The organism is Thermaerobacter sp. PB12/4term, from assembly GCF_003403315.2.
Taxonomy (GTDB): domain Bacteria; phylum Bacillota; class Sulfobacillia; order Thermaerobacterales; family Thermaerobacteraceae; genus Thermaerobacter.
Genome location: NZ_CP048407.1, coordinates 921,444 through 1,152,129 on the forward strand (window position 1 = coordinate 921,444; position 230,686 = coordinate 1,152,129).

The 230,686-nt window shown below is 73.6% G+C and carries 174 protein-coding genes, 6 tRNA genes and 2 pseudogenes (2 of these 182 only partly in view); 156 read left to right on the forward strand and 26 right to left on the reverse strand.

Annotation, left to right across the window (positions count from 1 at the left end):
- The 4 genes and pseudogenes from hemH to DYI95_RS13220 all read left to right on the forward strand — a co-directional run.
- On the forward strand, window positions 1–569 hold the 3' portion of the coding sequence (hemH, locus tag DYI95_RS03770; RefSeq protein ID WP_116900744.1) for a ferrochelatase. It extends 484 nt beyond the left edge of the window; the window shows 569 of its 1,053 coding nt (coding positions 485–1,053); the start codon falls outside the window, past its left edge; the stop codon is at window positions 567–569.
- A gap of 5 nt (window positions 570–574) precedes the next feature.
- Window positions 575–2,275, forward strand: a complete 1,701-nt coding sequence (hemG, locus tag DYI95_RS03775; RefSeq protein WP_116900743.1) for a protoporphyrinogen oxidase — start codon at window positions 575–577, stop codon at window positions 2,273–2,275.
- A gap of 108 nt (window positions 2,276–2,383) precedes the next feature.
- The gene (locus DYI95_RS03780) at window positions 2,384–2,860 is read left to right on the forward strand and encodes a helix-turn-helix domain-containing protein (protein ID WP_116900746.1); all 477 of its coding nucleotides are present in this window, start codon (window positions 2,384–2,386) and stop codon (window positions 2,858–2,860) included.
- A 3-nt stretch (window positions 2,861–2,863) separates the two neighbouring features.
- A pseudogene (locus tag DYI95_RS13220) lies at window positions 2,864–3,199 on the forward strand (PIN domain-containing protein); the annotation flags it as partial.
- Between the two features lie 397 nt (window positions 3,200–3,596).
- Here DYI95_RS13220 and DYI95_RS03790 read toward each other — a convergent pair.
- Together DYI95_RS03790 and DYI95_RS03795 are read right to left on the reverse strand one after the other, a co-directional pair.
- Window positions 3,597–4,985: a PQQ-dependent sugar dehydrogenase gene (locus DYI95_RS03790; RefSeq protein ID WP_116900742.1), complete on the reverse strand. Its 1,389-nt coding sequence runs from the start codon at window positions 4,983–4,985 to the stop codon at window positions 3,597–3,599.
- A gap of 318 nt (window positions 4,986–5,303) precedes the next feature.
- Window positions 5,304–5,885 carry a Fur family transcriptional regulator gene (locus tag DYI95_RS03795; protein ID WP_116900741.1) on the reverse strand — a complete coding sequence of 194 codons (582 nt, stop codon included), beginning with the start codon at window positions 5,883–5,885 and terminating at the stop codon, window positions 5,304–5,306.
- Window positions 5,886–6,424: 539 nt separating this feature from the next.
- Here DYI95_RS03795 and DYI95_RS03800 point away from each other — a divergent pair.
- From DYI95_RS03800 to DYI95_RS03815, 4 genes are all read left to right on the forward strand, one after another.
- On the forward strand, window positions 6,425–7,036 hold the full coding sequence (locus DYI95_RS03800; protein ID WP_203530704.1) for a DoxX family protein: 612 nt from the start codon (window positions 6,425–6,427) through the stop codon (window positions 7,034–7,036).
- A gap of 398 nt (window positions 7,037–7,434) precedes the next feature.
- Window positions 7,435–8,109 carry a response regulator transcription factor gene (locus DYI95_RS03805; RefSeq protein WP_116900740.1) on the forward strand — a complete coding sequence of 225 codons (675 nt, stop codon included), beginning with the start codon at window positions 7,435–7,437 and terminating at the stop codon, window positions 8,107–8,109.
- Between the two features lie 24 nt (window positions 8,110–8,133).
- Window positions 8,134–9,534, forward strand: coding sequence for a cell wall metabolism sensor histidine kinase WalK (locus DYI95_RS03810; protein WP_116900739.1), 1,401 nt, complete (start codon window positions 8,134–8,136; stop codon window positions 9,532–9,534).
- A 489-nt stretch (window positions 9,535–10,023) separates the two neighbouring features.
- Window positions 10,024–11,184 carry an NAD(P)/FAD-dependent oxidoreductase gene (locus tag DYI95_RS03815; protein WP_116900738.1) on the forward strand — a complete coding sequence of 387 codons (1,161 nt, stop codon included), beginning with the start codon at window positions 10,024–10,026 and terminating at the stop codon, window positions 11,182–11,184.
- A gap of 133 nt (window positions 11,185–11,317) precedes the next feature.
- Here the strand turns inward: DYI95_RS03815 and DYI95_RS03820 are convergent, their stop codons facing one another.
- Entirely contained in the window at window positions 11,318–12,751 is a 1,434-nt protein-coding gene (locus DYI95_RS03820; RefSeq protein WP_116900737.1) for an FMN-binding glutamate synthase family protein, read from the reverse strand.
- 614 nt (window positions 12,752–13,365) lie between these two features.
- On the opposite strand from DYI95_RS03820, the gene DYI95_RS12965 reads away from it, so the two are divergent.
- On the forward strand, window positions 13,366–14,052 hold the full coding sequence (locus DYI95_RS12965; RefSeq protein ID WP_116900736.1) for a hypothetical protein: 687 nt from the start codon (window positions 13,366–13,368) through the stop codon (window positions 14,050–14,052).
- A 551-nt stretch (window positions 14,053–14,603) separates the two neighbouring features.
- Entirely contained in the window at window positions 14,604–15,395 is a 792-nt protein-coding gene (gene nth, locus DYI95_RS03830) for an endonuclease III (protein WP_116900735.1), read from the forward strand.
- A 207-nt stretch (window positions 15,396–15,602) separates the two neighbouring features.
- Here nth and DYI95_RS03835 read toward each other — a convergent pair whose 3' ends face one another.
- Entirely contained in the window at window positions 15,603–16,148 is a 546-nt protein-coding gene (locus DYI95_RS03835) for a sigma-70 family RNA polymerase sigma factor (RefSeq protein WP_116900734.1), read from the reverse strand.
- 739 nt (window positions 16,149–16,887) lie between these two features.
- On the opposite strand from DYI95_RS03835, the gene DYI95_RS03840 reads away from it, so the two are divergent.
- From DYI95_RS03840 to DYI95_RS03860, 5 genes are all read left to right on the forward strand, one after another.
- Window positions 16,888–17,916, forward strand: a complete 1,029-nt coding sequence (locus DYI95_RS03840; RefSeq protein ID WP_116900733.1) for a hemerythrin domain-containing protein — start codon at window positions 16,888–16,890, stop codon at window positions 17,914–17,916.
- Between the two features lie 434 nt (window positions 17,917–18,350).
- Window positions 18,351–19,511 carry a tripartite tricarboxylate transporter substrate binding protein gene (locus tag DYI95_RS03845; protein WP_116900732.1) on the forward strand — a complete coding sequence of 387 codons (1,161 nt, stop codon included), beginning with the start codon at window positions 18,351–18,353 and terminating at the stop codon, window positions 19,509–19,511.
- A 163-nt stretch (window positions 19,512–19,674) separates the two neighbouring features.
- Window positions 19,675–20,352, forward strand: a complete 678-nt coding sequence (locus tag DYI95_RS03850) for a tripartite tricarboxylate transporter TctB family protein (RefSeq protein ID WP_116900731.1) — start codon at window positions 19,675–19,677, stop codon at window positions 20,350–20,352.
- Entirely contained in the window at window positions 20,349–21,866 is a 1,518-nt protein-coding gene (locus tag DYI95_RS03855) for a tripartite tricarboxylate transporter permease (RefSeq protein ID WP_116900730.1), read from the forward strand. Before DYI95_RS03850 ends, DYI95_RS03855 begins: the two co-directional genes overlap by 4 nt.
- A 355-nt stretch (window positions 21,867–22,221) precedes the next feature.
- The gene (locus DYI95_RS03860; protein WP_116900729.1) at window positions 22,222–23,070 is read left to right on the forward strand and encodes an inositol monophosphatase family protein; all 849 of its coding nucleotides are present in this window, start codon (window positions 22,222–22,224) and stop codon (window positions 23,068–23,070) included.
- Between the two features lie 52 nt (window positions 23,071–23,122).
- Here the strand turns inward: DYI95_RS03860 and DYI95_RS03865 are convergent, their stop codons facing one another.
- A complete protein-coding gene (locus DYI95_RS03865) occupies window positions 23,123–23,569 on the reverse strand; it encodes an NUDIX hydrolase (RefSeq protein WP_116900728.1) in 447 nt (148 codons plus the stop codon).
- Window positions 23,570–23,941: 372 nt separating this feature from the next.
- On the opposite strand from DYI95_RS03865, the gene DYI95_RS03870 reads away from it, so the two are divergent.
- From DYI95_RS03870 to DYI95_RS03900, 7 genes are all read left to right on the forward strand, one after another.
- A complete protein-coding gene (locus DYI95_RS03870; protein ID WP_116900727.1) occupies window positions 23,942–24,907 on the forward strand; it encodes a DUF4148 domain-containing protein in 966 nt (321 codons plus the stop codon).
- Window positions 24,908–25,398: 491 nt separating this feature from the next.
- Complete coding sequence (locus DYI95_RS03875) at window positions 25,399–26,862, forward strand: hemolysin family protein (protein ID WP_158556049.1); 1,464 nt, start codon at window positions 25,399–25,401, stop codon at window positions 26,860–26,862.
- Between the two features lie 81 nt (window positions 26,863–26,943).
- On the forward strand, window positions 26,944–27,558 hold the full coding sequence (locus tag DYI95_RS03880; protein ID WP_116900725.1) for a glycerol-3-phosphate acyltransferase: 615 nt from the start codon (window positions 26,944–26,946) through the stop codon (window positions 27,556–27,558).
- 431 nt (window positions 27,559–27,989) lie between these two features.
- On the forward strand, window positions 27,990–29,129 hold the full coding sequence (locus tag DYI95_RS03885) for a DNA repair exonuclease (RefSeq protein WP_116900724.1): 1,140 nt from the start codon (window positions 27,990–27,992) through the stop codon (window positions 29,127–29,129).
- Window positions 29,126–32,845 (forward strand): AAA family ATPase, encoded by a 3,720-nt coding sequence (locus DYI95_RS12970; protein ID WP_116900723.1) that lies wholly within the window; start codon window positions 29,126–29,128, stop codon window positions 32,843–32,845. The genes DYI95_RS03885 and DYI95_RS12970 overlap by 4 nt, the downstream gene beginning before the upstream one ends.
- A complete protein-coding gene (locus DYI95_RS12975) occupies window positions 32,842–36,495 on the forward strand; it encodes a PD-(D/E)XK nuclease family protein (RefSeq protein ID WP_116900722.1) in 3,654 nt (1,217 codons plus the stop codon). Before DYI95_RS12970 ends, DYI95_RS12975 begins: the two co-directional genes overlap by 4 nt.
- Entirely contained in the window at window positions 36,492–40,958 is a 4,467-nt protein-coding gene (locus DYI95_RS03900; protein WP_116900721.1) for a UvrD-helicase domain-containing protein, read from the forward strand. The genes DYI95_RS12975 and DYI95_RS03900 overlap by 4 nt, the downstream gene beginning before the upstream one ends.
- A 702-nt stretch (window positions 40,959–41,660) precedes the next feature.
- On the opposite strand, the gene DYI95_RS03905 is transcribed toward DYI95_RS03900, so the two are convergent.
- Window positions 41,661–43,289, reverse strand: a complete 1,629-nt coding sequence (locus tag DYI95_RS03905) for a hypothetical protein (RefSeq protein ID WP_116900720.1) — start codon at window positions 43,287–43,289, stop codon at window positions 41,661–41,663.
- Between the two features lie 566 nt (window positions 43,290–43,855).
- Here DYI95_RS03905 and DYI95_RS03910 point away from each other — a divergent pair.
- Both DYI95_RS03910 and DYI95_RS03915 read left to right on the forward strand, forming a co-directional pair.
- Window positions 43,856–44,578 (forward strand): SDR family oxidoreductase, encoded by a 723-nt coding sequence (locus tag DYI95_RS03910; RefSeq protein WP_116900719.1) that lies wholly within the window; start codon window positions 43,856–43,858, stop codon window positions 44,576–44,578.
- A gap of 32 nt (window positions 44,579–44,610) precedes the next feature.
- The gene (locus DYI95_RS03915; protein WP_116900718.1) at window positions 44,611–45,801 is read left to right on the forward strand and encodes an NAD(P)-binding domain-containing protein; all 1,191 of its coding nucleotides are present in this window, start codon (window positions 44,611–44,613) and stop codon (window positions 45,799–45,801) included.
- Between the two features lie 58 nt (window positions 45,802–45,859).
- Here the strand turns inward: DYI95_RS03915 and DYI95_RS03920 are convergent, their stop codons facing one another.
- Window positions 45,860–46,207 (reverse strand): ASCH domain-containing protein, encoded by a 348-nt coding sequence (locus DYI95_RS03920; protein ID WP_116900717.1) that lies wholly within the window; start codon window positions 46,205–46,207, stop codon window positions 45,860–45,862.
- A 526-nt stretch (window positions 46,208–46,733) separates the two neighbouring features.
- A complete protein-coding gene (locus tag DYI95_RS03925; RefSeq protein ID WP_006904017.1) occupies window positions 46,734–46,979 on the reverse strand; it encodes an alpha/beta-type small acid-soluble spore protein in 246 nt (81 codons plus the stop codon).
- Window positions 46,980–48,305: 1,326 nt separating this feature from the next.
- On the opposite strand from DYI95_RS03925, the gene DYI95_RS03930 reads away from it, so the two are divergent.
- Both DYI95_RS03930 and tnpB read left to right on the forward strand, forming a co-directional pair.
- Entirely contained in the window at window positions 48,306–49,718 is a 1,413-nt protein-coding gene (locus DYI95_RS03930) for an NCS2 family permease (protein ID WP_116900716.1), read from the forward strand.
- 531 nt (window positions 49,719–50,249) lie between these two features.
- On the forward strand, window positions 50,250–51,431 hold the full coding sequence (tnpB, locus tag DYI95_RS03935) for an IS607 family element RNA-guided endonuclease TnpB (RefSeq protein ID WP_243149854.1): 1,182 nt from the start codon (window positions 50,250–50,252) through the stop codon (window positions 51,429–51,431).
- Window positions 51,432–51,504: 73 nt separating this feature from the next.
- On the opposite strand, the gene DYI95_RS03940 is transcribed toward tnpB, so the two are convergent.
- Window positions 51,505–52,095, reverse strand: coding sequence for a gamma carbonic anhydrase family protein (locus DYI95_RS03940; protein ID WP_243149855.1), 591 nt, complete (start codon window positions 52,093–52,095; stop codon window positions 51,505–51,507).
- A gap of 144 nt (window positions 52,096–52,239) precedes the next feature.
- Between DYI95_RS03940 and DYI95_RS03945 the strand changes: the two genes are divergently transcribed.
- The 12 genes from DYI95_RS03945 to DYI95_RS12985 all read left to right on the forward strand — a co-directional run bounded on the left by DYI95_RS03945 (window position 52,240) and on the right by DYI95_RS12985 (window position 67,096).
- The gene (locus tag DYI95_RS03945; RefSeq protein ID WP_116901660.1) at window positions 52,240–52,719 is read left to right on the forward strand and encodes a GNAT family N-acetyltransferase; all 480 of its coding nucleotides are present in this window, start codon (window positions 52,240–52,242) and stop codon (window positions 52,717–52,719) included.
- A 104-nt stretch (window positions 52,720–52,823) separates the two neighbouring features.
- The gene (gene selD / locus DYI95_RS03950; protein WP_116901659.1) at window positions 52,824–53,873 is read left to right on the forward strand and encodes a selenide, water dikinase SelD; all 1,050 of its coding nucleotides are present in this window, start codon (window positions 52,824–52,826) and stop codon (window positions 53,871–53,873) included.
- A gap of 42 nt (window positions 53,874–53,915) precedes the next feature.
- Window positions 53,916–55,007, forward strand: coding sequence for a hypothetical protein (locus tag DYI95_RS12980; protein ID WP_203530707.1), 1,092 nt, complete (start codon window positions 53,916–53,918; stop codon window positions 55,005–55,007).
- A 479-nt stretch (window positions 55,008–55,486) separates the two neighbouring features.
- The gene (locus DYI95_RS03960) at window positions 55,487–56,155 is read left to right on the forward strand and encodes a response regulator transcription factor (protein ID WP_116900710.1); all 669 of its coding nucleotides are present in this window, start codon (window positions 55,487–55,489) and stop codon (window positions 56,153–56,155) included.
- A gap of 311 nt (window positions 56,156–56,466) precedes the next feature.
- Window positions 56,467–58,026: a nucleotidyltransferase gene (locus DYI95_RS03965; RefSeq protein ID WP_116900709.1), complete on the forward strand. Its 1,560-nt coding sequence runs from the start codon at window positions 56,467–56,469 to the stop codon at window positions 58,024–58,026.
- Between the two features lie 97 nt (window positions 58,027–58,123).
- Window positions 58,124–58,366 (forward strand): DUF6504 family protein, encoded by a 243-nt coding sequence (locus DYI95_RS03970; protein WP_116900708.1) that lies wholly within the window; start codon window positions 58,124–58,126, stop codon window positions 58,364–58,366.
- 174 nt (window positions 58,367–58,540) lie between these two features.
- A complete protein-coding gene (locus DYI95_RS03975; RefSeq protein WP_116900707.1) occupies window positions 58,541–61,990 on the forward strand; it encodes a DNA polymerase III subunit alpha in 3,450 nt (1,149 codons plus the stop codon).
- Window positions 61,906–62,580, forward strand: coding sequence for a hypothetical protein (locus tag DYI95_RS03980; protein ID WP_116900706.1), 675 nt, complete (start codon window positions 61,906–61,908; stop codon window positions 62,578–62,580). Before DYI95_RS03975 ends, DYI95_RS03980 begins: the two co-directional genes overlap by 85 nt.
- A gap of 10 nt (window positions 62,581–62,590) precedes the next feature.
- A complete protein-coding gene (locus DYI95_RS03985; RefSeq protein ID WP_116900705.1) occupies window positions 62,591–63,052 on the forward strand; it encodes a tRNA (cytidine(34)-2'-O)-methyltransferase in 462 nt (153 codons plus the stop codon).
- Between the two features lie 50 nt (window positions 63,053–63,102).
- Window positions 63,103–64,926: a carbon-nitrogen hydrolase family protein gene (locus tag DYI95_RS03990; RefSeq protein ID WP_147308105.1), complete on the forward strand. Its 1,824-nt coding sequence runs from the start codon at window positions 63,103–63,105 to the stop codon at window positions 64,924–64,926.
- 3 nt (window positions 64,927–64,929) lie between these two features.
- The gene (locus DYI95_RS03995) at window positions 64,930–66,048 is read left to right on the forward strand and encodes a nitrilase-related carbon-nitrogen hydrolase (RefSeq protein ID WP_116900703.1); all 1,119 of its coding nucleotides are present in this window, start codon (window positions 64,930–64,932) and stop codon (window positions 66,046–66,048) included.
- A 517-nt stretch (window positions 66,049–66,565) separates the two neighbouring features.
- Window positions 66,566–67,096, forward strand: coding sequence for a hypothetical protein (locus DYI95_RS12985; protein ID WP_203530709.1), 531 nt, complete (start codon window positions 66,566–66,568; stop codon window positions 67,094–67,096).
- Window positions 67,097–67,244: 148 nt separating this feature from the next.
- Here the strand turns inward: DYI95_RS12985 and DYI95_RS04005 are convergent, their stop codons facing one another.
- Together DYI95_RS04005 and DYI95_RS04010 are read right to left on the reverse strand one after the other, a co-directional pair.
- Window positions 67,245–67,733: a cell division protein FtsI gene (locus tag DYI95_RS04005; RefSeq protein WP_203530710.1), complete on the reverse strand. Its 489-nt coding sequence runs from the start codon at window positions 67,731–67,733 to the stop codon at window positions 67,245–67,247.
- A 215-nt stretch (window positions 67,734–67,948) separates the two neighbouring features.
- Window positions 67,949–68,269, reverse strand: a complete 321-nt coding sequence (locus DYI95_RS04010) for an acylphosphatase (RefSeq protein WP_116900714.1) — start codon at window positions 68,267–68,269, stop codon at window positions 67,949–67,951.
- Window positions 68,270–68,508: 239 nt separating this feature from the next.
- Here DYI95_RS04010 and DYI95_RS04015 point away from each other — a divergent pair, with 239 nt between their 5' ends.
- The gene (locus DYI95_RS04015; protein ID WP_243149856.1) at window positions 68,509–68,907 is read left to right on the forward strand and encodes a sulfite exporter TauE/SafE family protein; all 399 of its coding nucleotides are present in this window, start codon (window positions 68,509–68,511) and stop codon (window positions 68,905–68,907) included.
- 170 nt (window positions 68,908–69,077) lie between these two features.
- Window positions 69,078–69,425: pseudogene (locus tag DYI95_RS13225) on the forward strand (sulfite exporter TauE/SafE family protein); the annotation flags it as partial.
- Between the two features lie 57 nt (window positions 69,426–69,482).
- Here DYI95_RS13225 and DYI95_RS04025 read toward each other — a convergent pair.
- Together DYI95_RS04025 and DYI95_RS12315 are read right to left on the reverse strand one after the other, a co-directional pair.
- Complete coding sequence (locus DYI95_RS04025; RefSeq protein WP_116900700.1) at window positions 69,483–69,953, reverse strand: DUF441 domain-containing protein; 471 nt, start codon at window positions 69,951–69,953, stop codon at window positions 69,483–69,485.
- A 354-nt stretch (window positions 69,954–70,307) separates the two neighbouring features.
- Entirely contained in the window at window positions 70,308–70,913 is a 606-nt protein-coding gene (locus DYI95_RS12315) for a hypothetical protein (RefSeq protein ID WP_243149857.1), read from the reverse strand.
- A 305-nt stretch (window positions 70,914–71,218) separates the two neighbouring features.
- On the opposite strand from DYI95_RS12315, the gene DYI95_RS04035 reads away from it, so the two are divergent.
- From DYI95_RS04035 to DYI95_RS04060, 6 genes are all read left to right on the forward strand, one after another.
- Window positions 71,219–71,440: a NifU family protein gene (locus tag DYI95_RS04035; protein ID WP_006903995.1), complete on the forward strand. Its 222-nt coding sequence runs from the start codon at window positions 71,219–71,221 to the stop codon at window positions 71,438–71,440.
- 28 nt (window positions 71,441–71,468) lie between these two features.
- Window positions 71,469–72,167 carry a hypothetical protein gene (locus tag DYI95_RS04040; RefSeq protein ID WP_116900698.1) on the forward strand — a complete coding sequence of 233 codons (699 nt, stop codon included), beginning with the start codon at window positions 71,469–71,471 and terminating at the stop codon, window positions 72,165–72,167.
- Between the two features lie 75 nt (window positions 72,168–72,242).
- Window positions 72,243–72,674, forward strand: a complete 432-nt coding sequence (locus tag DYI95_RS04045; RefSeq protein WP_116900697.1) for a PPC domain-containing DNA-binding protein — start codon at window positions 72,243–72,245, stop codon at window positions 72,672–72,674.
- Window positions 72,675–72,911: 237 nt separating this feature from the next.
- Window positions 72,912–72,983, forward strand: a tRNA-Val gene (locus DYI95_RS04050).
- 197 nt (window positions 72,984–73,180) lie between these two features.
- Window positions 73,181–73,253, forward strand: a tRNA-Phe gene (locus DYI95_RS04055).
- Between the two features lie 332 nt (window positions 73,254–73,585).
- On the forward strand, window positions 73,586–73,813 hold the full coding sequence (locus DYI95_RS04060) for a DUF1540 domain-containing protein (RefSeq protein WP_116900695.1): 228 nt from the start codon (window positions 73,586–73,588) through the stop codon (window positions 73,811–73,813).
- A gap of 93 nt (window positions 73,814–73,906) precedes the next feature.
- Here DYI95_RS04060 and DYI95_RS04065 read toward each other — a convergent pair whose 3' ends face one another.
- Window positions 73,907–75,712 (reverse strand): M3 family oligoendopeptidase, encoded by a 1,806-nt coding sequence (locus DYI95_RS04065; RefSeq protein ID WP_116900694.1) that lies wholly within the window; start codon window positions 75,710–75,712, stop codon window positions 73,907–73,909.
- 364 nt (window positions 75,713–76,076) lie between these two features.
- On the opposite strand from DYI95_RS04065, the gene DYI95_RS04070 reads away from it, so the two are divergent.
- The 17 genes from DYI95_RS04070 (at window position 76,077) to DYI95_RS04150 (ending at window position 93,513) form a co-directional block, all read left to right on the forward strand.
- Window positions 76,077–76,148 (forward strand) — tRNA-Gly (locus tag DYI95_RS04070).
- 328 nt (window positions 76,149–76,476) lie between these two features.
- A tRNA-Cys gene (locus DYI95_RS04075) sits at window positions 76,477–76,548 on the forward strand.
- Window positions 76,549–76,776: 228 nt separating this feature from the next.
- Window positions 76,777–76,849: transfer RNA gene (locus tag DYI95_RS04080), tRNA-Val, on the forward strand.
- A 305-nt stretch (window positions 76,850–77,154) separates the two neighbouring features.
- Window positions 77,155–78,123 (forward strand): S1C family serine protease, encoded by a 969-nt coding sequence (locus tag DYI95_RS04085; RefSeq protein WP_116900693.1) that lies wholly within the window; start codon window positions 77,155–77,157, stop codon window positions 78,121–78,123.
- A gap of 337 nt (window positions 78,124–78,460) precedes the next feature.
- Window positions 78,461–79,000: a YwhD family protein gene (locus DYI95_RS04090; RefSeq protein WP_158556048.1), complete on the forward strand. Its 540-nt coding sequence runs from the start codon at window positions 78,461–78,463 to the stop codon at window positions 78,998–79,000.
- A 449-nt stretch (window positions 79,001–79,449) separates the two neighbouring features.
- Window positions 79,450–80,994: a putative sporulation protein YtxC gene (gene ytxC / locus DYI95_RS04095; RefSeq protein WP_116900691.1), complete on the forward strand. Its 1,545-nt coding sequence runs from the start codon at window positions 79,450–79,452 to the stop codon at window positions 80,992–80,994.
- Window positions 80,995–81,094: 100 nt separating this feature from the next.
- On the forward strand, window positions 81,095–81,694 hold the full coding sequence (locus DYI95_RS04100) for a DUF445 domain-containing protein (protein WP_040826344.1): 600 nt from the start codon (window positions 81,095–81,097) through the stop codon (window positions 81,692–81,694).
- A gap of 728 nt (window positions 81,695–82,422) precedes the next feature.
- Window positions 82,423–84,339, forward strand: coding sequence for a threonine--tRNA ligase (thrS, locus tag DYI95_RS04105; protein WP_116900690.1), 1,917 nt, complete (start codon window positions 82,423–82,425; stop codon window positions 84,337–84,339).
- 151 nt (window positions 84,340–84,490) lie between these two features.
- Window positions 84,491–86,140, forward strand: a complete 1,650-nt coding sequence (locus DYI95_RS04110) for an ABC transporter substrate-binding protein (protein WP_116900689.1) — start codon at window positions 84,491–84,493, stop codon at window positions 86,138–86,140.
- Window positions 86,141–86,369: 229 nt separating this feature from the next.
- Window positions 86,370–87,380 carry an ABC transporter permease gene (locus DYI95_RS04115; RefSeq protein ID WP_116900688.1) on the forward strand — a complete coding sequence of 337 codons (1,011 nt, stop codon included), beginning with the start codon at window positions 86,370–86,372 and terminating at the stop codon, window positions 87,378–87,380.
- A gap of 39 nt (window positions 87,381–87,419) precedes the next feature.
- Window positions 87,420–88,322: a nickel transporter permease gene (gene nikC, locus DYI95_RS04120; protein WP_116900687.1), complete on the forward strand. Its 903-nt coding sequence runs from the start codon at window positions 87,420–87,422 to the stop codon at window positions 88,320–88,322.
- 440 nt (window positions 88,323–88,762) lie between these two features.
- A complete protein-coding gene (gene infC, locus DYI95_RS04125; protein ID WP_116900686.1) occupies window positions 88,763–89,347 on the forward strand; it encodes a translation initiation factor IF-3 in 585 nt (194 codons plus the stop codon).
- A gap of 166 nt (window positions 89,348–89,513) precedes the next feature.
- Window positions 89,514–89,711: a 50S ribosomal protein L35 gene (gene rpmI, locus DYI95_RS04130; RefSeq protein ID WP_116900685.1), complete on the forward strand. Its 198-nt coding sequence runs from the start codon at window positions 89,514–89,516 to the stop codon at window positions 89,709–89,711.
- A 145-nt stretch (window positions 89,712–89,856) separates the two neighbouring features.
- Complete coding sequence (rplT, locus tag DYI95_RS04135) at window positions 89,857–90,216, forward strand: 50S ribosomal protein L20 (protein WP_006903980.1); 360 nt, start codon at window positions 89,857–89,859, stop codon at window positions 90,214–90,216.
- Window positions 90,217–90,315: 99 nt separating this feature from the next.
- On the forward strand, window positions 90,316–91,746 hold the full coding sequence (locus tag DYI95_RS04140; protein WP_116900684.1) for a TrkH family potassium uptake protein: 1,431 nt from the start codon (window positions 90,316–90,318) through the stop codon (window positions 91,744–91,746).
- Between the two features lie 130 nt (window positions 91,747–91,876).
- Window positions 91,877–92,536, forward strand: a complete 660-nt coding sequence (locus tag DYI95_RS04145; RefSeq protein WP_006903978.1) for a TrkA family potassium uptake protein — start codon at window positions 91,877–91,879, stop codon at window positions 92,534–92,536.
- 116 nt (window positions 92,537–92,652) lie between these two features.
- Window positions 92,653–93,513 carry an RNA methyltransferase gene (locus DYI95_RS04150; protein WP_116900683.1) on the forward strand — a complete coding sequence of 287 codons (861 nt, stop codon included), beginning with the start codon at window positions 92,653–92,655 and terminating at the stop codon, window positions 93,511–93,513.
- A 63-nt stretch (window positions 93,514–93,576) separates the two neighbouring features.
- On the opposite strand, the gene DYI95_RS04155 is transcribed toward DYI95_RS04150, so the two are convergent.
- On the reverse strand, window positions 93,577–93,969 hold the full coding sequence (locus DYI95_RS04155; RefSeq protein WP_243149858.1) for a zf-TFIIB domain-containing protein: 393 nt from the start codon (window positions 93,967–93,969) through the stop codon (window positions 93,577–93,579).
- A gap of 865 nt (window positions 93,970–94,834) precedes the next feature.
- Here DYI95_RS04155 and pheS point away from each other — a divergent pair.
- The 6 genes from pheS to DYI95_RS04185 all read left to right on the forward strand — a co-directional run bounded on the left by pheS (window position 94,835) and on the right by DYI95_RS04185 (window position 105,249).
- Window positions 94,835–95,959 carry a phenylalanine--tRNA ligase subunit alpha gene (gene pheS / locus DYI95_RS04160; RefSeq protein ID WP_116900712.1) on the forward strand — a complete coding sequence of 375 codons (1,125 nt, stop codon included), beginning with the start codon at window positions 94,835–94,837 and terminating at the stop codon, window positions 95,957–95,959.
- A gap of 153 nt (window positions 95,960–96,112) precedes the next feature.
- The gene (gene pheT / locus DYI95_RS04165; RefSeq protein WP_116900682.1) at window positions 96,113–98,680 is read left to right on the forward strand and encodes a phenylalanine--tRNA ligase subunit beta; all 2,568 of its coding nucleotides are present in this window, start codon (window positions 96,113–96,115) and stop codon (window positions 98,678–98,680) included.
- A gap of 259 nt (window positions 98,681–98,939) precedes the next feature.
- Window positions 98,940–99,470, forward strand: coding sequence for a cell division protein ZapA (locus tag DYI95_RS04170; RefSeq protein ID WP_116900681.1), 531 nt, complete (start codon window positions 98,940–98,942; stop codon window positions 99,468–99,470).
- A gap of 155 nt (window positions 99,471–99,625) precedes the next feature.
- Window positions 99,626–101,494 (forward strand): PHP domain-containing protein, encoded by a 1,869-nt coding sequence (locus DYI95_RS12990; RefSeq protein ID WP_305849874.1) that lies wholly within the window; start codon window positions 99,626–99,628, stop codon window positions 101,492–101,494.
- A 159-nt stretch (window positions 101,495–101,653) separates the two neighbouring features.
- A complete protein-coding gene (locus tag DYI95_RS04180) occupies window positions 101,654–102,292 on the forward strand; it encodes an FMN-binding negative transcriptional regulator (RefSeq protein ID WP_116900679.1) in 639 nt (212 codons plus the stop codon).
- Window positions 102,293–102,603: 311 nt separating this feature from the next.
- A complete protein-coding gene (locus tag DYI95_RS04185; RefSeq protein ID WP_116900678.1) occupies window positions 102,604–105,249 on the forward strand; it encodes an endonuclease MutS2 in 2,646 nt (881 codons plus the stop codon).
- 195 nt (window positions 105,250–105,444) lie between these two features.
- Here the strand turns inward: DYI95_RS04185 and DYI95_RS04190 are convergent, their stop codons facing one another.
- Complete coding sequence (locus DYI95_RS04190; RefSeq protein WP_116900677.1) at window positions 105,445–108,672, reverse strand: transglycosylase domain-containing protein; 3,228 nt, start codon at window positions 108,670–108,672, stop codon at window positions 105,445–105,447.
- Between the two features lie 236 nt (window positions 108,673–108,908).
- On the opposite strand from DYI95_RS04190, the gene tyrS reads away from it, so the two are divergent.
- The 53 genes from tyrS (at window position 108,909) to pyrR (ending at window position 168,564) form a co-directional block, all read left to right on the forward strand.
- On the forward strand, window positions 108,909–110,147 hold the full coding sequence (gene tyrS, locus DYI95_RS04195) for a tyrosine--tRNA ligase (protein ID WP_203530711.1): 1,239 nt from the start codon (window positions 108,909–108,911) through the stop codon (window positions 110,145–110,147).
- Window positions 110,148–110,364: 217 nt separating this feature from the next.
- A complete protein-coding gene (gene yunB / locus DYI95_RS04200; protein ID WP_243149932.1) occupies window positions 110,365–111,048 on the forward strand; it encodes a sporulation protein YunB in 684 nt (227 codons plus the stop codon).
- A gap of 239 nt (window positions 111,049–111,287) precedes the next feature.
- Window positions 111,288–112,253, forward strand: coding sequence for a cysteine synthase A (gene cysK, locus DYI95_RS04205; protein WP_116900674.1), 966 nt, complete (start codon window positions 111,288–111,290; stop codon window positions 112,251–112,253).
- A gap of 245 nt (window positions 112,254–112,498) precedes the next feature.
- On the forward strand, window positions 112,499–113,245 hold the full coding sequence (locus DYI95_RS04210; protein ID WP_116900673.1) for a YebC/PmpR family DNA-binding transcriptional regulator: 747 nt from the start codon (window positions 112,499–112,501) through the stop codon (window positions 113,243–113,245).
- 188 nt (window positions 113,246–113,433) lie between these two features.
- On the forward strand, window positions 113,434–114,018 hold the full coding sequence (locus tag DYI95_RS04215; RefSeq protein WP_116900672.1) for a hypothetical protein: 585 nt from the start codon (window positions 113,434–113,436) through the stop codon (window positions 114,016–114,018).
- A gap of 460 nt (window positions 114,019–114,478) precedes the next feature.
- A complete protein-coding gene (ruvC, locus tag DYI95_RS04220; RefSeq protein ID WP_116900671.1) occupies window positions 114,479–115,042 on the forward strand; it encodes a crossover junction endodeoxyribonuclease RuvC in 564 nt (187 codons plus the stop codon).
- Complete coding sequence (ruvA, locus tag DYI95_RS04225; RefSeq protein ID WP_116900670.1) at window positions 115,039–115,704, forward strand: Holliday junction branch migration protein RuvA; 666 nt, start codon at window positions 115,039–115,041, stop codon at window positions 115,702–115,704. Before ruvC ends, ruvA begins: the two co-directional genes overlap by 4 nt.
- Window positions 115,701–116,843 (forward strand): Holliday junction branch migration DNA helicase RuvB, encoded by a 1,143-nt coding sequence (gene ruvB / locus DYI95_RS04230; RefSeq protein ID WP_116900669.1) that lies wholly within the window; start codon window positions 115,701–115,703, stop codon window positions 116,841–116,843. The genes ruvA and ruvB overlap by 4 nt, the downstream gene beginning before the upstream one ends.
- Before the next feature lie 88 nt (window positions 116,844–116,931).
- A complete protein-coding gene (locus tag DYI95_RS04235) occupies window positions 116,932–117,162 on the forward strand; it encodes a DUF2905 family protein (RefSeq protein WP_006903953.1) in 231 nt (76 codons plus the stop codon).
- 200 nt (window positions 117,163–117,362) lie between these two features.
- The gene (gene sigI, locus DYI95_RS04240; RefSeq protein WP_116900668.1) at window positions 117,363–118,085 is read left to right on the forward strand and encodes an RNA polymerase sigma factor SigI; all 723 of its coding nucleotides are present in this window, start codon (window positions 117,363–117,365) and stop codon (window positions 118,083–118,085) included.
- Window positions 118,086–118,229: 144 nt separating this feature from the next.
- Window positions 118,230–120,065, forward strand: a complete 1,836-nt coding sequence (locus DYI95_RS12995) for an anti-sigma factor domain-containing protein (protein ID WP_116900667.1) — start codon at window positions 118,230–118,232, stop codon at window positions 120,063–120,065.
- A gap of 282 nt (window positions 120,066–120,347) precedes the next feature.
- On the forward strand, window positions 120,348–121,424 hold the full coding sequence (queA, locus tag DYI95_RS04250; RefSeq protein ID WP_116900666.1) for a tRNA preQ1(34) S-adenosylmethionine ribosyltransferase-isomerase QueA: 1,077 nt from the start codon (window positions 120,348–120,350) through the stop codon (window positions 121,422–121,424).
- A 235-nt stretch (window positions 121,425–121,659) separates the two neighbouring features.
- The gene (gene tgt / locus DYI95_RS04255; protein ID WP_116900665.1) at window positions 121,660–122,835 is read left to right on the forward strand and encodes a tRNA guanosine(34) transglycosylase Tgt; all 1,176 of its coding nucleotides are present in this window, start codon (window positions 121,660–121,662) and stop codon (window positions 122,833–122,835) included.
- 142 nt (window positions 122,836–122,977) lie between these two features.
- Window positions 122,978–123,259, forward strand: coding sequence for a preprotein translocase subunit YajC (yajC, locus tag DYI95_RS04260; protein WP_006903948.1), 282 nt, complete (start codon window positions 122,978–122,980; stop codon window positions 123,257–123,259).
- A 688-nt stretch (window positions 123,260–123,947) separates the two neighbouring features.
- On the forward strand, window positions 123,948–125,216 hold the full coding sequence (locus DYI95_RS04265; RefSeq protein ID WP_116900711.1) for a Glu/Leu/Phe/Val dehydrogenase: 1,269 nt from the start codon (window positions 123,948–123,950) through the stop codon (window positions 125,214–125,216).
- 410 nt (window positions 125,217–125,626) lie between these two features.
- Entirely contained in the window at window positions 125,627–127,171 is a 1,545-nt protein-coding gene (locus DYI95_RS04270) for an acyl-CoA carboxylase subunit beta (RefSeq protein WP_164581368.1), read from the forward strand.
- A gap of 139 nt (window positions 127,172–127,310) precedes the next feature.
- Complete coding sequence (locus DYI95_RS04275; RefSeq protein WP_116900663.1) at window positions 127,311–127,685, forward strand: hypothetical protein; 375 nt, start codon at window positions 127,311–127,313, stop codon at window positions 127,683–127,685.
- On the forward strand, window positions 127,682–128,545 hold the full coding sequence (locus tag DYI95_RS13000) for an acetyl-CoA carboxylase biotin carboxyl carrier protein subunit (RefSeq protein WP_305849875.1): 864 nt from the start codon (window positions 127,682–127,684) through the stop codon (window positions 128,543–128,545). The genes DYI95_RS04275 and DYI95_RS13000 overlap by 4 nt, the downstream gene beginning before the upstream one ends.
- Before the next feature lie 6 nt (window positions 128,546–128,551).
- A complete protein-coding gene (locus DYI95_RS04285) occupies window positions 128,552–129,265 on the forward strand; it encodes a 5-formyltetrahydrofolate cyclo-ligase (RefSeq protein ID WP_116901651.1) in 714 nt (237 codons plus the stop codon).
- 258 nt (window positions 129,266–129,523) lie between these two features.
- Window positions 129,524–129,599: transfer RNA gene (locus DYI95_RS04290), tRNA-Ala, on the forward strand.
- A 301-nt stretch (window positions 129,600–129,900) separates the two neighbouring features.
- Entirely contained in the window at window positions 129,901–130,389 is a 489-nt protein-coding gene (gene mraZ / locus DYI95_RS04295) for a division/cell wall cluster transcriptional repressor MraZ (protein ID WP_147308145.1), read from the forward strand.
- Window positions 130,390–130,424: 35 nt separating this feature from the next.
- Window positions 130,425–131,576: a 16S rRNA (cytosine(1402)-N(4))-methyltransferase RsmH gene (gene rsmH, locus DYI95_RS04300; protein ID WP_116901649.1), complete on the forward strand. Its 1,152-nt coding sequence runs from the start codon at window positions 130,425–130,427 to the stop codon at window positions 131,574–131,576.
- A gap of 4 nt (window positions 131,577–131,580) precedes the next feature.
- Window positions 131,581–132,303 (forward strand): septum formation initiator, encoded by a 723-nt coding sequence (locus tag DYI95_RS04305; protein WP_243150000.1) that lies wholly within the window; start codon window positions 131,581–131,583, stop codon window positions 132,301–132,303.
- Window positions 132,304–132,635: 332 nt separating this feature from the next.
- Window positions 132,636–134,792 carry a penicillin-binding transpeptidase domain-containing protein gene (locus DYI95_RS04310; RefSeq protein WP_116901647.1) on the forward strand — a complete coding sequence of 719 codons (2,157 nt, stop codon included), beginning with the start codon at window positions 132,636–132,638 and terminating at the stop codon, window positions 134,790–134,792.
- Window positions 134,793–135,194: 402 nt separating this feature from the next.
- The gene (locus DYI95_RS04315; RefSeq protein ID WP_116901646.1) at window positions 135,195–136,697 is read left to right on the forward strand and encodes a UDP-N-acetylmuramoyl-L-alanyl-D-glutamate--2,6-diaminopimelate ligase; all 1,503 of its coding nucleotides are present in this window, start codon (window positions 135,195–135,197) and stop codon (window positions 136,695–136,697) included.
- A gap of 26 nt (window positions 136,698–136,723) precedes the next feature.
- Complete coding sequence (gene murF, locus DYI95_RS04320) at window positions 136,724–138,151, forward strand: UDP-N-acetylmuramoyl-tripeptide--D-alanyl-D-alanine ligase (protein WP_116901645.1); 1,428 nt, start codon at window positions 136,724–136,726, stop codon at window positions 138,149–138,151.
- Between the two features lie 34 nt (window positions 138,152–138,185).
- On the forward strand, window positions 138,186–139,181 hold the full coding sequence (gene mraY / locus DYI95_RS04325) for a phospho-N-acetylmuramoyl-pentapeptide-transferase (RefSeq protein ID WP_116901644.1): 996 nt from the start codon (window positions 138,186–138,188) through the stop codon (window positions 139,179–139,181).
- The gene (ftsW, locus tag DYI95_RS04330) at window positions 139,178–140,332 is read left to right on the forward strand and encodes a putative lipid II flippase FtsW (RefSeq protein ID WP_116901643.1); all 1,155 of its coding nucleotides are present in this window, start codon (window positions 139,178–139,180) and stop codon (window positions 140,330–140,332) included. Before mraY ends, ftsW begins: the two co-directional genes overlap by 4 nt.
- A 129-nt stretch (window positions 140,333–140,461) precedes the next feature.
- A complete protein-coding gene (gene murG / locus DYI95_RS04335; RefSeq protein ID WP_116901642.1) occupies window positions 140,462–141,601 on the forward strand; it encodes an undecaprenyldiphospho-muramoylpentapeptide beta-N-acetylglucosaminyltransferase in 1,140 nt (379 codons plus the stop codon).
- A 341-nt stretch (window positions 141,602–141,942) separates the two neighbouring features.
- The gene (murB, locus tag DYI95_RS04340) at window positions 141,943–142,935 is read left to right on the forward strand and encodes a UDP-N-acetylmuramate dehydrogenase (protein WP_116901641.1); all 993 of its coding nucleotides are present in this window, start codon (window positions 141,943–141,945) and stop codon (window positions 142,933–142,935) included.
- Between the two features lie 99 nt (window positions 142,936–143,034).
- Entirely contained in the window at window positions 143,035–143,907 is an 873-nt protein-coding gene (locus DYI95_RS13005) for a cell division protein FtsQ/DivIB (protein ID WP_305849876.1), read from the forward strand.
- Between the two features lie 191 nt (window positions 143,908–144,098).
- A complete protein-coding gene (gene ftsZ / locus DYI95_RS04350) occupies window positions 144,099–145,160 on the forward strand; it encodes a cell division protein FtsZ (RefSeq protein WP_116901639.1) in 1,062 nt (353 codons plus the stop codon).
- A 186-nt stretch (window positions 145,161–145,346) separates the two neighbouring features.
- On the forward strand, window positions 145,347–146,558 hold the full coding sequence (locus DYI95_RS04355) for a sigma-E processing peptidase SpoIIGA (RefSeq protein ID WP_116901638.1): 1,212 nt from the start codon (window positions 145,347–145,349) through the stop codon (window positions 146,556–146,558).
- Window positions 146,559–146,586: 28 nt separating this feature from the next.
- On the forward strand, window positions 146,587–147,321 hold the full coding sequence (gene sigE, locus DYI95_RS04360) for an RNA polymerase sporulation sigma factor SigE (RefSeq protein ID WP_006903928.1): 735 nt from the start codon (window positions 146,587–146,589) through the stop codon (window positions 147,319–147,321).
- A gap of 122 nt (window positions 147,322–147,443) precedes the next feature.
- Entirely contained in the window at window positions 147,444–147,782 is a 339-nt protein-coding gene (locus DYI95_RS04365; protein WP_116901637.1) for a hypothetical protein, read from the forward strand.
- A gap of 360 nt (window positions 147,783–148,142) precedes the next feature.
- The gene (gene sigG, locus DYI95_RS04370) at window positions 148,143–148,922 is read left to right on the forward strand and encodes an RNA polymerase sporulation sigma factor SigG (protein ID WP_242823362.1); all 780 of its coding nucleotides are present in this window, start codon (window positions 148,143–148,145) and stop codon (window positions 148,920–148,922) included.
- Between the two features lie 130 nt (window positions 148,923–149,052).
- Window positions 149,053–150,003, forward strand: coding sequence for a stage II sporulation protein R (locus tag DYI95_RS04375; protein WP_147308144.1), 951 nt, complete (start codon window positions 149,053–149,055; stop codon window positions 150,001–150,003).
- Window positions 150,004–150,271: 268 nt separating this feature from the next.
- Window positions 150,272–150,568: a YlmC/YmxH family sporulation protein gene (locus tag DYI95_RS04380; protein WP_006903924.1), complete on the forward strand. Its 297-nt coding sequence runs from the start codon at window positions 150,272–150,274 to the stop codon at window positions 150,566–150,568.
- 237 nt (window positions 150,569–150,805) lie between these two features.
- Window positions 150,806–151,678, forward strand: a complete 873-nt coding sequence (gene pgeF, locus DYI95_RS04385) for a peptidoglycan editing factor PgeF (protein ID WP_116901635.1) — start codon at window positions 150,806–150,808, stop codon at window positions 151,676–151,678.
- Window positions 151,679–152,214: 536 nt separating this feature from the next.
- A complete protein-coding gene (locus tag DYI95_RS04390) occupies window positions 152,215–152,907 on the forward strand; it encodes a YggS family pyridoxal phosphate-dependent enzyme (protein ID WP_116901634.1) in 693 nt (230 codons plus the stop codon).
- A 12-nt stretch (window positions 152,908–152,919) separates the two neighbouring features.
- Entirely contained in the window at window positions 152,920–153,378 is a 459-nt protein-coding gene (locus DYI95_RS04395) for a cell division protein SepF (RefSeq protein WP_116901633.1), read from the forward strand.
- Between the two features lie 118 nt (window positions 153,379–153,496).
- A complete protein-coding gene (locus DYI95_RS04400) occupies window positions 153,497–153,787 on the forward strand; it encodes a YggT family protein (RefSeq protein WP_116901632.1) in 291 nt (96 codons plus the stop codon).
- Window positions 153,788–153,855: 68 nt separating this feature from the next.
- A complete protein-coding gene (locus DYI95_RS04405) occupies window positions 153,856–154,494 on the forward strand; it encodes a DivIVA domain-containing protein (RefSeq protein WP_116901631.1) in 639 nt (212 codons plus the stop codon).
- Window positions 154,495–154,899: 405 nt separating this feature from the next.
- Window positions 154,900–156,273, forward strand: coding sequence for a hypothetical protein (locus DYI95_RS04410; protein WP_147308143.1), 1,374 nt, complete (start codon window positions 154,900–154,902; stop codon window positions 156,271–156,273).
- Between the two features lie 726 nt (window positions 156,274–156,999).
- Window positions 157,000–159,819, forward strand: coding sequence for an isoleucine--tRNA ligase (gene ileS / locus DYI95_RS04415; RefSeq protein WP_116901629.1), 2,820 nt, complete (start codon window positions 157,000–157,002; stop codon window positions 159,817–159,819).
- Between the two features lie 340 nt (window positions 159,820–160,159).
- Window positions 160,160–161,050, forward strand: coding sequence for an aspartate/glutamate racemase family protein (locus DYI95_RS04420; protein ID WP_116901628.1), 891 nt, complete (start codon window positions 160,160–160,162; stop codon window positions 161,048–161,050).
- A gap of 48 nt (window positions 161,051–161,098) precedes the next feature.
- On the forward strand, window positions 161,099–162,760 hold the full coding sequence (locus tag DYI95_RS04425) for an amidohydrolase (RefSeq protein ID WP_116901627.1): 1,662 nt from the start codon (window positions 161,099–161,101) through the stop codon (window positions 162,758–162,760).
- Between the two features lie 221 nt (window positions 162,761–162,981).
- On the forward strand, window positions 162,982–164,094 hold the full coding sequence (fbp, locus tag DYI95_RS04430; protein ID WP_116901626.1) for a fructose-1,6-bisphosphate aldolase/phosphatase: 1,113 nt from the start codon (window positions 162,982–162,984) through the stop codon (window positions 164,092–164,094).
- A 699-nt stretch (window positions 164,095–164,793) separates the two neighbouring features.
- Entirely contained in the window at window positions 164,794–165,255 is a 462-nt protein-coding gene (locus DYI95_RS12345; RefSeq protein ID WP_243149859.1) for a DUF5665 domain-containing protein, read from the forward strand.
- A gap of 32 nt (window positions 165,256–165,287) precedes the next feature.
- Window positions 165,288–166,034 carry a TraR/DksA C4-type zinc finger protein gene (locus DYI95_RS04440; RefSeq protein WP_116901625.1) on the forward strand — a complete coding sequence of 249 codons (747 nt, stop codon included), beginning with the start codon at window positions 165,288–165,290 and terminating at the stop codon, window positions 166,032–166,034.
- 411 nt (window positions 166,035–166,445) lie between these two features.
- Window positions 166,446–166,937 carry a signal peptidase II gene (gene lspA, locus DYI95_RS04445; RefSeq protein WP_116901624.1) on the forward strand — a complete coding sequence of 164 codons (492 nt, stop codon included), beginning with the start codon at window positions 166,446–166,448 and terminating at the stop codon, window positions 166,935–166,937.
- Window positions 166,938–166,943: 6 nt separating this feature from the next.
- Complete coding sequence (locus DYI95_RS04450; protein WP_116901623.1) at window positions 166,944–167,909, forward strand: RluA family pseudouridine synthase; 966 nt, start codon at window positions 166,944–166,946, stop codon at window positions 167,907–167,909.
- A 103-nt stretch (window positions 167,910–168,012) separates the two neighbouring features.
- The gene (pyrR, locus tag DYI95_RS04455; RefSeq protein WP_006903910.1) at window positions 168,013–168,564 is read left to right on the forward strand and encodes a bifunctional pyr operon transcriptional regulator/uracil phosphoribosyltransferase PyrR; all 552 of its coding nucleotides are present in this window, start codon (window positions 168,013–168,015) and stop codon (window positions 168,562–168,564) included.
- A 148-nt stretch (window positions 168,565–168,712) separates the two neighbouring features.
- Here pyrR and DYI95_RS04460 read toward each other — a convergent pair whose 3' ends face one another.
- The gene (locus DYI95_RS04460; protein WP_116901622.1) at window positions 168,713–169,933 is read right to left on the reverse strand and encodes a glycerate kinase; all 1,221 of its coding nucleotides are present in this window, start codon (window positions 169,931–169,933) and stop codon (window positions 168,713–168,715) included.
- 137 nt (window positions 169,934–170,070) lie between these two features.
- Window positions 170,071–172,161, reverse strand: a complete 2,091-nt coding sequence (locus DYI95_RS04465; RefSeq protein WP_116901621.1) for an NFACT family protein — start codon at window positions 172,159–172,161, stop codon at window positions 170,071–170,073.
- 301 nt (window positions 172,162–172,462) lie between these two features.
- On the opposite strand from DYI95_RS04465, the gene DYI95_RS04470 reads away from it, so the two are divergent.
- The 5 genes from DYI95_RS04470 (at window position 172,463) to DYI95_RS04490 (ending at window position 180,376) form a co-directional block, all read left to right on the forward strand.
- Window positions 172,463–174,865 (forward strand): 3-hydroxyacyl-CoA dehydrogenase/enoyl-CoA hydratase family protein, encoded by a 2,403-nt coding sequence (locus DYI95_RS04470; RefSeq protein ID WP_116901620.1) that lies wholly within the window; start codon window positions 172,463–172,465, stop codon window positions 174,863–174,865.
- 28 nt (window positions 174,866–174,893) lie between these two features.
- Complete coding sequence (locus tag DYI95_RS04475; protein ID WP_116901619.1) at window positions 174,894–176,072, forward strand: acetyl-CoA C-acyltransferase; 1,179 nt, start codon at window positions 174,894–174,896, stop codon at window positions 176,070–176,072.
- Window positions 176,073–176,127: 55 nt separating this feature from the next.
- Window positions 176,128–177,942, forward strand: coding sequence for an acyl-CoA dehydrogenase family protein (locus DYI95_RS04480; protein WP_116901618.1), 1,815 nt, complete (start codon window positions 176,128–176,130; stop codon window positions 177,940–177,942).
- A 224-nt stretch (window positions 177,943–178,166) separates the two neighbouring features.
- Complete coding sequence (locus tag DYI95_RS04485) at window positions 178,167–179,231, forward strand: MBL fold metallo-hydrolase (protein WP_116901617.1); 1,065 nt, start codon at window positions 178,167–178,169, stop codon at window positions 179,229–179,231.
- 77 nt (window positions 179,232–179,308) lie between these two features.
- Entirely contained in the window at window positions 179,309–180,376 is a 1,068-nt protein-coding gene (locus DYI95_RS04490) for a nitronate monooxygenase family protein (RefSeq protein WP_243149860.1), read from the forward strand.
- Between the two features lie 75 nt (window positions 180,377–180,451).
- Here DYI95_RS04490 and DYI95_RS04495 read toward each other — a convergent pair whose 3' ends face one another.
- From DYI95_RS04495 to DYI95_RS04505, 3 genes are all read right to left on the reverse strand, one after another.
- Window positions 180,452–183,400: a bifunctional GNAT family N-acetyltransferase/acetate--CoA ligase family protein gene (locus DYI95_RS04495; RefSeq protein ID WP_116901615.1), complete on the reverse strand. Its 2,949-nt coding sequence runs from the start codon at window positions 183,398–183,400 to the stop codon at window positions 180,452–180,454.
- Between the two features lie 259 nt (window positions 183,401–183,659).
- The gene (locus DYI95_RS04500) at window positions 183,660–185,129 is read right to left on the reverse strand and encodes a hypothetical protein (RefSeq protein WP_116901614.1); all 1,470 of its coding nucleotides are present in this window, start codon (window positions 185,127–185,129) and stop codon (window positions 183,660–183,662) included.
- A 1,641-nt stretch (window positions 185,130–186,770) separates the two neighbouring features.
- Window positions 186,771–187,031, reverse strand: a complete 261-nt coding sequence (locus DYI95_RS04505; protein ID WP_147308142.1) for a hypothetical protein — start codon at window positions 187,029–187,031, stop codon at window positions 186,771–186,773.
- 549 nt (window positions 187,032–187,580) lie between these two features.
- Here DYI95_RS04505 and DYI95_RS04510 point away from each other — a divergent pair.
- From DYI95_RS04510 to DYI95_RS04520, 3 genes are all read left to right on the forward strand, one after another.
- Window positions 187,581–188,087, forward strand: coding sequence for a hypothetical protein (locus tag DYI95_RS04510; RefSeq protein WP_147308141.1), 507 nt, complete (start codon window positions 187,581–187,583; stop codon window positions 188,085–188,087).
- Between the two features lie 709 nt (window positions 188,088–188,796).
- Window positions 188,797–189,903 carry an NAD/NADP octopine/nopaline dehydrogenase family protein gene (locus DYI95_RS04515; RefSeq protein WP_116901612.1) on the forward strand — a complete coding sequence of 369 codons (1,107 nt, stop codon included), beginning with the start codon at window positions 188,797–188,799 and terminating at the stop codon, window positions 189,901–189,903.
- A 98-nt stretch (window positions 189,904–190,001) separates the two neighbouring features.
- On the forward strand, window positions 190,002–191,693 hold the full coding sequence (locus DYI95_RS04520) for a methionine synthase (RefSeq protein WP_243149861.1): 1,692 nt from the start codon (window positions 190,002–190,004) through the stop codon (window positions 191,691–191,693).
- Window positions 191,694–191,827: 134 nt separating this feature from the next.
- Here the strand turns inward: DYI95_RS04520 and DYI95_RS04525 are convergent, their stop codons facing one another.
- On the reverse strand, window positions 191,828–192,382 hold the full coding sequence (locus DYI95_RS04525; protein ID WP_116901610.1) for a hypothetical protein: 555 nt from the start codon (window positions 192,380–192,382) through the stop codon (window positions 191,828–191,830).
- A gap of 509 nt (window positions 192,383–192,891) precedes the next feature.
- On the opposite strand from DYI95_RS04525, the gene DYI95_RS04530 reads away from it, so the two are divergent.
- The 19 genes from DYI95_RS04530 to hslO all read left to right on the forward strand — a co-directional run bounded on the left by DYI95_RS04530 (window position 192,892) and on the right by hslO (window position 217,939).
- Entirely contained in the window at window positions 192,892–195,678 is a 2,787-nt protein-coding gene (locus DYI95_RS04530) for a cation-translocating P-type ATPase (RefSeq protein ID WP_116901609.1), read from the forward strand.
- A gap of 430 nt (window positions 195,679–196,108) precedes the next feature.
- Window positions 196,109–196,972 carry a diaminopimelate epimerase gene (dapF, locus tag DYI95_RS04535; RefSeq protein WP_164581371.1) on the forward strand — a complete coding sequence of 288 codons (864 nt, stop codon included), beginning with the start codon at window positions 196,109–196,111 and terminating at the stop codon, window positions 196,970–196,972.
- 27 nt (window positions 196,973–196,999) lie between these two features.
- Window positions 197,000–198,169: an LL-diaminopimelate aminotransferase gene (locus DYI95_RS04540; RefSeq protein ID WP_116901607.1), complete on the forward strand. Its 1,170-nt coding sequence runs from the start codon at window positions 197,000–197,002 to the stop codon at window positions 198,167–198,169.
- A 148-nt stretch (window positions 198,170–198,317) separates the two neighbouring features.
- Window positions 198,318–199,139 carry a DUF402 domain-containing protein gene (locus tag DYI95_RS04545; RefSeq protein ID WP_147308140.1) on the forward strand — a complete coding sequence of 274 codons (822 nt, stop codon included), beginning with the start codon at window positions 198,318–198,320 and terminating at the stop codon, window positions 199,137–199,139.
- Window positions 199,140–199,163: 24 nt separating this feature from the next.
- Window positions 199,164–200,045, forward strand: a complete 882-nt coding sequence (locus tag DYI95_RS04550) for a YicC/YloC family endoribonuclease (protein WP_243149862.1) — start codon at window positions 199,164–199,166, stop codon at window positions 200,043–200,045.
- An 82-nt stretch (window positions 200,046–200,127) separates the two neighbouring features.
- Window positions 200,128–200,382, forward strand: coding sequence for an extracellular matrix/biofilm regulator RemA (remA, locus tag DYI95_RS04555; protein ID WP_006905037.1), 255 nt, complete (start codon window positions 200,128–200,130; stop codon window positions 200,380–200,382).
- An 8-nt stretch (window positions 200,383–200,390) separates the two neighbouring features.
- Window positions 200,391–201,080: a guanylate kinase gene (gmk, locus tag DYI95_RS04560; protein ID WP_006905036.1), complete on the forward strand. Its 690-nt coding sequence runs from the start codon at window positions 200,391–200,393 to the stop codon at window positions 201,078–201,080.
- A gap of 47 nt (window positions 201,081–201,127) precedes the next feature.
- Complete coding sequence (gene rpoZ / locus DYI95_RS04565) at window positions 201,128–201,358, forward strand: DNA-directed RNA polymerase subunit omega (RefSeq protein WP_006905035.1); 231 nt, start codon at window positions 201,128–201,130, stop codon at window positions 201,356–201,358.
- Between the two features lies 1 nt (window position 201,359).
- Entirely contained in the window at window positions 201,360–202,739 is a 1,380-nt protein-coding gene (coaBC, locus tag DYI95_RS04570) for a bifunctional phosphopantothenoylcysteine decarboxylase/phosphopantothenate--cysteine ligase CoaBC (RefSeq protein ID WP_243149863.1), read from the forward strand.
- Entirely contained in the window at window positions 202,736–205,378 is a 2,643-nt protein-coding gene (gene priA / locus DYI95_RS04575) for a primosomal protein N' (RefSeq protein ID WP_243149864.1), read from the forward strand. Before coaBC ends, priA begins: the two co-directional genes overlap by 4 nt.
- A 258-nt stretch (window positions 205,379–205,636) precedes the next feature.
- Entirely contained in the window at window positions 205,637–207,259 is a 1,623-nt protein-coding gene (fmt, locus tag DYI95_RS04580; protein ID WP_116901605.1) for a methionyl-tRNA formyltransferase, read from the forward strand.
- A gap of 132 nt (window positions 207,260–207,391) precedes the next feature.
- The gene (locus tag DYI95_RS04585) at window positions 207,392–208,075 is read left to right on the forward strand and encodes a zinc metallopeptidase (RefSeq protein ID WP_116901604.1); all 684 of its coding nucleotides are present in this window, start codon (window positions 207,392–207,394) and stop codon (window positions 208,073–208,075) included.
- A 57-nt stretch (window positions 208,076–208,132) separates the two neighbouring features.
- Window positions 208,133–209,590: a 16S rRNA (cytosine(967)-C(5))-methyltransferase RsmB gene (rsmB, locus tag DYI95_RS04590; RefSeq protein WP_243149865.1), complete on the forward strand. Its 1,458-nt coding sequence runs from the start codon at window positions 208,133–208,135 to the stop codon at window positions 209,588–209,590.
- 20 nt (window positions 209,591–209,610) lie between these two features.
- Window positions 209,611–210,672 carry a 23S rRNA (adenine(2503)-C(2))-methyltransferase RlmN gene (rlmN, locus tag DYI95_RS04595; RefSeq protein ID WP_116901602.1) on the forward strand — a complete coding sequence of 354 codons (1,062 nt, stop codon included), beginning with the start codon at window positions 209,611–209,613 and terminating at the stop codon, window positions 210,670–210,672.
- A gap of 373 nt (window positions 210,673–211,045) precedes the next feature.
- The gene (locus DYI95_RS04600) at window positions 211,046–211,780 is read left to right on the forward strand and encodes a Stp1/IreP family PP2C-type Ser/Thr phosphatase (RefSeq protein WP_116901601.1); all 735 of its coding nucleotides are present in this window, start codon (window positions 211,046–211,048) and stop codon (window positions 211,778–211,780) included.
- Window positions 211,777–214,512 (forward strand): PASTA domain-containing protein, encoded by a 2,736-nt coding sequence (locus DYI95_RS13010; protein ID WP_164581345.1) that lies wholly within the window; start codon window positions 211,777–211,779, stop codon window positions 214,510–214,512. Before DYI95_RS04600 ends, DYI95_RS13010 begins: the two co-directional genes overlap by 4 nt.
- 36 nt (window positions 214,513–214,548) lie before the next feature.
- On the forward strand, window positions 214,549–215,463 hold the full coding sequence (rsgA, locus tag DYI95_RS04610; protein WP_116901578.1) for a ribosome small subunit-dependent GTPase A: 915 nt from the start codon (window positions 214,549–214,551) through the stop codon (window positions 215,461–215,463).
- Window positions 215,464–215,594: 131 nt separating this feature from the next.
- Window positions 215,595–216,458, forward strand: coding sequence for a ribulose-phosphate 3-epimerase (gene rpe / locus DYI95_RS04615; RefSeq protein ID WP_243149866.1), 864 nt, complete (start codon window positions 215,595–215,597; stop codon window positions 216,456–216,458).
- Window positions 216,459–216,934: 476 nt separating this feature from the next.
- Window positions 216,935–217,939: an Hsp33 family molecular chaperone HslO gene (gene hslO / locus DYI95_RS04620; protein ID WP_116901577.1), complete on the forward strand. Its 1,005-nt coding sequence runs from the start codon at window positions 216,935–216,937 to the stop codon at window positions 217,937–217,939.
- A 134-nt stretch (window positions 217,940–218,073) separates the two neighbouring features.
- On the opposite strand, the gene rpmB is transcribed toward hslO, so the two are convergent.
- Window positions 218,074–218,265: a 50S ribosomal protein L28 gene (gene rpmB, locus DYI95_RS04625; protein ID WP_116901576.1), complete on the reverse strand. Its 192-nt coding sequence runs from the start codon at window positions 218,263–218,265 to the stop codon at window positions 218,074–218,076.
- Between the two features lie 374 nt (window positions 218,266–218,639).
- Here rpmB and DYI95_RS04630 point away from each other — a divergent pair, with 374 nt between their 5' ends.
- Complete coding sequence (locus DYI95_RS04630) at window positions 218,640–219,125, forward strand: Asp23/Gls24 family envelope stress response protein (protein WP_243149867.1); 486 nt, start codon at window positions 218,640–218,642, stop codon at window positions 219,123–219,125.
- Between the two features lie 13 nt (window positions 219,126–219,138).
- Complete coding sequence (gene recG / locus DYI95_RS04635; protein ID WP_116901575.1) at window positions 219,139–222,144, forward strand: ATP-dependent DNA helicase RecG; 3,006 nt, start codon at window positions 219,139–219,141, stop codon at window positions 222,142–222,144.
- 43 nt (window positions 222,145–222,187) lie between these two features.
- Here the strand turns inward: recG and DYI95_RS04640 are convergent, their stop codons facing one another.
- Together DYI95_RS04640 and gpr are read right to left on the reverse strand one after the other, a co-directional pair.
- Entirely contained in the window at window positions 222,188–223,606 is a 1,419-nt protein-coding gene (locus DYI95_RS04640; protein WP_116901574.1) for an MFS transporter, read from the reverse strand.
- 206 nt (window positions 223,607–223,812) lie between these two features.
- Window positions 223,813–225,003: a GPR endopeptidase gene (gene gpr / locus DYI95_RS04645; protein ID WP_116901573.1), complete on the reverse strand. Its 1,191-nt coding sequence runs from the start codon at window positions 225,001–225,003 to the stop codon at window positions 223,813–223,815.
- 595 nt (window positions 225,004–225,598) lie between these two features.
- Between gpr and DYI95_RS04650 the strand changes: the two genes are divergently transcribed.
- From DYI95_RS04650 to DYI95_RS04670, 5 genes are all read left to right on the forward strand, one after another.
- On the forward strand, window positions 225,599–227,185 hold the full coding sequence (locus tag DYI95_RS04650) for an MFS transporter (protein ID WP_116901572.1): 1,587 nt from the start codon (window positions 225,599–225,601) through the stop codon (window positions 227,183–227,185).
- 53 nt (window positions 227,186–227,238) lie between these two features.
- On the forward strand, window positions 227,239–227,856 hold the full coding sequence (locus DYI95_RS04655) for a spore coat protein (RefSeq protein WP_116901571.1): 618 nt from the start codon (window positions 227,239–227,241) through the stop codon (window positions 227,854–227,856).
- Between the two features lie 323 nt (window positions 227,857–228,179).
- On the forward strand, window positions 228,180–228,779 hold the full coding sequence (gene rsmD / locus DYI95_RS04660; RefSeq protein WP_116901570.1) for a 16S rRNA (guanine(966)-N(2))-methyltransferase RsmD: 600 nt from the start codon (window positions 228,180–228,182) through the stop codon (window positions 228,777–228,779).
- Complete coding sequence (coaD, locus tag DYI95_RS04665) at window positions 228,748–229,239, forward strand: pantetheine-phosphate adenylyltransferase (protein WP_116901569.1); 492 nt, start codon at window positions 228,748–228,750, stop codon at window positions 229,237–229,239. The genes rsmD and coaD overlap by 32 nt, the downstream gene beginning before the upstream one ends.
- Entirely contained in the window at window positions 229,236–229,832 is a 597-nt protein-coding gene (locus tag DYI95_RS04670; RefSeq protein WP_116901568.1) for a hypothetical protein, read from the forward strand. The genes coaD and DYI95_RS04670 overlap by 4 nt, the downstream gene beginning before the upstream one ends.
- 90 nt (window positions 229,833–229,922) lie before the next feature.
- Here DYI95_RS04670 and ylbJ read toward each other — a convergent pair whose 3' ends face one another.
- Window positions 229,923–230,686 carry the 3' portion of a sporulation integral membrane protein YlbJ gene (gene ylbJ / locus DYI95_RS13015; RefSeq protein ID WP_305849877.1) on the reverse strand. The gene runs 490 nt beyond the window's last position, so only the last 764 of its 1,254 coding nucleotides appear in the window; the start codon falls outside the window, past its right edge — the gene reads right to left on this strand; the stop codon is at window positions 229,923–229,925.

Consider the following 230,686-nt stretch of genomic DNA (forward strand, 5'->3'; position numbering starts at 1 on the left):
CGGCGGTCCATTTCATCGACCACTTCCACAACCATCCGGGGTTCATCGCCGCCCTGGCCCGCCGGGTCGAGCGGGCCCTGGCGGAGCTGCCTGCGGCCTTGCGGGAGGATGCCGTGGTCATCTTCACCGCCCACAGCATCCCCCAGCCGGTGGTGGACCGCGGCGACCCGTACCCGCGCCACGTGGAAGAGACGGCGGCCAAGGTGGCGGCGGCGGCGGGCCTGTCCCGCTGGCGCGTGGCGTATCAGAGCGCGGGCCGCACGGCCGATCCCTGGCTGGGACCGGATGTGACCGAGGTGATCCGTCAGCTGCCCGGTGAGGGGGCGCGGGCGGTGGTGGTCTGCCCTGCGGGCTTTGTGGCCGACCACCTGGAGGTCCTGTACGACCTGGACATCGAGGCGCGCCAGGTGGCCGAGGAAGTGGGGCTGGTCTTTGCCCGCACGCCTTCCCTCAATGCCGACGCTGACTTCATCGAGGTCCTGGCAGACCTGGTGCTCGACCGCCTCGGGGCGACCCGGCATGAGGCGGCCGCCTCAGGCGCCCGGCCCGAGGGCCCCCAGGTGGGGTGAGTTCCATGGCGCTTGCGGTTCCTTCGGGTTTCGCCGCGCCGCGGGTGGCGGTGGTAGGGGGCGGCATCGCCGGTCTGGCGGCCGCCCTTCGCCTTCTGGAGCTGGCCCGCGGGCACGGTGTGGCCCTGGAGGTCGTGCTGATCGAAGCGGGGGACCGCCTGGGGGGCAAGGTGCAAACGGAGCGAGCGGGTTCCTTTGTGATCGAGCAGGGACCCGATTCCCTGGTGGCCTCCAAGCCCCACGGCATTCAGCTGGCCCGGCGCCTGGGCCTCGGAGGAGAGCTGGTGGGCCCCGGCCCGGCGGCGGGGCGGACCTTTGTCGTCTGGGAGGGGCGGCTGCAGCCCATGCCGGAGGGCTTTTCCCTGGGCGTGCCCGTCCGGGCCCGGGCCTTGTGGGCCTCGCCGCTGTTCAGCTTTTCGGGCAAGTTGCGCGCCAGCCTGGAACCGCTCATTCCGCCGCGGCGCGACGGAGCCGACGAATCGGTGGCGGCGTTCCTCCGGCGGCGGCTGGGCCGCCAGGTGACGGACCGCCTGGCGGCCCCGCTTCTGGCGGGGATCGCCAGCGGTGATCCCGAGCGGCTCAGCATTCGGGCTACCTTCCCCCAGCTGGTGCAGCTTGAACGGGAGTTCGGCAGCCTGGTGCGCGGCATGGCGCGCCAGCGCCGGGCGCGGGTGGCGGCCGCGGCACGACCCGCGGCTGCGGAGTCCGGTTCAGCCACCGGGACGGCCGGGGCGGCCGCGGCGGCGGGGGCGCCGGCGCGCCCGGCCGGGGGCGGGCCGGGCGCGCCGGGAGCCCAGGCCGAAGCCCGGGGAGGCGCGCCTCATTCGGCGCCTGCGACCGCGCCGGGACCCGGGGGACGGTCCCCCTTTGTCACCCTGCGGGGCGGGCTTGGCCGCCTGCCCCGGGTGGCTGCCCGGCGCATTGAGGAGCTGGGCGGCCGCATCGTTACCGGTTCTCCCGTCGTCGCCCTCGAACCGGTGTTCACCCACCTGAGCCTGGGGGCCGTCTCCGGGACGTCCGGGCCAGGTGGGGCGAAGGAGGGCGCCCGGGGGGCCCGGGGACCGGCCTACCGCCTCACGGTGAAGGACGGCGGCACCGAAACGGTGGACGCGGTGGTGCTGGCGGTGCCTGCCTGGCGGGCAGCACCGCTGCTGGAGCCCTTTCTGGCGGGCGTCGCCGAGCATCTGGCGGCCATTCCCTACAAGCCGACGGCGGTGGTGGCTCTGGCCTATCCGGAAGAGCGGGCCGGCCGGCTGGAGGGCAGCGGTTTCATCGTGCCCCCGCAAGAACGACGGTTCATCACCGCCTGCACCTGGGTTTCCAGCAAGTGGCCCGGTACGGCACCGCCGGGCATGGCCTTGCTGCGCGCCTTTGCCGGGCGGCCGGGCGAGGATCCGCTGGTTCTTCCCGACGACGAGCTGGTGACCCGGGTCCGGGCGGACCTGGCGGAACTGGCGGGGGTGGAAGGGGAGCCGGAGCTGGTGAGGGTGTACCGCTGGCCCCGGGCCATGCCCCAGTACGAGGTGGGCCACCTGGACCGGATGGCGGCGGTCCGGGCCGGACTGCAGGAACACCCGCGGCTGGCCCTGGCGGGGGCAGGCTACTTCGGCGTCGGGGTGCCCGATTGCATCCGCCAGGGCGAGGCCGCCGCGGAAGCCGTCTGGGCCGCCCTGGGCGGTGCGGCGGGCGCATCGCCGGCGGTGTAGGCTCGGTAGCCCGGATCGGCCCGGACGGGACGGTCTACCACGTCCCCGAAGAAGAAGGTTACGGTTATTTCGTTTATGGCCATAATAATGGTGAAGGGGGGTGGTGTGATGGCAGCGGCGGATACGATTCGAGGACCGGTTTCGGCGCGGCCGGAGGAGGCGCAAGACATTGCGAACCTGCGAACGGCGCTGGAGGCGGCGGACAACGGGGGCACCCTGCGGTATTTCCTCGCCGACTCCGCCGGCCGCAGGCTGGAGCTCCCCGCATCCGTCTTCCGCGTCCTGGTCGACGTGGTGCGAGCCATGGCGCGCGGTCAGTCCGTGGCCGTGCTGCACTATGACGAGGAGCTCACCACTCAGCAGGCCGCCGACCTGCTTCAGGTCTCGCGTCCGTACCTGGTCCGCCTGCTGGAGGAGGGGAAGATCCCCTACCACATGGTGGGTACGCACCGTCGCATCTATCTGCGGGACGTGCTGGCCTACAAGGAGCTGCGCGACCGTCGCCGGAGGGAGGCGCTTCGGGAACTGCGCCGCGCTTCGGAGGCGCTGGGGCTATACGACGAACCGGATGTTGGGGGCGGCTGAGCTGTGCCGTTCGTTGCTTTCCTCGACGCCAATGTGCTCTACGCCGCGGCGTTACGTGACGTACTGCTCAGCCTGGCGGAGGCCGGCATCTGCCAGATCCGCTGGAGTCCCGACGTCCTGGACGAGATGGAGCGTAACCTTGCTGCCCGAGCCCGTGCGCCCGAGCCCTCGGTTGCCGCGGCGGGTGCCCGCTACGTGCGCAGCGTCATGGAGGACGCATTCCCGGACGCGATGGTACCGCGCGAGGCCTACGATCACCTCATTCTCGCCATGACCAACGACCCGAAGGACCGCCACGTGCTTGCGGCGGCGGTGGCAGCCAGGGCGGACGTCATCGTGACCTTCAACGTCACCGACTTCCCCGCTGCGGCCTGCCGGCCTTACGGGATCGATGTCCAGCACCCTGACACGTTCCTGGTGCACCAGTTCGGGTTGATGCCCGAACGGATCGCTCAGGCTCTTACGGAGCTCGCTTCCGAGCGGAGGCCGCTCATGGACACACCGCAGGCATCCTCCGCACCCTCGAACGGATGGTGCCACGGTTCTGTGCGATGGCGCGGGGACAGCTGGGAGGTGGGCAGCCCGGAGCCGGAGGAGCGGGGTAGCCGGGTCGTGTCGTCGCCTTCTGCTGGCAGCGCTGGTCACAGGCTCTCTTCCCGGTACCCCGATCTCTATACAGCCGCACGCGCGTGCCCGCAGGATGTCAAGTGGTACCGTGATGTTCCGGGCCCCTTCCTCACTCCGAGCCGGCCTGCGGGCACAGGCGCAGGATGCGGTCGTCCAGCGGGCCCGGCTCGCCCCGCCCGTCCCGGTTGCTGGTGCCAAAATAGAGGCAGCCGCCGGGCCCCGTCTGGACGGCCCGGATCCGGCCGAACTCGCCCTTGAAGAGGATTTCTTCTTCCACCACCCGGGTGCCCGAGGCGTCCAGGCGAAGGCGGTGCAGGTGCCGGCCCGGGCTGTCGGGCTGAAAGCCCAGGGTCCCGAAGAACAGGCTCCCGTCCCAGGCGCGGATGGGGCCGCGGTAAAAGGCCGCTCCGGCCGGCGCGATGATGGGGTCGTAGCTGCGCAGGGCAGGGGTGAAGCGGCCCCGGTGCGCGCTGGGCGCCACCGCCACCGGCCAGCCGTAGTTGGCTCCCGCCTCGATGCGGTTGACTTCATCCCAGGCGTCGGGGCCGTGTTCCACCGCATAAAGGCGCCCCGAGGAGGGGTGGAAGGCCAGGCCCTCGGGATTGCGGTGTCCGTAGGAGAAGACGGGGTTACCGGGGCCGAAGGGGTTGTCCGGGGGAACCGACCCGTCGGGGTTGAGGCGGAGGATCTTCCCGTGCAGGCTCTCCCGGTCCTGGGCGCGCTCGGGCTGGCGGGCGTCGCCCGTGGTGGCGTACAGCTTGCCGTCGGGGCCGAACTCCAGCTGGCCGCCGTCGTGAATGGCCGCAGCGGGAATCCCATCAAAAATCACCTGCCGGTCCGTCAGGCGGGGCGTCGCACCCGCCGCCCTTGAACGGGCGCCGTCCTCCACGCTGAACCGCAGGATGCGGTTGCGCAGGGCGCCGTCCCGGGCGCGGTACGTCTGGTAAACGTAGAGGTACGGCGGGTCAGGGAAGCCGGGATGCAGGGCGATGCCCAGCAGCCCGCTCTCGCCGGTGGCCACGGTGTCCGGCAGGGTGGCCAGGGTGACCACCCGGCCGCCGTCCAGCAGGTTGATCCGGCCGGGCCGCTCGGTGAAGAAGAGCCGTCCCCGCCGGTCGAAGGCCATATCCCACGGAACCTCAAGGCCGGTGGCCACCGTCTCCAGGCGCCAGGTCGCCCCGGCCCCGGACGAACCGGCGTTCCGGCCCGGGGCGCCGCCGTTCTGCCCGCCGGCGCTGCCCGGGGCGGGCGACCGCGGGCTCTCCGGACCGGGGGCCGGTTCATCCTCGCCGGGGCGCTCCGCGTCCCCGGGGTCCCCTAGAGCGGGCTGGGGTGGGGCCGGGTCCGGGGCCTCGCCGGGGAAAGGGGCCGGCCCGAGGGCGCGCCAGGCCATCAGCCCGGCCACCAGCAGCAAGACCAGGGCAACGGCCACCAGGCCCCCCGGCGCAGGCCGGTAAAAGCCGCCACCGGAGCCGGCTTGTGAGCGGCGCCGTGGCATGGACACCCCTCCACCGGCTAGTTCGTTGCCCGGTGCCGGGTTCCTGGCAACGATGTGGCCTTTAGGAGGGTCCGCCATGGTGCCGCGCGGTGCGGGCGGGCGACGGCGGGCCGGCTGGGGCTGCGCCGGGGAACGGCGGCCGGGCCGGAGGGCGGCGGACCAGGCAGGGAAAGGTCATGCAGGAAGCGCTGACGAGGGCCCGGCCGCCTGGGGCGGCACGGCCGGGCTGCGCGTGGCCTCAAGCGGTCGCGGCCGGGGTTCAGCGGGTTCAAGCGGCTTCCGGCGGCTTCACGTGGCCGCTGGCAGTTTCGGCCGGTTTCAGGCGGTTTCGGGCGGCTTCCGACGGGCGGGCCCGCCAGGCCGGGCGAGGTGGCCCGCGATGCGGGCCAGGTCACCTGTCGCCCGCTGGCAGTCCGGGCAGAGGCCCGTAAAGACCAGGGACTGTCCCGTCACGACGAAGCCCGTCCGGGAGACGACCTCCTCTTCCATCCGCTCCAGCTGGGGGAAGGGGAGGTCTTCCACCCGCCCGCACTGGCGGCAGTGGACGTGCACGTGCAGGTGGGGGTCGCCGTCGAAATGCTCCGCCTCGCCGGGCAAAGTGACCCGGCGCGCCAGGCCGAGTTCCACCAGCAGGTCCAGGGTGCGCCGGACCGTGGCGGCGCTGGCCAGGGGCAGGACGCCGGCCAGGGCCTGGTGGACCTCTTCCACCGTGGGGTGGTGGTGCCGGGCGGCGAACTCCTGCAGGCAGCGGTAGACCGCCAGGCGCTGGGGCGTCAGGCGCAGGCCCTCGTCCCGCAGGCGCCGGGCCAGCCTCGGAGCGGGGTCGGCCAGGCTCTGCTCCGGGGTGGGGCCGCTCACCGAGCCGGGCCGGTCCTGGCTGGTCCCCGACGTACCCTTCATGGCCATGCCTCCCTTCGTCCCGACCGGGTTGGGGGCGAACCGGCCGGCCGGCCATGAGGCCCGTCCGGCACGGGTCTTCTCCTGCATCATGCACCTGCCGGCTGATCGAACCCTGAAGAGCAGCTGAGTGCTACCTTAAGGCCCACCAGGGGGGCGCACGGCCTGCCACCGGCCGCCCGGCGCCCGGGGCGGCCAGGACCGCGCCTGCCGGCAGCCTGCCGCGGTGCCCGCAGGCTGGCGTGGCCAGCCTCCCGGTCGGGGCGTCTGCAGGGATCGTGCCCCATTCGCTCCCGCAGGCCGGGGGTGGGGGCGCCCCCAACCTTCCCTGCCGCCTGCCGGCGCCTCCAAGCGTCTGGAACCCGGCTTCCCCCCGCCACGACCAGCGGAAGTATAACGCCGGCCAGGCACGGCGCCAGGCGCGGCGCCACGCACGGCGCGTCGCGACCCGCTCCGGCCCGTTTCTCAGCCCGCCTTCAGATCCCTTTTATTTGGCTTTCAGCCTCGCCCTGCATGCTGGAGCCAGAAGGAGGCGATGGGCCATGGCGACGACGGGAGGCGCGAGCGCCATGACGCAGGCCCGGCCCGTAGAGGGCATCAAACAGCGGCACGGCATCTTCACCGAGCCGCCCTTCGCGCGGTGGCTGTTCAGCGATACCCGCTCGGCCTGGATCTGGCTGGTGTTGCGGGTGTGGCTGGGGTGGCAGTGGCTGGAGGCCGGGTTGCACAAGATCGGCAACCCCGCGTGGACCGGCGACAAGGCCGGTGCGGCGGTGACAGGGTTCCTCAAGGGGGCGCTGGCCAAGACGACCGGCGAGCACCCGGACGTGCCGGGCTGGTACGCCTGGTTCATCGACCGCGTTGCGCTGCCCAATGCTCCGCTCTTTGGCCACCTGGTGGCGTACGGCGAGGTGTTGATCGGCACCGCGCTCATCCTGGGGCTCTTCACCGGCATCGCGGCCTTCGCCGGCAGCTTCATGAACGCCAACTTCCTCTTCGCCGGTACGGTGAGCAGCAACCCGGTGATGTTCATCGTGGCCACCTGGATCGTGCTGGCCTGGCGGGTGGCGGGCTGGTACGGCCTGGACCGCTGGGCGCTGCCCGCCCTGGGCACGCCGTGGCAGCCGGGAGCCGTCTTCGAGCGCAAGCACTGACCGGGACGGCAGACCGGCCCCTGGCGATGCCGACTCGCCGGCTGCCCGGTTCGGGGTTCACGAGCGGTTCCGGGTTCACGGAAGGCGACCCGAGCGACATCCAGACCTGGGGAGGGCACGCGACGGAGGGCACGCGACGGCGCCGGCGGCAGCCGGCGCCGTCGCGCCCGGTCGAGGAGGCGATGGCCATGGCGGTATCCTCATCCCCGGATGGCCCCGTACCCCCGGCGGGCGCCCAGCGCGCGGAAGCCCCCGCGCCCGCCGCTGCCGGCGCCGCCGGGCGCAGGGGCGCGGGGGTGCCGGTTCTTCCCGCATTGACCGGGATCCGCCCGCCCGGCGACAATGGGAGGCGGAACCGGCCGCGGCGCCAGCGCGGCCTGCGCCCGGGGGGAGACCGCGTGGAGCGAATCCTGGTGGTTGACGATGATCCCGCCGTCACCAGCCTGCTCAAGCGGGGTCTATCCTACGAAGGTTTTGCCGTCGATACCGCCTCGTCGGGGGAAGAGGCGCTGAGGATCGCCCGGGAGCAGCCGCCTGACCTGGTCATCCTGGACATCATGATGCCGGGCATGGATGGGCTGGAGGTCCTTCAGCGCCTGCGGGCGGCGGACCCCGAACTGCCCGTCCTCTTCCTGACGGCGCGGGATGCGCCCGCCGATCAGGTGCGGGGACTGGAGGCCGGCGCCGACGACTATGTGGTCAAGCCTTTCACCTTCGAGGTGCTGGTGGCCCGGGTGCGGGTCCTCTTGCGCCGTCATCAGGTCGAGCGGCCCCAGGTGCTGCGCTTCTCCGACCTGGTGCTGGACACCGGTACCTACACGGCCCGGCGCGGCCAGCGGGAGATCCACCTGACGGCGCTGGAGTTCAAGCTTCTGCATGAGTTCATGCTCCATCCCCGGCAGGTCCTGAACAAGGACCAGCTGCTGGAGCGGGTTTGGGGCTACGACTTCGGCGGTAATGCCAACGTCCTCGAGGTGTACGTCAAGCAGCTCCGCCAGAAGCTGGAGGCGGAGGGCGAGCCGCGGCTGATCCACACCGTGCGGGGCGTCGGCTACGTCCTGCGGGAGGGATGAGCGCTGCCCCTGCGCTGGCGCCTGGTGGTGTGGTTCGGTGCGGTGATGGCCGTGGTGGTGCTGGTGGGCTCCATGGCCAGCTACGCCTTTCACGCCCGCGCCCATTACGAGGCCATCGACCGCGCGCTGATCACCGCCGCCGCGGCCACGGCGGCCGACCCGGCCGCCTCGGCCCACCTGGGGCACCTGGCCGGCCAGCAGGGGGTGGCCCTGGCCGTGCGGCTCTACGCCCGTGACGGCCAGCTGCTGCAGCGCTCGCCCGACGACGTGGCACCCCCGGTGAACCCGCAGGCCGTCCTGGACCGGCCCGAGGGACCGGCCTACGGCTTCGTCCCGGCCCTGGCGCCGTCCATCGTGGAGGTTCCCCGGAGCACGGCAGGTGCCTTTGCCACCATCCACGACGGCCGCCAGCGCTGGCGGGTCTTCGTTCACCCGGTGGAGCGGGGGGGCGACCCCACCGGGGCCGGGCCGGGGTTCGTGGTCACCCTCTCTCCCCTGGGGGGCCTGGATGCGTCCATGGCCGATTTCCGCGTCCTGCTGACCGGCCTGGGCGCCCTGGGCCTGGTGGTGGCGGGGGCGGGCAGCTGGGCGGTGGCCGGCAGCGCCCTTCGCCCGGTGGCCCGGCTGACGGAGACCGCCCGTGCCATCGCCAGCTCCCGGGACCTGTCCCGGCGGGTCCAGGCCACGGGGCGGGACGAGCTGGCCATGCTGGCCGCCACCTTCAACCAGATGCTGGACAGCATCGAAACCGCCTACCGGCTGCAGCAGCGGTTCGTGGCGGACGCTTCCCACGAGCTGCGCGCGCCCCTGACGGCCATCCTGGGCAACCTGGACCTTTTGCGGCGCCGTCCCGACCTGCCGCCGGAAGAACAGGCCCAGGCCCTGGAGGAAGCGCGTAACGAGGCCGAGCGCTTGAGCCGGCTGGTGGCCGACCTGCTCTCCCTGGCCCGGGCCGACGCGGGGGTCCCCCTGGTGATCAAACCCGTGGACGTGGACGCCGTGGTCCTGGAAGCCTTTCAGGAGGCTCGGCGGCTGGTGCGCGGGCAGGAGCTGGTGCTGGATCCTCTGGAGCCCGTGCGCGTCCCCGGCGACCGGGACCGGATCAAGCAGCTCTTGCTGATCCTGCTGGACAACGCCATCAAGTACACCCCCGCCGGCGGCCGGATCACCCTGGGCCTCCAGGCCGCCGGGGACGGCGGTGCGGTCCTGACGGTAGCCGACACCGGCGTCGGCATCCCTCCGGCCGACCTGCCCCATGTCTTTGAGCGGTTCTACCGGGCCGACCCCGCCCGCAGCCGCGACCCCGGCGGAACGGGCCTCGGCCTGCCCATCGCCCGCTGGATCGTGGAACAGCACCAGGGCCAAATCACCATCGACAGCGCCCCCGGCCGCGGCACCACGGTGACCGTGCGCCTGCCCGCCTGAGGGGCTGGCTGGCGCAGCCGTCGGGCGCGGCCGTCCGGGTGGGCGGCCGGTGGGGGGGCGGGCGCCGGCCTGCCCGCGATGCTGCGCCGGGTAGGTGGGCCCCGGGCCGTCCCCCGGCGGTTGGATTGGGGGTTCCGGCTGCGGGCCGTTCAAGGTATCGGGCCCGGGCGGCTCCGGAACCGGGGAGACCCTCGGAAAATCGCGCCGGAAGGCGCCGGCAGCGCGGGAAGGCGCCGGCAGGCGGGGGAGGGGCGGGGACCGGGCCCGGACGGGGCCGCTGGCGCCGCTCTTCAGCCCATTCTCAGGTTGCCCTCAGGTTCCTCCGCTACACTGGTTCCTCTGGAAGAACCGGCATGCCGTGCTGCTCCGGAGGGCCGGCGGGGGCAGCCGCCGTCACAGCGGGAGGCGTCCCGCCCACAGGGGCGGTGTCGCCGGCCTTGCGGCCGGCCGGGGACGGGCGGCAAGCCGGGGACGGGAGGCGGAGGAACCGTGGGACCGGAGAGCCGGAACGGGACCGGGGCACAGGACAAGGCGGGGTGGAACGGGGTGGGGGAAGCGGCCGGGACGCCCGAGCCGCTCGAGACGTCCGAGACACCTGAGCCGCCCCTCTACGACGTGGCCATCATCGGCGGCGGGCCGGCGGGCCTGTTTGCTGCCTTTTATGCGGGCCTGCGCAGCATGCGGGCGGTGATCCTCGAGGCGGCGGGTCAGCTGGGCGGCCAGCCGGCCCTGGTTTATCCCGAGAAGTGGATCTACGACGTGGCGGGTTTCCCGCGGGTGCGGGCCCGGGAGCTGGCCGAGCGGCTGATCGAGCAGGGCCTGCGCTTTGGGGCCGATGTACGGCTCAACACCCGGGCGGAGACCCTCACCCCCGAGATAGCCGGGAGCGGAGCGGAGGAACCGGTCTGGCCGGAGCGGGGCACCGGCGCGGCCGGTCCGGAGGACCTGGTGGCCTACCGCATTGGCCTCTCGGGAGGCGGGTTCGTCCGGGCCCGGGGTGTGGTGGTGGCGGCGGGGCTGGGCGCTTTTGAGCCCAAGCGGCTGCCGGCCCGGGGGCTTGACCGCTGGGAGGGGCGCGGCCTGATGTACGGCGTCCAGCGCCTCGAGGACCTGCGGGGCAAGCGGGTGGTCATCGTGGGTGGCGGCGATGCGGCCGTCGACTGGGCGCTGATGGCCCTGGAGGTGGCCGAGTCCGTCACCCTGGTCCACCGCCGCCGCCAGTTCCGCGCCGTGGAGGAGAGTGTTCGCGCCCTCCAGGCCAGCCCGGCCCGGCTGGAGCTGGATGCCGAGGTGGTCGACGCCGGGGGCGATCGGCAGTTGGAGTGGGTGCGGGTGGCCCGCAAGGACACGGGGACCACGGTGGACCTGCCCTGCGACGTGCTGGTTCCCTGCCTGGGTTTCAAGGCAGATCTGGGCAGCCTGGCCGGCTGGGGCTTTGAAGTGCAGGGCCACGAGATCGTGACGGGCCCAGGTGGCGCCACCTCCCTGCCCCGGGTGTACGCCATCGGCGACGTGGCCTGCTACCCGGGCAAGATCAAGCTCATTGCCGTGGGCTTCGCCGAGGCCGCCATGGCCATCAGCCAGCTGAAGACCCAGCTGGACCCGGAGGCCTCGCTGCAGCCGGCCCACAGCAGCGACCTGCGGCTCTAGGCGCCCGCCCGGGCGCCCGGTAGGGTGGCGAAGCCGGGCGACCGCAAGGGTCGATAAGCCTAGGGACGTAAGCGGGGCGGTCCTGCCCGCGCGCCCGGTAGGGCCGGAAGGGGGCGGCCCGCCTGCGCGCCCCCTAGGGCCGTGAGCGGGGCGGCCGCCAGGCCGGGGGAAGCCCCAGGATGTCGGCCGCCTCCGGCGTCCGGGCCACCAGGTCCGAGCGGTCGACGGCCCGCAGGCTGTCGCGGCCCAGGGCCCGGGCAGCCTCGGCCATCTCCAGGGTGCAGGCCCGCAGAAAGTTGGCCACCGTCCGCGCACCCTGGCCGGGGTCGAACCGGCCGGCCAGCTGGCCGGTGGCCCACGCCAGCTGGGTGATGGGCTCAAAGGGGATCGCCTTGCTGAGCTGGCCGTGGGTGGCCGCCATGATCACCGCTGTACCCAGGTAGACGGCGTCGGCGCCCAGGGCCAGGGCCTTCAAGAACTCGCCCGGCGTCCGCAGGCCGCCGCCGGCCAGCAGGCTGACCCGCTGCCGGACGCCTGCGGCCTCCAGCAGGGCGGCGGCCCGGACCAGGGCGTAGAGGGTCGGGATGCCGAAGTCGTCGGCCAGGATGGGCGGGGTTTCGCTGGTCCCGCCCTCCGAGCCGTCGATGGCGATCACGTCAACCCCCGCCTGCAGAACCCACAAGAGGTCGTGCTCCAGGTGGTGGGTGGCCACCAGCTTGACGCCCACCGGGGCCCCGCCCGTCAACTGGCGAAGGCGGTCGACCAGTTCCCGGAAGGTCCGAAGGCTTTCAGTTTCCGGCAGGGGGGCCTCGAGGAGCAGCGACTTGTGCCCGGCCGCGCCCATGCGCCGGCGGGCCTCCTCCGGGAGGCGATCCGGGCGGATCAGGCGGCCCAGGGCGCCCCGGGCGCCGTGCCCCAGCCGGATCTCCACCATGGCCGCCCGGGCCAGTTCGTCCGGAACCTGGTTCCACGGGCCTCCCGTGTACTGGAGGATCACTGGACCCCCGGCTTCCAGGATCTCGGGCAACACGGGCCCGGACCCCGCGTTGTACGCCGTGCCCGCCTGGTGGGCACCCCGGGCCAGGGCCAGGGCCACGGCCTTGCTGACCCCGACGCCGTACCCCATGGCGCTGACCAGCAGCGGTGTCGCCAGGTGAAGGGGACGCTCCGCCCGGGGACCCAGGACGGCCGACGTGTCCACCCGCGCCCCGGGGGGCAGGGGCCGGCGGGCCAGCTGGGCCGGGTTGAAGGCGATGTCCTCCCAGCGGCTGTAGCGGCGGAGCCCGCCCAGGGGGCGTTCCAGCAGCTTGCCCTTGTCGGCCCGCAGCTCCAGTTCCAGCAGCAGCGGCGGCGGGATCCGCTGCATCCCGACGGCCAGATCCCAGAGGTTCTCCCGGTACGGGTCTTTGAGGAACCGGCGCACCACCCGGTCGGCGAGGCGGTCCAGCAGCAGGCCCCGGGCCAGCCAGAGCACGGCCCCTGCCACGGCGAGGGACGCCAGCACGGCGATCATGACGATGATGAACAGCCGCCCATCCCCGGGCGAGAGGGCCGGTGCGGGGGGCATACCATCCCTCCTTCCACCGGGAGCCCCGGGACCGAGACCCTCGGGGACCTCCCAGGTCGCCGGGACTTCCGGGGCCCCAGGGCCCCGAAAGCCTTGTCCCACCCCTTGAAGCCCGCGTGCGGCGCCGCAAGGGAGGCACCCGTTCTCTGCCGGGACGGTGGTTAGGTTCTCCCCTCAAGTCTTGCCACCGCGCAGGGAAGCGCCGCCGAGCCGCCCGAGGAGCTGCCGGCGGGGGCCAGGCGAGCCCACCGGCCCGTACGGCGCAGGGGAGGCGGCCCCTTGCCCCTGAAGTGCCGCTGCGTGTTGCCCTGCGGGTTGACCTTCGTCCGCGGGCCACGGGGCATCCGCTGGCTATGCGGCGGCGCTGGCGGCCGGTTCCTCTGGCCGGGTCCGGGGCCTGACGGTGGCTCGGCCTCAGGCCGGCCGCATGCTCCATCATCTGCCCCGCTGGCCGCGAGCGCGCTGGGTTCCCGGTACAATGCCATTGAGAGGGCGCGCCAGGTACCCGGCCAGCCCAAGGAGTTACCTGCCCGGCCAGAGCCAAGCGGGCGGCGGCCCGCGCCGGGTGGCCCGCTGGCTCGCCAGGCCGCTCGCCGGCCCAAGGAGGGACAACCGTGATCCCAGAGCACCCGAATCCCGCTCCCGAGGCGGACGAACCCGCCCTGGCCGCAACCCGGGCCGCCCTGGCGGACCGGCGGCAAGAGATCCGCCCGCCCGGGGGCTTTGATGCCTGGCTGCACCTGCTGGCCGCCCCGGTGCCGCTTCCGCCGGGAGCAGGCGGGGCGCGGGAGGGGGCGGTGCGGGTGGCCACCGCCAGCCTCACGGCTCCCAACGATCCGGAGGATCCCCTGCCCCTGTTCTTCATCGCCCCGGCTCGGGTGGAGGCGATCCTCCGCCGGTGGCTGGAGGAGCTGGCGGCGGAGGGGGGCGGGGCCGGGCATGGGGAGGGGAAGCCGGCCGATGACCGCGGCGTGGTGGGCGGGCGCCCCCCGGCTGGGCAGCCCGCGCCGGCGGTCGGGACCGCACCGGCGGTCGGGCCCGCGCCGGAAGGCCCCCTTCAGCCGGCGGTGGGGGGCCCCCGGGGGTGGCTCTTGCAGGTGGGGGCCAGCGGCATGCAGCTCCGGGCCTTCGCCGAGCCCCCGGCCGGGTTCATCCCCCGGTACCGGCTGCCCCACCGGGACGGGCAGGAACCGGTCTGGGCGCCGGGCGAGCCCCTCTGGTGCCCCCAGCCGCAGCTGGCGGCCGCCCCGGGCGAAGTGGCCCGGCGGCTGGTGGAGGCGCTGGTGGCGCAGCTGGGCTAAGCGGTTCCCGGCGCAAGGGCGGGCTGGGCACCACCTGGCGACCACCGATGGCGTGGTGGCGGTGCCTGAACGTGCCGGCCCGGAATCTCGCGGCCCGGTTCGCCGCGTCGCCGGGAGTGGCGCGGAGATGTTCAACGCCCGCGGACGGGATGCAAGACCTGCCGCCAGGCGGGCCGTCCCCGAGGCATCGGGAAACCGGCACCCGCCCATGGACGGGTAAGACCGGCACCGCCGATCCATGTGGATCGGCCGCCGGGAACCGGTGACGACGTTTCGGGTGACGGCTACCGCCGGATGCGGCGCCATGGTAGGCTAGGCAGCGGTGAAAGCCCGTGAACCCTTCCTCTGCTTCGCCCCGCCGCTCAGGCCCGCAGGATCCGAGCGGCAGGAAAGAACGGCGCCGGCGGGATGAACCGGCCCGCCCTGTTGCGAGCCCGCGACGCCCTGCCCGTAGGACGGCCGCGGCACCGGAGCCGAAGCCTGCACCCGGCGGTGGAGAGGCCCCGGCCCGGGCCACTGCAGGACCGGACCGGCCGGCGACCGTCGATCCCATGGCCCCGGATCCGGCCGGTGCTGCGCTTGCGACCGCGCCCGCAGCCGGGGATGCCGCAGGGGCCGAGGCGGCCCGCATCGCCCGGATCCGCGCCACCCTGGCCCGCATGTATCCTCAGGCGACCACGGCCCTGCACTGGAGCACGCCCTTCGAGTTGCTGGTGGCGACCATCCTGTCGGCCCAGACCACCGACGCTGCGGTCAACCAGGTGACTCCGGCCCTCTTTGCCCGTTGCCCCACCCCCGAGGCGATGCTGGAGCTCAGCGAAGACGAGCTGGGGGCCATGATTCGCACCATCGGCCTGTGGCGGAACAAGGCCCGCAACCTGCTGGCCGCCTGCCGCATCCTGGTCGAGCGGCACGGCGGCCAGGTGCCCCGGACGCGGGAAGAGCTGATGCAACTGCCCGGTGTCGGTCGCAAGACGGCCAACGTGGTGCTGAGCAACGCCTTCGGGATCCCGGCCATTGCCGTCGACACCCATGTCTTCCGGGTGGCCCGGCGGCTGGGGCTGGCCACCGGGACCACCCCCGAACGGGTCGAGCAGGAGCTCATGGAAAAGTTTCCCGAAGCCGAGTGGTCCCGGGCCCACCACTGGCTGATCTGGCACGGCCGGCGAATCTGCCATGCTCGAAACCCGCGCTGCCCGGCTTGCGCCTTGCGGCCCGACTGCCCGGAGGGCCGGGCGCGGGGCGGGGACGCCGCGTCCCTGGAGGCGGCGGCAGAGGTCGAGCCTGGCCGGCTGCCGGCCGGCGAAGCGGGCGGCGCCGGCCGCCGTTCATCCCGGGAATGAGGACGGCAAAGGACGGCCGGCCCGGTCACCTCGGAGGGGGCCGGGCCGGCCGGTTCCACCCCAGGTCCGCCGGCAGCCGGCGTACCGGCCCGGCGGCCTGCCGGCGGCGCGCTGTCGGGTGCCTGCTGCTGGCCTGCTGCTGTCCGGTTCTTCAGGCAGCGGCCGCGGCGGCGTCGCAGGCGGGCCGGTTGCCGCGGGCCGCGGATCCTAGCGGTGGTCGTCCTGGTCCTCGCCGGCCTCGCAGACGAAGCACCTCACCCGGAAGGGCCGCTCGCCCGCTGCGCCCACGAAGCTGGTGATCCCCTCCAGGTAACTGGCCAGGGTCGTGCCCGTGAACTCGCCCTCCAGGGTGAGGGCCAGCCGCGGCCGGCCTTCCCCGGCCTCGAAGGGGACGACCGGGTCGGAGGACTCCACCCCCCGCATCCGGATGGGTTCCAGGTGAACGTTGCCACCCCGGTCCTTCTTGATCCCCAGGCGGTAGCGCAGGTTGCGCACCTGCCACTGGCTCAGGCCGAACATCTCACCGATTTCCTCGTCGTTGCGGCCGTCCCGCACCAGTTCCAGCAGAGCCTGGCGTTGCTCCTGCGGGCTCAGCCGGTGGAAGTCGACCCGCCCGGGAGCGGCCCCGGCCGGGCCGGGCGAGCCGGCTCCCTGGGAGCCGCCGGGCAGAGCGCCGGCGGCCACCGCCGTCGCCGGGTGGCCACCGGGCGCGGCGTAAGCGGGTGTACCGGCGTGGGGCATGGGTTCCTGCATGCGTCCTCCTCCTCCCGCAGCATGGAATCCTGGACTAGCAGCCGGGCGGACCCGGCGGGCACGGCGGGCTTGCGCCGTCCCCACCGTCCCCGCCTGCACCTGGGCATGGCCGGCCGGGCGTGGGCTGCCCGGTTCCTTGCCGCCCGCCGGGGGCCCCGCGGGCGGGTCCGCCGGCGGGCCGGCGCCCGGTGCGGCCGGCGCCAGGGCCTGGTCGTCGAGGCGGTAATGGATGACGGGGCCCGATCGCGGCCTGCTGGGTCCGGCCTGACCCACCAGATCGGACGGCATGATGACGCGACGCGGCCTGATCTTGCCGACCAAGCTGCTTCCTCCTTCTGGTGCCCGGGCACGTTCCAGTATGGCCTGTATGCTGGCGGCTCATACATGCCGGATACACGCCCCAGGTTGCAGCCGCGGCTCACCTTTTCGTTGCATTCCGTCAGCAGCCGGTGCCTAGCCGCCCGCGGGGCGGAGCGGGGCAGGGCGCCGCGGTGGCTGCGGGCCGGCGGCAGCGACCACGATGCTGCGGGCGCCGCGCCGCGGGGCGCGGGAAGGATGCGGCGGCTGCGGGGTCGGCAGGCGGCAGGCCTGGCGGTGGGGGACGGGGGCCGCCTGGGGACCGCTGCGGACCGGGCGCCGGGCCGGGAGCCGGCCGGCCGCGACGACCAGCGCTCCGCGGGAGCCGCCGGCAGGGTGGCGCAAACTAGGGCCGCAGGCCATTGCAGAGGGGGCGAGGACCGTGGACCAGAGGATGGAGGAGGTTGCCGGCAGGATGGGCGAGGTCGCCGGAGGCCGGAGGGACCGCCTGCAAACCGGTACGGGGATCCCCGCGGGTCCCGGCGGGGACGCAGAGACCGTCGCCGGCCCCGGGACGGGATCCGTCACCGGCCCCGATGCCGGGGCCGGCCGGCGGGCCCTGGAGATCCTCCGCGATCAGCACCGGCGGCTGTCATCCCTGCTGGACGACCTCCGCCGCGGGGACCTGCGCGGCGGCCGCGAGACCCCCGACCCTGGCCTGGCGACCCGCTTGCTGGATGAGCTGGACGCCCACCGCCGGCTGGAACAGGAGGTGTTCTATCCCGCCCTGCGCCTCCACGGCGGCCACGACCTGGCCGGGACCCTTCAATCTCGCGTGGCGGAACACCGCCGCCTGGACGAACTGGCCCAGCGCCTGGGCAACGCCCTGGAAAGGATGCAAGGGCTGGAAGGGGAATCGCCGCCGTCCTCCGATGGCAATCCCGGCGCCGCCCGCCTGGCCATGGCAGCCGGCGGGCTGGCGACTCCCGCTCCTGCCGGGACGGGCGGCCGGTACGCGGCGGGCGGTGGCCACGGGGACGAAGGCACGCCGGCTCCGGCAGCGCCCGCGGAGGCTCACGGGCCATGGGCAGGGACCCAGCCCAGCGGGGATGCTGGCGCCGCAGGTGACGCCACGATGGCGGGCGTAGCAGCGGGTGGTGCGGCGGCGGCAGACGGCACAACGGGTGACGCCAGGGCGGGGGCGCCCGGGCTGCAGCGGCTGGTTGCCGAGCTGGCTGCCGCCTTCGAGCGCCACCGGCAGGCGGAGGAAGGCGAGCTCCATCCGCTGGCCGGGCAGCGACTGCACAGCCACCTGGGTGGCGTGGCGGCGGAACTGGTGCGGGGCATGGAGGAGTTCCGCTTCGACTACGACGACGTGGTCGAAGGGACCTTCCCCGCCAGCGATCCCCCGGCCACCATGGCCGCGCCGCGGGTACGAACGCCCAGGCTCTACGCCCGCAGCCGTAAATGAGGGTGGCCCCCCGAAGGGCCCGCCCGCTGCAAGGGCCCGCACGCTACCGGCTGCGAGTCCTTGGGCGACCCTGCCTCAAGCCCGGTGCGGCACCGCCGGACCGGCGCTCGATGGTTCGGTGCCTCGCGGGGCCGACGGACCGGAGCCGCGGTTGCGGGGGCCGCCGGGCGGGCCCGCCGGCCTCCCGCCGCCCTTGGAGCATGGTCCGGTACGGGACCACGCGCCCCCCTGCACTCACGTCGCCCGGCCGGAGGGCATAGAGTACGCCTAGCCCGGCGGGATGAACGCCCAGGCAAGCCGGGCCGGTGACCCGATGGGCCGGCCGGTCCGCGACGGCCCTTAGGGGCTGCCCGTTGCCCAGGGGCCAGGGGCCTGCGGGCCCCGGCTTTGAACGGCACCGGACAGCTGCCCCGCCGGGCGGGGAGGAAGGCACCATGGGAAGCGGGATCCGGACACAGCCGCCCGCCTGGGGGGCCGGGCCGTCGTCCCTGGGACCGGCGCTCCCTCCGGCAGGAGAGCACCGTCGCCGGTGGCGGCCCGCGGGGTGGCGGAGGCTGGCCGGGCTGGCGGTGCTGGTCCTGGTGCTGGCCCTTGCGGGCTGCAGCGCTGCCGGCGGAACGGGCGGTGCGGCCCCGGGTGGAGGAGCCGCCGCAGCCGGTTCGTCCCCGGGCGGCGGGGGCGCCGGCTCGGGCGGTGAGGCCGCGGGCGGTGCCGGAGCGGGCGGCGCCCGCGGGCCCCTGACCTATCTGGTCTGCTTCGATCCCGGCGGCCAGTCGGACATCGAGGCGCGGCGCCAGCAGCCTCACCTGGAGCGGCTGCTGGGACGCCAGGTGGCCATCGAGTACAAGGTGGGCGGCGGCGGCGCCCTGTGCTGGAGCGAGCTGGTCCGCAGCCGGCCCGACGGGTCGGTGGTGGCCGGGATCAACCTGCCCCACATCATCCTACAGCCCCTGCAGCAGCAGACGGGCTACCGCACCGAGCAGATCGAGCCCGTGGTCCTCTTCCAGTCGACCCCGCTGGGCTTGGCGGTACCGGCCTCGAGCCCGTACCGGACCCTGGACGAGTTCATCGCCGCGGCCAAGGCGAACCCGGGGGCCATCACCGTGGGGGGATCGGGCACCTTCTCCGGCCACCACGTGGCCACGGTGCGGCTGGAGAAGCTGGCCGGGATCGACCTGACCTACGTGCCCTTCAGCGGGGCGGCGCCCCAGATCACGGCCTTTCTGGGCGGCCACGTGGCGGCGGTCTTTGCCAACTCCAACGACCTGGTGAAGTATCGCGACCGCATCCGCGTGCTGGGCATCGCGGCGGACGAGCGGTTTCCCGGGCTGCCCGGTGCACCCACCTTCAAGGAGCAGGGCATCGACCTGGTGGAGCGCATCGACCGGGGCGTGGGGGTGCCGGCGGGAACGCCGCCCCAGGTGATCGCCGAGCTGGAGAAGGCGTTCTTGACCATCGCCCGCGACCCCGCCATCCGGGCCCAGATGGAGGAACAGGGTTTCGTGCCCCTGGCCATGGGCCATGCCGAGAGCAAGGCGTACATCGAACATGTGACCGCGACCTACAAGGCGCTGGTGCAGGACCTCGAGCAGTGAACAAGGTGATCACCGGCAGGCAGCAGGGTGGCCGTGCCCTGGCCCGTGCCCGCTGCTGGCCGCCCGCGGGGCGGGGCGATGACAGGGAAGGACCGGCGGGCCGGGGCAGGGGCCGGGGGTCCGGCGGCGGCCACGGCGCGGTTGCAGGAAGGGGGAACGGGCGATGAAGCGGGATGCGGCGGCGGGGGCGGGCCTGGCCCTGCTGGGGCTGGTAGCCCTGGCCGGCGCGCCCTCCCGGGACCCGGTGGCCGGTGTGATGGGGCCCGGCGTGCTGCCGTCGCTGGTGGCCCTGGGGCTGGTCCTCACCGGCCTTGGGCTGGTGCTGGCCGCCATGGTTCAAGGCCGGGCCCGTTCCGGGGCGGGAGGCGCTCGCGGTCCCGCCCAGGCGGCGGGGGTGCCGGCGGCGGTCACCGGTACCCCTGCGGTGACCAGCGGGGCCGCGGCGAGCACCAGCGCCGGGGCGCCGGCGGAGGCGGCCGCCGGGGCTCGGGCGGATGTCATAGCCAAGGATCCGGCGGCGGGCGGCCTGGAAGCGGCGGGCCGGGGTTCGTCCACGGTGGGGGCGGGTTCGCCCGCGGGGGCTTCCCCCGCGGCGGCTGCCCGGGAGGGGAGGGTGCGGCTGCTGGTGACCATCGGGGCCCTCGGCGCTTACACCGTGGCGCTGCCGGTGCTGGGCTTCCCGGTGGCCAGTGCCGTGCTGGTTTCCGGGCTGGCGTGGTATCTGGGCGAGCGGCGGCCGCTGGCGGCCCTCCTCTGGGGTGTGCTGCTGGCCGTGGCCCTGTGGGCCGGGTTCGTCCGGGGGTTGGGGGTGCCTCTGCCCATGGGGGTGCTGGACCGTTGACATCCTTCGAATGGCTGGTGCGCGGGCTCGATCTGGCCCTGGAACCCCAGACCCTGCTCTGGGGGCTGGTGGGTTGCCTTTTGGGGACCCTGGTAGGGGTGCTGCCGGGGATCGGTCCGACCTCGGCCATCGCCATGTTGCTGCCGCTGACGGTGGTGCTGCCGCCGGGGCCTGCCCTGGTGATGATGGCGGCCATCTACTACGGCGCCATGTACGGCGGGTCGACCACGGCCATCGTGGTCAACATCCCTGGGGAGGCCTCGTCGGTCCCCACGGCCCTGGACGGGTTCCAGCTGGCCCGGCAGGGCCGGGCGGGACCGGCCCTGGGCATGGCGGCCCTGGCGTCCTTCGTCGCCGGGACCCTGAGCCTGGTGGGGCTGACCTTTTTCGCCCCGGCGCTGGCGGAGGTGGCGCTGGCCTTCGGGCCGCCGGAGTACTTCACCCTCACGGTGCTGGCGGGGGCGCTGGTGGCCAGCCTCTCGGGCGGGCACGGGCTGAAGGGCACCGCGGCGGCCCTCCTCGGCCTGCTGGTGGCCATGGTCGGCCTGGACCCGGTGACGGGAGCGGCCCGCTGGACCTTCGGCTGGCTGCCCCTCATGGCAGGCTTCCCCTTCGTGGCGGTGATCATCGGGCTCTTCGCCGTCAGCGAGGTCCTGCTGGCGGCGGAGGAACGGGTGACCCACCTGTACGCGACGCGGCTCCGGCGTCTTTTCCCCACCCGGCAGGACCTCAGGGCGGCGACCCCGGCCATGCTCCGGTCCAGCGCGATCGGTTTCCTGCTCGGGCTGCTGCCGGGATGCAGTCCCTCGGTCACCACCTTCGTGGCCTACGATGCCGAGCGGCGGCTGAGCCGGCACCCCGAGCGGTTCGGGCGGGGTGCCATCGAGGGCGTGGCGGCGGCCGAGGCGGCCAACAACGCGACCTCCACCGGCGGGTTCGTCCCCCTGTTCTCGCTGGGGTTGCCGTCCGGGCCCGTGCCGGCGGTGCTGCTCGGGGGGCTCATGATGTACGGCCTGGACCCCGGGCCGGGGCTCTTTCAGGAGCACCCCGACCTGGTCTGGACCATCATCGCCAGCATGTACGTGGGCAACGTCATCCTGCTGGTGCTGAACCTGCCCCTCATCGGCCTGTGGGTACGGGTGGCCCGGATCCCCTTTGCGCTGCTGGGGCCGGCCATCTTGGTGCTCTCGGCCCTGGGGGCCTACAGCCTGCGGTACTCCCTCTTCGACGTGGGGGTCGCCATGGTCTTCGGCCTGGTGGGTTACGGGCTCCGCAAGCTGGACTTCCCCATCGCGCCCCTGGTGCTGGCCAACGTGCTGGAGCCCATGCTGGAGGAGTCCTTCCGCCAGTCCCTGACCATGGCGGGCGGCTCGGCGGCCATCTTCGTGACCCGGCCGCTGGCGGCGACCTTCCTGGTGCTGGCCGCGGCGGTGCTGGCCCTGGGCATCCTGCGGCGGCCGGGGGCGCCGGCCGGCCGGGCGGCAGAGGCGGGGCAGCAGGCGGCCGCCGGCTAGCCAGTTCGGAGGCTGCGGGGCGGGGCCCGCGAGAACGAGGCCCGGGGCCCCCGGCCTGCAGACCGCGGCCTGCCGGCGGGCCCCGGGCGCCGGTACCGGACCCTTCAGGGCCGCCACCGGCCGGGGCATTGGCCCCAGCAAGAGCCCCACGGGGCCGGTGGCCCCGTTCTGGCGCCGGCCCGGCGGGAACGGGCTTGGGCCGGCACCGTGGCAGGGGGCAAGGGAGTTTGCGACAATGGTAGCGGTGTCCCGCCGGGCCGGCGCCTCGCCGGCGGCCGGGGCGCCCGCCGGTCACCGCGCCGGGCGGCGCGGGTTCTTGCTGAGCGCGGGGTCCGGATGAACAGGAGGGTCCGGCATGCTGGATGCGGAGTCGTTGCGCAACGCGGTGGTCGACGTGGCCCTGCGGGGCGGGGAGATGTTGCGGCACCACTTCGGCGCAGCCCGGGGCGTGCGCACCAAGACCTCCCGGTATGACCTGGTCACCGAGGCCGATGAGGCCATCGAGGCCGAGCTGGCCCGCTACATCCAGCGCCAGTTCCCGGGGCACGCCGTGGTGGGCGAGGAGGACATCTCCCGCCGGGTGCTTTCAGGGCAGGCGGGCTCGCGGGAAGGGGCCGTGGCCCAGGCCGCGGGGGAGCGGGAGTGGGAATGGCTGATCGACCCCATCGACGGGACCACCAACTTCATCCACGGCCTTCCCATCGTGGCCACCTCGGTGGCGGTGATGTACCACAACGAGGTGCTGGCCGGGGCCGTGTTCAACCCCATCCAGGACGAGCTCTACGTGGCCGTGCGCCGGCATGGCGCCGCCCTCAATGGCAGGCCGTTGCGGGTGTCGGCGGAGGACGCGCTGGCCCGAAGCCTCCTGGCCACGGGGTTCCAGTATGACGCCGTGGAGGGCAAGCGGGTGAACCTGGACCTGTTCCGGGCGGTGCTGGCCGAGGCGCGGAACGTGCGAGCCATCGGTTCGGCGGCCCTGTCGCTTTGCTACGTGGGGGCCGGCCGGCTGTCGGGCTTCTGGGAGCTCCGCCTGGGGCCGTGGGACCTGGCGGCGGGGACCCTGGTGGTCCGGGAGGCGGGGGGCCGCGTGACCCGCCTCGACGGCGGTGCCTTCGACGTTTGGCAGCCCTCGGTGGTGGCCACCAACGGGCGGATTCACGACGCCCTGGTCACCCTTCTCAAGGAAGCCGGCCGCGGGCTGTGACGGCCGGGCGTGGCGGCACTCGGGCCGCACCGGCCGGCGGCGAGGGCCCGTTCTACCGGGCGAACCCCGCCTCCTGGGCGGCCCGCCACGCCGCCAGCACCTGGTGGGTGCCCGGGACCAGCTGGAAGCGGTCGATCTCCTCCCACGGTACCCATGCGGCTTCCGCGGCGTCGTCGGCCGCCTGGAGGGTGCCGCCGACGGGACGCGCTGCAAAGAACAGGATGACGTAATGAAAGCGAATGCGCTGGACCTCGTCGCGGTTGACCGCGTCCTTGTAGGTCAGCAGTCCCTGCACCTCGACCTCGAGCCCCGTTTCCTCCCGCACCTCCCGGCGGAGGGCCTCCTCCACCGTCTCGCCCAGCTCCACCGCACCGCCGGGCAGCCCCCACCACCCGCGGAAGGGCTCGCCGCCCCGCCTGACCAGGACGACCCGCCGGCCGTCGCTGACCACCGCGTGGCACGAGGGCCTGGGGTGGGTGGGATACTGGAAGGTCGCCAACCGGTCCACCTCCCGGGTCGGGCTTGCCTTGCCTGGGTGTAGCATACGCCCCCAGCCCGGGAACGGCAAATCACTCAATATGGCGCGAAATTTCGCGAAATGATGTGATCCATGGCGACAATCCGTGGACAATCCCCAAAACAACCGATAATGAATCGAAACTCTGTCACGGGTGGGGGAAGAACCGGCCCCGCGGCCCTGGAGGGCGCGGGCCTGCCGGCCGGGATCCTCCGGCCAGGCCGCCGGCACCGGCCCCGACCTCGCCGGATCCGGGGAGGGGACGGCAGGCGGGGGCCGGCGCCGGGCGGCGGGCTGCGAAGGCCGCGGGGGATTCAGACCTGGGAGGGACGGACAGGAGGTGGGTTCCAGCGGATGCGTTTCCGGCCGAAGGCAAAGGGATCCTGGCATCTGCTGACGGTGGCGCTGGTGCTGGCCGGCACCCTCCTGGCCACGCCCCTGCGGGCTGCGCCGGGAACCGGCACGGCGGCGGGGACCCAGGCGGAGGTGGTCACCCGCGCCCAGGTGCTGGCGGAAGCGGCTGCCGTCTTCGCAAGCCAGGGAGTGGAAGCCGCGGCGGAGGGGGGCGGGGAAGCCCAGGTCACGGCGACAGGCGCCGGCCCCGAGTCGCCAGCCTCTGGCGGCGGAGCGCTCCGGGCAGAGGGTGGCCTGGCCGCGACCACCGGGCAGGGTGCCCCCGGACAGGGTGCCTTCGGGGCGGTGACCTGGATGTGGCAGGCCGTACGCGGCTGGTTGACCTCCCTCTGGCAGCGGGTTGAAACGGTGCTGGCCCCGGGATCCGGCGGGGCGGAGGGGAGCACCCGGCGGGCCGGGCAGGTGCCGGGAGCGGCGGCTGGTGCCGGGGGCGGGCACGTCGCCGGGCGGGCGGCCGGGCAGGCGGCCGCCACGGCGGGGAACGCCAGCGGCAACGGCGGGGGCCAGGCTGCCGAAGCGGGCGGTGGCTCCCCCGAGCCGGTGGACCTGCCGCCGGAGCTGGGCGGCAAGGCGAACCTGCGCTTGGCGGGCACCTTGCTGGAAAGCCCGGGGCTCGAAGCGCTGCTGGCTTCGCTGGAAGGCTCCGCCGGGGCCGGTGCGGGTGCGGAGGGCGAAGCCGGCGCCGGCGGTTCGGGCCGGGCGGCCGGCCGGGCGGGGGGCAAGGTCCAGCTGCGCTTGCGGCTGGATGACGGCCGGGTGGTGACCTTGCCCGTCGACCCGCGCCGCCTGGCTCTGCAAGGAGGCAACGGGCTCTTCCTGGGCATCGACCTGGCGGACCTGCTGGGCCAGCGGGTGGAAGTGGTGGTCCAGGGCGGGTCGGTAGCGGAGATCCGGCCCGGATCCTGAGGCATCCTGAGGCCAGCCCCAGGGGCCGGCAGGCGGGCCGGGCCAGCGGGTTCGAATGCCGGTTCGGCCGGCGGTCGACCGGCTGTTCGGCCGGCGGTGCTGTTTGGCCGGCGGTTCGGCGGGCGGTTCCGCCGGAGCGTGCGGCCCGGCCCGTTGCGAGCCACGTCGGAAGCCACCGGGGCGGGCGGCGTCGACGCCGCCCGCCCCGCCCTTGCCTGGGTACCTTCCATAGCTGGGACCCCGCCCTGGCCTGGGGTACCTTCCGTAGCTGGGCCCCCCTGGCCTGAGGCACCGCCCTTGCCCGGGGCCCCGCCCCTACCTGGGCCCCTTACCTGGGACACCGGCCGGCCGGATATATTCGCAGTAGAATGACTTTTCCCCAGCGGGCGGTTCGCCGTGGGACCTTGGTGGCCGGGGAACATCGGCCCCCCTCACGGTCCCAGGCAGGTGGGCGTCCCGACCGCCCCGCAGGAAGAAGGAGGCAGACGCCCTTGGCGGAGATCCTGCCGGAACTGCTGTGGATCGCCATCCTGGTGCTGGTCAACGCGTTCTTCGCCGCCAGCGAGATCGCGGTGATCGCCGCCCGGGATGCGCGCATCCACCAGCTGGCGGAGGAGGGGCACCGGGGCGCCCGGGTCGCCCAGCGCCTGATGGCCGACCCCAGCCGGTTCCTGGCCACCATCCAGGTCGGTATCACCCTGGCCGGGTTCCTGGCCAGCGCCTCGGCGGCCGTCACCCTGGCCCAGCCTGTGGCCGCCTGGCTGCGGACCCTGGGCCTGGCGCCGGGGGTTGCCACTTCCGTGGCCGTCACCCTGGTCACCGTGGTGATCTCCTACGTCACCCTGGTGCTGGGTGAGCTGGCGCCCAAGCGGCTGGCGTTGCAGAACCCGGAGGGCCTGGCCCTGAGGGTGGCCCGGCCCATCGCCATGCTTGCCCGGCTGGCGGCGCCCTTCACGGCGCTGCTGGCCCGTTCGACGAACCTGGTGGTGCGGGCCCTGGGGGGCCGTGCCGACGTGCAGGAGCGGGGGCTGACGGAGGAGGAGATCCGCTTCTACGTGGCCGAGCACCAGGACCTGCGGTCGGAGGAGAAGCAGCTGATCGAAGGCGTGTTCGACTTCGGCGACCGCATCGTCCGCCAGGTCATGGTGCCCCGGCCCGAGATGCACACGCTGCCGCGGCACCTGTCCCTCTCCCAGGCGGTGGAACGGGCCCTGAGGGCGGGGTTCGAGCATTACCCGGTGACGGGGGAAGGGCCCGACGACATCGTCGGTCAGGTGAGCACCCACGACCTCCTGCGGGCCATGGTGGAAGGGGATGGCCCTGACACCGTGGAAGGCTTGCTGCAACCGGTCCGCTTCGTCCCCGAGACCAAACCGGCCCTGGACCTGCTCAAGGAGATGAAGCGGGACCGGTTTCGGCTGGCCGTGGTGGTCGACGAGTACGGCGGGGTGGCGGGGCTCGTCACCCTGGACGACCTGCTGGACGAGATCGTGGGCGAGATGGCCGGCGGGTTGCCGGGCGGCCGGCAGGTGACGGCCAGCGAATGGGTGCTGGAAGGGGACACGTCCATCGAAGACGCCAACGAGCGCCTGGACCTGGACATCCCGGCCAGCCCCCACTACGAGACGGTGGCCGGGTTCGTCCTGTACAACCTGGGCCGGCTGCCCGAGCCCGGGGAGGGATTCGAGCACCGGGGCTGGTACCTGTCGGTGGAACGCCGCGAAGGCCTGCGCATCGCCGCCGTGCGGGTGCGGAAGCTGGCGGGCGCCTTGCCGGCCCCCGGGGGGCCCGCGGCCGGGTCCGGAACGGGGGGTGCTGGAGAGGGCCCGGTCCCGGGGGGCGGTGGTGAGGCCGGCAGGGGATCCGGGGGTGCCGGTGACGGGGGGCCGGGCGCCGGCGGGCCGTTCGACTTGCGGACCACGGGGCCGGCCGCACCGGGCCCAGCGGAACGTTGAGGTACAGGGGCCTGCCACCGGCGGAGGGATTCTCGGAACGGCAGGCGAGGCGGCTGGTGGCGGAGGGGGAAGGGGAGAGGCATGGGCCGGGGATTTGCCATGGCCTGGCCGGCCGAATCGGCCGCGCCGGCGTGGATCTGGGTCGTCCCCCTGCTGGGGTATCTCCTGGGTGGGGTGCTGCCCGCGGAGTATCTGGTGCGGTGGCGCCGGGGCGCCTCGCCCCGGGAACTGGGGGACGAACCCGGCACCGCCGGCACCTGGCGCCAGGCCGGTCCGGCAGCGGGGCTGGCGGTATTCGCCTTCGATTTCGCCAAGGGGTTGCTGCCCGTAGCGCTGGTCGACCACCTGGCCGGGGAGGGGTGGTGGCTGGTGGCTGCGGCGGCGGCTCCGGTGGCCGGCCACAACTGGCCGCTGCAGCGGTGCCTGCGGCCGGGGGGCCGGGGCCTGGCCAGTGCCATCGGCGCCACCGTGTACCTGGCACCCGGCGCCCTGATCCCTGCCCTGCTGGCCGGCTGCGTGGTGGCCTTGTGGCGCCGGCGGACGCCGTGGGTCGGCATCGTGGGCTTTCCCCTGGGCCTGGTGTTCATGCTGGCCGGCCGGTTGCCAGGGTGGAGGGTGCTGGCCGCGATGGCGGCCATGGTGACCGTGGGGCTGCGCTACCTGCAGTGGACCCGGCAGCGGGGCCGCTGGATCTAGCCGGATGGAGCGGGGTGGGGCTGCGGGAATCAGCTGGCTGGAGTGGGTGGGGCCCACGGGCCGGAGGCGGCTGGGTTGGCGGTCTGGACGGCCAGCGTTGCTGGTGTCCAAGGGGCTGTCCCCACGGCTCTTCCCAGCCGGCCAGGGTGCCGGCCTGGTCCCTGCCGGCAGGAGAAGCAGGGGACCAGGGAGCCCGGGCCGCCGGGTCCGGAGGCAGACGCGCCCAGCCGGAGGGTGCCCCGGCTTACGGTTCCGCGACCTGCCGGCGACGGCTTGATCAAGCAGGGACTTGACCAGGGAACGCACGTTCTGTAATCTATATCCAGATGATCACGGGCCGGCGGTCACGACACCGCCGGCCGGCCTCGTGTGCGTGGGGGACCGGCCGGTGGGAACCTGAGACCTGTGTTTGCCCGCTGGGGGGACAAGCCTTGTTTCGCATCCTGCACCTGGCGGATCTCCACCTGGGATGGGAACCGCGTTTCATGGCGCCGGACCGGGCCGCCGAGCGCCGGCGCCGCCGGGATCGCCTGCTGGCCCGGGCGGTGGATTACGCCCTTGAGGCCAGCCATCAGGTGGGCCTGGTGCTTATCGCCGGGGACCTGTTCGAAACCCACCGGCCGCCGGAGTCGCTGGTTCAGGAGGTCATCAGCCAGCTGCGCCGGCTGGAGGCCGCTGGGGTCCCCGTGGTGACCGTGCCCGGCAACCACGACGAGATCACCTATCATGACTCGGTGTACCGGCGCTTTGCCGCCGCCTGGCCGGGCGTGCTGGTCCAGAACCCCCTGCCGGAGCCCGTGGCGACCCTGGCCGTAGCCGGCTTTCCCGTCCACATCTACAGTCTTGCCTACACGGGCGGGGTCACACCGGCGGGAAGTCCCTTGACGGCTTTCCCCCGGCTGGACGAACCGGGCCTCCATGTGGCCGTGTTCCACGGCACCCTGGGGCACTGGGGCGGCGACCGCAGCCTGCCCCTGGACCGGGAGGCCCTGGCCCGGGCGGGGTACGACTACGTGGCCCTCGGCCACATCCACCAGGCCCTGGAGGAACGCCTGGGACGGACTCCCGCGGTGTATGCCGGGGCTGTGGAGGGCAAAGGGTTTGACGACCCCGGGACAGGGGCCTTCACCCTGGTGGAGGTGGAGCCGGGGCGGGGAGTGGTGGCCGTCCGGCGGGAGCCGGTCCCGGTGCAGCCGGTGGAGACCCTCCGCATCGACGCCGGCACCTTCGGCAGCGCCGCCGAACTGGGCTCCTACCTGGCCAGCCTGGCCGCGCCCGACCGGATCCTGCGTCTCGAGTTGCATGGCACACCGGCCTTCGCCGTCGACGGGCCCGCGCTGCAGGCCGAACACGCAACCCGGTTCTTCCACCTGGAGATCCACGACGCCACGGAGCCCGTCAGCTGGGACGACCTGTTGCAATGGTCCCGGGAACCGACCATCACCGGGCTGTTCGTGCGGCGGTTGCTGGATCAGCTGGAGGGCGAAACCGAACCCCGGCGGCGCCGGGTGGTGGAGCGGGCCTTGCGCCTGGGGGTACAGGCGCTGATGCGGGAGGGACAGGCACGGTGAGCAAGGCCTTTGAGCTGCCGGCCGGAGCCGGTCCGGAAGGCCACCGGCCCCTGGAGCCGGGCTCCCCTGGTGAGACCGGCTCCGGTGGCCAAGGGCGGGACCGCGCGGATGCTGCGGAGGTGCCCGGGGCGGGCCCCGGCAACGGGCATCCGGTTCGCTGGCACCGCCTGGTGCTGCGCGGCTTTGGACCCTTCCGCGACGAGGTGGAGTTCCGCTTCCCGGAGGGCCTGTCTCACTGGGTGGCGCCCAACGAATCGGGGAAGTCGACCCTTCTGGCGGGCCTGGTGGCGGTGCTCTTCGGGCTTCCGGGCTCCAACGACCCCACCCGGTACGGCCAGGCCCGCTACCGGCACTGGGCGGGAGCCAGCCGCTTCGAAGGCGAACTGGAGTTCACGGCCGCCGACGGCCACCGGTACCGCGTCGTACGGGATTTCGAGCGCCACCGGGTCCGCCTGCTGCACCTCGGCGGCGGGGGGGCGGTCGAGGTATGGACGGGCACCCACAACCCGGCGGCCAGCCGGCCGGCCGAGGGGTACGAGCAGGCCCTGCGGCGGCTTTTGGGGGTAGCGTCCCGCCACGTGCTGCTTCAGGTCTACTGCCTGGAGCAGCCGCTGCCCGCACCGGAAGGCCAGGGGCAGCGCCCCGGCCTGGCCCAGGAAGTGCAGGAGATGCTGGCCGGCGCCGGGACCCGCTCGCCGTCGGCCGCTCTGACCTGGCTGCTCGAAAGCATCAAGGGGCTGACCCGAGCCACCCGGGACCTGGGCATCACGACCCACAACCAGCGGCAGGACCGGGCCATCGAACAGGTCGATGCCCAGATCCGCCAGCTGGAGGAGGCCATTCGCCGTGACCGGCTGGCGGCCGACGACCTGGAACAGGTACGGCGGCAGCTGGCGGAGCTGGAGCAGCGCCGCCAGGCGCTCCGGGACGAGCTGAACCGGTGCCGGCAACGCCAGGAGGCCTGGAGGGAGTGGCAGCGGCGGGTTGACCGTTACCGCAACCGCCTGGAACGCCGTTTGCAAATGGAACAGGCGGCTCAGCAGGCCGGCCGGTTGCAGGCTGACATCGCCCTGCTGGAACGGGAAGAGACCCGCCGTTGGCCCGGCTGGGATGCGTTGGACCGCGACGGGGACGGGAATCCCCTCTCGGGCCTAGACCGCCTCCAGGAGATGGAAAGGCAGGTGGCGGCCCTCCGGCAGCAGCAGCAGGAGGTCAGGGCCCGCCAGCGCCAGGCGGCGGCTCGCTCGCTGCTGGCGGCCTGGCATCGCCATCACTTCCTGACCCAGGTAGGCCAGGCGGCGGTCCGGCTCGCCGGCCGGGTACCCCGCCTGGCCGAGGCCCCGGCGGGCGAGCTGGAGCGACTACGGGACCTGCCCCGCCAGGAGGCGGAGCTGCAGCGCCAGATCGCGGTGTGGGAGGCGGAGGAGCGGGCGCGGCGAGAGGCGCTGGACGCACTGGAGGCCGATGAGGCGGCCGTCGCCGATGCCTACGCCGACGTGCGGGAGTGGAACGCCAGCGTAGCCGCCGCAGCGCTGGAGATGCTCCAGCTGAAGGCGGAGGAGCAGCGCCGGCAGGCCGAGGCGGAGCACCTGCAGGCGGAGGCGCGGCGGCGGTGGGGCCTGGGACGTCGGGTTGGTCTTCTGGCGGCCGGCGTGACGGGATTGCTGGCGGCGGTGGCCGGTGCAAGCAGCAACCTCCCGGGTGGGGCCGTAGCGGCCCTGGCCGTGGTGGTGGCCCTGGCCGCCGGGGCTCTCGCCTGGCGGCTGGTGGCGGGTGGCCGGCCGCCGGTCGACCCGGCCGGTGAGGAAGCTTTTCGCCGCCGTCTCGAGGAGGTCAGCACCCGGCTGGGCGTCTGGGCCGGCCTGCCGCCGGAAGAGCTGGCCAGGTTGGAGCGGCGCTACCGGGAATGGGAGGCCCGGCGCGAAGAGCTGGCCAGGCGCCGCGCCCAGCTGGCGATGCGCCAGCCAGGCGAGGCGAGCCGGCAGCTGGAAGAAGCTCGGGCCCGCCTGGATGCCATGCACCGGTGGGCGACCCCCTTCCTGGCAGGTCGCCCCCTGAACGATCTACCCCGGGTGCTGGCCTGGTGGGAGGCGGTGAGCCGGCTGGGCCGCCAGGCGGAAGGCGAAGCCCGGACCCTGGCCGGCCGGTTGTGGGGCCGGGAGGGGGGGCCGGGTGGCCCGGACGGCGTTGGAACCGGGCCGGCTGGTTCAGGCAGGCCGGGAGCGTGGTGGCGGCTGGCGGCAATGGTTGCCGCCCCCGGCGGCGGCGAGGCGGCCGGCCAGGTGGCCGCCGGGCTCGCCGCGCCCCTCCCGCCCGGTCGCCCGGCGGTCACCACGGTCCAGGCGGGAAGCGCCCCGGCCGGATCCGCGGAGGGGGCCGGAACCGGGCCCGAGTCCGGCCCTGGTACGGGGGCCGGGTCCGGGGCGGAGCCGGTTCCTCCCGAGAGCGCCCGGGCCCTCGTTGAATGGCTCACCGGCTGGGACCCCCTGTTCTGGGAGGAGCCGGCCCTGGAGGCTGCCCGCTGGCGCCGCATCAGTGAGCGGATGGCCGAATGGCTGGCCGTTCTCGAGGCCAGCTGGGACGCCGGGGAAGGGCCCGATCCTGCGGCCGTGCCAGCCTGGCCGCCCGCCGTGGTGGAGCAACTGGAGCGCCTGGAGTCCGAGGGCGAGCAGGAGGCGCTGGCGGCCGGCGGCAGGGCGGAGCGCCTGGAGCAGGACCTGGAGACGGTCCAGGCGGAGGTCAACCGCCTGCGCCAGCAGTGGCGCGTTCTGCTGGAGCCTGCGGGCGGGGATCCCGGGCGGGCCCGGGAGGAGTGGCTGGAGTATACGCGCCACCGGAGCCGGCGGCGGGAGAGGGAAAAGGAGCTGGAAGGGCTTCTCTCCGCCTGGGAGGTGCCCAATGAAGAGGCCCTCCGGGTGCGGGCGGCCGAGGAGCGGGATGCCGCCCTCCTCGATCTGAAGGCCATCGAGGAGCTGGCGCGGCAGGATCCCGACCTCGAGCTGAAGGACCTTAACCCGGACCGGGCCAGGGAGGCCCTGGCCCGGCTGGCGGCCGAAGAAGCCAGGCTGGAGGCGGCGCTGGAAGCCGCGGACGGCACGTACCGCGACCTGGCCTCCCGGGAGCAGTCTTACCTGCGGGACGAGCCCATCAACATCGCCCAGGCGGAACTTGAGCTGGCGGAACTGCGCCGGCAGCGGGAAGCCCTTCAGGACGAGCTGGACGCCCTCGTGCTTGCCTATCGCCACCTGGAGGCCGCGGTGGAGGAGTATCACGGGGCCTACCGCCAGCGGCTGGAGGATGCATCGAGCCGCTACTTCAGCCGGCTGACCGGCCGGCCGGGCCGCCGGGTGGTCCTCGACGGGGGATTCCGGGTCTCCGTCCAGGAACCGGACGGTACACCGGTGGTGCCCGAGCAGCTCAGTCAGGGAACCCGCGACCAGCTCTACTGGTCCTTGAGGGTGGCCGTTGCCGATCTGCTGGCGGGCGACGTGAACATCCCCTTCATCCTGGACGACCCCTTTGTCCACTGGGACGACGGGCGCCTCGGTGAGGCCCGCGGGATCATGGACGTTCTCGCTGCGGACCGCCAGGTGATCCTTCTCTCCCACCGCCAGATCCTGGCCACCTGGGGCGAGGCCGTCGAGGTCCGCGGCGGGGCAATGGCACGGGACGGCGGGGTCGACACCGCAACAGGTAGGGGAGGGTCGGGCCTGTGAGCCTGCGGCTGATCCTGGGCCGGGCGGGGTCCGGGAAGACCCATTACTGCCTGGAAGCTGTGGCCGCAGCCGAAGGCCGGCATGTTTCCGGACCCGCCCTTGTCCTGCTGGTGCCCGAACAGGCCACCTTTCAGATGGAGCAGGCCCTGCTGGCCGCGGTGCGCCACCGGACAGGACGCGCCGGCTTCGCACGGGCGCGGGTCGCCAGCTTTCAGCGCCTGGCCTGGTGGGTTCAGCAAGAGACGGGCGGCATCACACGGCCGGCCGTCAGCGAGCTGGGCAAGCGCTTGATCCTGCGGGCCCTTCTCTCCCGCGAGGCGCCCCGCCTGCAGTTGTTTCACCGGGTAGCCGACCGTCCGGGCTTCATCGACCGCATGGTCACCACCCTGGCCGAACTGGCCGCCTTCGGGATCGACGCCGAAGCGCTGCGCCGGCAACGGGAGGCCTGGATGGCGGAGGGCCGGGAGGGCCTGCTGGCCGTGAAGTTGCACGACCTGGCGCTCCTGTTGGAGGCGTATCAGGCCTACCTGGAGGACAAGGGGCTGGCCGATCCCGTCCATGCCTTGGATAGCGTGGCCCGGCGACTTGGCGACTGCGCCTGGTTGCGGGGGGCTCGGATTTGGGTCGACGGGTTCACGGGCTTCACGCCGGGTGAGCTGCGGGTCCTGGGGGCCTTGCTGGCGGTCGCGGACCGGGTCGAGGTGACCCTTTGCCTGGACCCGGCAGAGGCAGCGTGGGCGGTCAGGGGGCAGCTGCCGGGGGTACCCGGTGCGGGCGGGACGCCGCATGGAAGCGATGGCCCCGATGCGGCGACCCTGTTCCACCCCACCTGGCAGACGGCCCGCCAGCTTCTGGAACTGGCGCGCCGCCAGCGGGTGACCGTCGAGCCGGCCGTGACGTTGCCGCCGGAGGGGGCGGGCCAGAGGCTGCCCCGCTTTCGCAACCCGGCCCTGGCCCATCTGGAGCGGGAACTGTTTCGGTTCCCGGGACGCCGTTTTACCGGTGCACCGGATGGGATCACGGTGGTGGCGGCGCCGGACCGGCGGTCCGAGGTGGCGGCGGCGGCCCGGGAGATGCTGCGCCTGGCCCGGGAAGAGGGGTACCGGTTCCGGGACATGGTGGTCATCGTCCGGGACCTGGACGCCTACCACGACCTGATCAGTTCGGCTTGCGCCGAGCACGGCATTCCCCTTTTCATCGATCGCCGGCGGCCGGTCGGCCATCACCCCCTGGTGGAACTGGTCCGGGCGGCGGTGGAGGTCGTGGCCGCGGACTGGCCCTACGAGGCGGTGTTCCGCTACCTCAAGACGGACCTGGTTCCCGTGGCCCGGGGTGCGGTGGACCGCCTGGAGAACTACGTCCTGGCCTTCGGGATTCGCGGTTCGCTCTGGTACCGGGTCCAGCCGTGGCGCTGGCGGCGCCGCTTCACCCTGGAAGAGGAGGAGGCGGACGATCCGGCCTGGCAGGCGGAACTCGAGGCGATCAACAGGATCCGGGAAGAGGCCACGGCTGCCTTGCGGAACTTCCACCATCGCGTCGCCGCGGCCCGGCGCCAGCCCGTGCCGGTCAAGGTCCTGGCGGAGGCTCTTCATCACCTGCTGCTGGACCTGGACGTGCCCGGCCAGATCCTGCGCTGGAGCGAGGAGGCGGAACGAGCGGGTGATCTGGAGGACGCCCAGGAGCACCTGCAGGTCTGGAACGGGGTCGGCGACCTTCTGGAGCAGGCGGCCACCAGCCTGCCCGATCTCCCCCTGACCCTGGCGGACTTTCTGCGAGTCCTGGAGGCCGGCATGGAGGGGTTGCGGGTGGGCTTGATCCCTCCCGGCCTGGACCAGGTGGTGGCCGGCAGCGTGGAACGGTCGCGCCACCCCAGTGCCCGGGTTGCCTTCTTGCTGGGCGCCACGGACGACGCCTTCCCGCGGCGGATCGACGACGACGCCATCTTCACCGACGGGGAGAGGGAGGAGCTGGCCCAGGCCGGCCTGGAGCTCAATCCCCCCGGCCGGATCCGGGCCCTGCACGAGCAGTACCACGCCTACGTCGCCCTGACGCGGGCAAGGGACCGGCTCTGGGTCAGCTATCCCCTGGGTGACGAGGAGGGGCGGGCCATCACGCCGGCCTGGCTGACCCGCCGCCTGCGGGTGTTGTTCCCCGCCCTCGCGGTGACGCCGGCGGTGGTGGAGGGTCCCGAGGGCGTCGCCACGGCCTCCCAGGCCGTTGACCAGCTGGTGCGGATGCTGGGACGCCAGGCGGTTTCGCCCGCAGCCGGCGAGCCGGCCGCAGCGGGGTGGCGAATCCTCTACCAGTGGGCGGTGACCGACCCGGAGGCCCGCCCGCGGGCCTTGCAGGCCCTCCAGTCCCTGGTCCATTCCAACCAGGTGGAACCGCTGGGCCAGGATCTGGCCCGCCAGCTCTATGCGCGGCCCCGGGGCCCGGAATGGGAGGTCCGGACCAGCGTCAGCCGCCTGGAGCGGCTGGCCGCCTGTCCCTTTCAGCACTTTGCCGCCCACGGCCTGGGGCTGAAGGAGCGGGAGGTCAGCCGCCTGGACGCGCCGCAACTGGGCCGGATCTACCACGCCGCCCTGAGCCTGCTGGCGCGGCGGGTGTGGGAACGGGGTCTGGACTGGGCTGACCTGGATGAGGCGGCGCTGGAACAGCTGGTGGGAGAGGCGGTGGAAGCCCTCCGGCCCCGTCTGTCGGAAGAGCTGGCCACCAGCACCGCCTACCAGAAGCACCTGCTGGCCACCGCCCGGCGGATTCTGGTCAAGACGGCCTCGCGCCTGGCCCACCATGCTCGCCAGGGTAGCTTCCGGCCGGTGGCCGTGGAGGTGGATTTCGGGCCCGAGAGTCCCGTGCTGCCGGCCGCCCCGTGGAGGGTAGGACCCGGCGAGCACCTGGCGCTGCGGGGCCGGATCGACCGGATCGACGCGGCCTGCAGCCCGTCGGGGCGCTGGTTCCTCCGCGTCATCGATTACAAGAGCAGTTCCCGCGACCTGCCCCTGGACCGGGTCTACTACGGCCTCTCCCTGCAGCTGCCCCTGTACCTGCTGGTGGCCACCCGGGCCGGGCGGCGCCTGCTGAGCAACATGCCGGGCGTGCCCCGCTCCTCCGCCGGTGCGCCGGCTTCCGACCCCGAGCCGGCGGGGCTGCTCTTCTTCCCCGTCCATGACCCGTACCTGGACGTCAAGGGCCCCCTCGACGCCGGAGAGATCGCCCGGCTCCGGGCCGTCAAGCAGTTGCGGCCCCAGGGGTGGGTGCTAGACGACGACGAGGTCTTCGATGCCCTGGGGCCCCGCGATCAACTCGATACCCTGGTGCCGGTCCGGTTCCGCAAGGACGGGCGCCCCGAGGCGCGCTCCCGGGTGCTGGGCCCAGAGCGGCTCGAGGCCCTCTTCCGGCACGTGGAAGGCCGCGTGCGGGCCATGGCCGGCGCGATGCTGGCGGGGCGGGCGGATGTGGCTCCCTACCGTCTCCGGGACGAATCGCCCTGCAGCACCTGCCGCTTCCGGGCCGTGTGCCAGTTCGATCCGCGGGTCCCAGGAAACCACTACCGGTCCATCCGGCCCCTGAGCGCCCGGGACGTCTGGGAGCGCCTCGAGGGGGCCGGCCGGACGGAACGGGACGGCCGGGAAGGAGGGGAAGGTGGATGACTGCGGCCACCGGTCAGGCGGCTTCCCGCCGCCGCTGGACGGATGCCCAGCTGCAAGCCATCTCCCTGCGGGGACGGAACCTCCTGGTCAGCGCGGCGGCGGGCTCCGGCAAGACGTCCGTCCTGGTTGAGCGCATCACCCGCCGGTTGCTTGACCCCGCCGACCCGGTGGAGATCGACCGGTTGCTGGTGGTGACTTTCACCGAGGCGGCCGCCGCGGAGATGAAGGAGCGGATCCGGAACCGGCTCGAGCAAGCCCTGGCCGAACATCCCGACGACGCCCGGCTGAGGCGGCAACTGGCCCTGCTGGGGCGCGCCAGCATCTCCACCGTCCACTCCTTCTGCCTCCGGATCACGCGGCAGTACTTCTACCGCCTGGGTCTGGACCCCGCAACCCGGGTGGCCGGCGAGCACGAGGCCCAGCTGCTGCGCTTCGCGGTCCTCGACGAGGTGTTCGAGCGGCGGTACGCCCAGGCCGCTCCGGATTTCCTGGCGCTGGTCGAGGCGTACGGCGGCGACCGCGGTGACGAGTCCCTGCGGAAGCTGGTCCTCGACCTGTACGATAGTGCCTATGCCCGGCCGTGGCCTGAGGCGTGGCTGGACGGGCTGGCCCGGATGTACCGGGACAGCGCCGCAGCCCTGGAGCAGAGCACCTGGTTTGCCGTGGCCCGGCAGGGGCTGGTTAGGGCCTTCCAGCGCCATGCCCGCCGCCTGGCCGGCCTGGCCGCCCAGTGCCGGCAGCCCGGCGGCCCGGAAGTGTGGGCCGAAACCCTGGAGGACGATGCCCGGCGCCTGGAGGCCCTGGCGCGGGAGCTGGAGGGGGTCGGCTGGGAGGCTGCCGGCCGGCTGGTGGCCCAGGCGGCCGGGGACTGGCCGCGCTTGCCCCGCAACCCCCAATCCCAGGATCCGATGCATGCTCGCATCCAGAAGGGACGCAACCAGGTCAAGGACCAGGTCCGGGATCTGGCCCAGGGAATGTGGAGCCGGGCTCCGGCGGAGGTGGCCGCCGACCTGGCGCGGCTCCAGCCCTACGTCCAGACCCTGGTGGACCTGTGCCGGGATTTTGCCCGGTCCCTGCAGGCCGCCAAGCGCGACCAGGGTCTCATGGACTTCGCCGACATGGAGCACTACGCCCTGCAGGTCCTGGCGGATCCGGAGGCGCCCGCCGGCGTCCTCCGCCCGTCGCCCGTGGCCCGGGAGCTGCGCCGGTTCTTCCAGGAGGTCCTGGTGGACGAGTACCAGGACATCAACCCGCTGCAGGACGCCATCCTCCAGCTGGTGGCCGGTGATGGCGAGGAGGTTCCCTTCAACCTCTTCATGGTGGGGGATGTCAAGCAGAGCATTTACGCATTTCGCCAGGCCGAGCCGGGCATCTTCCTGGCCCGCTACCGGGCGTACCCGCCGGCGCCGGGGCCGGGCGATGCCGCCGGAGGCGGTGCCAGCGGAGCCGGGGCTGCCCCGGCTCGCGGTCCGGAAACCGCCCATGGGACGGCCGGGGTGGAACCGCCTGGCGCCGGGGACCCGGAAGCGGCCGCGGGCCGTGGCTGGCGCATCGACCTCAACGCCAATTTCCGCAGCCGGCCGGCGGTCCTGGCGGCGGTCAACGACCTCTTCCGCCGCATCATGGTGCCGGATCTGGGCGGCCTGGCCTACGACGAGGAAGCCCGGCTCAACCCCGGTGCCCCGTACCCGGACCTGCCTCCGGGGGCCTCCGGCGGGGAGGCGCCCGTTGAGGTCTACCTTCTCGAGCGGAAGCCCGAGGCCCTGGATGAGGACTGGCCGGACCGCCTCGAGGGAGGGGCCGGTTTCGACCCTGCCGGGTCCCTGCCGGCCGGCACCGCCGGCGCCAGGACCGGCGGCGCCGGGACCCGCAAGGCCGAACCGGAGGAAACCCCGGCCGAGCCGCCGGCCGGGGACGAGGATGACGGCCTGAGCGGCGAGGAAGCGGCGGACCTGACGGCCCTGGAACAGGAAGCCCGGCTGGTGGCGTGGCGGATTCGGGAGCTGGTCGAAGGCACCGGCCGGCAGCCGCCGCTGGTCATCTGGGATCCCGATCAGAATGCCTATCGCCCGGTCCGGTATCGGGACGTGGTGGTCCTGTTGCGCAGTGCCCGCCTGCGGGCCTCGACTTTCGTCGAGGTGCTGGACCGGGAGGGTGTACCCGTCTATTCCCGCTCACGCACGGGTTACCTGGTGGCTCCCGAGGTCGAAGTCATGCTGGCCCTGCTGCAGGTGCTGGACAACCCGCGGCAGGACATTGCCCTGGCGGCCGTTCTCCGCTCGCCGGTGGTGGGACTTGACGCCCGTGATCTGGCCCGCATCCGCCTGGCTGGACCCGGCCTGTCCTTTTATGAAGCAGCTTGCCGGGTGGCCGGATGGGATCCCGAAGCCGAGGCTCCGGTGGGCGCGGCGGGGCAGGACCTGGAGGGCCTCTCCCAGTCGCAGGACGCCGCCCGTGCAGCCCACGGCCGCAGTGCCGCTGGGGTCGACGCCGGTACAAGCACCACGGGCCGGGGGGCGGGCGGGGATGGGGAAGCGGCTCAGGACCCGCTGGCCGCCCGCCTGCGGCGGTTCCTGGCCGACCTTTCCCGATGGCGGTCGGCTGCCCGGCGATACCCGCTCTCCCGGGTCATCCAGCAGCTGTACGACGAGACGGGCATCCTGGCCTACGTGTCGGGCCTGCCCGCAGGGGAGCAGCGGCGGGCCAACCTGGAGGCGCTGCGGGATCGGGCTCGCCAGTTCGACCAGTTTGCGCGGCAGGGCCTCTTCCGCTTCCTGCGGTTCATCGACCGGCTGCGGGAACGGGGGGACGACCTGGGTACCGCACCGGCCCTGGGCGAAAACGACGACGTGGTCCGCGTCATGACCATCCACCAGAGCAAGGGGCTGGAGTTCCCGGTAGTCGTCGTGGCGGACCTGGGGGTCGAATTCCAGTTCGACCGCGGCCACGCCCTGATCCACCGGGACCTGGGGCTCGGCCTGAAAGTGGCCGACCCAGACCTGCGCATCCGCTACCCCAGCCTGGCCTATGAGGCGGTGCGGACCCAGCAGCGGCTGGATACCCTGGCGGAAGAACTCCGCATCCTCTATGTCGCCCTGACCCGGGCCCGGGAGCGGCTCATCCTGGTGGGGTCCGCCCAGGACCTGCCCGCGTCGGCCGCCCGGTGGTGGGCCGCTGCGGGCGGTGCACTGGCCGGTGGCGACCGGCCCCTGCCGGCGGAGGCGGTCGCAGGAGCCACCCGCTACCTGGACTGGCTGGGTCCGGCCCTGATCCCGCACCCCGATGCCGCGCCGCTGCGACAGCTGGCCATGGCCCCCAGCCCGCTCGAGCCGGCTGCGGGTAGCGAGGGGCTGGCCAGGGAGGGGTGGACCTCGCGCTGGCGCTGGACCGTCTGGCTGCGTCCGCCGGCGACGCCCGGTGCAGCGGCGGGCCCCTCGGCGGTTCCCGGCCCCCAGGATCCGGAGTCGACTCACGCGGAGAGACCGGCGGACGGGCACCGGGACGAACCGGTGGCGCCGGCGCCACCGGGTACCGGGCAGGGGACCGGTGGCCTCCCGGCCCCCAGCTGGCTGGAACCGCTGGTCCGCGGGCAGCCCCTGCCCGCCGGCGCCGTCGACGGCCCAGCGGTCGAGGCCCTGCGCCGGCGGTTGCGCTGGCGGTATCCATACGCGCCTCTGGCCAACCGGTTCGCCAAGCGCTCGGTCAGCGAGCTGAAGGGGCAGGACGATCCGGAGTGGCAGGCATATCCGCTCCCTGCCGACCTGCGGCGGGGCCTGCGCCAGCCCCGCCTCCATTGGAATGGAACGCCCCCGGGGGCGGAGCCCGCCCGGCCGGACGAACCGGCGACGGCTGCCGCGGTGACGGGGGCCGCCCGGGGCACCGCCACCCACCGGGTCCTGCAGCACCTCAACCTGGCCGGCCCGCTGGACCGGCGGTCCATCGAACGGCAAATCGAGAGACTGGTCGCCCGCCGGCTGCTGGCGCCGGCGGAAGCCGCTGCCGTCGACGTCGCGGCCCTGGCGCGGTTCTTTGCCGGCCCGCTGGGCCGGCGCCTTCTACACCGTCCGGACCGTGTCTACCGCGAGTGGATGTTCACCCTGGGCGTGCCGGCGGTGGAGATGTACCCGGATCTGGTGCCGGCACTGGAGGCGGCCGCGCAGGAGGCCGGTGTGCAGGAGGCGGGTGCAGAGGAGGCCGGCAGGATTTCCGGGAGGCCGGTCCCTGCGGGCGACCTGGTGGTGGTCCAGGGCATTGTGGACTGCTTTGTCGACGAGGAGGACGGCCTGCTCCTGCTGGACTTCAAGACCGACGAGCCACGGCAACGGTCCATCGAACAGCTGGCGGCCTTCTATGCCGGTCAGGTGCGCTTCTACCGGCGGGCGCTGGCGGAGATCACGGGCCGTCCCGTCAAGGAGGCTTACCTTTACTTCCTGGCCACGGGGGATGCCGTGCCCGTCGGGTGACCGGCCTCCGGCGGGGACGGCTTGCGGTGGCCTCGGAGGGCGGCTGCGGTGCCGGTGCCGGCCGGCCGGGGCGGCAGGTAGCGGCCTCCCGGGAGCCATACTAGGCCGGGGGTGAAACCATGCCCGCAGCGCCCCAGGACCGGGAGTTGCCGCCGGCCGCACCGGCCCGTCCGGATCGCCTCCGGAACCATCCGCCAGCCCGCCCCCAGGCCAGGGGGCAGGGGGAGTGGGCCCAGGGGATCGAGCAAGGGGCAGGCGGTCCCGTGGTCCCTGTGGACGGCGGCGTCCCGGGACCGCAATCGGTAGCTGCCGCTCGGCTGTGGGGAGCGACCTACGGGCCGGCGCCGGGCGGCGGCACGGACGATGAAGCGACCCGCCAGTCCACGGAAGCCATCCGCCGCTCCCACCGGGTCGCCCGGGGACCCGGCAACCCGCGCCGGGAAGGACAAGATCGCCGGCCAGGTCCGTGATCTTGGGGATCCCGGGACGGACGGGGCCGCCGGGGGTGCCGGCGGCGTGACTCGCCTGCTGGCAGGTCCACCGGGGACGCGCCCTGGGAGGGTCGCGCGAACACAGAAAGCGGAAGGACGGAAGCGCATGTTTCAACGGGTCGCTCCCCGGGCCGGCGTGGGAACCCGTGGCGTAACGCGTGCTTCCTGCTTGGCTTGACGGGTGGCTTCACGGTGGTCGTGACTCGTGGCTTCACGCGGGCGCGCCATGCCGCAGCGGAGCAGGGGTGCGAGCCACCATGGCCGTGCCTGCGGCCAGGACCGCCCATTCGGCCCCATAGGCGGCAAGCAGGGCCACGGCGGCGATCACGGTACCCGGCAGGGCCGGGGCCAGGAGCCGGACCAGGAACGCCGTGGCCGTCAGCACGCCCACATTGGCCAGGGCGGCCAGGTGGATGAAAACGGTCCGCCGGGTCCGGACCAGCCGCCCGGCCTCGCAGGAGGCAAGAGCCACGACCAGGGGAACGGGGATCATCGCCAGGAGACCCCAGCGCGCCGCTGCGGCTACGTCCCCGGAGACGGCCACCACGCCGGCGAGATACGCCCCGGCCGCCGGCGTGGCGCTCAGCAGGGCCATGGCCAGCACCCCGCCCAGCCCGGTCCGCCAGGCAAAGCCCCTGACGGCCCGCCACGCGCCGTCTTCGCCGTGGGCGATGGCCACCTGCTCCACAGTGCGCATGGGGAGCATGAAGAGCAGCACCGTGCTCCAGGTCACGGGCCATGCGGCCAGGGCCACGGTGGCATCGGCGGCCCGGGCCAGGAGGCCGGTGAGCACGGGACGGGCGGCGAAGGTCGTCACGCTGGTGAGAGCCAGGGGGATATAAAAGCCCAACAGGCCTCGCCAGCTCAGCCCTCCGGTCCGGCTGGCTGCGTGGCCGCCTGCCCGGCCGGCCGCCCCGGGGGCGGCGTGGTGGCCGCCCGGGTCTCCCGCTCCCGTGTCGTCGCGGGCTTCCGTGGCGCCGCCTGCCGGCCAGTGGCGCTGAAGCCAGCGCCGGGCGCAGGCATGCACGTACGCGGCCTCGGCGGTGACGGCCGCGGCCAGGCCTGCACACCCGGCCAGAGCGCCTGGCATGCCCAGGGAACCGCCGGCGGCCAGGACGGTCCCCAGGGTAGCCAGCCGGATCACGGTGCCCCGGCTGGCCACGGCGGTGTGGCCGTGGCGAATCAAAAGCCCCTGATGGAGCCGCCGCCAGGCGATGGCCGCCGTCCAGGGCAGCATCACCGCGAAGGCTGGTCGCACCAGGGCCAGCAGCTCGCCGTCCAAGCCCAGCGTCTGCCCAAAGTACAGGTCGAACAGGCCCGTGAAGGCCAGGGCCCCGTGGAGGAGCGTCAGGGTCCCTGCCAGCAGCAGGGTGAACTGTTGGAGCCGCCGCAACGCCTGGGGGTGGGTGGCGAGGGCATTGCCGGCATGAAGCAGCATGATCACCGGGCTTTCGATGAGCAGGCACGTGGCGATCACGGCGCCGTAGACCGCCAGGGAGAGCTCCGGCGCCGCCAGGCGGGCGATGCCGGCGTTGACGGCGGTCTCGGAAGCGCCCATGAGCAGGTCGCTGGCGGCCAGGGGCAGGTAGAATCCCCAGAGCCGCCGGAACCCGCCGGCCGGCTCATCCTGGCCTCCGCGGGCTGCCGCCGGCCGGTGGTGGCCCGCAGCGGCTTCCTGGCCGCGGGGCCCGGGTCCTCCGGGACGGGCGCCCTGGGCGCCCTCGGTGTCTCCGGCGGCGGTGCGGCCGCCGGCGCTCGGGCCTGCTGCCTCCTGGGGCAAGGGGAGGGTCGCCGTTTCGTGCGGCTTGGAATGGGTTGCCGGCTCCTGCCCGTCCGTCACACCGCGTCGCCGTCCTTTGCCCGGCCCGCCGGTTCTTGGCCCGGATCGACTACCTCGACCCGTTCCTCTGCCCGGGATTGACGGCTCCAACATTAGCACCGCGATCCCTCCCGCCACAACCCCGGGCGGCGGTGCAGAGCCCCAGGGGGCCCCAGGCCGGCAGCAGCCGGGGCTCTTGCGGCCCGCCTGATCCTTCCGTCCTGCGGTAAGATGGAACCGCACAACCGTATGCTTGAGACCGCAAGTTGCCAGCGGGCCCGGGTCCGCCGGACGGCGGCGGGGCCCAGCCCCGGCCGGTGCACGCTGCCGCCGGGCACCTGGCGGGGCACGCCGGGGTGCACCCTCGCCGGCTCGGCTTGACGCCATACATCGACCGGAGCGGGGTCGCGGGCGCGGCTCGCCGGCGCGCGCTCGCCGGCGCACGCGCGCCGGGGCGGGGTCGCGGGCGCGGCTCGCCGGGGCACTCTGGCCGGTATCCTCTTGCTGGTTGCCGGTGCAGCGTGCCGTTTCCCCTGCGGCCCGCGGCGGCGAAGGACGGAGGACCTTTTGCGGCGGGGGGTTCATCCATGCCAGGTCGACTGCAGGACAAGGTGGCCATCGTGACGGGGGCTAGCCGAGGGATCGGGGAGGCCATCAGCCGGGTGTTTGTCGCCGAGGGGGCCAGGGTCGTGGGCGTCGCCCGGTCGGCCGGCGCCCTTGAGGCCCTTGCCCGGGATCTGGCGGCTGCCGGCGCCGGGGGCCGGTTCGTCCCGCGGGTGGCCGACGTCACCTCGCCGGGAGCCGCCAAAGAAGCGGTGCGGGAGACCCTGGAGCGCTGGGGCCGCATCGACATCCTGGTGAACAACGCCGGGGTAGGCCATTTCGCGCCGGTGGCCGATCTGGCCGAAGCGGCCTGGGACGAGATGATGGCCGTCAACCTCAAGGCGCCCTTCCTCTGGAGCCAGGCCGTGCTGCCCCATATGATGGAGCGGCGGGACGGCCACATCATCATGATCTCGTCGGTGGCCGGGACGACCACCTTTGTCAACGGTGCCGGGTACTGCGCCTCCAAGTGGGGGCTGATGGCGCTGGCCGATACCCTGCGCCAGGAGGTGCGCCCCTACGAGCTGCGGGTGACCGCCGTCTGCCCGGGTTCGGTGCAGACCCACTTCGGCGGCACGCCGCCCCGGGATTATTCCCTGCGCCCGGAGGATGTGGCCCACACCGTACTGGAAGTGGCCGCGGCCCCGCGCCGGGTGGTCTACGGCACGGTGATCGTGCGGCCCCTGGTCCCGGCGGACCGCCAGTAACGACCCAGGCGGGGAGGTCACATGGAGGTAACATGGTGAACACGGAGGAACCGGCGATCCGCAGCGGGGGCCCGGCACCGGCGGGAGCCCCCTATGATCTGGTGATCATCGGCGCCGGCCCCTGCGGGCTGGCCTGCGCGGCGGCGGCCCAGAAGGCGGGCCTGCGTTACCGCGTGCTGGAGAAGGGGGCCATCGTCAACTCCCTGGTCCACTTCCCGCTGCAGATGAACTTCTTCAGCACCAGCGACAACCTGGCCATTGCGGGCATCCCCTTCGTCACCGAGCGGGCCAATCCGACCCGCCGGGAAGCGCTGGACTACTACCGGGCGGTGGTCCAGCACCTGGGCCTGCAGGTCGACACCTTCACCGAGGTCGTCGACGCCCGGCGCGAGGCGGACGGCACGTTCCTGGTGATCGCCCGGCCCGCCCCTCGCCTGGTGGCCGCCTGGCCGCCTCTGGAGCCGGCGGCGTCGGGCTCCCTGGAGCCCGCGCAGGACGGCGGGCCGGAGCCGGCGCCCGCCCAGGGCCAGGAGGGGGGCGAAAGCGGAGAGGGCCACGGGGCCGCCCAGCGGAGAGGCCCCCTGTGGACCTTGCGGGCCCGGAACGTCGTGCTGGCCACGGGCTATTACGATTGCCCCAACCGCCTGGGCATCCCCGGGGAAGACCTGCCCCACGTCAGCCACTACTACCGTGAAGGCCACGCCTTTTACGGGCGGCGGGTGCTGGTGGTCGGCGGGCAGAACTCGGCCGTGGAGGCGGCGCTGGACCTGCACCGCTGCGGAGCCCAGGTGACGCTGGCCCACCGGGGGCCGGCCCTGTCCGAGCGCATCAAGCCCTGGGTGCTGCCGCCCTTCCGCAGCCTGGTGGACAAGGGGCGGATCACGGTGCTTTACAACACGGAGGTGCAGGCCATCGAGCCCGGCCGGGTGCGGGTGGCGGTGGCGGGCGAGCCGCGGCAGCTGGAGGCCGATTTCGTCTTCCTGCTGGTCGGCTACCGTCCCAACCACACCCTGGTGCACCGGCTGGGGATTCCGGTGGACCCGGCCACGGGCGAGCCCCGGCACGACCCGGAAACCATGGCCACGCCCGTGCCCGGCGTCTACCTGGCCGGGGTGGTGGCCGCCGGCTACGACGCCAACAGGATCTTCATCGAGAACGGCCGCTGGCACGGGGAGCGGGTGGTCCGGCACATCCTGGCCCAGCGGCGCGGAGCAGCAGGTTGATGAAGGCCGGCGCGAAGCCGTGCAACCCGAATGCGGAGGCCTTCCTGAACGCGCATCCTTATTCCAGGACACGGGAGAAGAAGACGGCGCTGACGGTTTCGTCCAGGGAGACCGGGCGGTCGTAGATCCGTTCCAGGAAGCTCGCCAGTTCCCCGGGGCTTTTCAGGTTGGGGTCTTCCGCCGCCAGCTCCGCCGCCGTCAGCTGCCCCAGGGGCTTGACCACCACCCGGTCGATCACCGCCGCGAAAAGCTTCTGGCGGGGTTCGAAGCGGTTTCCGTAGGTCACCCAGACCAGATCGCCTTCCCGGTACTTGTCGCGCTTGTCGCCCAGGCGGATGGTGCAGCGCTTTTCCGCCGCCAGCAGATTGGCCTGGTAGACCGTGGAGTAGAAATTCAGTGCCTTCAAGGCAAGCCCTCCCGTACTCATGCTCCGGCGCGGCTTCAGGCCGGCGGGGTGCGGCTCCGGGGCGGCGCACCGCCGCCGGGGCGCTACGGCGCGCACCCGGCACCCGGGCGGTACGGCCCGCTCCAGGGCGGTACGGCGCGCTCCAGGAGGTGCGGTTGCAGCGCCGTCCGGCGCGGCTCCGGTTTCCCGCGCCGCCCCCGGCGGGCCGTTGCCTCCGCCGCCCCCGCCTGTTGCCGCCGCCCGCGCTCTTTGCCACCGGATCGAGCTTTGATTACCCGCTATTCGTCCAGTCTTCTGGGTATTCCTTCCGAAAAGCGCTGCGCTGTTCCAAGATTCAGCAGGTTTTCAGGCGGCGTGGGCGCCGGCGTTCCGGCAGCCGCGGATGGCGGGCTTCCGGCGGGTGCGCGGGGCCGGATCGGAGGGCGGGCGGCAGGGGGAAGGCGGGGCCGGGGAAAGCGAGGGGCGCACCCGCCTGGGGTGCGCCCGTCCGGTTCTTGGCGTTGCTTGTGGCCTCACGGGCGACGGCTTACTTCTTCGGGTCCGGCGGCAGCGCCTGGCCGCTGGCCAGCGCCTGCTCGGCCAGGGCGATCATCCGCCGCACCATGTGCCCGCCGACGGCACCCGCCTGACGGGCGGGAATGTCACCCCAGTAGTCTTCGGAACCCTGGTGAACGGGCAAGCCCAGCTCGGCCGCAATCTCGTACTTCAGGTTGTCGAGGGCCGGGTGCGCTTCCTTGATCAGCAGCCGGTTGGTCTTCTGACCCAACGCCATGGGAATCACCTCGGTGGTCGAACTCGGCCCCGCACGCCCGCTGCTCCGGCACGTCCTGCGCGGCCGCCGCCACCGACCAGCCCATGCCCGGTACCGCCGGCTCGACGGTTCACCCGGCCGGGTTCGCCGGCCCGCTGTGCCGGCCTGCCGTGCCGCCGGCCGGCTCTTGCCCGCCTGAACCCGGCTGGTTTTTGCCTCGTCCGGTCGACCTCGTCGACCTCGCGTCGCGTCCCGCACCGGTCCTGGAAGCGGTTGCACGAAGCGCTCCACCCGCTCGGGGCCGTCACTCCCGCCGGTCCGTACCCCGTGGAGAGGGCTGCCATGGCGGCGTGGGCGCTCGCCCCGAGGCCGTGTAGCGGGTACGCGGCAGGTGGCGTTCCCGATCATAATCTGCACGGCCGCAGGAGCTTTCAGGCTTGCAGTTTCGGGGCGGAGAGTGAATCCCGGGGGGCGGAGTGAATACCCGGCGGCGCCGCCGGCCACCGGCATGGTGGACGGCGTGTCGAAGCGCACGCGCCGCGGATGCCATTCGCCCCGTTGCGCCGGCCGGAGCCGCGCTCCTTCTCACGCAGGATCACCCAAGGTGCAGCCCGCGGCGGTGTCCAGGGGCGCGCGGCCCAGTCGTGCCCCTGGTCTGCCGGTGCAGCCCGCCGGCCGCAGGTGCGCGCCACGGGTGCGGCCTTGCGGCCGCAATGTGCCGTGCCGCCGCCCTGCCAGGGCCTTGTCATGCCCCCGCCGGGCCGTGCCGGCCGCGGGCCGAGATGGCTGTGCGGCCCACGCCCCGCCAGGCGTGGGGCGGCAAAGGCGGCGGCCAATGCAGGATGCCGCGGCGCGTCCATCGGATGCCTGGCACCCACCGGGTGCGCACCCCGCCACAGCGTGGCGTGGGGTTGCCGTTGCGCGCGCTCCGTGCCGCGCGCTCCGTGCGATGCAGGCGCGCGCTGCTCCGTGCGGTGCGGTTACCTGCCGCTCCGTGCGGTGCGGGCGCCCGCCGCACCCCCAGCACGCCGCGGCGCCTCCAGATCGTCCCAAGCCAGGCCTGGTTCCCGGGCTGCGGGCTCGCGGGGCCAGGGCCGCGAGACACCGGCCAGCCTATGATGCTAAACATTAAGCAAAATATCCTACAGTTTGTTCGATTCATAACGAACGACTATTATTGCTTCGCATGCAACGATATGATATTCCGGTGTTGCAGGCCTCGCCTGGGCGGGAGCCGGGATTCCCCACGGCCTCTCCGGCACCCGGTCGCCCGTGACCAGCGGCTGCAGAGGCCGGAGCCGGCCCGCCGGGCGACCGGCCGGGCTCATCCAGAAGGGGGTTCACGACATGTCGGTGGCGGTGCGCCAGCAGGTGGAACCCGCGCCGGTGCCACGCCGCAGCGGCGGCTGGCTGGACCGGTTCTTCGCCATCCAGGCCAGCGGGTCCGACCTGCGGACGGAGATCCTGGCCGGCGTGACCACCTTTGTCACCATGGCCTACATCCTGTTCGTCAACCCGCAGATCCTGGGGGCGGCGGGGCTCGATCCCAACGCCGTGCTCATGGCCACGGCCCTGTCGTCGGGCTTTGCCACGCTGCTCATGGGCCTGTTCGCCCGCATGCCCTTCGCCCTGGCGCCGGGCATGGGGCTCAACGCCTACTTCGCCTACACCGTGGTACTGGGGCAGGGCATCCCGTGGCAGACGGTGCTGGGTGCGGTCTTCATGGACGGCGTCATCTTCCTGCTCATCAGCCTGCTGCCCATCCGGGAGCGGATCCTGCGCGACATTCCGCTCAACATCCGCCTGGCCACCAGCACGGCCATCGGCCTCTTCATCGCCTTCATCGGGCTGCGCTCGGCCGGGCTGATCGTGCCCAACGAAGCCACCCTGGTGTCGCTGGGTGACGTGCGCTCGGGGCCGGCGGTGCTGGCCCTGCTGGGGCTGGTCATCACGGCGCTCCTGATGGCCCGGCGCGTCAAGGGCGCCATCCTCTGGGGCGTGCTGCTGACCACGCTGCTGGGAGCCTTCTTCCACGCCCCCGACGCCAGCGGCGCCATGCAGCCGCTGACCCGGCTGCCCCACAGCCTGGCCGACGTGGTGCGCGCGCCGGACTTCGGCGTCCTGGCCCAGGTGGCGGGCCAGCTGGACGTCCGCAGCGCGCTGCAGCTGGGCCTGCTGACGGTGATCTTCACCTTCACCTTCGTCAACATGTTCGACACCGCGGGCACCCTGGTGGGCCTGGGCACCAAGATGGGTGTGATCGACGAGAAGACCGGGACCTTCCCGCGGGTCGGGCGGGTGCTGGTCAGCGACGCCCTGGCGACCATCATCGGCGCGGGCCTGGGCACCTCCACCGTGACCACCTACGTGGAGAGCGCGGCCGGCATCGGCCAGGGCGGTCGAACGGGCCTGACGGCCGTGGTCACGGGCCTCCTGTTCCTGCTGGCCGTGTTCTTCTGGCCCCTGGCAGGCGTGATCCCGGCCGCGGCCACGGCGCCGGCGCTGGTCATCGTGGGCCTACTGATGATGGAGCCGATCCGCAAGCTCAACCTGGACGACATCACCGAGGCCCTGCCGGCCTTCCTCACCGTGCTCGGCATCCCGCTGACCTTCAGCATCGCCACGGGCATGGTGCTGGGGATCGTGTCCTATGTGGTGCTCAAGCTGGTGACGGGCCGCATCCGCGAGGTCTCGGTGACCATGTGGATCCTGGCGGCGATCTTCATCGCCCACTACGCCTTCATGGGCTCCGGGGCCTGAGGCCCGGCAGGCCCGGGAAAGGCCGGGTTGGGGCGGCGGGCCCAGGGACGGGACGAACGAGCGGGACGAGCCGGCGGGGCGGGCGCCAGGGCGCCTGCCCCGCACTGTTTTGCGGGGCCCTGGGCGCGGCCCTGGGTCCCGGGTCGGGGCGCGGCCCTGGGCCCCGGGCCCGGGGGGCCCGGTGTAACGCGGCCCGGGGCGCGGGCCTGGGGGCCGGGGCGGGGGCCCGTGTACGCGGCCCGGGGCGCGGGCCCAGGCAGGCCGGATCGGCGGCCGCTCCCAGGCCGGATTGACGGCCGGTCCATCGCCCGACGGCCGGTGGATTGCCGGTGAAGGGGCCGGTCAGGAGCCCGGCTGCCCTCCCAGCCCGGCGGGCGGGACCGGAAGGGGCTGAGAACAGCTAGTGCGTTTCTTATCGTTTCTCGCCCAACGTCATCAAATCTTAGCATCCCCACCCCTCCTCGGCCGGCTCGTTGTCTAAGAACAGATGTTCTGATACGCTGTCCTTGGATGATTTTGGGGGGCTTCCCCATGCGTGTTTTGCAGGCGTACCGCTTCGCCCTCGACCCCACGCCTCGCCAGGAACGGGCGCTGGCCTCCCACGTGGGCGCCCGCCGCTTTGCCTTCAACTGGGGTCTGGCCCTGGTGAAGGAGCGCCTCCACGCCCGCGCCCGGGGCGCAGGCGTGGAGGTGCCGTGGACGCTTCCCGCCCTGCGGCGGGAGTGGAACCGGCAAAAGCACGTCGTCGCCCCCTGGTGGCGGGAAAACTCGAAAGAGGCCTATTCCTCCGGCCTGGACGGGCTGGCCCGGGCCCTTCAGAACTGGTCAAAAAGCCGCAAGGGTGAACGCAAGGGACGCCGGGTGGGGTTCCCGCGCTTTCGGAAGAAGGGGCGGGGTCGTGAGTCCGTGCGGTTCACCACCGGCGCGATCCGGGTGGACGACCAAAGCCACGTCGTCCTGCCCCGGATCGGGCGGGTGAAGACCCACGAGCCGACCACGGCCCTGCTCCGGCGCATCGAAGCGGGAACGGCCCGCATCCTGTCGGCCACGGTCGCCCGGGAAGGGGGCCGGTGGTTCGTCAGCTTCACCTGCGAGGTGGAGCGGCAGCCGGGCCGCCCCCGGTTCCCCTGGCGGGTGGTGGGCGTGGACGCGGGGGTGAAGTACCTGGCGGTCCTTTCGACGGGCGAGAAGTGGCCGAACCCCCGGTCCCTTGAAAAAGCCCTCCGAAAGATCGCCCGATCCAACCGCGCCTTGGCCCGCCGGCAGAAGGGCAGCCGGGGGTGGCAAAAGGCCCGCCGCCGGCTGGCCCGGCTCTATGCGCGGGTCCGGAACACCCGCCAGGACGCCCTCCACAAGCTGACGCACCACCTAGCGAGCACCTATGGCGTGGTGGTGGTTGAGCAGCTGCACGTGGCAGGCATGCTGAAGAACCGGCGGCTTGCCCGGGTGCTGGCCGATGCGGCCCTGGCGGAGATCCGCCGCCAGCTTCGGTACAAGTGCGCCTGGCACGGGGCGGTATTGGTCGAAGCGCCGCTGTTCGATCCCAGCAGCAAGCGTTGCTCGCGGTGCGGTGCGGTCAAGTCGTCGCTACCGCTTTCGCAACGCGTTTTCCGCTGTGAGGAGTGCGAGTTCGTGCTCGACCGGGACGAAAACGCGGCCCGGAATCTCGCGGCCCTGGTGGCCGCCGTCGCCGGGAGTGGCCCGGAGACGTGAAACGCCCGTGGACGGGATGGAAGACCTGCAGCAAGGCAGGCGATCCCGGAGGAAGCGGGAAGCCGGCACCGGCTCATCGCCGGGTAAGACCGGCACCGTCGATCCGTGAGGATCGACTGCCTGAAACAGATGACGATGTTTCAGGTAACGGCTCGAGGCTTCCGGCGAAGCGCCGCGCGTTTTCCCGGTAACGGGCCGCCGCGGCGCGGATTTCGGCCTGTTCTTCCGGCGTCAGGGAGCGGACCACCCGGGCCGGCACGCCCAGCACCAGGCTCCCCGGCGGGATCACCTTGCCCTCGGGAACCAGGGCGCCTGCTCCCACCAGGCTTCCGCGGCCGATGCGGGCGCGGCTCAGCACCACGGCCCCCATGCCGATGAGGCACTCGTCCTCCACGGTGCAGCCGTGGACAATGGCGCCGTGGCCGATGGTCACGTCCCGGCCGATGCGGCAGGGCTCCCCGGCGTTGACGTGGAGAACGGCGTTGTCCTGCACGTTGCTGCCCGCACCGACGTGGATGAGGTCGAGATCGGCGCGCAGGATCGCGCCGAACCAGACGCTGCTGTGCTCGTCCAGGACCACGCGGCCGATCACCCGGGCGCCCGGCGCCACGTAGGCGGTGGGGGCTACGTGCGGCACCCGGTCACCAAGGCGGTACAGGCTCACGGCAATCCCTCCCCGGTGCGGGCGGGCCCGTCCCTGGGCATCCTTGGATCCCGCGACGGCGTTTCGATACAATCGTAGCGTGTCGTGGCACCGGGTGCAGCGCGGTGCCCGGCCAGCCCGGAGGGGAAGGGGTGGGGTGGAGCCGTGTGGAGCGTGGAACCCGCCGCGCCGGCCGACGCCGTCCAGGTCCTGGAGGTCACCCGCAGGGCCTTCCGGCGGTACGAGGGCAAGTACCCGGTGGCCCCCGAGCCGCTGCAGGATGACCTCTCGCGGGTCCAGGACGACATCGGCCGGGGCCGGGTGTGGGTGGCGCGCAACGGCGGGCGGGTGATCGGGGTGGTGCGGGCCCGGCCCCTGGCGGGCCGGCAGGAGGCCTGGGAGATCTACGGGCTGGCGGTGGATCCCGAGTACTCCCAGCTGGACGTCGGCACCTCCCTGGTCCGCGCGGTGGAAGACCGGCTCCGCCCGCAGGGGGTGCGGGCCCTGCACCTGCAGACGGGATTGCGCGACGCGCCGGCCATCGAGTTCTGGTACCGGGTAGGGTACCGCCCGTACCGGCTCGATGCCGATCCGGATCCCGCCGGCGGGTACGACCGGGTCTGGTTTGCCAAGGAATTCGCCTAGGTGCCTGTGCTCGGGCCCCGCGGGCGCGGGGGTCCGGTGTGCTCGCCCGGACCGGCCTGCCCGCTGTGGGAGCGCGCCGGGCCTCGTGGGAGGGGGGAGACGCCGTGGAGGCGCTGCGGCTGACGCAGCTCACCGGCAAGGCCGGCTGAGGGTGCAAGCTCGGCCCGGCCGAGCTGGCGCAGGTCCTGCGCCACCTATCCCCCGAGCAGGTCGACGATCCCCACCTGCTGGTGGGGCTGGAGAGCGGCGACGACGCCGGGGTGTACCGGCTCTCCGACCGGCTCGCCCTGGTCCAGACGGTGGACTTCTTCACACCCATCGTCGACGATCCCGTGCTCTTCGGCGAGATCGCCGCCGCCAACGCGCTGAGCGACGTCTACGCCATGGGCGGCCGCCCGCTGACGGCCCTGAACCTGGTGGGCTTTTCCGTGAGCCGCTACGGGGCGGAAACCCTGGCGGCCATCCTGAGGGGTGGCGCCGCCAAGGTGCGCGAGGCAGGGGCGGTGATCGTCGGCGGGCACACCATCGACGACGCGGAACCCAAGTACGGCCTGGCCGTCACCGGCGTGGTCGACCCGGAACAGGTATGGACCAACAAGGGCGCCCGTCCCGGTGACGTGCTGATCCTGACCAAGCCCATCGGCACGGGCGTCTTGAGCACCGCCTTGAAGCGCGACCTGGCGCCCCCGGCGGCGGTGGAGGCCATGGTGGAGATGATGCGCACCCTGAACCGGGCCGCCGCCGAGGCCGGGCAAGCGGTGGGCGGCATCCACGCCGCCACCGACGTGACGGGCTTCGGGCTGCTGGGGCATGCCAGCCACATCGCCCGGGAAAGCGGCGTGGCGCTGGTCATCGAGGCGGAGGCGGTGCCGGTGCTGCCGGGCGCCCGCGAGCTGGCGGAGCAGGACGTCTTCCCCGGCGGCAGCCGGGCCAACCGCCAGCATTACGGCAGCGTGGTGGATTTCCGGCGGGCCCTTCCCCAGTGGGAGCAGGGGCTGCTGTTCGACGCCGTCACCTCGGGCGGCCTCCTGCTGGTGGTCGAACCGGCCCGGGCCGGCGCCCTGCTGGAGGAACTCCACCGCCGGGGGGTCCATGCGGCCCGGCGCATCGGCCGGGTGGAAGGGGAACCCGCCGGGCGGGTCGTGGTGGAGTAGCCGGCGCGGCACCGGCAGGCGGGCCGGGGTGAAGGCGCCGCGGTGGCGAAGGAGCAGAAGGTGCCTGAAGGCGCCGCGATGGCGGAGCAGAAGGCGCGGGTCACGGCAGGCGTCCGGGCGGGAAGGCAGGCGACGTGGATGGGCAAGATCCCAGGGCGCGCGGGGCACCGGCGGGGGCCGGTGCCCCGCGCGCTGGCCTGGGCCGCGCTGGCCGGGGGGCTGGCGCTGGCCTGGGTGAGCATGCAGCGGCAGGCACCCCCGGTGGCCGCCACGGCGGAGGCCGTGGCGGCCACCGGGGCGCTGCTGGAGGCCTGGCGGGCGGGCGAAGCCGCGGCCGCCGGGGCCTGGGTGGCCCCGGCGGCCGCGGGGCCGGGTGGTGCCTGGCTGGCAGGGCTCTCCGCGGGCCTGGAGGGCGCCGTACCGGCCCCCGGGGCGGGGCCGGAGGGCCCGCCGGCGGCGGGTTCCTCCGCCGGGGAAGGGGCCGCCGGGTTTCTCCAGGTGCCGGCCACCCACTATACCCTGGGGGAGGCCCGGCCCGATTCCCTGGGTCGCGTCCACGTGGCGGCGGTGGTCGACGTGGCCGGCCCGGCGGAAGGCTACGCGGAAGGCTACGCGGCCCGCCTGGTTCAGGATCTCTTCTGGCGCCGGCTGCTGGAAGGACCGCGCCTGGTCGGGGCGTCGGCCCGGGTGGTGCTGGAGGTGGCGGTGGAGGGGGATCGCCTGGTCTGGCGCCGGGACGGCGGCGCCTGGCAGCCGGGGCTGGGCCTGGCCGACCTGCCCTCGCGGGCGGCTCCCCCGGGGGGCCCGCCGGGGGTGGAGGTCGAAGTCTCCCGCGAGGGCTTCGGCCCGCTGGCGCTGGCCGGGGAGCGGGGCGTCCTGCTGGTGACCCGGGGACCCCGTCCCCTGGTGGCCCTCTGGCGCTGGTCCCTGGACAACCCGGCCGAAGTGCCCGGCCGGGACGTGCTGGTGCTGGACGTGCTCTACCACGCCCGCGGCCTGGGGTGGCAGGCCGGCGCCGCCGGACGGCGGGCGACCCTGATGGTGGAGGCCGAAGACGGCTCCCGCCTTCCCGTGGTGTACGACCTGGAGGCCGGCCGGCCGGCGGATACCGCGTCCCCGGACGGCGGCGAGTGACCGCTGCCCACCACCCGCCAGGGGCTCGGGGCATCCGCCAGGGCGCCCGAGGTGCTCGCCACGGGCCTGGGGCCCTCGCCAGGGCATCCGAGGCACCCGCTAGGGCGCCCGGGGCCGGCCCGGCTGCCGCTCCACCTCGCAGGTGAACCCGGCGAACCCCCGCCCGGCCTCCCGCCCCACTGGAGCTGTGGCCGAGTGCGCCCGTTCCCGCTGCGATGCGCGGGCGCAGGGCCGCGGCCGGCACGTGGGCCTTGACCCGCCCGATCCGGGCGGACGGCGGGGCCCTCGCCGTCCGCCCGCATCCACCCTTTACGGCCCGGCCGGACCCTCCGGGCCGGGCATCCCGGCCGTTCCTCCCCGTGACGGGTTTTGTTACTTGGGCGCCTGCCTTCGGTCCCCCCTGCGGCCCACTTTCGTAGGATGGGATGACATCACCCGGGTGGCCTGCAACCTGCCCGGGCAATGCAGGGGAGAGGCCGATGTTGAAGATCCTCGTTGCAACGGGCCGGCCGCTGGTTCGGGAAGGCCTGCAGCGCATCCTGGAAGGCGCCCCGGGGCTGCAGGTGGTGGGGCACGCCGCCGGACCCGAGCCGCTGCTCGACCGGGTGCGTGAGCTGGTCCCCGATGTGGTGCTGCTGGATTTGAGCCTGGCCGCCGGCGACGCGCGGGAGCTGGTGGGGCGGATCGGGCGCATGCCCGGTTCGCCCGTGGTGGTGGGCATCACGGACCGGGCCGACCCCCACTCGCTGCTGGGGCTGGTGCAGGCCGGTCTGGGCGGCTATCTGCTGGCCAACCGGGAAGCGGCCGGCCTGCCCGAGGCCATTCGCGCCTGCACGGCCGGGATCTTCGTGATCGATGCCGAGATCATGTCTGAGCTGGCCAGCGACTCGCCCCTCTACCGTTATGTGCCCGCCCCCGAAGAAGTGGAGCGGGCGCGGCTTTTGAGCCAGCGGGAGCTGGAGGTGCTGAGCCGCATCGCCCGCGGCAAGACCACCGCCCAGGTGGCCCGCGAGCTCTTCATCAGCCCCAAGACGGTGCGCAACCACCTGAGCCACATCATGCAGAAGCTGGGGGTGCGCGACCGGACCCAGGCGGTGATCTTCGCCCTGCGGGTGGGACTGATCCGCCGCCACGACCTTCTGGGGTAGTGCCGGACCGCGGTGGCGGGCGGTTCCACCAGGGCGAGGTGTTGAGGCCGGGATCGCCCGGCCTCCGCCTTTCTGGCGGGGCCGGCGCTTCCCCGGGGCGCTTGTCCCCGGTGCTGGTTCCCGGAGGATGCGCGGGGCGGGCGGGGCGGGGTTTGCGGGGCCTGCGATTTCCTCCAGAAATTTTCTCTTCAGGGCAGTCGTTCCTCTTGACGGCCGGTGTTGTCCCCTCCTACAATGGCCTCACCATGGGGAACACACGTTCGGTACCGATCCCGTGGATGGCTTTTGCCCGCCTCGAGGGGGCGTGGGCGGTGGCGGCCGGCGTGCAGGACCGGCCGGCGGTGGTGGCCGACGGCCCGGTCGTGGCCGACGTGTCGCTGCCGGCCAGGGCAGCCGGCCTGCGCCCGGGCATCCGGGTCCAGAGCGCCCGGCGGCTCCTCAGCAGCCTGGAGGTGGTGCCGCGGGATGCCATCGACCCCATGGCAGCCCTGGAGCCGTTCTACGAGGCGCTGCTGTCCCTCTCGCCCCGGGTGGAGCCGGTGGTTGACCATCTGGCGGCCTTTTGCGAGCTGGACCCCCAGCAAACGGTGGACGGCGTGGTGGCCATCTTGCAGGCGGCAGGCCTGGAGCGCTACGGCCACCGCCTGGTGCTGGGCCTCGGCCACGGCCGGCTGGTGGCGCGGATGGCCGCCCGGGTGGCGGCGCGGTCCCCGACCGGCGGCGGCGCAGGGGCCACCGGCCGGCAAGCTTGCGGTTCCGGTCCCTTGTCGTCCCGCACCGGCCCCTCACCGGTCACCCGGCCACCGGCCGGCCCTGCAGAAGGGGAGGCCGGGGCTCCCCGGTTCCGGGGCGGCACCTGGTCGTGGGCAGGGAGAGGGGCGTGGTGGGATGCGGAGGCGGTGGGCAGGGATGCAGCGGCGCAGCCGGGCTCGCAAGCCGGCTTCCCGGCGGGACGGGGCGGGCCGGCGGGCGGGCACCCGTCCCGTGCCCGGCCACCCCGGGAAGCCTGTGGCGCAGCGGGGCTGGCGGTGGTCAGCTGCTGCGTTCCTCCCGGCCAGGAAGCGGGCTTTCTGGCCCCCCTGCCCGTGGCTGCCCTGCAGGAAGAGGTGCCGCCGGCGGCTCGCCGCCAGCTGCAACGCCTGGGCCTGTACACCCTGGGGGATGTGGCCGCGGCGCCGCGGCAGGTGGTGGCCCGGGCGGTGGGCGACCAGGCTCCCCTCCTGCAGGCGTGGTGCCGGGGAGACGACCGCCGCCCGCTCAAGCCGGGTTTCCCGCCGCCGGGGGTCACCGCCACCCTGACCGCGCCTCCCGAGCTGGGGGATGAGCTCCGCGCCGGCTGGTGGCCGGCCCAGCTGCCCCTCCTGGCCCGGGATGTGGCCGCCCGGCTGGCCGCTGCCGGGCAGGCGGGCCGCCTGGTGATCCTGCAGGGGGAACGGTCCCGGGTGGGGCGCTACCTGCCCGTGGCCGCTGCCGGGCAGGACGTCCTGGCCCGCGCCGCCCTGGCGCTGTATCACCGCCTCGTGCCGGCCGAACCGGCCCCGGCCCGGCTGGACCTGACGGTGACGGCCCTGGAGCCGGCGGCCCGGCAACTGGCTCTGCCGGCAGCCTTTGACCCCGGTGCCGGCCCCGGCGGTCGGCGAGCCGTCCCCGGTAGTGAACGGCCCGGCACCGGCCGCCAGCGGGCGGGCCGTGCCCCGTTCCCGGCCGGGCAAGAGGTCGCCGGCCCGGAGCTGCCGGTTCTCCTGGATGAGCTGGCCCGCCGCTATCCGGGGCGGATCTTCTGGGGCCGGGAGCGGCCCGCCACCCGGCGGGAACGCCAGCTGGCCTACTGGGATCCCTGGCGCGGGGCGCCCGGCCAGCCGGGCAGGTGAAGCGGTCCGGACGTCCTGCCCACCGCCCAGATCCGCCAGGAGCGGCTGGCCTTGAGGCAACGGTCACTTGAGGCAGCGGTCGCGGAGGCACGGGAGCATGGCCCTGATCGGCAAGCCGGTGCCGGTGGAGGTCGACGCCAGCGGGCGGCCCAGCCGGTTCTTCTGGCGCCGCTGGCACCGGGTGACCGGTATCCTCGACGAGTGGCGGGAAGCGGGGGCCTGGTGGGACGGGGAAGGGGAGCGGCGGGTGGTGCGGGTCCTGGTGGAAGGAGGCGGGGTCTTCGAGCTGGAGCGGTTGGCGGGAAGCTCCCGGTGGGTGCTCTACAAGGTCTATGACTGACACCGCCGGGTGCCGCCGGGGAGCCGGCCTGGTCGATCGCCGTGCAGCGACCGGCCCGGCGGCGGGCGACCCGGCGAACCGGCTCGCAGGCCGGGCCGGGGGCTCCGGCCGGCTCGGCTCGTGTTGCCGGAGGTCTCGGAAGGACAGGCCTGACCGGGGTAGGGGGGCCGTGGCATGTTCGTCCACCTGCATTGCCATTCCGCCTATTCCTTTCTTGACGGGGCAAGCCCGGTGCAGGCTCTGGTGGAACGGGCCGCGGCGCTGGGCATGCCCGCCCTGGCCCTGACGGATCACGACAACGTGGCGGGTGCCGTGGAGTTCGACCGGGCGGCCCGGGCCGCGGGGATCAAGCCCATTCAGGGGGCCGAGGTCACCCTCCTCCTGGACGAACCGGCCGGGCCCGCCGCCGGCGCCGGGCCCGGCGGCGCCAGGCACGCTGGTGGCAGGCCCGGGACCGGTGGCAGGCCCGGGGGCGGAGGTCCCGGGGACGCCGCCCCCCGGCCTGCCGCGGAGGGCAAGTCGGAGCCGGTGACGGCCCATCTGGTCCTCCTGGCCACCGGTCCCCAGGGTTATGCCCGCCTCTGCCGGCTCCTGACCCGGGCCCACCTGGACCGGCCCCGGGGCAGCCCGGCCCTTTCCTGGACGGTGCTGCTGGAGGAGGTGGCGCCCGGCGGTGAGCCGCTGGCCGGCCACGGGCTGATCGCCCTGTCCGGCTGCCGCCAGGGACCGGTGCTGCAGGCTCTGCTGCGGGGCGACCGGGCCACGGCGCTGGAGCGGGCCCGGCAGCTGCGGGACGCCTTTGGCCGGGAGAACTTCTTCCTCGAGCTGCAGGGCGGCTGGCTTCCCGGCAACCGCACCCTCAACCGGGCCCTGGCCGATCTGGCGGAGCACCTGGGGGTCGGGCTGGTGGCGACCAACGACGTCCACTACGCCACCCGCGACCGCTTTGCCGTCCACGACCTGCTGGCCTGCGTCCGCCTGGGGATCCCGGTGGACGAACCCCATCCCCAGCGGCACCTGAACGCCGACAACGACCTCAAGTCCCCCCGGGCCATGGCCCGGATGTTCGCCGGTTACCCTCAGGCGCTTGAGGCCACGCTGGCCATCGCCGAGCGCTGCGCACCTGCGCTGCCCGCGGGGGGCGTGCCCCGCCCGGCTTTCCCCCTGCCGCCGGGAGTCCGGGCCGAAGCCTACCTGCGGGAGCAGGTGGAGCGGGGCGCCCTCTGGCGCTACGGCCGCATCACCCCCCGCATCCGGCAGCGGCTGGAGCACGAGCTCTCCATCATCGAGAAGCTGCAACTGGCGGACTACTTCCTGCTGGTCTGGGATGTGGCCCGCTATGCGCGCCAGCAGGGCATCCGCTGTGCCGGCCGCGGCTCGGCAGCCGACTCGGCGGTAGCCTACTGCCTGGGCATCACCGACGTGGACGCCATCGAGCGCGGCCTGCTCTTTGAACGCTTCCTCAGCCTGGAGCGGGCGGAGCAGCCGGACATCGACATCGACTTCGATGCCCGCTACCGCGACCAGGTGGCGGATTACGTCGAGCAGCGCTACGGCCCCGAGCACGTGGCCACCGTCTGCACCTACCAGACCTACCACGCCCGCGGCGCCCTGCGGGACTTCGGCAAGGTGCTGGGTTTTCCGGAGGCGGTGATCGACCGCATCGCCAAGCGCGTGCCGTACTACCTGTCCCGGCAGCTGGGGCGGGCCCTGGCGGAGGTGCCGGAGCTGCGCGACCTTGACCTGCCCCGGGAGCGGTTGAAGCGGCTGGTGGCCCTGTGCGAAGCGGCTGCGGGGCTGCCCCGGCATATGGGGACCCATCTGGGCGGCCTGGTGATCAGCCGCCGGCCGCTTTCGGACCTCTCCCCGCTGCAGCGATCGGCCAAGGGGCGCCGGATCCTCCAGTTCGACAAGCGGGGTGTCGAAGAGCTGGGCCTGGTCAAGCTGGATCTTTTGCCCCTGCGCACCCTGGGCGCGGTGGAGGAGGCGGTGCGGGTCATCCGCCGGCGCACCCCCTCCTTCGACTACGACCACATCCCCCTGGACGACCGGGCCACCTACCGGCTGCTGGGGACGGGGGAGACCGTGGGGGCCTTCCAGCTGGAGTCCCCGGCCCAGCGGGCGCTGCAGCCGCGGCTCCGGCCCGAGAACCTGGAGGACGTGGTGGCCAGCGTGGCCATCATCCGGCCCGGCCCCATCAAGGGGGACATGGTCGAGCCCTTCCTGGCCCGGCGCCGGGGGCGGGAGCCCGTCACCTACCTGCATCCCAAGCTGGAGCCCATCCTGCGCAAGACCTGGGGCGTGGTGCTCTTCCAGGAGCAGGTGATCGAGATCGCCACCGCCATCGCCGGCTTCACCCCGGGCGAGGCCGACCGCCTGCGCCGGGTCATGACCCACGCCCGCTCCCCGGAGGAGATGGAGGACATCGGCCGGCACTTCCTGCGCCGGGCCCGGCAGCAGGGCGTCGGCGAGGAGGTGGCCCAGGCCATCTTCCGCATGATCCAGGGTTATGCCAGCTACGGCTTCTGCGAGGCCCACGCCGCCGCCTTCGGCGTCACGGCCTACAAGACCGCCTACCTGCTGGCCCACTACCCGGCGGAGTGGTATGCCGCCCTGCTCAGCCTCCAGCCCATGGGCTACTACCCGCCCAACACCCTGTGCGTCGAGGCGGCGCGGCGGGGCATCCGCATCCTCCCCCTGGACGTCAACGCCAGCCAGGTGGGCTTCACCGCCACCCCCGGCGCCGTCCGCATCGGCCTGCGGGCCGTCAAGGGCCTAGGGGACGAACCCGCCGCCGCCATCGTGGCGGAACGGGAGCGGGGCGGTCCTTTCCGCCACCTCATGGACTTCTTGCTGCGGCTGGCGGCCCGCGGCGGTACGGCGGCCGGCCCGGTCCTCGACCGGGAGCAGGTGGCCGCCCTGATCCGGGCGGGGGCCTTCGACGGCCTGCACGCCAACCGCCGCGCCCTGCTCTGGGGGCTGGACGAGGCCCTGGCCACGGCCCGGCAGGCCGCCGGCGGTGGCGACCTGGCCCAAGGCCTGGCGGCGGCCTGGTCGCCGCCTGTTGTGGCCGACTTCCCCGACCTGGAGAAGTGGGCCATGGAGCGGGAGGTCCTGGGCATCGACGTCCACCGCCGGCACCTGCTGGCCATGCTCCGGGAGGTGCTGGAGGCCCGGGGCTACCGGCCGGCGGCGGCCCTCCGCGGGTTGCCGCCGGGCGCGCCGGTTCGGGCGGCGGGAATCCCCGTCCGGCCCCACCGCCCGCCCACCCGCAGCGGCCGGGTGATCGTGTTCCTGACCCTGGAAGACGAGACCGGGCTGGTGGACGTGACCGTCTTCGAGGAGGTATACCAGCGTTACGGGCGGTGGATCTTCACCGACCCGCCCGTGCCCCTGGCGGTAGAAGGTGTCCTGCAGGACCGGGACGGAGCCCGGGCCCTGCTGGCCCGGCGGGTGATCCCCCTGGCCGCCGCCCTGGTGGAAGGGGGGCGGCGGGCCCGGGGCCGCAGCGCCGGCAGGCCGGAAGGAGCGGTGGCGCGGTGGAGCGCCTCAGCGTCTATTACGACGGCTGGTGCCCCTGGTGTCGCCGGGCCGCCCGGTGGTGCCGGCGGCTCGACTGGCTGAACCGTCTTGACCTGTGTTCCTTCCGCCCGCCCGGCGCCATCCCGGATGCCACGCGGCCAGGCGGGGGACCGGCAGGCTATCCGGCAGCGGGCTCGCCGGTGCGGCTCCCTCCGACGGCCGAGGGGCCGGAGGGGCCGGAGGCGTGCCCGCCCCTCAGCCCGCAACAAGCGGCCCAGGCGGAACAGGCCCTGCTGGCCCGGGGCCGGGACTCGGGCCGGTGGTACCAGGGCTTTGCCGCCGTCCAGGCCATCACCCTGCGGCTCCCCCTGCTCTGGCCCGCGGTGCCGGTCCTGGCGCTGCTGGGCCGTCTGGGGGCCGGACCCGCCCTCTACCGGATCCTGGCCCGGCACCGGCCGGTTCTGCTGCCCGTGCCCGGCGCCTGCCCGCTGCCCCGGCCCGTCCGGTGGTCCCCATCTCTGCCGGCCGGCCAGGCTTCGCGGACCGGCCGGATCTTCCGCCGTGGCCGGGATGCCCGGTGTTTCGGGGGCGCGGCGGCAGGATCTCCGGACCGGCGACAAGGACCTTTCCCCGTTCTGGCGAAGAGGGCACCTGTTTCCACGGTGTCCTGCCGCCGTTCCGGCAGGAGGTAGCGGGATTCGCATGTTCGACGTCGTCCTGGTGGCGCCCGAGATCGCTCCCAACACCGGCAATGTGGCCCGTACCTGCGCCGTGACCGGCGCCCGGCTCCACCTGGTGCGGCCCCTGGGGTTCCGGTTGAGCGACCGGCTGCTCAAGCGGGCGGGTCTGGACTACTGGGCTCACGTGGAATGGCAGGTCCACGATACCTGGGATGATCTGCTGGCTGCCCTGCCCGGTGCCCGGTTCTGCTATCTGGACCCCCGTGGCAGCCTGTGGTATAGCCAGATGGACTTTGCTCCGGGAGACGTCCTGGTTTTCGGCAGCGAGTCGCGGGGCCTGCCGCCCGGCCTGGTGGAAGAGCGGCCGGGCCCGGTCCTGCGGGTGCCCATGCGCCCGGGGCTCCGCTCTCTCAACCTGGCCAGCACGGTGGCCCTGGTGCTCTACGAGGCCTACCGGCAGCAGGGCTTTCCCGGGATGGCGTAATCTCCCCTGGAACGGGAATGCAAGGACGAGCTCTGCAAGGGGGAGGGCCCATGCGGGGATTGCGGGTGGTGGCCGTACCCATCCGGGTCGAACCGGTACCCCATCTGGAGGCCGCGCGGGAGCGGCTCCTTTCGGCCCTGCTGGCCGGCTACCGGAAGCTGGCCGCCGCCGAGGTGGTGCGGCCCCACCCGCCGCGCCTGCTCCACGGCGCTTCTACACCCCCGCCGGCCGGGGCACGGGAACCGGAGGGCCGGGAGCGCCGGTCCGGGGAACCCGCCGGATGGGAGCCGGTGCCGGGCGGTGGGGGGGCCGGGGCAACCGGGGGTCCTCCGTCCGATACGGGCAGCCTGGACCCGTCCCCGCCGGCCGGCGCCGGCGTTTCCGGAACATCCCAAGATCCGGCTGCTGCCGGTACGGCCCGAACCACCGCAAGGCGGGCGGCCGCCGGCGCCGGGGGAGCGCGGCTCCGTTCGACGCCGTGGCCGGCGGGACTGGTGGTCCTTTCCGGCCTGGGCGGGCTTTTGCCCCTAAGCGCCCTGGCGGGGGAGCCGCCCCGCTGGGATGGGCGGCTGGCCGCCCTGGCCCGCCAGTTCGGTGACGCCGCCGCGGAGGTCTGGTCCGAGTGGGCGGCCCAGGCCGCCCGGACCCTGGGGATCTACCTGTGCCCGGGGACGGTGGTGGTTCCCCAGGGCGAGGGGTTTGAGCACGTAGCCCTGTGCTTCGGACCCGACGGCCGGCTCCTGGCGCGCCAGGCCCAGCTGCACGCCACGCCCGAGGAAGCGGCCCTGGGGCTGATACCCGGCGACGACTGGACACCCTTCACCCTTGGCGGCTGGACGGCCTCCCTGGTGGTCGGACGGGACGGGTGGATTCCCGAGGTGGGCCGCTGGGCAAGCCTGGAGGGGGTGCGGCTGGTCCTCCACCCGGGCCACGCCCTGGATGCCGCCAGCCGGTGGGACCTAGCGGCAGGACCCTGGCAGGTGGTCCAGCAGACCCAGGTGTACTGGGTGCACGCGGCGCCGTCGGGGCAGGCGGGCACGCGCAACCTGGTGCCCCAGGCGGCCATCTTCGCACCTTGCGAGATCACCCCCGCGGGCCGCGGCTGGCTGGCCTGGGAAGACGGAGGCGAGCCGGCGGCTGCCGTCCTGGAGGCGCCGGCCCTGGCGGCGGTGCGGGAACAGTACCCCCTGGACCGCTACCTCCACCCCGCGCTGTACCTGCGCCAGCTCCTGCCGGCCTACCGCCGGCTGGCAGGCGCTACGGGCATGGTGGAAGAGGGGCAGGCTGCGCCGGGTGATGGGGACGGGGGACCGGTAGATCCACCTCCAGCCCTCCCGGGCCTTTCCTCCGCCCCGGCCGCCGGCGAGCCGGCACCGCGGGATGCCGGGCGAGCACGCCGGCGCCCGGCCGGCAGGCGGCGCCGGCGAGCCCGCAGGGCGGGTCCCGCCGGTCTCCCTCAGCACGCCGGAGGTGCAGGGCGCACCGCCGCGGCCGGCGCCCCGCCCGCCGATGCGGCAGCCGCCCGGGAGCCCGGTAGAACGGCTCCCGTTGCTGCGTCACCGCCAGCGGCCCGGCCCGGGGAGGCGGAGCCGGCTTCCGCCACGGACCCCGGGCCTGGCCCGGCGCCGTGCAACGGGCCGGAAGGGGCCGGCGGGCCACCGGCGTTTGGCCGCACCGCTGCCGGGCCTGCGACTGCACCGCCGGGAAGGAAGCGGCGGCGCAGGAAGCGGCGCCCCAGGGCGGCGCCAGCGCCCCATGGGACGGGGCCCGGCAACGGCGGCAACGGCATCCCGCCGGCCGGGGGGCAAGGAGGGAGCCCGGCTTCCAGCAGCGGAACCCAGCCCCTAGACGGTGACGGGACCGGGGGAGCGTGAACCATGCCCGGCGGCATCTGGCAGGCGTTGCAGCAACAGGCCTTCCGGCTGATCCTGCGCTGGACGGCGCGGGGCGGCCCCCTGCGGCGGGCGGTGGCGGCCATGGGGATCCGGCGCAGCCCCAACCTGCACCGGCTGGATCCGGCTCGGGTGCGGGTGGCGGCGGTGCAGCTGGAGCTGGACACCTTCCGCCGCCCGGAGGACTTCGCCCGCTGGGTGGCGCGGCCGCTGGGCGACGCCGTGGCCCGGGGTGCCCAGCTGGTCGCCTTTCCCGAGGACGTGGGGCTGGCGCTCCTTGGCCTGCTTCCCGGCTTCGAGCGGCTGGCCGCAGCCCCCTCACCCCAGGCCGCCCTGGCCGGCCTGGGAGACGTGGCGGTGGCCGATGTCTTCCGCTTCCTGGGCCCGGCGGTGGGCCGGATCTACCACACCACCTTTTCCGCCCTGGCCCGGGCCCATGGGGTTTTTGTTCACGGCGGCAGCGTCATGCTCCCCCGGGGCCGCAACCTCTACAATTTCGGGTTCCTTTACGGGCCCGACGGCCGCCTCGTCGGGTGCCATGCCAAGGCCCACCTGCTGCCCATGGAGGCGGAGTGGGGTGTATGCCCCGGCGATTCCTTCGACGTGTACGACACGGTGCTGGGCCGGATCGGCATTCCCGTGTGCATGGACGCCACCTATTTTGAGACCTTCCGCCTGCTGGCCCTGGCGGGCGCCGAAATGGTGGTCGTCCCCATCGCCAACCCGGAGCCGTACAACGAGTGGCATGCCCGGCGCGGAACCTGGGCCAGGGTCCAGGAGACCCCCGTCTACGGCATCGTTCCTGCCCTCGTGGGGCGGATCCTGGGCATCGAGCTGACGGGGCGGGCCGCAGTCTACGCACCCCTGCCGCTGACCCCGGCCGGCGATGGGGTCGTGGCGCAGGCGCGCACCTGGAATCGGGCCGAGGTGGTGCTGGCCGACGTGGATCTGGTGCGCTTGCGGGAATACCGCCGGCGCGCCGGTTTCCCGGGGTATTTGCGACCCGACCTCTACGAGCGCTACCTGGAGCCGGCCTACCGCCGCTTGCGGGACCGGCGGGCGGCGGAATCCCCCTCCGGCCGGAGGGGCGAGGCTGCCGGCTAGCGGGACGAACCCGGCCCGCCCGGACAGGTCCCTGGGGCCCTGGCCGGTCCCGCCGCCGTGGGCCCGCCTTGCGGCGCCGGCGAGCGCCTCGGGGAGGTGGTCCAGGGTGGTGGCGGCGCCAAGCTGCCGCCGGCGCTCCGGCAATGTAGGGGCCCGGCTGCCCCAGCCCCGGCGCTGGGGCAGGTAGCAGGCCGTTCCCGAGCGTTCCCCGCCCGCCAGGCCGGGGGCGGGCAATCTTCCCCACGGCGCACGGCGCATACTTTCCCCCGCCGGAGAAAGGTTAGAACCGGTTCAGTCTGGTCACCGGCAACACATGCACACCGGGTGGGACCCAGGCGGCCGGGCCAGCGCGGTGAGGGGGGACGAACCCGCCGTGAGGGCAGGGGCAACGACGGCTTCGGGCAGCGCGGGACGGACATGGGACCGGCAGGCCAGTCGCCGGGGTTGGCACGCTGGGCGAGGGGGCGGGCCGGCCGGTCGAGGGAGCGGAGCCGGGTCAGGGGACGGGCAGGTCCTGGTGCGCCGCATCCCCCCGCCGGGTAGCTTCCCGGTCTCCGGGCGCCGGGCCGCGGCGGTGGCCCTCCTCATTGCGGGAGGGCTGTGGCTCGGCGGCTGCGCCATGGGGGGCGGGGGCGGTGGTGGGGGCCAGGCCAAGCCGTCCCCCGAAGAGGTCCGCTATGCCGTTCGCCAGGAACTTCAGAGCCCGGAGATGCAGGCGCAGATTCAGCAGATCATCACCCAGCAAGTCCAGATGCTGGCGGCTCAGCAGGTGCTGCTGACGCCTGAGGGCCAAAAGCAGCTGGTCCAGCAGTTGAAGACCGTGGCCAGCTCGCCCCAGGGCCAGATGGCGATGCAGACGGGCGTGCAGGAGTTCCTCCGCTCCCCCCAGGGCCAGCAGATGATCCGGCAGGCCGTCACCATGCAGCTGCAGCAAATGCTGAGCGGTGCCGGCGGCGGCGGTGGCGGCGGTGCCGGCGGCGGGGGTGGCGCCGGTGGCGGTGGCGGGGGCGGGATGGGCGGAGGCAGCGGTGGGGGCGGCGGGGGCTAAGCGGCTCCCGAAGCCCCTCCCCAAGCCGCTGAAGCCGCTCCGGAAGCCGCGGAAGCCGCTCCGGAGGAGAGAAAACAAGGGCCGGCTCCGCCGTCACGGAGCCGGCCGGATACTCTTTGCATGCCCCGTCCTCAGGGAATCCCCGCCGTCAGGACCCTGGCGTGCCCGGTTCCGGCCGCCCTGCGGCATCCCGGCCGGTTTTTTCTCCGGCAGGGCGGGCTTGGGGCGGCTGCGGAGCAGGCGGGGTTTTCACCGAGGGTGTCACCACGCCGGCCCCCGGCGGGTCATTCTGCATCGATTGGGGCGCCGACCGGAACTCCTCGGGGTGGGTCGCAAACTGCTGGAACCCCACGCTGTTCGACAGCGGATTGTAAGGCGCCGGGGTGTCGACCCCCTCGCCCTCACCGGCATGGACCCAGGCGGGTCCCCAGTGGCCGGCCGCCGCGGTGGTCAGGGGATTGAGCCCCTCGTCGGCGGCCGGGTTGGTTTGGGCCTCCGCAGGCCTGTGGGTGCCCTGCGGGGAACCGGTCCTCCCCGGGCCCGCCTGCCGGCGGGCGCCGGCCGGGTGTCCCTGCCCGGGAAGGCCATCTTGGGGCGTGGTGCGGGTGGGTTCGTCCCTGCGCTCGTGCTGGGGCACGGGATCACCTCCTGCCCCTAGCCTTCCCGGGAAGCGGCCGGGTCCTGCGGCCACCTTCCCGCTGCTCCGGCCCCGGGCGACGCCACCCCGGCCCCGGGCCGGCGCCGCCCGGTATGACCCCACCCCGCCCCCGTGCCGGCCCCGTCTGGTATGGCCCCGCCCCGCCGGCCGGGGCGGCGCCGCCCCACTTGAGGCGGGGGGTTGGGGCCAGCGCTTCAGCCGATGCCGAAGCCCGGTCCCAGGCCCTGGGGAGCGGACCAGTGCACTTCCAGGCCGTCGACCCGGCCCGCGGGAGGCCCTTGCCGCAGGGCCTCCACCAGGCGCTGGAGGGCCTCGGGTGTTCCCTCCGCCACCACGGTGACGGTGCCGTCGGCGTTGTTCCGGGCGAAGCCGCGCAAGCCGAGGTCCAGGGCACGGGACCGGGCAAAGGCCCGGTAGCCCACGCCCTGCACCAGGCCATGCACCGTGACCTCCAGGCGGGCCGCGCCTACCGCCGGTGCCCCCGCCTGCCCGCCCACGGGATGGACAGGATCCATGTTCACCACCTCGTCTCCACTTTGCCACAGCGCGCCACCTTGCGCTCCCGGTGGGCCCGCGGCCGCGCCCGAGGCCGCTCGCCGCCACGCCGCAGCCGCCACGGGCATTCCCGGCGGGCGCTCCGGGAGGGCCGGAGAGGGCGGAAGGGCGGATGGGGCTGCCCGGGCCAGCGGGTAACGGCCGGATGGCGGGGGGCACCCTAGGGACGGGCGCGGGCCGGGCAGGGAGGGGGAGCTGCGTGGACCACCAGGACAACGCCCGGCGCCCGGCGTGGCGCCGCCTGGAAGGCTGGGCGCCCCTCGTCGCAGGCGTCCTGACCGGCGGGGTGAACGGCCTGCTGGGGGTCGGCGGTGGAACCTTGCTGGTTCCGGCCCTGGTCTACTGGTTCGGAGTGCCGGATCACCGCGCCCACGGCACGTCCATCCTGGTGGTGGGGCTGACCTCCATCATCAGCGCCGCGGTCTATGCGGCGCGGGGGCTGGTCGACTTGCAACTGGCGTGGCAGGTGGCCGCCGGTGGTATGGTGGGCGCGGCCCTGGGCGCGCGGTGGATGGAGCGGCTCCAGCCCCGGGGGCTGCGGCGCCTGTACGGCTGGTTCCTCCTGCTCCTGGGCCTGCGGATGCTGGTGTTCGGCTGACGGGTGGTGAACCGGGCGGGGCCGCTTGCGGCCACCCGCGGCCACCCGCGGCGGCGGGCGCCCGCCCAGTATCGCCAGGGCCCCGGGGAGGACCTGGACCGGAGCAACGCGGGAGGGCGCGGAGGGGCGGTGAGGCGGGCGTGACCTTTCCCTGGGCCGCTCTGGTGGCGGTGGCCACGGGCATCCTCAGTGGCCTGTTCATCGGCGGCGGATCCGTGCTGGTTCCGGCCCTGGTGCTGCTCCTGGGGGTGCCCCAGGCCGTGGCCCAGGGCGTGGTGCTGGCCACCTTTCCCGCCGTGGCCCTGGTGGCCGCCTGGGTCCACTGGCGACAGGGGTTCTTGCGCTGGCGCCTGGCCCTGCGGGTGACGGCCGGCAGCGCGGTGGGAGCCTGGGCGGGGGCCCAGCTGGGGACGCGGGTGCCCGAAGACCTCCTGCGGCGGCTGTTCGGCCTTTACCTGGTGGCCATCGGGGCATATGCCCTGTACCGCAGCCGGCGACGGGCAGAGTCGGGCCCCGCCCGCCCCGGCCCCGGGGCCGGGGCGGCACCGGGGCCCTCGGCCGAGCCGCCGCAAGCACTAAAAGCCGCGCCGCAAGAGGCTCAGGAGTTCCATCAGGACGGCGGCAAACCCCGCCGCCGTCAGGGGGCCCACGGGAATCCCTTGAAAGAAGGCCACGCCGACCAGGGTCCCGAAGATCAAGCCGATGATCACGTGGGGGTTTTGCTCCAGCAGCACGATGCCCCGGGCGCCCAGCACGGCGGCGACGAATCCCGCCACAAGCCCCGCATAGCCCGCCAGCCCGCCGCGGGTGAAGGACTGGACCGTTTGCTGCAGGGTCACCTGCCCGTCGGCAAAGGGAATGAGCACCGCCACGATGAGCAGGATGAGCCCCAGGGACATGGCGTGTTGCTCCAGAGACGGAAGGAGCGAGGCCAGGCCGAGCAGGCGCAGCAGCAGCAGGATCCCTGCGGCCGCGGTCACCAGCGGGTTGCGGCCCAGGGCGCCCAGGCCGAGGATCGCTAGAAGCACCAGATCCGGTTGACCCAAGCTGTAACGACCTCCCGCCCACCCGCCTTACCATACGCGCCCGCGGGCAGGGATAGACGGCGAGGGGGCGGCATGGACGGGACGGGACCGTGGTGCGGCGGCGGGGCTGCGCCGGCGCCAGCCGCGGCGGCGGGAGCGGCGGCGGGAACGGAGGGGTTCCCGGAATGCACAGGTGTGGGCCCTGCCGGATCTCCGGGGGATCCGGGGCCGCCGGCGGGGCGCCGGTGGCCACCGTGCCGGCCATGGGACCACCAAGAGGGCTGCCGCGTCGAAAGAAGGCCCGGGCATCAGGCCGGGGGACCGGCGGCTGGTGGCGAGCCCGGTCCCCCGTAACGATCCCGCCCTGGTCACCTCCTAGACCGGCCAGGGCCCGCCGCCCCGGGCCGCCGCCGCAGTTGTCACGACGGCTGCGGCGGGAACCACGGGTCCGGGCTGCCTGGCCCGCCAGGGCTGAGGAGGTGCCGGGTGCCCGGCGGCCGGGGGACCGCCCGCCGCGGCCGGGTTCGTCCCCAACCCCGCCGGTGCCCCGGCGGCTGTCCGGGGACCCAGGAACCCGGGTGCAGGCAAGGGGGCGATGGCCGGTTGCGGTGCCGGTGACTGGCCCCCTGGGCCGGAGGGCTGGGCGGGCCCGGTGTGGGCGGGCCAGGGGCGTGCTGCGGCCGCGGCGTGCCCGGGCCACGGCCCGGGCCAGGGCGACGGGTTCTGGACGAACGGCGGGACCTGCGGTGATAGGGCGTGCGGAGCCAGGCCGGCCCCCTGCTGCCGGATCACCGGCGCGTCCGAGCGCCCCTCCTGCTGGGCCAGCAGGGTCTCCGCTCGCAGAACCGCCTGCTGAACCAGGCGGCCGCACTCGCGAGCCGGCACGGCACCCCAGCCGTGGCGGGCGGCCAGCTCGAACACACCCAGCTCGCGGGCCAGCTCTTCCCGCAGGGCTTCCGACATCAAGCGGCGTCTTGCCATGGTTGGTCCCCCCCGACCCCGCCCGGGCGGGGTTCGACCGGGCGGGTCCAACTGTAGTGTGCCGGCCTGCCGGTGCCGGGCAACCTGGCAAGGCGTGGCACGGGTCACCCGCCATGGCCGCGGCTCGCCCGGTCTTCTATAATGAGGTCGAGGCCATGAAGGCCGAGGCCGTGACGGGAATCGCCTCGGCCGGCAACCCGCCACCGGCGGCGCCCGCTTGCCGGGCCCGAGGTGACGGTGCATCACCGCTCCCCGGGAGTGGACCGCCCGCGCCGCGCGGCGCGGGCCGATGGGAGGGCCCGATCATGCGCGAGCAGGTGGAACAGGCGCTGGAATCCATCCGCCCCGCCATCCAGATGGACGGTGGGGACATCGAGCTGGTGGACGTGGACGAGAACGGTGTGGTGCGCGTGCGCCTCATCGGTGCCTGCGTCGGCTGCCCCATGTCCATCATGACGCTGAAGGCAGGCATCGAGCGCATCCTGCGCGAGCGGGTTCCGGGCGTCACCGACGTCGAGGCGGTGTGACGCAGCGGGCCGGGATAGGAGGGCCACCGTGACCTGCTTGACGGCGGGCCTTCACGCCGCCGGCGGCCTCCTGGCGCTGGTTTTCGCTGGGGAGGTCGGGCGCAGCTTCTTGCGGCGGCGCGCGCCCAGTTCCCTGTGCTGGTTCGTCGCCCTGGTGCTCTTCGCGGCCAGTGCCCTGGCCGACGCCGTCGCCTCCCTCGCGGGCTGGAGCCCCTGGCTGTATCGCCTGTGGTACGTGGCGGCGGCCTGGCTGGTGGCGGCCTTCGGGGCGGGGACTGCCTATCTGGTCTTCCGCCGGGCGTGGGCCCATGCCATCTTGGCGGTGCTGGCCGTCATCGGCATGGCCATGCTGGTGGCAGCGGCCCGTACCCCGGTCGACCTGGCGGCCCTGTCGGACGGCGGGCCCGTGGGCGGCGAGGGGTGGGCGGATCCCGGCGTCCGCGCCTACTCGCCCCTGTTGACCGTCCCCGGCGCGCTGCTGCTCCTGGGCGGCGCGGCCGCCTCCTGGTGGCGGGCGCGGCATCCCTACGCCCTGTGGCTGCTGGCCGGGACCCTGGTTCTCTCATCGGGCGGCGCCCTCACCCGGTTCGGGGTGCCGGCGGTGCTGCCGGTAGCCAACCTCATCGGCGTCTGGATGCTGTACCGCGGCCATCGCCTTGCCCGGGAAGCCCACCGTGCCCACCGGGACGAACCGGCCGCCGGCGGCCCGGCCCGCGGCCTGGCCTGACGGCCCGCCTGCGGGTCGGCGCAAGGCATGCCGGCGGGGCTGGCGGTGGCGCTGCGGGGGAGAGGAGGACGGCCGTTGCCGGAATTCAACCTGAACCGGGTCATCGTGGGACGGCTGCGCCGGGGTGACGACATCCTGGCGGCCCTGGCCGCCGTGGCCCGCCAGCACCAGATCGTCACGGGCTGGGTCCAGCTGCTGGGCGCGGTGGAGCGGGCACGCCTGGCCTTTTACGACCAGGCGGAGCAGCGCTATCTCGACTTCCAGCTGGACGAACCGGCCGAGATCCTGGCCGGCACCGGAAACATCAGCCGGCTGCGCGGCGAAACGGAGCCTTTCGTCCACCTGCACCTTACCCTGGGCGACGGCCAGGGGCGGGCGTGGGGCGGGCATGTGCTGGAGGGGACGCAGGTCTTCGCCTGCGAGTACGCCATCTGGGTGCTGGACGGGCCGGTCCTGGAGCGGGCGCCCGACGGGGAAACGGGATTGAAGCTGTGGCCGCCGGCCTGAAACCCACGGCACCCGGCCGCCCGGGGGCCGCGGGCGCCTTTACCCCCGCGGGTTGCGGGTGGTATACTGGGCGGCGGCCCCGCCGGCCGGCCCGCACCCGCTGGGCCGCCTGGCCGGGTGGCGGCGGCGGGTCGACCTGGTGCGGCTGACCCTGGACGGAGAACCGCCCCGGGGGAACGGCTCCGGCGATCGGGTTCGGCAGCGGCCCGTGCTCGGGCGCTGCCGTCGCGGGTTGATGGGCGAATAGCTCAGCGGTAGAGCACTCGCCTTACAAGCGAGGGGTCCCAGGTTCGATTCCTGGTTCGCCCACACCGGCCTGCTCCAGTTGTTGTCTTGCAGCGACGGTTGGGGTTGCAGTATAGTAGGGGTCGGTCGCGGCGGCGGTCGTAATGCAGGGAGCCGGGCCGGAAGGAGAGCCGGGAACCCGGCCGGCGTTTGCAGCGCGGGCAACGCGAAACGCGACGGTGAAGCGCGACCGCGAAGCGCGACCGGAAAAAGGGACGTGGGGCCCGGTAGCTCAGTAGGTAGAGCAGGGGACTGAAAATCCCCGTGTCGGCGGTTCGATTCCGCCCTGGGCCACAGCCAAGGAACCCGCGAGGCGCAAGGCCTCGCGGGTTTTCTGTTGGCGGTGCAAAAAGCGCCTGCCCTGGGGGTGGCCATGGGCCCCGCCAGCCCGTCCCGGCACCGTGGTCAGCGGCTGTCCCTGGGGGCCGGCCGCCACGGTGCCGTTCACCGGGCGGGTCCCCGTCGCCATGGCGGAGGCGGCGCCTGGATAAGAATCGCCCGACCGGGCCATGCTCTTCCAGTGGAACGCGGGCAGGCGCCTGGGCGCCTGGGGGCCTGGGGGCGCAGGTAAGGCGCCGGTCGAGGGGTTTCAAGGCGCCGCCCGGGCAATCAAGGAGGGGAGCGCGGTGCTCGTCGGGGTGCGGTGCACGGTGGCCGACTGCCACTACTGGCGGGAGGGGAACTACTGCGACGCCGAGCAGATCCTCATCACCCACGACTGGGTCAGCGACCGGTTCCCCAACCGGATCGACGCGGCCGAAATCCAGGAGCTGTCGAGCCGGGTTGGTGGAACGCCGGCTCGCCAGGCCACGGACACCTGCTGCAAGACCTTCGAGCCGCGGCGGCGGTCGTAAAAGACGGGGGTGGAGCGCCCGCTGGCCGGGCCTCCACCCCCTTGTCGGTTCGTCCCCGGGGGCGGCATCGCCTGCCGGGCCTGGGGCTCGGGGTTACTTGCCGCTGCCCGCCGCCCTCGCCAGCTGCAGGAATTCGTCCAGGGGCGCCAGGGCGGTGTCCAGGGCCTCTTCCCAGAAGGCAGGCCGGGTCAGGTCGACGCCCAGGTGCCGGCGGGCCAGGTCTTCCACCGTCATGCGGCCGGTGTCTTGCAGCAGGGCGGCATAGCGGCGGGCGAACGACGGTCCTTCGGCCCGGGCCCGGGCGTACAGGCCGGAGCTGAAGAGGAAGCCGAAGGTGTAGGGGAAGTTGTAAAACGGCGCGTCGGTGGCGTAGAAGTGCAGCTTGGACGCCCAGAAGTACGGGTGGTACCGGTCCAGGCTGTCGTGGTAGGCACGGCGCTGCGCGTCTTCCATCAGGCCGTTGAGGTCGGCCACGCTCAGGGGACCCTGGCGGCGCGCCTCGTAGAAGGCCGTCTCGAACAGGAAGCGGGCGTGGATGTTCATGCAGAAGGAGACCCCGTCCAGCACCTGCTGCTCCAGGAAGGCCAGGCGCGTGTCCGTGTCGGGCGCATGCCGGATGGCGGCGTCGGTGACCACCCGCTCCGCGAAGGTGGAGGCCGTTTCGGCCAGGCTCATGGGGTAGTCCCGGACCAGCACGGGCAGGTCGTCCATCAACCACTGATGGTAGGCGTGTCCCAGCTCGTGGGCCAGGGTGCCCACGTTGGACGCCGTTCCGCCGAAGGTCATGAAGATCCGGGACTGGCGGCTCAGCGGGAAGCCGGTGCAGAACCCGCCGGCCCGCTTGTTGGGGCGGTCTTCGGCTTCGATCCAGCGCTCACTGAAGGCGCGCCGGGCCAGCCCCGCCAGCTCGTCGCTGAAGCGGGCAAACTGCTCGATGACGAAGTCCGCAGCCTCGTCGTACGTCACCTTGCCCTGGGCCTGGTAGACGGGAACATGGGCGTCGAACCAGGCAAGCCGCTGGACTCCAAGCCGTTCGGCCTTCCAGCGGAAGTACTCCAGCAGGGCGCCGCGCTTGCGGGCGACGGCATCCCACATGGCTTCCAGGGTGGCGCGCTGCATGCGGTTCTCGTCCAGGGGTTCCTTGAGGATGTCATTCCAGCCGCGGCGCCGGTACCACTGCCAGCGGAACCCGGCCAGGTGGTTGAGGGCGGCGGCGATGACCTCGGCCTCCTGGCCCCAGGCCGCCTCCCAGCGGTCGAACACGGCCGCGCGGACGGCCCGGTCGGGATCCTCCAGGCGATTGGCCGCCTGACCGACGGAGAGGTGGACGGTGCGATCCCCTTCCTGCACGGGAACCCGGATACGGCCGGCCACCAGCTCGTAGAGGTCTCCCCAGGCATGATAGCCGTCGACCGCCAGCGAGCCGGCCAGGGATTCCAGCTCGGGGTCCATGCGCTCCCGGGCCCGGCGGCGGCGTTCGTTCAGGGCGAAGGCCACTTCCCGCAGGCCGGGGTGCTCCAGGAGGGCCCGCCAGGCGGGATCGGACACCGCCAGCAGGTGCCGGTCCAGGTCGGTCCACAGGTTGTTGTAGGTGGCGCGCAGCTCGCCCACGCGGGTGAGCAACAGCCGCGCCCGCTCGTCGGTGGTGTCCTGGGAGACCAGGCAGTAGGTGAAGGCGCCCGCCTGCCCCAGCCGCGCGCCGGCGTCCTGCAGGCCGTTGACCAGGCTTTCCCAGTGCGCCGCCGGAGCGCCGGGGTCGAGCCGGCGCACCTCCTGCCGGAGGCGGTCCAGGTCCTGGGCCAGGGAAGCCAGGAAGGATTCAAACTGCGGCGATGCGCTGTCACCGGGGAAGAAGGTTTCCAGATCCCAGGTGGGGTTGTAGCGAGAACTCACGGCCACCGAAGCTCCACCGTCCTTTCGTGCCAGAACCCGTTTTTTGTTTTTCGCACCCGAAGGGAAGGATGCCTGCCGCTCCGGAACCTGCCGCGGTAGAGGGACGTTGGGGCCGGGGCTGGCAAGGCGGGGCTACGCGACCCCGGGAGCGGCAGGCCGGCGGTGGGGTAGCGGCCCCACGCTGCGGGCGGCGGCTGCCGGGCCGGGCCGCGCGGCTGGCAACGGGTGGTGTGGACAGGGTGCGGAGGGGTTGCTAAAATGAACGCCGCAGGGCCGCCCGGCCAGGACGGCCCGGCACGAACCCGGCACCGGGCGAGTCCCGGTGCTCCGGGCCGGCTCCGGCAGCACAGGCCCTGCCATGTGGTCTCATGCGGGAGTAGCTCAGGGGTAGAGCGTCTGCTTGCCATGCAGAAGGCCGCGGGTTCGAATCCCGTCTCCCGCTCATGGCTCCGCCTCCGGGACAGGTGCGGCTGGGACCTGTCCCGGTTCCTTTTGTGGCGCCCTGGGGCGGCGTTGCGGTGCCCCGGTGGCGGCGCAGGGCACTGCAGGGAGCGTTTCGCCCCTTTTCAGGGCGTGCTGCTCCATCCTGCTGTCCAGGCCGGCTTTGCAGGGCACACCCGGCAGGGTATAATCGGAGGGCGGATCAATCCGCCCGGCCCGCGGGCTTCCAGGCATACGGGCGGGCGGCGGCAACGCCCAAGCTCCGGTCGGCCAAGGGCCGCCGACGCGAAAGGCCGCGCCGTGAAAGCAAGGTCGCGTCGGCGAAGCAAGGCCGCGTAGCCAAGTGGTAAGGCAGGGGCCTGCAAAGCCCTTACTCGCCGGTTCGAATCCGGCCGCGGCCTCAGGAGCGGTCCTTCGGCGGAACGGTCACCGGCGGAGGATCGCCGGCGGGAGGTCCGGGTCGACCTCCCCATCAGGACCTGCAGCGGACCTGCAGCTGCAAGAGCGGCGAGGGAAGTGGCTCCCCGGATGCTCCCGGGTCCCGGGAGGGAGCCGGGGCCGGCAGAAGGCCGGGTTGACAGGCCTGCCGCGCGGCTCCTATAATCCGTCCTGCAGCGCAGGGGTTGAGCGGGCGGTTAGCTCAGTTGGTAGAGCACGTCGTTGACGTCGACGGGGTCAGTGGTTCGAGTCCACTACCGCCCACGACGGGCACCGGAGAGCAGGGCCGGTGCCCGTTTTTGTTCCCGGCGGCCCCCTTCCGCTACCGGTTCCCTGCCGGCGGCGGTTCATTGACCGTCCGGGAGCCGGAGGCGTAGAATGAAAACGAACGTCAGTGATAGTCAAAGTCATCCTGCGAAGGATCCGCATGCCGCGGAGGCGAAAGGCGCCTCCATGGCGTGCGGCGCCACGGCGCGCCCCGCGCCCGCGCGGGGCGCGCTCGCCGGCCGGGAGCGTGGGCCGGTGGCCCGCGCTCCCGGCCTTCCTCAAGGGAGAGAGGAGGCTTCGGAGTGACCGAGCCCTGGATGGACCCCTTGTCCCAGTGGATCACCCGCGCGGTGGAGGCCGTGAGCCCGTCGGTGGTGCAGATCGCGCGGCAGCACCGGCGCGGCGGGCGGCGCCTCATCGACGCCGTGGGTTCCGGCGTGATCTGGCGCTCCGAGCCGGGCCGCAGCCTGATCCTGACCAATGCCCACGTGGTCGGCCGCGCGGCGGAGGTCATGGTCCTCCTGCCGTCGGGCAAGCGGGTCACCGGGACGGTGGCCGGCCGCGACCGCGTGTACGACGTGGCCGTGGTGGAGATCGCCAGCGGCCCGCTGCCGGCAGCGACGCTGGGCGATTCGCGCGGCCTGAAGCCCGGTCAGGCGGTGATCGCCGTGGGCAACCCCTTCGGCCTGGGCACCACGGTGACCATGGGGATCATTTCCGCGGTGGACCGGTCGCTGCCTACCCCGCAGGGTACGCCGCTGGACGGGCTGATCCAGACGGACGCGCCCATCAACCCGGGCAACTCGGGTGGGCCCCTGGCCCTGCTGGACGGCCGGGTCATCGGGCTCACCACGGTCAAGCTGGACGCCCATGGCCTGGGGTTTGCCGTGCCGGTCCACCTGGTGGAGGCCATTGCCGGCCAGATCCTGCAGGAAGGGGCCGTGCGGCACCTGTGGCTGGGTATCCAGGGGTACGCCGAGGTGATCGACGACAACTGGGTGCGCACCTTCGAACTGCCGGCCGACCGGGGCATCGTCATCACCCGGGTGATGCCCTCCAGTCCGGCGGAGAAGGCCGGCCTGCAGGTCTTCGACATGATCGTGGCGGTGCAGGGGGAACATGTGGACACCATCGGCGACGTGCGCAAGCGGCTGGTGGGCCGCCGGCCCGGCGACCAGCTGGAGGTGACGGTGCTGCGCGGCGCCGAGTTGTTCCGCGTGCCCGTCCGCCTGGAGGAGATGCCCGCCCGCCGGCCGACCCGGGACAGTTGAGGGCGCGGTCGGTATTCCCGGCCCGTCCCGCGCGCCCGACCGGCCGGTCCCGCCGGCATGCCCGCCGGGGGTGTGCCCGGCGGGCGCTGCGGGCAGGTTCGTCCGGAAACCGGGCGGAGCACGGGCGGAGCCGCCGCGGGCGGGCCTTGACGCCCTGGAAGCGAGCCTTCACCCGGAGCGGGCCTTGACCCGGCCTCGACCCATGGAGGGATGGCGCGTGGTACCCTCAGGCGAAACGCTTCCGCCAGTGCGTTCCCCGGGCGGCCAGGGCAGTCCGGCGCCTTCATCCGGCGGTGCGTCCGGCGGTGGGGGCAGCGCCGGTGGGGGCGGCGGGGCCGTGCGGCTGCAACTGGTAGGAACCCGGTCGGGGCCCCACAGCCATCTAGGGGGCCTGGCCGCCATCCTGGTGGACGGCGACCGGGCCACCGTGTCGCCGGGTGCCCTGCACGCCAAATCGCCGGTCGAGCAGGGGGTACGCTGGGTGGACGATCCGGCCCAGGTGCCCGGGGCCCGCCAGTACTGGGTGGTCTGGATCGCCCAGGGCGGCGCCGGCGGGCGCGGGGTGCGGGGCGCCGTGGCCAGTCCTATGTGGATCGACCGGCAGGCCATGGCGGGGTACAAGCACCTGGCACGTCACGTCAACGACATGTCCCGGGCCCTTAAAGGGGTGATCGACCTGGAGGGGCTTTCGGACGCCCAGCGGCGGGCGGTGGGGGAGGCCATCCGCGCCCGGGCGCCCCAGGTTTGGGAGGCGACGGATCCCGCCGTCCGGGCCGCTCTGGGCGGTGATCCGGCTGGCGCTGCGAGGCCGGCTGAAGGCGGCCCGACCAGCCGGGACGGTGCCGCCACCGGGGACCGTGACGCCGCCACCTCCTGACCGTGGCCACCGGGCCGACCTCGAGAGTGCCGGACGCGGTGCCGCGCCGGCCCCCGCTTTCGCCCCCTGTCTCGCCTTCGCCCTGCGCCTTGGGCTCCGCTAGCGGGTTCCGCCCTTCACCCTGGCCCGGAGCTGGTATCGGAACCCGGCCCCACCCGGCGGCCGGGTCTTCTGCTTTTGCGGCGGCCGTTCGCGCCAGCGGTCGTTAATCCGGTCGTTCAGGTGGCCGTTCGAGTGACCGTTCAGGTGATCGCCCTGGGCCCGCTGCTGGCAGGCCGGACATGGGTGCCTTGATCGCCGCCGCACCGCCGCTTCACCGCGCGGCCGCCCACGCTGCCCCGGCATGTCCTCCCTCGCCCGGCCATATCGGTGACATGGGGCCTGGCGGTTGACCCCCCGCCCCCGTGCTCACACTACGGGGGAAGGCGGCGGGGAAGGGAGCGATGGGAATGTCCGACCTACTGGTCATCGGCACCGCCCAACCGCCGGATTCCTTGCGCCAGCGGCTGGAGCAGGAGGTGGCCGCCTTGACCCCCCTGGCGGCGGCCTGCGGGCTCGAGCCGCCCCAGCTGAGCGAATACCAGTGCGGCAACTGGTTCTTCCTGGCCGTCCAGGGCCCCGCCTTCCCGGGACGGCGCCGGAACGGGCCGTTGCGGGGCGGCAGCCGGACCCCGGCCGACCCGGCGGCGGTCCCGGGCGGGGGTCCCGGCGGCGCTGCCGGGTCCGGGGAGGAACCCGGCAGCGCCGGAGGCGCGCGGCCGGGTTCCCCGGGTCCGGCCGTACCCTGGAGCCGGATGGCCGCGGAGCTGCGGTACGACTTCAGCGGCCTGTTCTTGGGAGGGCCGGGGTGGATTTCGGGGGCCCTGGGCGCGGCCGCCGGCGCGGCCGCCCGCGGTGCGCCGTCCCGGCGGCGCGGCGCCGCCCCGGGACCGGCCGGTTCCTCCCTGCGCTCCACGCCGGCCCAGGCAGCGCATCCCGGCACCGCCGGGGTCGGGGGCGCCGGCACCCCTGGAGGCCGCCCGGGCGGAACCAGCGGCGGCTCAGGGGAAGCCGGGCGGCCCGGGGCAGGCGCGGAGTCCGGGGCGCCCGGCACCCGCCCTGCCGGCGCGGGGGGCGGGAACGGCGCCGCCGGGGCCCCGAGCCGGCCCGGCGGCGACCCGAACGGGGTGGCCGCGGCGGAATGGGTGACCACGCCGCCCGCAGGTACCGGTGCCGGCCCCGCCGGAAGGGGCGAGTCGGTGCCCGCGTCGGAGGCCGATCCCCTGTTCCGCGACTGGCGCGCCCGGGTGGTGCGGGCCATCGTGGCCTTCATCCACGACGAGCACCGCTGGCACCTGATGCAGCGGCTGGTCACCCGCCGCTACGCCCATCTGGCCCCCGACGCGCGGCACCAGGCCCTGGCCTACGCCCGCCGGCACCTGGCCGCCGCGCCGGCCCGGGACGGGCAGCTCCGCTACCAGTTGAGCCGCCAGGTGGCCGCGTACGTGGAGGGCGCCGGCTTGCTCCTGGTCGACGGGTTTCTGCGGTTCCGGTGCCGGGACTACGTGGAGGCCCTGGAGCTGGCCGTGGACCGGGCGGTGGACGAGTACCTGCTGGACCGGGAGTACCGGGACTTCGTGCGGCTGCTGCGGCAGTTCGTCGACCTGCAGGTGCCGCGGCTGGACGTGGTCCATGTGGTGGTGGAACCGTCGGGCGCCTTCACCATGACCGACGAGCAGGGGCGGGCCGTGTCCCTGCCGCCGGGAGAGGCCTGGGTGGCCGGCCCGGGGGAGGGGCTGGCGCCGGATCCCGGCGACGCCCTGGTCAGCGCCCTGGTGACGGTGGCCGCCCGCCGGTTCGTGGTGCACCTGCGCCGCCGCAACCAGGGGCTGGGCGGTGACACCCGGGACATGCTGGAGCAGGTCTTCGGCAACCGCGTGGAGGTCTGCACGGGCTGCACCCGCTGCCGCTCGCGCCAGCGGCGCCCGGCGGCTCCGGCCCCGTCGGCCCGGTGACCCTGCCGTGCCGGCGCCGGCAAGCCACCGCCGGCCCGCAGGTGGGGAGGCGCCCGGCGTTCCCGCGGCCGTGGTATAGTGGCGGCCGGGAGGGACGCCCGTGGACACGGCGTGGTTCACCCTGCCCCTGACGGGCGGGCTCATCGGTTGGGCCACCAACCGGGTGGCCATCTGGGCCCTGTTCCGGCCCATCCGGCCCTGGCGGGTGCCGGGGGTGGGATGGACCTTGCAGGGCCTTTTGCCACGCCGCCAGGCCGACCTGGCCCGCGCCCTGGCCGAGGCGGTGGAACGGGACCTGCTGACGGCGGCCGACGTGCGGGAACACCTGCGCCGGCTGCCCCTGGACCGGGCGGCGGCCGACGCGGTGGCCCGGATGGTGCGGGAGGCGGTGCTGGCCCGCCTGCCGGCGCTGGTTCCTCGCGCCTGGTCCCTGCAGCTGGCCGATCGCATCGCCCAGGAGGCGCGCTACGAGGTGGCGCGCCGCTTTCCCGAGCTGGCCGAGGGCCTCTGGGCCGCCGCGGGCGAGGGCCTGCGCCTGGGTCCGGTGGTGGAACGGAAGCTGCTGGCCCTCGACCCGGCAGGCGTTGAAGATCTGGTCCTGCGGCTGGCCGGGAAGGAATTGCGCTTCGTCGAGTGGTCGGGGGCGGTGCTGGGATTCCTGGTCGGCCTGTTCCAGGCGCTCCTGGTGACCGTCGCCTGAAACCCCGGCCGCAGGCGCGGGGGCGGCGGCCGGCCGGACCCCGCCGGGGCGGCCGCGTGCCGCGTCGGGGCATGGCGGCCCGTGACGGTGGCTCGATGGCTGCGCGCAGGATCCCCTTTGCCCCGGCACCAGGGTTGGCTATAATTTCGGCCAAACCGGTGCCCGGAGGATCCGGGCACGCCGGCGACGATGAAGGGGACACGACCGGAGGAGCGGCCCCGCCAGAGAGGGCGGGTCCCCCGCCGCGGCCAGCCCGGGGTGGAGTGCAGCCGGGCACCGCGGGCGGGGGGCTGGGAGCCTGCCCCGGAAGGCCACCGCCGGTTACCACCCCGGAGTTGCCGGTCCCAGGTGCGAGCGCAGGGCCCGGCGGCCGGGTTCGACCGGCCGGCGGCGGCGCCGCCCCGGAACAGCGGCACCCCCGCCGGGGGCCGGGAGCGGGCGGGCAGCTGCCGCCGGCGCGGCGGCGACCGGGGCCGCGGCCCGCGGAGGCTGCAAGAGCCTCCCTGCAGCACCGAGGACCGGCCGGTGGCCCCCGTTACCGGGCAGAAAGCGGGTGCCATGCGGTAGTTGGGGCGGGTTCCCATCCCCGGTGGCACCAAAAAGGGTGGAACCGCGAGGCCGGCGGGCCTCGTCCCTTTGGGACGGGGCCCCTTTCTTTTGCCCGCTTCAGATCCCTAGAAGGACGGTGAGGGACGTTGGACGAACCGGCGCGCAGGGAGACTGGCGCCATGATCGTGGTGGAGCTGCCCGGCGGCAGCCGCCGGGAACTGCCCCGGGGCATCACGCCCCTGGAGGTGGCCCAGCAGATCGGCCCGCGCCTGGCCCGGGACGCGGTGGCGGCCCGCTGGAACGGGCAGGTCATCGACCTGAACCGGCCCCTCGAAGAGGACGGCCGGCTGGAGATTCTCACCTTCGCCGACGAGGCGGGGCGGGAGGTCTACCGCCACAGCACGGCCCACCTGATGGCCCAGGCGGTGAAGCGCCTCTGGCCGGAAGCCCAGCTGGCCGTGGGGCCGCCGCTGGAGGACGGGTTCTTCTACGACATTCAGACCCCCCGGCCCCTTTCCACCGACGATCTGGAAGCCATCGAGCGGGAAATGGCCCGGATCGTGCAGGAAGACCTGCCCATCCGCCGGCGGCCGGTCAGCCGGCAGGAGGCCCTGGATCTCTTCCGGCAGCGGGGGGAGCGGTACAAGGTCGAGATCATCGAGGCCATCCCCGAGGACGAGCCGCTGACGGTCTACGAGCAGGGGGAGTTCGTCGACCTCTGCCGGGGGCCTCACCTGCCGTCCACGGGGCGGATCAAGGCCTTCAAGCTCACCGGCGTGGCGGGCGCCTACTGGAAGGGCGACGAGAAGGGACCCATGCTGACCCGCATCTACGGCACCGCCTTCCCCTCCGCCCGGGAGTTGGAGGAGCACCTCCAGCGGCTGGAGGAGGCCAGGCGCCGCGACCACCGCAAGCTGGGCCCCGAGCTCGACCTGTTCCACTTCGAGGAGGTGGCGCCGGGGTATGCCTTCTGGCATCCCAAGGGGGCCACGGTGTACGGGCTCCTGGAACAGTTCTCCCGGGAGCTGCAGGCGCGCTACGGCTACCAGGAGGTCCGCACCCCCGAGATCTTAAAGGTTGACCTGTGGCATCGCTCCGGCCACTGGGAGCACTATCGCGACAACATGTTCCTGATCGAGCGGGAGGATGCCCTGTTCGGCGTCAAGCCGATGAACTGCCCGGGGCACTGCCTGCTCTACCGCAGCCGGATCCGCTCCTACCGCGACCTGCCCCTCCGCCTGGCGGAATACGGCCGGCTGGCCCGCTTCGAGCGCTCCGGCACGCTGCACGGCCTCTTGCGGGTGCGGGGCTTTGAGCAGGACGACGCCCACCTGTTCGTCCGGGAGGACCAGATCGAAGAGGAGATCGGCCGCGTCCTGGAGCTGGTGGACACCATCTACGGCACCTTCGGCATGCCCTACGAGATCAAGCTGGCCACGCGGCCGGAGAAGTTCATGGGCGATCCGGCCTTGTGGGAGCGGGCGGAGGCGGCCCTGGCGCGGGCCCTGGAGGCGGCGGGCCGGGACTACACCCTGGCGCCCGGCGACGGCGCCTTCTACGGGCCCAAGCTGGACTTCTACGTCATCGACTCCCTGGGGCGGAAGTGGCAGACGGCCACGGTGCAGCTGGACTTCCAGATGCCGATCCGGTTCGAACTGACCTACGTGGACGCCGCGGGCCAGGAGCAGCGGCCGGTGATGATCCACCGGGCCATCATGGGCTCCCTGGAGCGGTTCATCGGCATCCTGATCGAGCACTATGCCGGCGCCTTCCCCGTCTGGCTCGCCCCGGTGCAGGTCCGGGTGCTGCCCGTCAGCGACCGGCACCACGACTACGCGCGCCGGGTGGAAGAACGGCTGCGGGCGGCGGGCCTGCGGGTCGAGGTCGATGCCCGGGACGAGAAGCTCGGGTACAAGATCCGCCAGGCCCAGGTGGAAAAGGTGCCCTACATGCTGGTGGTCGGCGATCGGGAGGCCCAGGAGGGCCAGGTCGCCGTGCGCAGCCGGGACCGGGGTGATCTGGGCAGCCAGTCCCTGGAAGACTTCGTACGCCTCATCACCGAGAAGGTGGCTCGGCGGCAGGGGAACCCGGCTTGACCAGTTTGACCATTTTTTGGGGAGGAACCTCGTCCAGCGCGGCGAAATCCACCCCATCACGGACCCGGAACCGTGCCGCCGGCGCGCCTTGCGCCCGCGGGCGGCAGGGCGGTGTACACCACTCCCGGGCCGAAGGGTGAGGGGGGCTTTGATGGTGAAGACGTGGCGGCGGCGCCTGCAGGCGCTGGCGCTGGTGGCCGTCCTGGCGGTCCTGGCCACGGCGTGCGGCGCGCCGGCCCAACCTTCGGGTGAGGGTGGCGGGGGCAGCGGCGGCGGGGAGGCCGGCCTGCCGGCGGACACCCTGGTCTGGGGGCGCGGCGGCGATTCGGTGTCGCTGGATCCGGCCAATGTCACCGACGGCGAGTCCATGAAGGTCACCCACCAGATCTACGACACGCTGGTGGAGTTCAAGGAGGGCAAGACGGAGGTCGAGCCGTGGCTGGCCACCGGCTGGGAGGTCAGCGACGACGGCAAGGTCTGGACCTTCCACCTGCGCCAGGGCGTCACCTTCCACGACGGCACGCCCTTCAACGCCGAGGCCGTGGTCTTCAACTTCGAGCGCTGGATGAAGACGGACAACCCTTACCGGCACGAGGGCGAGAACTTCGAATACTACGCCTACATGTTCGGCGGGTTCGACGAGGAGTCGGTGATCGAGAAGGTCGAAGCGGTGGACGAGTATACCGTCCGCTTTACCTTGCGGGAGCCGCTGGCGCCCTTCCTGCAGAACCTGGCGATGCCGTGCTTCGCCATCGCCAGCCCGGAGGCGATCAAGAAGTACGGCGCCGACTTCGGCCGCAATCCGGTGGGCACCGGACCCTACAAGTTCGTGGAATGGGTCCCGGACCAGCAGATCGTGCTGGAGGCCTACGACCAGTGGTGGGGCGAGCCGAAACCCAAGATGAAGCGGATCGTCTACAAGGCGATCAAGGACAACTCGGCGCGGCTGGCCGAACTGATGGCGGGGACCATCGACGTGATGGAAGACCCGAACCCGGCCGACCTGCCCACCATCGACACCGGCCAGTTTGACATCCTCTACCGCGATGCGAACAACGTCGGCTATCTGGCGCTCAACAACGACAAGGAGCCCTTCAACGACGTGCGGGTGCGCCAGGCCATCGCCCACGCCATCAACAAGGAGGAGCTGGTCAAGGCCTTCTGGGGTGAGCTGGGCCAGGCGGCCAAGAACCCCATGCCGCCCGCCATGTGGGGTTACAACGACGACATCCAGGACTACGAGTACGACCCCGAGCGGGCCAAGGAGCTGCTGGCCGAGGCCGGCCATCCCGACGGGTTCCAGACGGAGCTCTGGACCATGCCCGTGCCGCGGCCTTACATGCCCCAGCCCGAGCAGATCGCCGAGGCCATCCAGCAGCAGCTGGCGGCGGTGGGCATCCAGGCGGAGATCGTCCGCCACGAGTGGGACGTCTACCTGGAGAAGACGGGCAACGGGGAGCACCCCATGGCCCTGCTGGGCTGGATCGGCGACAACGGCGACCCCGACAACTTCCTGTACGTGCTTTTGGACAAGGACAACGCCCGCACGCCCGGTGCCGGCAACATCTCCTTCTACCGCAGCGAGGAGGTCCACCAGCTGCTGGTGCGGGCGCAGCGCACCCCGGACCAGGCCCAGCGGGACCAGCTCTACCGGCAGGCGCAGGAGATCATCCACCGGGACGTGCCCATGATCCCCCTGGCCCACGCCCGCTCGCCCATCATCGTGCGCAAGGGCGTGGAGGGGCTGGTCCCGAGCCCGCTGGGCAGCGAGAAGCTGCATAAGGTGTCGGTTACCCGCTAGACCGCGGAGTGCAGTCCCGGAGTGCGCCGGTTTCTGCCGGCAGGCGGGTGCGGTGGCCGGGAAGGCAACAGGTGGCGGAGGGCAACGGAACGGTCGCAGGCCGGGGCGGGGACCCCGTCCCGGCCTGCGCCTTGCCCGGGGCCCAAGGCCGCCCGGTGTACCCCTGTGGCATCCGGCGGCGGGTGCGGGCGCGGGGCGGGCTAGCGCCCGGAGATAGCGAGGCGAGAGCGTGCTGCGGTATGTGATCAAACGGTTGTTGCTGCTCATTCCGACCCTGTTCGGCATTTCGGTGGCCGTCTTCGGTTTCTTGTACCTTATCCCCGGCGATCCGGCCCAGGCCATCCTGGGGGAACGGGCCACGCCGGAGATGCTGGCCCGGCTGCGGGAGGAGATGGGGCTCAACGATCCCTTCTGGGTGCAATACGGGCGCTTCGCCGGCCAGTTGTTGCGGGGGGAACTGGGGCGCTCCCTGCGCAGCGGCCTGCCCGTCAGCCGGGACATTGCCGTCCGCTTGCCGGCGACCATCGAGTTGACCTTTGCCGCCATGCTGGTGGCGATCCCCCTGGGGGTGCTGGCCGGCGTCATCGCCGCCGTACGGCGCCGCACCATCCTGGACTACGGCGTGATGGCGGGATCCATGGTCGGTGTCTCGATGCCCATCTTCTGGCTGGGGCTCGTGATGATGTACTACCTGGCCGTCGACCTGAAGTGGCTGCCGCCGTCGGGCCGGTTGTCGGTGGAATACGAGGCCCAGGTGCCCTTCATCACGGGCATGTACCTGGTGGACACCCTGCTGGTGGGCAACTTGCCTGCCTTCGTCGATGCCGCCCGGCACCTGGTCATGCCCGCCCTGGCCCTGGCCACCATCCCGGCCGCCTTCATCGCGCGCATGACCCGCTCCAGCCTGCTGGAGGTGCTTCGGCAGGATTACGTGCGCACGGCCCGGGCCAAGGGCCTTCTGGAGCGAATCGTCACCCTGCGGCACGCCCTGCCCAACGCCATGCTGCCCGTTCTGACGGTGACGGGCCTCCAGGTGGGCAGCCTGCTGGGGGGCGCGGTGCTGACCGAGACCATCTTTTCCCTGAACGGCGTGGGACGGTATATCGTCGATTCCATCAGCTACCGCGACTATCCCGCCGTGCAGGGCGCCGTGTTCTTCGTGGCCACCCTGTTCGTGCTGACCAACCTGGTGGTCGACCTGCTCTACGCCCTGGTGGACCCGCGCATCCGCTACGACTGATGACCGGCTGGTGCCCGGGAACCGCACGGAGGGAAACGCATGGCAGCCCTTTCCCGCGAAATGCAATCTGCAGCCCCCCTGCCGCCGGCGGCGCCGCTGCCGCTGGGCCACGGATTCTGGCGCCGCTTTCTTGGCCACCGGTCGGCGGTCCTGGGCGGGGGCATCGTCCTGGCCTTCGTCCTCGTCGCTCTACTGGCCCCGCTGCTGGCGCCGTACCATCCGACGGACGACGCGGATCTGCTGCAACGCCTCCAGCCGCCGTCGGCCGAGCACTGGCTGGGCACGGACCACCAGGGCCGCGACGTCTTGAGCCGCATCATCTACGGGGCCCGCATCTCCCTGCGGGTGGGCGTGGTGTCGATGCTGATGGCTGCCGTGGCGGGCACCGTGTGGGGGGCCCTGGCGGGGTACTACGGCGGCTGGTTCGACATGATCTCCGGGCGGCTGGTGGACCTGATGCTGGCTTTCCCCAGCATCCTGCTGGCCATCGCCTTTGCCGCCTTTCTGGGACCCAGCCTGGAGAACACCATGTACGCCGTCGCGCTGGTCGCGGTGCCCCAGTACATGCGGCTGATGCGCGGCCAGGTGCTCTCGCTCCGGGAACAGGACTACGTGGCGGCGGCGCGCGCCCTGGGCTTTTCCGATGCGCGGATCATCGTCCGCCACATCCTTCCCAATGCCCTGGCGCCGCTGATCGTTCAGGGAACGCTGGGTGTGGGGACGGCGGTCCTCGACGCGGCGGCCCTGAGCTTTCTCGGGCTGGGCGCGGTGCCACCCCAGCCGGAATGGGGCCGCATGCTCAACGATGCCCGGACGGTCTTCCGTGTGGCACCCTGGAACATGACCTTTCCCGGGTTGGCGATCATGCTGGTGGTGCTGGGCTTCAACCTCCTGGGAGACGGCTTGCGGGACATCCTGGATCCCCGGGCCCGGGACGATTGACGTCGCGGGGCCGGCCGGTCCCGGCCCCGGCGCCGCCGGCACTGCACCCCGGCTGCGATTGACGGGCTCTGGCACCGGTGCTACAATGCCTCAGGCTAGTCGCTTCCTGCGACCGGCTGGCATTTTTGTCTCAACCGGCAGGCAAGCGGAAGCACGAGCTTCCCACCCCAGCGCGTGGAAACTGCGACTGGGGTTTCGGGCCGGGCGGCCCGGTGGCGATCCCTTCCGCCCAGCGGGCACCTGCATGCGGGGTGCCGGCGGCAGGCGCAGGGTGTCGCGGTGCCGTCCGGGGGATGAGCGGGCGCCGCTTGCGCCCGTTTGCTGTTTTTGAGGTGGTACGGCAGGTCATGGGACGGGTGCCTCCACCCGGGCGGTAAGCGCGGGTGGTGGGGTGCCGGCCAAACTTCCGGAGGTGACGCGCAATCGTCAGGGACCTGCGCGTGAACGAGCAGATTCGCGTGCGCGAGGTCAGGGTCATCTCGCCCGAGGGCGAGCAGCTGGGCATCTTCCCGACCCACGAAGCCCTGCGCATGGCCTACGAGCGGAACATGGACCTGGTGGAGGTGGCTCCGCAGGCCCGGCCGCCCGTGTGCCGCATCATGGACTACGGCAAGTTTAAATACGAGCAGGCGAAACGGGATCGGGAAGCGCGCAAGCGGCAAAAGATTGTGGATATCAAAGAGGTCAAGATGCGGCCGCGCATCGACCAGCATGACTTCGAGGTCAAGCTGCGCAATGCCCGGCGGTTCCTCGAGGACGGCGACAAGGTCAAGGCCACCATCATGTTCCGGGGGCGGGAGATCGTCCACGCCGACCTGGGGCGCCAGGTGCTGGAGCGGCTGGCCAGGGCGGTGGAGGACATCGCCACCATCGAGCGCCGCCCCGTGGTGGAAGGCCGGAACATGACCATGGTCCTGGCGCCACGCCCCCAGGTGGTGGGTGCGGCCCGCGCCGAGGCCCGGCCGGCGGCCGGGGAGGGCGAGGGGGCCGCGGGTCCTGCGGGCGAGGAATCGCGCGCCACATGACATCCGGTTCGTCCCATGACCGGTGACGGGGCCTGGCCGCAACCCGGTGGCCGCCGCGGGGCGGCCACCCGGCGGTGAGTCCCGGCATCCGTGCAAGCCGCCAGCAGCGGCTAGCTTGTCTGACAATGTGCCAATTCTCCATAGATGGCCGAAGGAGGCTGGCCCCATGCCCAAGATGAAGACCCACCGCGGTGCGGCCAAGCGGTTCCGCCGGACGGCGCGGGGGCGCTTCAAGCACCAGCGCAGCAACCGCGGGCACCTGAACGAGAAGAAGACGGGCAAGCGCATGCGGCGCCTGCGCCAGCCCGCCGTGCTGGGTGCGGCCGACACCAGGACCGTGCGCAAGCTGCTGCCGTACCAGTAAGGCCGCTATGGCCCAGGCGGCCATGGCCGCCCGAGGACAAGCGGCGGGCCCCGGCGGGAAGCAGCGGCGGTCCCGCCGCGCTGCGCGGCGGCAGTAGACGCGGCATCATGCCATCCGCCAGCAAGGCGTAAGGAGGAAGGTTTTCATGCCACGGGTCAAGGGCGGTCCCCGGACGCGCCGCCGGCACAAGAAGATCCTGAAGCTCGCCCGCGGCTACTACGGCCGGCGGAGCAAGACGTTCCGTGCTGCCAACGAACAGGTGCTGCACTCCCTCTGGTACGCTTACCGGGACCGGAGGGCACGCAAGCGGGACTTCCGCCGGCTCTGGATCCAGCGGATCAACGCGGCCGCACGGCAGTACGGGCTGTCCTACAGCCGGCTGATGAGCGGCCTGCGCAAGGCCGGCGTGGGCCTCAACCGGAAGGTGCTGGCCGACCTGGCCGTGCGGGACGGAGCGGCCTTCCGGGCGGTGGTGGAACGCGCGCGCCAGGCCCTGGGCACCTGACGCCGGGCCGGCGGCGCGGGGCGGCTCGCCACGGCGGGCCGCCCCGCTTGTTCTTCCGTTCCAATTGATGGGCCTTCATCAGGAGGAACCCGCTACACGATGTCCCGATCCGCCGGTTCAACAGGCAACGGCCCTGGCCCGGAGGAACCCGGCACCCGGTGGGCTGCCGGCGAAGGCCGGGCCGGTCCGGTCCGCGAGCCCAACCCGGCCCGGGTGCTGGCCCTGGGGTTTGCCGGGGTCATCCTGCTGGGCGGCCTGCTGCTGAGCCTGCCCTTCGCCTGGGAGCCCGGCCACCGGGTGAGCTTCCTGGACGCCCTTTTCACGGCCACGTCGGCGGTGTGCGTGACGGGGCTCGTGGTGACGAACACCGCCGAGACCTTCTCCACGGCGGGCGAGCTCATCATCCTGGCGCTGATCCAGGTGGGCGGCCTGGGCGTCATGACCATGTCGACCCTCTTCGCCATCCTGGTGGGCAAGCGCATCACCTTCCGGGAGCGCCTGCTGATCCAGGAATCCCTGGGCCAGCTCTCGCCGGCGGGCATGGTCCGGCTGGTGCTGTACGTGGCGGCCGTCACCGCAGGATTTGAAGTGGTGGGGGCGACCCTGCTCACCCTGTACTGGTGGCTGGCCTACGACATGCCCTTCGGCCTGGCGGCCTATCGCGGCCTCTTCCACGCCGTTTCCGCCTTCAACAACGCCGGTTTCGACGTCTTTGACAGCCGCCGGCCCAGCCTGGAGCGGTTCGCCGGTGACCCGGTCATCACCCTGACCATCGGCGGGCTGATCGTGGCCGGAGGCCTGGGCTTCACCGTGCTGGCGGACCTGGGCCGGCGTCTCCGGCATCCGCGGCACCGGCTCTCCCTGCACACGCGCCTGGTGCTGTGGACCACGGCGGCCCTGCTGGTGCTGGGCACGGTGCTGGTGGCGGCCGGCGAGTGGTCGAACCCGGCCACCATGGGCCGGCTCTCCCCGGGGGGCCGGTTCTGGGCCGCCCTCTTCCACTCCATCACGCCGCGCACGGCCGGCTTCAACATGCTGCCCATGGCGGAGCTGACCAACCTCACGGTCCTCGCCACCATCCTGCTCATGTTCGTCGGCGGCTCGCCGGCAGGCACGGCCGGCGGCATCAAGACCACCACCCTGGCCCTGCTTCTGGCCACGGTGCGGGCCACCGTCCGCGGCGAGGACGAGCTGGTGCTGATGGAGCGGCGCATCCCCACGCTGGTCGTGGCCAAGGCCCTGGCCCTGGCGGTGATGGCCGCGGGCCTGGTGCTGGCGGTGACTGTGGGCATGCTGCTCTGGGACGGTCATTCCCTGGAGGCGACGGTCTTTGAGGTGGTTAGCGCCTTTGGCACCGTCGGCCTGAGCCTGGGCATCACGCCGGAGCTGACGGCGGCGGGCAAGGTGCTGATTCTGCTTACCATGTATGCTGGGCGGGTCGGGCCCCTGACGGTGGCCGTCGCCCTAACCCGGCGGGGCCGGCGCCCGCGGGCGGTGCGGTACCCCGAAGAGCGGGTGCTGGTGGGATAGGCTGCGGGCCGTGGCGGCACGCCAGGCCGCGGCAGCTCCGGCCCGGGGAGGCCGCCGCGACGGCCGCTACGACCCTTGCCGGGGGCGCCCCGGCAAGGGCCCAGGAAGAGGTCAAGGAGGGGAAGGGCGGATGCCCGTCCGGGAATTTGCCGTCATCGGGCTCGGCCGGTTCGGCCGGGCGGTGGCGACCACCCTGTACGAGATGGGGTTCAGCGTGCTGGGGATCGACTCCGACGAGCAGGTGGTGCAGGACATGGTCCAGCACGCCACCCACGTGGTAACCGCCGACGCCACCGACGAGGACGTCTTGCGGTCCTTGGGCCTGCGCAACTTCGACGTGGTGGTGGTGGCCATCGGCGACCTGGAGGCCAGCGTCCTGGTGACCCTCATGCTGAAGGAGATGGGGGTCCGGCGGGTGGTGGCCAAGGCCGTCAGCGAGCATCACGGCCGGGTGCTGCAGCGCATCGGCGCCGACCGGGTGGTCTTCCCCGAGCGGGACATGGGCATTCGCCTGGCCCAGCGCATGGTATCGGCCCACTTCCTGGACTACATCGAGGTCTCGCCGGACATCAGCGTGGTCGAACTTCAGGCCGGCGGGGACATGGTGGGCAAGACGCTGGAGCAGCTGCGGCTGCGCAACCGCTTCCGCGTGACGGTCATCGCCCTCCGGCGCGGGGACGAGGTGATCGTGGCCCCGGGCGCCGGGGCCACCATTCAGGCGGGGGACCTGGTGGTGGTCATCGGCAGCAACGAGAACATCCGCCGCATGCAGGAAGAACTCGGCCTCTAGCCGTCCGGTCCCGGCCGCGGCGCCGGCAGGCCGGGATCGGCCCGGCCGTTGCGGGACCAGGGGACCGGCTGCGGCCGGGCGTGCAACCGGCAGGGGAGGGACCGCAGGCCAGCGCCATGCTCATCACATCGCCCCACAACCCGCGGATCAAGCGGCTGCGCCAGCTCCAGGAACGCCGCCACCGCCGGCGCCTGGGTGCCACCCTGGTGGAGGGGCGCCGCTTCGTGGCGGAGGCGCTGGCGGCCGGCCGGGCCGTCCGCCAGGCCGTGTACACCGCCGCCTTTGCATCCTCGGCGGCAGGAGCGGCTCTGCTGCGCGACCTGGCCTCGGCCGGCTGCCAGCTGGCGGAGGTGCCGGACCGGCTGCTGGCGGAGGTGGCCTTGACCGAAACGCCCCAGGGGATCGTGGCTGAGGTGGCCGTGGACGAACCCGGCCCCGCCGGTCCCAGCTGGTGGCAGGGAGTGGCAGCGGCCCCCCTGCCCCTGGCCCTGCTGCCCGATGGCGTGCAGGACCCGGGCAACCTGGGGACCCTGTTGCGGGCAGCCGAAGGGCTCGGGGCGGCGGGAGCCGTGATGGTACCGGGTACCGTCGATCCCTTTCACCCTCGGGCCGTGCGGGCGTCGGCCGGCGCATGCCTGCGGCTCGCGCTGGCCCGGGCGGGCGACGCGGCGGAGGCCGCCCGCGCCGCCCGGGCGGCGGGCCTGGCGGTGTGGGTGGCCGAAGCCGGTGCGGCCACCGCCTGCTGGGATGTGGACTGGCGCCGCCCCGCCCTGCTCGTGGTGGGCAACGAAGGGGCCGGCGTCAGCCCCGCGGTGGCCGGGCAGGCCACGGGCCGGGTGGCCATCCCGCTGGCGGGGGGCATCGGGTCCCTTAACGTGGCCATGGCCGGCACCATCCTGCTCTACGAGGCGGCCCGGCAGGCTGCGAATTCCGGTTCCGGGCCCGGGACCGGCCAGGGGGCGGGGGCCCTCTCCTGAGCGGCGGCCCTCCGGCCGAATCGGGTGCCCGTCGCCCGTCCCAAGAAGCTCGGTCGCCGAAGTTCAGTCGCCGAAGAAGGGCAGGTCGAAATCGAACAGGTCGTCGAGAAAGTGCTTGCGCCGCTTGCGGCCGTAGGGGTGACGCGTGTACGGGACCTCATGGCCGGTCTCCCCGCGGTGCCGGAAGTCTTCCTCCTCCCAGCGCTCGGCGCCGGCCAGGAGCTTCTCCAGCTCGCCCCGGTCGAGCCAAACGCCGCGGCACTCGGGACACACGTCGATGGCCACGCCGCGGCGCTGTACCTCGCGCATGGGCACCTCGCACAACGGGCAGCGGATCATGATTCCACCTCCCAGACCATGGTAGCCCAGGGGGCCGGGCGGAGCCAGCCAGACCCGCAGGGCAGGGCCGGTGGAAAAGGCCCGCACCGGCCCCGGGGCGGGGCCTGGGATGGCCATGCCCTGGCGCTGGTTGTGGGATTTCCCGGAGCCATGCTATAATGCCCGCAACTGGCAGGCGGCCGCCAGGCAGGGAGAGGTGCGGAGATGGGTCCGCTGACGGCCGACGTCTTCTGGCAGCTGTTCGAGCGCACCGGGTCGGTGGTGGCGTTTCTGCTGTACCGGTTGTTCCTGGGCGCCGACGGCTGACGGGCGCCGGCAGCGGCGGCAACCGGTGGGTGCCATGGCAACCGGTTCTGTACCGTCACCGCCCTAAACGGAATGTCCCAGGGGTCGCTTTGACAGCCGCCCCATCGGCGGCGGGCGCAGGCCGATCCCAGGCGGCGCCTCCCTTCAGCGTAGCCAACGACAGCCAGGAGATCTTCCAGCAGACCTGCAAGGAACGGGTCGAGTAGTCCGGAGACGGCCCTGCAGAGAGGGCGGGCCGGAGGCTGCAAGCCCGCCCGGGCGACGGCCGGATGAAGTTCCCCCGGGAGCAGGCGGCTGAACGGGCGAGATGCGGCGGCCAAGCCGGTGTCCGGTGGAAGCCGGTTCGTCCCAGTAGGCCGTTCCGGGAGGGGCCCGTTATCGCCCCAGCGGTCGGTCACGGTGTCGGGGCCAGGGGCGTGGCGCCCGGCGCTGTCGCAGCGGCCTGGGCGGGGCTTGTCCCGTACCGTGCCGACCCGCCGAGGCGCCGTGCCGCGAGGCCGGCGCGAACCAGGGTGGTACCGCGGAGCTCGTCCGCCCCCGGAGGGGGCGGCTTTTTTGTTGGCTGCAAACCCGTCGAGGGGACGTCCCCATGGACGTGCACGGCCCCATCGAGGCACGGCCAACCCAGAAGGCGCACAGCCGACCGAGAAGGGGTTAGGGAAAGAGGTGGCACGTGGTGACCCAGGGTGCGATGGAACCGCAGCAGGGGGGACAGGCTCCGCCGGTGCGCGGCGAGGATCCCGGTGCCGGCAGGGGCACGTCCAGCCCAGCTCCCGATCCGGAGGGCATCGCCGAGCTGCAGCACCAGGCGGAGGCCGCCATCGCCGGAGCCGAAAGCCTGGCGGACCTGGAACGGTTGCGGGTCGAGTGGCTGGGCAAGAAGGGCCGCATCAGCCAGCTGCTGCGGCAGATGGGAAGCCTCCCGCCCGACCGGCGGCCGGCCTTCGGCCAGCGGGCCAATGCGGCCCGGCAGGCGGTGGAGGAGGCCCTGTCCCGGCGTCGCCGGCAGCTGGAGGCCCAGGAAGAGCGGCGCCGCCTGGCGGCGGAACGGATCGACGTCACCTTGCCCGGGCGCCCGGTGCTGCGGGGGCGGCGGCATCCCCTGCGCCGGGTGGAGCTGGAGATCATCGCCATCTTCCGGGGGCTGGGGTTCACCGTGGCCGAAGGGCCGGAAGTGGAGCGGGATTACTACAACTTCGAGGCCTTGAACATCCCGGCGGACCACCCGGCCCGCGACATGCACGATACCTTCTACCTGACGGGCGACATCCTGCTGCGCACCCACACCTCCCCGGTCCAGGTGCGCTACATGCAGGCCAGGGCGCCCCAGCTGCCGGTGCGGATCATCGCCCCGGGCCGGGTCTACCGCCGGGACGACGATGCGACCCACTCGCCCATGTTCCACCAGGTGGAGGGCCTGCTGGTGGACCGGGGAGTCAGCTTTGCCCACCTGAAGGGCACCCTGGCCGAGTTCGCCCGGCGCATGTTCGGCCCCCAGACCCGCTACCGGTTCCGGCCGAGCTACTTCCCCTTCACCGAGCCCAGCGCCGAGATGGACGTCTCCTGTCCCCTGTGCGGGGGCAGCGGCTGCCGCACCTGCGGCGGCAGCGGCTGGATCGAGATCCTCGGCTCGGGCCTGGTCCACCCGGCGGTGCTGCGGGCGGGGGGGTACGACCCGGAGCAGGTTTCGGGCTTCGCCTTCGGCATGGGCATCGAGCGCATTGCCATGATCAAGTACGACATCGACGATCTGCGCCTGTTCTTCCAGAACGATCTGCGGTTTCTCGGCCAGTTCCGCTGACGGCCGGGGTGGGGTGCAAGGGCCTCGGGGGCGGTCCGGCCTGGCGGGCCGGCCGGCCAGGCGGGCGGTACCCGGGCCGCGCCCCGCAAGCCATGCCGGTGGCCACGGCGGGACAGGGGAACAGGCATCGCGGCGACGGGGAGGAAGGCCAAGGTGCGCGTGCCGGTGGAGTGGTTGCGGGATTTCATCGACGTGGAAGAGGATGCCCGGACCCTGGCCGAGCGGCTCACCGCCCTGGGCCTGGAGGTAGAGGCCGTGGCGGTGGTGGCGCCCGAGGCGCGGGGTGTGGTGTCGGCCCGGGTGGAGGCGGTGGAAGCCCACCCCGAGGCGGCGGGCCTCAAGGTCTGCCGGGTGGCGGCAGGACCTGCCGGCCGGTTCACGGTGGTCACGGGGGCACCCAACGTGCGCCCCGGCATGGCGGTGGCCATGGCCCTTCCCGGGGCGGTGCTGCCCGGGGGGATGGACATCGGCGTGCGGGACGTGCGGGGTGTGGCTTCGGAAGGCATGCTGTGCTCCATCGCCGAGCTCGGCCTGGGGGACCAACCGGCCGACCGCGCCGGGCTGGCCGACCTGGAGGACCTGGCCGGGGGCGACCCCGCGGGCGTGCCCGCAGCGGGGGCGGACCTGGCTCCCTGGCTCGGCTGGACCGAATCGGTGCTGGAGCTTAGCCTGACGCCGAACTACGCAGCCCATTGCCAGAGCATCCTGGGCATCGCCCGGGAGCTGGCGGCCGCCACGGGCCGTCCCTGGCGCTTTCCCTGGGACCGGCAGGGGGAAGGGGGACCGGGCAGGCAGGCCGCAGCCGGTGTCGCGGCCGGGGGGGCCCCGGCGCCGGAGGCGCCAGGAGGGCCCGGCGGCGGCGAACCCGGGCGGCAGGAGGCTGCTGCGGCGCCGGCGGAGGCGTTCCTGGGAGGCGACTGGCCGGTGCGGGTCCGCATCGCCGACCCTGAGGGGTGCGGCCTGTACGTGGCCCGGATCCTCCTGGAGGTGCGGCCGGGCGGCTCGCCCCTCTGGCTGCGCCGGCGCCTGGTGGCGGCCGGCATGCGGCCCATCGACCGCATCGTCGACGTGACCAACTACGTCATGCTGGAGCTGGGCCAGCCCCTGCACGCCTTCGATGCGGAGGCCGTCGGCGGGGGGACGGTGGTGGTCCGCTCGGCGGCGCCGGGGGAGGTGCTGGAGACCCTGGACGGCCGCCGGCGTACCCTGGCGGAGGACGACCTGGTCATCGCCGACGCTTCCCGGCCCATCGGCCTGGCGGGGGTGATGGGCGGCGGCAATTCGGAGATCACCCCGGCCACCCGGGTGGTCCTGCTGGAGTCGGCCTGGTTCGAGCCGCGGCGGGTGCGGCGCACCGCCCGGCGGCACGGCCTGCTGACCGAGGCCGCCCAGCGGTTCGAGAAGGGGGTTGACCCCGAAGGCGTGGTGCGGGCAGCCGACCGGGCCATGGACCTGTTCCAGCAGGCCGGCGCGGGCCGGGCGGCCCCGGGTGCCGCGGTCGCCCGGGCGCGGGCCTTTCCCGAGCGCCGGGTGCCCTGGCGTCCCCAGCGGCTCCGCCAGTGGCTGGGGGTCGACCTGGACGACAGGACCATGGCGGGCCAGCTGGAGCGGCTGGGGTTTGCCGTCGACCCCGGGGCGGGGCAGGTCCGGGTGCCCTCCTACCGCACCGACATCGAGGGGGAGGTGGACCTGGCCGAGGAGGTGGGCCGGGTCTACGGCCTGGACCGGATCCCCGCCCTGCTGCCGGGCGGGATCCCGGCGCCCGACCAGGTCTCGCCCCGCCTGGCGCTGACATGGCAGGTGCGGGAGGCCCTGGCCCGGGCCGGAGCCCAGGAGGTGGTGAGCTGGGCCTTCACCCGGCCGGCGGTGTGGGACGGGCTGCGGCTCCCGGCCGATCACCCCTGGCGGCGGGCCATCCCCCTGCTCCACCCCCTGGCGGAAGAACACAGCCTCTTGCGCACCACCCTGTTGCCCGGCCTGCTGGACGTCCTGGCCTACAACGCCCGCCGGCAGCAGGCGGGGGCGCTGGTGTACGAGGCGGGGGCCGTGTTCGTCCCGGAGGACCTGCCGCTGCGGGAGTTGCCGGCGGAGCCCGTCCGGGTGGGCCTGGCGGGTTATGGCGAGCTGGGCGGCCTGCACTGGGCGGCGCCGCCGGTCCCCGTGGACTTCTTCACCCTGAAGGGCGTGCTGGAGGCGCTGCTGGACGAGCTGGGCATCCCGGCGGCGGCCTGCCGCTGGGAGCCGGTGGAGGAGCCGTGGCTTCACCCGGGCCGGGCGGCCGGGCTCTGGCTGGAGGGGCGGCGGGTGGGCTGGCTGGGCGAACTGCACCCCCAGGTGGCGGCGGCCTGGGACCTGGCGGGCCGCGCCGTGGCGGCGGAACTGGACCTGGAGGCCCTGCTGCCCGCGGTGCAGCCCGTACCGGCCTACCGGCCGGTAGCCCGGTTCCCGGCGGTGCGCCGCGACATCGCGGTGCTGGCCCCCCAGGAGATGCCCGCGGCGGCCATCACCCAGCGCATCCGCCAGGCGGCGGGCCCGCTGCTGGAAGCCGTTCACCTGTTCGACCGGTACACGGGGCAGCCGGTGCCCGAGGGGCAGGTCAGCCTGGCCTTCGCGCTGGTCTACCGGGCGGCGGACCGCACCCTGACCGATGAGGAGGTCGACGGGGTCCACGGCCGGGTGCGGCAGGCCCTGGCGGACATGGGGCTGACCCCCCGGTCCTAGGGCGGCTTGCCGGGACGCTCGCCCGGCGGGCTGGGGCGTCCCCGCCAGGGGGCGCCGGGGTGCCGCGCACCGGGCCGGCCCTGGGTTCGCCAGCCGGCGGGGGCGGCGGCCCGCGAGGCGGCAGGGGGCGACCGCCAGGGGCGGGAGGGCCCGCACCGGCGGGGGCGACGGGAGAAGGGCCCTCCCGGGGCTCCGTTCCCGGCAGCGGCAGGAAACGGCGGGTGCTGCCCGAAAGCTCTATCGCGGGAGGGGCCCGGACATGCGTGATGTGCCTCCGGCCGGGGGTCAGGACGAGGGGACAACCCACCGGGTCACGGTGCGGATCTTCGGGGAGGAGTACGTCCTCCGGGGTGAGGCGCGCCCGGCGTACATGGAACGCCTGGCCGACATGGTCGACCGGCGCATGAACGAGATCGCCAAGCGCCACCCGCGCCTGGGCATCACCCGGATCGCCGTCCTGGCCGCCATCAACCTGGCCGATGAGCTCACCAAGCTGGAAGAGCAGTACCAGCGCGTGCTCGGCATGCTGGAGCGGGAATGGGACCGGCGCAAGCGGGAACTCAACGGCCGCTCGTCCGGGCAGGGCGCTCGCACGGCCGCACCGGGTGCCACGGGGGGGAGCGGCGGGGTACCGGCGGGACCGGGCAGCGGCGGCGCGCCGGGGAGCACTGCCGCGGCCGGGCAGGGGCTCCCGGCGGGAGGATCTGCGGCGGGGTCCGGCGGACCGGCCACAGGGCGGCCTGATGGCTCCTGGTCCGGCGGGGCGTCCCCGGCCGGGGATGGCCGGTGAGCCCGCAAGAAGGCACCAGCCGCAGCCCGCGCCCTGGCGCCGCCGGCGGGCCCGGGAGCTCCGCCGGACCGGCGGGCGGCGGCCGTTCCCCCCGCCCGGAGCCCGCGGGCGGGACCGATGGCGACCCGCCCGGCGGGGCCGCTGCGGTACCCGCCATGACCAACAAGCGGGTCGCCGCCCTCCTGGAAGAGATCGCCGACCTGGTGGAGATCGACGGCACCGACGCCCGCAAGGCCGGCGCCTACCGCCGGGCCGCCCGCACCGTTTCGGCCCTGCGGGACGACCTGCGCCAGTACCTGGAAGGCGACCGCCTGCTTTCCCTGCCGGGGATCGGCCCCGCCATCGCCGCCAAGATCCGCGACTTCTACGCCACCGGTTCCACCCGCCTGCTGGACGAGCTCCGTGCCCGGGTGCCGGCGGGGGTGCAGGCCCTGCTGGCCGTTCCCGGCCTGGGCCCGCGGACGGCGGCGCGGCTCTTCCACGAGCTCGGCATCGACTCCCCCGCGGCCCTGAGGGAAGCCCTGGAGGATGGCCGGGTGGCCGCTCTGCCGGGCATGGGGGAGGCTCGGGCCCGCAAGCTGCGGGAGGCCCTGGACCGGCTGGACCGGGAGGGCCGGCGGCTCAACCTGGGGGAAGCCCTGGCGGTGGCGACCGCCGTGGCGGAAGAACTGGGCCGGCAGCCCGGCGTGGCGGAGGCGCTGCCGGTGGGCGCCGCCCGGCGCGGGGTGGAGCAGGTGGAGGCGGCGGAGGTGCTGGTCCTGGCGGAGGAACCGGCGGTGGCGGCCGCCGCGGTGGCCGCCTGGCTCGGCCCGCAGGGCGGTACGGCAGGGTCCTCCGGCGGCGGTGATGTCCCCGCAGGGGCCGGCGACCAGGACATCCCGGCGGCGGCCGGCGGCGAGGGCGCTCCGGTGGGGCCGGATGGGGACGGCACCCTGCGGGTTCTGGCCGGGACCACCGGCGAGGGTTGGCCGGTGCGGGTCACGGTGGCACCCCTGGCTGCGCGGGCCGCAGCCCTCATCTACACCACGGGTAGCCAGGCCCACTGGCGCCAGTTGCGGCAGCGGGCCCGGCAGCGGGGATGGGAGCTGGAACCGGCGGGGTTGCGGTCCCCGGGGGGCGGCCGTGAAGGAACAAGCGGCGAGGAAGCGTCCCTCTACCGGAGCCTGGGGCTGGAGCCCGTTCCGCCCGAACTGCGGGAAGGGCAGGGCGAGGTGGAGGCCGCCGCCGCGGGCCGTCTGCCCCGGGTGGTCGCTGTGGCCCAACTGCGGGGCGATTTGCATGTCCACAGCCGCTGGAGCGACGGCGCCGCATCCATCGCCGAGATGGCCGCGGCGGCCCGGGCGCGGGGCTACCTCTACCTGGCCATCTGCGACCACAGCCGCTCCCTCAAGGTGGCCCACGGGCTGGAGATCGCGGAACTGGAGGCCCAGTGGGCCGAGATCGACCGCCTGAACGGCGAGCTGGCGGCCGCGGGGGTCGATTTCCGGATCCTGAAGGGGGCGGAGGTGGACATCCTCAAGGACGGGCGCCTGGACTACCCGGACGAGATCCTGGCCCGCCTCGACGTGGTGGTGGCGTCGGTCCACACCCACCTGCAGCTGGACCGGCAGGCCATGACCGAGCGCCTGCTGGCGGCGGCCGAACACCCCCACGTGGACATCATCGGCCACCCCACGGGACGCCGGCTGGGTTTCCGGGACCCCTACGACGCCGACCTGGAGGCGGTGATCGCCGCCGCCGCGCGTTACCGCACCGCCCTGGAGATCAACGCCTCGCCCGAGCGCCTGGACTTGCCTGCCGTCTGGGCCCGCCGCGCTGCGGAAGCGGGGGTCTGGCTGGTCATCGACACCGACGCCCACGCACCGGAACAGCTCGAGCAGGTGGTCCTGGGCATCAAGGTGGCCCGCCGCGCCTGGGTCGAACCCGGCCAGGTCCTCAACACGCTGGACCGGGACGCCCTGCTGGCGTGGCTGGAGGCGCCCAAGGGCCGGCGGCCCGGGCCGCCAGGGACCGCCGGCGCCTGAAGGCGGCAGGGGGATCGGGCCCAGCGCCCGCAGGTCCGCGGGCCGGCCGCCGGGGGCGGCGGGGGGTGCCAGGGAGTCCCGGACGCCGGGGGCGGGCCCGCCGGCCCGGGCGGGTGCCCAAATACCCGGGCCGCCGGGTATGAGAGGAGGTGCGGCACGGTGTACGTTCCCCGGCATTTTCAAATGGATCCGGCGGAGGCCGTCGCCTTCATGCGGGCCCATCCCTTTGCCATCCTGGTCACCGCGGCCGGTGGCACGCCGGTGGCGACCCACCTTCCCGTTCAGGTGCATGAGCAGGGTGAGCGAATCGGGATCACGGGGCACATCGCCGCCGCCAACGAGCAGAAGGAGACCTTTGCCGGTGGAACCACGGCCCTGCTGATTTTCCACGGCCCCCACACCTACATCTCCTCCAGCTGGTATACGGTGGACGAGGTCCCCACATGGAATTATCTGGCGGTCCACGCCTACGGGACCCTGCGTACCCTGTCGGAGGAAGAGCTCGAAGCGGATCTCAAGTACCTGCTGCTCCAATACGAGGGGCACCGGGAGAACGGGCGCCTGTGGGATACCCTTCCGCCCGGATTGCTGGCTCGTCAGATGAAGGGCATCGTGGGGTTTCGAGTGGATGTGACGCGCCTCGAAGCCAAAGCGAAGATGAGCCAGAACCGGAAGGACATCGACTACAAGCACATTGTGGAGCGGCTGGAGGCGTCCCCCGACCCCATGGACCATGCCGTGGCCGCCTGGATGCGGGCCCACCGGCAGCATCTGTTCAACGGACCGGCCCAGGGATAGGTTCACCGGTTGGAGCAACGGGGCCGGAGGGACAACTCGAAGCGACCCGGCGGCGGCCTGCCGGCCGACGCCACGGGCCGGGGCTACGGACCGGACCTATCCGCCGGCGACCCGCCCATCGAAGCCACCGGCCAACGATCCCTGCCGGCAGCCCTGTCCGGCGGGCATCACCGTTGCCATCCGCCGCGTCCCTGGACTATGGTCGGAAAGGAGAAGGGTCGCGGGGCCATCGATCCGGCGCAGGCCGGCCGCCGCCGGGCAGCGGCGGGCGCCGGGCATCGCCCGGCGGCACGGGACCCAGGGAGGCCACCATGGATCCACGCAGTCTGGACCGGCTGGAGTATGCCAAGATCCTGGAGCTTCTGGCCGCGCAGGCCAGTTTTTCTTTGGGGGCCGAGCGTTGCCGCGCCCTGGAACCCTTGACGGACCCTGAGGCCGTCCGGGAGCGCCAGGCGGAGACGGAGGAGGCGGCCCGCCTGCTGGAGCGGGAAGGGGAGATCCCCCTGGGCGGCCTGGCCGACATCCGCCGTTCCCTGCAGAGGGCGGCCAAGGGGGGCATCCTGGCGCCGGACGAACTTCTGGCGGTGGCGGGTACGGCCCGGGGCGCCCGGCGCCTGAAGAGCTTCCTCGCCCAGCGGGAAGCCACCTGCCCGCGGCTGGCGGCCCGGGCGGCGCGGCTGACCCCGCAGCCGGCCCTGGAGGAAGCGGTGGCGGCCGCCATCAGCGAGGACGGCCGGGTGCGGGACGAGGCCAGCCCGCGGCTGGCGAGCCTGCGGCGGCGCCTGGCCGACCTGGAAGAGGCCATCCGCCGCCGGCTGGAGGAGATGATCCGCTCGCCCCAGTGGGCGGCGGCCCTCCAGGAGCCCCTGGTCACGCAGCGGCGGGGCCGGTTCGTCCTGCCTGTCAAGGCCGAGGCCCGGGCCCAGGTGCCCGGGGTGGTCCACGACCAGTCGGCCAGCGGCGCCACCCTGTTCATCGAGCCCATGGCGGTGGTGGAACTGGGCAACCGCCTGCGGGAGGCCGAGGCGGAAGAACAGGAAGAAGTGGAGCGGATCCTGGCCGAACTCACCCGCCTGGTGGCCGCGGCGGGCGACGAGCTGGCCGCCACCCTGGAGGAGCTGGCGGAACTGGACGCCATCGTGGCCCGGGGCCGGCTGGCCCTCGCCATGCGGGCGGAGCGGCCCGAGACCCTGGACCGGCCCCGGGTCGACCTGAAGCGAGCCCGCCACCCCCTGCTGGGACCGGGTGCGGTGGCCATCGACGTGTGGCTCGGGGAAGGGGCCGGGTTCGACACCCTGGTGATCACGGGACCCAACACCGGCGGCAAGACGGTCACGCTGAAGACCGTGGGCCTCCTGGCCCTGATGCACCAGGCGGGCCTGCACATCCCCGCGGCACCCGGCAGCGCCCTGGGCGTGTTCCCGCAGATCTTCTGCGACGTGGGGGACGAGCAGAGCATCGAGCAGAGCCTGAGCACCTTCTCGTCCCACATGAGCGCCATCGTCGGGTTTGCCCGGGCCGCCCGGCCGGGTGCCCTGGTGCTGCTGGACGAGATCGGCGCCGGCACGGACCCCGACGAGGGGGCCGCCCTGGCGGTGGCCCTGATCGAGCACTTCCGCTCCCGCGGCTGCCTGGTGGTGGCCACCACCCACTTCAGTGCCCTCAAGGCGTACGCCTACCAGCAGCCCGGAGTGGAGAACGCCAGCGTGGAGTTCGACCCGGAAACCCTGCGCCCCACCTACCGGCTGTGGATCGGCCTGCCCGGCAAGAGCATGGCCCTGACCATCGCCCGGCGGCTGGGCCTGCCCGATCCCATCGTCCAGCGGGCGCGCCAGGTGATGGGAGCCGGTGCCCACCGGGTGGAGGAGCTCATCGCCGCCATGGAGGCGGACCGGCGGGAGATCGCCGCCCTCCGCGCCGAGGCGGAGGCCCGGCGCCAGGAGGCCGAGGCCCTGCGCCAGCAGCGCCTCCGGGAGATGGAGGAGCAGCGCCAGGAGCACCGGGCGCGGCTGGAAGCCCTGGAGCGGGAAATGGCGGCGGCCCTGCAGGAAGCCCGGCGGCAGACGGAGGGCCTCGTGGCCCGCCTGCGGGCGGCCATGACCCGGCTGGAAGGTGCGCTGGAGGAACTGGCCCGCGCCCGCCAGGCCCTGGTGGAAGGGGACGCCCTGGACCCGGTGGAGGGTCCGGCGGCGGCCGTGGCGGCCGTGGAAGCCCGGGCCGCCGAGGCCCTCGCTGCGACCCGGGCGGTCTTGGAGGAAACCCGCCAGGGTCTGGGCGATCTGGAGGGCCGGGCGGCGGCGGTCCGGCAGCAGGCCGAGGAGGCCCGGCGCCGGGCACGGGCAGGAGCCGCGGCGGCGCTGGCGGCCGCCCTAAGGCCGGGCGCCCGGGTTGAGGTGCTCAGCCTGCGCCAGGAGGGCGAGGTGCTGGAGGTGCCCGCCGACCCCGGCGAGCCGGTCACCGTCCAGGCCGGCATCTTGCGCCTGCGGGTGCCGCGGTCGGACCTGCGCCTCCTGGACGAGCCGGCCGCCGCCGGGCCAGGGGGCCCGGTGGCAGGACCGGCCTCCGACGGCGGCGGAGCGGCGGCCTCCGGCAGGCGCTCGGGCCGGGGGCGCCGGGCGGGCGAGCCCGCTCTGGGGACGCCGGAGGGCGCGGCCCGGACGGGGGCTCTTGAGAGGGCGCGGCTGATGCAGGCCAAGGCGCGGGAGTTCGAGCCGGAGATCCACCTGCGCCAGCTGACGGTGGACGAGGCTCTAGCTCGCCTTGACAAGTACCTGGACGACGCCATCCTGGCCGGGGTTCCCCAGGTGCGCATCATCCACGGCAAGGGGACGGGGACCCTGCGCCGGGCGGTCCACGACTACCTGCGCAAACACCCGGCCGTGGCTTCCTACCGGCTGGGGGCGCCCAACGAGGGGGGTGCGGGGGCCACGGTGGCGGTGCTGAAGGACAGCCTGTAAACCGTCTCGCGACGGAGTGGGCCGAGTACCTGGAGCGGCGAGTGCAACGACCGGTGGCTCAGCCGCCGGCGGGTCCACCGGACGCCCGGCGGGAGTTCATCCAAACGGTCGACGCGAGCCCACACAGGAGGGGGCCCGGCCGGAGCCGGACCCCCTGCTCACCTGGATCCCGGCGCCCGTTCCCGGGACGCGCCCTCACGCCGCCCGGCCCGTCAGGGCTGCCCACCAGCGATCCCAGTCCACCCGGAACACCCCGGGCCCGATGGGCAGGATGGCCTGCCCGCCATCGTCACCATCGTCGCCACCCTCGCCACCCTGGCTCCCGCCGTTTTCCGCCGCCACCACCTCGACCACGATGGTGATGTGCTCCGCCGGATGGTTCGGGTGGGAAATGTCGATCTGGTGTTGCGCCGGCTGGTCGAAGGTGAAGGCGAGCCGGACCGCCCCGTTGGCCCGCACCTTAACCGGCCGCATCGGCCGGCCATCGACCAAGATCACCACGTTGTCGTGATTCTGGCCGATACCATCCTCAATGGTAAGCTCAAGCGGCTGGCCGGCCCCCACCTGCACGGGCGCCGCGGGACCGGTGGCGCCTGCGTCGCCCAGCAGCCGGACGGTCACCGTGGCGCCTTGGTCACCACGGCCCCCGCCGTTGCCGCCGTTGCCACCGTTCCCGCCACCCTGGCCGGGTGCCGCCCCCTGGACGGTGACCAGCAGGCGGACCACCAGGGTGGTCTTCCCGCCGTCGGGGGCGGTGGACGTGGCGGTGATCCGGTACTCCTGCTGGCCCGGCTCTGCGGGCAGGGTCAGCGGGACCTCCACGCTTTGCAGGGCGCCCACCTGGATCTGCCGGTCCGGCAAGGGCACGCTGACCTGATGGTCACGGCCGGCCACGTCCGTGAGGCGGACGGTCACGGTGGCGCCCGGGGCCCCGGTCACCGCCATCTCGCCGGGGACCGCGCCCTGGGGGGTGAGCCAGATCTCGTTGGGACCTCTGTCCCGCTGGAACACCGGCGACGCGGCGCACGACGCCTTCTCCGGATCGGGCGGCATCAGGGCGTAGTCCTTGGGTTCGGGCGCGTTCTCCGGCAGATTCGCCAGGGGCCGGTTGAAGAAGGCCTTCTCCTGCGGTGTGCACGCGCAGTTGGGCGCGTAGAGGAACTCGGGGTTCTCCGCGCAGACGGGCATCTTCACCCACAGGTTTTCGGCCTCGGTGGGCTGGGTGCCGGCGATGAAGACCTCCCGGTACTGGAATTCCTCCGGGCAGTTGGGCCCGGGCAAGAGCCCCGTGTTGGCGCAGACGGTGGCGGTCACGATGCCCCGGGGCGGGTCGAACCAGCGCACGGGCTTGCCCTCGTGGGCCGCGGCCATGATGCGGCCCCAGATGGGGCCGGGGACGCCGGCGCCCGACGCACCGCGCGGCAGGCTGCGGACCTTGTCGTTGTACTCGTCATAGCCCACCCATACCGCCGCGGCGTACTGGGGCGTGAAGCCGACGAACCAGACGTCCCGGTCCTGATGGGTGCCCGTCTTGCCGGCGGCCGGACGGCGGAAGTAGTTGTTGTGCACGCTGTAGCCGGTGCCCGACGACGGCTGGTAGAGCGGGATGCCGGCGGGGAAGCGGTGCGGTTCCATCACGTCGCGCATCATGTCGGCCAGCAGGTAGGCCACCTTCTCGTCCACCACGGCCTCCTTGTGGCTCTGGTGGCGGTACAGCACCCGGCCCTGGGCGTCCCGGATCTCCGACACGATGTAGGCGGGTTCCCGCACGCCCCCGCGGGCCAGGGTGGCGTAAGCGTCGGCCACCTCCAGCGGGGTGACCCCGTTGGTGAACCCCCCGAGGGCCAGGGGGGAAATATCCCGGTCCTTCTCGACCAGATTCAGCCCCAGCCGCCGGCCGAACTCCCAGGCCTGGTCAACGCCCACCAGCTGGACGGCCTGGATGGCCACGGTGTTGATGGACCGCTTCAGACCGAAGCGGAAGGGTGTGAAGCCGAAGTACCGGTCGTCGTAGTTGCCGATGGGTTTGGTGGAACCGCCCGAGGGCACCACCTGGATCACATCGTCCACGGCGGTGGCGGGCGTGTAGCCCGCGGCCAGCGCCGGGCCGTAGGCGGTCAGGGGCTTGGTGGCCGACCCCAGGCTGCGCCGGGCCGTGGTGGCCCGGTTGAAGTTGCGGGCGCCCAGGGGGCCGTCGTAGAAGCGCCCGCCCACCAGGGCCACGACCTGGGCCTGTTCCACATCGATGAGGACGGCGGCCGCCTGGGGCCCGCGCAACCGGTCCTCCGGGGTCGGCATGGGGTAGCCCAGCCGGCGCAGGTGCTCATGCTGGGCGCGGTACGCTGCCCGCTGGAGTTCGGGATCGACCGTGGAATAGATGCGCAGGCCGCCCTGGTAGAGCATGCTTTCGGCCCGCTGCTGGGCCTCCGACGGGCTGAGCCCGCGGGTTGCCGCCAGCTGTTCGGCCAGGATGCGCTGGGTTTCCTCGATGACGTAATCCACCACGTGGCCGAAGACGTTCTGGTCCCGCTGGGGATTGTTCGGTGCGGTCTTGGGCCGGTTGCCCAGGACGTCTTCCTCCAGCGCCGCGCGGTACTGCTCTTCGGTAATGAAGCCCAGTTCCCGCATCTTGGTCAGGACCAGGCGCTGGCGCTCCTTCCAGCGGCCGTTTTCGGCCCGCTGCTGGTCCTCCGGCGACGGTTCGTCCCCCGGTTCCGGGATGGGCGGCGGAGGGTAGGCCGACGGGTTCTTGGGGATGCCGGCCAGCACCGCCGCTTCGGCGATGGTGAGTTCCTCCACCGGCTTGCCGAAGTAGGTGTACGATGCCGCCTGGATGCCGTAGGCCCCGTTCCCGAAGTAGATCTGGTTGAGGTACATCTCCAGGATCTCGTCCTTGGTGAAGCGGCGTTCCAGCTCGATAGCCAGGATGGCCTCCTGGACCTTGCGCCGCCAGGTCCGGTCCTGGGTCAGGAAGGCGCTGCGGGCCAGCTGCTGGGTGATGGTGCTGGCACCCTGCAGGTAGCCGCCCCGCAGGTTGTTGATCAGGGCCCGCGCGATGCCGATGGGATCGACCCCGAAGTGATCGTAGAAACGCTCGTCCTCGATGGCGATGAAGGCCTGCCGGACGTGTTCGGGGATTTGCTCCAGGGGAACGACGATGCGGTTCTCGGGTCCGTGGATCTCGGTCAGCAGCTCGCCGTGGCGGTCATAAATGAAGGACGTTTGGGCCACCTGGGGGCGCAGGGCGGTGATGGGCCCCATGGCCCGCACCGCGCCCATCATGAAACCGGCCGCCAGCACGGTGCCGCTGATTCCGAACAGGAAGACCAGGAACAGGAAGAGCCGCATCCAGCGAATGCGGCGCCACCATGGCTTGCGCCGCCGCGGGCCACCGCCCGCAGGCGCATGGGGATAACCGGCCACGCAGGTCCCTCCCCCTGTGGATGCTCTCCCTCCGGGGAACCTTGCCCGCCCGTCCCGCGCCAGCAGCGGAAGGCGTGCGGCCGGCGGCGGTGGGGGCCGGTTCGTCCTGCCGATTATACCACGGGCATATTTCGCTGCCCGGCCGCGCCGTCCCCCCGGAGCGCGCCTTGTCAGTCCATGCCGGTTATATTACCTTCGTTCCAGTCCGTCGAAGGAAGGGGAACGGTGCAACGGCCATGGCCCAACCGGGTGGCCCGGCACTCCCGGCCCGCGAGCAGCTGGAGCTGCTCCGCCGCGGAGCCGCGGAGATCGTTTCGGAAGAGGAGCTCTTGCAGAAGCTGCAGCGGTCCGTGGAAACGGGCCGGCCTCTACGGGTGAAGCTGGGGCTTGATCCCACCGCTCCCGACCTGCACATCGGCCATACGGTGGTGCTGCGCAAGCTGCGGCAGTTCCAGGACCTTGGGCACCAGGTGGTCCTGATCATCGGCGATTTCACCGGCCGCATCGGCGACCCGACGGGCAAGTCGGTGACCCGCCCGCAGCTGACGGAGGAACAGGTCCGGGCCAACGCCCGCACCTACGCCGAGCAGCTGGGGCGCATCCTGGACATGGAGCGGACGGAGCTCACCTTCAACGCCCGGTGGCTCGGGCCCATGACCTTCGCCGATGTGATCCGCCTGGCGGCCCGGTATACCGTGGCCCGCATGCTGGAGCGGGACGACTTCGCCCAGCGCTATCGGGAAGGGCGGCCCATCGCCATCCACGAGTTCCTCTACCCGCTGGCCCAGGCCTACGACTCGGTGGCGGTGCGCGCCGACGTGGAGCTGGGCGGGACGGATCAGAAGTTCAATCTTCTGGTCGGCCGGGAGATTCAGCGCGAGTACGGCCAGGAGGCCCAGGTGGCCCTGTTGATGCCCCTCTTGGAGGGCACCGACGGCAAGGACAAGATGTCCAAGTCGCTGGGGAACTACATCGCCATCGCCGACCCGCCGGGCGAGATGTTCGGCAAGACCATGTCCATCCCCGACGAGCTGATCGTCAAGTACATGGTGCTGGCCACGGATCTGGACATGGGCGAGATCCGCCGGCTGGAGCAGGGCATGGCCTCCGGTCAGGTGAACCCGCGGGATGCCAAGCTCCGCCTGGCCCACGCCCTGGTGCGGATGTACCACGGCCGGGCGGCGGCCGATGCGGCCCAGGAGGAGTTCCTGCGGGTCTTCAGCCGGCACGAGCTGCCGGCCGAGATGCCCGAGGTGGTGCTGCCGGCCCCGCGCCTGGATGCCGTACGGCTGCTGCGCGCGGCCGGCATGGCGCCGTCGAACAGCGAGGCCCGCCGCCTGATCGAGCAGGGCGCCGTGCGCCTGGACGGCCAGCGGGTGGCTTCCCCCCAGGACGAACTGGCCCCCGCGGACGGGGCCGTCCTTCAGGTGGGCAAGCGGCGGTTCGCGCGGCTGCGGTTGCCGGGTTCCCGCTAGGTGAACCGAGGGACGGCCCGGGGCCGGGGCAGGGGCGGCCCCACCCGGTGCAGCGCCGGGTCCCCGGTGCCCCGCTGCCGCCGGGGCCGGCGGCCGGCCCGCCGGTGGGTGCGCGCCGGCTCCGGTGGCCTCCTCCGTTCAGGCGCTGTTCACGCCCGCATACACATACCCCGGGACCGGCTCGGCCGGTCCCGGGGCGGTGACAGCATTGGCCTACGTGCGCCGCAGGACCCGCCGGCGGTCCGGGGTGGGGTGGCCGCCCCGGCTGCGCCTGGGGCCGCGCGGGGTGGTGGTGCTGGCCCTGCTGGTCCTCGCGGGGATCGGCTGGGCGGCGGACCGCGCTCTGGCGCCGGCCCTCATGGCCGTTGCCCGGCGGGAAGCGGAGATCCGGGCGGTGGAGGCCATCGGTGCCGCCGTGGAAGCGGAGATCGCCGGCCGGTACCAGCCCGAGGACGTGATCCGGGTGCGGTACGACGGCGGCCGGCCGGTGTTCGTCCAGGTGAACACCCCGCTGATCGTCGACGTCCAGGCCCGGGTGATGCGGGCCGTACAGGACCGGCTCAACCACCTCCGGTCGGTGCCTGTGGTGATCCCCCTGGGGGCGGCCCTCGGGAATCCCCTGGTGGCCGGCTGGGGTCCCGGTGTGCCCGTACGCATCCTGCCCCTGGGCCGGGTGGACGTGGACGTTCAGAGCCGGTTCGACGGAGCGGGCATCAACCAGGTGCGCCACCGGGTGGTGCTGGTGATCCGCACCTCCGTGCGCGTGGCCATCCCCCTGTACGGCGATACCGTCCCGGTGGAGGTCCCGGTCCCCCTGGTGGAGACGGTGATACCGGGCGAGGTGCCGCCCTGGGTGGTCCCGTGGCCGGGCGGCGCGCCGGGGTCGGGTGGCCCACCGTAGGGCGCTCCCCATGAGAGGCCCTCACCATAGGCTGGGAGCCTGCTACGCCGGGCGCGGACGGGCCCGCGGATCGCCCCCGCAGCCGCCGGCGCCCTGGCCGCCTCGCCAGGGATCGGGGCCGTGCGGCCCCGTTTCCAAGTTTGCCGATCATGGTATGCTGGATTTGGGCGGGAGCCCTTCCCGCCGGTCCCAGCTTTCGGGGTCGTCATTCTGGCATCTGCAAACGGGAGGTCACGGCCTTGGCCGACGTCAAGCAGCAGGCGGGTCGCGTGGCGACCGACGTCCTGCAACTGGTGGGCGCGACGCCGGTGGTGCGCCTCAACAAGGTGATCCCCCGCGACAGCGCCGAGGTCTGGGTCAAGCTGGAGTCGTACAACCCCGCCGGGTCCGTGAAGGACCGCATCGCCCTGAGCATGATCGAAGCCGCCGAGCGGGATGGCCGCCTCAAGCCGGGCTACACCATCGTGGAGCCCACCAGCGGCAACACCGGCATCGGCCTGGCCATGGTGGCCGCGGTCAAAGGGTACCGCCTGCTGCTGGTGATGCCCGAGACCATGTCCCTGGAGCGCCGGGCGCTGCTGCGCGCCTACGGTGCCGAGCTGGTCCTCACCCCCGGGGCCGAGGGCATGGCGGGCGCCATCCGCAAGGCGCAGGAGCTGGTGGCGGAGCATCCGACGTACTTCATGCCGATGCAGTTTGACAACCCCGCCAACCCCGAGATCCACCGCCGGACCACCGCCCGGGAGGTCCTGGAGCAGATGGACGGGCACCTGGATGCCTTCGTCGCCGGGGTGGGAACGGGCGGCACCCTGACGGGAGTGGGGGAGGTGCTCAAGGAGCAGCTGCCCGGGTGCCTGGTGGTGGCGGTCGAACCGGCCGGTTCGGCCGTGCTCTCGGGCGGGGAGCCGGGGCCCCACCGCATCCAGGGCATCGGGGCCGGGTTCGTCCCGCGGGTGCTGAACCGGCAGGTGATCGACCGCGTCATCCCCGTCCGGGATGAGGACGCGGTGATCATGATGCGCCGCCTTGCCCGGGAGGAAGGACTTCTGGCCGGCATCTCGTCGGGCGCGGCGGCATGGGCCGCGCGGCAGGTGGCGCGGGAACTGGGTCCGGGCCGGCGGGTGCTGGCGGTGCTGCCCGACACCGGGGAGCGCTACCTCTCCATGATGGAAGACCTGGCCGCCTTCGTCCGCGACGAGGAGTAAGCCGCGCCGCGGGCAGGCAGGGGATGCCCTGCTCCCCCTCCGTCCCGCGAGCCGGCCCCGCCGGCCGGCGGCCCCGGGGGACCTGCCGCCGGGAGGGGGGCCGCCCGGCAGGATGCCGCGGCCCCGGAGGGCCGTGCTACAATAGGGCGCGGCGACAGGGCGCGGCCCCGGCTGCGGCTGGCCATGGTGCCGGCCGCAGCGTGCATTCATCCTGCATTCGGCACGTCACGGGAGGATGAAGGAGCATGGCCGGGCACTCCAAGTGGGCCAACCGCAAGCACCGCAAGGCTCGGCAGGACGCGAAGAAGGGGAAGATCTTCTCCAAGCTGGCCCGGGAGATCATCACCGCCGTGCGGCAGGGCGGCGGGGATCCGGAGGCCAATCCCCGCCTGCGCCTGGCGCTGGAACGGGCGCGCCAGTTCAGCATGCCGGCGGAGAACATCGAGCGGGCCATCAAGCGCGGTCTGGGCGAGTCCGATGCGGAGAGCTACGAAGAACTCATCTACGAAGGCTACGGACCCGGCGGCGTGGCCCTCATGCTGGAGATCCTGACCGACAACCGCAACCGCAGCGCCGGCGAGATCCGGCACATCTTCGCCAAGCATGGCGGCAACCTGGGCGAGAGCGGGTGCGTGGCCTGGATGTTCGACCGCAAGGGCGTGATCACCGTCCCTGCCCAGGGAGCGCCGGCGGAAGACGACCTGCTGCTCCTGGCCGTGGAGGCCGGGGCCGAGGACCTGAAGGCCGAGGACGGCAGCTTCATGATCTACACCGATCCCGATGACCTGCACCGGGTCCGGGAGGCGCTGGAAAAGGCCGGCGTGCCGGTGGAAGATGCCGGGCTGCGCATGGTCCCCAAGACCGAGGTGAAGGTGGAGGGCAAGGAGGCGGAGCAGCTGCTCCGCCTGCTGGATGCCCTGGAGGACCACGACGACGTCCAGGAGATTTACGGCAACTTCGAACTGCCCGACGAGCTGCTGGTGGAATCCTGAACGGGCCCGGCCGGTCCGGGGAAGGCGGCCCGCCGCGGCCCGCGACGGCATCCCTGCGGTATCGGGGGCCGCGGGCGGCGCGATGGTCACCGGGCATCGCGGTGGTATAGGGCAAGGCCCCTCCGGGCATCCTCGCCTTCCAGAAGAAGTGCCCGCCGCCGGGCGGGTACGGTTTGGGAGGCGGGCCAGTGGGATTGGGGCGCAGGCAGGCGGTGGCGGCCACACTGGTGGCGGTGGCCATCCTGGGCGGGGTGGCCGCGGGCGCCTACTGGTGGCGGCTGGATGCCGGGCGGGACGAACCGGCGCCGGCCGCCCGAAAGCCTGCGCCGCCCGTACGGGCCACCACCCTGACGGCGGAGACCCGGCTGGTGGAGCGAACCCGGTACCCGGCTTGCCGGGGCGTGGTGCTGGAGACGGAGCGGCCGCCCACCGCCCTGGAAGCAGGCTGGCACGTGGCCGACCTCTTGCGCAGCCGCGACACCTGGCGGCTGGTGGAGGCTACGCCCGACCGCGTGGTCCTGGAGCGGGAGGTCCGGGAGCCGTGCCCGCCCCAGGCTTGGCTGCGGTACCGCACGGTGGGCCTGCACCAGGGGCGGGTGGCGGTGTTCTACGGCCGGCCCGACGACAAGGGTGACGGCCTCGGGCCCCTGCGCCTGCTGACCACCGTGCCCGAGGAGCGCCTCCTGCCCGGCGACCGGCGCCGCCTGGAGCGAGGCATGGTGGTGGAAGGCGAGGCCGAGGCCTGGCATGTGCTGGAGAGCCTGACCCCGTAGCTGCGGCCCGTCGCCGGCGGCCGCGAACGGGCTGGAACCACCTCTCGCTGGAGGCCGCGGGTGGAGTCCCGTTCCGGAGGCCGCGGTCCCGTTGACTGGATGAGACTGGGCCAAGGGGCGCCCGCTCCCGTTCCGGCGCCCTTTCGACGTTCTTGCCACGCCCTTTCCATGCTGCCTTCCAGGCCGCTTCCCAGGCCGCTGCGCAGGCGTCCTGCACCCGCCCAGATGGGACCCAGGCCGTGATCGGCCGCCCGGGACGGGCGGGCCCTCCCATGGCCAGGCCGGGGCCCGGCGCGGCCGGTCGGGGCGGCCCTTCCCTGCCATGCCGCTGCGGTGGACCACCCCGGCTCCGCCGCCACGGGGTCCGGCGCCCCACGGTCCTCGGCGCGGCCCTTGCCTTTCCACAAGGAACCACCCTGCCACCTGTCGAACCCCCACCGGATGAACGGAGGGATGAGCGTTGCAGGTGCTGGGCATCGACCCGGGGACGGCGACCATGGGCTTCGGCGTCGTGGCGGTGGCCGGTACCACCCTGGTGCCCGTGACGTATGGCGTGATCCGCACGCCGGCGAGCCAGCCCCCGGCTCAGCGCCTGGCCGCCATCTACCGGGATCTCCAGGAGCTGCTCCGCCGCTACCAGCCCCAGGCGATGGCGGTGGAGCGCCTGTTCCTCCAGAAGAACCGGTCCAGCGCCCTGCACGTGGGTCAGGCCCGGGGCGTTGCCCTGCTGGCAGCGGCCCAGGCGGGGCTTCCCGTCCACGAGTACGCTCCCCACGAGGTCAAGCAGGCGGTGGTGGGGTACGGCCGCGCCTCCAAGGTCCAGGTGCAGCGCATGGTGCAGGCGCTGCTCGGGCTCGCCCGGCCGCCCGTACCCGACGATGCCGCCGATGCCCTGGCGGTGGCCGTGTGTTGCCTGCATGCCCAGACCTCGGCCTGGGCAGGGACCGGGGCCCCGGGGCGGGGCGGATCGCGGAGCCTTCCGGCCGGCGGTGCGGCACCGTTCCAGAGGGGGGCGATCCGGTGATCGCCTTCTTGCGCGGCGAGCTGGCCGGTTTCCACGGTGATGAAGCCTGGATCGACGTGGGCGGGGTGGGCTTCCGGGTAGCGGTCTCCCGCCAGACCCAGCGCCGGCTGCCGCCGGTGGGTGAGCCCGTGCGGCTCCTCACCCGGCTGGTGGTCCGGGAAGACCAGTGGTCCCTCTACGGCTTTGCCACGGCCGACGAGCAGGCGGCCTTCGACGCCCTGGTGGCCGTGTCGGGGGTCGGCCCGCGGGTGGCCCTCTCGGTGCTGTCGGTCCTGACCCCGGAAGACCTGCGGCGGGCCGTGGTCCTCCAGGATCCGGCCCTGCTGACCCGGGTGCCCGGGGTCGGGCCCAAGCTGGCCCGGCGGCTGCTGACGGAATTGCGCGACCGGCTGGGCCAGCCGCTGGCGGAGGACGGCGCCACGGGCGGCCTGGCCGCCACGGGCACGGCGGGCGCGGTCCCTTCGCCGGGCGCCGGCGAAGCCTCGCCCCGGGACGATGCCCTGGCGGCCCTAGAGGCCCTGGGTTACAGCCGCGCTGAGGCCGAGGGTGCCCTGGCGGCGGTGGCCGGCCAGGTCGAACCGGGCGCCCCGGCGGCGGCCTGGGTGCGGGCCGCCCTGCGGGCCCTGGCCGGCGCCCGAGCGGCGGGAGGTGCGGCCCGGTGATCGAGGAAGAACGCGTGGTCTCCAGCCGCCTGCAGGCCGGCGATGCACCGCTGGAGGCGGGGCTGCGGCCCCAGTCCCTGGACGACTTCCCGGGCCAGGAAAGGGTCAAGGAGAAGCTTTCCATCTATATTCAGGCGGCCCGCGAGCGGGGCGACGCCCTGGACCACGTGCTGCTGTACGGCCCCCCCGGCCTGGGCAAGACGTCCCTGGCCCAGGTCATCGCCCGGGAGCTGGGCGTGGGCTTCCGGATGACCTCCGGCCCTGCCATCGAGCGGGCCGGTGACCTGGCCGCGCTCCTGACCAACCTGAACGACCGGGACGTCTTGTTCATCGACGAGATCCACCGGCTGCCGCGGCCGGTCGAGGAGATCCTCTACCCGGCCATGGAGGATTTCGCCCTGGACCTGATCATCGGCAAGGGCCCCGCCGCCCGGTCCCTGCGCATCGACCTGCCCCGCTTCACCCTGGTGGGTGCGACCACCCGGGCGGGACGGCTGACGGGTCCCCTGCGGGACCGCTTTGGCGTCCTGCTGCGCCTGGAGTACTACCGGCCCGAGGAGCTGACCCGGATCGTGTTGCGGGCCGCCGGCATCCTGGGGGTCGCCATCGACCCCGAAGGCGCCGCGGAGGTGGCCCGGCGGGCGCGAGGCACGCCGCGGGTGGCGAACCGGTTGCTGCGCCGGTTGCGGGATTACGCCCAGGTGCGGGCGGAGGGCGTCATCACCGCGGAGGTGGCCCGGGCGGGCCTGGATCTGATGGAGGTCGACCCGCTGGGCCTGGATCGGGCCGACCGGCGGCTGTTGACGGTCATGGCCCAGCATTACGGCGGCGGGCCGGTGGGGCTCGAGACCCTGGCCGCGGCCATCGGCGAGGAACCCGAAACCATCGAGGACGTCTACGAGCCCTACCTCATGCAGATGGGTTTCCTCCAGCGCACACCCCGCGGGCGGGTCCTGGCGCGCCGCGCTTACGAGCATCTGGGCCTGCCCGTGCCGGCCTGGCTGGACGCTGAAAGCCCGGAAACCGGGGTGCGGCCAGGCGGGACGCGGGCGGGCTCCGGCCCGGCCCGTAGCGGTGCGGGATCGGCCCGGGACGAAACCGGCAGCGCCCAGCAGGAACTGCCCGGGCTGGGCTTGTAAACATTTCGTCATCTTATTGTAAACTTTGTAGGAGATGTGGGATGGGCCGGGAATAGCGAAATAAGACAGGAGAAGACCGGAAGGCCGGGTGAGGACCGTGGGGCTGACGGACATCGGACGCTGGCTGGTGTTCATGGGCCTGGGCCTGGCGGCCCTGGGGCTCCTTCTCTGGCTTGCTGGCCGGGCCGGCTTCGGCGGCCTGCCTGGGGATATCGTCATCCGGCGCGGAAACTTCACCTTCTTTTTTCCTCTCGCCAGCTCGCTGCTGTTGAGCTTGCTCTTGACCCTGGTGCTGAATCTGCTGTTCCGCGGGCGCTAGCGGCCTGCCGGGCCGGTGCTGCGGGTTCCTGGCCGCCGGGCGGGTCCGGCGGCCGGTTGGCCGCCGCCGGTCCCGCGCCGGCGGCCGCCTGCCCGGGGCGGCGGCCGGCGATGGTGGATGATGGGGGAGGGGCCGGTGGATCCGGTGGTGGCCAGCCGGACGGGTGGCCGGCGGCGGGACCTTGCCGACGGGGTGGAGCCATGCATCCAAGCCCCCTGGGGACGGACCAGCTAATCGTCCAGGCAAAGGCCGGGGATGAGCATGCCCGCAACGAGTTGATCCGGGCGTACACCCCCTTTGTGCTCAAGGTGGCCTCCCGCGTGTGCGGCCGCTACCTGCACGCCGGCCAGGACGAGGAGATCAGCATCGGCCTGTTGGCCTTCAACGAGGCCATCGACCGCTTTGACGACACCCGGGGCAACAACTTCATCGCCTTCGCCGAGACGGTGATCAAGCGCCGGCTCATCGACCACTTCCGCAAGCAGTCGGCGGCGCGGGCCGTGGTCCCCTTCAGCGACCTGGAGACCGAAGACGAGGAGGGCCACCCCGTCAACCAGGTGGACATCCAGGCTGCCCTGGACCAGCACGCCCTGGCGGAGGAAGCCTGGGAACGCCGGCAGGAGATCCTGCGCTTCCAGCAGGAGCTGGCCCTCTTCGGCATCCGCTTCAGCGATCTGGTGGAGAACTGCCCCAAGCACAAGGATGCCCGGGACCGGGCCATCCAGGTGGCCCGGCGCCTGGCATCGGTGCCGGCATACCGGGAGGCGCTGCTGAAGAACCGGACCCTGCCCCTGCGGGAACTGGCGGCCGACCCCGAGGTGCAGGCATCCCGCAAGACGCTGGAGCGCCAGCGCAAGTACATCGTCGCCGTTGCCCTGATCCTCATCGGCGATTATGTATTTCTCCAGGAATACCTGGCGTGAGGAACACGGGGCGCGAGGCGGGCGCGGGGCGGATTTTTGGGGGCGGAGGCGACATTCACCCCAGAACCGAACCCGTTCTTTGCGTAAGGACTAACGGAGGCCGGATTTTGATGGACGGACCGGCCGCGGGAGGCGTGCAGGGCCGTGACGACAAAGGCGGTCGTGCTGGAAATCGACGGAGATAGTGCCGTCGTCCTGCGGGAGGGGGGCCAGTTCCTGCGGGTGCCCCTGCGCGGTCGCCGCTGGTACGTGGGCCAGGAGGTTCATCTGGACCTGGTGGTCCGGCGCCCCTACTGGCGCCCGCTGCTGGCCTGGGCGGCCGCGGCGGCTCTGCTGGTGGCCGTCTTCAGCGGCTTCCTGGTGACCCCGGCGGCGGCGGGTCCGGCAAGCTACGTCACCGTCGACCTGGATCCGGCCAGCGTCGGGCTGGTGACGGACCCCTGGGCGGCGGTGCTGGGGGTCGAACCCTTGACCGAGGCGGCGGCGGCCCTGGTCGACCCGGTGGCCTGGGTCGGCCTGCCGGTGGACCGGGTGGTGGTCCTGCTGGTGGAACGGGCCGCCCGGCAGGAAAGCCTTCTGCCCGGAGTGGTGGTGATCGCTGCCGCACCGCTGGATGATGGCCGGCGCCTGCCACCGGCTGTACGCCAGGCGGTGGCCCGTGCCCAGCGGGGTGCGGCCGTGGTGCTGCGCCAGCGGCCGGAGGCGGTGGCCGCCGCGGTGGTGGCCGTGGACGAGCCGCACCTGGGGCCCCGGCTGGCCCGGCTGGCGCGGCAGGCGGGGCTGTCGGTGTTCAAGACCGCGGCGGTCCTGGGGGCTGAGGTGGAGGCCCTCGACCGGCAGGGGACGGGTACGGCCCTGGAGCCCGCGGTGGTAGGGGACCTGCTGGCCCGCCTGGCCAGCCTGCCACCGGAGCAGGTGCGGCGGGGATGGACCGGCACCGGCCGGCCGGGGCAGGGAGGAACCGGCGGGCCCGTGGCGGGTCCCGGCGGCGTGGCCCGGCCCGGACCGGACCGCAGCGAAGAGGGACCCGCTGCGGGCGCGGGGAACGGGGGCCCGGGCAAGGGGAACCCCGGCGGCGGGCATGCTGCGCCCGGTGGCGGGAACGCCGGCAACGGGCGTGACCGGGATGCGGGCGGCGAGGGCGGTGCCGGGGCCGCGGACGTGCTGGCCGGCCTGGAGCGGGTGAGCGCCCTCCGCCAGGTGCTGCAGGACGGCATCCTGCAGGTGATCCTGCCCGTGAACCTCCTGCGCTCCCCGGACGGCGGGGCGGAACGGGAGCCGAAGCGCGAGGGCAAGGCCAGGGGACATCGCGGCGATCAGGACACCGCGGGCGGTGGGGAAGACAAGGCCGGGGGCCGCCAGGCAGGCCACGGCGGCGGTGCGGGAGGGGACTCCGGTCCGGGAGCCGGCCCGGGGAAGAAGGCCGGGGCCGGCCACAAGCCCAAGGAGCGGACGGGTTCCGGTGCTCCAGGTACCCAGGTTCGACCCGGGCTGCCGGGCTCGTCCCCGGTTCCTTCGTTGCCCGGGTGGCCGCGGGCCCTGCCCGGCGGGAGCGGCGGCACCGGAGGGAGCGGGAACGGTGGTTCGGGTGCGGGTTCTGGGAGCGGCGGGCAGGGGGATGGCAGCATCCACCTGCCCCTCCCCCTGCCCGGCACCGGCCTGGGCGGGTCCACCCGCCCGGCTGCGGGAGGCGGCTCCGGCAGCACCGGGACCACGGCGGGGTCCACCGGCGCCGGCACGGGGAGCGGAGCCACCAGCGGGGATGGAGGGGGCGGCGGCCCAACCGCGGGCACCGGCACGAGCGGCGGAACGGGCAGCCAAGCGGGGTCGCCGGGATCGACGGCCGGCGATACCGGCACGGGCCCAGCGGGTGGCGGGATGCTGCTGGACGACCTGGAGGGGCTGGTGACCTGCCAGGACGGGGGCAGGCTCCTGGGCTCCCTGGTGGGCGGCATCACCGATCCCTTGCTGTGTCGTTAAGGTGGCGTGAGAGCAGGGAAGGATTGCCGGGCGCAGGCAGCAACGCGGTAGCGGACATGACACCCGACAGGATATCCGTCCCCGGGGTGGCAAGCCTCCGGGGTTTTTTGTGTCATAATTCCCCACGTGACCCGGTGGGGTTGCTGCGGTTTCCAGGGCCGATCCTGGCCACCGCCAGGTCCTGGGCCGCGCTACCCTGTAGCCCGGACCCCGTCCGGCTCGTCCGGGGGCAGGAGCGTCCGGGGTCAAGAGGGAGAACGGGGAGCAAGAAGGAGAAGGGGCATGCGGGTTGACGAGTTCGATTACGAGCTGCCGCCGGAGCTGATCGCCCAGCAGCCGCTGGCCCGGCGGGACGCGTCCCGCCTGATGGTGGTCGACCGCGACACGGGGCGCTGGCTGCACGCCCGCTTCCGCGACCTGCCGCGGTTCTTGCGCGCCGGAGACTGCCTGGTGCTCAACGACACCCGGGTGCGGCCGGCCCGGCTCTACGGGCGCCGGCCCACCGGCGGGCAGGTGGAGTTCCTCCTGCTGCAGCCCCTGGACGGAGACCGCTGGCTGGCCCTGGCCCGGCCCGGCCGGCGGGTGCGCCCGGGTACGGAGGTGGTGTGCGGCGAGGAGCGGCCCCTGCGGGTGTACGTCGAGGAAGCCCGGGACAGCGGGGAGCGGGTCATCTGCCTGGAGCCGCCGCCGGGGGAGACGGTGGACGAAACCCTGCACCGCCTGGGCCGGGTCCCGCTGCCGCCGTACATTCGCGCCGAGCTGGAGGATCCCGAGCGGTACCAGACGGTCTACGCCCGGGAAGAGGGGTCTGTGGCGGCGCCCACGGCGGGCCTGCACTTTACTCCGGAGCTGCTGAAGCGGCTCCAGGACCAGGGCGTCCGCATCGCCTACCTCACCCTCCACGTGGGGGTGGGTACCTTCCGGCCCGTCACCGCCGAGAGGGTGGAGGAGCATCAGATGCACGCCGAGTTCTACCGGGTCGAACCGGCCGCGGCGGAGGCGATCAACGCCGCCCGCGCCGCCGGCGCCCGGGTGATCGCCGTCGGTACCACCGTGACCCGCACCCTGGAGACGGTGGCGGCGGCCGGCGGAACCGTCCGGCCGGGCAGCGGCTGGACGGACCTGTTCATCTACCCCGGCTACCGCTTCAAGGCCATCGACGGGTTGATCACCAACTTTCACCTGCCCCGGTCGACCCTGATCATGCTGGTGGCGGCACTGCTGGGCAAGGAGCAGACCCTGGCAGCCTATCGGGAGGCGGTGGCCCAGCGCTACCGGTTCTTCAGCTTCGGTGACGCCATGCTGATCCTGCCCGGGGCGGTGCCGGCGGGCAGGGAGGAGCCGGCCCTGCCGGAGTAAAGGCGGCGCGGGCCGCCGGGGAGCCCGGGCCGGGCGGGACGGCGGGTGCCGGCCGTCGCAGGCCGGCAGGGGCGGGGCCGCCCGGTCATGGGGAGCCGGCGCGGGCGCGCGGCGGCCCCCTGGCCGGGCCACGGGGACCGCCGGTCCGGGTGACGGGCCGTCGTGGCCGTGCCGGCAGGCCGGGAGAACCGGAGGGCGGCCGGGCACGGACCTGAGGGTGGGAGGGACGGGATCGTTGGGCCGCTGGGACGGCTGGTTCACCGTGGAGCACCAGGAAGCCCACAGTCACGCCCGGGCGGGGCGGCTGCACACGCCCCACGGGGTGGTGGAGACGCCGGTGTTCATGCCCGTGGGCACCCAGGCAGCGGTGAAGACCTTGAGCCCCCACGAGCTGCACCAGGTGGGGGCGCAGATCATCCTGAGCAACACCTACCACCTGTACCTGCGACCCGGGTCCCAGGTGGTGGCGGAGGCCGGCGGCCTGCACCGCTTCATGGCCTGGCACCGGCCCATCCTGACCGACAGCGGCGGATTCCAGGTGTTCAGCCTGGCCGCACTGCGCCAGGTCACCGGCGACGGCGTCCGCTTCCGGTCCCACCTGGACGGCTCGGAGCACTTCTTCACCCCCGAGCTGTCCATGGCCGTCCAGCGGGACCTGGGGGCGGACATCATCATGTGCTTTGACGAGTGCCTGGCGTATCCGGCCCGCCGGGACGAGGTGGCGGCCAGCGTGGAACGGACCACCCGCTGGGCCCGCCGTTGCCACCGCGCCTGGCAGGAAGACGGGCACCCCGACCGGCAGGCGCTCTTCGGCATCGTGCAGGGAGGAGCCTATCCCGACCTGCGCCGCCGCTCGGCGGAGGAACTGGTGGAACTGGACTTCCCCGGCTATGCCGTGGGCGGCCTGAGCGTCGGCGAGCCCGCCGGGGTCACCGTGGCCGTGCTGGACGTGACGGTACCGCTCTTGCCGACCGGCCGGCCCCGCTACCTGATGGGCGTGGGGACGCCCGATTTGATCCTGGAGGCCGTGTGGCGCGGGATCGACATGATGGACTGCGTCCTGCCCACCCGGATGGCCCGCCACGGAACGGTGTACACCTCCCAGGGACGGATCACCGTGCGCAACGCCGCCTACGCCCGGGACTTCGGCCCCCTGGATCCGGCCTGCGACTGCTACGCCTGCCGCCACTTCTCCCGGGCCTACATCCGGCACCTGCTCAAGGTCAACGAGACCCTGGGCATGCGCCTCACCACCATCCACAACCTGCGGTACCTCCAGCGCTTCATGGAGCGCCTGCGCCAGGCGGTGCGGGAGGACCGCCTGCCGGAGTTCCGGGCGGCGTTCTACCGGGAAGAAGGCGCGGCGCTGGGCTTCCACCCTCCGGAGCCGGAACCGCTGCCGGCGGGATGACGGGCTCAGACGACACGGCTCCAAGGCGATGGGGCGCAAGGCGCAGGCGGTCCCCTGCGGGCGCGGCCCTGCGGGGCAGGAGGCCCGGGCCTCCCGGCGAAGCCGTGAAGGGTACACTCTTGGAGGAAAGCGAGGTGGCGCTGTGCCGGAACAGGGGAATGCCCTGCTTTCGAACCTGCTGATCTTCGCCGTGTTCTTCGGCCTCATGTGGTTCATGCTGATCCGGCCCCAGCAGCAGCAGCAGAAGCGGCGCCGGGAGATGCTGGCGCGGCTGAAGGCCGGCGACAAGGTGGTCACCATCGGCGGCATATTCGGCACCCTGACCAGGGTCGACGAAGACACGGTGCGCCTGCGCATCGCCGACAAGGTGGAGATCCGCCTGAGCCGGGACGCCGTTGCCCGGGTGCTGGGGCAGGACGACTAGCCCGCCGTCCCCGGGGGAAGGGGTAACCTGTTGGGCTTCTTGCACCGGCCGAGCGCGACGGAAGCCCGGAAGGATGGCCGGCGGCCGGTTTGCCATGGGACGAACCGGCCGCCGGCCGGCGCATCTGGTACGGGAGAGGGGCCACCGGCAGGAAGTCCGGCCGGGCCTCCCGCTGCCGTGAGCCGGAAGCCCCGCCGGGTCCGGGGCCGGGCGCGGGCCCGCCGGGGGGAGGCTGCGACCCTCCCGGGGTCGCGGGGGCTTGCCGCCACCACGTGCCGTGGAAGGGGGCCTCACGATGACAGGGTACGCAGGCGGGAGGCGGGAGCAACCGGAGCAGGAGCGGCCGGGGCCGGGGCGGCCGGGTCCGGCACGGCCCGGGGAGCCTTCCGGGAGCCAGGCGGTACCGCCCTCCCCGGCGGCCGCCGGGCCGCGCCCGGGGGCGACGGCCATGGAGGTGGCGGCGCCCCTGGCTCCGCCGGTCCCCGCCCCGGTGGACGCGCCGGCGGAGGCGCCGGCGGAGCCAGCCAGGGGACAGGGCGCCGCGGGTGAGCCGGCAGCCCGGCCCGAGGGGCCGGCGGCCCGGCAGGGCACCGGGACAACCCTTGTTCCGCAACCCGGGCCGGCCCCGGAGGCTCCCGGCCCGGCCGGGGCCGGAGCCGGGGAAGGCAAGGTCGAGACGGGCGCCGACCTGCCCAACCCCTACGAGGTCGCCAAGCAGGAGATTGCCCGCGCCTGCCAGGTGCTGGGCCTGGATCCCGCCGTCTACCGGATCCTGGCACGGCCCCTGCGTTTCATCGAGGTGGCGATCCCCGTCCGGATGGACGACGGGCGCACCGAAGTCTTCGTGGGCTACCGCTCCCAGCACAACGACGCCCTGGGGCCGACCAAGGGCGGGATCCGCTTCCACCCCCAGGTCACCCCCGATGAGGTGAAGGCCCTGTCCATGTGGATGACCCTCAAGTGCGCCCTGCTGGAGATTCCCTTCGGCGGCGGCAAGGGCGGGGTGGTCTGCGATCCCAAGCGGATGTCGGCGCGGGAACTGGAGGGGCTGAGCCGCGGCTACATCCAGGCCATGGCCCAGGTGATGGGGGAGGAGAAGGACATCCCGGCCCCCGACGTCTACACCACGGCCCAGGTGATGGCCTGGATTGCCGACGAGTTCAGCCAGATCCGCCAGCAGAACGCCTTCGGCATCGTGACCGGCAAGCCCCTGGTGATCGGCGGCTCCCTGGGCCGCCACGAAGCCACCGCCCGGGGTGCCGTCACCGTGGTCCGGGAAGCGGCCCAGGCCATGGGCCTGGACATCCGCCACGCCACGGTGGCGATCCAGGGGTACGGCAACGCGGGCAGCATCGCCCACCGGCTGCTGTACGACATGGGGGTCCGGGTCATCGCCGTCAGCGATTCGGGGGGCGCCATCGTCAACGAAGGGGGCCTGGAACCCGAGGCGGTGGCCGCCCACAAGGAGGCCACCGGCAGCGTGGCCGGCTTCCCGGGCGCCCGCACCATCACCAACGAAGACTTGCTTACCCTGCCTTGTGATATCCTTTTGCCGGCCGCCCTGGAAAACCAGATCACCGCTGCCAACGCGGGCCGGATCCAGGCGCGGCTCGTCGGCGAGATCGCCAACGGCCCCACCACCCCCGAGGCCCACCGCATCCTGGTGGAGCGGGGCGTGGTGGTGTTGCCCGACATCCTGACCAATGCCGGGGGCGTGACCGTCAGCTACTTCGAGTGGGTCCAGAACCAGTGCCACTGGTACTGGTCCGAGGATGAGGTCAACCAGCGGCTGGAGGAGCGGATGGTGCGGGCCTTCCACCGGGTCTGGGAGGCGGGGCAGCGGCTCCCGACCCGGGATCTGCGGCTGGCCGCCTACACCGTGGCGGTGGCCCGGGTGACCGAGGCCATGCGGGTGAGGGGCTGGATCCACCGTACCGACAGCAGCTTCCGCTCCTAGACCCGGGGCCCAGGCCCGCGGCCGTACCGGGCCGGCGGCCGGATCCGGTGGACCGGCGCGCGGGCGGCTTCCGGTCGGGTGCCCGGGCCGGCGAGCGGGATCCCGGCGGCATCCCGCGTCAAGGCCCGGGTCCTGGGCCGGTCCCGGGCCCGGTCCACGGTGCCCGAGCCGGGTTCCGGGCCGGGCCGCGGGCCAGCAAGGCGTGGCGAAACCGGGCGAGAAACCGGAGGACCGAAGGGACCATGACCAGCGACGGCAAGGCGAAACGGGACGAACAGGCGGTTCCCGCCCCCGCCAGGGCGGCCGGGGCGGGCCGGGCACCCGGCGGCCGGGCGGCGAGCAGCCCCGCGGGCACCGGGCAGGACAACGGGCGGGGGGAGCCGCCGTCCGGTGCAGCGGGACCTGCGTCCATGGCCGAGAAGGTGGCCGAACTGCGGTCCCGCCGGCAGCGGCTGGAGCAGGGGGGCGGGCCCCAGCGCATCGCCCAGCAGCACGCCAAGGGCAAGCTCACCGCCAGGGAGCGCCTCGCCCTCCTGCTTGACCCCGGCAGCTTCCAGGAGCTGGACCTGTTCGTCCAGCACCGGGCGCGGGAATTCGGCATGGAGGGCAAGGAGGCGCCGGGCGACGGCGTGATCACGGGGTTTGGCCGCATCGACGGGCGGCTGGTGTACGTCTTCGCCCAGGACTTCACCGTCATCGGCGGCACCTTAGGGGAGATGCACGCGGCGAAGATCGTCAAGGTGATGGACCTGGCCCTCAAGGCGGGGGCGCCCTTGATCGGCATCAACGACTCCGGGGGCGCCCGCATTCAGGAGGGCGTCGCCTCCCTGGACGGCTTCGCCCGGATCTTTGCCCGCAACACCTGGGCCTCGGGGGTCATCCCCCAGATCTCCGTGATCATGGGCCCCTGTGCCGGAGGCGCCGTCTACTCGCCCGCCATCACCGACTTCGTCTTCATGGTGGAAGGCACCAGCCAGATGTTCATCACCGGACCCGACGTGATCAAGACGGTGACGGGCGAGGAGATCAGCTTCGAAGAGCTGGGCGGTGCGGCGACCCACACCACCCGCAGCGGCGTGGCCCACTTCTATGCCCGGGACGAGCGCGAGTGCCTGGGCCTGATCCGGCACCTCCTGAGCTACTTGCCCGCCAACAACATGGAGGAACCGCCCCTTCTCGACACCGGCGACCCGCCCGGACGGCCCGCGCCGGAACTGGAGCAGGTGGTGCCGACGGATCCCAACAAGCCCTACGACGTGCGCCGGGTCATCGAAGGACTGGTGGACCGGGGGACCTTCTTCGAGGTTCACCAGCGCTTTGCCCAGAGCGCCGTGGTGGGCTTTGCCCGCCTGGGCGGGCGGGTGGTGGGTGTGGTGGCCAACCAGCCCCGGGTGCTGGCCGGGTGCCTCGACATCGACTCGTCCGACAAGATCGCCCGCTTCGTGCGCTTTTGTGACGCCTTCAACATTCCCCTGATCACCCTGGTGGACACGCCGGGCTACCTGCCGGGCCGGGCCCAGGAGCACGGCGGCATCATCCGCCATGGGGCCAAGGTGTTGTACGCCTACGCCGAGGCGACGGTGCCCAAGATCTCGGTGGTGCTGCGCAAGGCCTACGGCGGCGCCTACATCGCCATGTGCTGCCGCGGCCTGGGGGCCGACTACGCCTTTGCCTGGCCGACGGCGGAGATCGCCGTCATGGGTCCGGAGGGGGCCTGCAACATCGTCTTCCGGCGGGAGATCGCCGAGGCGGACGACCCCGCCGCCATGCGGGCGGCCAAGGTGCGGGAATACCGGGACGTCTTCGCCAGCCCCTACGTGGCGGCAGCCCGGGGGTACGTGGACGACGTCATCGAGCCGGCCCTGACCCGGGCGCGGGTGGCGGCAGCCCTGGAGAGCCTGGCCGGCAAGCGAGAGCAGCGCCCCGCCCGCAAGCACGGCAACATCCCCCTGTGAACCCGGTGCCCCAGAGCAGTGGGGGGCTGGAGGCGGGAGGGGCGGTTGCGGGGGTCCTCCCGCTGCCCGGAGGGAGGAACCCGCGAGGCGGGCCCTGCGCTATTTCGGGTGCAACCCGGTGTGGGAGGAGGATGGGAGGGTGATTCCTCCGGCGGTGGTGGCCGCCATCATGGCGGCCGTGGAGGCAGAGGCGGGGCAGCCGGTCAGGGTGCTCCGGATAGAACCCCTTGGGCCTGCGCCGGCGAGCCCTTCATGGGCCGGCGGCGGGGCGGCGGGAATCCTTGGGCGCAACCCCATCGCGGGCCCGCCTGCCCTGACCGCGGCGGGTGGCGGCTGGCCGCAGCCCTGGGCCCTGGCCGGCAGGCAAGAGCTGATGGCCGCCGGCACGGCCATGCAGTCGCGCCCCCGCCGGCCCCATCCCCCCGCCGCCCAGCGGCCGGACGGCCGGCAGCAGGCGCCGGCCCAGCACGCCTCCACCCGGCAGGGCCGTAAGGACGGGAGGACACGAGGATGAAGCGCTATCGGGTGACGGTCAACGGCTGGGTCTTTGACGTCTGGGTCGAACCGGTGGAGGCGGGCACGGCAGGCCCCGGCGGTACGGCGGGCGCCGCCGGGCCGGCGGCGTTTCCCGGCGCCGGTTGGGCCGGGGCGTGGAGCGGGCCGGCGGGACCGGGCTGGCCGGCCGCCGGGCCCGGTGCCGGCCTCTGGCCGGCGGCCGCCATGGGCTGGCCCTGGGCGGCGGGCGGGGTGCTGGGGGCCGGTGGCCCCTTCGGCCCCCTGGGCCCGGCCGGTGGTGGCCCGGGCGGGACCCATCCTGGGGCCTGGGCAGGCTTCGGCCCGGCGTTGCCGGGCACCGCCGGGGCGGTGCCCGGCAACGCGGCGGCGGGCCTTGCGGCGGCGCCGGGGCTTTCCCCAGGGGCGCCGCCCGGGGTTGCCGGCGAGGCTACGGCGGCGGGGACGGCGCCGCCGCCGGGCCCGGCTGCGGGCGCGGCGCCCGCCGGCGCCGCGCCCGCGGGGGAGGCTGCCGCGGCCGCTGCCGGGGCCGCCGCCCCGGCAGCGGCCGCGCAGGGCCGGGGCGGCACCGCCCCCCGGGGGGGCGGTGCCGCCCCGGAGGCCGCAGCACCTGCGGGCCCCAACGGCACCGCCGGCAAGGGGACGCCGGTGACGGCGCCGCTGCCGGGGGTGCTCCTGGACGTGCGGGTTCGTCCCGGGGACCGGGTGGAAGCAGGCCAGGTGGTGGCCATCCTGGAGGCCATGAAGATGGAAAACGAGCTGGCCGCTCCCTGTGCCGGCCGGGTGACCGCGGTGCCCCACACCCGGGGCCAGACGCTCAACCAGGGCGACGCCGTGGCCTGGATCGATCCCGAGGGGTAAGACGCCATGGCCAGTGCTCCCCAGGCGGGGCCACGGGAACGGGTGCCCAGCGCTGGGGCCGGCCCGCCGGGCCCCGGGACTGCTTCCACCCCCCGCGACGGCGGCAAGGAGGCCTGGCGGCGGCGGCTCCGGGAGGCGTGGCGGGCCTGGTCCCGCACGGAGCGCGGTCCCGTGTCGGCGGCCATCTGCGCCCGGCTGCAGGCCCTCTTGCTGGGACAGGAGCCCTGGCCCGCGGCCGGTGCCGGCAGCGCCCTGCGGCGGCCGGCCCTCGCCGCTCTCATGCTGTACGCGCCCCTGGCGACGGAGGTCGATGTAACGCCCCTCCTGACGTGGGCGCGCCGCCAGGGGCTGGCGGTACTCCTGCCGCGGGTCGACCCCGCCCGCCAGGTCATGGAGGCGCGGCAGGTGAGCAGCTGGGACGACACCGAGGAGGGGCCGTGGGGACTCCGCCAGCCCCGGGCCCGCTGCCCTGCTCAGCCGGTGGACGGGAGCACCCTGATCGTGGTGCCGGGCCTGGGCTTCGACCGCCAGGGCTGGCGCCTGGGCCGCGGCGGCGGGTTCTATGACCGGTTCCTCGACCGCCACCCGGCCGCCTGGCGCGCAGGCGTGGTGCCCTCGGCGATGCTGCTGGCCTCGGTGCCACGGGACGAGCACGACCGGCGCATGGACCTGGTGGTCAGCGAGGCCGGCGTGCTGGGGCCGTGGTGGGGCATCCGCTGAAGGAGCCGGCTCGAGCAGGCGGGGGCGCGTTCGGGTGGCGGGCCTGCCGGTGGCCGCCCGCCGCCTGTGGCCACCCGCCCGCGAAGGGTCCCGCCGCCCGCCGTTCCCGGCGGCGGCCTGGCCGGGCCGCTGGACGGGCGGGCGGCTTGGTGCGTCCGGGCGGCACCGGGCGGAGACGCTGCCGGCAGGTGGGGTTCCCGGCCCGGAGCCGGACGGTTGACGCTCCCGGCGGCCGCCTGTAGAATGGGGTTTGTCGGCGGGGCGGTAGCTCAGTTGGGAGAGCGCTGCGTTCGCATCGCAGAGGTCGTGGGTTCGAGTCCCATCCGCTCCACCACCGCCCGTCCACGCGCCGCATCCTGACGCGCCGCAGGAATGCGGCGCGTTTCGCTTTTCTTCGACAAGATGGCGGTCCCGCAAAAAGCGCCGGTGTGTCCCACCGGCGCCTTTCGCCATGTTGCGGCGCGCCTGCCGAAGACGGGCGGTTGTTGCGGCGCGCGCCCGTCGCCACCCGTCAAAAAATTGGGACCACCGGGGGGCAGGAGTTGTCCCGGGTGCCCCGAATACACGGGATCAGTGGTTCAAAGTGGAGTAAAGTGGGGGACAGTGGAGGCCCGGCCCGGCAGGCGGGGCCCCCGGTGGAGAGAGCGCCGGCACCGGCGGCGGGGGAACGGCGGGAAGCGAGGCGCGCGGGCATGCTCATCGGCGAGTACCGCCACACGGTGGACGACAAGGGGCGCCTGTTCGTCCCCGCCCGGTTGCGGGACGAGCTGGGCGAGCCCCTGGTCATGACCCGCGGCCTCGACCAGTGCCTGTTCGTCTTTCCCCCCGCGGAGTGGCGGAACCTGGAGGCCAAGCTGCGGGCTTTGCCCCTTGCCCAGTCCAGCGCCCGCGCCTTCGTCCGGATGCTGCTCTCGGGGGCCTGCGAGTGCGTGCCGGACAAGCAGGGCCGCATCCTCTTGCCCCAGACGTTGCGCGAGTACGCCGGCATCGACCGGGAGGCGGTGCTGATCGGCGTGGGCAACCGGATGGAGATCTGGTCCGCGGAGCGCTGGACACGCTACGTGGAAGAGGCGTCGGAGGCCTACTCCCGGATCGCCGAGCAGATCGTCGACCTGGGGATCTGACAGGGGTCCCAAAGGGCCAGCGGGGAGTCACCACGATGGCCAGCGCGCGGCACGACAACCAACGAGGCGCCCTAACCGAACCTGGCGTGCCAGTCCCCCTGGCCGGACCGGGGGCCGGTGACGGCACCCCTGCGCAAGCTTCCGGGACCGCTGCCGGGACGCCTGCCGGGGCCCCTGGGGCTGCTTCCGGGGCCACGGGGACCCCTCCTGGGGCCGCCGGGACCCCGCGCCACATCCCCGTCCTGCTGGCGGAGGTCCTGGCCTACCTGCAACCGGAGCGGGGAGGCCGGTTCGTCGACGGGACGGTAGGGGCGGGCGGGCACGCCGCCGCCATCCTGGAGGCGGCGGGGGAGGCCGGGCGGTTGCTGGGCATCGACCGCGACCCGCAGGCGCTGGCCCTGGCCTCGGCGCGGCTGGCACCCTTCGGGGACCGGGTGCGCCTAGTCCACGGCGACTTTCGCGACCTGGGCCGCCACCTGGCCGCCGCGGGCTGGAAGGCCGTGGACGGCATCCTGCTGGACCTGGGGGTTTCCTCGATGCAACTGGACGATCCGGCCCGCGGGTTCAGCTACCAGGTGGACGCGCCCCTGGACATGCGCATGGATCCGAGCCAGCCGGTGACGGCCGCGGACCTGGTGAACACCGCCAGCCGTGACCAGCTGGCCCGGTGGATCGCCGAGTACGGGGAAGAGCGCTGGGCCGGCCGCATCGCCGACTTCATCGTGGCGGCGCGCCAGCGCCGGCCCATCACCACCACGCTGCAGCTGGTGGAGGTCATCAAGGACGCCGTTCCGGCCCGGGCCCGGCGCCGGGGCGGGCACCCTGCCCGGAGGACCTTCCAGGCCCTGCGCATCGCCGTGAACAACGAGCTGCAGGGCCTGGAGGCCTTCCTTCAGGAGGCGGCGGGTTACCTGCGTCCCGGAGGACGGCTGGTAGTCATCAGCTTTCATTCGCTGGAAGACCGGGCGGTGAAACGGGCCTTCCGCGCCCTGGCCGCCCGGAAGGCGGCGGGCGAGGAGGGGGCCGCCTTCCAGATCCTCACCCGCCGGCCCGTGAGCCCGAGGGACGAGGAGGAGCGCCGGAACCCGCGCGCCCGCAGCGCGAAGCTTCGGGCCCTGGAGCGCAGCACAGGCGGTCCGGAACCCCTGGAAACGGCTCCGGACATAGACGGAAGCGGGGGCGAATAGCACTATGGTACGAGCCGGAAACACCGCTGTGGCACCGCGCTGGCCCGCGGATTCCACCGCACCCTGGCTGGACCCGGATGGGGGACGCCCCGGGGAGCTCCCGCGCCCGTCCCGGCGCTACCGGGTGCGCCGCAGGCTGCGCCTGCGGCCCGAGGCGCGGCTGGTGGCCGCGGTGGGCACGCTGTTCCTCCTGGCCGTGCTGGTCGTCAGCCGGTATGCGGTCCTGTACGAGATGAACCGGGCCATTCTGCAGCGCCAGCAGGAGCTGGCCACACTCCAGCGGGCCACCGAGCGGCTGGAGATCGAGGTGGCGGGGCTGGATTCCCTGGAGCGGCTGGAGAGCGCCGCCCGTCAACGGGGTTATGAAGAACCCGCCTCGGTGCGGGCGGTGCGGGTGCCGGCCCCCGCCGTCCAGGCGGCGGACCCGGGGGCTCCGGCCAGGTCCCCGGCGGCGAGGGCCGGGGCCCCCGGCCGGCCCGTACGGGAGGCGGTGATCGCGCTGGCGCCCGCTGAGGCCCCCGGCCCGTCCCCGGCCCGGCCCGCCGCCGGGTCCGGGGAGACCGCGGCCGCGGAGGCGGCTGCTGCGGGCGGTACGGCCGGGTCGCCCGGCGCGATGGAGGCCCAGGGCGCAGGGACCGGCCCGGCACCGGACAACCAGGGGACAACGGAAGGCCCGGCAGCGGCCGGCTGGCTGCTCGGACTCTGGCGGCACTGGCTGGGCGGATGAAGGCCCTGGCCTGGCCAATCAAGGGCCTGCCGGCGCCGGGCGGCCGCCACGGCCGGCGGGCAGGCCCGCGACTCCCCCCCCGCGATGGCCGGGGAAGCCCCGGGTCGCCCGGCGGCCCGGGATGGCACCCGCGGAGTACCGGCTAAAAGGTCAATCGCGGGTGGTACCGGAACGGCCGGGTGGTACCGGAACGGCGGCGGCCGCGTGGGACGGCGGGAGATCCCGGACCCGGCGGCTCCCGGGCCGCCGGCGGGCCCGGGGCCGGCTCCTTCCGGCCGGCTTGAAGGGGTCCGGGGAACGACGGCTTGGTACGAAGCAGGAGGCGGTTCGGGATGGGCCGGACGGCGCCAGGCTTTCCGGCCGTTCGTATGCCCGGGATGGGGCTGCGGCGGCGGATCCTGCTGGTCTTTCTCGTGTTCACCCTGGCGCTGGCCGTACTGGCCGGCCGGCTGGTGACCATCCAGGTGGTCCGGGGCGAGGCGTTGCGACAAAAGGCGCTGGACATGCGGCTCTGGCAGGTGCCCGTGCAGGCCCGCCGGGGCGACATCGTCGACCGCAACGGGCGGCCGCTGGCCACCAGCACCGACGTGGACACCGTCTACGTGGCGCCGGCCGAGCTGCAGGAAGCGGCCCGCAAGGGCCAGGTCGACATCGAGCAGGCCGCCCGGGACCTGGCCCGCGTGCTCCACATGGACCCCCAGGAAGTCTACGAGAGGCTGACAGTGCCCCACGCCTTCTGGTACGTCAAGCGGCGGGTTACCGACGCCGAATCCAGGGCCGTGCGCCAGCTCGACATCCCCGGCGTACACATCACCCAGGAGGCGCGCCGGTTCTACCCCAGGGGCGGGCTCGCCGCCCACGTCCTGGGCTTTGCCGGCGTCGACAACCAGGGCCTGGAGGGCATCGAGGCCTACTACGACGAGAAGCTGTCGGGCAAGGACGGCTACATCGCCACCGAGTACGACGCCCTGGGCCGGCCCATCCGGCTGCCCACGGTCCAGGCCCGCTACGTGCGGCCGGTGCCCGGCCTGACCCTGCGCCTGACCATCGACGAGACCATCCAGTACATCGCCGAGCGGGAGCTGGAGCGGGCGGTGATCCAGCACGGGGCCAAGGGCGGGGTCATCGTGGTGATGGACCCGCGCACGGGCGGGATCCTGGCCCTGGCCTCCCGGCCCACCTACGACCCCAACCGGTTTGGCGACTTCCCCCGCCAGAACTGGCGGATCAAGCCGGTGGCCGATGCCTTCCCGCCGGGGTCGATCTTCAAGATCATCACCGGTTCGGCGGCGGTGGACGCGGGCAGGGTCACCCCCGACACCATCGTGGACGATCCCGGCTTCCTCACCGTGGGCGGCGAGACGATCTCCAACTGGAACCAGGCGGGCCTGGGGTCCGTGCCCTTTCGCGAGGGGTTCGCCCACTCGTCCAACGTGGTGTTCGGCAAGATGGCCCTGGCCCTGGGCAAGCCGCTCTTCTACCAGTACCTGGACCGGTTCCACATCGGCCAGCTGACGGGGATCGACCTGCCCGGCGAGGCGACGGGCATCGTGCCGCCCATGGACCAGGCGACGCCCCTGGACCTGGCCATCATGGGCTTCGGCCAGACCCTGACCACCACCCCCATCCAGATGGCGGCGGCGGTGGCCGCGGTGGCCAACGACGGGATGTGGCAGACGCCCCACCTGGCCCAGGCGTGGCTGGATCCCGAGGGGCAGGTGGTGGAGGAGGTCGAGCCCGCCGAGCGGCGCCAGGTGATCAAACCCGAGACGGCCCGTACCATCCGCGAGCTGATGCGCGGGGTGGTGGAACAGGGCACCGGCAGCCGGGCCCGGATTCCCGGCTACGACGTGGGCGGCAAGACGGGCACGGCCAACAAGGTGGAAGAGGGCCGGGTGGTGCAGAAGTACATCGGCTCCTTCGCGGGCCTGGTGCCTGTGGAGGAACCGCGCCTGGCCATCGTGGTGTCCATCGACGAGCCGTCGGGCATCTACTACGGCGGCTACGTGGCGGCGCCGGTCTTCCAGGCGGTGGCCCGGGACGTGCTGCGCTATCTGGGCGTGCCCCCCACCCGGGAGGAACGGACCGACCCCAAGCGCCTGCGGCAGGTGCCCAACCTGATGAACCTGACCCGCCAGGAAGCCCGCCAGCGGGCCCAGGCGGCCGGTTTCGAGGTGACCTTCGAGGGCGGCGGCCCGCGGGTGGTGGGCCAGTTCCCCGCCGCCGGCGCGCAATTGGAACAGGGCAGCACGATCATCCTCTATACCGAGGCGGCTTTCCGGCAGGATGAGGAAGGCCGGGTGACGGTGCCCGACCTGCGCGGCCTGGACTATGCGGCCGCCGCCGAGCGGCTGGCGGCGGCGGGCCTGCAGATGGAGGCGCGGGGCGACCGGGAGGGCGTAGCGGCAGGCCAGCAGCCGGCGGCCGGCACCCGGGTTCCCATCGGGTCGGTGGTGACGGTGATCTTCCGGGCGCCGGCATCGCGGTAGAACCGGGCCCGCGGGCGGGCGGCCGGCGGCGGGCGCCGGGCCGGCGGATAGCCCGCCGGCCTGGGGTGCCGGACCGGTCCCCGGCAGGCCACGGGGCCCCGGACCGGTGGTAGGAGGCACGGGGCCCCGGGCCGGTCGCGGCAGGCCAGCGGGGTGTCATGGCCAGGGAGAGTTGCTATACTTCGGTCCGGCCCCCAAGGGGCGTTCCCCCGCAGCCGTTCCGCCCGGGCGAGTCCGTCCCGGCGCCGGCGGCCGGCGGGACCCGGGCCGGCTGGGCCCCGGCAGCCCAGGCGGGACGCCGGGGTTCGGGCCGCCGGGGCCGGGCGCCTCGGCGGGGCGGCTCGGCCGCCGGTTCGCCCCAAGGCAGCGAGCCTTCAAACCGCAGGGTAAGGAGACGGGCCCATGGTGAACCTCCAAGACCTGATCGCCGTGCTGCCCGACAGAACCGTGACCGGTCCCGCCGGCCGGCCGATCCAGGGCATCACCTACGACTCCCGGCGCGTCGAGCCGGGATTCCTGTTCGTGGCCATCCGCGGCCTGCGTTACGACGGCCACTCCTTCATCGCCGAGGCCGTGGCCCGGGGAGCCGCCGCGGTGGTGGGCGAGCGCCCCCTGGCGCTGGAGGGCGTGCCCTACGTCCAGGTCCCCTCCAGCCGCCTGGCCCTGGGGCTCCTGGCCTCGGCCTTCTACGGTCACCCCAGCGCCAGCCTGGTCATGGTGGGGGTCACGGGGACCAACGGCAAGACGACCACCACCCACCTGATCCGCTGGGTGCTGGAAGCGGGCGGCCACCCCACGGGCCTCATCGGCACGGTGCACAACATCATCGCCGGCCGCTCCCTGCCGGTGGAACGCACCACCCCCGAGGCGGCGGACCTGCAGAAGCTGCTGGCCGCCATGCGGGACGAGGGGATGACCCACGCGGTGATGGAGGTCTCGTCCCACGCCCTGGCGCTGCAGCGGGTGGCGGGGTGCGCCTTCGATGTCGGCGTTTTCACGAACCTGACCCAGGACCACCTGGATTTCCATGCCTCCATGGAGGACTACGCGGCCGCCAAGGCCCGCCTGTTTTCGCGCCTGGGCCGCAACGAGATCCCGGGCACCACCAAGCCCGGTCCCAAGGCGGCGGTGATCAACGCCGACGACCCCTGGGGCGAGTTCATGGCGGCCCGCAGCAACGCGCCGGTGGTCACCTACGGGCTGAACCGGCCGGCGGACATCACGGCCCGCCAGGTGGAGGTCGAACCCGGCGGGATCCGCTTCATCCTGGTGAGCCCTCAGGGGGAGGCCCCGGTCCGGCTGCGCCTGACCGGCCGGTTCAACGTGTACAACGCCCTGGCCGCGGCCGGTGCCGGTCTGGTCCTGGGGCTGGATCCGGCCACGGTGGCCCGGGGCCTGGAGAGCCTCCAAGCGGTTCCGGGGCGCCTGGAGCGCATCGACCGCGGCCAGCCCTTCGCGGTCATCGTGGACTACGCCCACACGCCCGACGGGCTCGAGAACGTGCTCCGGGGCGTGCGCGAGCTGGCCGGCCAGGGCCGGGTCATCTGCGTCTTCGGCTGCGGCGGCGACCGCGACCGGGGCAAGCGGCCCCAGATGGGCGCCATCAGCGCCCGGCTGGCCGACTACACCGTGCTGACCTCCGACAACCCGCGCAGCGAAGACCCGGAGGCGATCCTGGACGACATCGAGACCGGGGTCCGGCGGGTGCCGGGCGCGGCCTACGAGCGGGTGACGGACCGGGCAGCGGCCATCCGGCGGGCCCTGGAGCTGGCCCGGCCCGGCGACGTGGTGGTCATCGCGGGCAAGGGGCATGAGGATTACCAGATTTTCGCCGACCGGACCATTCACTTCGACGACCGGGAGGTGGCGGCGGAAGCCCTGGCCGCCCTGGGTTACCGGGGGTGAGGCGGGTCCACGGAGGGGGTGAGGGCATGCGGCTTGCCATGGCGGAGGTCGCGGAGGCCACCGGCGGGCGCCTGGTGGCCGGCGACGGCGGCGTGACCGTGGCCGGCGGTTCGGTCGACAGCCGGCGGGTCGAGGCGGGGAACCTGTTCTTCGCGCTGCCGGGACAGCGGGTCGACGGGCACCAGTTCGTCGAGCAGGCGCTGGCGGCGGGGGCCCGGGGAGCGGTGATCGCCCGCCCCCTGGCGGAGGTGCTGCCCGGCGGGCCGCCGCCGGGCACGGCGGTGGTGGAGGTGGCCGATACGCGCCAGGCCCTGGCCAGCCTGGCCCGCTGGGTGCGCCGCCGGCGGCCCGACCTGCGGGTGGTGGGGATCACGGGCAGCGTGGGCAAGACCACCACCAAGGAAATGGCCGCCGCGGTCCTGGAGCAGCGCTTCGCCGTGCTGAAGACGGCGGGGAACTACAACACGGACATCGGCCTGCCCCTCACCCTGCTGGACCTGGAGGCCCACCACCAGGTGGCGGTGCTGGAGATGGCCATGCGGGGGCTGGGCGAGATCGCCCGGCTGGCCTCCATTGCCGAGCCCGACATCGGCGTGGTGACGGTGGTGGCCGAATCCCACCTGGAGTTCCTCGGCAGCCTGGAGAAGATCGCCCAGGCCAAGGGCGAGCTGGTGGAGGCGCTGCCACCGGAGGGCGTGGCGATCCTCAATGCCGGTGACCCCCGGGTGCGCTCCATGGCCACCCGGACCCGGGCCCGGGTGCTCACCTTCGGGCTGGAACGCGACGCCGCCGTCCGGGCGGTGGCGGTAGAGAGCCGGGGTCCCGGCACCCGGTTCCGGCTCGAGATTCCGGGTGGCGACGCCGCCACGGTCGAACTGGCCCTGCCGGGGCCTGCGGCCGTGACCTGTGCCCTGGCGGCAGCGGCGGTGGGTGTGGTGCTGGGACTGGATGCGGCCACCATTGCGGCGGGCCTGAGCCGGGCGCGGCCCGCGTCCCTGCGCAACGAGATCCGGCAGGCCGGTTCGTGGACCCTCTTCATCGATTGTTATAATGCCTCGCCAACCTCGACGGCTGCGGCCCTGCAAACCCTGCGGCAGGTGGCCGGGGACCGGCGGGCCGTGGCCATCCTGGGTGACATGTTCGAACTGGGGGACTGGGCGGAAGAGGGGCATCGCCAGACGGGACAGGCGGCCGCCCGCAGCGTCGATGTGCTGCTGGCCGTGGGCCGCTGGGCGCCGGCCCTGGTGGAAGGCTGGCGCCAGGCCGGCGGCGCGGCCGGGGCAGCAGCGGCGTATCCCGACAAGGCCGCCCTGCTGGCGGAACTGGACCGGTGGCTCCAGCCGGGCGACGCCATCCTGATCAAGGGGTCCCGGGGCATGGCCATGGAAGAGGTGGCCGGCGCCCTGGTAGCCCGGGCGGGTGCTGCCGGTTCCGCTCCAGGGGCGGAGGGATGAGGCGAAGGCTGGGACAGAAAGGAACGGGCCCTTCATGACGATGGATCTCTGGCCGGTGCCGGTCCTGGCCCGGCTGGGCCTGGCGGCGGTGCTGGCGGCGGGGATGGCCCTGGTGCTGGGGCCGGTGGTCATCCCCTGGCTGGAACGGTTGCGCTTCGGGCAGACGGTGCGCGAGCAGGGACCGGCCCGGCACCGGGTCAAGCAGGGCACGCCCACCATGGGCGGGGTGATCTTCCTGGTCCCGGCCCTGCTGGTGACGGGCTGGCTGGCACCGCCCACCCCTGCCACCCTCCTGGTGCTGGGTGTGACCCTGGCCTTTGGCGCCGTGGGCCTGGTCGACGACTATCTCAAGGTCGCCCTGCGGCGTTCCCTGGGGCTGCGGGCGCGGGCCAAGCTGTTCTGGCAGGTGGCCGGGGCCGCCCTGCTGGTCTACCTGGCCCAGGTGTGGCTGGGGCGGGGGACCGCGGTGTGGGTGCCCTTCGGTACGGGATGGTGGGATCTGGGCGCCTGGTACTACCCCTTGGCCGTGCTGGCGGTGGTGGCCAGCGCCAACGCCGTCAACGAGACCGACGGCCTGGACGGGCTGGCCGCCGGGTCCACCCTGATCGCGCTCTCGGTGTTCTTCTACGCGGCCGCCCGCTCGGGACGGTATGACCTGGCGATCTTCATCGTATCCTTGGGCGCGGCCCTGGCCGGGTTCCTCTGGTTCAACCTGCACCCGGCCCGGGTGTTCATGGGCGATACGGGGTCGCTGGCCCTGGGTGCCGCCCTGGGGGGGCTGGCCGTGCTGACGGGGACCGAGCTGGTGCTGCCGGTGGCAGGGATGCTGTTCGTGCTGGAGACCCTTTCGGTGATCGTGCAGGTGGCCAGCTTCCGGCTGACGGGCCGGCGCATCCTGCGCATGAGCCCGCTCCACCACCACTTCGAGCTCAGCGGCTGGACCGAGGCCCAGGTGGTGTATCGCTTCTGGGCCGCCGGCCTGGGCTTTGCCCTGGCGGGCTTCCTGGCCCTGGGAGGTTTTCCGGGATGAACCTGGCCGCCGGCCGCGGTCACCGGCCCGGGGGCCGCTGGGGCCTGGCGACGGCCCCCGCCGGCCGGGCACGGGAGATGGACCGGACGATCTTCGCCGTCACGGTGATCCTGCTGGCCCTGGGCATTGCCATGGTCTTCAGCGCCAGCTTCGCCAAGGCCATCGACGACGCCGGCGATCCCTTCTACTTCTTGAAGCGGCAGCTGCTCTGGGCGCTGATCGGGGTGCCGGTGATGTGGGCCTTTTCCCACATCGAGTACGGCTACTGGCGGCAACTGGCCCGCCCGGCCCTGTACAGCACCCTGCTGTTCCTGGTGGCGGTGCTGCTGGTGGGCGCCGCGCGGGGCGGCGCCGAGCGGTGGATCGACTTCGGGTTCTTCAGCTTCCAGCCGTCGGAATGGGCCAAATTCGGGCTGTGTATCTTCTTTGCAGACTATTTCACGCGGATCGGGCCGCGGGTCCAGGACTTCTGGCGCGGGCTCGGCCCGTGGCTGCTGGTGGTGGGCCTGGTGGCGGGGCTGATCATGTTGCAGCCCGACCTGGGCACCACCCTGGCCATCGGGGGCATGGCGGTGCTGATGGCCTTCCTGGCGGGAGCCCGCCTGGGGCACCTTGTGGGGCTGGCCGCGGTGGCCGTTCCCCTGCTGATCGTGGCCGTGACCCAGTCGGAGTACCGCTGGAAGCGCATCACCGCCTTCATCGACCCCTGGGCCGACCCCCAGGGCACCGGCTACCACCTGATCCAGGGCCTTCTGGCCCTGGGCTCGGGCGGATGGTTCGGGCTCGGCTTCGGTCTCAGCCGGCAGAAGATCTGGTACCTGCCCGAGCAGCACACCGACTTCATCTTCGCCGTCCTGGGGGAGGAACTGGGCCTGCTGGGCACCCTGACGGTGCTGGCCCTCTACGCGGTCCTGATCTGGCGCGGTTTCCGTACCGCGGCCACGGCGCCCGATACCTTCGGCGCCCTGCTGGCGGCCGGCATCACCTCGATCATCGCCATTCAGGTGGTGGTGAACGTGGGGGTGGTGACGGCCACGCTGCCCATCACCGGGATCACCCTGCCGCTGCTGAGTTACGGGGGTTCATCCCTGGTGGTGACCCTGGCGGCCATCGGCATCCTGATCAACATTTCTCGGCATTGCCCGCAGTAGCGCTCGGGGCCTGGTGCCTGGAGCCCGGGTCCATGGGGTAAGGATCGGCGGGCCCGCCACGCCCTGGTGACGGGCTGACGCAGCGCCCGGGACGCACCGGGCGAGCCAGGGGGATTGGGGGAAGCAGGCTTGCGCGTTCTTCTGACAGGGGGAGGAACGGGGGGCCACATCTATCCGGCCCTGGCCATCGCCGCCGAGCTGAAGCGGCGGGTCCCGGGCTGCGAGATGCTGTACGTCGGCACCCGCGAGGGCCTGGAAAGCCGCATCGTACCCCGGGCGGGCCTGCCCTTTGTCACCGTCAGTGCCCGCGGCCTCATGCGCAAGGGCCCGCGGGAGGTGGTGGCAGGGATCCTGTCCCTCACCCGGGGCCTCTGGCAGGCCGATCGCATCGTAGCCCGCTTCCGGCCCGACGTGTTGGTGGGCACCGGTGGGTACGTGGCGGCGCCCGTGGCCCTGGCGGCGGTGCGCCGCGGGGTCCCGCTGGTGATCCAGGAGCAAAACGCCGTGCCGGGGGCGACGAACCGGCTCCTGGCGCGGTGGGCGCAGGCCGTCTGCGTTCCCTTTGCCGAGGCGGGCCGGTTCTTCCCCGAGGGAGCCCGGGTGGTGGTGACGGGCAACCCCGTACGGCCGGAGATCCTCTCCGCCCGGCGGGACGAGGCCCGGGCCCGCCTGGGGCTCAACGGATCGGATCCGGTGGTGCTGGTGACGGGGGGAAGCCGCGGCGCCGAACGGATCAACGGCGCCGCCCTGGAGCTGGCCGTGGCCGTGGCGGGGTGGGCCCGGGGCGTGCTGTTGTGGGCGTGCGGGGAGCGCTACCACGGGGAGATGGCCACCGGCCTGGCCCGGCGCCTGGCGGAGGCGGGGCGCGACCCGGGCCCGCGGGTGCGCCTTTTCCCCTACATCGACGACATGCCCACGGCCTACGCGGCGGCGGATCTGTACATCGGGCGGGCGGGGGCCACCACCCTGGCGGAGATCACGGCGCGCGGCCTGCCCGCGGTGCTGATCCCCTCGCCCCACGTGGCCCACCACGAGCAGGACGCCAACGCCCGGGTGCTGGAGCGGGCGGGGGCGGCGGTGGTGATCGCCGACGCCGAGCTGACGGGAGCCCGGCTGGTGGAGGTGGTGACCGGACTTCTGGAAGCGCCCGAGCGCCTGGCGGCCATGGCGCGGGCCAGCCGCCAGCTGGGGCGGCCGGGTGCCACGGCGGCCATCGTCGACCGGGTGCTGGCGGCGGCGGGCGTGCCGGTGGCCGCCGAGGGGAGCTAGAGCCGGCGCGGCGGGAACCGGAGCGCATGGGCGCGGGCCGTGCCCGCCCGGCAGGGGGCACCCGCCACACGGCCAAAACGTACATAGGGTGTGAAGCGGCGGAAACGTGGATAAGCGGGAAGGCGGGGGCGGAGGGTTGCACCCCGGCAACCTGGTCCGGGAAGGAACCGGCCCAGGGGACCGCCCCAAAGGGCCGGTCGAACGCCGGCAGAGGGGCTCGGCGACGGGGACCGGCGGCGCCGGGGACGGCTTTTCCAGGCGCCTTCAGACCGCCCGGCGGGCAAGGGACTGCAGGTTGGCATGACGGGAGGGCGCCGGCACCCCGCCGGCGGCAGGGGTCGATGGCGGTGGATCGGGACGCCATGGCAAGGGAGCTGCAGGGCCTGGTTCAGGGCGCGGTGCGGGTTGCCGAGCCCCTGGCCCGCTACACCACCTTTCGCATCGGTGGGCCGGCGGAGCTCATGGTGGAACCGGCAGCCGAGGACGACCTGGCGCGGACCTTGACCTGGGCCCAGGAGCGCGGGCTGCCCGTCACCCTGCTGGGCGGGGGGAGCAACGTGCTGGTGCCCGATGAGGGGCTGCCGGGGGTTGTGGTGCGGTTCGGGCTGGACGGCATCCACTGGGAGCCGCCCGATCCGCAGGGCCGCCGCGGGGTGGTGGTGGGGGCCGGCACGGTGCTGGCCCGCCTGGTGCACGAGGCGGCCCGGCGGGGCTTCCGGGGACTGGAGCCCTGCGCAGGGATCCCCGGCACCGTGGGCGGTGCCCTGGTGATGAACGCGGGCACCCGCCACGGCAGCATCGGCCAGGTGGTGGACTGGGTCCGGGTGGTCGAACCCGGCGGCCGGGTGGCCCGGTGGTCCCGGGAGGAATGCGGTTTTGCCTACCGGTCCAGCCGCATGCAGCAGGAGGCCGTGCCGGTGGTGGCCGCCCGGCTCGTTCTGGAGCCGGGCGACCCGCGGGTCATCCTGGAGGAGATCCGCCGCCACACCGCCTACCGCCAGCGGACCCAGCCCCTGCGCTACCCCAACTGCGGCAGCGTGTTCAAGAACCCGCCGGGGGACGCCTCGGGGCGCCTGATCGAGGCCTGCGGGCTCAAGGGGTTGCGGCACGGCCAGGCCCAGATCAGCGAGCAGCATGCCAACTTCATCATCAACCTGGGCGGCGCCCGGGCCGAGGACGTGCTGGCGCTGATGACCACCGCCTGGCGCTGCGTGCGGGACCGGTTCGGCATCGCGCTGGAACCGGAAGTGCGCCTGCTGGGATCGCTGGCCCGCCGCTGGCCACCCGAGGCTCCGGGACGGGATACCGCCTCCGGGGCCACGGAGCCGGCCTGAGACCCTGGGGGGCCGGGCGGGGGAGAACGGGGGAGACCGCGGGTGCTGGGCGAAGGGACAAGCCTCTGGGCACAGGAGATGCGGCAAAGGCGGCTGCGGGTGCGGCGCGCAGCGTTGCTGGCCGTGCTGGCGGCAGCACTGCTGGGGCTTTACCTCTTCATGCGCTCGCCCTACTTCGCCCTGGACCACTTGCGGATCCGCGGCTACCAGCGGCTGGATCCGGCCACCATCCGCGACTGGGCCGGCATTCCCCCCGGCACCCTGATCTGGCGGGTCGATCCCGGCGCCGTGGCCCGGCGCCTCGAGGCCCACCCGCGGGTGGCGGGCGCGGAGGTGCGGTGGGAGTGGCCCCGGGGGCTCATCATCGAGATCCAGGAACGGCCTGCCGTGGCCGTGCTGGTCGACCCGGCGGGCCGGCACTGGGCCGAACTGGACGCCCAGGGCCGCATCCTCGGCGCCGGCCGGGGCACGCCCGCGCTGCCGGCGGCGGTGGAGGCGGGCGCCACCCCGCCGGCCGGGGACGGGAAGGGGGGCGCGGGCGGGGGCGAGCCCGGTTCCCCGCCCGGTTCGCCCGTCCCCCTCCTGACCTGGGCGGAAGAAGGCGGGGCGGGCGGCGCCGGGATACCGCCTCTGAACCTGGAAAGCCCCCTGGTCTGGGATCCGGGCCGGTTCGTCCCCGCGCCCCTGACCCAGGCCGCCGGCGTGGCCGCGGTGCTGGCCCAGGCCGGCCTGCCGGACCCGCCCCGGCGGCTGGTGGTGGGGCAGGGGCCCGTCCTGGTGATCCAGCTGGCCAGCGGGGTCCCCGTGCGCTGGGGGTTGCTGGATGGCGAGGTGGTCCCCAGGGTCCGGGCGCTGGCGGCGGCCCTGGTGGCCCTCCAAGGGGAGGCCGGGCCGGAGGCCCCGGCTTACATCGACGTGACCGATCCCGACCGGCCCGTTCTGGGGCCACGCCGGGCGGACCCCGGTCGCTGACCCGGCGGGCGGCCGGCAGGGAACCGGGCGGCTCTGTGGAACTCAAGCTAGAAGTTTGTCCCGCGGTTCAACCGAACGAGGTATCGCAACGATATAGGGATCGAAGAGCCCTTGTCCCGGGATCGCAAACCCCAGGGGGACCGGGCGATCCGGGAGGGTGCCGGCCCACCGGCACCGGGGAGGTTTGGAACGTGCTTGAGTTTGATATGGAAAACCAGCCCTTTGCCGTGATCAAGGTGGTGGGGGTCGGGGGTGGGGGCAACAACGCGGTCAACCGCATGATCGAAGCGGGCCTGCGGGGCGTGGAGTTCCTGGCGGTGAACACCGACGCCCAGGCCCTTTCCGCATCCCTGGCCTCGGAGAAGATCCAGATCGGCCGCCAGGTCACCCGCGGCCTGGGTGCCGGCGCCGATCCGGAGATCGGCCAGAAGGCGGCGGAAGAGAGCCGGGAGGAAATCAAGGAGCGCCTCAAAGGCGCCGACATGGTCTTCATCACGGCCGGCATGGGCGGCGGCACGGGCACCGGCGCTTCTCCCGTCATCGCGGAGATCGCCACGGAGGTCGGCGCCTTGACGGTGGGCGTGGTCACGCGGCCCTTCTCCTTCGAGGGGCGCAAGCGGGCGGCCCAGGCGGAGATGGGGATCAACAACCTCAAGGCCAAGGTGGACACCCTGATCACCATCCCCAACGACCGCCTCTTGCAGGTGGTCGACAAGAAGACCTCCATCCTCCAGGCCTTCCGGGTGGCCGACGACGTGCTCCGCCAGGGCGTGCAGGGCATCTCGGACCTCATCGCGGTACCGGGGCTCATCAACCTGGACTTCGCCGACGTCCGCACCATCATGATGAACACGGGCTCCGCCCTGATGGGGATCGGCGTGGGGCGGGGCGAGACCCGGGCCGTGGACGCGGCCCGGGCGGCCATCTCCAGCCCCCTCCTGGAGGCATCCATCGAGGGCGCCAAGGGCGTGCTGCTGAGCATCACCGGCGGCACCGACCTGGGCCTGTACGAGGTCAACGAGGCCGCGGAGATCATCGCCCAGGCGGCCGATCCCGACGCCAACATCATCTTCGGCGCGGTGATCGACGAGAACCTGGAGGACGAGATCCGGGTGACGGTCATCGCGACGGGGTTCGACCCCAAGCCCACAACGCCCGGGCCCGAACTGGACGACCTGCCCATCAAGCCCTTCACCGGGGACGACCTGGACATCCCCCACTTCCTGCGCCGCCGGCCGCGGCCGGCCCGCTGAACCGGGGCGCGGCCACATCTCGACATGTTTCCCAGTCCACGGGGCGTATAATCAGACCGCCGGCAGCGGGGCTGCCGGCGGTCGTCGCCTCCAGGGCGGCTTGCCGCCCCGCCCGGGGCCCGTTCTACCGCCCGGGGGACCGGCATAGGCATGCCATTGTGGCGATGCGCAGCGGGGGCGAGGCGGGTGCCGTACGTCTACCTGGACCTGTTCGTCCTGGTCAACGCGGTGGTCGACTACGCCCTCCTGGCCGCCACGGCCCAGGCCACCCAGGCCCGCACCAGCCGCGGGCGCCTCGCGCTGGCCACGGCCTGGGGGACGGCCTTTGCCTGTGCCGTTACCCTGCTGCCCCCCGGTCCCTGGCGCAGCCTGCCCGCGGTGCTGCTGGCCTCGGTCCTGATGCTGCTGCTGGCCTTCTGGCCCGTAACGCCCCGGCGCCTGCTGGCCCTGACCGCCTGGTTCTACGGCCTGGCGTGCTTCGTGGCGGGAGGCGCCCTGGCCGTGCTCTCGCTGGCGGCGGGCGGCGACGGGCCGGGGACGGTTCCCCGGGTGTCGCCCGCCCTGGCGCTGGTGCCGGCGGTAGGGGCCGCCGTGGCGGCCGGCCGGTTCTTCTGGCAGGCCTGGCGCCGGCGGTCCCTGCCGGGACCGCTGTACGTCACCCTGCGGGTGGCCTGTGAAGGGCGCTGGCTGGACCTGCCCGCCCTGGTGGACACGGGCAACCAGCTGCGGGACCCCCTGACGGGCCTGCCGGTGGTGGTGGTGGAGGAACAGGCCGTGGCGCCCCTGCTGCCACCGGTCCTGCGGCAGGCGGTGGCGGCCGGGGACGACATCGCCGCCTGGGCCCGGGCGGCCGCCGGTGCGGGTTGGGTGGAGCGGCTGCGCATCGTGCCCTTCGCCTCCATCGGCCGGGAGCGGGGCTTTCTGGCCGGGTTCCGCCCCGACGCCCTGTGGCTGGCCGTGCCGGGCGGGGACGAAGACCGGCACCGCCGGGAACGGGGTGCAGGCGCTGCGCTGCCGGCAGTACCGGCCCCATCCCCGGACGGGCCGCCTGCGCCGCGGCTGCCCGCGGGGGGGCCGGCCCTGGCAGGACCGGCGGCGAGCCGGCTCGCCGCCGGGACACCCGTGGAGCCCGAGCGGGATTGGGCCGCGGCCGCCACCACCGACCCGGGGGCGGAAACGCCCGGCGAGCCGGGCGCTGGCGGCGAGACGGCGGCGGCGCCAGCGGCGGCGGATCACTCCGTGGAGCCCCCAACCGGCCGGTGGCGCCCGCTGGGACCGGCGGTGGTGGCCGTCTTCCCCGGCCGCTTCACCGGGGATCAGCATTACGTGGCCCTTCTGCCCATCGCGTTGCTGGAGGCCCCGCCCGCCGGCCGGCAGGCGGCGGCGCGGGTGTCCTAGACCTGTCGGGAGGGAGGACCGGCAAGAGATGCGGCATCAGTGGCTCCGGTTGAAGTGGTCCGTGCGGCTGGCCATCCTGCGCTGGCTCTTGCGCAGCGGTGCGGCTTGGCTGCCCGTGCATTACATCGGCGGCAGCCAGGCCCTGCCGCCGCCGCTGACGGCCGACGAGGAAGAACTGCTGCTGGACCGCCTGGACGAGGACGATCCGGCGGTGCGCCACACCCTGATCGAGCGCAACCTGCGCCTGGTGGTCTACATCGCCCGCAAGTTCGACAACACGGGCATTCCCATCGAGGATCTGGTGTCCATCGGCACCATCGGCCTGATCAAGGCCGTGAACACCTTTGATCCCTCCAAGCGGATCAAGCTGGCCACTTATGCATCGAAGTGCATCGAGAACGAGATCCTCATGCACCTGCGCCGCACCAGCCGGACCCGCTACGAGGTGTCGCTGGACGAACCGCTGAACGTCGACTGGGAAGGCAACGAACTGCTTCTTTCCGACGTGATCCCCGCCACCGACGGGGACGTGATCTACCGCGACCTGGAGGCCAAGGTGGACCGGCACCTGCTCCACCGCGCCCTGGCGCGGCTCACCCCGCGGGAGCGGCTGATCATGGAACTGCGGTTCGGCCTGGTGGACGGCATCGAGCGCACCCAGAAGCAGGTGGCCGACCATCTGGGGATCTCCCAGTCCTACATCTCCCGGCTGGAGAAACGGATCATCAACCGCCTGCGCCGGGAGATCCGCAAGATGGAGTAGCTGGGGGAAGCAAGGGGGCCGCCACCCGGGCGGGATCCTATTGATAACCTTTTTCAATTGGTGACGGCGGTCACAGTGGGCCGGCCGCGGCCGGTGCATCCTGGAACCGGGAGGTGGTCCCGATGCCAGGGACACCGGCGGTCACGGTGGCGCTGTCCGAGCGGGAGATGGCCCTCCTGCGGAACGTTGCCGACTTTGCCGGTTTCGGCTGTGACATCCACGCCGTGGAGGTCGAACCGGCGGTCGAACCGCAGGAGCTGGAGGAACTGGTCGATACCCTGGATGCGGCCATGGAGGCCGGGGAGGCCCCGGTGCTGACGCGCCGGCAGCTGGAGGTGGCCTTCGGGCTGCTGGACTATCAGCAGTGGCAGTGCCCGCTGGCCACCTGGTGTGAAGTGGACGACGCGACCCAGGATGAGCTCGACGCCTTGCGGGAGAAGATCCAGGAAGCCCTCACCTGATCCTCGCAGTGTTGTTTGCAAAAGCCCCGCAGCCTGTGCTGCGGGGCTTTTGCTTTCTTCCCTTCAGATTTGATTGCAGACTTGTCACCTCTTTGTCACCCATCGATGGCCGGTTCGTCCCTGCCGTGGTGCGGACCCGCAGGTCACCGGTGCGGCCCGTTCCGGTGCGGGCGGAATGGGGCTCCCCAACGCATGCCCAACGGCGCGCCGGGGAACGTTATGACGAATGATCCGGGCGTCGCCGGTGAATAACGGCTTCCAGCCACGCGCATACTCCCCGTTGCAGGACGAGCCCGGGCTGTGCGCACACAGCCTGCCGGCAAAGGCAGCGTCCGGCAGGCGGGAGGGAACCGCGTGCCCATGAGCCGCATGATCAACAAGGTGGAGATCTGCGGGGTCAATACGGCCGAACTGCCGGTGCTGTCCAACGAGCAGATGAGGGTCCTGTTTCGCCGCATGCGCGAGGGCGACGAAGAGGCCCGCCAGCAACTGGTGCAGGGCAATCTAAGGCTGGTTTTGAGCGTCATTCAACGTTTCAATCACCGGGGCGAACCGGTGGACGATCTGTTTCAGGTGGGATGCATCGGCTTGATGAAGGCCATCGACAACTTTGACCTGGAACAGAACGTCCGCTTTTCCACCTATGCCGTGCCGATGATCATCGGTGAGATTCGCCGGTACCTGCGCGACAACACCCCCATCCGGGTCAGCCGTTCCCTGCGCGACGTGGCCTACAAGGCCTTGCAGGTGCGGGACCAGCTGACCCACCGGCACGGGCGCGAACCCACCCTGGAAGAGATCGCCCAGGAGCTGGGCCAGCCGCGGGAAGAGGTGGTCCACGCCCTGGACGCCATTCAGGACCCGGTGTCGCTGTTTGAGCCCATCTACCAGGACGGCGGCGACCCCATCTTCGTGGTCGACCAGGTCAGCGACGACAAGCAGCGCGACGAGCGGTGGCTCGAGACCATCGCCGTGCGCGAGGCCATGTCGCGCCTGGATGAGCGCGAGCAGCTGATCATCACCAAGCGCTTCTACCAGGGCAAGACCCAGATGGAGGTGGCCAACGAGATCGGGATCTCCCAGGCGCAGGTGTCGCGCCTGGAAAAGGCCGCCCTGCAGCGGATGCGCAAGTACATGTGAAAGGGCGAGGGGCATGGGCTTTGGAGACTGGCTGAATCCGCCGGCCGGGCGCCGGGGACCCGGGCCGGCGGGCGAGGGTGGGCCCGGTGTCCATGGCTGCATCGTCGCGCCGACCGAGCGCGGTATGGTGATGGCAACCCTCCGGTGCACATGGGGGCGCTGGCTCAGGGTGCTGGGATGGCTGGCCCTGGCCACGGTGGTGGCCGCCGGCCTGGGGCCCCGGCTGGCGGGGCACGGGCCCGCGGGGGCGAGTCCTGCCCGGCCCGCCGGGCTTGCAACTCCGGCCGGGGTCGCCGCCTCCATGGCGGCGGCACCCGCGCAACCTGTGCCGCCCATCCTGAGGCTGCACATCGTTGCCAACAGCGACGATCCCGAGGATCAGGCCGTCAAGCTCCAGGTGCGGGATGCGCTGGTTCCCGTTCTGGCTCAGGTGGTGGCCGGAGCCACCACCCCGGACGATGCCCTGGCCCGGGTGGACCGGCAGGCGGAACGGCTGGAGGCGCGGGCCCAGGCCGTCTTGCGGTCGGCGGGCTTCCACTACGGCGCGCGGGTGGAGACGGGCCGCTTTCCGTATGCGGCGCGGCGCCTGGGAGAAACGGTCTATCCTGCGGGCGTCTATCCCGCCGTGCGGGTCGTCCTGGGCGAGGGGGCGGGGCACAACTTCTGGTGCGTCCTCTTTCCGGGGCTCTGCTGGCTGGGCGACGGCGGCTCCGCCGCAGCCGGCACCCCCGCAGGTTCGGCCCAGGATCCGGGCGGTGCCCTCCCCGCGTCGGAGGCGGTGGCCCCTGCGGCACCCGGGGGTGGGGAAGGAGCCGGCGTGACGCCCGCACCGGCAGGAAGGGACGGTACGGCCGGGGTGCCACACCCTGCGGGCGGTTCGGGCGCTGCGGAGGTTGCAGGGGCCCTGGCGGCTCCCGGGGCGGCTGCGCCCGCCTGGTCCCCGGTTCCGGCGGGCAGCGGCGGGACGGCCTGGCAGGCGGCGCCGGCCCCGCGCTGGTTCCTCCTGGAATGGTGGCAGGCCCGCATCGGCCGCTGGTGGGCGTCCCTGGGGTGGGCCCAGCGGGCCTCCGCATCCCATTAGGCTCGCCCGGGCGCCGGTTCAAGGGACGCGCCACCTCCGCCGCACGCGCCGGCCGCCACGGATCGCCCCCGGTTCACCGGCCGCCAGGGGGACGGCGGGACAACGCGTTCCCGCCCGGCGACGCGGGCATGCACGACGCGGGCATGCTCCAGGCGCCGGGGCGTGCCACCCCAGCCGGACAATGCCGGTGGGCGGGCCTCGGGGGGACACGGGCGCCCGTCCCGGCATACCCTGATCGCGGGCGGCATGAGCTGCGGGGGTGAGCGCCGTGCTGAAGACCTCCGACCTGCGCACCCGCGACGTGATCAACATCGTGGACGGGCGGCGGCTGGGCTGGGTGGGCGATGTGGAGATCGACCTCCAGACCGGGCGCATCCAGGCCATCGTGGTGCCCGGGCCTGCCCGCTGGTTCGGCCTGTTCGGGCGTGACCGGGACTACGTGATCCCGTGGGAGCAGATCGTCCGCTTCGGCCAGGACGTGATCCTGGTCAACGTGCCGGGTTTCGTCGACATGGAAGGGGCCGCGGGTTCCGGCCGCGAAGGGATGCAGGCGAGCGCCGGTTGAGGGGTGCCGGGCGGCGGTACGAGGACGGCCCTGCGGCTGCGGCGAAGGGGCTGCGGCCGGCCGGGCGGGCCGGCCCTGGAAAGGGCCCGGCAGGCCCATGCCCAGGGGCTTCGATCGGGCGGGCGGGCCGATCCGCGGAAGGCGACCGGCCTGGCGGGGCGGGCCCGTTCGCGGCAAGGCACCGCCCCGGTGCCCGCGTCCGGCGCAGCATGATTGTGCCGGCGGGGAGGGAGCAGCGTGGCCCCTGAAGGCGCGGTCCCGGAGGCCGGGCAGCAGGCCGGGGCCGTCATGCAGCGGCAGCGGGTGGACGGGGTGGAGTGGCTCGTTCCTTCCGGTGCGCCGTCCTGGCTGTTTTTGGCCTTCACCACGCGCCGGGGAGGCGTCAGCCGGGGCCCTTGGGCGGAACTCAACCTGGGCCGCTCCACCGCGGACGAACCGGCCCGCGTCGAGGCCAACCGGCAGCGGGTGCTGGCCGCCGCCGGTCCGGAGTGGCAGTGGGTCGCCATGCCGCGCATGGTCCACGGCGCAGCGGTGGCCGTGGCCCGGGCCGGCGAGACCTGGGCGCCCGGCAGGGGGCCGGAGGCCGATGCGCTGGTCACCACCGACCCCGGCGTCCTCCTGTGGGCGACCTTCGCCGACTGCGTGCCCGTTTTCCTCTGGGGCAGCGCCACGGCATCCCGCAGGGGCGTGGCGCTGGCCCACGCCGGCTGGCGCGGTACCCTGGCGGGGGTGGCGCCGGCGGCGGCCCGGGCGCTGGCCGAGACCCTGGGGACCGGGCCCGAGCGCCTGCACGCGTTGATCGGACCCTCCATCGGCCCCTGCTGCTTCGAGGTGGACGAGCCTGTCCTGGAGTCCCTGGACCGCCGCCTGCCCTGGGCGGAGGAAGTGCTGTTCCCCTCCCCCCGGGGAGCCGGTTACCGGCACTGGGACCTGTGGGAGACCAACCGGCGGCTGCTGGTGGAGGCGGGCCTGGATCCGCGGCACATCGCCGTGGCGGGGCTGTGTACCGCCTGCGACACCGAGACTTTCTTCTCCCACCGGGCCAGCGGCGGCCGCACAGGGCGGATGGCGGGCCTGATCGGCATCCGCCCCGGGGCCCCCGCGAGCTGAAGCGCCCCGGGGCCGCCGGGGCCCTTTCGCGCCGCCGCGCCCGCGGCCCAGGGGCTAGGGCAGCGCCGGGGGCGATGTGAGCAATACCGCAGGGCGAGCCATGGGTCCGGTGCGGGGGAGCGGCCGGTCCCGCCGCCGGCACAGGGCCCCGGTAGAGCTCGCGGCTCCCTTCAGGCTCCGGCCCTGCATGCCGCGCCGCCCGCCCCCACGCCATACCGCCCACACCCCGTCACGCCCATGTCACGCTGCCAGCGGCGGCCACGCCATCGCCCGCCAAGAATGTCGAAACCGGCAGGAGACGCGCCGCCCGGTATGGAATCGCCCTGCTACACTGGAAGGCTGGCGGCGCGTTCCGCGGCCCGCGGCCGGGCGGGCCCGCCCCAGGTGCCGGGGCCGGCCCGTGCCGGATCGCCCGCAGCAGAGTTGCTTGCCCGCGCAGCGGGGCGGAAGGCGGCACCGGCCGGCCCGCCGCCCGGTGCCGGGTCCTTTCAGGGCGCGGCCCGGCCGCCGGCATCATCCGGGGAGCGACAGCATCCATGACCATTGCCGAGCGGGTGGCGGCCGTGCGGGACCGCATCGCCGCCGCGGCGGCCCGGGCCGGGCGGGATCCCGGTGACGTGACCCTGGTGGCCGTGAGCAAGACGGTGCCCGTGGCGGCCATGCGGGAGGCGTACGCCGCCGGCATCCGCGATTTCGGAGAGAACCGGGCCCAGGAGGCCCGGGACAAGTTTCCGGCCTTCGGCGAGGACGTCCGCTGGCACTTCGTCGGCCGCCTGCAGACCAACAAGGTCAAGTACATCGCCCGGCACTGCCACCTGCTCCACTCCCTCGACCGCCTGGCCCTGGCCCAGGAGGTCGACCGGCGGGCGGGCCGCTGCGGCCGGGTCCTCCCGTGTCTGGTGGAAGTCAACGTGGCCGGGGAGGCCACCAAGGCCGGCCTGCCGCCGGAGAAGGTGGTCCCCTTCCTCCAGCAGGTGGCCGGCCTGAAGGGTTTGCAGGTGGTGGGGCTCATGACCGTGGCGCCCCCGACCGATGATCCGGAAAGGGTGCGGCCCGTCTTCCGGCAGTTGCGCCAGCTGGCCGAGGAGGCCGCCCGGCAGTGCCGCGGTCTGCCGGGCATCGAGCTGCGCCACCTGTCCATGGGGATGACCGACGATTTCGAGGTGGCGGTGGAGGAAGGCGCCACCATCGTGCGCATCGGCCGGGCCATCTTCGGCGAGCGTGGATGAGGAGGAATGCCCATGGGGTGGATGGACCGGCTGCTGTCCCTGATCGGCTTCGAGGTGGAGGAGGAAGTGGTGGAGGTGCCGGCGGGGGAGGAACCGCAGGCTGCTCAGGCGGCTCCGCGGCGCCGCGACGGTCGCCCGCACCGGGAGCGGGGGGAGGGCGGCCCGGGACCCCGGCCGGGCCAGCTGGTACCCCTGGCGGCGGGGGGCCGCTCCCAGCGGGTGGTGATCGCCCGCCCGCGGTCCTTCGACGAGGTCCAGGAGATCGCCGAGCACCTGAAGAACCGGCGGCCCCTGATCCTCAACCTCGAGGACACCGACAAGGAGACGGCCCAGCGCATCCTCAACTTCCTGAGCGGCACGATCTACGCCTTGAACGGGGAGATGCACCGCATCGCCAACGGCGTGGTGTTCTTCGCCCCGCAGAACGTGGAGACCGTGGTCGACCGGCCGGACTTCCTCACCCGGGATTGATGCGAGGCGGCGGCAGCGGCGCCGGGGGTGATGGCCTCCGGCGGGCATCACCGGCCGGCCTCACCGAAGGGTAGGCAACCCGGGACCGGACCCGGGCGCGGCCGTAGGAGGGTGAGCGTTGACCGATTTGCTCGTCCTGTTCCTCGTGCGATTGATCCAAGGGCTCGCCACGGCGTTCTTCTGGCTCTTGCTGATCCGGGTGATCATGTCGTGGTTCATCCAGGGTAACTACAACCGGACGTTTCACGATATCTACCGTGTACTGGTCCAGTTGACGGAACCGGTCCTGGCGCCCATCCGGCGGGTGATGCCCGCCACCGGGCCCCTGGATCTGTCGCCCCTGGTCGCCATCCTGCTGGTGCAGCTGGTGGAGTGGATCCTGGTGCGGCTGTTGCGGTTGCTGGCCTGACGACGGCGCCGCCGGTTGCCGGGACCCGGCAGGCTACCCGGCGGGCGCCGATCCCGGGAGGTGGAACAATGGCCCTGACCCCTCTGGACATCCACAACAAGCAGTTTCCCCGTTCCTTCCGCGGCTACAACGAGACCGAGGTCGACGAGTTCCTCGAGCAGGTGGGCCGCGAGTTCGACCAGGTGCTACGGGACAACGCGGCCCTGCGCGAGCAGGTCGAGGCCCTGAACGCCAGGCTCGAGCAGTACCGGCAGCTGGAGGACACCCTCCACAACACGCTGGTGGTGGCCCAGGAGACGGCGGAGGAGGTCAAGGCCAGCGCCCAGAAGCAGGCGGAGCTCATGATCAACCAGGCGCGGCTGGAGGCCGAGCAGATCGTGCAGGCCGCCCGGGCCAAGGCCGAGGAGATGGAGCGCCGCTACCAGGAGCTGCTGAGCAGCATGAAGGCTGCCCGGGCGCGGATGCGTGCCCTGCTGCTGGCCCATCTGCAGCTGCTGGACGAAGAGGCCGGGGACGGGAGCACGGACGAAGGGGCCGCCGGTGAACGTGGGGACGGGGAGGAGGCACAGGAGCACCGCGGCGATGCCAAGGACGGTGCCGGGCGCGGTGTTCCTGCCGGAACGCGGGATCCGGCACCGCTGGGTGCCCCGGCGGCGTGGGGTGCACGCGAAGCGGCTGCCGCCCGGGACCGGGCGGGGGGCGTGTAACCCCCGTCCCGGTGAGGGGACGCCGCCGGCAATACGGGCCCCGGGACGGGTCGTGGGGCCATAGAGACGGGTTCCGGCCCGCCGGCACGGCCAGTCGTCGGCAAGAGGGCGGGCCACGGTCGGGGCCGCCGCCAGGTCATGCTCCGCCCTGGCGGCGGCCCTGCCGTTTGCAGACGGCGGTCATCGCCTCCGATCGCCTTCTCCCTTCCTGGGACAGGTCGGCGACAAACGGTCGTTTGGGACCGTGGTCGGACTCCCGTGGGACCTCCGTTCGATTTTTCGCGTCGCGTCCGTTCCGACACGCACAAACGGCCTCACTTGTCCGAAAATGATGGTCGAACAGGTGGATGTGGCCGGGGCTGCGTGAACCCCTGCCCAGAAATCCGGGAATTGGGAGGTGCAGCCATGGGTCGGAGCCGATGGTTCCGACGGGCCGCTGCAGCGGGCGTCCTGGTGTGTTTCGTAGCCCTGCCCCAACTGGCTCTCGCCAGCGGGGATCCGCCGGGGGCGACGCCGTCGGGAGCGACCACCGGAACCAATGAGGCCGGTACCGTCGCCACCGGAACCGCAGCGTCCTCTGGCGGGCAGAAGATCGATCCGGGAACGTTGTTCGCCGTTCGCTACTATGTGCAACAGCTGATCGAGGACCTGCGGCTGCTGGTCACCCTGGACCCATCGGGTGACGCCAAGCTCCTGGCCGAATTCGCCAAGGTGCGGGCCGACATCCTGGCGGATCTCGATCCCCAGTCGGAATGGTACGACCGCCTCGCCGGGGAGATCGCATCCAACCTGCGATTGGCCCAGGAGCGGGTGGTAGAGGCCCTGGCGGAGGGCCAACCGACGGACGAAGCGGTGGCGGCCATCAAGGACGCCGTGCAGCGTCTCCAGGAGCTGGCCGCTCAGCTCGAGCAGGCGACGGAGGCCGCCGAGCCCAACAGCAGCCGCCCCGAGGGCGACGCCTCCGCGGGTCGAGACACGGGGACCGCAGGCGACCAGGGAAGCGACTCGGCACCGGGCAACGCCTCCTCGCCCGGCGGCGGGACGGGCCACGGTGCCCTGGACGATGCCTTGCAGGCGGCTGAGGAGGCCGACCTGGCTGTCGCCGCCGTGGCGATGATCGACCCGGCCGTGGTGCGGGCGCTGCGGGACCAGGGTTACGGTTACGGCCAGATCGCCCTGATGTACGCCGCCGCCCAGCGGATTTCCGCGCAGACCGGCCAGGACGTCACCGTGGGGCAGGTGGCCGACTTGGTGGCGCAGTCCGGCGGTGAACAGGGCGGCCGCCAGGGGTTCGGCAAGAACCTGCGGGCGGTGCTGGCCCAGTTCGGCGTCGAGCGCCAAGACGTCAAAGCCGGGACCTCGGTGGCGGCGCCCCGGCGCGAAGGGGACGGGGGCGACAAGGCCCAAGCCAGGGCGGCAGCCGAGTCCGAGGAGAAAGTCGAGCAGAAGCCCGAATCCGCTGATGATGCGGATCGCGCGGTGGGGAAAGGTCGAGACGAGAAACGCCGTGACGACACGCAGGGGTATGAGGACCGGGGTGGCGACCAGGACGACCAGGACGATCGGGACGAGGAAGACGTGGACGACGAGGACGAAAACAACCTGGATGAAAACAGCGTGGACGAAGACGATGAAGATGACGGTCAGCATGGCGACTTGCAGCAGGATGACGATGACAACGGCGATGCGGACGAGGATGCGGGCGATCACCAGGAAGGTGACGAGGACCAGGACAGCCAGCATGACCAGGGACCGAGCGGTGAGGACGAGAGCGACTGAGCGGCATGGACATCGAAGCGCCCGGCTGCCTTGACGGCGGGCGGCGGTGCTTCTACAATGTGCCATAATCCGATGGGGCGGGCGCCGGCAACCGGCGCCCGCCGGCTACGGCGATGACGGGGCGAGTAGGGCCGGTCGCCCAGCCGGTACCAGAGAGCCCGGGCCACAGGCTGCGAGCCCGGCACCGGTGACGGTCCGAAGATCACCCTGGAGCCGCCCACCGAACCGGCCGCCGGCTGGCGGGGACCGACGTTGCCCCGCCGGATGGGGGCCGCAGTAGGCTGGGTCGCCTGGCCCCCGTTAACGGGCTGCAGAGCGCCCGGCGGTGGACCCGCGGGGTTCGGTCGCGCCGGGGTGGCCGCCCTGGTTCAGGACCCGCTCCGGCAAGGCGCCTTGCGGCCCTCGCCGGCCCGGGTGGGAGTTTCCCCGGCGGCCAACCGCTGCAGCCGGAGCGGTCGACGCCGGCGGAGACATCCGGGAATACCGGCGGGGACAACCGGGAACAAAGGTGGTACCGCGAAGCAACCCCTTCGCCCTTTGGCGAAGGGGTTGCTTGGCTTCTGCGGCCCGACCGATCCGCCAGGGCCGGCGTCGCGGGAAGCGGAACCGGCGGTGGGCGAAGACCGGCCTGCCAGGGAGCGCAGCCCCGCAGGCCGGGCCGGCGCCGGAGACGTTCTTCGGTGAAGTCCCAGGCCAGGAAGTTCGAGGCGACAAGGAGGGGAAGGCGTGGACTACCGCGCAACCTTGAACCTGCCCAAGACCGACTTCCCCATGCGGGCGAACCTGCCCCAGCGGGAGCCCGAGATCCAGCGCCGCTGGGACGAGATGGGCCTCTACCGGCGGCTGCGCGAGGCGCGCCGCGGGCGGCCGCGGTTCGTCCTGCACGACGGGCCGCCCTACGCCAACGGTGACATCCACGTGGGCACGGCCCTCAACAAGATCCTCAAGGACGTGGTGGTGCGCCACGCCTCCATGGCGGGCTACGACGCGCCCTACGTGCCCGGCTGGGATACCCACGGACTGCCCATCGAACGCCGGGCCCTGGAGGTGCTGGGCGTCGACCGGAGGGCCATCTCCCCGGTGGAACTGCGCAACCGCTGCCGCGCCTATGCCCTGGACCAGATGAACCGGCAGCGCCAGCAGTTCCGCCGCCTGGGCGTGCTGGGGGACTGGGAGCGGCCCTACCTCACCCTGGAGCCGGAGTACGAGGCGAAGCAGATCGAGGTCTTCGGCGAGATGGCCCGGCGGGGCTACATCTACCGCAACCTCTACTCGGTCTACTGGTGCCCCGTGGACGAGACGGCCCTGGCGGAGGCCGAGATCGAGTACCGGGAGAAGACGTCGCCTTCCATCTTCGTCGCCTTTCCCGTGGTGGACGGCCGCGGCCGGCTGCCCGAGGGCGCGCGGCTGGTGATCTGGACCACCACCCCCTGGACGATCCCGGCCAACCTGGCCATCGCCGTGCACCCGGAGGCGCGCTACGTGGCGGTGGAGACGGACCGGGAGCTCCTGGTGGTGGCCGAGCCCCTGGTGGAGCGGGTGCTCCAGGCTGCCCGGCTGGACGAACGCGGCCGCTTGGGCCCGTGGACCGGGGCCGAGCTGGAGGGGGTCACCTACCGCCACCCGCTGTTCGACCGCACCTCCCCGGTGGTGCTGGGCGAGCACGTCAGCATGGAAGAGGGGACGGGCCTGGTGCACACGGCGCCCGGCCACGGCCAGGAGGACTTCGAGGTCGGCCGCCGCTACGGCCTGCCTGTGCTGAGCCCGGTGGACGACCGCGGCCGCTTCACCGAGGAGGCGGGGCCCTTCGCCGGCCTGTTCTACGCCGACGCCAACCCCCACATCGTCCGCGCCCTGGAGGAGGCGGGAGCACTGCTGGCTCAGGGCACCATCCGGCACCAGTACGCCCACTGCTGGCGCTGCCGCCAGCCGGTGATCTTCCGGGCCACCACCCAGTGGTTCGCTTCGGTGGAGGGCTTCCGCCGGCAGGCCCTGGAGGCCATCGAGGGGGTGCGCTGGATCCCCGAATGGGGCCGGGAGCGGATCCACAACATGATCGCCGACCGGGGCGACTGGTGCATCTCCCGCCAGCGGGCCTGGGGCGTGCCGATCCCGGTCTTCTACTGCGAGGCCTGCCAGGAGCCGGTCATCACCGAGGAGAGCATCCGGGCGGTGGCCGCGCTCTTCCGGCGGGAGGGGTCCAACGCCTGGTTCCTGCGGGAGGCGGCCCAGATCCTGCCCGAGGGCTTCGCCTGCCCCCACTGCGGCAGCCGGCAGGGCTTCCGCAAGGAGACCGACATCATGGACGTGTGGTTCGACTCGGGGTCGAGCCACGCCGCGGTGCTGGAGACGCGGGAGGAACTGGCCTGGCCGGCCGATCTCTACCTGGAGGGCTCGGACCAGCACCGGGGCTGGTTCCAGTCGTCCCTGCTGACGGCGGTGGCCACCCGCGGCCGGGCGCCCTACCGGGCGGTGCTGACCCACGGCTTCGTGGTCGACGGCGAGGGCCGCAAGATGTCCAAGTCTCTGGGCAACGTGGTCGACCCCAACGACGTCATCCGGCGCTACGGGGCCGACGTGCTGCGCCTGTGGGCGGTCTCGTCGGACTACCGGGGGGACGTGCGGATCTCGGAGGACATCCTCAAGCAGATGGCCGAGGTCTACCGCAAGATCCGCAACACCCTGCGCTTCCTGCTGGCCAACCTGGGGGACTTCGACCCGGCCCGGGACGCCGTGCCGTACGGGGAGCTGGGTGAGCTGGACCGCTGGGCGCTGGCCCGGCTGGCCCAGGTGACGGAGCGGGTGCGGCGGGCCTACGAGGAATACCAGTATCACCTGGTCTACCACGCCGTGCACAACTTCTGCGTCACCGAACTCAGCGCCTTCTACCTGGACGTGCTCAAGGACCGCCTCTACGCTTCCCTGCCCGCCGACCCGCGGCGCCGGGCGGCCCAGACGGTGCTCTACCAGCTGGCGCGCCACCTCACCCTGCTGCTGGCCCCGGTACTCTGCCACACGGCGGAAGAGGTCTGGGACCACCTGCCCCGGCTGGAGGGCGATCCGGAGAGCGTCCACCTGGCCCTCTTGCCCGAGCCTGCCGCCGCCTGGCGGGACGAGGAGCTGCTGCGCCGCTACGAAGTTCTGTTCGAGGTGCGGGAAGCGGTCTACCGCGCCCTGGAACAGGCGCGCCAGGAGAAGGTGATCGACGTGCCCGCCGAGGCCCGCGTGGTCATAGCGGGAGGCCGGGGTGAAGCGGCCCGGGTCCTGGAGGCGCTGTCCGCGGACCTGCCGGAGCTGTTCCTGGTGGCCGAGGTGGTGGTCGAACCCGGCCCGGCGGCCGGCGCCGCGGGGGAAGGGGCCGGGGGCCCGGGGCAGGCCGCGGGCCAACCGGCCCGGGATCCGGCGGTCCGGGTGGAGCGGACGGCCCTGGCCCGCTGCGCCCGTTGCTGGCGGCACGTGCCTGGCGTCGGCGGCGATGCCGCCCATCCCGACCTTTGCCCGCGTTGCGCGGCCGTGGTCCACGAGCTGGAGGCGGCGGGCGCCTGAGAGGGCGGCGGCGGGACGGGCGGGCCGGGGGCTGGCAGGCGACCAGGACCGGACGGGCGGCCCGCGTCCTGGGCACCTGTCCCGCGGCCGGTGCATAGACCGTCGGTGCGGCGACCCTACCGTACCCGGCTGGCTTCCGGACCCGCCCGCCCCCGTGGGGAACAGTCCCTGGTCCCTGGCCCGCCGGGTGCCCGGCAGGGGAAAGGGCCGGGCGGACCCGGGGCAGGAGGGCCCGCCGGCCCGTCGAAGCAACAGGTCATTCTGCCGGCGGCCCCTGCCCCGGGGGAGGAACCCGGACGGGGCGGGTCCTGGCCGCTGGCCGCCGGAGGCCCGATGGACGATGACGAAGCCTTCACAAAGGATCTCCACCAACGGTTTTGCGCCCAACGGCCTCCCGGCCGGGATGCCGGCCGCCCCAGCCGCCGGCATGCCCGCGCCGGGACCCGGCGACGACTATAGCGTGCGGGCGGCGGCGGCCGGCCGGCCCGGCGATCCGGGACCGGCCATCGGCATCTTGGGCGGCATGGGGCCCGAGGCCACCGTCGACCTCTTTGCCAAGATCGTCCGCGCCACTCCGGCGCGGGTCGACCAGGACCACGTGCGCATCGTCATCGACAACAACCCCAAGATCCCCGACCGGACGGCCTTTTTGCGCGGCGCGGGGCCCGACCCGGTACCGGCCATGGTGGCCTCGATAAAGGGGCTGGTGTCCCTGGGGGCCAGCCTGATCCTCATCCCCTGCAATACGGCCCACGTCTACTTTGACCGCCTGCAGGCCGCCAGCCCCGTGCCCATCCTCCACATCATGCGGGAGGTGGCCCGGGCTCTGGTGGCCGGAGGGGTGCCCGGCCTGCCGCCGGTCGACGGCCCCGCCGGCCTTCTGGCCACGGAGCTTACGGTGGAGAGCGGCCTCTATCACCGGGCCCTGGCGGAGGTGGGGCTGGAGGTGGTGGTCCCGGCGCCCGAATACCAGGCCGAGGTGACGCGAGCCATCTTCGGCGCCGACGGGATCAAGGCCGGCGTCTATGGGCCGGCCCGCCAGCGGCTGCTGGAGGCCGGGACCCACCTGGTGGAGCGGGGCGCCCGGGTGCTGATCGCCGGCTGCACGGAGCTGCCGCTGGTGCTGCGGCCGGGGGACTTTCCCGTGCCCTGGGTCGACCCGGCGGAGATCCTGGCGCGGGCGGCCCTCCGGCGGCTGCTGGGGGCGCCGGCGGAAGCCGCCCGCCGCTGAGGGGCGGGCACGTTCCGGTGGACGGGGTGGTCCGGAGGAGGTTTTGTCGTGCCTGTGGGTGCTTCCAGTGAGGTGGCGGCGGGAGGGGACCATGGGGCGGCCTCCGGTCGCGTTCTCGTGGGGCGCATCGTGCCCGCGCCCGGCAGCGGGGTGCGGCCGGCGGAGGCCGTGTTCTTCCGCGGGGGGCGGGTGGAAGCCCTTGGTTCCGAGGCGGCGGTGCGGGCGGTGGCGGGACCCCGGGCGGAGGTGGAGGTGCTGCCCCGGGACGCGGTGGTCCTGCCCGGGTTCGTGGACGGGCACTGCCACCTGCTCTGGTGCGGGCAGGTGGCCACCCAGCTGGATCTCCGGGACGTGACCTCCCTGGACGAGCTGGCGCGGCGGGTGGCGCGGCGGGCCGCCCAGCTGCCGCCCGGCACCTGGATCGAGGGCTACGGCTGGGACCAGAGCCGGTTCGACCCGCCGGCCTGGCCGGACCGGGCCTTGCTGGACCGGGCGGCACCGCAGCATCCCGTGCTGCTCCACCGCGTGTGCCGGCACGTCGCCGTGGCCAGCAGCGCGGCGCTGGCGGCCGCCGGCGTCCACCGGGACACCCCCGACCCGGCGGGCGGGCGGTTTGGCCGCCATCCGGTGACCGGGGAACTGACGGGTTTGCTTGAGGAAACCGCCATCGAACGGGTGGCGGCCGCCCGGCCGGCGCCCGGCCTTGAGGAGCGGCTGGCCGGTCTGCTGGAGGTGATCCGCTCGGCCCATGCCGCGGGGATCACCGCCGTCCACAGCCACGACGTCCACCAGCCGGGCGAGCTCGGGAACGTGCTGGCCCTCTACCGGGCCGCCCGGGAGCGGGGGCGGCCCCTGCGGGTGGCCCTGGACGTGGGCTGGGAGGCCCTGGACGACGCCCGCGCCTGGCTGCCTTCGGGCCACGGGGACGCCTGGCTGCGCATGGGGTCGATCAAGTTCTTTGCCGACGGGTCCCTGGGCGGGCGGACGGCGGCCCTACGGGACCCGTACGCCGACGGGGACGGCCGGGAGCGGGGCCTGCTGCGCCACAGCCCGGAGGAACTGGCTTCGCTGGTTGCCGAAGCAGCGGCGGCCGGCTACCAGGTGGCCATCCACTGCATCGGCGACCGGGCGGTGGACGCGGCCCTGGCGGCGGTGGAGGCGGCCCGGCGCCGGGCCGGTCCGGGGCGGCACCGGCTGATCCACGTGCAGGTCATGGCGCCCGAGCATCCCGCACAGCTGGCGGCGGCCGGAGTGGTGGCCGAGATCCAGCCCCGGTTCCTGGCCTCGGACCTGGCTTTCGTGGAAGAGCGGCTGGGGCCGGGGCGGAGCCGCTGGGCCTACGCCTGGCGCAGCCTGCGGGAAGCCGGGGTGCCGCTCTCGGCGGGATCCGACGCCCCCATCGAGCCGCTGGCGCCCCTCGAGGGGATCCAGGCGGCGGTGACCCGGGACGACCTGCAGGGAGACCCGCCGGGCGGCTGGCATCCCGAAGAGCGGCTGGCCGTGGGGGAGGCCCTGCAGGCCTACACGGCCGGCGCGGCCTGCGGGGCCCTGGCGGAAGGACTGTGGGGCAGCCTGCTGCCCGGCGCCATGGCCGATGCGGTGGTGCTGGGTGCCGATCCGTGGCGGGTGGCCCCCCACGAGCTCCACCACATCCCCGTGCTGGCGACCTACGTGGACGGCGAGCCCGTTTACCGCCGGCCGGCCGGCTGAAGCCCGCCGACCGCAGGCCGCGGCGCGCTCCCGGGCCGCTCCCGGCTCCCCGGCAAGCCCGCGGGCCCGACAGCGGCCGGTTTCCCCAGGACCTCGGATGCCCTGGGACCTCCCTGCAATGTAGGAATCTACCACGCCCCTGTTGAATTGGCTGGCGGGAAGGCCGTTCAACACCGGCCGCGATGCGCCCCTGGCGTCGCGGTCCGATGGGGGTTTGCGCCATGGAGGTCACGGTCAGCGTCATCAAGGCCGACGTGGGCAGCGTAGGCGGCCACACCCGCCCCAGCGACGAGCTGCTGGCGGCGGTGCAGCAGCGGGTGGAGGCCGAGAAGGGCGGCCTGCTGCTGGACGCCCGGGTGTTCTACTGCGGCGACGACATCTCCATCCTCATGACCCACCAGCGCGGGCCGGGCGACGAGGCGATCCACCGGCTGGCGTGGGAGGCCTTCCGGGCTGGTACGGAGGTGGCCCAGCGCCAGGGCCTCTACGGGGCGGGCCAGGATCTGTTGAAGGACGCCTTCTCGGGTAACGTGCGCGGCCTGGGGCCCCAGGTGGCGGAGCTGACCCTGCGCGAGCGGCCCAACGAGGCGCTGATGATCCTGGCGGCCGACAAGACGGAGCCGGGCGCCTTCAACCTGCCGCTCTACCTGGCCTTCGCCGACCCCATGTACTCCCCCGGGCTGCTATTGTCCGAGGAGCTGCATGCCGGTTTCCGGTTCGTCATCATGGACGTCGAGCACACCGAGGGCGACCGGTCGATCACCCTGGATGCCCCGGAGCGGCTCTACGACATCGCCGCCCTGCTGCGCGACACCCACCGCTACGTCATCGCCGGCATCTGGTCGCGCAAGTACCCGGACGAACAGGCTGCCGCCGTCAGCACCACCCGCCTGCGGCAGATCGCCGGCCGCTATGTGGGCAAGGACGACCCCGTGGCCGTCGTGCGGGTGCAGAAGATCTTCCCGGCCACCGAGGAGTTCGGCCCGCCCTTCGCCCTGGGCGCTTTCGTGGCCGGCGACACCCGGGGCAGCCACAACCTGCCCCTGCTGCCGGTTCCCGTCAACACCCCGGCCAGCACCTTCTTCTGCCACCCCATGGTGACGGCCCTGGGCTTCTCCATGCACGAGGGCCGGCTGACGGGCCCGGTCGACCTGTTCGCCGACCCGGTGTGGGAGCCCATCCGCCACCGCATCGTGGCGAAGGCGGTGGCCATGCGCCAGCAGGGCTTCTTCCAGCCGGCCATGCTGCCCATCTCCGAGCTCGAGTACGGCGGCATCACCGCCCGGCTGCAGCGCCTGGACGCCGAGTTCCGGGTCGAAGCAACGGGCGACTGAGCCTGGCCGGCACTGATGCGGCGAGCCGGCCCACCGGCGAGGGGATCCTGCGGCGCGCATTGCGGCGCCCCGCTGTCCAGCGGGGCGCCGCAATGCTTACAGGCCCGGCCGGCGCCGGGGTGCCCCTAGCGGGAATCCAGCGTTGCTTGGGGATGGCCGGGACAGGCTAGAGAAGGGGAGTGCGCCCCGGCGTCCTGGGGCCCGGCGGGGCGGGGGCCGCCCGGCCCTGCCCCCGGGGGCGCGAGGAGGCAGGTGCCGCCCGCCCCTTTCACCGGGACCCGGGAGGGCCCGCCGCCGCCCCTTTCAGGCCGGGGACCTGGAGCCCGGGCGCTGCGGGGGGCCCGTAGCGCCCACCGCCCGGCCGGGCGCGCCGGCGACGGATGGGGAGGTCGGAAAGCCGTGGCTGCGGGTGGAGAGGATGCCGCCGGGCCGGAAAAGCCCGGCCGCGCCGTGGGGTCCGGGCCGGCAACTGTCCAGAGCGGGCGGCCCGCAGCGGGCGGGCTCCCGCCGGCCCGTGTCCCCGCCCGCCGACCCCGGACCGGCGAGGGAGAGCCCCGGAGTGCCCCTCGGGGGGCCAAGGGGCGGGGCGACCGCCGTCCCCAGGAAGGTGCCCACCGGGCATCCCGCTCCTTCCGCCCGGGCGAGCCGGCGCCGGCGCCCGTCAGCCGGCGCAGTGCCGCCGGGGTGGCAATTCAGCGGGTGCCGGCCACCGTCCCGCATTCCCCCGGCCCGGTCCCGGCCTTCCCGGACCGGTGGCGCCTTCCGGGGGCGGGGGCGGGTGCGGGGACAGGACCGCGCGCCGGCGGCGGCAGGAGCACCGGGCGCCCCGGGCCGCCCCCGCGTACACTGCTGGCCGGCATCCTCCACCGGCTGGACGAGCTCACCTGGCGGTGGGAGCGGATCAGCATCGGCGAGTACCTGGCCCTCTTTCGCGACCCGGGCCGGCTCTTCTGGATGAACTTTCTGGCCGGGGTGGCCCGGGGGCTGGGGGCGGCGGTGGGGTTCACGCTGCTGGGCGCCCTGGTCCTTCTGGCCCTGCAGCGCGCGGTGGAACTGAACCTGCCGTACATCGGCAGCCTGGTGGCCGACCTCTTGCGCATCGTCCGCACCGAGCTGGACGGTGGCACGCCGGGGCCGGGCGGCGCCCCGCCCGGTCCCTGAGGGCGGCCGCCGGCTGACAGGGGGAATGGTCCATGCGACCGGAAGTCCGCGAGCACTTTCGCCGGCGCCTCCTGGAGGAGCGGCGCCGCCTTGCCGGGGACCTGCGCTACAACAGCGACATCGGCCGGCCTTCCCAGCGGGAGTCCATCGGCGAGCTTTCCACGTACGACAACCATCCCGGCGACGTGGGCACGGAAACCTTCGAGATGGCCAAGGACATCGGTCGCCGGCGTGACATCCAGCGGGCCCTGCACGACATCGACGCCGCCCTGGCGCGGCTGGACGACGGATCCTACGGCTACTGCCAGCGCTGCGGCCGGCCCATCCCGCGGGAGCGCCTGGAGGTCCTGCCGGCCACGCCCTTCTGCGCCGGATGCGCCACCGCCATGGCCGAGCGGGAGAAGAAGGTGCGGGGCACCGCCCGTCCCGTGGAGGAGGAGGTCCTCTCGCCGCCCTTCGCCCGCTCCTGGCGCGACGACACCGGCGAGATCGACTTCGACGGGGAAGACGCCTGGCAGTCGGTGGCCCAGTACGGCAGTTCCGACACGCCCCAGGACGTGTGGGAACCGGCCACCTATCCCGACATCTACGAGGACGCGGGGGACGACAGCGGGCTGGTGGAACACACCGACCGGCTGCTGGACCGGCGCTTCGAGTCGGCGGAAGACATCGTCGTCGCCCAGGAGGCCGTCAAGGCCCAGCGCCGGCAGAACACCGCCGGGGACGGCGAATTCGGCCGGAGCCCTGGCGGCCAGGGGAACGGAGCGGGTCCGGCGTAAGGCCGCTCGGCCAGGGCCCGCCACCGGCTGGCGGAGGCACCGGTCCCGACGAACCGGCCCGGGACGGTCTCCCGAACCCGGGCCGGCTCCCCGAGCCCGGGGCGGCTGCCCGGCCCAGGCTAGCCGCCCGGGCTCCGGCGGGGTCGCAGAGGGCCTGAGCCAGGGCTTGGCGAGCCCGCCGCGGTCCGGGCGGGCCGAACGGCCCCGCCGCGCCCCGGACCTGGTTCTGGCCGGCGCTGCCGCGCCCCCGGACCGGGCCGGGCCGGTCCCGCTGCGCCTTGGGGTCCCGCTGCGCCCTGGACTCGAAGGCGGGGCGGCAGGGATGACGGCAGGCATGGGGAATGTGATGGAGGAGAGCAGCCCGAAGGATCCCCGGCTAGCCGCCAGGCAACCGCAACAGGAGGCAACGGCTTGCTACCCGTCGGAACCGCCCTCTTGGTACTGGCCGCCGACCAGGCGACCAAGGCCTGGGTCTTGGCCCGGATCGCGCCCTGGGGCACCGTGCCGGTTCTTCCCGGTGTGGTGCAGTGGACCTACGTCCAGAACCGGGGCGCAGCCTTTGGTCTCCTGCAGAACCAGACCCTCTTCTTCATCGTGGTGGCCGTGGTGGTCATCGCCGCCATCCTCTACTGGCTGCCCCGGCTGCCCGGCCGGGCGGGGTCGGCCCGGCTGGCCCTGGGCCTGCAGCTGGGGGGCGCCGTTGGCAACCTGATCGACCGGTTGCGCTGGGGATACGTGGTCGACTTCGTCGACCTGGAGTTCTGGCCGCTGCACCGCTGGCCGGTCTTCAACGTGGCCGATGCCGCGATCGTCACCGGCACCGCCCTCCTGGTCCTCTGGCTGCTGGCAGACCGTGACGCGGCGCCGGATCCGGTGCAGGGGCCGGGGGGAGGGGGGAACTGAGCGACTATGGCCGATGACCCACCCGTAGCCGGGCGTGCATCCCGCACAGCGGTGTTCGTCGTCCCCGGCTCGGCGGCCGGGGAGCGGCTGGACGTCTTCCTGGCCGAGCAGGACGGCCTCGACCTGACCCGGTCGGCCATTCAACGGCTGATCCGCAGCCACCGGGTCTGGGTCAACGGCCGCACCGCCCGGCCCAGCCGGCGGCTGGAACCCGGAGAAGAGGTGGTCATCGAGTTGCCGGAACCCGCGCCCTCGGGTGTGGTGCCCGAGGCGCTGCCCCTGGACGTGGTCTACGAGGACCCTGACGTGGTGGTGCTGAACAAGCCGCGGGGCTGGGTGGTCCACCCGGCGCCGGGCCACCCCCAGGGTACCCTGGCCAACGCCCTGCTGGCCCGGTATCCCGAGATGGAGGGGGTCGGGGGCCCGGGACGGCCTGGCATCGTCCACCGTCTGGACCGCGACACCACGGGGCTCTTGGTGGTGGCCCGCAGCCCCCTTGCGTACCGGGAGCTGGTACGGCAGATCAAAGAACGGCGGGTCCACCGCGAGTACCTGGCCCTGGTGCGGGGCTGGCCCGAGGTGCGGGAAGGCACGGTGGAGGCGCCCATCGGCCGCCATCCGGCCGATCGGACCCGGATGACCGTGCTGACCACCGGAGGTCGGCCGGCGCGCACCCACTTTGCCGTGGTGGAACAGGTGGGCCGGTACACCTTGTTGCGCTGCTGGCTGGACACCGGCCGGACCCACCAGATCCGGGTCCACCTAGCCTTCATCGGCCTGCCGGTGGCGGGAGATCCGGTCTATGGCGGCCGCCGCGCCCAGGGCGAGCTGGGTCTCAAGGGGCAGGCCCTGCATGCGACCCGCCTGGCCTTTGCCCACCCGCGGGACGGCCGGCCCATGGACTTCACGGTGCCGCCGCCGGCCGACTTCCTCGCGGCCCTGGAGCGGGCCCGGGCGGGCGCAGAGGGTTGACGGACCCTCGGGCCGGGGCCGGTCGGGGCCCGCGAGCCGGCGGGTGCGCCGCCCACGCCGGGCACCCGGCCCGGCGCCGAGCACCCCAACGGGAGGGAAGTCCATGGCAGGAGGACTGAAAGAAAAGGCGCGCATCATGGACAAGGAGGCCCTGCGCCGCGCCCTGGTGCGCATTGCCCATGAGATCGTGGAGCGGAACCGCGATCTGGACCAGGTGGTCTTCATCGGCATCCGCCGCCGTGGCGTGCCCATCGCCCAGCGGCTGGCGCGGGCCATTGCCGAGTTCGAAGGCAAGGAGTTGCCGGTGGGCATCCTGGACATCACCCTGTACCGCGACGACCTGTCGCGCCTCAGCGAGAAGCCGACGGTGAACAACACCGACGTTCCCTTCTCCATCGAGGGCAAGCACATCATCCTCTGTGACGACGTCCTCTACACCGGCCGCACCATCCGGGCGGCTCTGGACGCCCTGGTGGACCTGGGTCGCCCCGCTACGGTCCAGCTGGCGGTGCTGGTCGACCGCGGCCACCGGGAGATCCCCATCCGCGCCGACTACGTGGGGAAGAACGTGCCTACCTCCCGGCGGGAGGTCATCGAGTGCCGCCTGGAGGAGGTGGACGGCGTCGACGAGGTCTGGATCATGGAACAGCCCTGAGGTGGCCGGCGCAGCGGCAAGGGCGAGGGCCCGGGCAAGGGTTCGGGCCAGGGGCCGGGCTGGGGCAGCGGCCGGTCCGGGGGCAGGGCCGGGGAGCAGGGCAGGGAGGGCAGGGGGCAGGGCACGGGTGCAGGAAGCAGTCCGCGGCCTATGCCCGGGGTTGTCCCGCCCGCGCAAGCCCTGCTCCAAGGCGCAGCAGCGCCAGGGCCCGGGCCGCCGCCGCCTCCACGTTGCGGGCGGCCTGGGCGATGGCCTGCCGCACCGGCATGGGCCCGGGGGTCGCTGCCAGGAGGGCGGCGATCCCCCGTTCCTTCAGGGCCGGTTCCACCTCCGGGTCGACGGCGCCGGAGATCACCACCACGGGGCGCCCGTGCCGGCGGGCCCGGGCAGCCACCCGGGCCACCAGCTTGCCCGCCAGGGTCTGGGCATCGGTGCGCCCTTCACCCGTCAGCACCAGGTCGACCGCTTCCAGGTGCCGGTCGAAGCCGGCGGCGTCCATCACCAGCTCGGCACCGGGTCGGAGCCGGGCGCCCAGGAAGGCGATCAGGGCGAAGCCCAGGCCGCCTGCGGCGCCGGCGCCGGGTTCGTCCCGCCGGTCATGGCCCAGGGTGCGGGCCGCTACGCCGGCCAGGCGTGCCAGGCCCGCCTCCAGGATCTCCACCTGCTCGGGGGTGGCTCCCTTCTGGGGGGCGTATACGCGGGCCGCGCCGCGGGGGCCCGTCAGGGGGTTGTCCACATCGCACGCCACCTCGATGGTGACCTGTCGCAGCCGCGGATCCAGGCCAGACAGGTCGATCCGTTCCAGGCGGGTCAAGGCGCCGCCCCCGGGCGGGAGCGGCCTCCCGGCACCGTCCAGGAACCGGGCTCCCAGGGCCGCCAGCATGCCCGTGCCGCCGTCGGTGGTGGCGCTGCCGCCGATGGCGACCAGGAGCCGGCGGCAGCCGTAGTCCAGGGCGTCCCGGATCAGCTCGCCCGTGCCGGTGGTGGTGGCCTCCAGGGGCCGGCGCTTCCCGGGTGGCACCAGGAGCAGCCCCGAGGCGGCGGCCATTTCCACCACCGCCGTCTGGCCGTCACCCAGAAGCCCCCACCGGGCCTCCACGGGCTCCCCCAGGGGGCCCGTCACCCGGCGCCGGATCCAGCGGCCGCCCGTGGCGCGAACCAGCACCGCCGCGGTGCCCTCGCCCCCGTCGGCCAGCGGCAGCTGGGTGGCCGCCGCCCCGGGCCAGCCGCGGGCCACGCCGCGGGCCATGGCGGCCGCGGCCTCCTCCGCCGTGAGGCTGCCCTTGAAGGAGTCCGGCGCCACCAGCACCCGCGGGGGCACCGGGTCCGGTACCCCGCCGGTCCTTCCGGATCCGGTTGCCTGCACCATGGTCCACCCTCCCCGCCCGATGGCCGCCCCGATCCCGCCGGCTACCCCCCTGGCCCGGTCCCCGCCGCTGCCCCGGAGGCCCCAGGGCGCCGGCGCAGGGCCGTCCCGGCATGGTGGTGCCGCCGGGGTCGGCGGGGTCATCCTTCCCGTCCCTGCGAAACCGCCGGGGCCCCTCCGCCTCCTTCCAGGGCCGCGGCGGGAGATTGGGCACCGCCGCGGCCGGGCTCCTCCGGACGGTCGCTGTCCTCGGCGCCCGCTGCACCGTCCTGCCCGCCGCGGGCAGCATCGGACCCCCCATCCAGCCGAGGGGGAAGCCCTTCCGGATCGGGGGACACGAACAAGGTGCGGGCGTGCTCGTAGCGGACGAAACCGGGCCGGGCGCCCTTGGGCTTGCGCACGTGGCGTGCTTCGGTGTAGTCCACGGCCACCCGGCCCGAGCCCCGGGCCCTGCTGTGGTAGGCCGCCACCCGCGCCGCCGCCTCCAGCGCCTCCGCCGCCGGTTCCGCCTCCCGGTGGGCCAGCCGCAGGAGGACGTGGGAACCCGGCACCTGCCGGGCATGCAGCCAGATGTCCCACGGGTTGGCGACCCGGGTGACCAGGGCGTCGTTCTGCCGGTTGTTGCGTCCGGCCAGGATGAGCTCGCCTCCCGGCCCGCGGTACCGGAGGAACCCGGCCCCGTCGCCACCGGCGCGCCGGGCCGGGGAGGGCGGGCCTCCCGTGGTCGCCGGGTCCGGAGACCCGGCCGGGCTCCGGCCCCGGCCGCGCCCGGGATCCGCACCCCGGGGGCTTGACCCCTTCCCCGCGGGGGTGGAATGGGCGGCCAGGTTCGCAAAGGCCGGGGCGTAGCCCTGCTCCGCCAGCTCGGCGGCGATGGCCTCCAGGTCGCCGGCGGAGACGGCCTCGGCCAGGGCCTGTTCCACCGACTCCAGGTACGCCATCTCCTCCCGGGCGGCCTCCAGCAGGGCGGCTGCCTGTTCCCGGCCGCGCCGGGCCTTCTGGTACAGGCGGAAGTAGCGCTGGGCGTTTTCCTGGGGGCTCAGGGCAGGGTCCAGGGGAATGGTCACGGTGGCGCCCTCCGGGTCGTAGTAGTTGGGCAGGGTCACCTGCCTGGCGCCCCGGGGCACCTGGCCGGCGAAGGCCGTCAGGAGCTCACCGTAGATGCGGTAGGGTTCGGCCTGCTCGGTGCGGTCGAAGTCCTCTTCCCGCGCCTCCAGGCGCCGCCGGGCCCGGCTCAGGGCCTCCCGCAGCAGCTGCTCCAGCTGCTGGCGCAGGTGCTGGCGGGTGAGGGCGTCCAGGCGCTCTCGGTAAAAGGTGTCGCACAGGGGCCAGAGGGCGCCTTGCGGCCGTTCCAGCCGGCCCCCGGGCGGCGGCGTGACGGGGAAGGCGGTGAGGGCGATGGCGGCCCCGGCCGGGTCCCGCACCAGCACCGGGTCGAACCGGCCCTGCCGGGCCGCCGCCAGCCAGCCCAGCACCACCCTGGCCAGGGCCTTCCCCCGCCCTGCCCCCTCCGGGGCAGCGGTCGCCTCCGCGGGAAGGGGCCTGCCGGTCGCCGGATCCAGCCCCGCCCGGTGCAGGGCCTCCTGCGCTAGTTCCCGGCCCAGCACCGGCACCTGCTCCAGCAGCCTGCGCCACGCGGGCCGGGGCCCGCGGGAGCGGCCGCCGGCTGCCTCGGGGCCCGGCGCCGTGACGGCCTCCAGCCAGGTTCGGCCAAGGGAGCTTGCATCCCCGCCGGGGAGAGGCGTGGGAGCCGGCGGCGGCTGGTACCGGCTTCCCGGCAGCAGGGAGCGCGAGGCGGAGCCGGGCGTGCGCCGCAGGGCATCGAGGATGCGGCCCTCGCCGTCCGTGAGCACCACGTTGGCGCGCCGGTCCAGGAGCTCGATGATCAGATGCCGGCGGCGTCCCGGTTCGTCCGGGCCGGGCGCAACGAAGTCCAGCTGCACCCAGCGGTCGAAGGCCGGCCCCTGGCGGGCCGCCACCAGGCGCAGCGACTCCAGGTGCTTGCGCAGCAGCATGCAAAAGGCGGGTGGCGCCGGCGGGTTGGCCGGCGGCCGGGCCGTGAGGTGCAGCCGCGGCAGGCCGGGATCGGCCCCGATCAACAGGTGAACCTCCCGCCCGGCGTAGAGCCGCAGCACCAGCAGGTGGGGCTCGGGCTGGTAGATCCGCTCCACCCGGGCGGGCAGCAAGCCGCTCAATTCGTGCAGGACGGCGGCCAGGACCAGGCCGTTCAACGGTGTCCCTCCCGTGGCTTCTGCCGTTGGACCAGATGCTAGGTCGGGTTGGAGCCTCTTTCACTATACCGCGGCGGCCCGCCGGGAAACTGGTCGAAAACCCCGCCGGGGCCCGCGAAGGGATTTACCCGAAGCCGTCGAAGTCACCCATGACTCGACCGACCGGTCGGTCGGCGCCAGGCCCCGGGCCGAAACCGCTGTCGCTCCTGGTGGCTGGAGGACAGCCCGGGGCCGGGGGCGCTGTCACCGCCGGGCGGCGACGGCCGGAACGGGCGGCCGGACCACGATGGGAGGGGACGCGATGCCGAAGGTCTTTCGCCGGGTTGCGGTGCTGGGGGCCGGCACCATGGGCTCCCAGATTGCCGCCCACCTGGCCAACCAGGGCATTCCCGTCGACCTGTTCGACCTCAGCCGGGAACTGGTGGAGAAGGCCAGGCAGCGCCTGGCGGAGCTCAAGCCTTCGCCGATCTACACCCGGGACGTGCTGGACCTCATCTCGCCGGCCTCCTTCCAGGACGAGGGGGATCTGGCGCGCCTGCGCGACGCCGAATGGGTCGTCGAGGCAGTGCTTGAGCAACTGCCCGTCAAGCAGCAGCTGTGGCAGCGGGTGGCCCCCTTCCTGCGGCCGGGGGGCATCTACAGCACCAACACCTCGGGCCTGTCCATCCGGGCCATCGCCAGCGCGCTGCCGGAGGAAGCGCGGCGGCGGTTCTTGGGGACCCACTTCTTCAACCCGCCTCGTTACCTGCACCTGCTGGAGCTGATCCCGACCCCCGAGACCGACCCGGCCGTGGTCGAGGCCATGCGCGATTTCGCCACGCGGATCCTGGGCAAGGGGGTCGTGCTGGCCAAGGACACGCCCAACTTCATCGCCAACCGCATCGGCTGCTACGGGCTCATGGTGACGGGTCGGGCGATGCAGGAGTTCGGCCTCGGCCCCGACGAGGTGGACGAGATCACCGGCGAGAACATGGGCCGGCCCAAGAGCGCCACCTTCCGCACCCTGGACGTGGTCGGCATCGACGTGATGAAGGACGTGGCCGACAACACCCGCGCCGCCGTCCAGGATCCGGAGGAACAGGCCGCCTTCACCCTGCCCGAGTTCATGCGCCAGCTGGTGGAACGCGGCTGGACGGGCGAGAAGGCCGGCCAGGGCTTCTACAAGCGGGTCAAGCAGCCCGACGGCAGCCGGGAGATCCTGGTGCTCGATCCCGCCACCATGGAATACCGGTCGCGCCGGCGGCTGAACGCGCCGTCCCTGCAGGCGGTGCGTGCCATCGAAGACCCGTTGCAGCGGATCAAGACCCTGCTGGCGGCGGACGACGTGGCGGGGCGCTTCGCCTGGGAGATCACCCGGCGCAGCCTGGCCTACGCCGCCAACAAGCTGGGCGAGATCGCCGACGACGTGGCCAGCATCGACCGGGCCATCAAGTGGGGCTTCGGCTGGAACGCGGGGCCCTTTGAACTGTGGGACGCCCTGGGCGCGGCAGCGGTCCTGGAGCGCATGGAGCGGGACGGCGAGCGCCTGCCCGGCTGGCTGGTGGAGGCCATCAAGAACGGGCCGGGCCGGTTCTACGTGGAGCAGGACGGCCGCACCCTGGCGCTGGCCGCGGGCGGCGAGTACGTCCCGGTGGAGGCGGACCCGCGCTCCATCGACGTGCCGGCCCTGCTGAAGGGGAACCGGGTGGTCGACCGGAACACCGGGGCCACCCTGGTCGACCTGGGCGACGAGGTCCTGCTTCTGGACTTCCACGGGCCCAAGCAGGCCATCGGCCCCGACTTCATCCAGATGGTGGAGAAGGCGGTGGCCGAGGTGGAGGCCAACTGGCGCGGCCTGGTGATCTCCAGCCACGTCAAGCCCAACTTCTCCGTGGGCGCCAACCTCATGCTGATGCTGCTGGCGGCGCAGATGGGCGAGTGGGACGAGATCGACGCCATGGTGCGCCGGTTCCAGTACGCCAACATGAAGCTCAAGTACGCCGCCCGCCCGGTGGTGGTGGCGCCGTACGGCATCACCGTGGGCGGCGGCTGCGAGGTGGCCCTGCACGGCGCCCAGGTGGTGGCGTCGGCCGAGACCTACATCGGCCTGGTGGAGGTGGGCGCCGGGGTCATCCCGGGCGGCGGCGGCACCAAGGAGATGCTGCTCAGGGCCATCGAGAACGTGCCGGAGGTCTTCTCGGGCAAGTACGCCCAGACGCCCGGGCCGGCCACCACCGACGTGATGGGCCGGGTCAACCTGCAGGTGCTGGTCAACCGGGTCTTCGAGCTGATCGCCACGGCGCGGGTGGCCTTGTCGGCGGCCGAGGCGCGGCAGCTGGGGTTCTTCCGGAACACCGACCGCATCGTGACGAACCCGGACCATCTGATCTACGAAGCCAAGCAGGCGGTGCTGGCCCTGGACGACGCGGGCTACCGGCCGCCGGTGCGCCGGCGCATCCCCGTGGTGGGCGACAGCGGGCGGGCCCTGCTGGAGCTGGCGGCCATCAGCATGCACTGGAGCGGCTACGCCAGCGAGCACGATCTCAAGGTCGCCCGCAAGCTGGCCCACGTGCTGGCCGGAGGCGACGTGCCGCCGGGCACCGAGGTGGACGAAGAGTACCTGCTGGACCTGGAGCGGGAAGCCTTCCTCAGCCTGGTGGGCGAGCCCAAGACCCAGGCGCGGATGCAGCACCTGCTCAAGACGGGCAAGCCCCTGCGCAACTGACACCACCCTCGGGAGCGAGGTGAGCGGCATGCGTGAAGCGGTGATCGTAGCCGGTGCCCGGACGGCCATCGGCCGCGCCCAGAAGGGCGCCCTGAAGGACATGCGGGCCGACGACCTGGCTGCCCTGGTGATCAAGGCGGCTCTGGAGCGGGCGCCGGGCATCGAGCCGGGCGAGATCGACGACGTCATCCTGGGCTGCGCCTTGCCCGAGGGCGAGCAGGGGCTCAACATTGCGCGCATTGCGGCCATCCGGGCGGGCCTGCCGACCAGCGTGCCGGGCTTCACCGTCAACCGGTTCTGCTCGTCGGGCCTTCAGGCCATCGCCATCGCGGCGGAGCGGGTGATGGTCGGCGGGGCGGACATCGTGATCGCCGGCGGCGTCGAGACCATGAGCCGGGTGCCCATGATGGGGCACAACCCGTCCCTGAACCCGGCGCTGGTGGCGGAGTATCCCCAGGTCTATATGGGCATGGGCCACACGGCGGAAGAGGTGGCCCGCCGCTTCGGCGTCAGCCGGGAAGACCAGGACCGCTGGGCCCTGGAGAGCCACCGCAAGGCTGCGGCCGCCATCGACGCGGGCCGCTTCAAGGATGAGATCGTGCCCGTCACCGTGCGCCGGGTGCGGGTGGAACAGGGCAAGCGGCTGGAGGAGACCTTCACCTTCGACACGGACGAGTGCGTGCGCCGGGACACCACCCTGGAGCGCCTGGCCCAGCTCAAGCCGGTCTTCCGCCGGGACGGGTCGGTGACGGCGGGTAACTCCTCGCCCACCAACGACGGCGCGGCGGCGGTGATCGTCATGTCGGCCGAGGAGGCCGAGCGGCGCGGGCTGCCCGTCAAGGCCGTCTTCCGGAGCTTCGCCGTGGGCGGTGTGGACCCCGACATCATGGGAGTGGGTCCGGTGGTGGCCGTGCCCAAGGCCCTCAGGATGGCCGGGGTGCGGCTGCAGGATGTGGATCTCATCGAGCTCAACGAGGCCTTTGCCGCCCAGGTGGTCCAGGTGGTGCGGCAGCTGGAGCTGGATCCCGCCCGGGTGAACGTCAACGGCGGCGCCATCGCCCTGGGCCATCCCCTGGGCTGCACGGGGGCGCGGCAGGTGGTCACCCTGATGCACGAGGCGGCCCGGCGCAAGGCCCGCTACGGCGTGGTGACCATGTGCATCGGCGGCGGCATGGGCGCGGCGGGCGTCTTCGAATTCGCCAGCTGACCCGGCCGCCCCGGAGACTCTGGAACCGGGAAGAGCCTTGGGAGGGATGAGGAGCATGGCGGATGCGCAGCCCATGCCGGCGGGCGGCGAGGCCCGCGGGCGCAAGCCGCTGGGCGCGGGCTTCCTCGTGGAAGCCACGGCGCCGGAAGACATCTTCACGGCGGAGGACCTGAACGAGGAGCAGAAGATGATCGGCCAGGTGGCCCGGGACTTCGCCTGGCAGGAAGTCCGGCCCCTGATCGAAGAGCTGGAGCACGGGCACCACGAGCACTCGGTGGCCCTCTTGCGGCGGGCCGGCGAGCTGGGGCTGCTGGCCGTGGAGATCCCGGCCGCCTACGAGGGCCTCGGCCTGGACAAGGCCACGGCCACCCTGGTGGTGGAAAAGCTGGCGCCGGCGGGCTCCTTCGGCGTCACCTTCGGCGCCCACACGGGCATCGGCACCCTGCCCATCGTCTACTTCGGCAACCCGGAGCAGAAGCGCCGCTACCTGCCCAAGCTGGCGACCGGCGAGTGGATCGCCGCCTACGCCCTGACCGAACCCGACGCGGGCTCCGACGCCCTGGGCGGCAAAACCCGGGCCGTGCTCTCGCCGGACGGCAAGCACTACATCCTGAACGGGCAGAAGCAGTGGATCACCAACTCCGGGTTCGCCGACGTGTTCGTCGTCTACGCCAAGGTCGACGGCGACAAGATGACCGCCTTCATCGTCGAGCGCAGCTTCCCCGGCGTCTCGGTGTCGGAGGAAGTGCGCAAGATGGGCATCAAGGGGTCGTCGACCCGGACCCTGTACCTCAACGACGTGCCCGTGCCCGTGGAGAACGTCCTGCACGAGGTGGGCAAGGGCCATCACATCGCCTTCAACATCCTCAACATCGGCCGCTGGAAGCTGGCGGCGGGCAACCTGGGGGCGTGCAAGGAGCTGATCGCCGTCGCGACCCAGTACGCCCAGAGCCGCAAGCAGTTCGGCCAGCCCATCGCCAGCTTCCCGCTGATCCAGCAGAAGCTGGCCGCCATGGCCGCCCGGACCTACGCCCTGGAGGCGATGGTGTACCGCACCGCCGGCGCCTTCGACGCCAGCCTGAGCGAGATCGACGGCGACGCGCCCGACGCGGGCCGGCAGGCCATCGCCGCCATCTCCGAGTACGCCGTGGAGGCGTCCATCAACAAGGTCTTCGGGTCCGAGACCCTGGACTTCGTGGTGGACGAAGCCGTCCAGATCCACGGCGGTTACGGCTACATGCAGGAGTACGAGGTGGAGCGGGCCTACCGCGACGCCCGCATCAACCGGATCTTCGAGGGGACCAATGAGATCAACCGGCTGCTGATCCCCCGGGAGCTGATGCGGCGGACCATGAAGGGCCAGCTGCCCCTCATGCAGGCGCTGACCCGGGTCCAGAAGGAGCTGGCGGAGATGGCGCCCTTGGGGCCGGCCGGCGAGGCGGTGTCCGGCCCGCTGGCAGAAGAACAGGCCCTGATCGCCAACACCCGGCGGCTGGGCCTCATGGTGGCGGGCCTGGCGGTCCAGAAGTACATGCAGCAGCTCGAACACGAGCAAGAGCTGCTGGCGGCCATCGCCGACCTGGCCATCGAGCTGTACGCCATGGAGAGCACCGTGCTGCGGGCGCTGAAGGCCGGCGGCAACGGCCTGCACGCCGACCTGGCGCGGCTCTTCGTGGCGGGCAGCCTGGACCGGGTGGAGATCATCGCCCGCAACGCCCTGGCGGCCATCGAGCGCGGCGACACCCTGCAGGTGCAGCTGGGCGTCGTGCGGCGGCTGCTGCGGCGGGAGCCGGTCAACCGGGTGGCCCTGGGGCGTCATGTGGCGCGGGCCGTGCTGGAGGCGGGCGGGTACCCGCTGGCGACCCGCTGACCCGTTGGCGCCCATCTGCCGGACCGCGGCGCCTCGCGATGGGTGTTCTGGCCCGCCGGCCCGTCGCGGCGGTCCCATGCCGGTGCCGCGTTGTACCGGTCCCACGTCGCGGGTTCGGCGGCCAAGGACGAAGGAGACGGCGGGCGGGAGCCCGGTGGCTCCCGCCCGTGCCCGTTCCCAGGGGCGGCCGCCGTCAAGACCTGCTGAGCGAGGAGGCAAGATCCATGGCAACCCCGGGCAAGGGTGCCGAGGCCCCGGCGACGGGGGTTCCGGCCCGGGTCCGCTGGGTCGACGACCGGGTTCTCTGCATCACTGTGCCGACCCCCTTTGCGGTCGGGGACGTCAACGCCTACGTCATAATGGGACGGGTGCCCACCCTGGTCGACGTGGGGCCCGGCGGGCGGCGGGGCCGGGAAGCCCTGGAGGCGGGGCTCGCCGCCGCCGGGCTGGACTGGAATCACCTGGCCCAGGTGGTGATCACCCACACCCATGCCGATCACTTCGGCCTGCTGCGCCGGTGGCCCGGGTCGAACCTGCCGCCCGTGCTGGCCCATCGCTGGGGGGCCCGCCACTTCCTGGGCGGGAACGATCCCGAGCGGGCTGCATTCTTCCAGGATTTCGGGCGGGCGGCCGGGGTTCCCGCGGACCTGGCGGGCAGCATGCTCCAGGGGCTCCACCTGCTGATGGCGGCCGAGCCGGTCGCGCCCGTGGCACGCTGGCTGGAAGACGGCGACGAGATCGAGATGGGCGACGACCGGTGGCTGGTCCTGCACACCCCCGGCCACGCCCAGTCCCAGACCTGTTTCTACCGGGAGCGGGACGGGCTTCTCATCAGCAGCGACCACCTGCTGCCGGCCATCTCGTCCAACGCGCTGCTCGAGCCGCCGCCCCTCGACGAGCACGGCCGTCCGGTGCGCCCGGAACCGCCCCGCAGCCTGGTCGACTATCGCGTCTCCCTTCAGCGGGTACGGGCGCTGCCGGTCAGCCTCTGCCTGCCCGGCCACGGCGAGCCCTTCCGGGATCCCCACCGCCTCATCGACCGGCGCCTGGCGGCCATGGAGGACCGGGCCGCCCGGATTCGCGCCGCCCTGGCGGAACTGGGGGGTGAGGCGACCCTCTACCGGCTGGCCACGCACCTTTTCGGCAACGGGGATCCGGCCCACCTGCTGTTGGCCCTGTCCGAGGTCAACGGCCACCTGGAATGGATGGAATCGGAGGGCAGGGTGCGGCGGCGACTGGAGCCCGCCGCCGGGGACGGGGGTGTGGTCGCCCTCTTCGCACCGGCCTAGCCCGAGCAGGCGAGCCGGCAGCGGCGCCTGCGGGACCCGTCGCCCCCGCCGCAGGAAGCGCCTTCGGAGGTGGAAAGGTGTTCCCCGAGCTCCTTCGTTCTCCCATTGTGCAGGCACCCATGGCCGGCGGCGTCTCCACGCCGGCCCTCGCCGCGGCCGTATCCCAGGCCGGGGGACTGGGGTTCCTGGCAGCCGGTTACAAGACGGCCGGTGCGATGAGGGAAGAAATCCGGGCGATGCGGGCGCTCACCGGAGCGCCCTTCGGTGTCAATCTTTTCGTCCCGCAGCAGGTTGACGTGGATCTCGCGGCCGTCCAGCGGTTCAGGGAGCGGTTGCGGGCGGAGGGCCGGCACCTGGGCGTCGAGCCGGGCGAACCGGTATGGGATGACGACGACTGGGAGGCCAAGCTGGAGGTTCTACTGCGGGAGCCCGTCCCGGTGGTGAGCTTCACCTTCGGTTGCCCGCCGCCGGATGTGATTGCGGAACTGAAGAGACGCGGCTCCTGTGTGGTGGTGACGGTGACGACCCCTGAAGAGGCCGTCACGGCGAGCCGGGCCGGCGCCGATGCCCTGTGCGTCCAGGGCGTGGAAGCGGGAGGGCACCGGGCTTCCTTCGCCGATCACGAGTCCCCCGGAGGCGAGGATTACGGCCTTCTCGTGTTGTTGCGCCTGGTCCGGCAGGCGGTGTCCCTGCCGCTGATCGCCGCGGGCGGCATCATGCACGGCCGGGATATCGCCGCCGTACTGGTGGCGGGTGCTTGTGCTGCGCAAATGGGCACGGCGTTCCTGCGTTGCCCGGAGAGTGGGGCCCACCCGCTGCACAAAGCGGCCCTGGCGGATCCCCGGTTCACCGCGACGGCGTTGACCCGTGCCTTCACGGGCCGTCGCGCCCGCGGGCTGGTCAACCGGTTTGTGCGGGAATACAGCGCCGCCGCGCCGGCTGCGTACCCCCACGTGCATTTCCTGACCCGTCCACTGCGCCAGGCGGCGGCCAGGGCCGGCGACCCCGACGGGATGGCCCTGTGGGCCGGTCAGGGTTTCCGCCTGGCGAGGGAGATGCCGGCCGGGGAACTGGTACAGCAGTTGCGGGATGAGACGCAACGAGCGCTGGCCGAGGTTTCAAAACCGGGCGGGATCAAGTCTTGACAGGGGCGCGGCGGCGGTGCCGGGGCCGCCCGGCGGCCCCGGCACCGTCCGGCGGCCCGGGAACCGCGCTGATCCCTACCTTTCGTTGCTTTCGCCACCTTCGACCTTGATCCGCGCGTCCAGGATCCGGCAGCCCCGGCCCGGCTCGAACGCCTTCAGCGGGTTGATGTCCAGCTCGGCGATCTCCGGAATCTCTTCCACCAGGCGCGAGACCCGCAGCAGCACGTCCTGGATGGCTTCCTGGTCCGCCGGGGGGTGACCGCGATAGCCTTCCAGCAGGCGGTAGCCGCGGATGCTGCGGACCATCTCGGTCGCGTCCACGTCGGTCAGCGGCGTGATGCGGAAGACCACATCCTTCAGGATCTCCACGTGCACCCCGCCCAGGCCGAAGGCGATCAGGGGGCCGAAGAGGGGGTCCTCCGTGACGCCGACCACCAGCTCGGTGCCGCCGGGCACCATCGGCTGGATCACGAAGCCGTCCAGCTCGCCGGCGCGGCCGGCGGCGGCGAGGCGGCTGCGGATACCCCGGCAGGCGGCCCGCACGGCATCGCCATCTTCCAGGTTCAACTGGACGCCGTCCCACTCGGTCTTGTGCACCAGGGTGCGGGAGGCCATCTTCACCACCACCGGGAAGCCCAGCTCGGCGGCGGCCGCCACCGCCGCCTCCTCGTCCCGGGCGAAACGGGTGGGGATCCGAGGCAGGCCGAAGGCGTCCAGCACCGCGTCGACTTCCGCCGCCGACAGCCACCCGCCGCCCCGGGCCGCCGCCTCCCGGCAGATGGTCCGAGCGCGCGGGATGTCCAGGTCGGGATGGGCCGGGATCCGGCCCAGGGGCCGCCGGCGCCAGCGGGCGTACTCGTAGGCCTTGGCCAGGGCTCGGGCGGCCGATTCGGGGAAGCGATACGAAGGGATGCGCTCCGCACCCACCGCCAGGGGCTGGCGCAGGCCGAGGGCGCTCATGAAGCACGCCACCACGGGCTTCTGGTGGCCCGCCTGCCGGGCCTCGGCCACCGCCTCCCGGACCGCCGCCGCGACCCCCTCGACATCGGCCAGGCCCACGGGGATGAAGATCACCAGGGCCGCGTCGAAGCCCGGGTCGGCCAGCACCGCCCGCAGGGTCTGGCGGTAGTGGTCGGCGGTGGCCGAGGCGATCATGTCGATGGGGTTGCCCAGGCTGGCGGCCGCAGGGAGGAACCGGCGCAGCGCTTCCCGGGTGGCCGGCGAGGGCTCGGGCACCTCGAGGCCCGCCGCTGCCAGGGCGTCGGTGGCCAGGATTCCCGGGCCGCCGGCGTTGGTGACCACCGCCACCCGCGGTCCCGCGGGCAGCGGCTGGTTGGCCAACAGGGCGGCGATGTCAAACATGTCTTCCAGGGTGTCGGCCCGGATGACCCCGGCCTGGTGGAACAAGGCTTCCACCGCCGTGTCGCTGGCGGCCAGGGCGGCAGTGTGGGATCCCGCGGCCTTGGTCCCGGCCGCCGTGCGTCCCGCCTTGACCGCCAGGATCGGCTTCTTGCGCCCGACCCGGCGGGCCAGGCGGGCGAAGCGCCGGGGGTTGCCGAAGGACTCGAGATACAAGAGGATCAGGTCGGTGTCCTCGTCGTCCTCCCAGTACTGGATCAGGTCGTTGCCCGAGACGTCGGCCTTGTTGCCCACGCTGACGAAGGTCGAGAGGCCCAGCCCCAGGTCCCGGGCGTATTCCAGGATGGCCAGCCCCAGGGCCCCGCTCTGGGACGACATGGCCACCCGCCCGTGGGGCGGGAACACCGGCGAGAAGCTGGCGTTCATCCGCACGTCGGGGGCGGTGTTGATCAGCCCCAGGCAGTTGGGGCCGACCATGCGCATGCCGTAGCCCCGCACCTTGGCCACCAGGCGCTCCTGCAGCGCCCGGCCCTCGGCCCCCGTCTCCGCGAAGCCGGCGGTGATCACCACCAGCCCGCGCACCCCCTTGGCCCCGCACTGGTCGACCACATCGAGCACCGCGTCCCGGGGCACGGCGACGACGGCCAGGTCCACGGGACCGGGGATGTCCAGCACCGACCGGTAGGCCGGGATCGACCCGACCACGTCTGCCTTGGGGTTCACGGGGTAGACGGGCCCCTGGTACCGGTTCATCACCAGGGCCTCCAGAATGCGGTAGCCGATGCTGCCGGGATCCCGGGAGGCGCCCACCACCGCGATGCCCCGGGGCCGGAAGAGGGGCCGCAGGGAGGCCACCGTGGCGATGCGGTCCCGCATCTCGCTGCGTTCCACGCTCTCCGGGCTGGGGTGCACATCCAGGCTTACCACGACGTAGCCGTCCCGGTGGTGCTGTTCCGCTTCGAAGCCGCTGGCGCGCAGAACCTCCAGCATGCGGCGGTTGTCCGGCTGGGTCCAGGCGATGAAGCGGCGGATCCCGTGGCGGGCGGCGATCAGGGCCAGCCGTTCCAGCAGCAGGGTGCCGAGCCCCCGGCCCTGGTAGGCGTCTTCCACGAGGAAGGCCACTTCCGCCGCGTCAGGGTCCCGTTCGTCCCGGACGTACGTGCCGCTGGCCACGATCCGCGGGTGGTCGGGGTCTCCCACCAGCACCAGCAGGGTGTAGCGCTCATCCGGTGGCCCCACCTGGAGCAGGCTTTCCACCGCCGCCTCGCGGGACTCGCCGGCGAAGAAGCGGCGCATGAGGGACTGGTCCGAAACCCGCCCGAGGAACTCGGCCACCAGGGGGCGGTCCCGGTCCCGGGCGGGGCGCAGGGTGGCGGCGGTACCGTCGCGCAACAGCACGCGCCCGGCTTCCAGCCCGTCCTGGGGGATGGGTGCCGGGTACAGGGCCGGCAGGGCGGCCAGGCCGGCGCGGCGGGGTGTCCCCCCGGTCCGGCGGTGGCCGGCATCGCCGGCGGCGGGTCCGGCGGCCTGACTCTCGCCCGTGCCGCGGCCAGCCGTCGCCGGGCCGCGGGAGCCATCCCCGGCGGGCGGCGCCGGGGATGGAGGCGGGGGGACGGTGGGCGAGGAACCGGCGGTCTCATCGCCATGGGGCGGCCGGCTGTTCATGGGGCTTGACCTCCTTGCCGGGGCCGGAGCCGCGGGGGCCCGTCCCGGAGCGAGTTGCAGTGTTTTCCTTAGTTTGCTGCGGGGATGCCTCCTGCCAGGGCAACTCCCCGCCTGCCAGTGAACCCCACGACGCTGATGATCCCCTGAGACGGGGCTGAGATTTTCCGGTCCCGCACCGGGGGGACCGGCGGTGGCCACTGGCCGAGGCGGTGGCCATTGGCGGAGGCCTTGCGGTGGTCGCGGCCGCGCGGCCGGCGGGCTAGCGCCCCGTTGCCCCGGGCACCGCAGGGCCGGGTGCGGCCGGAGGGTTCGGTTCAGGGGGGAGCAGGCGGGCCACGTCGGAGGCAGCCACCGTCCAGAACCCGTCCTGGCGGGTCATGGGCCAGGTCAGGTCCAGCGCCGCCGGTGGCTGGTCACCGGCGTAGTAGATGGTTCCCCGGATCCGGACCCGGGCCCGCGGGCCTTGCACCGCCAGGGTCGCGGCCTGGTCGATCTCCACGAACTGCATCCGCGTGGCCAAGCGGCGCGCCAGAAGATCCCAGGCCGGGCCGCGGGGGTCCGTCACCATGTGGGCGGCCGTGGCCGCATCCCCGTTGGCCAGGGCCACCCACAACCAGGTGGCCGCCACGTGGGGCGGCGCAGCCTGCAGGTGGGCGGCCAGCTGGCCACTGCTCTTGAGGACCATCAGATGGTGACCGGGGTCGACCCGGTCGCCCACATGGGTCGTGGATGCCAGGGTGTGCACGCAGAAGTGCCCGTCGAAGCCATTGCCGGCCACAACCTGGTCGCCGTGGGGCATGCCGTTGATGGAGGCCGCGATCTTCCGGCCTGCGATCTCCAGGACCACGGCGCGGCGGCGCCAGCTCCAGCTGCCGCCGTAGAGGGAGCGGAGGATGGCGGTGTCTTCCCGGGTCAGGGGCTCGACGTCGGCGTGCTGGTAGCCGCCGTAGCGGGTCACTCGCAAGGTCCGGCCCGTCTCCAGGTCCCGCAGCAGGGCGACCGCGTCCCAGGGCCACAGCCGGTCGACCTCGGACCACGGCAGCGGCTCGCCGAAGAGGTCCGCGGCCAGGCGGCGCGTGACCGGTTCCAGAGCGGCCCAGAGGGGACCGGTCCGGTCCAGATACCCCTGTTGGGGGTCGTAGAAGCGCCGGTCCAGGGAGACCAGCAGCCGGTGGGGGCGCCCGGCCCGGCCGGTCCAGTCCAGTTGCCAGTATGCGAAATGGGGACCCGGCGGTGGGGCGCCGCGCCCGCCCGGTGCCGGCCGGGTGCGGGCCAGGGCGCGGGCCAGGGCCTGGCGTTCGGACGCGGTGAGCACGACGCGGCCAGGGTATTCGGGCCACGCGAAGGACAGTTCGGCCCGCACCACCGCGCCCCCGGGGACGAGCCGGCCCGCCGGCCCCGAGCCGCCGCCCGGCCCCCGGAGCACGGCCCAGCCTGCCAGCAAGGCCAGGGCCAGCAGCACAAGCCGGGGGGCGTTCCGGAAGGGCTGGTCGCGCCAGGGGGGATAGCGGCCCGGAAGGCGGCCGCTGGTGCCAGAGCCGGGACGGCGGCCGATGACCCTGGAGCCGTCGCCGGGGCCGGAGGGACCCGAGCCGGCCGGCGGCAGGGCGGGGACGGGAGCACTCCTGGACCGCTCCCCGGATACCGCGGGCGGTTCCACCGTGCGGCGGGTGCCTGGCCGGTTGTTCCGCCCGGCGGGGTCGGCCGGCGGCAGGCCAGCGGGGACCATGGCGGGTGCTCCCTCCGGATCGGGCCGCTGGTGGAGCCGGTCCGGTCTCGAACCTGGGGGGATCGGACGAGTTCAGGTCCAGACCCTGCCCCGGCCCTGCCCCATGGATATGCGGGCCGGTCCGGGGTATGCCGCGGCGGGAGCCGGGCCCCCTCCCATCCGCCCGTGTCCGGCTACGGTCCGGGCCGGCCGGGTAGAATAGCGGCCGGAACCAGGGCGACGGGAGGGCGGGGTGTGGCACGCTGGGTTCGATGGCGCCGCCCCGGCGCGCATCTCCAGGGCGGATCGGCGGCAGGGCCCGCGCCGGGAGGCCCGGACGCGGCACCGGGTGCGCTGGCGGCGGGGAGGAAGCCGTTTCCTGGGCCGGGGACCGGTTCTGGCCCCGAAGGGACGACCCCTGACACTTTAGTGCCCGGGACGCGGGACGCCGAACCCCTGCAGGTGATCGGGAGCCGGGGGGCCGAGCCGGGACGGCCGCCCCGGCCCCGGGCCCGCCTGCGGCCCAGTCCCCGGGTGGCCCTGGCTTCGTCCCTGGCTCCCGAGCGGGAGCAGGCGGTCGAGGCCCGGGGCCCCCAGGCCCGCACCGGCGGCATGGCGGGCGGGGCAGGGCCGGCGTCCAGGGACCAGCGCGGAAGGAGTTCCAGTACCAGCACGGGCAGCTCCACCGCGGGGGGCCAGCGGCACCGGGATGCAGGGCCGCTGGTTGAAGCCCGGCGCTGGTTGCAGGAACAGTTTGAGGCCGTCACCGGTCGCGGGGACGACGGGGCCGGGGACCGGGGGCAGCACGGCGGGAGCGGCGGGCAGGAAGTCCACCGCCCGCCCGGTGCAGGCCGGGGGATGCCGGCTGCGACCGCCGGGGCTCAAGGGCAAGGAGCGGGGGGCGGGACGGGCGCCGGGGCCGGGGCAGCCGCCGGCCGGCCTACCCGCGGCGACGGGCCCCGGGGGCGGCAGGACCGCCCCGGGACCCCGGACGGTCAGGACAACCATCAGCGGCGGGGCGACGGTACCCGCCACAGGACGGGTGATCCCGGGATGGCGATGAGGGGTGGCATGGAGACGGGCCAGGGGGGGCCGGTGGGGCCTGGAGGGTGGCCGCTGGTGGCGCCAGACGGGATGGCCGCGGTACCACCGGCAGCGGGCGCGCTGCCGGTCCAGGGGCTGCCGCCTGCATCGTTCCCGTGGCCTGCCGTTCCCGCGACCCTCCTGGGGCCGGTGGGCCGGGGCAAGGAGGATGCGGGCAGCGGGAACCCGGCAGCCGCGGCCGGGCCGGGGGCCGTTACGCCTGCCCCTGGGCCGGCTTACGCCTCCGTCCTGCCAGCCGGTTGGCCCGTGACGGTGCCGTTGCCTGGTGGCCCGGGCGGAGTATGGGGGCCCGGGCTCTGGCCCGGTGCCCCGGGAGCAGCATCGCTTGTGGCAGCAGGCATTGCCGGGGCCACCGGGGAGGGCGGCGCCGGTGAAGGGGCGCAGGGAGGAGGCGCCGGCGTCCAGCGGGCGGCCGCAGGCCGGGAGAGCCGTGCAGCCCCCCGCCGGGTACGCCGCCTTGGCGGGGCCTTGGTCGACGACGGTGACCGGGGGCCGCGGGGCCGCAGGCAGGGTACCGGCCCGGCGGCTGCGGGCCAGGCGCTCGCCGGTTCGGATGGCCTAGGGGGCGGCCGGCAGGGCGTCCACCAGGGGGGAATGGAGGGCCTGGCTGCCCTGGGCGGTATGGCCGGCCAGGGCGGCGGTCGCGCCGGCGAGGAGCAAGGGGGTGGCCGCCAGGGCGGGAGCCGGGAGCGCTCCCGCCAGGCCGACTGCGGCCGGCGGCGCCAGGGCTGGCCGGGGGGTTGGGGCGGCGGCTTCCCTGATGGCGGCCTGGTGGCCGGTCCCGCCGGGACAGCGGGTACCGCGGGTTGGACGGGGCAAGGGGTGGCGCCCCCTTTCCCCGGGCAGGCCGGCGGGCCCGCCGCACCCGGGCTTTTCGGGTTTCCCGGCGCTGCCGCGCCGCCGTGGGTGTCCCGGATGGACGGGGCGGGCGGATCGCCCGGCCTGATGCTCCACGGCCCCTGGGCAGGCCCGGTGGGAGCCCCGGGCTGGCCCGCCGGCCCGGGTGGCGGGCCGGCCGCCATGATGCCTTGGGTCCCGGGCGTCCAGCCGCTAGGCTGGCCGTTCACGGGGCCGGGAGCGGCCCGGCATCCCGCTTCCCCGGGACCCCGGGACGGCGGTGAAAACGCCCAGGACCAGCATGGTCAGGGGACGGTCCCTCCAGGGTACGCCGCGGTAGGGCCCACCGGGTCTCCGGTGCCGGGCGCCGGCGGCTGGCCGGGCAGCAGCCCGTGGCCGCTCGGCCTCATGCCGGGCGGCTTGAACTGGTCCGGCGGGCCTGTGGGAGCCGCCGGCACGGCCGGGCCGGTTCTTCCGGCGGCCATGGTGCCGGCGGGTTGGACAGCCCTTCCGCCCGGGGCAGGAACCGCAATGCTTCCCGGGGCCGCGCCGGCCCACCCGATGGGCGTCGATCCGGCCTCGGCCGCGGGCGCCGGTACCGGTGGGGAGGGGGCCGACGACGGCGGGCAGCAGCAACCGGGGGGTGGCGAGGCGCCCGGCGGCCCTGGCGGCCGCAATCCGGCTCTCAGCCTGGTCAGCGCCCACCTGCAGCTGCGCCAGGACATGGAAAACAACCTCCGCAAGTTGCGGCAGGTCATCAGTGAGAGCCAGGCCATCGCCCAGCAGATGGAGCAGCTTCTGGCGGCTACCTCCCAGTGGGGCGGCGGCGACAGTGGCCGCGCCCAGGGGGAACAGGGCGGGGATGGTGGCCAGGGCGGCGAAAGCGGCCTGGGCGGTGGTGCCGGGAACGGCACCGGCTCTCGCCAAGGTAACGGCGGCCGCCATGCCCGGGGCGCGGCAGGTGGGGGGCCGGAGCAGCAGCAGGGAGGAGGGGGTCACGGGGGCGGCGGCCGCCGCCAGCCCGGTCCCCAGGCCTAGCATCGAGCGTGTCGAGGGATCGCGGGTGAAGGCATTCCGGGTGAAAGGCATTCCGGGTTCGAGCCGGGCCCTTCTTCCCCCGGCCCTCCCCCGCTGATCGCCCTTGACAGCGTTTCCTCAACTTGCATACAATATCATCGGGTTTCCCACGCTTCCCCGATCCCGCCATCGGGCTTGCGGAACACCACGCCAGTGCCAGCCAGCCGCCAGCCTGGGACGGGGTCAAACGCCGGGTGTCGGCCGGTCCGTGGTTGGTTTCCGAATTCTCCCTTGATTCAAGGGCAGGCATCGCTGGCCACCCCGTGGCAGGTGGAGTGGCCGGGTTGGGGTGCCATCATGGGCACGTCCGGGGCTAGCGTGCCCGGGCCCCATCGAGGTGCCTGCCGCGGTCCTGTCCCGTCGACCCCCCGTGCAGGTATGGCCAGCATAGGGGTGGCCCGCTGAAAAAGGCGACGCGCCCGCGGCCACGGCGGGGAAGGCTTGCCGCCGGGCGGAGCCGCTGGGCCGCCTTCAGCCGGTGCCTCCGGCCGCCGCGCCTTGCCGGATGAATCCCTGCGGGCCTGAGCGGCCTCGGTGCTGATGCTGGACCCATCGAACTTGCCTCGGGACCGGGCTGCCCGCGGGTCGCCGGGCGGGCGCCCGCTGGTCCCGCGGCCCGAGCTGGTGCCAGAGCCGCAGGTCAGGAGATGCCAGGAAGGAGGGACCTTGCGTGCGGGTGCGACGCGTCGCCGTCATCGGTGCCGGTCACGGCGGCCAGGCCATGGCCGCGTATCTGGGGTTGCTGGGCTTCCGGGTGGCTCTCTACAACCGGTCCGCCGCACCGCTGGAACCCATCGCCGCGGCGGGCGGGATCTTCCTTGAGGGAGAGGTGGGGGGCTTCGGGCCGGTGGAACGCGTCGCCTGCACCATCGGTCCCGAGCTGCGCCGCTACCGCCTGGTCATGGTGGTGGTCCCGGCCACCGCCCACCGCCAGGTGGCCCGCTGGTGCGCCCCCTTCCTGGGGGACGGCCAGGTGGTGGTCCTGCACCCCGGGCGAACCGGCGGGGCCCTGGCCTTCCATACCGCCCTCCGGGAGGCCGGCAACCGGGCCGACGTGCTGGTGGGCGAGGCGCAGACGCTGCTCTTCGCCAGCCGGGTGACGGGACCCGCCCGGGTGCGGATCTACGGATTCAAGCGCCAGGTGCGGGCCGCCGCCCTGCCTGCCGTCCGCAATGCGGAGCTGCTGGCGGCCTTGCGGGAGGTCCTGCCCCTCTTCACTGCTGCCGAGAGCGTTCTCGAGACCAGCCTGGACAACATCGGGGCCGTCTTCCATCCTGCCCCGCTGCTGCTCAACGCCGCCCGGGTGGAAACGGGCGAGCCCTTCGAGTACTATCGCCAGGGCATCTCCCCCGCCGTGGCGCGGGTCGTCGAGGCCCTGGACGCCGAGCGCCTGGCGGTGGCCGGGGCCCTGGGGCTGCGCCTGCGCAGCGCCCGGCAGTGGCTGGCGGAAGCGTACGGGGCCTGGGGGCCCGGCCTCTACGAGGCCATCCAGGCCAATCCGGCCTACCGCGGCATCGGGGCGCCCCTTTCGGTGGAACACCGCTACCTCGACGAGGACGTGCCGGCCAGCCTGGTGCCCATGGCGGCCCTGGGACGCCGCCTGGGCGTGCCGACGCCGGTGATGGACGGCATCATCCACCTGGCCGGCGCCCTGCGGGGAACCGACTACTGGCGGTCCGGCCGCAGTTTGGCGGAGATGGGCCTTGACGGGATGAGCGCGGAGCAGATCCAGCGCTGGGTCACCCTGGGTGAGATGGACGAGGCCATGGTCGTCTGAAGGGCACGATGCGGGCAGAACCGTTGCGGCGGACGCCGGCGGGCCCAACGAAGAAGCGGGGCGGTGGCCGGCCCTTGCAGGGCCTGTTGCCGCAGGAGGTGAGGCGTTTGGACCGGAAGCCGAAGATCCTTGGGGCGGCCGTGGGCGACTGCGTCCACGTCGCCGGGGTGGTGAACTTCCTGCACCTGGCGGAGGCCCAGGGGTACGAAACCTTCTGCCTGGGCCCGGCGGTGCCCGTGGACGAGCTGCTCGGCGCGGCCCTGGAAGATGATCCCGACATCATCGCCGTGGGCTACCGCCTGACCCCCGAGACGGGAGCCCGGGTCCTGGCGGAGCTGAAGGAAAAGGCCGAGCGCATGGGCCTGGCCGGCAAGCGCTTCATCTTCGGCGGTGTGGGGGCCGTGTGCGATCATGCCCGGCGCCTCGGCCTGTTCGAAGCCGTGTTCGACGCCGACACCACCGTCGACGAGATCATCGCCTACCTGCGGGGGGGACCGGCGCGGCAGGATGCCGCGGACTACCCCCAGACCCTGGTGGAGCGGATCGAGTTCAAGCACCCCTATCCCATCCTGCGCCACCACTTCGGCCTGCCGTCGGTGGAGGCCACCATCCGCGGGGTCGAGGCCATCGCCGAGGCCCGCTGCCTGGACGTGATCTCCCTGGGCACCGACCAGAATGCGCAGGAGCACTTCTTCCGGCCCGAGGAGATGGATCCCGACGAACACGGCGCCGGCGGCGTGCCCGTCCGCAGCCCCGACGACCTGCGGGCCATCTACCAGGCTTCCCGGCGGGGCAACTACCCCCTGATGCGGTGCTACAGCGGAACGCGGGACACGCTGAAGTGGGCGGAGATGCTGAGGGACACCATCAACAACGCCTGGTGCGCGGTGCCTCTCTTCTGGTACAGCCAGCTGGACGGGCGCAGCCGGCGGCCGCTGGACGAGTCCATCGCCGAGGCCCAGGCGCTCATGCGCTGGCACGCCCGCCACGGCATTCCGGTGGAGATGAACGAATCGCACCACTGGAGCCTGCGGGATGCCCCCGACACGGTGGCCGTGGCCGCCGCCTTCCTGGCAGCGTACAACGCCTACCGCTGCGGGGTGAAGACCTACGTCCAGCAGCTGATGTTCAACAACCCGCCGGGCACCTCGATCCAGATGGACCTGGCCAAGATGCTGGCCAAGCTGGAGCTGGTGGGCGAACTGGAAGGGGACGGTTTCCGCGTGCTGCGGGAGACCCGGACCGGCCTCTCCAGCTACCCGGCGGATCTGGACCGGGCCAAGGGCCAGATCGCCTCCTCGGTGCTGGTGCAGATGGCGCTGAAGCCCCACATCGTTCACGTGGTGGCCTACACCGAGGCCAGCCACGCCGCCACCGCGGAGGACGTCATCGCCTCCTGCCGCATCGCCGAGCAGGCCATCCGCAACGCGGTGTTCGGCCTGCCCGACATGCTGCGGGACCCCGTCATCCAGGAGCGGAAGAACCAGCTGGTGGTCGAAGCCCGCCAGCTGCTGGAGGCGATCCGTTCCCTGGCTCCGGCCGGAGTCTCCGATCCCTGGACGGATCCCGGCACCCTGAAGCTGGCGGTGGAGATGGGGCTCATGGATGCGCCCCACCTCATGGGGAACCGGGCCGCCTGCGGCAAGGTGCGCACCCGCATCGTCAACGGGGCCTGCGTCGCCGTCGACCCGGCGACCGGGAAGCCTTTGCGGGAAGAAGAGCGCATCGCCCGGGTCTTTGCCGACTACGAGCGGGCGGTGGCCGGTACCGCCCCGGCGACCCCGGCCTGAGCCCGGCCCCGACGCGGACTCCGGGGCCGTTCCGTACCAGCCCGGGGCCGCCCCCTGTCCGGGGAGCGGCCCCGCCTGCTGCCTGCAAGGTCGTGGAGGCCGGACCGGCGGCGAAAAGATGGTCCGGCCCGCGACTACGGTGCCACCCGGACGGTCACCGAGGCGGCTGCCGGGCCGCCGCCCTGGTGGTAGAAGTGGACCTCCAGGACGTACTCGCCCGGTTCCTCCGGCGCGGGGATGGGACCCAGCTGGATTGACTGGCCGGCGGGCACCGGCACCAGGGCGCCGGTTTCCATCATGCCGTGCTCCCAGGGCCGGCGCTGCCCGCCGTCGACCCGCCAGGCCTTGAGGCCGCCCAGGCCGCCGGTGAGCTGGATCTCGGCCCCGCTGTCGTTGCGCACCGTGAGGGTGATGGCCTCTCCCGGGCGGTAGCGTTCCCGGTCGGCCGCCAGGCTGACGCCCGCCACCTCCGACGCTCCCTTCGTTGTCTTCGCCCCACCGGCCGCGTCACCGCCGGAGCCGGCATCCGGGCGCTGGCCGGCCTGCGGAGCCTGCGCCCCCAGGGCGGCGCACCCGGTCAGCAGGGCCGCCACCGCCATGACCGCCAGGATGGCGGAAGCGTATCGCCGCGTCCCCGGCCGCCACCGCCTCGGGCTCATCCCCCGCCCGTGTCCCTTGCCACGTTCCATCGCAACCCCTCCTCCGGGGTGATCCTGCTGGTTGGCCGTCCATTGGACGCCTGCAGGGCGGTACCGGTTCCCGCCCCCGATCGCCCTTCACGGGCGGGCCCGGGGAAAGCACGCCGGCCCGCCCGGACATGCCCTTCAAGTCCTGTCCCTCATAGCCGCCCGGGCCTGTGCATAGGCATGGTGGCGCGGCACCGGGCGCCCGCTCGCCGCAGGCCGGGGACGGGCGCCCCGCCAGCGGGAGGAGGTAGGCCGTGGTTCGTCCAGGAAACGACCGCGCCAGCCGCCGGCCGGATCGGGTATCCTCCGCACCGGCCCCCGCCGGGCGGGCGGGCGGATTTGTGCCGGAACCAGGCTCCGGCAGGTCCCGGCCCGGCGACCCGGGGGGGCTCCGGGGGACCCGTTCGACCCGATCAGTTTCCCTGCCGCCGGGCCGGAGCCCTGCCGGGGGCGGGGCGCTCCGACCCGGGGGAGGAGGCCATCGCGGCCGGGGGCGGGGGGAGGCACGGCAGGTGGCGTGGCATGCCCTTCCGCCCCACGAGTGCCTGGCGCTGCTCGGCACCGGGCCCGAGGAGGGCCTCCCGGCCGCCGAGGCGGCCCGGCGCCTGCGGCGCTACGGGCCCAACCGGTTGCGGGAGGCCCGCCGGGATCCGCTCTGGCGGAAGCTGGCCGTCCAGTTCCAGGACGCGCTGGTCCTCGTCCTGGTGGGAGCGGCGGCTCTGTCGGCAGCGCTGGGCGAGCAGGCCGACGCCATCACCATCCTGGTCATCGTCATCATCAACGCGTTGCTGGGCTTCCTGCACGAGCACAAGGCGGAGCAGGCCCTGGAGGCGCTGAAGGCGCTGGCGGCCCCTCAGGCCCGGGTGATCCGCGACGGCCACCGCCAGGTGGTGGCGGCGGCCGACCTGGTGCCCGGCGACCTTATTCTGCTGGAGGCGGGCGACCGCGTCCCTGCCGATGCGCGGCTCCTGGAGTCCCACAGCCTGGGCGTGGAAGAGGCGGCCCTGACGGGGGAGTCCCGGCCGGTCGGCAAGTCGGCCGCCGCCACCTGCGCGCCGGAGGCTCCCCTGGCCGAGCGGCCCACCATGGTCTACCAGGGGACCACGGTGGTCCGCGGCCGGGCCCGGGCGGTGGTGGTGGCCACGGGCATGGCGACGGAGATGGGCCGGATCGCCGGGCTTCTGGAGGCGGCGGAAGCCGAGCCCACGCCCCTGCAGCAGCGGCTGGCCCACCTGGGCCGGGTTCTGGTCAGTGCGGCCCTGGCGGTGTGCGCCGTGGTGGTGGTCCTGGGGGTGGTCCAGGGCGAGCGCCTGGCGTCCATGTTCCTGGCCGGCGTCAGCCTGGCGGTGGCGGCGGTGCCGGAGGGCCTTCCGGCCGTGGTCACCATCGTCCTGGCCCTGGGCGTCCAGCGGATGGTGCAGGCCAATGCCATCATCCGCCGGTTGCCGGCGGTGGAGACCCTGGGGTGTGCCACGGTGATCTGCTCCGACAAGACGGGGACCCTGACGGAAAACCGCATGACGGCCCGCCGAGCGATCACCGCCAGCGGCCGGTTCGCCCGCACCGCCGAAGGGGAACCCTGGAGGCCCGAGGCCGGCGGGGAAGAGGGGGAGGCCGGGGGGCCGGGGCGGCCGGTTGCCGGTGCCCGGACGCCGGCCCCGGCAGTGGGGGCCGGAGCCGGGGCCGGGCGGGCCGGTGGGCCGGGGGGCGGCCCGGCCGCGGAACTGCAGTTGCTTCTGGAAGCGGTGGCTTTGTGCAACAACGCGGTGCCCGTCAGGGCCGGGGACGACCCCACGGGGGATCCCACGGAGGTTGGCCTGGTCAAGGCCGCCTGGGCCGGGGGCATCGACGCCCGGCGGCTGCAACGGGAGCGTCCCCGGCTGGCCGAGCACCCCTTCTCCTCGGAACGGCGCCGCATGGCCGTCGTCTGCCGTGACGCCCAGGGCCGGGCCGTGAGCTACGTCAAGGGCGCGCCCGAGGTGGTGCTGGAGCGGTGCCGGTTCCTCTGGCGGGAGGGGCGGGCCGTCCCCCTGGGCGAAGGGGACCGGCACCGGATGGCCGCCGCGGCGGCGGCCATGGCCGAACAGGCCCTGCGGGTCCTGGCGGTGGCCGTCCGGGTGCTGGGGCCCGGGGACGACCCTGAGGACGAGGCGGTGGCGGAAGGGGACCTGGTGCTGGCCGGCCTGATCGGTCTGATGGACCCGCCCCGCCCCGAGGTGCCCGCGGCCATCGCTCGCTGCCGGCAGGCGGGCATCCGGCCGGTGATGGTCACCGGCGACCACGCCCGCACGGCGGCGGCCATCGGCCGGGAGCTGGGCCTCCTGGCCGGCGGCGACCCGGTGCTGGAGGGGCGGGACCTGGACGAGCTGGACGACGAGCAGCTGGCCCGCAGGGTGGGCCAGGTGGCCGTCTTCGCCCGGGTGGCGCCGGAACACAAGCTGCGGATCGTCCGCGCCCTCAAGCGCCAGGGCGAGGTGGTGGGAATGACGGGGGACGGGGTGAACGACGCCCCCGCCCTCAAGGAGGCCCACATCGGCATCGCCATGGGCCGCACGGGCACCGATGTGACCCGGGAGGCGGCGGACATGATCCTGACCGACGACAACTTCGCCTCCATCGTCGGCGCCGTGGAGCAGGGCCGGGCCATCTACGACAACATCCGCAAGTTCATCCGCTACCTCCTGGCGTGCAACACCGGGGAGATCCTGGTGATGTTCCTCGCCCTGCTGGCGGGCTTGCCTTTGCCGCTGCGCCCGATCCACATCCTGCTGGTCAACCTGGTCACCGACGGCCTGCCGGCCGTGGCCCTGGGCCTGGAACCGGCGGAACCCGACGTGATGAACCGGCCCCCGCGGCACCCCCGGGAAAGCCTCTTCGCGGGCGGCCTGGGGCGGCGGGTGCTGATCCGGGGGGCCGTCATCGGCGTCACCACCCTGGCCCTGTTCGTCCTGGGGTCGGCGGGCGGCGACCTGGAGCGGGGCCGGACCATGGCCCTGGCGGGGCTGGTCCTGAGCCAGATGATCCACGTCTTCGATTGCCGGTCCGAACGGCGATCCGCCTTCGACGTGCCCCTCTCCGCCAACCCCGCCCTGGTGGCGGCTGTGGCCTCGTCGGTGGCCGTGCTGCTGGCGGTGGTCTACTGGGAGCCCCTGGCCCGACATTTCTATACGGTGCCCCTGCGCCCGGGGGACTGGGTCATGGTGCTGGGCGGGGTCTTGCTGCCCTGGGTGGCGCTGCTGGTGCGCCGGTCGCTGGTGGGAAGCCGGCCCCAGGCCGCCGTGGGGTCGAGCCGAGCCTAGCGGGGAGCCGGCCGGGATGCGGCAGGGCGCGGGCGCCCCGAGAGGCCTGCGCCCCCTGAGGAGGCTCCGGAGGGGAGGCAGGGCCGCCAGGCCCGGCGAGCCGGTGGCCTGTGGCCGCCGCTTGGCCGGGGGCGGCCCCTTGCGTTCCCGCTCGGCAAAGCCAGAGTATGTTAACATGAGGTGGGTGCGACCGCGCCGCGGCCCGGCCCCGTCGCGGCCGGGCCGCGGGCCCCAGGCAGCCGGCCCGTCCCCTGGACCCTGGGGCGCGGGCTCCCCGCCTGCCGGCGATTCCCCCCGGCCGGCACACCCCGGGTGGGAACCCGAGGCAGGAGCCCGGCCGGAACGGCGGGCCGGCTCCGGCGGCGGCGCTGGCGGCCGCCTTTTTATTTGCTTTGCGGGGGAGGTGGCCGTGGTGACGGCACGCCGGCCCATCCGGCTGACCAAGATGCACGGCCTGGGCAACAACTACCTGTTCCTGGACGGGCTGGCCGAGCCCGTTCCTCCCGACGACGACCTGCCGGCTCTGGCCCGGGCGGTCAGCGACCGCAACTTCGGCATCGGCAGCGACGGGCTCATCCTGGTGCTGCCGCCCCGGGATCCCGGGGCCCGGTTCCGGATGCGCATCTTCAACGCCGACGGTTCGGAGGGCGAGATGTGCGGCAACGGCATCCGGTGCCTGGCCCGGCTGGTCTACGACCGGGGCTACACCCGGGAGACGGAGTTCGTCGTCGAGACGGGGGCGGGGCCCATCCGGCCCCGGCTGCACCTGGACGGAAACCGGGTCACGGGCGTCACCGTGGACATGGGCGTGCCCCGGCTGGAGCGGGGGATGATCCCCATGGCGGGACCGGCCGGGGAGCAGGCCGTAGAGGTGCCCCTGGAGGTGGAAGCCGGCGGGGAGCGGAGCGTGTTTACCGTCACCGCCCTCTCCATGGGCAATCCCCATTGCGTGGTCTTCGTCGACGACCCGGACGCCGTCGATCTGGAGCGCCTGGGGCCCGCCTTCGAGCACCATCCCGCCTTCCCCCAGCGGGTCAACACCCACTTCACCCGGGTCCTGAACCCCGAGCGGGTACGGGTCCGGGTGTGGGAGCGGGGTTCCGGTCCCACCCTGGCCTGTGGAACGGGCGCCTGTGCCGTCGCGGTGGCAGGCGTTCTGACCGGCCGCACCGGCCGCCGGGTCACGGTGGAACTGCCCGGCGGGCCCCTGCAGATCGAGTGGGCCGGGGACGGCCACGTCTACATGACGGGACCCGCCGCTTATATCGGGGACGTGGTCTACGATCCCCACTGAAGCACGCGCCACAGGAGGTGCAGCCCCATGGTGCAGCCGGCACGGCGGCTGGAGCGCATCCCACCCTACCTGTTCGCCGAGCTGGACCGCCTGCAGGCGGAAGCAGCGGCTCGCGGTGTGGACGTGATCAGCCTGGGCATCGGGGATCCCGATCAGCCCACGCCGCCCCACATCGTGGAAGCCTTGCAGAAGGCCGCGGCCGATCCCGCCAACCACCCCTACCCCAGCTACGCGGGCTCCCGGCGCTTTCGCCAGGCGGTGGCCCGCTGGTTCGAAGGCCGCTTCGGGGTTCGCCTGGACCCCGAGGGCGAGGTGCTGGCCCTGATCGGATCCAAAGAAGGGCTGGCCCACGTGATCTGGGCCTACGTGGACCCGGGCGACATGGTGCTGGTGCCCGATCCAGGGTACCCCGTGTACAAGGCCCACACCCTGCTGGCGGGCGGCGAGCCTTACGTCCTGCCCTTGCGGGAGGAACGGGGCTGGCTGCCCGACCTGGAACAGGTTCCTGCGGACGTGGCGCGGCGGGCCAAGCTGCTCTTCCTCAACTACCCCAACAACCCCACCGGCGCGGTGGCCACGCTGGAGTTCTACCGCCAGGTGGTGGAATTCGCCCGCACCTACGACCTGCTGGTGATCCAGGATGCGGCCTACACGGAGGTCGGGGAGCCGGGTTACCGGGCTCCCAGCATCCTGCAGGCCGAAGGGGCGCGGGACGTGGCCCTGGAGTTCCACAGCCTGTCGAAGCCCTTCAACATGACGGGCTGGCGCATCGGCTTTGCCGTGGGCCAGGCCGGCCTGCTGCGGCCCCTGGCCACGCTGAAGACCAATACCGACTCCGGCCAGTTCACCGCCATCCAGGAGGCAGCCGTGGTCGCCCTGGAACAGACCCCGCCCGCCTGGTTCCAGCGCCTGGCGCAGCTGTATGAGGCCCGCAAGGAGCTGGTGCTCACGACCCTGCAGGAGGTGGGCATTGCCGCCACGCGCCCCCGGGCCACCTTCTATGTCTGGGCGAGGGTGCCCGAGCGGTTCTCCAGCGACGGCGACTTCGCCGCCTTTCTGTTGCGGGAGGCGGGCGTGGTGGTCTCTCCGGGTTCGGCCTACGGCGACCACGGGGCGGGGTACTTCCGCATCTCCCTCACGGTGCCGGACGACCGCCTGGCCGAGGCCATGGACCGCTTGCGGCGGGTGCTGGCTTGACACGCTGGGGCGCCCGCCGGCGCGGCGGGTTGGATGGGCGGGGTTGGGGATGAACGGGCCTGCGCGGCCCGGCGCGGGTGGCGGCGGCGCTCCGGTGCCGGGCCCTTTCGGAGGGGAGGCCGGCCCGGTACCGGGACGGACCCGGCCGGTGCGGGTCGAGGCCTGGCTGGCCACAGGCCGGCTGAAGGCCACCTGGGACGGGATGCTGGCCGCGGGGCCGGGATGGTGGGCCGTCGCGGCCCTGTGGTCCCGGGGACCGGTGGCCGCCGGGCCCCTGACCTTCGCGCCGGGCGACCGGCTGCTGGAGATATACTGGGCCGAGCGCTGGTACAACGTGTTCCGGGTTCTGGCGCCGCCGGCCCCGCCGGCGCCCGGCCCCCGGGAGGGGCACCAGGCGGGTGGGCAAGGGCGGGCCGGGGAGGGGGAGGCGGATGCCGCCGGAGAAGAGCCGGGTGCCTCCGGCCGCCTGCCGGGGCAGGCCGGTGGACCGCACCCCCGGGCGGGATCCCGCGTTTGGCGCCCGGCCGGGTATCGCCTGAAGGGGTATTACGTCAACCTGTCGACCCCGGCCCGGATGCTGGAAGAAGACGGCCTGCCCCGCGGCCGGGAAGCGGAGGCGGCCGCGCCGCAGGCCACCCGGCCCGTTCGCCTGGCCTACGTGGACGGCGTGCTGGATGCGGTGGTTCTGCCGGACGGCAGCTGGCAGTGGCTGGATCAGGCGGAGTTCCGGCGGATGGTGCAGGGGGCGGGCCGGGGGTCCGGGATCGCGGGTCCTGCCGCCGCAGATCGGGTCCCGGAGGGGGAACGGGCCGGTGCCCCCCTGCCGCTGCCCGGGCCGGCCGCGTGGCGGCAGGCGGCGCGCCACCTGGCAGCGGGCCTGGCGGCGGGGGCGGGCCCCTTCGTGGAGAACCTGGTCCCCTGGGATGACCTCGAAAGGATGCTGTTCCCGGCCCCGGCCGGCGAGGGCTAGCCGGCACACCGCGTAGCGGGGAGGATGGGCGTGGTCCGCAGCATGACGGGATTCGGGCACGCCGGTGCCCAGTCGGCCGAACACCGGCTGGCGGTGGAGGTCCGCACGGTCAACCACCGGTTTCTCGACGTGGCGGTGCGGCTGCCGCGGGAATACGGCGCCCTTGAAGATCGGATCCGGCGTGCGGTAACGCAGCACATCGAACGGGGGCGTGTGGACGTCACCGTTCGTATAGATCGGCTTACATCACCCGTCAGGGGCGTTCACGTTGACACCCATCTGGCCCACGCGTATTATGAGGCGTTGAAAGAATTGCGCCGGGTTCTGCGCCTGCCGGGCAGCATCGACGTGGACATGCTGCTCGATCTCCCCGACGTGCTGCGGGTGGAACAGGCCGAGGAGGACCTGGACGCCCTGTGGGCGGCGCTGGCGCCGCTCCTGGATGCGGCTCTCCGCCAGGTGGTGGCCATGCGGGAGGCGGAAGGGGCCGCCCTGGCCCAGGACCTGGCCCAGCGGGCCGCCCGTGTCGAAGCCCAGGTGGAGGCCGTCGCCGGCCGGGCGCCGGAGGTTGTCCAGGCCTACCGGCGGCGGCTGGAGGGCCGGCTGGCGGAATGGGGGGACCTGGCGGTCGACCCCCAGCGGGTGGCGGCGGAAGTGGCCCTGATGGCGGAGCGCAGCGACATCAGCGAGGAATGCGTCCGCCTGCGCAGCCACTGCCGCCAGTTCCGGGAGCTGCTGGCCCAGGGCGGGCCGGTGGGGCGGCGGCTGGACTTCTTGCTGCAGGAGATGCACCGCGAGATCAACACCATCGGCGCCAAGGCGGCCGACCTGGACATCGCCGGCCGGGTGGTGGAGGTCAAGGCGGAGCTGGAAAAGATGCGGGAGCAGGTGCAGAACGTGGAGTAGGTATGGCGGCCCGCCGGCTCCGTGGCGGGCGGGGAAGCCGGCCCGCCGGGGCGGGCAGGGCTGCCGGGAAGGGGCGGGTTCCGTGGACATCAAGCTGGTGAACATCGGGTTCGGCAACATCGTCTCTGCCCACCGGATCGTGGCCATCGTCAGTCCCGAGTCGGCCCCCATCAAGCGGATGATCAGCGAGGCCCGGGACGACGGGCGCCTGATCGATGCTACCTACGGCCGCAGGACGCGGGCGGTCATCATCGCCGACAGCAACCACATCATCCTGTCGGCCGTCCAGCCCGAAACGGTGGCCCACCGCCTGCTCAGCACGCGGGAGGGCGAGTGAGGGATCCCATGGAAGCTGGACAACCCGATGCCGCCCGCACCGCTGCCGAGCGCCGGCCGGTTCCGGCGGATTCCCGGTCATGGCCGGGCCTGATGATCGTGCTCTCCGCTCCCTCGGGAGCCGGCAAGGGGACCATCCGGGAGCGCCTCCAGAAGCGGCTGCCGGGTCTGGTGTACGCCGTCTCCGTCACCACCCGTCCCCGGCGCCCCCACGAGGTGGACGGCGTGGACTACCACTTCGTCTCTCCCGAGGAGTTCCAGCGCCGGGTGGAGGCGGGGGAACTGGTGGAGTGGGCCCGCGTGTACGGGAACTATTACGGAACCCCCCGGGAGCCCATGGAGACGTGGTTGCGGGAAGGCCGCGACGTGATCTGCGAGAAGGACGTGCAGGGTGCCCTCAAGCTGATGGACATCTACCCCGATGCCGTGTATATCTTTGCCATGCCGCCTTCCCTGGAAGAGCTCGAGCGGCGGCTGGAGCGGCGCGGCACCGAATCGGAGGAGGCGCGCCGCCAGCGGCTGGCCAGCGCCGACTTCGAGATGGCCTGTGTCGACCGCTATGATTACGTGGTGGTGAACGACGACCCGGACCGGGCGGCCGACGACATCGTCGCCATCATCCGGGCGGAAAAGCTCCGGGCCCGCCGCCGCCGCCACCTGGTCGAACGGGTGCGCGCCGGCGGGCGCATCGGCGGCTGACGGCCGGCCGGTCCCGCCGCGGGGAGAGGCACGAGGGGGCGATGGGCATGGAGAAGCAGAGGAAGGCCGAAGCGCCGCGGGTCACCCTGGACGTGCTGCTGGACAAGGTGGACAGCAAGTACACCCTGGTGGTCCTGGCGGCCCGCCGCGCCCGCCAGCTGGTGGACGGCGCCGAGCCGGTGATCGAGCCGCGGGCGGCCAAGCCCGTCACCGTGGCGCTGGAAGAACTGGCGGCCGGAAAGCTGTCCTACGTGCCCGGCAAGGCGGGCATCAAGTGAGATGACGCCGGGTGCCGTGGAGCCGGGCACGGCTCGTCCCCTTGAGGGGCGCACCGTGATCCTGGGGGTGTCCGGCGGCATCGCCGCCTACAAGGCGGCCGAACTGGCCCGCCGCCTGGGGGAGCGGGGGGCCCGGGTGGTCACCATCCTGACCGCCGGGGCCGCCCGCTTCGTCACGCCCCTGACCTTCGCCGCCCTGACCCACCAGCCCGTCTACACGGCCGGCGATCTGTGGGCGCCCCGGGCCGGGGTCGAGCACATCCGCCTGGCCGATTCCGCCGACCTGGTGGTGCTGGCACCGGCCACGGCCCACCTGCTGGCCCAGCTGGCAGCAGGCCTGGCGGGCGACCTCCTGACCACCGTGGTGCTGGCCACCGGTACCCGGGTGCCCGTGCTGGTGGCTCCCGCCATGAACACCCACATGTGGCGCCACCCCGCCACCCAGGCCAACGTCCAGCGACTGCGGGCCTGGGGCTACCACGTCATGGAGCCCGAGGCCGGACCCCTGGCGGAAGGGTATTCCGGCGTGGGCCGCCTTCCCGAGCCGGAAACCATCGCCGCCCGGGCCGCGGCGCTGCTGGCGGGGCGGCGGAGCCTGGAAGGCGTGACCGTGCTGGTCACCGCCGGCCCCACCCGGGAACCCCTTGATCCCATCCGGTTCCTCAGCAACCGCTCCTCGGGGAAGATGGGCTACGCCCTGGCCGAAGCGGCCCGGGACCGGGGGGCGCGGGTGGTCCTGGTGAGCGGTCCCGTCCACCTGCCCGACCCGCCCGGCGTGGAGGTCGTCCGCGTGGAGACGGCGGCGGAGATGCTGGAGGCCGTCCTGCAACGGGCCGCCACCGCCCAGGTGGTCATCAAGGCGGCGGCGGTGGCCGATTTCCGGCCGGCCCGGCCGGCGGCCCACAAGATCAAGAAGGACACCGCGGCGCCCCTGGTGGAACTGGCACCCACCGTGGACATCCTGCGGGAACTGGGCCGGCGCAAGCGGCCGGGACAGGTGCTGGTGGGTTTCGCCGCCGAAACCCACGACCTGCTGGACAACGCCCAGCGCAAGATCCGGGAGAAGAACCTGGACTTCATCGTCCTCAACGACGTCACCCAGCCCGGTGCCGGCTTCGAAGTCGACACCAACATCGTCACCCTGGTCTATCCCGATGGGCGCCGCGAATCTCTGCCGGCCATGTCCAAGCGGGCGGTGGCCGAGGCCATTCTAGACCGGCTGCCCCGGTGGGGGGAGGACCAGTCGCAGGCGGCCCACCGGCCGGAGGAAGGGGCCTCCGGACCCGGCGCCAGCGGTGCGGTAGCAGGGGCCAGGGATCCCGACGTCCGCCCCGGCGTGGTGCCGGGGGACGGCGTCCACCGCGGGGGCGAGGCCGAATGACCGGGAGCGGCTCCGGTCACCCGGGCATCGACCAAGAACCGGGCGACCCGGCGCCGGCCCGGCCGGCGGGGCACGGTGCAGCGGCCACCCCGGCGGCTTTGGCCAGAGGCGGCGCACTGGCCCGGGGCGACCGCACGGCGGGCCAAGGACCGCAGGCCACCGACGGGCAGGATGCCGACAGGGGAGAGCCCGTCGGGGATCCCGCCGGAGCGGCCGCCGGGATGCCGGTGGCGGAAGTCGTCGTCGACATCGCCGCCCAGGATGTAGATCGAGTGTTCCATTTTTTGGTTCCCCCGCAGCTGGTTGGCCGCTTGCAGGTGGGCCACCGGGTGACCGTCCCCTTTGGCCCCCGCCGGGTGGAGGGGACCGTGGTGGGGTTTGCCCCCGTCCCCGAGGTGCCGCCCGAGCGGTTGCGCCCCATCCTGGCCCTGCGGGATCCCATCCCCGTTCTGACCCCCGCGCTGATCGACCTGGCCCGCTGGATGGAAGAGCGCTACCTCTGCCTGTTCGTCCAGGCGCTGAGGGCTATGCTGCCGCCGGGTGCCCGCGGCGACCGGGTGAGCCCGGCACCTCGCCGCTGGGTTCGCCTGGCCGTCGATCCGGCCGAGGCCCGGGCCCGCGCCCGGGAACTGGCCGGCCGGGCGCCCCGCCAGGCGGCCGTTCTCGAGCGGCTGGCCCGGTCCGGCGCCGCCGGCGGGCTGCCCCAGGCCTTCTTGCTGCAGCAGGCCGCCGCAGGCCCCGAGGTCATCAAGGCCCTGGAACGGAAGGGCTGGGTGGTGGTGGAGGAGCGGGTACCGGTCCTGGACGAACCGGCCGCGGCGGCGGAGCCGGCCGGCCCGCTGCCTCCCCTGACGCCCGAGCAGGCGGCGGTGTGGCGGAAGCTGGAGCCGGCCCTCCGGGCCGCCGGAAGCGGGGACGACCCCGGTGCCGGCGGGACGGCGCCCGGCAGGCCGCAGGAGGGGGACCAGGGCTCCCCGGCCTCCACCCGGGCGGGGGAGCCGGCGGGCGCCCCGCCGCCCCGGTGCGGGGCCGGGGTCCCGGCCCCGGCCGGCGGCGGAGCCGCTCCGCAGGCCTTCTTGCTCCACGGCGTGACGGGAAGCGGCAAGACGGAGATCTACCTGCGGGCCATTGCCGCGGTCCTGGCCCGGGGGCAGGGTGCCATCTGCCTGGTGCCCGAGATCGCCCTGACGCCCCAGACGGTGGCCCGTTTCCGCGCCCGGTTCGGCAACCGGGTGGCCGTGCTGCACAGCGCCATGACGCCGGCCCAGCGGCTGGCCGCCTGGCGGGCCATTCGCACGGGGACGAAGCCGGTGGTGGTGGGCGCCCGCTCGGCGATCTTCGCGCCGGTGCCGCGCCTGGGACTCATCGTGGTGGACGAGGAGCACGAGACCAGCTACAAGCAGGAGGAAACTCCCCGCTACCACGCCCGGGAGGTGGCCCTGGCCCGGGCCCGGCTGGAAGGGGCGGTGGTGATTCTGGGCAGCGCCACCCCCTCGGTGGAGACCTACCACCGGGCGCTGGCGGGTGAGCTCGGCCTGCTGGAGCTCAGCCGGCGGGTAGGGGAGCGCCCGCTGCCTGCCGTCGAGCTGGTGGACATGCGCGAGGAGTTCGAGGCGGGCCACCGCTCCATCTTCAGCCGGCGGCTCCTGGAGCTCATGCGGCAGCGGCTGGAGGCGGGCCAGCAGGTGCTGTTGTTCCTCAACCGCCGCGGGTACCACACCGTGCTCCTCTGCCGGGAGTGCGGGTTCGTCCTGCGCTGTCCCCACTGCGACGTGTCCCTGACCTTTCACCAGCTGGCCTCGGGGCGCCTGGTCTGCCGCTGCCACTACTGCGAGCACCGGCAGGTCCCGCCCGCCACCTGCCCGCGCTGCGGCGGGGTCGCGCTGCACCCCTTCGGCCTGGGTACCCAGAAGGTCGAGGAGGCCGCGCGCCAGCTCTTCCCCGGCGCCCGCATCCAGCGGATGGACGCCGACGTGACCGCCCGCCGGGGGGCCCATGAGGCCATCTACCGCCAGTTCGCCGCCGGGCGCATCGACATCCTTATCGGGACCCAGATGATCGCCAAGGGCTGGGACGTGCCCGGGGTGACCCTGGTGGGGGTGGTTTCCGCCGACACCGCCCTGCACATGCCCGACTTCCGCCGCCAGGAGCGGACCTTCCAGCTCCTGGAGCAGGTGGCCGGGCGGGCCGGCCGCGGGTCCGACCCCGGGCAGGTGGTGATCCAGACCTACAGCCCCGACCACCCCTGCCTGCGGGCCGTGGCGGATCACGACTACCGCGCCCTCTTCGACCTCGAGTCGGCGGCGCGCCGCGAGCTGGGCTTTCCACCCTTCGGCCACCTAATCCGGGTGGTGGTGGCGGGAGCCGAGCGCCCGCCGGTGGAACGGGCGGCCGCCCGGCTGGCGGCAGCTTGGCGCGCGGCCCTGGCGGAAGCCGGGGTGGAGGGCGGCTCCGTCACCCCCGCCGCGCCGGCGCCCATCGAGCGCCTGCGGGGCCGCTGGCGATGGCACGTGCTGGCGCGGGCCGCCGACGGGCCTGCCTTGCGGGAGGCCACCCGGGCGGCCCTGGCCTCCTTGCGCCCCCACTGGCCCCGGGACGTGCTGGTGCAGGTGGATGTCGACCCCTACAGCATGCTGTAGGCCGGCTCTGCACCGCCCGGATACACGGCCGCGGCGCGCCGGCACGCTCGCTGCCCGCCGGGCCTCCATGCCGGGCCGGCGGGCGGCGGTCATGTCGCTGCCACGGGGTGGTGGTGCCATGCCCATGCCGCGGCCGCGCCGGGCCCGGCGGCGGGCGATCCGCCGGGCCGGGTGGATCGCCCCGCTAGGCCGCCGGCCCCTGCTGCCCCCTTGCCCGCGCCCAGGTAAAATGAGATCAGAACGACGGGAGGGATGCCCATGGCCGGGAGCCCGCGGCGGCGGGGCCGGCAGGACCGGGCGCGCCGGGCCCGGCCGCAGGCGGAGCCGCTGCCCATCGTCAAGGGGGCGGACGAACCGGTCCTGCGCACGCCGGCCCAGCCCGTGGCCCGGGTGACCCGGGAAATCCGCCAGCTGCTGGACCGGATGGCGGCCACCATGTACGCCGCCGATGGGATCGGCCTGGCGGCTCCCCAGGTGGGCGTGTCGAAACGCGTCATCGTCGTCGACGTGGGCGACGGGCTGATCGAACTGATCAATCCGGAGATCGTCCGGCGGGGTGAGGAGGTGGAGGCTGCGTACGAGGGCTGCCTCTCCCTGCCCCGCCTGCTGGCGGAGGTCGAGCGGCCCACCTCGGTGCAGGTCACCGGCCTGGACCGCCGCGGCCGGCGCATCTGGATCGAGGGCGAGGGCGTGCTGGCCCGCTGCCTGCAGCACGAGATCGACCATCTGGACGGGGTGCTGATCACCGACCGGGCGCGCAAGGTGGTCGAGCTGCCGCCGGAGAGCGACCTGCGGGTGGTCTTCATGGGCACCCCGGCCTTTGCCGTGCCCAGCCTGGAGGAACTGCTGCAGCGCCAGGTGCGGGTCGTGGGCGTGGTGACCCAGCCCGACCGGCCCCAGGGGCGCGGCCTGGCGCCGGCGGCCCCGCCCGTCAAGGCGCTGGCCCAGGAGTACGGCATACCCGTGCTCCAGCCCGAGAGGCTGGACGAGCAGGTGGTGGAGCAGCTTCAGGCCTGGCGGCCCGACCTGCTGGTGGTGGTCGCCTACGGCAAGATCCTGCCCCCGGCGGTGCTGGCGGTACCACGCCTGGGGGCGATCAACCTTCACGCCTCCCTGCTTCCGCGCCACCGCGGGGCGGCGCCGATCCAGCACGCCATTCTGGCCGGGGACACCGTCACGGGTGTCACCACCATGTGGATGGACGAGGGGCTGGACACGGGCGACATCATTTTGCAGCGAGAGATTCCGCTCGATGAGCAGACCACCGCCGGCCAGCTCCATGACCGGCTGGCGCGGCTGGGGGCCCAGCTGCTGGGCGAAACCCTGCGCCTGGTGGCCGAGGGCAAGGCGCCGAGACAGCCCCAGGACGGGGCCCGGGCCACCATGGCGCCCAAGCTTCGCCCTGAGGACGAGTGGGTGAACTGGGCGGACGATGCGACCCGGGTGGCCCGCCGCATCCGGGCGCTGGACCCGCGGCCCGGCGCCCGGACCACCTGGCGCGGGCAGGTGCTCAAGCTCTTCGGTGCGGGCACCGTCCCGCCCCAGGCCGCCGGCCCGGACCTCCCCCACCAGGAGGAACCGGCCCCCGGCGGAGGGGGCGGGGAGGGCAGCCTGCCCCCCGGCGAGGAGGGCGGCGCGCCGGTGCCCCCGGGCACCGTGGTGGCCATCACCCCCCAGGCCGTGGCCGTCCGCTGCGGCTCGGGCCTGGTGTGGATTCGCCGGCTGCAGCCCGCGGCCCGGCGACCCATGACGCCGCTGGAGATGGTCAACGGCTACCGCCTGGAGGTGGGCGAGCGACTGGGCGACCCCCCGGCCGGCACCTCCGCTGCGCCGGCCGGGGGTGGCGCAGGCGCACCGCAAGGCCAGCGGGCACAAGCCTGAACGAGCGGCCCCGCCGCGGACCGCGGGCCCGGCGGGCCCCGCGGGCTCCGGCTGCCGGCAGGTGCGCAGGCGGGGCACGGCCCGCAAAGGCGGAGCAACCACCATTCGGAGGGGGAAAGGAGGGCGACGGCGGTGTTCTACTTCGATCCGCTGTACTTTCTCTTTGTCGGCCCGGCCCTGCTGCTGGCCCTCTGGGCCCAGAGCAAGGTGAGTTCGGCCTACGAGACCTACTCCCGGGTGCGGGCCTCCAACGGCCTGACCGGCGCCGATCTGGCGCGGCAGCTGCTGCGGCAGGCGGGTCTGGATGACGTGCGGGTCGAGCCCATCGGCGGCCGGCTGACGGACCACTACGACCCCCGCAGCAAGGTGGTCCGCCTGTCCGAGGGCGTCTATTACGGCTCGACGGTGGCGGCCCAGGGGGTGGCGGCCCACGAGGTGGGTCACGCCCTTCAGCATGCCACGGGCTACGTGTGGCTGGGGCTGCGCAACGCCATCATCCCCGTCACCCAGTTCGGGTCCCAGCTGGCGTTCCCGCTGTTCTTCCTGGGCCTGATCATGAACCTCGCCTCCCTGCAGAATCTGGGCATCCTGCTCTTTAGCCTGGCCGTGCTGTTCCAGGTCATCACGCTGCCTGTGGAGTTCAACGCGTCCAGTCGTGCCCTGGCCACCCTGGCGGGCGGCGGCTACCTCCGAGGGGAGGAGGTGCGGGGCGCCCGGAACGTCCTACAGGCGGCAGCGCTGACCTACGTGGCCGCCATGGTGATGGCGGTGATGCAGCTGCTTTACCTGCTGGCCTTGCGCGGGCGCCGCGACTGAACCATGGCTGGAACCGGTGAGGGTGACCGGGGGGCGCCGCGCCGGCGCCCCCTTGCCGTGCCGGTGCGGCGGGCGGGAGGCCGCAGCGGCCGGCCGCGGGCCGGCCGGATCCGCCCGGCGGGAGGCCGCAGCGGCCGGCCGCGGGCCGGCCGGATCCGCCCGGCGGGAGGCCGGGAGGCGGCCTTCCTGGCCCTGCTGGCTGCGGAAACCGGACCCGTGTACGTCGACCAGGCCCTGGCCCGGCTGCTGGAAGGAAGCGGCCTGCCCGCCCGGGAACGGGCCCTGGCCACGGAGCTGGCTTACGGGGTGGCCCGGCGCCAGGGGAGCCTGGACTGGGCTCTGGCCCGGTGGGCCCGGCGGCCGCCCGAGCGGCTGGACCCGCCGGTGCGGGTGGCGTTGCGCCTGGGCGCCTACCAGCTGTGGCACCTGGACCGGATCCCCGACCACGCCGCGGTGGCGGAGTCGGTGGAACTGGTCCGGCGCCACGGCCCCGGCTACGCCGCCGGGTTCGTCAACGCCGTCCTGCGCCGGGCGGCGCGCCACGGCTTCCCCCACGAGGTCGTGCCCGCCGCCGCGGAGGATCTGGAGGCGCACCTGGCGCTGACCCTGGCTCATCCCCGCTGGCTGGTGCGGCGGTGGCTGGAGCGCCTCGGCCCCGAGGAGACCCGCCGGCTCCTGGAGGCCAACAACCGCATTCCGCCCCTTTCCGCCCGGGTCAACATGCTTCGGGCCGATCCCCGGTCCCTGGCGGCAGCCCTGGCCGCCCAGGGGGTGGCGGTGGAGCCGGGCCGGTTCCTCCCGGAAGCCCTGCGCCTGGGCCATGGGGTGAGCCCGGCGGAGCTGGAGGCCTTCCAGCAGGGGGCCTTGACCTGGCAGGACGAGAGCTCCATGCTGGCGGTGCATGTGCTGGACCCCCGGCCCGGCCAGCTGGTGCTGGACGTGGCGGCCGCCCCCGGCGGCAAGTCGACCCACATGGCGGAGCGCATGGGCGACCGGGGGCGGGTGGTGGCCTGCGATGTCGACCCGGGCCGGCTGGAGAAGGTGCGGGCGGCGGCGCGGCGGCTGGGCCTGCAGTCGGTCGAGCCCCTGGCTCTGGACGGCCGGCTGCTGCCCCAACGCTTCGCCGGTCAGGCCGACCGGGTGCTGGCCGACGTCCCCTGTAGCGGCCTGGGGGTCATCGCCCGGCGGCCCGATTTGCGCTGGCGCAAGGCGCCAGAAGACCTGAAGGCGCTGGCGGCCCTGCAGGGGGAGCTCCTGCGCGCGGCGGCGGCCTGCCTCAAGCCGAGCGGCGTGCTGGTCTACAGCACCTGCACCACCGAGCCGGAGGAAAACCAGCAGGTGGTGGAGGGGTTCCTCCGCGAAGCGGGGGACCGCTTCGCGGCCGTCGACCTGCGGCCCCGCCTGCCGGCCCCTCTCCGGGACGAGCCGGGCACCGAGCGGGGCTGGCTGCAGCTCTGGCCCCATCGCCATGGAGTCGACGGTTTCTTCATCGCCTGCCTCCAGCGGCGGCGGTGAGGGCGAGGGAGGTGAGGGCCGTGTCCACCCGGGACTGGGTCGGGCTTTTGCCGGAGGAACTGGCTCGCGAGCTGGAAGCCTGGGGCCAACCGGCCTACCGCGGGCGCCAGATCTTTGCCTGGTTCCACCGGCGGGGGGTTACCCGCTTCGCCGCCATGACGGACTTGCCCCGCCAGCTGCGGGAGCGGCTGGCGGAGCAAGGCGATCCGGCCGTGCCCGCCGTGCGGAGGCTGCAGGTCGACCCGGAGGACGGCACCCGCAAGTACCTGCTGGAGCTGGCCGACGGCCAGCTGATCGAGACGGTGCTGATGCGCCACCGCTACGGCCTGAGCTTGTGCGTGTCCAGCCAGGTGGGCTGTGCCATGGGCTGCCGCTTCTGTGCCTCCACCCTGGGCGGGCTGGTGCGCAACCTGACCGCGGCGGAGATGGCGGGCCAGCTGCTGGTGGTCAACCGGGACCTGGCCGAACGGGGCGAGCGGGTCAGCCATCTGGTGGTCATGGGCATCGGCGAGCCCCTGCAGAACCTGGATGCCACCCTCCAGTTCCTGCGGGTGGCCCACCATCCCCTGGGTGCGGCAATCAGCTACCGGCACATGACGGTGTCCACCTCGGGGCTGGTGCCGCGCATCCGCCAGCTGGCCCGGGAGGGGCTGCCCATCACCCTGGCCGTCTCCTTGCACGCGCCCAACGATGCCCTGCGCAGCTGGCTCATGCCCGTCAACCGGCGCTGGCCCATCGCCGAGCTGATGGCGGCCTGCCGCGAGTACGGGGAGGAGACGGGCCGCCGCATCACCTTCGAATACGTTCTCATTGAGGACGTCAACGACCGCCCGGAGCACGCCCGGGAGCTGGCCCAGCTGGTGGCGCCCCTGCACGCCCACGTCAACCTGATCCCGTGGAACCCGGTCAGCGAGCGGCCCTTCAAGGCCCCGTCGCCCGAGCGGGTGCAGGCCTTTGCGGCGGAGCTGCGCAGGCAGGGCGTCAACGTCACCGTGCGGCGGGAACTGGGCCAGCGCATCGAGGCGGCCTGCGGGCAGCTGCGCCGCCGCGCGCTGGAGGAGGCCGGAGCCGCCCGCCCATAGGGGCGCAGGGCGGGCTGCCGTCCCCGGGGAGCGGGCAAGGCGCCTCCAGAGGTGCATCAGGGCCGGTGGCGGGGATCCGGGGGCCTGACCGGCGGTCCGGGGTTCCCTCCGGTCCGGGGCTTTGCCAGGATTTGCCGGCCGGGATGGCCCCGGGCGGGGGATGGCCCCGGGCGCAGCCCGGGGCCCCGCGACGGTGCCAGGGAAACCGGTCGGGGCCGGCGAACTGTATCTTGTTCAGGAGTCCAGCGCCGTTCATCGGGAGGCCGCCCGCCCCACCCAGAGCCCGCCACCCGTCTTCAGGGAATGGCCGGAAAGGCGTGGCAGGCGGCGGTCACGGGCCCGGGTCCCATCGCCCGGGCGGGGGGAGAGGAACATGCCGGTCTTGCGCCTTGCCGCCCGCACCCATCCAGGCTGGGTGCGGGAGAACAACGAGGATGCCTACCTGGCCGAAGCATTGCCCGGCGACGGGGGCTGGCTGCTGGCCGTCGCCGACGGCATGGGGGGCCACCGGGCGGGCGAGGTGGCCAGCTGGCTTGCCCTGCGCACCCTCCGGGAGTGCGTGGTGGCGGGGCTGCCCCTGGCCCAGGCGGTGGTGGCCGCCAACCAGGAGGTGTTCCGGCGGCAGGCCGGCGATCCTGACCTGAGCGGCATGGGCACCACCCTGACGGTGGCCGTCATCGGCCGGGGCGGGGCGGTGGAGCTCTGCCACGTGGGGGATTCCCGGGCCTACCTCTTGCGCCAGGGCCACCTGGAGCGGCTCACCCAGGACCACTCCCTGGTGGAAGAGTTCGTGCGCAACGGGGCCCTGACGGAGCAGGAGGCCCGCCGCCATCCCCAGCGCAACCTGCTGACCCGCGCCATCGGCACCGACGTCTCGGTGCCCGTGGACGAGACCACCGTCCAGCTGGAGCCGTCGGACGTGCTGCTGCTCTGCAGCGACGGGCTGAGCGAAGCCCTGCCCGACAGCCGCCTGGCGGACCTGCTGGCCGCCGCCGGACCCGGCGACGTGGCCCTCCAGGTCGAGGCGCTGATCGAGGCTGCCCTGGCGGCAGGCGGGTCGGATAACATCACCGCCGTGCTGGCCTGGTGGGACGGTGACGCCCCGTGATCGGTACCGTGCTGGCCGGGCGCTACCGGGTCACCGGCCTGCTGGGGGGCGGCGGCATGGCGGTGGTGTACAAAGCCACCGACCAGGTGACCGGCGAAACGGTGGCCGTCAAGGCGCTGCGTTCGGAGTACGTGGCCGACGGCGCCTTCCTGCGCCGCTTGCGGCGGGAGGCGGAAGCGGTCCGGCGGCTCTCCCACCCCGGCGTGGTGGCCGTGCTGGATGTGGGAGAGGATGCCGGTCAGCCCTTCCTGGTGCTGGAGTACGTCGAGGGGATCACCCTCAAGCAGTACATCCGGGAAAGGGCACCGCTGCCGCTGAAGGAAGCGGTCCACATCGCCTGCCGGGTGCTGTCGGTGCTCCAGCACGCCCACGAAAACGGCGTGATCCACCGGGACGTCAAGCCGCAGAACATCCTGATCACCTCCGACGCCCGGGTCATGGTGACGGACTTCGGCATTGCCCGGGCCAGCGGCACCACCACCACCGTGGTCGACCAGGGCGCCATGGTGGGCACGGCCCAGTACTTCGCCCCCGAACAGGCCCGGGGCATGCCGGCCAGCGAGCGGTCCGACGTCTATGCGGTGGGCATCATCCTGTTCGAAATGTTGACGGGCCGGCTGCCCTTTGATGGGGACACGCCGGTGGCCGTTGCCATGCAGCACCTGGGCCAGGAGCCGCCCCTGCCGTCGGCCCTCAATCCCCAGGTGCCGCGGGTCCTGGAAGCCATCGTGCTCAAGGCCCTGGAGAAGAACCCCGACCGGCGCTACCCGTCGGCGGGGGCCATGCTGGACGACCTGGAGAACTTCCTGGCCGGGCGACCCGTCGCGGCCCTGGCCCGGCCGCCGGTGGAGGACACCCTGGTGGCAGGCCCGTGGAACGGTACGGCCGGCGCCTCGCGCGGCGCGGGCCGGGGCCGCGGCCGCACCCGCTCCGGGGACCGGGCAACGGCCCCGGCGGGCGGAACCGGTCCCCTGGGCGGCGCGCCCGGCGCCGCTTCTCCGGGCGGCGCCCTGCCCCTGCCCGCCGGCGCGGTGGAGGACGCCGCCCGGGCGGCGGGCAGGACGGTGCGGCCGGGTGAGGGGGCTGGGGGCGGCGCGGCCGGAGGGCCGGTCGGCGAGCAGGAGCGGGCCGCGGCTGCCGGCGTCCCCGGGGCACCTGCAGGAGCCGGCGCCCGGCGCGGAAGCGCCCCGGCCGCCGGGGGCCGCGGGGGGGCCGGGGGGCGGGGCCACGCCGGCGGCGGGACCCTGGCCGGGCCCTCCGGTGCCGGGCGGGACGCCGCCGGTCCAGGCGGCGATGGCCTGATGGCGGCCGGCGGGCCCCGGCGGGGGCGCCTGCCCGCACCGGCGGGGTCGGCAGAGGCGGGCCCCCGGCCCGCCGCCGCCCGGCAGGCGGGTGCCCGGCAGGCCCGGGAGGCCGGCCCCCGCCCGGAAGCCGGTGCCCCGGAGCCGCTGGTGCTGGCCGGCGCGGTGGCCGTGCCCGCGCCGGCCGATCCGGGCCCGGGCGACCCGGATCGGCCGGCGGCCGGCCCCCCCCGGCCGCCGTCGCGGCCGGGGGAGGCGCGCCCCGGGCGTCCGGGGCGCCGGGGGAGGCGCCCCGGACGCCCCGGCAAGCCCCGCGGGCGGCAGCCTGGGCTGGCGGGCGGGAGAGGCCGGGCGAGGCCCGCGGTGGCGGGCTCCCCGGCCGCCGCAAAAGCCGGCGCCCGGCGGCGCCGGCTTTTGCGGGTGGCGCTGGCCGTGTTCCTCCTGCTGGTCCTGGCCGTGGGGGCAGGTGCCGCCACCCGGTGGTGGCTGCAGCCGCCGGTGGTGACGGTGCCCGCCGTGGAGGGCCTGCCGCTGATCGAGGCCCAGAGCCGGCTGGAGCAGGCCGGCCTGCAGTGGGAGATCCTCGAGGAGCGGCACGACAACAGCGAGGTCAACACGGTGATCGAGCAGCGGCCCGCGGGCGGCCAGCAGGTGCGCATGGGACAGACGGTGCAGCTGGTGGTCTCCAAGGGACCCCGGTGGCTTTCCGTGCCTGACGTGCGCGGGCTGGAGGAGCGGGACGCCCGCCTGCGCCTGGAGAACCAGGGGCTGGTGGTGGAGCTGCGCTACCGGCACGCCGGCGAGGCCGAGGGTACGGTGATCGACCAGGATCCGGGGCCGGGCAGCCCCATCCAGGCCGGCATGACCGTCTACCTCACCGTTTCCCAGGGCCCGGAGAGCCGGCCCGTGACGGTGCCGTCCCTCTTCGGCCTGAGCGTGGCCGATGCCCGGGCCGAACTGGAGGCGGCGGGGCTGGTGGCCGGGCAGGTGACCGAACAGTACAGTCCCTATCCCGCGGGCACGGTGATCGGCCAGGATCCGGCGGCTGCGGCGGCGGTGGAGAAGGGAACCGCGGTGAACCTGGTGGTGAGCCGGGGGCCGGAGCCGGCCGTCACGGGGGACCACCAGGCCACGCTGGTGGTCGACCTGCAGGGGGACGGCCAGCATTTGCTGCGGGTCGAGGTGCAGGACCAGGCGGGGCGCCGGGTGGTCTACGAGCAGGCCCACCAGGGCGGCGAGCGGGTGGAGGTTCCCGTCACCTGGCAGGGCGATCAGGCCAGGGCCTTCATCTACGTCGACGGCCGGCTGGCCGGCGAGCAGGAGCTCAAGGTGCCGGGCGGCCGCGGCAAGGACAAGGGCGGGTCCGGCGAAGGCGGCGCCGGCAGCGGCAGCCCGGGCGGCGGGGAAGGCCAGGACGGGAACGGCGATTGACCTTGCTCCAGCGGCCGGAGGTGAGAACCTACGCCCATGGCGTCGCTACGCACGGGAACCGTGGTCAAGGCGCAGACGAACCTCTACGAGGTCCGCCTGGACGGCGAAGAGCAGGTGATCCTGTGCGCCCTGCGGGGCCGCCTGCGGCGGCAGGCGGGCGATGTCCTGACCGGCGACCGGGTGGAGGTCGCCCTTCAGGACGGCGGGGCTGCCATCGAGCGGGTCTTGCCCCGGCGCAACCGCCTGGTGCGGCCGCCCATCGCCAACGTGGACCGGGTGCTGCTGGTCCAATCCCTGCAGGAGCCCGATCCCGTACCCATCCTGATGGACCGGGTGATCGTCCAGGCCGAGGCCATGGATTTGCCCGTGGTGATCGCCTTCACCAAGCTGGACCGGGTGGCCCGCGCTCCGGAGGACCCCCTGCCGGGCTGGGCGGCCCGGCTGGTGGAAGGCTATCGCCTGGCGGGCTACCCGGTTCACCTGCTGGCGGCGCCGCGGGGCTGGGGCGTGGAAGGCCTGGCCGCGGCGCTGCGGGAAGGCGTCACCGTGGTGGCGGGTCCCAGCGGGGCAGGGAAGTCGACCCTGCTCAACGCCCTGCAGCCGGGCCTCAACCTGGCCACGGGCGAGGTGAGCCGCAAGCTGGGCCGCGGGCGCCACACCACCCGGTTCGTCGAGCTCCTGCCCCTGGCGGGAGGGGGATGGGTGGCCGACACCCCCGGCTTCAGTAAGGTGGAACTGCCCGAGCTGGAGCCGGAGGAGCTGGGCGACCTCTGGCCGGAGATCCGGCGGGCGGCGCCCGGGTGCCGGTTTCGAGGCTGCCTGCACCGGAGCGAGCCGGGCTGCGCCGTCCGGACGGCCCGGGATCAGGGGCAGATCGCCTCCTGGCGGTACCAGAACTACCTGGTGCTCCTGTCGGAAGTGGAGGAGCGCTTGGCCGAACGCTATCGTTGAAGGGCCGCGAGCGTTGAAGGTCCGCCATCGTTGAAGGGCCGGCATGCGTCCCAGGGTCGGCGCCCGACCCAGGGCCGTCGCCCGGCCCGGCACGACACTAGGCACGACACCGCAAAGGGGAAGGAGAGGCCATGGCCGGCGGTCACCACGCAAACCGGGGCGGCGGCACCACAGACCTCGCCGCCCGGGGGGAGAACCCGGCCGGGCCGGCGGCCGGCGGGACCGCCGCGGCGCCGGCCGGTACGCCACGGGAACCCGCGCCCCGCGCCCTGGGCTGGCCGGAACCCGGTGCAGGTGCGGTGGTTCTGCCGTCCCTGCTGTCCGCCGATTTCACCCGCCTGGCGGAGGAGGTCCGGGCAGCCGAGGCCGGCGGGGCTGCCGGGCTGCACCTCGATGTGATGGACGGCCGGTTCGTCCCCAACCTGACCTTCGGGCCGATGATCGTGGCGGCGGTGCGCAAGCTGACCCGCCTGCCCCTGGACGTGCACCTCATGGTGGAGCGGCCCGAAGCCCTGCTGCCGGCGGTGGCCGAGGCGGGGGCCGATGTGATCACCGTCCACGTGGAGGCCACGCCCCACGTGCACCGGGCCGTCCAGATGATCCGCGCCCTGGGCTGCCGGGCGGGCGTGGCCCTGAACCCCGGCACGCCGGCGGTGGCGGTGGAGCCGCTGCTGGGTGAGGTCGACCTCATCCTGGTGATGAGCGTCAACCCCGGCTTCGGCGGCCAGGCCTTTCTGCCCCAGGCCCTGGACAAGCTGCGGGCGGTGCGGGCCATGCTGCCCGCCGCCGGCCCGCGGCCGTGGCTGGAGGTGGACGGCGGCATCGACCCCGCGACGGCACCTTTGGCCGCGGCCGCCGGGGCAGACCTGCTGGTGGCCGGCTCCGCGGTGTACAACCAGCAGGCGCCGGTGGGGACGAACCTGCACCGCCTCCGCCAGGCGCTGGCTGCCGCCTCGCCGCCGGCTCCTGCGGCCCCGGACGGCCGGGCTCCCTGAAGGCCAGGCACCCGGCCGGGGTTCCGCCGAATAGCCTGGGGCGGGAGGGAATGCCCATGGCTGTTCGTGTCATCGTGGTGCGCCTGCCCGGCTTTCTGGGCCGGATCTTCCGCCGGGGGCGGCGCGGCAACGCCTGAACGACCTGGGATTTCTTGACGCCGGAGGGGCGCGCCGGCCCGAAACTGGCCGGCGCCACGCTTTTCAGCCGCCTGCCAGGGGTCCTTGCCGCAGGGGCCAGGGTGCACGACGCCGTCCCTCGGCCCGTCCTGGCGGCGGCTCCCAGCCGTTGCGGGCGGGGGCCGCGGCCCCTGCTGCCGTGGCGGGGGTGTTTGTGGCAACATGATGAGCGCTGTGGACTCGACCCCGCCGCGCCCCCCGGCGCCCCGGGCCCACCGGGCGGTGGGCCGCCAGGCGGTGACCCGGCCTGCTCCCGCGCCGGCGACCCCGGGGCCGGGGGCCGCATGGGATGGTGAAGGATGGAACGGAAACGGGACCAAGAACGCGAGCGGGACCATGGTGCCGCCGGTCTTGCCGGCGGCGGGGACGGCGATTACCTGGTGCGGGCGGTGGCCGGCGATGGCCTGGTGCGCGCCCTGGCCTGCCGGACCACCCGCCTGGTCGAAGAGGCCCGGCGGCGGCACGACACCTGGCCCACGGCCACGGCGGCCCTGGGCCGCGTGCTGACCGCCACGGCCCTGCTGGCCGCCCAGCTCAAGGATGACGCCACCGTCACCGTCCGGGTGGCGGGAAGCGGTCCCCTGGGGGCCATCCTGGCCACCGGCGAGGCGACCGGGACGGTGCGCGGCTACGTCCGCAACCCCCACGTGGACCTGCCCTTGCGGCCCGACGGCAAGCTGGACGTGGGGGGTGCCGTGGGGCTGCCGGGGTTCCTGCACGTGACCCGCGACCTGGGCCTGGGCACGCCGTACACCGGAAGCGTGCCGCTGGTTTCAGGGGAGATCGGCGACGACGTGACCGCCTTCCTGGTCCAGTCGGACCAGACGCCCTCGGTGGTGGGACTGGGGGTGCTGGTCGGCTCCGGGGGTAGCGTGCGGGCTGCGGGCGGGTTCATGCTGCAGCTGCTGCCGGGTCATCCGGAGGGGTGGGCCGAGCGGCTGGAACAAAACCTGCAGCAGCTGCAGGGCATCAGCCGCCTGATCGATGCGGGCCTGACCCCCGAAGCGATGATCGAGCGCGGCTTGGCCGGCCTTGCGCCGCGCATCCTGGACCGCCAGCCCCTGGCCTTCCGCTGCCGCTGCGACCGGCAGCGGGTGGAGCGGGCGCTGATCAGTCTCGGTCCCGAGGAACTGGAGACCATCCTGCGGGAAGACGGCGGCGCCGAGCTGCGCTGCCACTTCTGCGGTACCACCTACCACCTGAGCGGCGAGGAGCTGGAGGCGCTGGTGGCCGCCGCCCGGCAGGGCCGCCCGACCCGCCGGGCCGGGCAGGAGGGGGAGTCCCGCCAGGACGGATCGACCTAAAACAAAGGCCGGCCCCTGGCCGGCGCTTCGCCACCACGCATGCAGGTGCTGGGAGGACGGCCGCCGGTGGCGGCCGGCGCGGGCCGCTACCGGCCCGCGATACCGGAGGCCCCGGTGGCCGGGCGGTACCGGCCTCAGACGGCGCGCGCCACCCGGCCCGACTTCAGGCAGGTGGTGCACACGCGGATGCGGCGCACGCCCTGGGGCGTCACGGCGCGCACCCGCTGCAGGTTGGGGACCCAGATGCGCCGCGACTTGCGGTTGGAGTGGCTGACCTGGTTGCCGTAGTCCACGCCCTTGCCGCAGATCTCACAACGACGGGCCATATCGATTCTCCTTCCACTGTCCGCGGCCCCCTTGGGGCGCCGGGCCGGCCGCCCCCGGGGCCCGGCCGGCGGGACGTGCCGCCGCGCCGCGGAGCGGGCCTCCCGGCCGCTGGACACGCCACGGGGCCGCTCCTGTGGCCGCCGGGCCGGCCAGGGCCGCGGGGTGAACGATCAAGCCATGCCGCCGGCTCCCGCCGCGGGGACGGCCTCCACGGCGCCGGCATCGGGGGCGCTCATGGAACGTCCCTTGCATGGAGCCCGAATCACGCAGCCGATTCTACCACAGGCCCCACAGGGCGGCAAGGAATGGGGCGGCCACCGGCGAAGGGGAATGTCCGAGACCCGGCATGGGCCGGAACGGGGAAGCGGGGGGCATGGGGTTGCTGGAATTCCAGACCGATCACGGCCGGATTGCCATCAGCGACGAGGTGATCGCCGGCATCGCCGGCACGGCCCTGGCCCAGTGCGAGGGCGTGGTGGGCACGGTGCCCCGGGGCTGGCGCCAGGGACTGGCCGGCCTGCTGGGTACGGAGGCCCACGGGCGCGGTGTCGAGGTGTCAGGGGGCGACGACGGCCTGGAGCTGACGGTGCGCATCGTCGTAGCGTACGGCGTGCCCATTCCCGAGGTCGCCCGCGCGGTGATGCGGCGGGTGGGGGAGGCCGTGCGCCGGGCTGTGGGAGAAGAGCGGGTGCGGGTGAACGTCCACGTGGCCGGCGTGCGGGTGCCGGCGGGCACCTTGCCTGGACCCTCCGGGCCGGCGGCGCCAGGGGCTGCGGGCTCCCCAACGGTGGCAGGGCCGGGCGGATCCGGCGAGCTGCGGCCGGGCCCGGGGTCCCGCGGCACGAACCTGCGCGGGTGAGGCGATGGTCGGAATGAGGGCCGGTGCGGGGGAGGACATGGCGGCCCGGCGGGAGGGAGGCCCCCCGGAGCCCAGGCCGCACGGAACGCCTGCCGCGGCCGGCGGCGCCGGGCACGGCCCCGACCCAGGGCCCGCGGCCGCGGGGGCGGGAAGAGGGCATGCCCGCCCGGAGCGGCTTGCGGGTGCAGGGGAGCAAGGGGCCGCACGGCAAGGGACGCCCGGGTCCGGCCAGCCTGCGGGTGCCTGGGCCGAGCTGGCGGCGGCTCTGCAGCGGGCCGGCGACTTGCCGCCCATGTTGCCTGCCGCCGGCGCGGCAGCCGAGGTGCAGAGGGCCCTGGAAGCCGCTGCCCGGACCCTGCCCCCGGACCAGAGGGGACCCTTGCGGGAGGCCTACCGCCTGTTCCGCGACTTTGACCGGCTGCCACCCGGCCAGCGGGCGGAGCGGGTCGCCCGCGCCGTGGACCTGGTCGCCCGGGCCGCCGCGCCGGCGGCGGGGGAGTCCCCTGGGCGCCGGATCCCGCTCAACGGGGAACTGGCGCCCGCTGGGGCGCCTTCGCAGGGCCGGCCGCTTCCTCCGGGCGGGCAACCGGCTCCGTCCCCGGTGGCCCCTGCCAGCGGCCCTTCCGCAGCCGCCGGCACGGCTCCCGCGCCGGCCGCGGGGGCCGGGGCCTCCGCGCCCTCGGGACGGCGGTCGCCCCTGGCCGGCAGCGGTGCAGGGGAGATCACGCCGGCCACGCCCCTGGGCCGCCTGCCCGGCGTGGGCCGCCGGCAGGCCCAGCGCCTGGCCCGGCTCGGCCTTCACACCGCCGGGGACCTGCTCTGGCACCTGCCCCGGCGTTATGAAGACCGCTCCACCTGGAAGCCCATCGCCCGGCTGGTGCCCGGTGAGGTGGCCACCGTCCAGGGCGTGGTGGTGGCCGCCCAGCGCGTGCCCACCCGCACCCGGCGGGCCGTGGTGCGGGTGACGGTAAGCGACGGCAGCGGCCGGCTGGACGCCGTGTTCTTCAACCAGCCCTTCCGGCTCCAGCAGCTGTCCCCCGGCCGCGCGGTGCGGCTGAGCGGGCGGGTTGAGGCCGGCTACCGGGGATGGCAGATGGACCACCCGGAGGTGGAGCTGCTGGAAGGCGAGGGCGACGAACCGGTCCACACCGCGCGGATCGTCCCTGTCTATCCCGCCACCGAGGGCCTTCACCAGCGCTGGCTGCGCCAGCTGGCCTGGCAGGTGGTGGGCGCCCTGGCGGGGCGGGTGCCCGAGATCCTGCCCGAGGAGCTGCGGCGGCAGCTGAACCTGGTGGAACGGGCCCAGGCCCTGCGGGACATCCACTTCCCGCCCGATGCCGAAGCCTGGCAGGCCGCGCGCCGGCGCCTGGCCTTCGAGGAGTGGTTCGTCATGCAGGTGGCCCTGGCCCGGGTGCGCAGCCAGCAGCAGCAAGAACCCGGCCGGGCCCACCGGCCCGACGGCCCCCGGGTGGCCCGCTTCCTGGCGGGCCTGCCCTTTGAACTCACCCCTGCCCAGCGCCGCGTGCTGGACGAGATCCGGGCCGACATGGAAGCGCCGCGGCCCATGCGGCGGCTGGTCCAGGGCGACGTGGGCTCGGGCAAGACGGTGATCGCGGCCTGGGCCATGGTGAAGGCGGTGGAGAGCGGTGCCCAGGCGGCCTTGATGGCGCCCACGGAAATCCTGGCCGAGCAGCACGCCCGGCGGCTGCAGCAGCTGCTGGCCCCGGCCGGCATTCCCGTGGTGCTGCTGGTCGGCAGCCAGCCGGCGGCCGACCGGGAGCGGGTGCTCCAGGGACTGGCCACGGGCCAGTGGCCGGTGGTGGTGGGGACCCACGCCCTGATCCAGGAGAACGTCCGCTTCCGCGACCTGGGCCTGGTGGTCATCGACGAGCAGCATCGCTTCGGTGTCCGCCAGCGGGCCCTGCTCCAGGACAAGGGCCGGCTGCCGGACCTGCTGGTCATGACGGCCACGCCCATTCCGCGGACGCTGGCCCTGACCCTCTACGGCGACCTGGACGTGTCGGTCATCGACCAGTTGCCTCCGGGGCGCCAGCCCGTGCGCACCGTGTGGCTGCGGGGGCGCCAGCGCCGCAAGGCGTACGACCTTCTGGCGGCCCGGGTGGCGGCCGGCGAGCAGGGATACGTGGTCTGCCCGCTGGTGGACGACCCCGCCGCCGGGCCGGACCGGAACCCCGCCGGCGCCAGCACCACCGGCACCAGCGGGGCGCGCCGGGATGCGGCCGGAGCCGGCGGGCCGATCGGGGGGGCCACGGGTGCGGCTCCGGGCGGGCCATCAGGCAACGGCGCGGCCAGCGGCCGGCCGGCAGGCCACGGCCAGGGCTCCGGCGGCCAGGGCCCGGGCGGGGAGGAGCCGGCGGCAGGACCCGGAGGGGCTCCGGAGGATGCGGAGCACAAGGCGGTCACCACCTGGGCCGAGTACGTGGCCCGGCGCTATCCCCGGCTGCGCGTGGGGATCCTCCACGGCCGGATGCCCGGACCCGAAAAGGAAAGGGTCATGCGGGCCTTCGAGCGCCGGGCGCTGGACGTGCTGGTGGCCACCACGGTCATCGAGGTCGGGGTCGACGTCCCCAACGCGACGGTCATGATCATCGAAGGGGCCGACCGCTTCGGGCTGGCCCAGCTGCACCAGCTGCGGGGCCGGGTGGGGCGGGGATCCAAGGAGTCCCTGTGCATCCTGGTGGCCGACCCGGCCAGCGCCGAAGGCCAGATGCGGCTGGAGGCCCTCTGCCGCAGCCAGAGCGGGTTCGACATCGCCGAGTTCGACCTCCAGCTGCGGGGGCCGGGCGACTTCTTCGGCACCCGCCAGCACGGCCTGCCCGCCCTGCGCATCGCCGACCCGGTGAAGGACGCGGGCCTGCTGCGCCTGGCCCGGGAGGCCGCCCGCCGCCTGCTGGAGCGGGACCCGGGCCTGGACGAGCCGGCCCACCGCCCCCTGCGGGAGGAAGTGGTGGCCCGTTACGGTGACTTCCTGGCCGAGGCCCGGGCCCTCTGGAGCTAGGCCCGTCCAGGGGGATCCAGGGGCGGCGGGCGCCGGCCGGGCGTCAGGGCCGGCCGGCGGCCCGGGGCCCGGGCGACCGCGCCAGGAGGGCCGTGACCATGCCCAGGGTCCCGGCGCCGGCCAGAACCCCGTACATCACGGAAAACGACCAGGTCTCCAGGACCCAGCCCAGCATCGCCAGCCCGGCGCCGACCCCCAGGTCGATGGCATTGGCCAGCCATCCCGCCGCGAGGCCGCGGCGGTGGGCCGGAGCCCCGCCCACCGCCGCAGCCACCAGCGCCGTGTGGGCGATGCCGTAGCCCGCCGCCAGGACCGCCGCGGCGCCATAGACCGCCGTCACCGGTGCTGCTGCGGCCAGCGCCCCTTCCCCCGCTGCCATCAGGCCAAAGCCGAGGACCAGCAGGCGATGGGCCAGGGACGGCGTGGCAGCGTCCAATCCCCCGCCGCCGGCCCGTCGGTCGAGCCAGCTGCCGGCAGCGTAGCGTGCCCCCATGGCCACCAGGGCGAAGAGGGCCAGCCAGCCGCCCGCCCAGAAGCCGGCCCCCTGGGCATGGAGCACGGTCAGGTTCAGGGCGGCGCCGAAGATCACGCCGGTCAGGGTGCCCAGTACGAGAAAGGATCCAGGCAACGGCAGCCGCCCGGCGCGGGTGGCTGCCCCGCCGGTCGCGACCACCGGTGCGGCGGTGACCGCCGGTGGCCGCCGGGCGTCCCTGGGGGAGGCAGGCCTGGTATGGGCGGCCGGTTGCCCGGCGCCGGCCGCCCGGGACGGGGGCCCCTCCGGCCCGGCGCCCCCGCCGGCCGCGGGGGAGTGGGCCGAGGGGGTAGGACCTGACCCGCCGGCGACGGGAACGGGCGGCCCCCCGGCGGCGGCAGCCCGGTGGCCCGGGCGGCGCTCCGCCGGGTTCCCGGGCTCCGGCCGGCTGCGGGCCGAGCCGGCCAGCGCCAGCAGCAGGGCCATGGCCACGGCCGCTGCGGTACCGGCAAACAGGCCGGTTCGTCCCAGGTGGTGCCACGCCCACTCGCCCAGGTTGGTCCCGGCCAGGACGCCGCCGGTGTCGGCCAGCCCCTGCAGGGCCAGGGCCCGGGCGCGCTGGGCCGGTGGGGCCAGCGCCGCCATCAGGGCCTGGCTGGACACCACCAGGCCCGCCAGGGAGGTGCCCTGGAGGGTGCGGGCGGCGAATTCGGCGGCGGGGTGGCGGGAGACGGCGAAGAGAAGGGCGCCGGCCAGCCCTGCCGCCAGGCTGGCCAGAAGCAGCGGCCGGTGGCCGCGGCGATCGCCCCAGGCGGCCAGGAAGGGCCGCTGCAGCATGGCGGACAGGCCCATCCATCCCACCAGGAAGCCGATCCAGCTTTCGCCGGCCCCGCCGGCGGCCAGGGCCAGCGGCAGGCCGGTGGCCAGCATGTCCAGGGAGATGAAGTACAGCCAGGCGACGGCGGCAATGACGTAGACGGCTGCTGGCAAGAGGGCCACCTCCGGCAAACATCCGCCCACGTTCGCTGCCGCCGTGCCCGGATCCTGCCGGCGCCCGCTGCGGCCCGAGGGGTGGTGGATCCCGCGACCAGGGGTGGGTTCGGCAAACCAGTGCACGCCGGCCGGTCTACTGCGTCGTTGCGAGGTGGCGGGCCCTGCGACCCGGGGGTGGGCATGGCAGCCCCCTCCCGGCGCGCTCAGGCGAAGACGGGGGAGAGGTCGATTTCGTCGATCCGCGGGTGCAGGGCGGCGTTGAGGCCGCTGGCCACCACCGTGGCCATCTCTTCGACGAAGACGTCGATCTCCTTGGGGGTCACCATCAGGTCGCCCACGGCCGGTCCCAGCACCTCTTCGATCAGCCGCCGCTTGTCGGCCTCGGGCATCTGCCCCAGGGTGCGGAAGAGGGTGGACTGGGATTGCAGGGACCGGGTCAGGGCGTCCAGGGTGTCGTAGGCGATGGTGTGGGCGTGGACCACCGTGGGCACCCCGATGGCGATGACCGGGATGCCTAGGGTTTCCCTGGTCACCGCCGCCCGGTGATTGCCCACCCCTGAACCGGGGTGGATGCCCGTATCGGCGATCTGGATGGTGGTCATGATCCGCTCGATGTTGCGGGCGGCCAGGGCGTCCACGGCGATCACCATGTTGGGCCGGATCTGCTGCACGATGCCCCGGATGACGTCACCCGTCTCGATGCCCGTCAGCCCCAGCACGCCAGGAGCCAGGGCGGCCACGGAGCGCAGGCCGCCCTTGAGATCTTCCGGCACGTACTCCTGGAGGTGGCGGGTGACCAGCAGGCGGTGGACCACCTCAGGCCCCAGGGAATCGGGCGTGGCGTTCCAGTTGCCCAGGCCGACGACAAAGAAGGAGGCATCGGGCCGGTCCGGCAGCATAGCCGCCAGCTCCCGGGCCAGCACGTTGGCGACCCGCCCCTGCAGTTCCCGGTCCCGTTTGCGAAAGCCCGGTGATTCGATGGTGACGTACCGGCCGGGGGGCTTGCCCAGGCGGCGCGCCGCCTCGGGGCTCGTGACCGTGACCCGGGTGACCAGGTAGCCCTGGCCGCGCTCTTCCTCCACCTGGACCCCGGGCATGGGATGGGAGGTGCCGATGGCCTCCAGGGCCAGGTCGGTGCGGACGAACCCGGCCAGGTTGCCGGCTCCGCCGGCGCTAAGGGGTGGGGCCGCCGGCCGCGCGTCCCCGGCCGGCGTGCCGGTGGCCGGTGGGGCTGCCCGGGCCGGGCCTGCCGCCATCCCTGGGCCGCTGCCACCCCAGGGTGCCCCGCCCACCCCCGGGCGGGCCGGGTTCCAGCCCGCACCGCGCCGCCGTTCGGCCATCCGCTCCAGGTTGCCGCGTTCACCCTGGACCCTTCTGTCCCGCGGTCCCGTCACCGGGCCATCCCTCCGTTTCCGCCTCTTTAAGGTCTCCCGGGGTCACGGGCCCTTATCCCGGCCCGTCCTGGTTGGGCCCCGCGTCGCTGGGCACGGGGCGCCGGGCCGGGCGGCGCCAAGCCGGCTCCGGGGGAGGAAGACGGCGCCCCAGGGGCCACGGCGCGCGGCGGCCTGCTGCGGGCTCGCCGCCCGGCGCCCCGGATGCCCCGCCTGCAGGCCGAGGGGCCGCATGGAGCGCGGGAGCGCCGCCTTGAAGCGGACCCGCCGCCCGGGGCACGAGCGTGCCGTGCGGGGCGAGGGCGCCAGGCCCGATCGGCTCCCCACGTTCCCGCTGTGGGCCCTGCGGTCTCCCGCTATGGGTCTGTGCCCGCGGTCTGGACGCCGTGCCAGAGGGTGGCGTGCCACCCGCCAGAACCGCCGGGCAGACTATGCCCGTTGATGGGCGGTCGCCACCGGCCGCTTCTTGTTGCGGGCAGCCTGCCCGCAGCCGCTGGCGGGGAGCCTGCCCGCCAGCCGCGCCCCTGGCGGGCGGCAAGCCAGCGACCGTGACGGCGGCCGCCGCCGCCGGCCGTGACCGGGAAGGGAGGTGAGACCGGTGCAGAAGCGCTTGGGCCTGGCCTTTGCCGTCCTGTGCAGCGTGCCCTTCGTCATGGTCCTCAGTAATTCCATGCTGATCCCCGTGCTGCCCATGATGCGCGAGGCCATGGACCGGACCCTGTTCCAGATTGGGCTCATCATCACCGCCTTCTCCGTGCCGGCGGGGCTGTTCATCCCCATCGGCGGCTACCTTTCGGACCGGTGGGGCCGCAAGACGGTGATGATCCCCGGCCTGGTGGGGTTCGGCCTGGGTGGCCTGGTGGCCGGCCTGGCGCCCTTCTTCACCCGCGATCCCTACGGGTGGATCCTGGCGGGCCGGGTGCTGCAGGGCCTTTCGGCCGGAGGGATGTATCAGGTGGCGCTGGCGGCGGCGGGCGACATGTTCCAGGGGGGTGCCCGTACCCGGGCCATGGGCATCATGGAGGCCAGCAACGGGCTGGGCAAGATCGCCAGCCCCATTCTGGGGTCGGCCCTGGCGCTGCTGGCCTGGTATGCCCCCTTCTTCGCCTACCCGGCCCTGGCCACCCTCTCCGCCCTGGGCCTGTGGTGGCTGGTGCCCGAACCGCAGCGCCAGGGAGAAGCGCCGGCGCCGGGGCCCTACCTGCGGCGCATGGGCCGGATCTTCCAGGCCAAGGGTGCTTCCCTGGCCGTTTCCTTTCTGGCCGGCTTCACCGCGCTGTTCATGCTCTTTGGCCTGCTCAGCGTGTATTCCGACTTGCTGGAACGGCCCTTCGGCATCCGGGGATTCGTGAAGGGCCTGGTGGTGGCGATCCCCGTGGCGGTGGCGACCATCACCGCCTACGTGAGCGGCATCGTCCTCCAGGAGAGGCTATCCCGGTACCTCAAGGCGGTGGTGGTGACGGGGCTGGCGATCCTGGCGTTGGGGACGGGGGCCCTTTTCCTGACCCGCCAGCTGGTCCCCATGGTGGTGGCCATCAGCGTCATGGGCCTGGGGTACGGCCTGGCGCTACCCGCCCTCAACACCATGATCACCAGTTCGGTGGAGTCGGCGGAGCGCGGGGGGGTGACCGCCCTCTACGGCACCGTTCGCTTCTTCGGAGCCGCTCTGGGCCCGCCCGCCTTCGGCTTGCTGCTCCCTCTGGGCCGGGCGGCCATGTACCTGGGGAGTGCTGCAGCTGTCGCCGCCGTGCTGGGGCTGGTGGCCGCGTTCCTGCGCCAGGACGTGCTGCTGCAGCCGTTGCCGGCCCGGGCAGGCGACGGGCCCGCAGAGGCCCGAGCCCGGGATGGGGCCCTGCAGCCTCGGGCGGGAAGGCCCCCCCTGGGGGACGGCCGGCCGGCGGTCCGCCCGGGCGGCGTCGGGCCCGGGGTGATGTCCCGGCCCGTCGTGTCTCCGGCCCGCCATGGGCCTGACCCCGCCTCTGGTGCTGGTACGGCGGCGGTGTCCGGACGCGACGGCCTGGCCACGGCCGCGGCCCCCGGCGGCGGGGGGACAGGCCACGCGATACCATCAGGGGTCCCACGCCGCGGGACGGGACGGGGCGGGATCCCGCCCATCCCCCTGGGGCCATGGAGCCGGGTACGCAGCTCCTTTCCGCCCCGGGAGGGGATGAGCCCCGCTTCATGACGCGTGCGCGGCACCCGTCACCCAGACCAAACCACGGTGGAGGAGGAAGGCTCGTGCTCAGCCAGAAGGAGCTTCTCAACCTGCCTGAGCTGCTGAATGCTCACGCGGCCATGATCGAGAAGGCGGAAGCGGAGCAGGCCATGTGCCAGGACGAGCCGCTGCGCCAGATCCTGCAGCGCCACAGCCAGGTCTACCGGCGCCACTACGGGCAGCTCCAGTGGATGCTGGATCGGGCGCGGGGCCAGGGCGCGGCCCGGCCCCCCGCCGGTCACTACCACGGCGATGCCCGCTGGGTTCATGGCAACGGTCAGGCTACCCAGGGCTTCCAGTCCTTTGAACCGTACCGGCCGCCGGCGCCCCAGGGCCACCGGGTCAGCGACCGCACCCTGGCGGTGGGTTGCCTGGAGATGAACAAACACGCCTGCCTGGCGGCCACCTGGACGGCCCTGGAAGCAGCCCACCCCGAGGTCCGGCGGGCCCTGCTGGACATCGCCCGGGATCATGCCGAGATGGCCTTCGAGCTGTTTCAGTACCTCCAGCAGCGCAACTGGTACGCGGTCCCCCAGGCCCCGGTGGACATGGCGCGCCAGGTGGCCCAGGGCTTCCCGGGGGGCTATGCGGGTGCCGCTGCGCCGGGGGCCCCCCGCCCGGCGGGCGCCTGGGCGCGGTAGGCGCCCAGGGGGAGGCGCGGCCACGCCCAGCGAGTCCAGTACATGGAAGGAGAGGCTGCCGCCGGAGCGGGCGGCAGCCTCTTTCCTGCCGCGGCCCGCCCGCGCGGGCGCCGGCCCGGACACCCCGGTACAAAGCAAGCGGCGGGGCGCTGGCGCGTCCCCGCCGCTTGCCGGGAGAGGAGAAACCGGAGGAAGAGCCTTGGGGAGGATCCGTGACGGATTGGCCTCCGCAGCTCTTGCAGTCGATAATATGGAGGAGCCGGGCGGCCCTTATTCACCGCAGGACGGGCGCCGGCCCATGGCAATTTCAGGGAGGACGGGCGGTGCGCGTCACGGGAGGCCGCTGGCGCGGCCGGCTCCTCAAGGTCCCGGCCGGGCGGCAGGTTCGTCCCACCACGGACCGGGTGCGCCAGGCGCTGTTCAACATCCTGGGGCCGGCGGTGGAAGGGGCCCGGGTCCTCGATCTCTTTGCGGGGACCGGCAGCCTGGCCATCGAAGCCCTGAGCCGGGGGGCACGGGAGGCTCTGTGCATCGAGTCCGATCCCCGGGTGGTGGCCGTCCTCAAAGCGAACCTGCGCGCCGTGGGCGCGGGCGCCGACGCCGGCGTGTGGCGGCAGGATGTCTTTGCCGCCGTTGCGAAACTTGCGGGCGGTTCCCGGGTCTTCGATCTGGTCCTGGCCGATCCGCCCTATCGCCAGGGACTGGCGGCCCGGGTGGTGGCCGCCGTGGGCGGTGGCCGGCTGCTGGCGCCCGGCGGCCGGCTGGTGGTGGAGCACGACCCCCGGGAAGCCCTCCCGGACCGGATCGCCGGGCTGGAACGCGCCGACCGGCGCCGGTACGGCGACACCGCCCTGAGCTTCTACCTTGCGCCTGCCAGGAAAGGAGAGTCCCATGACCATCGCCCTTTGCCCGGGGAGCTTTGACCCGATCACCAACGGGCATCTGGACATCATCGAGCGGGCCAGCCGCCTGTTCGACCAGGTGCTGGTCACCGTGTTCATCAACTCGTCCAAGCAGCCCTGGTTCACGCCGGAAGAGCGGGTCGAGCTGGCCCGCCAGGCGACGGCCCACCTGCCCAACGTGTCCGTCGATGCCTATGACGGGCTGCTGGTGGAGTACGCCCGCCGCAAAGGGGCGCGGGTGATCGTCAAGGGGCTGCGGGCGGTCTCGGACTTCGAGTACGAGTTCCAGATGGCGCAGATCAACAAGCAGCTGGCCGGGGAGCTGGAGACCCTGTTCATGATGACCCGGCCTGAGAATGCCTACCTGAGTTCCAGCATCGTCAAGGAACTGGCCCGTTACGGGGTGGATCCGGTGGGCCTGGTCCCTGACGTGGTGCGGCCGGCCTTGGCCGCCCGGGCCGCCGTGCGGAGGAGGCGATGACGGTGGCGGATCACGAGCCCGCCCCGGAACGGGATCTGTACGTGCTCATCCGCGACTTCGAGCAGTTCGTGCATCATGCCAGCCGGGTGCCCCTGACGGGCAAGGTGATCCTGGACGAGGATGACGTCTACTCGTTCCTTGACCACCTGCGGCGCCTGGTGCCGGAGGAGATCGACCGGGCCCGCCGGCTGCTGGCCGACCGGGACCGGCTGCTGGAGCAGGCCCGGGCCGAGGCGGAGGCCATGGTGAAGCAGGCCAGCAGCTACGTGGAGCGCATGGCCCGGGAATCGGAGATCACCCGCAAGGCGGAAGAACAGGCCCGGCGGATGCTGGCCCAGGCGGAGGCCCGCTCGCGGGAGGTGCGGGCCTCCGCCAATGCCTACGCCGCCGACGTCCTGGACCGGCTGGAAGGGATCCTGCGCAAGGCGCTGGCCGCCGTGGCCGAGGGCCGGCAAGAACTGCAGGCCACCCTGCGGGCCGCGGCCCACCCCTCCGGGACGGCGGCCCGGGAAGCGGCTCCCACCCGGGAGGAGGCAGGGGTGGAGGATCCGGACGGCCAAGGGGCCGGCTGGGACGAGGAGGGCGGCGACTAGGCGACGACGCCGGTGCAGCCACGGCGGATCCGCCGCACCGGAGTCGCCGTGACGGGGCGGCCGGCGCCGGACCCGGTGCGGCCCCGGGCGTCAGCGCTGGCCCGACACGGTCCGGGCGCGCAACAGCTGGGTTACCGCAGCCAGGGCAGCGAGACCGCCCACCGCCACCAGGAAGTGGAAGGCTCCCGCCAGCAGCCGGCCCAGCCACGGCAGGGGGCCCGGTGCCGCCCAGGCCAGGGCCGGCAGGAAGGCGGGCGCGGCTACGGGAAACCAGGCCAGCCACAGGGCGGTCAGGGCCCCGGCGGCGACGGCATGGAAGGCCCGCGCCGCGATGTAGGGGCCGATGCTCAAGCCGGTGCCCTGGATGATGGCCGCCACCTGGGCGTGGACGGAAAGCCCGCTCCAGGCGATGACGGCACCGGCGATGACCAGGCGGTCGAAGAGGGGCGCCGGGGCCTGGGCGGCGGCCTGGGTGCCCAGGGTCAATTCGAACAGGCCGCTGATCAGGGACCGGGTCAGGGAAGGATCCAGGCCCAGGGGGTGCAGGACCAGCAGGAACAGGCCGCCTACCGCGGCCAGGATGCCGGCCCGGTCCAGCACCTGGATCACCACCGACATCAGGATGATCAGCCCGCCCACCAGAAGCAGCGTATTGATGGAATCGCGGACCGCGTCCCCCAGCACCTGGCCGAAGGGGCGGCCGTCTTCCTGGCGGGCGCGGACCATGGCGCGCCAGGCCCGGGCCAGCAGCCACCCTTCCTCCCCTGCCAGGGCTTCGCTGCGGTCGCTGCCGCCGCGCCAGAAGCGCAGGGCCAGGCCGGTGGCCAGCGCGCCCAGGTAGTGGCCCGCCATGA

Coding starts and splice junctions, on each gene's coding strand:
- hemG (WP_116900743.1), top strand. CDS start 575: ATGGCGCTTGCGGTTCCTTCGGGTTTCGCCGCGCCGCGGGTGGCGGTG.
- DYI95_RS03780 (WP_116900746.1), top strand. CDS start 2,384: ATGGCAGCGGCGGATACGATTCGAGGACCGGTTTCGGCGCGGCCGGAG.
- DYI95_RS03790 (WP_116900742.1), bottom strand. CDS start 4,985: ATGCCACGGCGCCGCTCACAAGCCGGCTCCGGTGGCGGCTTTTACCGG.
- DYI95_RS03795 (WP_116900741.1), bottom strand. CDS start 5,885: ATGAAGGGTACGTCGGGGACCAGCCAGGACCGGCCCGGCTCGGTGAGC.
- DYI95_RS03800 (WP_203530704.1), top strand. CDS start 6,425: ATGGCGACGACGGGAGGCGCGAGCGCCATGACGCAGGCCCGGCCCGTA.
- DYI95_RS03820 (WP_116900737.1), bottom strand. CDS start 12,751: ATGCCCCCCGCACCGGCCCTCTCGCCCGGGGATGGGCGGCTGTTCATC.
- nth (WP_116900735.1), top strand. CDS start 14,604: ATGGCCCCGGATCCGGCCGGTGCTGCGCTTGCGACCGCGCCCGCAGCC.
- DYI95_RS03835 (WP_116900734.1), bottom strand. CDS start 16,148: ATGCAGGAACCCATGCCCCACGCCGGTACACCCGCTTACGCCGCGCCC.
- DYI95_RS03845 (WP_116900732.1), top strand. CDS start 18,351: ATGGGAAGCGGGATCCGGACACAGCCGCCCGCCTGGGGGGCCGGGCCG.
- DYI95_RS03850 (WP_116900731.1), top strand. CDS start 19,675: ATGAAGCGGGATGCGGCGGCGGGGGCGGGCCTGGCCCTGCTGGGGCTG.
- DYI95_RS03860 (WP_116900729.1), top strand. CDS start 22,222: ATGCTGGATGCGGAGTCGTTGCGCAACGCGGTGGTCGACGTGGCCCTG.
- DYI95_RS03870 (WP_116900727.1), top strand. CDS start 23,942: ATGCGTTTCCGGCCGAAGGCAAAGGGATCCTGGCATCTGCTGACGGTG.
- DYI95_RS03880 (WP_116900725.1), top strand. CDS start 26,944: ATGGGCCGGGGATTTGCCATGGCCTGGCCGGCCGAATCGGCCGCGCCG.
- DYI95_RS03900 (WP_116900721.1), top strand. CDS start 36,492: ATGACTGCGGCCACCGGTCAGGCGGCTTCCCGCCGCCGCTGGACGGAT.
- DYI95_RS03910 (WP_116900719.1), top strand. CDS start 43,856: ATGCCAGGTCGACTGCAGGACAAGGTGGCCATCGTGACGGGGGCTAGC.
- DYI95_RS03915 (WP_116900718.1), top strand. CDS start 44,611: ATGGTGAACACGGAGGAACCGGCGATCCGCAGCGGGGGCCCGGCACCG.
- DYI95_RS03925 (WP_006904017.1), bottom strand. CDS start 46,979: ATGGCGTTGGGTCAGAAGACCAACCGGCTGCTGATCAAGGAAGCGCAC.
- DYI95_RS03930 (WP_116900716.1), top strand. CDS start 48,306: ATGTCGGTGGCGGTGCGCCAGCAGGTGGAACCCGCGCCGGTGCCACGC.
- tnpB (WP_243149854.1), top strand. CDS start 50,250: ATGCGTGTTTTGCAGGCGTACCGCTTCGCCCTCGACCCCACGCCTCGC.
- DYI95_RS03960 (WP_116900710.1), top strand. CDS start 55,487: ATGTTGAAGATCCTCGTTGCAACGGGCCGGCCGCTGGTTCGGGAAGGC.
- DYI95_RS03970 (WP_116900708.1), top strand. CDS start 58,124: ATGGCCCTGATCGGCAAGCCGGTGCCGGTGGAGGTCGACGCCAGCGGG.
- DYI95_RS03975 (WP_116900707.1), top strand. CDS start 58,541: ATGTTCGTCCACCTGCATTGCCATTCCGCCTATTCCTTTCTTGACGGG.
- DYI95_RS03985 (WP_116900705.1), top strand. CDS start 62,591: ATGTTCGACGTCGTCCTGGTGGCGCCCGAGATCGCTCCCAACACCGGC.
- DYI95_RS03990 (WP_147308105.1), top strand. CDS start 63,103: ATGCGGGGATTGCGGGTGGTGGCCGTACCCATCCGGGTCGAACCGGTA.
- DYI95_RS03995 (WP_116900703.1), top strand. CDS start 64,930: ATGCCCGGCGGCATCTGGCAGGCGTTGCAGCAACAGGCCTTCCGGCTG.
- DYI95_RS04010 (WP_116900714.1), bottom strand. CDS start 68,269: ATGGATCCTGTCCATCCCGTGGGCGGGCAGGCGGGGGCACCGGCGGTA.
- DYI95_RS12315 (WP_243149857.1), bottom strand. CDS start 70,913: ATGGCAAGACGCCGCTTGATGTCGGAAGCCCTGCGGGAAGAGCTGGCC.
- DYI95_RS04035 (WP_006903995.1), top strand. CDS start 71,219: ATGCGCGAGCAGGTGGAACAGGCGCTGGAATCCATCCGCCCCGCCATC.
- ytxC (WP_116900691.1), top strand. CDS start 79,450: ATGTCCGACCTACTGGTCATCGGCACCGCCCAACCGCCGGATTCCTTG.
- thrS (WP_116900690.1), top strand. CDS start 82,423: ATGATCGTGGTGGAGCTGCCCGGCGGCAGCCGCCGGGAACTGCCCCGG.
- DYI95_RS04110 (WP_116900689.1), top strand. CDS start 84,491: ATGGTGAAGACGTGGCGGCGGCGCCTGCAGGCGCTGGCGCTGGTGGCC.
- nikC (WP_116900687.1), top strand. CDS start 87,420: ATGGCAGCCCTTTCCCGCGAAATGCAATCTGCAGCCCCCCTGCCGCCG.
- rpmI (WP_116900685.1), top strand. CDS start 89,514: ATGCCCAAGATGAAGACCCACCGCGGTGCGGCCAAGCGGTTCCGCCGG.
- rplT (WP_006903980.1), top strand. CDS start 89,857: ATGCCACGGGTCAAGGGCGGTCCCCGGACGCGCCGCCGGCACAAGAAG.
- DYI95_RS04140 (WP_116900684.1), top strand. CDS start 90,316: ATGTCCCGATCCGCCGGTTCAACAGGCAACGGCCCTGGCCCGGAGGAA.
- DYI95_RS04145 (WP_006903978.1), top strand. CDS start 91,877: ATGCCCGTCCGGGAATTTGCCGTCATCGGGCTCGGCCGGTTCGGCCGG.
- DYI95_RS04150 (WP_116900683.1), top strand. CDS start 92,653: ATGCTCATCACATCGCCCCACAACCCGCGGATCAAGCGGCTGCGCCAG.
- DYI95_RS04155 (WP_243149858.1), bottom strand. CDS start 93,969: ATGGCCATCCCAGGCCCCGCCCCGGGGCCGGTGCGGGCCTTTTCCACC.
- DYI95_RS04170 (WP_116900681.1), top strand. CDS start 98,940: ATGCGTGATGTGCCTCCGGCCGGGGGTCAGGACGAGGGGACAACCCAC.
- DYI95_RS12990 (WP_305849874.1), top strand. CDS start 99,626: ATGACCAACAAGCGGGTCGCCGCCCTCCTGGAAGAGATCGCCGACCTG.
- DYI95_RS04185 (WP_116900678.1), top strand. CDS start 102,604: ATGGATCCACGCAGTCTGGACCGGCTGGAGTATGCCAAGATCCTGGAG.
- tyrS (WP_203530711.1), top strand. CDS start 108,909: ATGGCCCAACCGGGTGGCCCGGCACTCCCGGCCCGCGAGCAGCTGGAG.
- DYI95_RS04210 (WP_116900673.1), top strand. CDS start 112,499: ATGGCCGGGCACTCCAAGTGGGCCAACCGCAAGCACCGCAAGGCTCGG.
- sigI (WP_116900668.1), top strand. CDS start 117,363: ATGCATCCAAGCCCCCTGGGGACGGACCAGCTAATCGTCCAGGCAAAG.
- queA (WP_116900666.1), top strand. CDS start 120,348: ATGCGGGTTGACGAGTTCGATTACGAGCTGCCGCCGGAGCTGATCGCC.
- DYI95_RS04270 (WP_164581368.1), top strand. CDS start 125,627: ATGGCCGAGAAGGTGGCCGAACTGCGGTCCCGCCGGCAGCGGCTGGAG.
- DYI95_RS13000 (WP_305849875.1), top strand. CDS start 127,682: ATGAAGCGCTATCGGGTGACGGTCAACGGCTGGGTCTTTGACGTCTGG.
- DYI95_RS04285 (WP_116901651.1), top strand. CDS start 128,552: ATGGCCAGTGCTCCCCAGGCGGGGCCACGGGAACGGGTGCCCAGCGCT.
- rsmH (WP_116901649.1), top strand. CDS start 130,425: ATGGCCAGCGCGCGGCACGACAACCAACGAGGCGCCCTAACCGAACCT.
- DYI95_RS04305 (WP_243150000.1), top strand. CDS start 131,581: ATGGTACGAGCCGGAAACACCGCTGTGGCACCGCGCTGGCCCGCGGAT.
- DYI95_RS04310 (WP_116901647.1), top strand. CDS start 132,636: ATGGGCCGGACGGCGCCAGGCTTTCCGGCCGTTCGTATGCCCGGGATG.
- DYI95_RS04315 (WP_116901646.1), top strand. CDS start 135,195: ATGGTGAACCTCCAAGACCTGATCGCCGTGCTGCCCGACAGAACCGTG.
- murF (WP_116901645.1), top strand. CDS start 136,724: ATGCGGCTTGCCATGGCGGAGGTCGCGGAGGCCACCGGCGGGCGCCTG.
- mraY (WP_116901644.1), top strand. CDS start 138,186: ATGACGATGGATCTCTGGCCGGTGCCGGTCCTGGCCCGGCTGGGCCTG.
- ftsW (WP_116901643.1), top strand. CDS start 139,178: ATGAACCTGGCCGCCGGCCGCGGTCACCGGCCCGGGGGCCGCTGGGGC.
- murB (WP_116901641.1), top strand. CDS start 141,943: ATGGCGGTGGATCGGGACGCCATGGCAAGGGAGCTGCAGGGCCTGGTT.
- sigE (WP_006903928.1), top strand. CDS start 146,587: ATGCGGCATCAGTGGCTCCGGTTGAAGTGGTCCGTGCGGCTGGCCATC.
- DYI95_RS04365 (WP_116901637.1), top strand. CDS start 147,444: ATGCCAGGGACACCGGCGGTCACGGTGGCGCTGTCCGAGCGGGAGATG.
- sigG (WP_242823362.1), top strand. CDS start 148,143: ATGAGCCGCATGATCAACAAGGTGGAGATCTGCGGGGTCAATACGGCC.
- DYI95_RS04375 (WP_147308144.1), top strand. CDS start 149,053: ATGGCAACCCTCCGGTGCACATGGGGGCGCTGGCTCAGGGTGCTGGGA.
- DYI95_RS04390 (WP_116901634.1), top strand. CDS start 152,215: ATGACCATTGCCGAGCGGGTGGCGGCCGTGCGGGACCGCATCGCCGCC.
- DYI95_RS04395 (WP_116901633.1), top strand. CDS start 152,920: ATGGGGTGGATGGACCGGCTGCTGTCCCTGATCGGCTTCGAGGTGGAG.
- DYI95_RS04405 (WP_116901631.1), top strand. CDS start 153,856: ATGGCCCTGACCCCTCTGGACATCCACAACAAGCAGTTTCCCCGTTCC.
- DYI95_RS04410 (WP_147308143.1), top strand. CDS start 154,900: ATGGGTCGGAGCCGATGGTTCCGACGGGCCGCTGCAGCGGGCGTCCTG.
- DYI95_RS04420 (WP_116901628.1), top strand. CDS start 160,160: ATGACGAAGCCTTCACAAAGGATCTCCACCAACGGTTTTGCGCCCAAC.
- fbp (WP_116901626.1), top strand. CDS start 162,982: ATGGAGGTCACGGTCAGCGTCATCAAGGCCGACGTGGGCAGCGTAGGC.
- DYI95_RS04440 (WP_116901625.1), top strand. CDS start 165,288: ATGCGACCGGAAGTCCGCGAGCACTTTCGCCGGCGCCTCCTGGAGGAG.
- DYI95_RS04450 (WP_116901623.1), top strand. CDS start 166,944: ATGGCCGATGACCCACCCGTAGCCGGGCGTGCATCCCGCACAGCGGTG.
- pyrR (WP_006903910.1), top strand. CDS start 168,013: ATGGCAGGAGGACTGAAAGAAAAGGCGCGCATCATGGACAAGGAGGCC.
- DYI95_RS04460 (WP_116901622.1), bottom strand. CDS start 169,933: ATGGTGCAGGCAACCGGATCCGGAAGGACCGGCGGGGTACCGGACCCG.
- DYI95_RS04470 (WP_116901620.1), top strand. CDS start 172,463: ATGCCGAAGGTCTTTCGCCGGGTTGCGGTGCTGGGGGCCGGCACCATG.
- DYI95_RS04475 (WP_116901619.1), top strand. CDS start 174,894: ATGCGTGAAGCGGTGATCGTAGCCGGTGCCCGGACGGCCATCGGCCGC.
- DYI95_RS04480 (WP_116901618.1), top strand. CDS start 176,128: ATGGCGGATGCGCAGCCCATGCCGGCGGGCGGCGAGGCCCGCGGGCGC.
- DYI95_RS04485 (WP_116901617.1), top strand. CDS start 178,167: ATGGCAACCCCGGGCAAGGGTGCCGAGGCCCCGGCGACGGGGGTTCCG.
- DYI95_RS04495 (WP_116901615.1), bottom strand. CDS start 183,400: ATGAACAGCCGGCCGCCCCATGGCGATGAGACCGCCGGTTCCTCGCCC.
- DYI95_RS04500 (WP_116901614.1), bottom strand. CDS start 185,129: ATGGTCCCCGCTGGCCTGCCGCCGGCCGACCCCGCCGGGCGGAACAAC.
- DYI95_RS04510 (WP_147308141.1), top strand. CDS start 187,581: ATGCTTCCCGGGGCCGCGCCGGCCCACCCGATGGGCGTCGATCCGGCC.
- DYI95_RS04525 (WP_116901610.1), bottom strand. CDS start 192,382: ATGGAACGTGGCAAGGGACACGGGCGGGGGATGAGCCCGAGGCGGTGG.
- DYI95_RS04540 (WP_116901607.1), top strand. CDS start 197,000: ATGGTGCAGCCGGCACGGCGGCTGGAGCGCATCCCACCCTACCTGTTC.
- DYI95_RS04550 (WP_243149862.1), top strand. CDS start 199,164: ATGGGCGTGGTCCGCAGCATGACGGGATTCGGGCACGCCGGTGCCCAG.
- gmk (WP_006905036.1), top strand. CDS start 200,391: ATGGAAGCTGGACAACCCGATGCCGCCCGCACCGCTGCCGAGCGCCGG.
- rpoZ (WP_006905035.1), top strand. CDS start 201,128: ATGGAGAAGCAGAGGAAGGCCGAAGCGCCGCGGGTCACCCTGGACGTG.
- coaBC (WP_243149863.1), top strand. CDS start 201,360: ATGACGCCGGGTGCCGTGGAGCCGGGCACGGCTCGTCCCCTTGAGGGG.
- priA (WP_243149864.1), top strand. CDS start 202,736: ATGACCGGGAGCGGCTCCGGTCACCCGGGCATCGACCAAGAACCGGGC.
- fmt (WP_116901605.1), top strand. CDS start 205,637: ATGGCCGGGAGCCCGCGGCGGCGGGGCCGGCAGGACCGGGCGCGCCGG.
- DYI95_RS04600 (WP_116901601.1), top strand. CDS start 211,046: ATGCCGGTCTTGCGCCTTGCCGCCCGCACCCATCCAGGCTGGGTGCGG.
- rsgA (WP_116901578.1), top strand. CDS start 214,549: ATGGCGTCGCTACGCACGGGAACCGTGGTCAAGGCGCAGACGAACCTC.
- rpe (WP_243149866.1), top strand. CDS start 215,595: ATGGCCGGCGGTCACCACGCAAACCGGGGCGGCGGCACCACAGACCTC.
- hslO (WP_116901577.1), top strand. CDS start 216,935: ATGGAACGGAAACGGGACCAAGAACGCGAGCGGGACCATGGTGCCGCC.
- rpmB (WP_116901576.1), bottom strand. CDS start 218,265: ATGGCCCGTCGTTGTGAGATCTGCGGCAAGGGCGTGGACTACGGCAAC.
- DYI95_RS04630 (WP_243149867.1), top strand. CDS start 218,640: ATGGGGTTGCTGGAATTCCAGACCGATCACGGCCGGATTGCCATCAGC.
- recG (WP_116901575.1), top strand. CDS start 219,139: ATGAGGGCCGGTGCGGGGGAGGACATGGCGGCCCGGCGGGAGGGAGGC.
- coaD (WP_116901569.1), top strand. CDS start 228,748: ATGACCATCGCCCTTTGCCCGGGGAGCTTTGACCCGATCACCAACGGG.
- DYI95_RS04670 (WP_116901568.1), top strand. CDS start 229,236: ATGACGGTGGCGGATCACGAGCCCGCCCCGGAACGGGATCTGTACGTG.